Below are 229251 nucleotides of genomic sequence, written 5' to 3' on the forward strand. Positions count from 1 at the left end.
TCTTGGCGGCGCGGCGGTCTTTGGCTTTATCCCGATGCAGGACGGTTCACCCGCGCCGGGCTTAAGCAACATCACCGCCGAGGGCTGGTTCCCGCACGGCGGCCTGCCGATCCTGATGACCATGGTGGCGGTGAACTTTGCGTTCTCCGGGACCGAACTCATCGGTATCGCAGCAGGGGAAACGGAAAACCCTCACAAGGTCATCCCGGTGGCGATCCGCACCACCATTGCGCGCCTGATCATCTTCTTTATCGGCACCGTGTTTGTGCTGGCGGCGCTGATCCCGATGCAGCAGGCGGGCGTGGAAAAGAGCCCGTTCGTGCTGGTGTTTGAAAAGGTCGGTATTCCTTACGCGGCGGATATTTTTAACTTCGTGATCCTGACGGCGATCCTTTCGGCGGCGAACTCCGGGCTGTACGCCTCCGGGCGCATGCTGTGGTCGCTCTCTAACGAGAAAACGCTCCCGCGCTGCTTTGCCCGCGTGAACAAAAACGGCGTGCCGCTGACGGCGCTCTCGGTTTCTATGCTCGGCGGCGTGCTGGCGCTGTTCTCAAGCGTCGTGGCACCGGACACGGTATTTGTCGCGCTCTCGGCGATTTCTGGCTTTGCGGTGGTAGCCGTCTGGATCAGCATCTGTGCGTCGCACTTCGTCTTCCGTCGTCGCCATCTGCAGTCCGGCCAGCCGCTCTCTGCGCTGCAGTACCGCGCGCCGTGGTATCCGCTGGTGCCGGTGCTCGGTTTTATCCTCTGCGTGGTGGCCTGCGTCGGCCTGTGGTTTGACCCAAGCCAGCGCATTGCCCTTTATTGCGGGATTCCGTTTGTCGCCCTGTGTTATGGTGCCTACTACCTGACCCGAAATATGACATCGCAGGAGCCTGAACATGTCGCAGAATAATCCGCTTACCGCCCTCCTTGAAAAGCAGCCGTTTGTGGTGCTGGATGGCGCGATGGCGACGGAGCTGGAAGCGCGCGGCTGTAACCTGGCAGACAGCCTCTGGTCTGCCAAAGTGCTGATGGAAAACCCGGAGCTTATCCGTGAAGTGCACCTTGATTACTACCGCGCGGGCGCGCAGGTGGCGATCACCGCCAGTTACCAGGCCACGCCTGCGGGCTTTGCGGCGCGCGGCCTGGACGAGGCGCAGTCCCGAACGCTAATTGGCAGAAGCGTGGAGCTGGCGCGAAAGGCGCGTGAAGCGTATCTGGCCGAAAACCCGCATGCGGGCACGCTGCTGGTGGCGGGCTCCGTTGGGCCGTATGGTGCCTATCTGGCGGATGGCTCAGAGTATCGCGGTGACTACGTGCGCAGCGCTGAGGCGTTTACTGCCTTCCACCGCCCGCGCGTGGAAGCGCTGCTGGATGCGGGCGCTGACCTGCTGGCCTGCGAAACGCTGCCGTCTTTTGCCGAGATTAAGGCGCTGGCGGCCCTTCTGGCCGGGTATCCCCGCGCCCGGGCGTGGTTCTCCTTTACCCTGCGGGACAGCGAGCACCTGAGCGACGGCACGCCGCTGCGTGACGTGGTCAGCGTGCTGGCCGACTCTCCGCATGTCGTCGCGCTGGGCATTAACTGCATCGCGCTGGAAAATACCACGGCGGCGCTGAAGCACCTGCAGAGCCTGACGTCGCTGCCGCTGGTGGTCTACCCGAACTCAGGCGAGCATTATGATGCGGTGACCAAAACCTGGCACCACCACGGCGAAGCGTGTGAGACGCTGGCGGGGTATCTGCCCCAGTGGCTGGACGCCGGAGCGAAGCTGATTGGTGGCTGCTGTCGCACCACGCCGAAGGATATTGCTGAGCTTAACGCGAAGCGCTGAGTTTTTTGCCGGGTGGCGGCTGCGCCTTACCCGGCCTACGGATCGCACAATGTGTAGGCCGGGTAAGCGCAGCGCCACCCGGCATAAAACAACCGCACAAAACCAACTATCCTTTCCCATTTTTTATCTAAAAACGAATCGTTATGAGCGATTCATTTTTATTCCTTTATCAAAATTCCCGCGTTGGAAATACTGCCCTCATAACAACAAGGGGAGCAGGCACTATGGCAATTTCATCGCGAATCACACTACTCGGCGCGCTGGCGCTGTGGGCATTTCAGGCGCAGGCGGTGGACGTCACCGTCGCGTATCAAACTTCTGCGGAACCGGCGAAAGTCGCGCAGGCGGATAACACCTTTGCCAAAGAGAGCGGCGCGAAGGTCGACTGGCGCAAGTTCGACAGCGGCGCGTCCGTGGTGCGTGCGTTAGCCTCCGGCGACGTGCAGATCGGCAATATTGGTTCCAGCCCGCTGGCGGTTGCGGCCAGCCAGCAGGTGCCGATTGAGGTGTTCCTGCTCGCCTCGCAGCTCGGTAACTCTGAAGCGCTGGTGGTGAAGAAAAACATCACCAAACCGGAAGACCTGATAGGCAAACGCATCGCCGTGCCGTTTATCTCCACCACCCACTACAGCCTGCTGGCGGCGCTGAAACACTGGGGCATCAAGCCGGGTCAGGTTCAAATCATCAACCTGCAGCCGCCGGCGATTATCGCGGCCTGGCAGCGTGGCGACATTGACGGGGCCTATGTGTGGGCGCCTGCGGTGAACGAGCTGGAAAAAGACGGCACCGTGCTGACCGACTCCGAAAAAGTGGGCCAGTGGGGCGCACCGACCCTCGACGTGTGGGTCGTGCGCAAAGACTTCGCCGAGAAACATCCTGAGGTGGTGAAAGCCTTCGCGAAAAGCGCGATTGACGCCCAGCAGCCGTACATCAGCAACCCGGATGAATGGCTGAAGCAGCCCGCCAACCTGGAAAAACTCTCCCGACTGAGCGGCGTGCCGGAAGCGGACGTGCCGGGGCTGGTGAAGGGCAATACCTATCTGACCCCCGCGCAGCAGGTGCAGCAGCTGACCGGGCCGGTAAACAAAGCGATTGTGGATACCGCCACCTTCCTGAAGGAGCAGGGCAAAGTGCCCGCGGTAGCGGCGGATTACAGCCAGTACGTGACCGATCGTTTTGTGAAATAAGGAGTTCGCCATGCTGAATATTACAAATCTGTCTGCCGATTACGGTGGTAAACCCGCCTTACAGGACATCAACCTGACGCTGGACAGCGGTGAGCTGCTGGTGGTGCTGGGCCCGTCCGGGTGCGGAAAAACCACCCTGCTGAATCTCATCGCCGGGTTTGTCCCTTATCAGCATGGCACCATTCAACTGGAAGGCAAAAAGGTGGAGGGCCCCGGCGCCGAGCGCGGCGTGGTCTTCCAGAATGAAGGCCTGCTCCCGTGGCGCAACGTGCAGGAAAACGTGGCGTTTGGGCTGCAGCTTGCGGGCATCCATCGTGAACAGCGGCTGGAAACCGCGCGGGCGATGCTGAAAAAAGTGGGGCTGGAAGGCGCGGAAAAACGCTATATCTGGCAGCTTTCCGGCGGCCAGCGGCAGCGTGTCGGGATTGCCCGCGCGCTGGCCGCGAATCCGCAGCTGTTGCTGCTGGACGAGCCGTTCGGGGCGCTGGATGCCTTCACCCGCGAGCAGATGCAAACCCTGCTGCTGCGCCTGTGGCATGAGACGGGCAAGCAGGTGCTGCTGATTACCCACGATATCGAAGAGGCGGTGTTTATGGCCACCGAGCTGGTGCTGCTGTCCCCGGGGCCGGGCCGCGTGCTGGAGCGCTTGCCGCTGGAATTCGCCCGCCGCTACGTCGCGGGGGAACCCGTGCGCAGCATCAAATCCGATCCGCTGTTTATCGAACAGCGTGAGTACGTTTTAAGCCGCGTGTTTGAACAGCGGGAGGCCTTCTCATGAGCATCGTCTTCAGTGAAAAAACGCGCCGCACGCGTCTGGCGCTGCGCTGGCCTTTCTCGCGCCAAATTACGCTGAGCGTCGGTACGCTGTTGGTGCTGCTGGCGGTGTGGTGGGCAGTTGCTGCCCTGCAGTGGGTCAGCCCGCTGTTTCTGCCGCCGCCGGGACAGGTGCTGACCAAACTCATTACCATCGCCGGCCCGCAGGGCTTTATGGATGCCACGCTCTGGCAGCACTTAGGTGCCAGCCTGGCGCGTATTCTGGTGGCGCTGCTGGCGGCGGTGATTATCGGCATTCCCGTGGGGATTGCGATGGGGCTGAGCCCGACGGTGCGCGGCATCCTCGACCCGCTGATTGAGCTTTACCGCCCGGTCCCGCCGCTGGCCTATCTGCCGCTGATGGTGATCTGGTTCGGCATCGGTGAAACGTCAAAAATCCTGCTGATCTATCTGGCGATTTTCGCCCCGGTGGCCATGTCGGCGCTGGCGGGCGTGAAGAGCGCCCAGCAGGTGCGGATCCGCGCGGCGCAGTCGCTGGGGGCCAGCCGTACGCAGGTGCTGCTGTTCGTGATTTTACCGGGCGCACTGCCGGAGATTTTAACCGGGCTGCGCATCGGCCTCGGCGTGGGCTGGTCCACGCTGGTGGCGGCTGAGCTGATTGCCGCCACGCGAGGGTTAGGGTTTATGGTGCAGTCGGCGGGTGAGTTCCTGGCGACTGACGTGGTGCTGGCAGGGATCGCGGTCATTGCCGCGATCGCCTTCGGATTAGAACTGGGGCTGCGCGCGTTACAGCGCCGCCTGACGCCCTGGCATGGAGAAATACAATGAGTGAACGTCTGACCATTACCCCGCTGGGGCCGTACATTGGCGCACAGGTGTCGGGCCTGGATGTGACCCGTCCGCTGAGCGATAACCAGTTCGAGCAGCTGTACCACGCGGTGCTGCGTCATCAGGTGGTGTTCCTGCGCGAACAGGCGATCACCCCGCAGCAGCAGCGCGCGCTGGCCCTGCGGTTTGGCGATCTGCATATCCACCCGGTCTATCCGCATGCGGAAGGGGTGGAGGAGATTATCGTCCTCGACACCCACAACGATAACCCGCCGGATAACGATAACTGGCACACCGATGTGACCTTTATCGAGACGCCGCCCGCCGGGGCGATTCTGGCGGCGAAGCTGCTGCCAGAAACCGGCGGTGATACGCTGTGGGCCAGCGGCATTGCGGCGTATGAGGCGCTCTCCGAGCCGTTCCGGACGCTGCTGAGCGGGCTGCGGGCTGAGCACGACTTCAAAAAATCGTTCCAGGAGTACAAGTACCGTAAAACGGAAGAGGAGCATCAGCGCTGGCAGGAGGCGGTCGCGAAGCATCCTCCGCTGCTGCACCCGGTGGTGCGGACCCATCCGGTGACGGGCAAGCAGGCGCTGTTCGTCAACGAAGGGTTCACCACGCGCATCGTGGACGTGACGGAAAAAGAGAGTGAGGCGCTGCTCAGTTTCCTGTTCGCGCATATCACCAAGCCGGAGTTCCAGGTGCGCTGGCGCTGGCAGGAGAACGATCTGGCGATCTGGGATAACCGCGTGACGCAGCATTATGCCAATGCGGACTATCTGCCGCAGCGCCGGATTATGCAGCGGGCGACGATTTTGGGCGATAAGCCGTTTTACCGCCCCTGATCCTGTAGTACCCGTAGGCCGGGTAAGCGCAGCGCCACCCGGCGAAAACGGTGCACAATTGCCGGGTGGCGGCTACGCCTTACCCGGCCTACAAAATACCGCACATTTAAAGGTGCGCCTCAATATACCGCTGATAGCGGTTCGCCTTCAGGTAACACAAATCCACCAGCACCAGGCCGTCAACGCAGTTGTTGAACGCCGGGTCGCTGCCAAAATCAATAAACTGCACGCCGCCGGGCTCGCACAGCTCGGAATATTGCTTGTAAAGCGGCGGAATGCCGCAGCCAAGATTGCCGAGCAGGGATTTCAGCTTCGTCAGATCGTCCACGTAATCCACGCCGCCAAACTGCGCCAGCACGTCCGGCAGGGACGCGGGATACGGCTTGCGCGAGGCGGCGAGCGGATGCGTCGCCGGGAACCACAGGCGGTAAAATGCCACCAGCAGATCCCGCGCGGCAGGCGGTAAGCCGCCGGAAATCGAGACCGGGCCAAACAGGTAGCGGTAGTGCGGATAACGCGCCAGATACGCCCCAATGCCGGACCATAAATAGTCCAGGCCGCGGCGCCCCCAGTAGCGCGGCTGAATAAAGCTGCGCCCCAGCTCAATGCCGTGTGCCAGCACGTCCTGCATTTTGTCGTCGTAGTGGAACAGGCTATAGCTGTACAACCCCTCAACGCCGCGCTTTTCGATCTGCATGGCCGTCGGCATAAAGCGATACGCGCCGACGATCTCCAGATCCTCCTCATCCCACAGGATCAGGTGCAGATAATCATCGTCGTAGCTGTCGGTGTCCCGGCGTTTGCCGCTCCCTTCCTCCACCGCGCGAAAGGCAATCTCGCGCAGGCGGCCCAGCTCCCGCAGCAGCGGGGCGTCTTCCTGACCGTTGCGCTGCCAAAGATAGATGGTTTTCCCGTCGCTGGTTTTGCCCAGAGATTCGGCCTGCGCCAGCGCGCGCTTCAAAGTGGCCCGGTCTTCGGGACGGGCAATCGCGCACTGGGTTTTAAAGACGCCGGGCACTCCCTTGCCAAGACGCATCACGTGCTGACGGCACTGCTCGGCCATCTCACGCGACGAAAGGGTGGCGCTGTGCCAGTGATGCCACGCAATCTGCTGGCCGATTTTAATCGGCAGCTGGCTGTGACGGCGGCGGAACATCTGCTGCATCAGCAGCAGCATCGACAGCGTCGGAGAGACCAGCGTGCTGGCGTAAAAGAGCAGGCTGTTGTGCGCCTGAATATGCACCGGCAGCAGCGGGACGCGCAGCTTGCCGGCGAGTTTGATAAAGCCAGAGTGCCATTTCTTATCGCGAATGCCTTTGCGCGTGGGGCGGGAAACTTCGCCTGCCGGGAAGAAGATCAGTACGCCCGCGTTTTGCAGGTGCTGTTCCATCTGCACCAGCGACGACTTCGCCGTCCTGCCACCCATATTGTCCACCGGAATAAACAGCGAGCTGAGGGGCTCAAGGTGGGTCAGCATCCGGTTGGTCACGACTTTAACGTCGCGCCGCACGCGGGAGACGGCGTACAGCAACGCCAGACCGTCCAGCGTACCCGTCGGGTGGTTGGCAATGATGACCAGCGGGCCATGTTCGGGGATTTGTTCGAGATCGCGGGCGGAAACGGTGCAGAGAATATCCAGGTGTTCCAGAACCTGCTCCACCATATCCAGCCCTTTCAGGTGGCGGTGGGCGGCGGCAAACTGCTGAAACTCGTCTTCGTAGAACAGTCTTTTTAACAGACTTTTTTGCCAGGGTGCGGGCCTCGCCTGAGGCCAAAGATCGTCGAGAACGCTATCGAGGCTAAACATGGTCACTCCTCCTGCCGTCTTGCGAAGACAGTAGAAGGCGCAGATGTCGATTGTATTGCAGTTGGGTGAAGATTTGAGCAGAGAGCAGGCCGGGTAAGGCGAAGCCGCCACCCGGCGCTAAAGCGGATTAACGCAGAATTTTCTTCTCGGCCAGATCCAGGGCGAAGTAGCTGAAGATCAGATCCGCGCCCGCGCGTTTGATCGCGCCCAGGCTTTCAAGGATCACTTTCTCTTCGTCGATCGCCCCTGCCAGCGCGGCGAACTTGATCATTGCGTACTCGCCGCTCACCTGGTAAGCGCCCAGCGGCAGCTCGGTGCGTTCGCGGATGTCGCGCAGGATATCAAGATATGCGCCAGCCGGTTTTACCATCAGGCAGTCTGCGCCCTGGGCTTCATCGAGCAGGGATTCACGAATCGCTTCGCGACGGTTCAGCGGGTTCATCTGATAGGTTTTACGATCGCCCTTCAGCGCCGTGCCGGCTGCTTCACGGAACGGACCGTAGAAGGAGGAGGCAAATTTGGTGGAGTAGGACATGATGGCGGTGTCGGTGAAACCGGCCGCGTCCAGCGCCTGACGAATCGCCTGAACCTGTCCGTCCATCGCCGCAGACGGTGCGATGAAGTCCGCACCCGCAGCGGCCGCGACGACCGCCTGCTTGCCGAGGTTCAGCAGGGTGGCATCGTTATCCACGCCGTGATCGCACAGCACGCCGCAGTGGCCGTGAGAGGTATATTCACAGAAACAGGTGTCGGACATCACCACCATTTCCGGCACCGTCTCTTTGCAGATGCGGGACATGCGGGCGACGAGGCCATCTTCCTTCCACGCGTCGCTGCCGGTGGCGTCGGTATGATGGGAGATGCCGAAGGTCATCACCGAGCGGATCCCCGCGTTGGCGATACGTTCAATCTCACGCGCCAGATATTTCTCCGGAATGCGCATGACGCCCGGCATGGCCTCGATGGCTTTGTAGTCATCGATCTCTTCTTCAACAAAAATCGGCAACACCAGATCGTTTAAGGTCAGGGTTGTCTCTTCAAACATAGCGCGCAGTGCAGGTGACTTACGCAGACGGCGGGGACGTGCAATTAAATCGGTCATGGTATGCCTGATGTTTGTGGAACAAAGAGGGCTAGTGTACCTCAAAGTGGCGACGGGTGTTTTACTAAAGTGGGCATTTTGCTTTTGCGAAATGCGGCAGATGAGTTTGCTTGTTACCAATAATATATAATGCAGGACAGTATAACGCTGAGAGAAGAATGAGATATTTGTGTTATTTCTATATGGAAATGAATGTATCATTAAAAATGATTTATTATTTATTATGATATTTCCCTGATTGCTTTGCCTGTGCATTAACATTTTGTTTTTATAATATTTATTTTATGTCGCCCTGTGCGTTGTGGTCTGAATCTGTTTTTTGTCTGAATGCGGACTTAATGGAAACATTCATTGAACCTTTTCGAAATGAAACTGCATAATTCCCTCCGCAATTAAATATTGCAAATTCATTGATGGACAAACTTGCTTACGTCCCTGAGGAGGGATGACCCAATGCAAACATGGAAAAAGAAACTCGTTGTATCTCAACTTGCATTAGCCTGCACCCTGGCTATCGCTTCTCAGGCCAATGCGAAGGATATTTCCGGTACGACATATAATACCTTCGGATACGATAATACAGCGACCACTCCCTGGTATTATGGCTATGCCGACTGGGATTTCTCAGATGCCATCCACGATGGTGATATTTACCCGGTGATTAATAAATCCACCGTGAATGGTGTTATTTCAACGTACTATCTCGATGATGGCATCAATGGTCGGGCGAATGCGTTGAGTATTTCCAACAGCACCATTAATGGCATGATTACCTCTCAGTGTATGACCGCCACCTGTGCTGATGGTCTGGATGCCGACGGCACCCAACATGCTCAATACGACCGTTTTAGCCTGACCGTTGATAATTCCACCATTAACGATACGTATGAACATTATGCGTATGATGTCGTGAATGGTGAAAATACGGAAAGACACTATCTGGATACATATGATATGGGTAATGCGATTACCCTGGACGTGGAATCAGATATTGTTATCCAGAATAATTCTCACGTCGCGGGGATTACCCTGACGCAGGGGTATCAGGAACGGGATAATACCCCGTACGACGGCGTTGAAGGCGTAGCCAACAGCAGCAAGGTCTTTACCGACACGCTACTGGTAAAAGATTCGGTACTGACTTCCGGTGCGTACCGCGATTTAGGTACCAGCGGATTCTACGGCCAGACTGCGAAGCCGAGCGACTATAGTGAAACCGACGCGACAGGGGCAGATGATGCCGCGCTGATTGTTACCGCCAGCGCGTCTGATAACGCGATGCAGACCGCTGCCACCTTCGATCACTCCACCGTTACGGGCGACATCCTGTTCTCCAGCACCTTCGACAACAACTTCTACCCGAACGGCGATCCGGCAACCGATACCACCGAAGACGGCGTCTATAACCCTACCACCAACGGCTGGGACGGCACCGATAAGCTGGATGTCACCCTGACCAACGGCAGCAAATGGGTCGGTGCTGCGCAGTCCAGCGTTGAGGCTATCGGCACGACGCAGATGTATGGCCAGGGCTACAGCAACGTAGACTGGCGCACGCTGTCCCCGAACAGCATTTGGCCGGATTCCACCTATGACAGCAACGCACATGTTGCGGGTGAAGCGGTGTATCAGAGCGGTCTGTTTAACATTGCGCTGGATAACGGCTCCGAGTGGGATACCCGCAAGATGTCAAACATTGACACGCTGACGGTAAACAACCAGTCTCAGGTCAATGTTGAAAACTCAGGCCTGCTGGCGGATACCATCACTCTGACCAATGCTTCCTCATTGAACATCGGCGACAACGGCGGCGTGGCCACCGACCATCTGTATCTGGACAGCGATAGCCGTGCGGCACTGACGGAAGAAACGGCCGAGCTGTATGCCAACACCATCACCGTGGATAACGGTGCAGAGCTGGCGCTGGGTCTGGGCCAGGTTGATACGCACACTATGGTTCTGACCGATGGCGGCGTGCTGAATGTTGCCAGCCGCGATTACGTGCTGAACAGCGATCTGAACAACGCACGCTATATCACTAACGACAAGCGCAGCGCCGATTATGACTACGGCGTAGTGGCCATTCACTCTGACGGCCATCTGGCGGTGAACGGTGACGTCGCAGGCAACTATAAAGTCCGTATCGACGACGCGACCGGAGCAGGTTCCGTCGCTGATTACAAAAATAAAGAGATTGTCCGTGTCTATGACAATAACGCGGATACGGCGGCCAGCTTTACTGCCGCAAACAAAGCCGATTTAGGTGCTTATACCTACCAGGCGCAGCAGCAGGGTGACACCGTCGTTCTACAGCAGAAAGAACTGACCGACTATGCCAATATGGCGCTGAGCATCCCTTCTGCTAATACCAATATCTGGAATCTGCAGCAGGATACCGTAGGTGCGCGTCTGACCAACAGCCGTCACGGCCTGGCGGATAACGGCGGGGCGTGGGTGAGCTACTTCGGCGGCAACTTCGACGGTGACAACGGCGTTATCAGCTACGATCAGGACGTGAGCGGTATTATGGTGGGTCTGGATACCCAGATTGACGGTAATAACGCGAAGTGGATCGTCGGTGGTGCGGCAGGTTTCGCGAAGGGCGATATCAGCGATCGTACCGGTCAGGTCGATCAGGATAGCCAGACGGCGATGATCTACGCGTCAGCGAAGTTCATGAACGATCTTTTCCTCGACAGCTCCCTGAGCTACACCCGCTTCAACAACGATCTCTCCGCTAACATGAGCAACGGTCAGTATGTTGACGGCAATACCACCAGTGACGCTGTTGGCTTTGGTCTGAAGCTGGGTTATGACTGGAAACCAAACCTCTCTGGCTACGTAACACCATACGCAGCCGTATCGGGTCTGTTCCAGTCAGGCGATGATTATCGCCTCAGCAATGACATGCGCATGGATGGACAATCATACGATAGCCTGCGTTATGAACTCGGTGTTGATACGGGTTACACCTTCAACTACGGCGGCGATCAGGCTCTGACCCCTTACTTCAAACTGGCCTGGGTTTATGACGACGCCGATAACAATGCCGATATTAACGGTGACAGCATTGATAACGGCGTGAAAGGTTCAGCTGTTCGTGTTGGGCTGGGCACACAGTTCAGCTTCACGAAGAACTTCAGCGCTTACACGGATGCCACATATCTTGGCGGCGGCGACGTTGACCAGAACTGGGGCGCAAACCTGGGTGTGAAATATACCTGGTAATGAATAAAGCGGGGGAGGGGTTAACTCCTCCGCTTTTTAGCGAAGCAATAAAAATAATATTGAACCGACAAATACGGATGACTTGAGGTCTGCATGAACGTTAATGCGAAACCACTTTCTGAATTACGCCGGCTCGAACAGGGGTTAATAGCAGCCAGTACCCCTTTTACATGTGCACCCCAACAATTAATTACGTCGGGCGAATCGAATGAGCCTCGCACGATCGTATTACAAACCGGCGTTATTGAGATCTATCGCCCTTCTGATGAACTTCTGGTGGGGATTGCGACCGCCCCCTTTATTTTTGGTCTGGCTACGGTGATGATTAATCATTCACAGGAATACAGAGTGATTGCTAAAACGGCCTGTACCGGTTTTTATTTATCCACAGAAACTACCCGACAACTAATCCAGCAATTTTCACTGTGGAAAGAGGCCTTCAGCTGGTTATCCTGGATAAATTACATTCTTGAAAAGCGCGATAAGCAGCTGGTTGGCAATAACTCCTATCACCAGATCCGCGCGATGCTGCTTAATATGGCCGAGTGGGATGAAACGCTGCGTTCAAAAATCGGTGTGATGAATCATATTCAGCAAAGCACACGCATTTCACGTTCTGTTGTTGCCGAGGTTCTGGCCGCCCTGCGACAGGGAAATTATATCAATATGAGCCGGGGCAAGCTGGTCAGCATCAACCGCTTGCCCACGGAATATTAATCTCAGTTGGATGCGGTAAGCACCTGGGCTTTATTGGCACTCAATTCCGCCACCAGGTTATTAACACCGTCACTCATATTGACGAAACGCGTATGTGGGGAGCGAGTGACCACCACAAACGCGCCCACGTTCGACTGCGGAATCATAGCCATATAGGTGATGAATCCGCCGCCGCCGCCGGTTTTCTGAATAATCCCCGGCCGGCCATTTTTCGGTGCCATATAGACCCAGCCCATGCCGAGCGCATCGGCTTTACCCGGCACGTCCATCCCGATGACCCGGTGCAGCTGAGTACGCTGATAAATCAGGGTCTGCATACGGTCGGCCTGGCTGCTGCGAGAGTAGAAATCCGAAGAAAGGAACTGCTGCATCCAGCGCATCATGTCGCCAGGCGTGGAGTAAACCCCGCCGCTGCCCACGGCCGCCAGCGTGTTATTACAGGGGCTGGCGCCTTTCTCCGCCACCATCAGGCGACGGCACTGGTCTGGGGACGGGGTAAACGTGGTGTCTTTCATGCCCAGCGGACGGGTGATCTGCTCTTCAAACAGCTGGGTGTAGGGTTTGCCAGCCGCCGTTGAGAGGGCATCCGCCAGCAGGTCAAACGCCAGGTTTGAATATGAGGCCTGAGAGCCCGGCGCCGCCTTCAGCGTGGCGGTACTCAGGTAGCTCCAGCGCTGGTCGCGCGTTGGCCAGACGAATACGTCACGATGCGCCGCGCCGCCTGGCTGTTCACGCGGCAGGGCGCTGGTGTGGGTAGCAAGGTTCACAAGCCGGATCGGCGTACCCTGATACGTGGGGACCCGGGCGCCTGGCGGCGCGTATTTGCTGAGCGGATCGTCGAGCTTCACCACGCCCTGATCGAGCAGTTTCACCAGCATTTCGCTGGTCATCAGCTTGGTTAAGGATGCGATGCGGATAACGGAATCCAGCTGCGGGTGAACGTTATTGCCCGGGCGCGTTTCGCCAAAGCTGCGAAATACACGCTGGTTTCCGTCGATAACGACCATCGCCATACCGGTCGCGCCGCTGCCGTAATAGATAAGGTTCGCGTAGCGATCGGCAATATCTGAAGCTAAAACGGGAGCCGTCAGCGGTTGGGCTGCCTGGGCGGTAGAGAAGCTCACCGCACACAGCGCGGCAAAAGAGAGCAGACAACGTTTCAACGAAAAGCATCCATGAAGTGAATGAGGAAAGTAATGGGTATTTATACTACTAATCGGTACCGTGCAATGCCCCGAATTGCATAACGATAGCGAGAAAAACGTAACCATGGGTAAATATGAACAATTTACTTGCGAGCCATCTCCCATTTTGTGACTTCGGGCTTATGATAGGCACCAGTGTCACTCAATCTTACGGAGAACGGTATGTCTGAGAAGCGTGTGGTTATGGTTGTCGATATGCAAAACGGGGTGTTTGAAACCCCTCGTCATCAGCGCGAAAAGTGTGTCTCTCTGATCAACCAGCTTACGCAGGCAGCCGATACGGTGATTTTTATACAGCATACCGAGGCCGGGGGGCTGGAAGAGGGGAGTGCAGGGTTTGCGTTACTGCCTGAACTCCATCAGCCTGCCGACGCGCTTTACGTGACCAAAACGGCCTGCGATGCCTTCTACAACACCGGGCTTGAGGCGCTGCTGCGGGAGCTGGGCATTCGCGAGTTTGTCATCTGCGGCTGCGCCACCGATTACTGCGTCGATGCGACGATCAAGAACGGCGTTAGCCGGGGTTATCACATCACCGTTGCCGAAGATGCCCATACCACCGCCAACCGTCCGGCTGCTGACGCACAGATCCTGATTAACCATCACAACGACGTCTGGCGTAACTTCATTGCGCCAGCGAATCCTCTCGCGGTGAAACGCACCGAAACAATTCTCGAAAACTGGAAAGCGAACTAATAATCAACCCGTGGGTCTGACCTTTTTGCCCGGGCCGGGAGTCTGGCGCGGGCAGGTTTTCGTGTGGTGACGTGTTGTACACAGCAACAGCCATAACAACAAGAAGGAAGCATTATGTTTAAGTCTTTTTTCCCAAAGCCGGGGCCTTTTTTCCTGTCGGCATTTATTTGGGCACTGATCGCTGTCATTTTCTGGCAGGCGGGCGGCGGCGCATGGCTGACGCGCATCACGGGGGCGACAGGTGAGGTGCCGATTAGCGCGGCGCGCTTCTGGTCGCTCAGCTTTATCGTATTTTATGCCTACTACACGGTATGTGTGGGGCTGTTTGCACTCTTCTGGTTCAAGTATTCTCCGCATCGTTGGCAGTTTTGGTCGATTTTGGGATCTGCACTGATCATTTTCGTTACCTGGTTCATGGTGGAAGTGAGCGTTGCAATTAATGCATGGTATGCACCCTTCTACGATTTGATCCAAAAAGCACTAAGCGCCCCGAATAAGGTTCCGATTGGTGAACTCTATGCCAGTCTCGTTAGTTTTACCGGCATTGCCATGATTGCAGTAACAGTGGCAGTGCTGAACAATTTCTTCGTTAGCCATTACGTTTTCCGTTGGCGTACTGCTATGAACGAATATTACATGGCAAATTGGCAACGACTGCGGCACATCGAAGGTGCTGCACAGCGTGTACAGGAAGACACCATGCGTTTTGCCTCAACGCTGGAGGACATGGGGGTCAGCTTGCTTAATGCTGTGATGAAACTTATCGCTTTTTTACCGATTCTGATTGCACTTTCACCCCATGTGCCTGAACTTCCAATTGTTGGTCATTTACCCTATGGTTTGGTTATTGCCGCACTGGTCTGGTCTCTTATGGGAACGGGGCTTCTTGCTGTGGTGGGGATCAAATTGCCGGGGTTACAATTTAAAAATCAGCGCGTGGAAGCGGCTTACCGTAAAGAACTCGTTTACGGTGAGGATGACCCATCACGAGCTGCGCCACCAACGGTAAAAGAGTTATTTCAGAACGTCCGTTTTAACTACTTTAAGCTCTACTTCCACTACATGTATTTCAACATAGCTCGTATTTTATATCTTCAGGCCGATACTGTTTTTGGAATAGTCCTGTTGTTCCCGTCAATTGTTGCAGGGACGATTACCCTGGGACTGATGACCCAAATTACTAACGTTTTCGATCAGGTCAGAAGTTCATTCCAGTACCTGATCAGCTCCTGGACCACGCTGGTGGAACTGATGTCCATCTACAAACGTCTGCGCAGCTTTGAACGCGAGCTGGACGATCGTGACCTGCAGGAAGTCACCAACACATTTAGCTAATACAGGACGTTGCTATGCCTTTTGCCGTACCGCGCGCGTTACCGTTGACCATACTGGCCGCTTTTGTGCTGGCAGGCTGTGCCGAAAAGGGGGCCGCTCCGCTCAAAAAGGGCGAGAAGCCCGTTGATGTGGCGAGCGTTGTGCGGCAGAAAATGCCCGCCAGCGTGAAAGATCGCAATGCGTGGGCAGACGCGCTGGCAAAAACCTTTGAGAGCCAAAAGATTGCGCCGACCGAGGAAAACATCTGTTCGGTGCTGGCGGTGGCACAGCAGGAGTCGATGTACCAGTCAGACCCGGCTGTGCCGGGGCTGAATAAAATCGCCTGGAAAGAGATCGACCGCCGCGCGGAGTCCATGCATATCCCGGTGTTCCTCGTGCATACCGCGCTTAAAATCACCTCGCCGAACGGCAAAAGCTACAGCGAACGGCTGGATACGGTGAAAACCGAAAAACAGCTTAGCGCTATTTTCGATGATTTCATCAACATGGTGCCGATGGGGCAGAAGCTGTTTGGCTCACTGAACCCGGTCCACACCGGTGGCCCAATGCAGGTAAGCATCGCGTTCGCGGAGAAACACACCGACGGCTATCCGTGGAAAATCGACGGTACGGTGCGCCAGGAGGTCTTCTCCCTGCGCGGCGGACTGTGGTTCGGCACGTATCACCTGCTGAACTACCCGGCGAACTACGATGAGCCGCTGTACCGCTTTGCCGACTTTAACGCGGGCTGGTATGCCAGCCGTAATGCGGCATTCCAGAGTGCGGTCAGCCGCGCAAGCGGCGTTAAGCTGGCGCTGGACGGCGATCTTATCGCCTACGGCAGCAGCGAGGCGGGAAGCACCGAGCGGGCGATCCGGAAATTATCGACAACGCTTGATATGAGCAACAGCGACATTCGCCGTCAGCTTGAGAAAGGCGACAGCCTGGCCTTTGAGAAAACGGATCTCTACAAGAAGGTGTTTGCGCTTGCCGATAAGAAAAGCGGGAAAACGTTACCGAGGGCTATCCTGCCGGGGATCCAGCTGGAAAGCCCGAAGATCACGCGTAACCTGACCACCGCGTGGTTCGCGAAACGCGTGGACGATCGCCGGGCTCGCTGTATGGGGCTTTAATGGCGACGGCGAAAGCGCAGGACGAGCGCGACAACGCCTAAAATCATGCACCCCGCGAGGAAGGGGATCAGGCCGAACAGGGTGCTGACGCCAAAGCCAATCTCAACTCGCGGGCGTCCGTTATCCTGCACCTGCATCAGGTGTTCATAAACGCCAGGCGCATGGACCAGCATATTGAGCAGCTGCGAGCCAGCCCAGAAGCAGAACAGAACAAACAGGGCATACGCGATATTACCCGCCGTGGAGGTTTTTGGTTTTCCGCCAAAAATCGGTTTCGACAATGTAAAGTCAGCCATGATGACCTCCGGATAAATCGCTCTGTTAATACGCTTCGTACAGGGTGAGTTTGACAGGTCATCGCATTTGTCAATATCAGAATCGTGGTAATTTACGCGCCGGAATCCTCCTGGATTGTTGATTTCTGCAGCACGTCACAATTTATTAACTTAAGTGAAATTGCGTCGCGTTTCAGAATTTCCGTATCTGCCACAGACCTGGCCGTAAAACTGTGAGAGGATGTCTTTTTTTCCTGCCGGAGTTGTTATGAAGCTCACGTCCAAACTACGCCGTGACTGGCACTACTACGCCTTCGCTATCGGGCTGATCTTTATTCTTAACGGTGTCGTGGGCCTGTTGGGGTTTGAGGCAAAAGGCTGGCAAACCTATGCCGTTGGGCTGGTGACCTGGGTCATCAGTTTCTGGCTGGCGGGGTTGATTATCCGCCGCCGTCCTGAAGAGACGACAGCGGATGAGGCAGCGTCGGCGAAGCGCGCCGATTAACCGTTTACGGAACTTTTAAGCGCGCTGTCGGCAGCATGACGCTCCAGCGCCAGTTCGATCAGGCGGGTGATCAGTTCCGGGTAGCTCAGGCCGCTCGCCTGCCACAGCTTCGGATACATGCTGATGTTAGTGAACCCCGGCAGCGTGTTGATTTCATTGATCACCACCTCGTTTTCCGCCGTCAGGAACACATCCACGCGCGCCATGCCGCAGCAGCCTAGCGTCTGATAAGCGCGAATGGCGATCGCCCGGATCTTATCATTAACCGCCGGATCGAGATCCGCAGGCACGACAACCTGCGCGCCTTTATCATCAATGTATTTGGTGTCGTACGAGTAGAAGTCGCTGTTTAAGACCACTTCGCCGCAGGTGCTCGCCTGTGGAAAATCGTTGCCCAGCACGGCGCATTCAATTTCACGGCCTTTGATACCCTGCTCAACCACCACTTTATGGTCGAACTCAAACGCCAGGCGGACGGCCTGTGTGAACTCAGCTTCGCTTGTCACTTTGCTGACGCCCACGGAGGAGCCCTGGTTCGCCGGCTTCACAAACAGCGGCAGACCCAATTCAGCGCTAATCTGCGCGAAGCTGTGCTTGTCGCGGTTGGCGCGGGTGAGCGTGACGAACGGCGCGATATTCAGCCCGGCGTCGCGCAGCAGGCGTTTGGTGACGTCTTTGTCCATGCACGCGGCGGAGCCGAGTACGTCCGAGCCGACGAACGGCAGGTTGGCCATGCGCAGCATCCCCTGCAGGGAACCATCTTCCCCCAGGGTACCGTGAACGATAGGGAAGACGACGTCGATCTGGGCGAGTGCCTGAGCATTGCCGGCATCGATAAGCTGCCCCTTCGCGACGCCGGGTACGGTGGCGACGCTAATTTCTGAAGGATTCAGGGCGATATGGGCCGGATCGTGAGCATTCAGCAGATACTGGCTGGCATCGTTAACGTGCCACTGGCCCTGCTTATCAATGCCCAGCAGCACCACGTCGAAACGGCTTTTATCGATCGCATCAACGATATTTTTAGCCGATTGCAATGACACTTCGTGTTCCGCTGATTTTCCCCCAAAGACAATACCTACGCGCTGCTTAGCCATCTCACTCTCTTCCAGTCTGACGAAAAGCCAATAACATACCACGATGCCCGGCGGGTTTCGCGACCTTCTGCCATAATGTTTGGGGGAATGTTCAGGGGGGCGAGTGAAAGGAAAAACGCTGCTGACCGTTTTGATTCTTATCGCCGTCGCAACGGTGGGTTACCGCTGGTTGCCGCCTTACTACAACCCTTTCATACCGCTGACGCTTGACGATCCGCCAGGCCGAATCACCCAGTATAAGCTTCGGCGCTTAACGCCCGAGGCCTGCGCAAGCCTGCTTGCGCAGGCTAATCAACGCGATCTCATCCGCACCCAGCCGGTGGCTGACAGCGGCGGCGCGTGTCCGCTTAATAACGTTGTACGCGTGCGTGACTTCGGTCCGGTCGGCCTGAACAGCAGTTTTCTCGCCAGCTGTCCGCTGGCGCTCAGCTCAGCCCTCTTTATCAGCCAGCAGGCCCGGCCGCTGACAAAACGCTATACGGGCAGCGACCTGGCGCGTATCGATCATCTCGGCAGCTTTGCCTGCCGCAATATTTACCACCGCCCTGACGCGCGCCGCAGCGAGCATGCCACGGCGGAGGCGCTGGATGTCGCCGCTTTTCGTCTGGCGAACGGCGACCGCGTCACGGTGCTGAACGGCTGGAAGGCGGCCACGACGCAGCCCTGGCTGAAGGCGATGCTGGCGGCAAGCTGCGGGTACTACGGGAACGGTCTGGGGCCAGAGTACAACGCGGCGCATGCCAACCATTTTCATCTCGGAATGCGCGGTTTTGGCCTGTGCCGGTGAAGCATAATATTCCGCCAGAAAATGGATGAATTGTGACTTATTTCACAAATATGATGACTGGGAAGATAAAACACCAAAGTCGGTCAGGCCGCATCTCTGGTGCGACGTTAACACGCGTAACTTGCTAATCTGACGGCGAATTCGCCTAAAAATGAAGACTATTCTGTATGGAATCCTGGAAAGTTAATCTCATCTCGGTCTGGTTCGGTTGCTTCTTCACCGGGCTGGCCATCAGCCAGATTTTGCCGTTCCTGCCGCTGTACGTCTCGCAGCTGGGGGTCACCTCGCACGAAGCGCTTTCTATGTGGTCCGGCCTGACGTTCAGCGTCACCTTTCTGGTTTCCGCGATTGTGTCACCCATGTGGGGCAGCCTGGCCGATCGAAAAGGCAGAAAACTGATGCTGCTGCGCGCCTCGCTCGGGATGGCGATAGCCATTCTGCTGCAGGCCTTCGCCACCAACGTCTGGCAGCTGTTCTTCCTGCGGGCGGTGATGGGGCTGACGTCCGGGTATATTCCAAACGCCATGGCGCTGGTCGCCTCTCAGGTGCCGCGCGAGCGGAGCGGCTGGGCGCTGAGCACGCTCTCCACGGCGCAGATCAGCGGCGTCATCGGTGGCCCGCTGCTGGGGGGCTTTCTGGCGGATCACGTCGGACTGCGCGCGGTATTTATCATCACTGCGGTTCTGCTGGTGGTCAGTTTTCTGGTCACGCTCTTTCTGATTAAAGAGGGAGGCCGCCCGGTTATCAGTAAATCTGAACGCCTGAGCGGCAAGGCCGTTTTCGCCTCGCTGCCTTATCCGGGGCTGATGATCAGCCTGTTTGTCACCACCATGGTGATCCAGCTCTGTAACGGTTCGGTGGGGCCGATACTGGCGCTGTTTATCAAGTCAATGGAGCCGGAGAGCACGAACATCGCTTTTTTAAGCGGCATGATTGCCGCCGTGCCGGGCGTATCCGCCCTGATTTCCGCGCCGCGTCTCGGAAAACTGGGTGACAGGATCGGTACGGCGCGCATCCTGATGGCGACGCTGATCTTTGCGGTGGTGCTCTTCTTTGCGATGTCGTTCGTCACCTCTCCGCTTCAGCTTGGCGTACTGCGATTTCTTCTCGGGTTTGCCGATGGCGCCATGTTGCCTGCGGTACAGACCCTGCTGGTCAAATATTCCAGCGACCAGGTGACGGGGCGTATTTTTGGATATAACCAGTCATTTATGTATCTGGGCAATGTTGCCGGTCCGCTTATTGGCGCCTCCGTTTCCGCGATGGCCGGTTTTCGTTGGGTATTTGCGGCGACGGCGATTGTCGTTTTAATCAATATTATCCAGCTGGCTATTGCGCTGCGACGCCGCAGACAAATGGCGGAGGCGAAATCGGCGAGATAACGCTTTCGCAGATGTATTATATATTCTTATGGTAGCCGCATTTTTATATAACAAAATGCGGCGTCTTTTTATAGAAAAACGTTTCGCTCACGGCGAGGTCTCTTTATTTCCGTTTCTGTATCACTTTTGCATACCATAATTAATTTCTTCTCTTTGCATTATGGATTCAGAGTGATAACGTCAGATAAAACTGAAAAGGAACTGGCACGATGAAAAACCTCATTGCTGAATTGCTGGTCAAGCTGGCACAAAAGGAAGAAGAGTCAAAAGAGCTGGTGGCCCAGGTCGAAGCGCTTGAAATTGTGGTCACCGCGCTGCTGCGACAAATGGCGAAAACCGATCAGCAGGCGTTGATTGAGAGCGTGGAAGGCGCGCTGGAGAGCGTCAGGCCTGAATCGCAGGTACCGGTTGAAGATGCTGAGATGCTCCACCTGTACGTAAAGAAGCTGTTAAGGCATCCGCGCAGCTAAACCGTCACAGGACGTAACGACGTGTCATAGAATTGTCATGCAGGATGCCTATAGTCGCTCTGTTTTTATTTTTATGTATTTTTACATGGAGAAAATAAATTGAAACAGAGCGCACTTTTCATCGCATTACTTCCTCTGTTAATTACCCCTGCCATTTATGCTGACATGACGCAAACCAGCGTCCTGGATAATCGTGCGGCAAAAGGGGATATCACCCAGCCCGGCGGCGCGCGCCGATTGTCGGAAGATCAAACCGCCGCCATTCGCGCTTCGCTTAATGAAAAACCGGCGAAAAATATTATTCTGCTGATTGGCGATGGAATGGGTGATTCCGAAATCACGGCGGCGCGAAATTATGCCGAGGGGGCGGGCGGCTTTTTTAAAGGTATCGACGCATTACCGCTGACCGGACAATATACCCACTACGCGCTGGATAAAAAAACCGGTAAACCGGATTACGTAACGGACTCTGCGGCCTCGGCCACGGCGTGGTCCACCGGCGTGAAAACCTATAATGGCGCGCTGGGCGTGGATATTCACGAAAAAGATCGTCAAACCCTTCTGGAGATGGCAAAAGTGGCGGGCCTGGCGACCGGTAACGTCTCCACCGCTGAACTTCAGGATGCGACGCCTGCGGCGCTGGTGGCACACGTGACCTCGCGTAAATGCTACGGCCCGTCAGTGACCAGCGAAAAATGCCCAACGAACGCGCTGGAAAAAGGTGGCAAAGGCTCGATTACGGAACAGCTGCTGAATGCGCGTCCTGACGTGACGCTGGGCGGCGGCGCGAAAACCTTCGCGGAAACCGCGACGGCGGGCGAGTGGCAGGGCAAAACGCTGCGCGAGCAGGCGCAGGCGCGCGGCTATCAGCTGGTGAGTGACGCAAATTCGCTGGCGGCGATAACCGAGGCGAACCAGGACAAGCCGCTGCTGGGGCTGTTCTCTGACGGCAACATGCCCGTGCGCTGGGAAGGTCCAAAAGCCTCATATCACGGCAATATCGATAAGCCAGCAGTGACCTGTACGCCTAACCCTAAACGCACGGACAGCCTACCGACGCTGGCGGCGATGACCGATAAAGCGATCGATCTGCTGAGCAAGAGCGAAAAAGGGTTCTTCCTGCAGGTTGAGGGGGCGTCGATCGATAAGCAGGATCATGCGGCAAATCCGTGCGGTCAGATTGGCGAAACCGTCGATCTGGACGAAGCGGTGCAGAAGGCGCTCGCGTTCGCGAAAAAAGACGGTAACACCCTGGTGATCGTCACTGCGGATCACGCGCACGCCAGCCAGATCGTTCCGCCAGATACCAAAGCCCCTGGCCTGACGCAGGCGCTCAACACCAAAGATGGCGCCGTCATGGTGATGAGCTACGGCAACTCTGAAGAAGAGTCCATGGAGCACACCGGCACCCAGCTGCGCATTGCCGCCTACGGCCCGCACGCGGCCAACGTGGTAGGCCTGACGGATCAAACGGATCTGTTCTACACCATGAAGGCGGCGCTGGGTCTGAAATGATAAATTCCCGGCGGAAATCACATCTGCCGGGTGGTTTTTTTCCTGTCACGAACCAGACTTACAGGGAATGTTCACAAAAGGATGGTGCAATGAAAACAACATTACTGGTTACTCTGCTCTCCGGCCTGTTCCTGGTCGCCTCGGCGAACGCGGAAGAGAAAACATTAACGCCGCAGCAGCAGCGTATGACCACCTGTAATCAACAGGCGACGTCTCAGAGTCTGAAGGGCGATGCCCGCAAGACCTACATGAGCGACTGCCTCAAAAACGGCGCTTCAAAGCCAGCTGAAAAAAGCCTGACGCCTCAGCAGCAAAAGATGCGCGAGTGTAATGCCAAGGCAACCGAGCAGTCCCTGAAAGGGGATGACCGCAGCAAGTTCATGAGTGCCTGCCTGAAGAAAAAAGTGTAGTTCGAACGGGTGAGCGGCTCCGGCGGCTCACCCGAAATTTCATACTTTCCCCGCAGACCCCCTCTCTATAATTTGGGAAAATGTTTCAGAATATTCCCAAAAATGATGAATGATGAAACGTATTACAACACAAAGCGCATTCGGGAAGAGTGGAATTTAACCCTTTCTCAGGATGACCCTCACCGCGCCGGCATTCAGTTTGCCCGGCGGGTTCGGCTGGCGCGCGCCGTGGGGCTGGCAGCGATGTTTTTCCCGGTTGCGGGCATGCTGGTCACCCATTTTTTACCCGGAGGCTGGTGGCTTTTACTGGTGGGATGGGCGTTCGTCTGGCCCCATTTCGCCTGGCAGTTATCCTGCCGGGCCGCGTCACCTCATCAGCAGGAAGTGTTCAATCTTAAGATCGATGCCATTATTGCCGGGCTCTGGATCGGCGTGATGGGGATGAGCGCGTTACCCTCGGCAGCGCTGGTGATGATGGTCGGAATGAATATGATGGGCTCCGGGGGCTGTCGTCTGTTTATCCCGGGGATCCTGCTGACTCTGCTCTCCGCGCTGGTGACGCTGCCGATTGTTGGGCGCGTGGCCGTCTTCAACCCCGACCTCGTGGAGTGGAGCTTAACGCTTCCCGTACTGGTGCTTTATCCCATGCTGTTTGCCTGGCTCAGCCACCGCACCGCCGTCAGGCTTGCTGAGCACAAGCAGCGGCTGGAAATGATGAGCACCCGCGACGGCATGACCGGGGTCTATAATCGCCGACACTGGGAAATGCTGCTGCGAAATGAATTTGAGCATTGCCGCCGCGATCGCTGCACCGCCACGATTTTACTGATTGATATCGACCACTTTAAAAATATCAACGATACCTGGGGGCACGCCGTGGGGGATGAGGCGATCATTGCCATCACGCGCCAGCTTCAGATGTCGGTGCGGTCAGGTGATGCCATCGGCCGGTTTGGCGGAGATGAGTTTGCGGTGATTATGTCGCAAACCGCAGCGGAAAGCGCCATCGCCGTCATGTCCCGGGTGCATGAACGGCTGGAAACGCTGTCGCTACCGTGCGCGCCAAAAGAGGCGCTGCGCATCAGCGTGGGCGTTGCCCCCTGGGGGCCGCAGTTTGCACATTATCGGGAATGGCTAAAGGCGGCTGACGTGGCGCTGTACAGGGCGAAAAATGCCGGGCGCAGCCGCACCGAAGTGGCCGCCTGACGCCCGACTGAAACGATCAGGATTTACTCAGCTTCTCTGATTTTTCCATGCATTTTGCCATTGCTTCAATGACGGCCGAGCGGAAACCGCGCTCCTCCAGCACCCGCACCGCTTCGATGGTGGTACCGCCCGGGGAGCAAACCATATCTTTCAGTTCACCCGGGTGTTTGCCGGTTTCCAGCACCATTTTGGCGGAGCCCATGACGGCCTGCGCGGCGAACTTATACGCCTGGGCGCGCGGCATTCCGCCAAGCACGGCGGCATCGGCCATCGCTTCCAGGAACATGAAGACATACGCAGGCGCAGAACCACTCACGCCCACCACCGGATGGATCATCGATTCGGCAATCACTTCCGCTTCGCCGAAGCAGCGGAAAATGTTCAGCACATCGGCTACGTCTTCCGGGGTCACCAGCGCGTTAGGCGTGACGGAGGTCATGCCGGCGTTAACCAGCGAGGGGGTATTGGGCATTGCGCGAACAATTTTGCGGTCATGGCCCAGCGCGCGCGCCAGCTGGTCAAGCGTCACGCCCGCGGCAATCGACACCACCAGCGTCTCTTTATTCAGGCTGGAGGTGATGTCGCTCAGCACTTTGATCATGATGTTCGGCTTGACGGCGCCAAAGACGATATCGGCGACCTGGGCCACTTCCTGCGCGCTTTCGGCAGCGTTAATCCCGTATTGATCGCGCAGCGCGGCGACCTTGTCCGGTGACGGGGTATAGACCCAAATCTGACCCGGCAGCACCTGCCCGCTGGCGATCAGGCCGCCCAGAATGGCTTTGCCCATGTTACCGCAGCCGATAAACCCGATTTTCTTGTCCATCACGATCCTCCGTCATTATGCGTTGTTTTCTCTGATTGATAGCTTAACAACGAAATGCAGGCGACAATAGTCGGCAGAGACATTATGGGGAGACAATATGGCGATTTGGGTTGATGCGGACGCGTGTCCGAACGTGATTAAAGAGATTTTATTTCGCGCCGCCGAGCGCGTTCAGATGCCGCTGACGCTGGTGGCGAACCAGAACATTCGCGTGCCGCCTTCGCGCTTCATTCGTTCTTTGCGCGTGCCTGCCGGATTCGACGTGGCAGACAACGAAATTGTCCGCCTGTGCAGCGCGGAAGATCTGGTGATCACGGCGGACATTCCGCTGGCGGCCGACGTGCTGGAGAAAGGGGCGGCGGCGCTCAATCCGCGCGGAGAGCGATACTCGCCGTCGACCATCCGCGAGAAGCTTACGATGCGCGATTTTATGGATACCATGCGGGCCAGCGGCGTGCAGACCGGTGGGCCGGACAGCCTCTCACAGCGCGATCGCCAGCAGTTTGCTGCCGAGCTGGATAAATGGCTGCTGGAAGTGAAGCGCCGTACAGCGAAATGATAATTATTGTCAATGTGTGGTACAGTGTGGCCTCCACAGGGTTGTCATCCCGTACCGCTTTGCAGTAAAGTAATCGCAACATCTTCTGCAATTATTTCTTTACACTCTTCAGCCTTCCGGCATCAAGGGGAACACCTGGCTATGACCCAACCCATCTTTTTAGTTGGCCCCCGCGGCTGTGGGAAAACCACCGTTGGCCTGGAGCTGGCACGCGTGTGTCATCGCCAGTTTGTGGATACCGACCACTGGCTGCAAACCGAGGCCGGAAAAACCATCGCCGACATTGTTGAGCAGGAAGGCTGGGAGAGCTTTCGCGCACGCGAAACGGCCGCGCTGAAAGCGGTCACGACCCCGTCCGCGGTGATCGCCACCGGCGGTGGCATTGTTCTGGCGGAGTGTAATCGTCACTTTATGCGCGAAAAGGGGATTGTGATTTACCTCAGCGCGCCGGTGTCGGCCCTGGTTGGGCGTCTGGAAGCCTTTCCGGAAGAGGGGCAACGCCCTGCGCTGACCTCCAGGCCGCTGAACGAAGAGGTGAGTGAAGTGCTGGCAGAACGCGATGCGTTATACCGCGAAGCGGCTCACCACGTGGTGGATGCGTCCGCTTCTCCCGAAGACGTTGTGATTCAGATTATTACCGCCCTGCGTTTGGCGTGTGCCAGCTAAGCGGCGTCTATACTTATAGCTCAGACATAAAAAAAGGATGAGCTATGCCAACAAGACCTCCCTATCCGCGTGAAGCGCGCATTGTGACCGTTGAAAAAGGCCAGACAGGTCACACTGTGACCTGGTATCAACTACGTGCCGATCACCCCAAACCCGACTCGCTGATCAGTGAACACGAGACGGAACAGGAAGCGCTGGATGCGAAGCGGCGCTATGAAGATCCCGACATAACCTGAGCGGTTTCCTAAACGCTCCAGGATCGTGCCTGAATCACACTTTTTACTCATCGTAAAAGTTAAGCAGGAGTTAATATTTAGTTAATACAAGTAACTCTGGTATCGGCAGGCGATCTTTACATTTCGGTGTCGGGATCACCTGCTACGCTTGGTGCTGTTTTGTTGAAAAAACGAACTGTGCAGCGTAGTGAGCCTGTACCTGTGTGCACGATGTTGGAGTAATGGAAGGCGATAAAGATGAAGGCAACGTTGGCGATCCTCACCATTGGTGTGGTCCCTGTAAGCGAAGTGTTACCGCTCTTAACCGAGCATGTATCTGAACAACAGATTACGCATCTCAGCCTGCTGGGCAAGATGAGTCGGGAAGAGGTCATGGAAGACTACGCTGTCGAGGCGGGGGAGGATCCCCTGGCGACGTTATTAAGCGACGGTAAACTGGCGCATGTTTCCCGCCAGAAGATCGAGCGCTCACTGCAGGGCGTAATAGAAGTGCTCGATAATCAGGGCTATGACGTTATTTTGCTGATGAGCACCGCCCCCATAAAGGGACTTACGGCGCGCAATGCGATTTTGCTGGAACCGATGCGCATCATTCCGCCGCTGGTGGCCTCCATCGTGGATGGTCATCAGGTGGGGGTGATTGTCCCCATCGAGGAGCTCATGGATAACCAGGAGGCAAAATGGCACGTGCTGGAAAAAGTGCCCTTGTACGCGCTGGCCAATCCGTTCTGGGACAGCGAGGCCAAACTCATTGCGGCCGGGAAGGAACTGCTGGAAAGAGGGGCCGATGTCCTTATTCTGGACTGCCTGGGGTTCCACCAGCATCATCGTGATTTACTGCAAAAAGCGCTGGATGTGCCGGTGCTGTTATCCAACGTTCTGATGGCTCGCCTGGCCTCGGAACTGCTCATGTAATGATTTTGCGTGACAGGTGATGAGCATGGCCCCTATAGTGAATTTTTATCTAAAAATATAAGGGCCAGTTCATGCTTCAGAGTAACGAATACTTTTCCGGTAAAGTGAAATCCATTGGTTTTACCAGCAGCAGCACTGGCCGCGCCAGCGTTGGCGTCATGGCGGAAGGGGAATACACCTTCGGCACGGCGGAAGCGGAAGAGATGACGGTCGTCAGCGGGGCGCTGAACGTCTTACTACCGGGTGAAACGGAATGGAAAGTTTACGCAGCCGGACAGGTTTTCAACGTCCCTGGCCACAGTGAGTTCCATCTGCAGGTGGCTGAACCTACCTCTTATCTGTGCCGCTACCTGAAATAAAAAATTAGCCGGGTGGCGCTAACGCTTACCCGGCCTACGGTTTGCCCGTTATCTCTGCGCTTCGCCGCCGAGACCTTCCACCAGATTCTGAATCAACGCGGCCAGCTCGCCGGTCATCAGGATGAAGTCCGCGTCAAAACGCTGGGCGTAATCTTCCCTGTCGATATCTTCGTTCTGATCGCGCAGCTCGTCGCAGAACTTCAGACGCTTCACGGAGCCGTCGTCGCACATCACGAACTGAATACGCTGCTGCCAGTCGAGCGCCAGTTTAGTGACCACTTTACCCGCTTCGATGTGGACGGCGATTTCGTCGCTCACCAGATCCTGCTTCTTCGCGCGGATCACGCCGCCATCTTCCAGCAGGGCTTTCAGCTCGGCTTCATCAAGGATCTGGAAACCCTGAGCCGCAGCACCGCTGCGTACCCATTCGGTCAGCGTTAACTCAATTGGCGTTTCCAGCGCCAGCGGAACGACCGGTAACGAGCCGATGCTCTTACGCAGCAGGGCCAGCGTATCTTCTGCTTTCTTGGCGCTGGCGCAGTCCACCATGATCAGCCCGTTAACGGTGTCGATCCACATCATGGTCTGGCTGAAGCGGCTGAAGGCGCGCGGCAGCAGGGAGTGCAGTACTTCATCTTTCAGCGAATCTTTTTCGGTCTTTTTCAGCTTGCGGCCCTGCTCGGCTTCCAGCTTGAGAATTTTCGCTTCGAGTGCCTGCTTAACCACCGGCGTCGGCAGTATTTTCTCTTCTTTACGGGCGCAGACGATGATTTGACCCGTGCTGCTGGCGTGGGTCAGTGCATCGCTTTGTGAACCCATTGGCGGAACCCAACCGGTTTTCGCCATATCCTGGCTACCGCAAGGGGAAAAGGTATAAGCGGCTAACTGTTTTTCCATCTCTTCTGCACGCAGCGAAACGTCGCGGCTGAGACGGTAAACCATCAAATTTTTGAACCACAGCATGATAATTTCCACGGCCTTGTCGTTAAATCAGCGGGCATGATAACGAATTGTCGCATCGCTTGCATTGCTAATCGGGAAGCGTGCTTCTACTCTGTTGATAATCAAAATAATGAGGAGAGTCTTGTGCGTATTGGGATCGATTTGGGCGGCACCAAAACAGAAGTCATCGCACTGAGCGAGCAGGGGGAGCAGCTGTTCCGCCATCGTCTGCCAACGCCGCGCGATGATTATCACCAGACTATCGAGACGATTGCCAGGCTGGTCGAGATGGCCGAGCAGGCGACAGGGCAAACCGGCAGCGTCGGGATGGGGATACCGGGGTCGATCTCGCCATATACCGGCGTGGTTAAAAATGCCAACTCCACCTGGCTCAACGGTCAGCCGTTTGATAAAGATTTAAGCGCGCGCCTGAAGCGGGAAGTGCTTCTGGCCAACGACGCCAACTGCCTGGCGGTCTCTGAGGCCATCGACGGCGCGGCGGCCGGTGCCCAGACCGTGTTTGCCGTGATCATCGGCACCGGCTGCGGTGCGGGCGTAGCGTTCGGCGGGCGCGCCCATATCGGCGGTAACGGCACCGCGGGCGAGTGGGGGCACAACCCGCTGCCGTGGATGGATGAAGACGAACTCAAATACCGCACCGAAGTGCCGTGCTACTGCGGAAAACAGGGCTGTATTGAGACCTTTATCTCCGGTACCGGTTTTGCGACCGATTACCACCGCCTGAGCGGCCAGCCGCTCAAGGGAAATGAGATCATGCGTCTGGTCGAAGCGCAGGATCCGGTGGCGGAGCTGGCCCTGAGCCGCTATGAAATGCGGCTGGCGAAATCCCTGGCGCACGTGGTGAATATTCTCGATCCGGACGTAATTGTGCTGGGCGGCGGCATGAGCAACGTCGACCGGCTGTACGCCACGGTGCCGAACCTGGTGAAGCAGTGGGTCTTCGGCGGCGAGTGTGAAACGCCGATCCGCAAAGCCGTCCACGGGGACTCCAGCGGCGTGCGCGGCGCGGCGTGGCTGTGGCCAGAATAAACGGCTCTGTAAGCCCGGTAAGCGAAGCGCCAGCGGGCGAATTCAGGCAGCCACAATAAAAAAGCCGGGTGGCGGCTACGCCTTACCCGGCCTACATGTGGAGTGGACCTTTACTGCACGGCAAATTCTTTATCCAGCTTGCTGTACCCCAGCCCGTTAATCTTCTTCACTTTGATCTGCACCGGAATACGCTCTTTCATCGCCTCGACGTGGCTGATCACGCCAATGGTTTTCCCGGTGGCGTTCAGCGCGTCGAGCGCATCCAGCGCGGTATCCAGCGTCTCACTGTCGAGCGTGCCGAACCCTTCATCCAGGAACAGGGAATCGATTCGCGTTTTATGACTCACCAGATCGGAAAGCGCCAGCGCCAGCGCCAGGCTGACCAGGAAGCTCTCGCCGCCGGAGAGGGTACGGGTATCGCGGACCGCATCCGCCTGCCACGTATCCACCACTTCCAGCTCCAGCGCGTCACTGGCCTTACGCTGCAATAAATAACGCCCGTGCAGGCGGTTAAGCTGCTGGTTAGCCAGCCAGACGAGATTGTCCAGCGTCAGCCCCTGGGCGAACTTACGGAACTTGTCGCCGGTGCTGGAGCCGATCAGCGCGTTCAGATAACCCCAGTCATCCGCCTGGCGCGCGGCCTCTTCAATTTGCTGCATCAACGCCAGCTGGTGCTGCCGGTTATCGCTGTCCTGCTTAAGCTGCTGGCGGATCTCGCCCTGATGCGTGGTGTTCTCGCGCAGCTGTTGCGCCAGCTGCTGCAGCTGGCTTTGCAGCGTGGCGGCATCGGCGTCGAGCCCTTCCGGGCGCAGCGCCAGATGAGACTGCAGCTGCTGGTTAGCTTGCCCGCACAGCGCCGCGGCCTGCTGGATCTGGTTTTCCAGCGACTGTTTCAGCTGTTCAAGGTGGCGAATAGCATCGTCATCCAGCAGGGCGGCAAGAAACGCGTCCTGGTCGGCAAAGCAGCTCGCCGAGCGCGCCGCGGTGAACTGCGTCTGCGACTGCTGCAGGCGCTCTCGCTCCAGCCCTTCCTGCTGCTGTTGCGCGGTCAGCTGGCTTTGCAGCGACACGCACTCGTCGTGGATGGCGCGCCAGTTATCAGGAATAACCGGTTCGGCGTCTTCGCTGTTCGCTGCCGGAAGCGCGTCGAGCAGCGGCTTCAGGGCGTTTATGCGTTCCTGAAGCACGCCGTGCTGCGTTTGCTTCTCCTGCCACTGCGCGAATTCCGCTTCGCGGGCCTGAAGCCAGGCGGCTTCCTGACCCTCTTCAGGTGCGTTAAGCGAGAGCGCGAGCAGGGCATGTTCCAGCGCCTGCCGCGTGGCCGCCAGCTGCTGCTGATACTGCCGCTCCTGCGCGTCCTGTTCGCTCAGCTGGTTCTGCAGGGTGAGACGCTGACTGAGCTGATAAAGCTGGCGCTCGTAATGTTCCTGTTCGTTCAGCCATGGCGCGATATCGTCCTGAATATTCAAGGTAATGTTCAGGGACGTGCAGGCCGCCACCCACTCTTTAGTGAGCGCTTGCTCTTCCTGAGAAAGCGTCTGCGCGTCGTCTGTCTCGCGCTGGATCTGCTGAGTCAGGGCATTGACCTGTCCCAGCACCAGCAGGCCTTCCTCTTTAAGGGCGGCGACCTCTTTTTCCAGGGCATCACGGCGGCGCTGGTTATCCGTCAGCTCAAGTGACTGATATTGCTCAACGGCGGGATGTTCACAGGAACCGCACAGCGGGCAGGGTTTGCCCGCCTCAAGCCGGGAGCGGTAATGCTCCAGCTTCTTAATTGTTGCTTCGGTTTCGCACAGAGCTTTCAGGTCGAGATAGTGCTGGTTTTTCTCTTTGTACTGCTGGCGGCGCAGCGTCAGCGTTTCATTGAGTTTATTTTGTTCGGCCTGCGCCTTCTGCACGCTTTCACTGCTCTGGCGCAGGCGCTTTTGCAGCGGCTGATAGCGGGCATGCAGCGACGTCAGCTGCTGGCGCAGCGTGCGGGACCTGGACTGCTGCTCCATGGCCGCACTGACCTCATCCGCCGTCAGCGTCAGCGCGTTTTCCGGCATCGCAGCCAGCCTGTTGCGTAATTCACCTATCCGCGCAGCAAGCGAGGCTAACTGCGTTTTATCGCGGTTAAGCTGAGAGAACTGGGCGCGCCAGCCTGCAATCTCCTGGCCTAACAGACGATAGCGCTCGTGCTCCGTCAGCCACTGCGCCAGCGCCGTCAGTTCGGCCTGTAGCTGCTCGTGGTTACGCAGAGCGGTATTGCGAATACGTGAACGCAGCGCGGTTCTGGCTTGTAAGCGAGTATTTACTTCGATAATTCGCTGCTGCGTTTGCGCCAGACGCGCGGTTTGCTCCTGCTGATGCTCCCAGAGCGGGCGAAGCTGGGCGGCGGGTAGAGCGAGCTGGAGCTTTGCCAGCTCAGGCGCAGCGTCCGTCAGCGCCTGTTGCGCCTGCTGCTGCATTGCGGCGACGCGCTGTTGCTCGCGCACGAGCTCATCATGGCGCGTAAGCCACTGAAAATGTTTCTGTTGGTTTTGCTGCTGTTCCAGCAGGGTTTTCTCTGCGTCAGTAAGTGCCTGCAAACTTTGCTGTAACTGCTGCTGTTGTTCTTCGCTCAACAGCACGACGCCCGCCGCCTGCGCCTCGCACTTTTCAAGCACGCTGCGGGCCGCTTTGTGTTTCTCAAACACCATGGCGGAAATCTGACCGTAGATTTCGGTGCCGGTCAGCTCTTCCAGCAGCTCGGCGCGATCGCTCGGCTTGGCATTAAGGAAGGCGGCAAACTGCCCCTGAGAGAGCAGCATCGAGCGGGTAAAGCGCCCGAAGTCCAGCCCGGTGAGCGCGGCGGTTTGCTCCAGCTTATCCGTCACTTTGTCGGCCAGGATTTTGCCATCTTCGCAGCGCGCCAGCTCCACGCGCGGCGCCTGCAGGTTGCCGTCCGGCTGGTTGCGCGCCCGGTTCTGGCTCCAGAAGGCGCGATAGGCGGTGCCTTTTACCTCGAACTCCACTTCCGCCAGACACTCGGCGGTGTCGCGGGTCATCAGGTCATTTTGCGCCTGGGAGACTTTATTCAGGCGCGGCGTTTCGTGATAAAGCGCCAGACAGATGGCGTCGAGCAGGGTGGTTTTACCTGCCCCGGTTGCGCCGGTGATGGCAAACAGCCCGTTGCTGGCAAACGGCTCAGCGGTAAAGTCAATTTTCCACTCGCCCTTGAGGGAGTTGAGATTTTTCAGGCGCAGGCTCAGAATTTTCATGCGTTTTCTTCCTCATCATTGAGCGCATGCAGGGTATGGCTGAACAGTTCGCTGAGCCTTGCGCGCTTCGCATCGTCAATCTCCTCCTGTGAGAGCCTGCGTTCAAATACCTCTTCGACCCCCAGTTCACTGAGCGTTTCGCGTTGAGCGCTTAGCAGAATTTTCTCGCGCTGCTCGCGGCTGCGGCGCACCAGCAAGACCTCTACCGGCAGGTCTTCGGTCAGCGCCTGGATTTTCCGCTGCATATCGTGCAGGTAGTCGTCGGTGGTGATTTCGATGTCCAGCCAGATGGGGGGAACTTGCTCGACGCCGCGCCACTGCTCCAGCTGGGCGGTGATGGCATCGAGATCGCCTTTCAGCACCGCCAGCGGTTGAGTTACGGGCACCTCCAGCGTGTCGACGGCGCTGAGTTTGCCCTCGCAAAAGCTCACCAGATGCACGGATTTGGCTTTGCCCGTTTCGTCAAAGCTGAGCGAAAGAGGCGAGCCGCAGTATCGGATGTGCTCGCAGCCGCCGACGATCTGCGCCCGGTGGATGTGTCCGAGCGCAATGTAGTCGGCGGGCGGGAAGTGCTGCGCCGGAAAGGCGTCCAGCGTGCCGATATAGATGTCACGCACGGCGTCACTTTTACTGGCCCCGACGGTGGTGAGGTGCCCGGTCGCAATCACCGGAATCGGCTGATCACCGCGCAGGGCACAGGCTTCGGCGTGCTGCTGGCGGTAATAATCGGCGATCGCCTGTAACAAATGCTGCTGCTTTTCCGCGCCCGACAGCCCCGCCTGGCTTTGCACGATGTCGCGCGGACGCAAAAAGGGAATCGGACACAGTACCGCCCCGGGCGACCCGTCGCGCTTTTTCAGGATCTGCGGGGCGTGCCCGGCGCTGGCGACGACGGTGGTATTGAGAAACGCCAGGATGTCGCGGGATTCGTTAAGCGTCGCGACGGAATCATGGTTGCCGGCGACAATCACCAGATGACAGCCGGTTTGCTGCAGATTCACCACGAAGCGGTTGTACAGCTCACGCGCATAGCTCGGCGGCGAGCCGGTATCAAAAATATCTCCCGCCACGATAATCGCGTCCACCTCATGCGTCCGGGCCGTTTCCAGCAGCCAGTTCAGGAACGCTTCATGTTCAGCCGCACGGCTTTTGCTGTAAAAATTTTGACCCAGATGCCAGTCCGAGGTGTGAAGTATGCGCATAGCTGATCCGTGGCAAAAAAGAGAAAGCAGGATTATAAACGTTCAGAGAAGGGAAAATAACCGCTGTAATAAAACAACAGTTTGCCATTTATAGTGGTACTGTTTTTCATAAATCTGTCATAAATCTGACGCATAATGGCGCCGAATTACAAACTTGTAACGTAAATAAGATAAGACAGGGCAAAGTATGGCGAGACGTATTCTGGTCGTAGAAGATGAAGCTCCAATTCGTGAAATGGTGTGCTTCGTGCTCGAGCAAAACGGCTTCCAGCCGGTTGAAGCGGAAGATTATGACAGCGCAGTGAACCAGCTGAATGAACCCTGGCCCGATCTGATTCTGCTGGACTGGATGCTGCCTGGCGGCTCCGGACTGCAGTTTATCAAACACCTGAAGCGTGAAGCGCTGACCCGCGACATCCCGGTTGTGATGCTCACGGCGCGCGGAGAAGAAGAGGATCGTGTGCGCGGTCTGGAGACCGGCGCGGACGATTACATTACCAAACCGTTCTCCCCCAAAGAGCTGGTGGCCCGCATTAAAGCCGTGATGCGCCGTATTTCGCCGATGGCGGTGGAAGAGGTGATTGAGATGCAGGGGCTGAGCCTTGATCCGACTTCTCACCGCGTGATGACGGGTGAAAATCCCCTCGACATGGGGCCTACCGAATTTAAACTTCTGCACTTCTTTATGACCCACCCGGAACGCGTGTACAGCCGCGAGCAGTTGCTGAATAACGTCTGGGGAACTAACGTGTATGTCGAAGACCGGACGGTTGACGTACATATCCGCCGCCTGCGAAAAGCGCTGGAACTGAGCGGCCACGATCGCATGGTGCAGACGGTCCGCGGCACGGGTTATCGTTTTTCTACCCGTTTCTGAACAATGACAGGAGTGTGACGCGTGCTGGAACGTCTGTCATGGAAAAGGCTCGTCTTTGAACTGATCTTATGCTGTATTCCGGCCTTCATTCTGGGGGCCTTTCTTGGACATCTGCCGTGGTTTCTGCTGGCGTCGGTCACCGGGCTGCTGATCTGGCATTTCTGGAACCTGCTGCGCCTCTCCTGGTGGCTGTGGGTTGACCGAAGCATGACGCCGCCGCCCGGAAGCGGCAGCTGGGAGCCGCTGCTGTACGGTCTGCACCAGATGCAGATGCGAAATAAAAAGCGCCGCCGCGAGCTGGGAAGCCTGATTAAGCGTTTTCGCAGCGGTGCGGAGTCGCTACCGGATGCGGTCATTCTGACCACCGAAGAAGGGACGATCTTCTGGTGTAACGGCCTGGCGCAGCAGCTGCTGGGCCTGCGCTGGCCGGACGATAATGGCCAGAATATCCTCAACCTTCTGCGTTATCCCGAGTTTACGCTGTACCTGAAAAAGCGTGATTTTACCCGTCCGCACAATCTCAAGCTCAATAACGGTCGCCATCTGGAGATCCGCGTGATGCCCTACAGCGATAAGCAGTGGCTGATGGTGGCGCGCGATGTCACCCAGATGCACCAGCTGGAAGGGGCGCGCCGCAACTTCTTCGCCAACGTCAGTCACGAATTGCGTACCCCGCTGACCGTGCTGCAGGGCTACCTGGAGATGATGCAGGAGCAAACGCTGGAAGGTGCGCCGCGTGAAAAAGCGCTGCACACCATGCGCGAGCAAACGCACCGGATGGAAGGCCTGGTGAAGCAGCTGCTGACGCTCTCGAAGATTGAAGCGGCACCCACGCTCGCGCTGAATGACACTATTGATGTGCCGATGATGCTGCGGGTCGTGGAGCGTGAAGCGCAGACGTTAAGCCACAAAAAGCATCACCTGACCTTTGAGGTCGACAACACGCTAAAGGTGCTGGGCAGTGAAGATGAGCTGCGCAGCGCTATCTCCAACCTGGTGTATAACGCGGTAAACCATACGCCGGAAGGGACGGAGATCGTGGTGCGCTGGCAGCATACCCCAACGGGGGCCGAGTTTAGCGTGGAGGACAACGGGCCGGGGATCGCGCCGGAGCATATTCCGCGTCTGACCGAGCGCTTCTATCGCGTGGATAAAGCGCGATCGCGGCAGACGGGCGGAAGCGGCCTGGGGCTGGCGATTGTGAAACACGCGGTGAATCACCATGAAAGCCGTCTCGATATTCAGAGTACCCTGGGCAAAGGAACCCGCTTCAGCTTCGTGATCCCGGAACGATTAATTGCCAAAAAGATCGCCTGACGGCAGGTGTGTCATTTTACCTTTCCACGGGTCAGCCATCGCTGGCCCGTTTGCTTTGCAGTCAAGCGAAACGCGTGTGAATTTTATACGGCTGGCTGTTTTTTGTTCGCATGATTAGCCATGGGTTTTTCTTATAATTAGCGTATTGTGCTGGAGTGTATTTTCATGCTGGCATATTGTTCTGGTTTTACGATCCCACCTTGCCTTTAAACGTTATAAGCGTTTAAATTGCCCCCCAGATACTGTCAGACCGACTGTATTTGCGTGGTAAATCGAAAAACTATTCTTCTCCACGCCAGGACGGGAGCATATCCCGCTAAAATTGAGCAAATTTTCGGCTGTATCGTCCCGTCAGGGGCAGCGAAAATCTCAATGTTTTCAACACCACATCCACAGGCAGTAAGGTTTTATGACCCATCACTTAAAATCGCGTGACATCATCGCGCTGGGCTTTATGACATTTGCGCTGTTCGTTGGCGCAGGCAACATCATTTTCCCTCCAATGGTTGGCTTACAGGCGGGTGAACACGTCTGGACCGCCGCGTTTGGTTTCCTGATTACTGCCGTGGGTCTGCCGGTGCTGACCGTCATCGCGCTGGCGAAAGTCGGCGGCGGTGTGGATAGCCTCAGCACCCCGATTGGCAAAGTGGCGGGCGTTCTGCTGGCTACCGTCTGCTATCTGGCCGTGGGTCCGCTGTTTGCCACCCCGCGTACCGCGACCGTTTCCTTCGAAGTGGGTATTGCTCCGCTGACCGGTGACGGCGCGATGCCGCTGTTCATCTACAGCCTGATCTACTTCGCTATCGTGATTCTGGTTTCCCTCTATCCGGGCAAACTGCTGGATACCGTGGGTAACTTCCTGGCTCCGCTGAAAATTGTGGCGCTGATTGTTCTGGCGGTGGCGGCTATCGTCTGGCCTGCAGGCCCGATTAGCGACGCGATGGACGCCTATAAAAACGCCGCGTTCTCTAACGGCTTTGTGAACGGCTACCTGACGATGGATACGCTGGGCGCGATGGTGTTTGGTATCGTTATCGTTAACGCCGCGCGTTCCCGCGGGGTGACCGAAGCGCGTCTGCTGACCCGCTACACCATCTGGGCTGGCCTGATGGCCGGTGTAGGCCTGACGCTGCTGTATCTGGCGCTGTTCCGCCTGGGCTCCGATAGCGCGATGCTGGTCGATCAGAACGCCAACGGTGCGGCTATCCTGCACGCCTACGTCCAGCACACCTTCGGTGGTGCGGGCAGTATGCTGCTGGCGGCGCTCATCTTCCTGGCCTGCCTGGTTACCGCGGTTGGCCTGACCTGCGCCTGTGCTGAGTTCTTTGCGCAGTACCTGCCGCTCTCTTACCGCACCCTGGTGTTTATCCTTGGTATCTTCTCCATGGCGGTATCCAACCTCGGTCTGAGCCACCTGATTCAGGTCTCTATTCCGGTACTGACGGCGATCTATCCGCCGTGCATCGTGCTGGTGGTGCTGAGCTTCACCCGCCCGTGGTGGAACAACTCCTCACGAATTATTGCGCCAGCCATGTTTATCAGCCTGATTTTTGGTATCCTTGACGGGATTAAAGCATCAGCGTTCGCTGAAATTCTGCCAGCCTGGACACAGCGTCTGCCGCTGTCCGAGCAGGGTCTGGCCTGGCTGATGCCTACCGTTGTTGCACTGGTTCTGGCGGTTATCTGGGACCGTGCTGCAGGGCGTCAGGTCGCATCGAACGCCCATTAATCAACGGCAACAAACTGTTTAACCACGGGGCTTAAGGCCCCGTGGTTTTTTGTTTTTTTCGTGTTGAATGGCAAGATTTAAATGGAAAGCACTAACAAACTTAAACGTGGATTGAGCACGCGCCACATCCGCTTTATGGCGCTGGGCTCTGCTATTGGCACCGGTCTTTTTTATGGCTCGGCAGATGCCATCAAAATGGCCGGTCCAAGCGTGCTGCTGGCGTACATCATCGGCGGCGTGGCGGCGTATATCATCATGCGCGCCCTCGGCGAAATGTCGGTTCATAACCCCTCCGCCAGCTCCTTCTCGCGCTACGCGCAGGAAAACCTCGGCCCGCTGGCCGGGTTTATCACCGGCTGGACCTACTGCTTCGAAATCCTGATCGTGGCAATAGCCGACGTGACGGCGTTTGGCATCTATATGGGCGTCTGGTTCCCGGCGGTGCCGCACTGGATTTGGGTGCTGAGCGTGGTGCTGATCATTTGCGCCGTCAACCTGATGAGCGTGAAGGTGTTCGGCGAGCTGGAGTTCTGGTTCTCCTTCTTCAAGGTCGCCACCATTATCATCATGATTGTGGCCGGTTTCGGGATCATCATCTGGGGGATTGGCAACGGCGGGCAGCCGACCGGGATCCATAACCTCTGGAGCAACGGTGGCTTCTTCAGCAACGGCTGGCTCGGCATGGTGATGTCGCTGCAGATGGTGATGTTCGCCTACGGCGGTATCGAGATTATCGGTATTACCGCCGGTGAAGCGAAAGACCCGGAGAAATCCATTCCGCGCGCCATCAACTCGGTGCCGATGCGTATTCTGGTGTTTTATGTGGGTACGCTGTTCGTGATCATGTCCATTTACCCGTGGAATCAGGTGGGTACCAACGGTAGCCCGTTTGTCCTGACCTTCCAGCATATGGGCATTGCCTTTGCGGCTAGCATTCTGAACTTTGTGGTGCTGACCGCGTCGCTTTCGGCGATCAACAGTGACGTCTTTGGCGTGGGGCGTATGCTGCACGGCATGGCGGAGCAGGGCAGCGCGCCGAAGGTGTTCGCCAAAACCTCACGCCGCGGCACGCCGTGGGTGACCGTTGTGGTGATGACCGTGGCGCTGCTGTTCTCGGTTTATCTGAACTACATCATGCCTGAGAACGTTTTCCTGGTGATTGCATCCCTGGCGACCTTCGCGACGGTGTGGGTGTGGATCATGATCCTGCTGTCGCAGATTGCCTTCCGCCGTCGCCTGTCGCCGGATGAGGCGAAAGCGCTGAAGTTCAAAGTACCGGGCGGCGTTGCGACGACCGTCGTCGGGCTGATCTTCCTGGTGTTTATCATTGGCCTGATTGGCTACCATCCGGACACCCGCATTTCGCTCTACGTGGGCTGCGCGTGGATCGTGCTGCTGCTGGTGGGCTGGGTGTTCAAATGCCGCCGCGACCGTCAGCTGGCAGAAGCGCAGTAAGGTAAAAATGCCGGGTGGCGCTGCGCTTACCCGGCCTACACTCCCTTTTACCCCCCAAAAAACTCCTCCCCCGTCCTCCTCCCCCAATAAATCCCATCATGGTGAGCTATCCTTAACCACCCTGTGGCAAGGTGACGTCAATTTCATCAGAGGGGATTCGTGATGTTAAACGCCTGGCACCTTCCGGTTGCCCCATTTGTTAAGCAAAACAAAGACAACCTTGTGATTACGCTCTGGCTGGCGGGGGAAAACCAGCCCGATCGCGTGACGCTCCGCGCCGAAATCGATAACGAAGAGACCGGGTTGAAAATGCACAAGCTGCGCAGCCAGCCGCAGCCGGGTATTACCGCCTGGCGGGCGAATATCGATCTGAACAGCGGACAGCCGCGCCGCCGCTACAGCTTTAAGCTTTTGTGGAACAACCGTCAGCTGTGGTTTACCCCGCAGGGGTTTAGCCGTTTCCCGCCTGCACGGCTGGAGCAGTTTGCGGTCGATTATCCGGATAACGGCCCGCAGTGGGTTAACGATCAGGTCTTTTACCAGATTTTCCCGGACCGTTTTGCGCGCAGCGAAAAGCGCACTGCCGACCAGGATAAGATCTATTACCACCATGCCGCGGGCCACGACATTATCCTGAAAGCGTGGGATGAGCCGTTAACCGCGCAGGCGGGCGGCTCGACCTTCTACGGCGGCGATCTCGACGGTATCAGCGAAAAGCTGCCGTACCTGAAAAAACTGGGCGTGACGGCGCTATACCTCAACCCGGTGTTTAAGGCCCCGAGCGTACACAAATACGATACCGAAGATTATCGCCACGTTGATGAGCAGTTTGGCGGCGACGAGGCGCTGCTGCGCTTGCGTAAGAATACGCAAAAAGAGGGGATGCGCCTGATCCTGGACGGCGTGTTCAACCACAGCGGCGATTCGCATGCGTGGTTTGATCGGCATAACCAGTCGATGGGCGGGGCATGTCATAACCCGGATTCGCCGCAGCGCGACTGGTACAGCTTTAACGAGGAGGGCCGCGCGCTGGACTGGCTGGGCTACCCGAGCCTGCCGAAGCTGGATTTCCGGTCGCCAACGCTCGTTAATGAAATCTACGGCGGCGAAGACAGCATCGTCCGACACTGGCTGAAGGCGCCGTGGAATATGGACGGCTGGCGCCTGGACGTGGTGCATATGCTCGGCGAAGCGGGCGGGGCGCGGAATAACCTTCAGCACGTCGCCGGCATAACGCGCTCGGCAAAAGCCGCACAGCCGGAAGCGTTCGTTTATGGCGAGCACTTTGGTGACGCGCGCCAGTGGCTGCAGAACGATGCGGAAGATGCGGCGATGAACTATCGCGGCTTTACCTTCCCGCTGTGGGGATTCCTCGCCAACACCGATATCTCCTACGATCCAAATCATATCGACGCGGAAACCTGCATAGCGTGGATGGAGAACTACCGCGCCGGGCTGTCGCATCAGCAGCAGCTGCGGATGTTTAACCAGCTCGATAGCCACGATACCGCGCGTTTTAAATCCCTGCTGGGCAAAGATGTCGCGCGTCTGCCGCTGGCGGTGACCTGGCTCTTCACCTGGCCGGGCGTGCCGTGCATCTACTACGGAGACGAGGTGGGGCTGGACGGCAACAACGATCCGTTCTGCCGCAAAACCTTCCCGTGGGCACCAGAGAAACAGGATAAAGTGCTGTTCAGCCTGTACCAGCGACTGGCGAAGCTGCGTAAGCAGAGTCTTGCCCTGCGCTACGGCGGCTGCCAGGTGGTATACGCTCATGATAACGTCGTGGTCTTTGCCCGCGTTTATAACCAGCAGCGCGTGCTGGTGGCGATCAACCGGGGCGAGGCCTGCGAAGTGGTGCTGGATGATTCACCGCTGCTGAATGTCGCTGCGTGGAAGAGTAAAGAGGGCAAGGCGACAATACAGGACGGCGTGCTGGCGCTGCCTGCAATATCCGCGACGATCTGGTTCGGCAGCTAATACGCTATTGTTTCCACCTTTTAAGATGGCGCAAATGCAACGATTTGTGTCAATCTTAACAGATCGTTTACGGTGAAGGTGGAAACATGGACGAGCTTTACATCCTTGGCTGTTTATTCCTGGTTTTTGCGCTGCTGGTTGCGCCCGTGCTTGCGGTTATCGGGTTTAACCGAAGTACGGCAGCGCGGCAGGAGATTGCCCGGCTGCGCCAGCGCATAGAGGCGCTTGAGCAGCGCGGCGTGCCTGAGAACGCGCCGGAACCGGTGCAGACCGCCGCGCCGGAGGCAATTACCGCGCCAGTGGTGGAGGACGCTCTCGCGCCTGTCGACCCCTGGCGACCCGATATTCCCGCAGCGGTGGCAGAACCCGCTTCTTCTCAGGCCCCGACCCCTGCGGCAAAACAGCCTTCAGCCTTTGGCGGCATCCTGACGTCGCTGGCGCGCTGGTTCATGCAGGGCAATCCGCTGGCGAAGCTGGGCATTCTGCTGCTCTTCCTCGGCCTCTCTTTCCTGCTGCGCTATACCGTCGAACATTCCCTGTTCCCGCTTGAGCTGCGCCTCGTGGCAGCGGCGCTGTTTGCCGTTGTTCTGCTGGCGATTGGGTGGCGGCTGCGGCACAGGCAGCGGGTCTATGCGCTGATCCTCCAGGGCGGGGCGACCGGCGTGCTCTACCTGACGGTGTTTGGCGCCTTCCGGCTCTGGCAAATGCTGCCGATGACGCTGGCTTTTGCGCTGCTGGTGGTGATCTGCGCGGCGAGCGTCGGGCTGGCGGTGCTGCAGAAGGCCCTGAGCCTTGCCATGCTGGCGAGCCTCGGCGGGTATCTTGCGCCACTGCTGTTGTCTACCGGGGGCGGCAGCTTTGTCGCGCTGTTCTCTTTCTATCTCCTGCTGTCCATCGGCATTCTTGCTATCAGCATCTGGCAGCACTGGCGCGAGCTGAACCTGCTCGGGCTGCTGTTCACGTTCGGCGTGGGCGGCCTGTGGGGGCTGAGTGATTACCAGCCTGAAGACTATTGGATCTGCCAGCTGTTCCTGATTGCCAATACGCTGATCTTCGGCGTGCTGAGCGTGGCGCTGTCGCTGCGGGCGCAGGAAAAAGGGAAGCAGATCGTTGACGGTGTGCTGCTGTTTGCCCCGCCGCTGATCGGCTTCGGAATGCAGTACGGCATGACTCGATACTGGGAATATGGCCCGGCGCTGAGCGCGCTGGGATACGGCGCATTTTATCTCACCCTCGCGTACCTCGCGCTGCGGCGCTATCCCTCCCTCGGACGGCCGCTGGTCATGGCAGCGCTGGCGATCGGCGGCGGGTTCGCCACGCTCGCCATTCCGCTGGCGCTGTCGGCGCGCTGGACGGCAATGGCCTGGGCGCTGGAGGGGCTGGGTATTCTCTGGCTGGGCGTGCAGCAGCACCAGCGGCGCATGAGCTATAGCGGGACGGCGCTGCTGGTGCTGGCCCTCGGCAGCGCGCTGTGGGCGCAAACGGACGGCGTTACGTCGCTGAGCCTGCTCCTTATCTTCGCCATCCTCAGCCTTTGCTGGCTGGCTGCGGCCTGGCTGTGGCGGACTCTTTTTCTGCCGGTCAGCTGGGCGCTGCTGGCAGGCGGGCTGCTGTTCTGGCTGGTAGCGCAGCTGGGTGCGTCGCAGCTTGTACTCACGAAAGAATTACCGGTTCTGGCGGGCGTGCTGGCGCTGACGGCGGCGTCAGCCTGGGGCTGGCGGCAGGTGGCCGCTCGTCTGGCGTGGCGAGAGCTGGACGCCAGCAAATGGCTGCTGTGGCCGGTAATGCTGCTGATGGTGGGGTATCAGATCTGGCATCAGCAGATCGTTGCCGCCGGCTGGTCAAACCTGGCCTGGTGCATTTCGCTTCCTGCCGCGCTGATGCTGCTGCGGCGCGATGGTGAAAGGGTTCTGCCGCGTATCGCGATGGGGCTGCATCTGTCGCTGTGCTGGATGATTTTACTGGCGCTGGCCGCCGAGCTTTACTGGTTTGCCCGGTCTCTGCCGTGGGGCATGGCGGCCTGGGGCAGCGGATTAGCGATGGCCGCAGGCGGCGGGGTGATTATGGCGCTCTCTGCTGCGGTACGGCGTCGCGCGTGGCCGTTCCGGGAATGGCCTGCGCTCTATGCGTGTCTGGCACCGATCCCTGCCGTCGTGGCGCTGCTGGTATTGCTGGTGGTGACCAATTTCCAGGACGGCGTGGTCTATCGTCAAACCTGGCTCCCGCTGGTAAACCCGCTTGAGGAAGGCGCAGCGTTCGCGTTGCTGGGGCTGGTGGTCTTTTATCGGGCGGTGGACCGCTACTACCCGGCATTGCTTGCGCAAGCGCGCCCGTGGCCAGCCGTCGCGCTCATGGCGTTTGGCTTCTGGTGGCTGAACGGTGCGCTGATGCGCGCCCTGGCCTGGTACGGCGACGTGGCCTGGAATATGGCATCGCTGTGGGATTCGCGGCTTATCCAGACCAGCTTTGCCCTGTTCTGGATGCTGAGTGCGCTGGTGGTCATGATCCATGCCACCCGTCGGGCTTCCCGGCAGGAGTGGCTCTGCGGGGCCGCGCTGCTGGGTGTGGTGATGGTTAAGCTGATGCTGGTGGACAGCGCGGGCGGAGGCGGTCTGTCGCGCGCGGTGGCGTTTATCGGCGTGGCGATACTGGTGCTGATCGTGGGCTATTTCTCGCCGCTACCGCCAAAAACAGGAGATGAAAAATGAAATGGATGAAAGCGGTAGCGTGTACCGCGCTGCTGGCGCTTTCCGGCCCGGCGTTCTGCGACGAAGTACCAACGGAATCGCCACGGGACTACGCCTTTGGTCGTTCACTCGACACGTCCGTTCCTTCCCGGTGGTATCGAGTGATGCTGCCGCTTGCCGTCTATGAGCAGAGCACATCCGCGGATCTGCATGATGTTCGCGTCTTTAACCAGTCGGGTGAGCCGGTTCCCTTTAGCCTGATCGCCGCGACGCGCCCGCAGGCCACAGTGCAGTCCACGGCGCTGCGCCTCTTTCCGCTGGATGCCTCGCCGCTCGCGGCTGCCTCAGACGCCGGTGACAGCGATAAGATCCGGCTCCGTTCCCGAAACGGCGTTGAGATTGTGCTGGAGGGGCAAAAAGCCGCCGCAGCCGGGCAACATTACCTGCTGAGCTTGCCGGAGCAGACGACGGGTGAGCTGGCCATATCCCAGCTGCAGCTGCTCTGGAATACCCCGCAGACGCCGTGGCAGGGAACGGCGTCGGTCTATTACAGCGAGGATCTTAAGCGCTGGTATACCCTTCGCGAAGATATGCCGCTGCTGGACGTCGCCAGCGGCCAGGATCGCCTTAAGCTCGATCGGATCGATACCGACACGGTTTTATCTCCCGAGGCGAATCGCTATTTCATGGTGGTGCTGAATACGCAGAGCCAGGGGGTAACGTTGACCGGCGTAAACGCAATCAGCGCACCTGCGCAGGCGGCCCCGGAAGAGATCAATCTTGAGGGGGAAGGGGAGCAGTTATCGACAACCGAAGCGCAGTGGCGCTGGACGCGTCCGCAGCCGCTGAGCGCTGTTAGCATCTCGCTGAACGGCGATGGCGTCCTTCCCGTGGAGATCGCGTGGCGGCGTACGGAAAAAGACACATGGCATCCCCTGAAAAAAGAGGTGATTTACCGCCTGGAGGGGAAAACATCCGGACCGGTTTCGCTTAACGGGGACCTGGTGCAGGCCGTGAAAATCACGACGCTGAATGCGCGTCTGCCAGAATACCTGCCGAGCGTCACGGGGCATCGCGACCGCTATGACCTGGTGTTCAACGCGCAGGGTAAAGCGCCGTACGTGCTCGCCTGGGGCAACGGCGCCGCAAAGCCTGCACAGGTGGAACCTGACATGCTGATCCCAGCCGATCTGCGCAAGACCTATGATATGGCGAACCTGCCGCAGGCCGATATTCTGGATGATGTCGCGTTGGGCGGTGAGGGGCGGCTAAACGCCACCTCTGCAGGCGAGCGGGCGAGCTGGATGAACGCCCTGCTGGTGTGGGGCGTGCTGATCGCGGGCGTGCTCCTGCTGGCGGGCATGGCCTGGCGCATCTGGCGGGAAACGCAGCGCAAGGCATAAAAAAAGGCCCGCATAAGCGGGCCTTTCTCGTAAACCGTGCCGATTACAGGCTGGATACGTTCTCAGACAGGTATTTAGCTACGCCGTCTGGGGAAGCAGCCATACCTTCTTTACCTTTTTCCCACTGAGCCGGGCACACTTCGCCGTGCTCTTCGTGGAACTGCAGCGCGTCAACCATGCGCAGCATTTCGTCGATGTTACGACCCAGCGGCAGATCGTTCACAACCTGGTGACGAACGATGCCGTTCGCGTCGATCAGGAAGGAACCGCGCAGCGCAACGCCAGCGTCCGGATGTTCGATACCGTAAGCCTGCTGGATTTCGCGTTTGATGTCCGCAACCATTGCGTATTTCACCGCACCGATGCCGCCTTTGTCGACAGGGGTGTTACGCCATGCGTTGTGTACAAACTCAGAGTCGAAGGAGACGCCAACCACTTCTACGCCACGCTTCTGGAATTCTTCATAACGTTTGTCGAACGCGATCAGCTCAGACGGGCAAACGAAAGTGAAGTCCATTGGCCAGAAGAACAGAACGGTCGCTTTACCGTTGGTGTGCTGTTTGAAGTTGAAGTTTTCAACGATTTCACCGTTGCCCAGAACTGCTGCAGCTGTAAAATCCGGAGCCGGACGAGTTACCAGAACCATATGATTCTCCTGTAGATACTAAGGTTATTTGGAACGCAACGCGAGCCAGTATAGAGAGTGTTCATGGATAAGACAAAGAGGTGGTGACAATCGTTCCGCCAGCTTTTACCTATCAATACGAATTCTGTCAGAGCTGTTTGTTTTTCGCCTGCGCCATCATGCGCGGGTAAAACCGCCAGAAGCGGGTCTCCAGCGCATCGTAATGTTCATCCAGGTCATACCAGGAATCCCGCAGCGCATCCAGGCGCGGGCGACGGCTCGCCATCCCATTCAACACGTTCTGAATGAAATCCATCTCGCGATAGCGCTCCAGCCAGCGCTCTGACCACAGGTAGTTATTCAGATTCACAAAGCGCGGCGGCGAGTCGGGCAGAATGATCGACACCTGCTGATGGGCATAACGCACAAATTCCGGCAGGGGAAGCTCCGGCGAGAGCTGTGCCCAGTGGCGCGACAGGAAATGGTCCCACATCACATCAAGCGTGATCGGTGCGACGCGTCGCGTTTCCGGCCGAAACCACGCTTTGGCTTCCGTCACTTCCGGCAGCTTATCCGTCAGCACGTCGATGCGGCGGTGCATAAAAATCCCGTCGACAACCTCAGGGGCGTACGCTTCCGCGGGGTTGCCGCGTACGAAATCGGCCAGCAAATTGCCGGACAGGGAGCTGTCAGCGAGGTGAGCGAGATGCAGGTGAGCGAGAAAATTCATGCGTTTTATTTGTCCGGGGGCGGCTAGTTGTTGCAGCAAAAGGGTGTGAGCACTAGACTATGCCGCCTGTTTTTAAGTCACGAGTATACGTCATGCGCGTCGCCGATTTCTCCTTTGAACTACCTGAATCCCTGATTGCTCACTATCCCATGCCTGAGCGCAGCAGCTGTCGTTTGCTGTCACTGGATGGGCCAACGGGCGAGCTGACGCACGGTACTTTCACCGATTTGCTCGACAAGCTCAACCCTGGCGATCTGCTGGTCTTTAACAATACCCGCGTGATCCCGGCGCGCCTGTTCGGCCGTAAGGCCAGCGGCGGCAAGATTGAAGTGCTGGTCGAACGTATGCTCGATGATAAACGTATTCTGGCACATATTCGCGCATCCAAAGCGCCAAAGCCGGGCGCGGAGCTGCTGCTGGGCGATGACGAGAGCATCAAGGCGACCATGACCGCGCGCCACGACGCGCTGTTCGAGGTGGAGTTCAACGACGAGCGCACGGTGCTCGATATTCTGAACGCCATCGGCCACATGCCGCTGCCGCCGTACATTGAGCGTCCGGACGAAGAGGCTGACCGCGAGCTGTACCAGACCGTCTACAGCCAGAAGCCTGGCGCGGTCGCGGCCCCGACGGCAGGCCTGCACTTTGATGAACCGCTGCTGGAAAAACTGCGCGCGAAAGGCATTGAGATGGCGTTTGTAACGCTGCACGTCGGGGCGGGAACCTTCCAGCCGGTGCGCGTGGACAGCATTGAAGACCACATCATGCACTCTGAGTATGCTGAAGTGCCGCAGGATGTCGTGGACGCGGTGCTGGCGGCGAAAGCGCGCGGTAGCCGCGTCGTGGCGGTCGGTACGACGTCGGTGCGCTCGCTGGAGAGCGCCGCGCAGGCCGCGAAAAGCGAGTTGATTGAGCCGTTCTTTGGCGATACGCAGATCTTTATCTACCCGGGTTACCAGTACAAAGTGATTGACGCGCTGGTGACCAACTTCCATCTGCCTGAATCGACGCTGATTATGCTGGTCTCCGCGTTCGCGGGGTATCAGCATACGATGAATGCCTACAAGTCTGCGATAGAACAAAAATATCGCTTTTTTAGCTACGGGGACGCGATGTTTATCACGTACAATCCGCAGGCTTTGAATGAGCGTGTCGGGGAATAAGTCCGCGGCACCGTTTTACAACGTTGGACTGTTTTTCTGACGTCGGAGAAAAAATGAAATTTGAACTCGATACCACCGACGGTCGCGCGCGCCGCGGTCGCCTGGTGTTTGATCGCGGCGTGGTGGAAACCCCCGCGTTTATGCCTGTGGGCACTTACGGCACCGTAAAAGGGATGACGCCGGAAGAAGTTGAAGCCACGGGCGCGCAGATTATCCTCGGCAATACCTTCCACCTGTGGCTGCGTCCGGGTCAGGAGATCATGAAGCTCCACGGCGACCTGCACGACTTCATGCAGTGGAAAGGCCCTATCCTGACCGACTCCGGCGGTTTCCAGGTCTTCAGCCTGGGCGATATCCGCAAGATCACCGAGCAGGGCGTTCACTTCCGTAACCCGATCAACGGCGATCCGATTTTCCTCGATCCCGAAAAATCAATGGAGATTCAGTACGATCTCGGTTCTGACATCGTGATGATCTTCGACGAATGCACGCCGTATCCGGCCGACTGGGACTACGCCAAGCGTTCCATGGAGATGTCTCTGCGCTGGGCGAAGCGTAGCCGTGACCGTTTTGACTCCCTGCAGAACAAAAATGCGCTGTTCGGCATTATCCAGGGCAGCGTTTACGAAGATTTACGCGATATCTCTGTTAAAGGTCTGGTAGAGATAGGTTTTGATGGCTACGCTGTCGGCGGTTTGGCTGTGGGTGAGCCGAAGGAAGACATGCACCGCATTCTGGAGCACGTCTGCCCGCAAATCCCGGCGGATAAACCACGATACCTGATGGGCGTGGGCAAACCGGAAGATCTGGTTGAAGGCGTACGCCGCGGCATTGATATGTTCGACTGCGTCATGCCAACCCGCAACGCGCGTAACGGCCATCTGTTCGTTACCGATGGCGTGGTGAAAATCCGTAACGCGAAGCATAAGAGTGACACCAGCCCGCTCGATTCCGAGTGCGATTGCTATACATGTCGCAATTATTCTCGCGCGTACCTGCATCATCTCGATCGTTGCAACGAGATTTTGGGCGCGCGTCTCAATACCATTCATAATCTTCGTTATTATCAGCGCTTAATGGCTGGTTTACGTAAGGCTATCGAAGAGGGTAAATTAGAGAGCTTCGTGACCGATTTCTACCAACGTCAGGGGCGGGATGTTCCACCGTTGAACGTTGATTAATTTTAATAATGAGGGAATTTGAATGAGCTTTTTTATTTCTGATGCGGTAGCAGCAACAGGCGCTCCAGCGCAGGGCAGCCCAATGTCTCTGATTCTGATGCTGGTTGTGTTCGGTCTGATCTTCTATTTCATGATCCTGCGCCCACAGCAGAAGCGCACCAAAGAGCACAAAAAGCTGATGGACTCCATCGCGAAAGGCGATGAAGTGCTGACCAACGGTGGTCTGGTCGGTCGCGTAACCAAAGTGGCTGAAAGTGGCTACATTGCAATCGCCCTGAACGACACCACTGAAGTGGTCATCAAACGTGACTTCGTAGCTGCCGTTCTGCCGAAAGGCACCATGAAGGCGCTGTAATCCCAACTTTTCCCAAAGGGAACTGCCGTGTTAAACCGTTATCCTTTGTGGAAGTACATCATGCTGGTCGTCGTGATTATCGTCGGCCTGCTGTACGCGCTTCCCAACCTGTATGGTGAGGATCCGGCTGTTCAAATCACTGGCGCGCGCGGTGTCGCCGCCAGTGAGCAAACGCTGATCCAGGTCCAGAAAACGTTACAAGAAGAAAAAATTACCGCTAAGTCTGTGGCACTGGAAGAGGGCGCAATTCTTGCTCGCTTCGACACCACCGACACGCAGCTCCGCGCACGTGAAGCGCTGATGGGCGTGCTGGGTGATAAATACGTCGTGGCGCTTAACCTTGCCCCTGCAACCCCGCGTTGGCTGGCTGCGATGAATGCAGAGCCAATGAAACTCGGTCTTGACCTGCGTGGTGGCGTTCACTTCCTGATGGAAGTGGATATGGATACCGCGCTCGGCAAGCTGCAGGAACAGAATATCGACAGCCTGCGCAGCGATCTGCGTGATAAAGGCATCGCTTACACCACCGTGCGTAAAGAAGATAACTACGGCATGAGCATCACGTTCCGCGACAGCGCGGCGCGCGATCAGGCTGTAGATTACCTGACCCAACGTCATCGTGACCTGGTGATCTCCTCGCAGGGCAGCAACCAGCTGCGCGCGGTGATGACCGATGCGCGCCTGAAAGAAGCGCGTGAATATGCCGTTCAGCAGAACATCAACATTCTGCGTAACCGTGTAAACCAACTGGGCGTGGCCGAGCCGCTGGTACAGCGTCAGGGTGCTGACCGTATCGTGGTTGAACTGCCGGGTATCCAGGACACCGCGCGTGCGAAAGAGATTCTCGGTGCGACCGCAACGCTGGAATTCCGTCTGGTGAATACCAACGTTGACCAGTCTGCTGCCGCTTCTGGCCGTATTCCGGGTGACTCCGAAGTGAAACAGACCCGCGAAGGTCAGCCGGTTGTGCTGTACAAACGTGTGATTCTGACCGGTGACCACATCACCGACTCCACGTCGAGCCAGGATGAATACAACCAGCCGCAGGTTAACATCTCGCTGGATAGCGCGGGTGGTAACATCATGTCTAACTTCACCAAGGACAACATCGGTAAACCGATGGCGACCCTGTTCGTGGAGTACAAAGACAGCGGTAAGAAAGATGCAAACGGCCGTGCTATGCTGGTGAAAGAGGAAGAGGTGATTAACATCGCCAATATCCAGTCTCGTCTGGGTAACAGCTTCCGTATTACCGGTATTAACAACCCGAACGAAGCGCGTCAGCTCTCCCTGCTGCTGCGTGCCGGTGCGCTGATAGCGCCAATTCAGATTGTTGAAGAACGTACCATTGGCCCTACTCTGGGTATGCAAAACATCCAGCAGGGCCTGGAAGCGTGTCTGGCCGGTCTGGTGGTCTCTATCCTGTTCATGATCTTCTTCTATAAGAAGTTTGGTCTGATTGCGACCTCCGCGCTGATCGCGAACCTGGTGCTGATTATCGGCATCATGTCCCTGCTGCCGGGAGCGACGCTGACCATGCCGGGGATTGCGGGTATCGTTCTGACCCTTGCGGTGGCGGTCGACGCCAACGTACTGATTAACGAACGTATCAAAGAAGAGTTGAGCAACGGTCGCTCTGTTCAGCAGGCGATTGATGAAGGTTATAAAGGCGCGTTCAGCTCTATCTTCGATGCGAACGTAACAACACTGATTAAGGTTCTTATCCTGTATGCAGTGGGTACTGGCGCGATCAAAGGCTTTGCGATTACAACCGGTATCGGTGTCGCAACGTCAATGTTTACCGCTATTGTCGGCACCCGTGCCATCGTGAACCTGCTGTACGGCGGCAAGCGCGTCAAAAAGCTGTCTATCTGAGGAGTGCGTTGTGGCACAGGAATATACTGTTGAACAATTGAACCACGGCCGTAAAGTCTGGGACTTTATGCGCTGGGACTACTGGGCCTTCGGCATTTCAGGTTTCCTGCTGATTCTGTCCATCGTCATTATGGGCGTGAAAGGCTTTAACTGGGGGCTCGATTTTACCGGTGGTACGGTAATTGAAATCTCCCTGGAAAAACCGGTCGATATGGACCAGATGCGCGAATCGCTGCAGAAAGCGGGCTTTGAAGAGCCGCTGCTGCAGAACTTCGGCAGCAGCCGCGACATCATGGTGCGTATGCCGCCGGTGCACGATGCTAACGGCAGCCAGGAGCTGGGCAGTAAGGTTGTTAGCGTGATTAACGAAACAACCAGCCAGAACGCGGCGGTTAAGCGTATTGAGTTCGTCGGCCCAAGCGTGGGTGCTGACCTGGCGCAGACCGGTGCGATGGCGCTGCTGGTGGCGCTGATCTCCATCCTGGTGTACGTCGGTTTCCGCTTTGAGTGGCGACTGGCGGCCGGTGTGGTTATCGCTCTGGCGCACGACGTGGTGATCACCATGGGCATACTGTCGCTGTTCCACATTGAGATTGACCTGACGATTGTGGCATCCCTGATGTCCGTCATCGGTTACTCACTGAACGACAGTATCGTGGTATCTGACCGTATCCGTGAAAACTTCCGTAAGATCCGTCGCGGTACGCCGTACGAAATCTTTAACGTGTCGTTGACCCAGACGCTACACCGTACCTTGATCACCTCCGGTACCACCCTGATGGTGATCCTGATGCTGTTCCTGTTCGGTGGTCCGGTTCTGGAAGGCTTCTCCTTGACCATGTTGATTGGTGTCACCATCGGTACGGCGTCGTCTATCTACGTTGCGTCCGCCCTGGCACTGAAACTCGGCATGAAGCGCGAGCACCTGCTCCAGCAGAAAGTCGAAAAAGAAGGGGCGGATCAGCCGTCCATTCTGCCGTAAGGCGACGTTTACTGCGTATCAAAATCCCGGTCTGTTGACCGGGATTTTTTTTATCTGCTCCAGACAAACACTCCTGACAGTATGCTGTCAGGAGCCCTGTCGTAGACTCCTTCTGAACCCAAACAACAGGCAGGAGGATGTATGAAAAGCGTCATTAACTGGTTTGAAATTCCGGTCTCGGATATGGATCGCGCGATTAAATTTTATGAGCCGGTGATGCAGCTTGCACTGCGTCGCGAGAAAATGGACTGTGCGGAGCTGGCCGTTTTTCCGCATGAGGATCCCGCCACCGGAGGCGCACTGGCAAAATTTGACGGCGTTACACCGTCTTTGCAGGGCGCTATTATTTACCTGCATACTGACAATCTGGCGGCAACGCTCGATCGCATCGCCTCTGCGGGCGGTGAGTGCGTGTTTGGCCCGCTGGAACTGCCGCATGGCATTGGCACTATCGCCTTGTTTACCGACAGCGAGGGTAACCGCGTCGGCCTCCATCAACCTGCCTGAGAGCGAACTAAGAGATGACCCGACGCGCTGACCGTTTGTTTCAGATTGTGCAGATCCTGCGGGGCAGGCGTCTGACAACGGCAGCGCATCTGGCGGACCGGCTTGGCGTGTCCGAGCGCACGGTCTACCGCGATATCCGCGACCTGTCGCTTTCCGGCGTGCCGGTGGAAGGTGAGGCGGGGAGCGGATATCGGCTCATGTCGGGCTTTGACCTGCCGCCGCTGATGCTGACAAATAAGGAGTCCGAGGCGCTGATCGTCGCGATTCGCCTGCTCAAAACCTGGGGCGGGGAATCGCTGTCGCGCGAGCTGGAGTCGGCTCAGGAAAAGGTGCTGGCGATTCTGCCCGAGGAGAGTCGTCGAAAGGCGGAGCAGACGCGGATCTACGCCCCGGATTTTTGCATGCAAAGCCACTCCCGCAGCGATTTTGACAGGATTCATCAGGCAATTTCCGCCCAGCAGGTGCTGGCACTGCATTACCGTGATGAAGCAGGACAGCTGTCTAATCGTGAGGTTCAGCCGCTGGGGCTGTTCTTCTGGGGAGAGCGCTGGCTGCTGGCGGCGTGGTGTGAACGGCGCGATGACTATCGCTGTTTCCGGCTCGACAGATGCCTCAATATTGTGGCTACGGAAAGGCGGTTTAGCGAAAGTGCGGACAGGTCTTTGGCGGATTTTTTGCGCAAGGTGAGGCAGTAAAAAGCCGGGTGGCGGCTACGCCTTACCCGGCCTACATTTGGGTCGTAGGCCCGGTAAGCGTAGCGCCACCGGGCGAAACCCGCACTGATTAGAAGTTGTAACCTACAACCAGGTAACCACCCCAACCGGTAGAACGGACGTGTTCGTTCATCCATACCAGTTTAGCGTCGTCGTTCCACTGGCCGCCGTTGTGCCAGTAACGTGCCACAACAGAGTAATGCCAGTGATCGTAGTTCAGCGCCAGGATGTGGCTGGAGGCGATGGAGTCATTGGTACGCTGCTTAATACCGTTCTCTGCGTAACCGCTCTTATCGCCCAGATCTGAACCCCAGTCGAAGTTGGTGAAGCCGATATAGCTCAGATTACCGCCCCACAGCTGGGTGATTGGCACAAAGTATTTCACTTTGAAACGATAGCCATCCCATTCGTTCTGGTTTTCAGCGCCATAGTTCTGCCACTGATATTTGGCATAGACGTTCAGAGACAGGCTCATTGGCAGGCCGGTGTCGATGTCCGTACCCAGACCCATATACCAGGTGCTCTGACGACCGGACTCGTTGCGGCCCATGTCGTAAATGTAGTTGTTCGCGAAGTACCACTCTTTGAACGGGCCGAAGCTCAGATCGGTGCCGGTCAGCTTGTCGATGGAGAAGCGTGGTTCGATTTCCATGAACAGAGGGGAGCCGTGGTTCCAGATACCTTTAGCCTGAGAGTTACCACCGAAGAAGACCGGTGCATCCATGTAGCCGTAGAAATCAAACCAGTCTTTCTTGGCGAACGCTTCATATTCCAGGTAGGTATCGTTACGAATCTGAGGTCCGAAACGCGTGTGGTAGCTGCCGACCACGTTAACGCTCTGGTGCCACCAGTCGGAGAGGTATTGTGGTTTGTCGTTTTCCGCTGCGTTAACAGTGAAAGAAGAGGACAGTGCCAGCACGGCGCCAGCTGCGAGTAATGTTTTTTTCATAATCATGCCACTGATTGAAATTCCCTTCCGGGAGTGAAAAATGCGCGAATTGCGTTTCTAAATATTTCGTGTTTCTGCGGTGCCTATTATAGGAATCCCTGCTCACAAAAATATGTGTTGTTTCACATATCTCTCATACGCGTAATCGATTGCGTTCACGTTTGCGTACTTTAAACGGCCGGGATTGTAGCGGCAATCATTTATGTTGCCAATCCATACGAAATGTAAATGTTAGCGGAGTGACATTTCACTCCGCTAAAAAAAGAGGATTACTGCGCGGCGGGTTGAATGTCGTGAATGCGGATAAAGCCTAACTGTTCCGGCGTAAGGCCGCTTAACTGAAGCGGAATATCCACATCACTGGGTGCTAAAACACTGGCCGGGGCGGTGAAGAGCTGATTCTTCACGTTCACCTCCTGGTAGTTCTCCGTGGTGCCCTGGATCTGGCCCCACTCGACGGTGCCGCTGAAGGCCGGAAGCGGATCGTTGGACTCTCCCTTGATGCGTAATGTTGCACGAGTACCATCGGCATTCGCCGCCACATTCACCAGAGACATTTTTAGCGTGCCAATCTGGCTGTTCAGCAGGGCAGGCGTATTCGCCCCCGGCAGCAGGTACACCCCGCTGGTAGATTTCGCGTTCAGCGCGTTTTGCTGGGTGATCTTCACAGTTTCTTTGTTTAGCTTGTCCATCGCCGTATTGAGCGTATTGACGCTCTGTTTCATCTGACGGACTTCGGTTTGCTGTGCACAGGCGCTAAGGGTGAAGAGGCTCCCCACCAGCAATATTTTCAGGTAACGTCTTGTCATTGCGTTTATTTCCTTGAAATAACGGATCGTCCTAATGGTAGCCAGCATCATTGTGTCAGACATAGATCCTTTTTCTCAAAAAGCTCTTCCTTTGTTGTCAGGCCAGTTCAGGGTAAAATGAAAATCAGTTAACCAGATAACAGGGATACCGTATGCATTGCCCATTCTGCTCCGCTGTGGATACCAAAGTCATCGACTCTCGCCTTGTGGGCGAAGGGTCTTCAGTGCGCCGTCGTCGGCAGTGTCTGGTGTGTAACGAGCGTTTCACGACCTTTGAGGTGGCAGAGCTGGTCATGCCGCGCGTGGTTAAAAGTAACGACGTACGTGAGCCGTTTAACGAAGAGAAACTGCGCAGCGGAATGCTGAAGGCCCTTGAAAAGCGTCCCGTCAGCGCGGACGACGTGGAGATGGCGTTAAACCACATAAAATCTTACCTTCGTGGTTTGGGTGAGCGTGAAGTGCCCAGCAAGATGATTGGCAACCTGGTGATGGAGCAGCTGAAAAAGCTCGATAAGGTCGCCTATATCCGCTTCGCCTCGGTCTACCGCAGCTTCGAAGATATCAAAGAGTTTGGCGAAGAGATCGCCCGCTTACAGGATTAAGCTCATGCACGATGAGATGTACATGGCGCGAGCCATGAAGCTGGCGCAGCGCGGTCGTTTTACGACCCATCCCAACCCGAACGTCGGGTGCGTTATCGTTAAAGATGGCGAGATCGTGGGGGAGGGCTTTCACTATCGTGCAGGCGAGCCGCATGCTGAGGTTCATGCCCTGCGCATGGCCGGCGAGAAGGCGCGCGGTGCGACGGCCTACGTTACGCTGGAGCCCTGCAGCCATCACGGGCGTACGCCACCGTGCTGCGACGCGCTGATTGCCGCGGGGGTGTCGCGCGTGGTTGCATCGATGCAGGACCCGAATCCGCAGGTGGCGGGACGAGGTCTGTATCGTCTGCAGCAGGAAGGCATTGACGTCAGCCATGGCCTGATGATGCAGGACGCGGAAGCGCTCAACAAAGGTTTCCTGAAGCGCATGCGTACCGGGTTCCCGTATATCCAGCTTAAGCTGGGTGCCTCGCTGGACGGTCGTACGGCGATGGCAAACGGCGAGAGCCAGTGGATCACGTCGCCGCAGGCAAGGCGCGATGTGCAACGTCTGCGTGCGCAAAGCCATGCTATTCTCACCAGCAGTGAAACCGTTCTGGCTGACGATCCGGCCATGACCGTGCGCTGGGACGAGCTGAATGCCGATACCCAGGCTCTGTATCCGCAGGAGAACCTGCGTCAGCCGCTGCGTATTGTCATTGATAGCCAGAACCGCGTGACGCCGGAGCACCGCATCGTCCAGCAGCCAGGGGAAACCTGGATTGCGCGCACCAAAGAAGATACGCGCGCATGGCCGGAAGGCGTACGCAGCATCATAGTGCCGGAGCATAACGGGCATCTGGATCTGGTGGTGCTGATGATGCTGCTCGGCAAGCAGCAGGTGAACAGCATCTGGGTCGAAGCGGGCCCGACGCTTGCCGGCGCGCTGCTTCAGGCGGGGCTGGTGGATGAGCTTCTCGTCTACGTTGCGCCTAAACTGTTGGGCAGTGACGCGCGCGGCCTGTTTGTGCTGCCCGGCCTTGAAAAACTGGCCGATGCACCACAACTCAAATTTAGCGAGATTCGTCCGGTGGGTCCGGATGTCTGCCTCCACTTAACGACAGCGTAATTGCTCCCGAAATAGGGAAGCAGTGCGCAAAGTATTATGATAAAATCCGCCCCCCTGCGGGGCCAAATGAACCCGTAAAGGAAGAGTATGAACATTATTGAAGCTGCTGTAGCTACCCCGGACGCTCGCGTCGCCATCACCATTGCGCGTTTCAACAACTTCATCAACGATAGCCTGCTGGAAGGTGCGGTTGACGCCCTGAAACGTATCGGCCAGGTTAAAGATGACAACATTACCGTTGTTTGGGTTCCAGGCGCTTACGAACTGCCACTGGCGGCGGGCGCGCTGGCGAAAACCGGTAAATATGACGCGGTGATTGCGCTGGGTACCGTTATTCGTGGCGGCACTGCGCACTTCGAATACGTTGCGGGCGGTGCAAGCAACGGTCTGGCACACGTTGCGCAGGATGCTGAAATTCCTGTCGCGTTCGGCGTGCTGACCACCGAAAGTATTGAACAAGCCATCGAACGTGCTGGCACCAAAGCCGGTAACAAAGGTGCAGAAGCTGCACTGACCGCGCTTGAAATGATCAATGTATTGAAAGCCATCAAGGCCTGATTTTTTTGTAAGGGGAATTCCGTGAAACCTGCTGCTCGTCGCCGCGCCCGTGAATGTGCCGTCCAGGCACTTTACTCCTGGCAGTTGTCCCAGAACGACATCGCTGATGTTGAATACCAGTTCCTGTCAGAACAGGACGTGAAAGACGTTGACGTTCTGTACTTCCGTGAACTGCTGTCGGGAGTGGCGACTAATAGCGCGTATCTCGATGGTCTGATGAAACCTTACCTGTCCCGTCTGCTCGAAGAGCTGGGTCAGGTAGAAAAAGCAGTGTTGCGCATTGCGCTGTTTGAGCTGTCTAAACGTGATGATGTGCCGTACAAAGTGGCCATCAACGAAGCGATCGAACTGGCGAAAACCTTCGGCGCTGAAGACAGCCACAAGTTTGTAAACGGCGTACTTGATAAAGCAGCACCTGCGATCCGTCCCCACAAAAAGTGATCCGCAAACCGGAGTTTTGCATTGCCTGACGGGCAGTGCGGCTCCGGTTTTTTCTTTTATTTGCTGAGGCATAACGTATGGCATGCGGCGAATTTTCCCTGATTGCCCGTTATTTCGACCGTGTCAGAACCTCTCGTCTTGATGTTGAAACCGGCATCGGCGATGACTGTGCACTTCTCAATATTCCCGAAAAACAGACGCTGGCAATCAGCACCGACACCTTAGTGTGCGGACGTCATTTTTTACCGGATATCGATCCTGCCGATCTGGCGTATAAGGCGCTGGCGGTTAACGTCAGCGATCTGGCGGCGATGGGGGCCGATCCCGCGTGGTTAACCCTGGCGCTGACGCTGCCTGAGGTAGACGAAGCCTGGCTTGAAGCATTCAGCGATGCGCTGTTTGAGCAGCTTAACTACTACGATATGCAGCTGATTGGCGGTGATACCACTGCCGGGCCGCTGTCGATGACGCTGGCGATCCATGGCTATGTACCGCTTGGTCGCGCGCTGAAGCGTTCGGGTGCAAAACCCGGCGACTGGATCTACGTGACCGGTACACCGGGCGACAGCGCCGCGGGCCTGGCGATTCTTCAGGATCGCTTAACCGTGAAGAACGCTGACGATGCGGCGTATCTGGTGAAACGCCATCTGCGCCCGACGCCGCGTATTCTGCACGGTCAGGCGCTGCGCGAGCGCGCAAGCTCGGCTATCGATCTCTCTGACGGGCTGATCTCAGATCTTGGCCATATCCTGAAGGCCAGCGGTGTCGGCGCGCGCGTTGACCTGGATCTGTTCCCGCTGTCAGAGGAACTGCTTCGTCATGTCGAACCTGAGCAGGCACTGCGCTGGGCGCTGTCCGGTGGTGAAGATTATGAACTGTGCTTTACCGTTCCGGAGCTGAACCGTGGAACGCTCGACGTGGCGTTAGCGCATCTTGGCGCGAAATTCACCTGTATCGGGCAGATCATGCCGGAGAGTGAAGGGCTGAAGTTTGTGAAAGACGGTGCGCCGGTTACGCTGGACTGGAAAGGGTACGATCACTTCGCGTGAGTTTGTACGCTCTGTAATGCCGGGTGGCGGCTCCGCCTTACCCGGCCTACAAAAAAGATGGGGCTTATTTAAACCCCACCACCGGATGCTGCTGATACGGCGTCTCCAGCTCGGCAACCTGTTCGGGCGTCAGCGTGATATCCACCGCGTTTAACAGTTCGTCCAACTGCTCTTCCCGGGACGTGCCGATAATGGGAGCCGCGACGCCGCGTTTACCCAGCAGCCATGCCAGCGCTACCTGGGCGCGGGTTGCGCCGGTATCGTCGGCAATCCCGGCCAGGCGTTCGGCAATCAGTGCATCGCTGGCCTCTGTTCCTTCATAGAGATTTTTTCCCACTTCATCCGAGACCAGACGGGCCGTAGTTTCGCCCCACGGACGGGTCAGGCGACCGCGCGCGAGCGGGCTCCACGGGATGACCGCCACGCCCTCCTGATGGCACAGCGGCAACATCTCACGCTCTTCTTCTCGATAGATCAGATTGTAGTGATCCTGCATGGTGACAAAGCGCGCCCAGCCGTGCTGCGCCTGCAGATCCAGCGCCTGAGCGAACTGCGCCGCGTGCATCGACGATGCGCCGATGTAGCGTGCTTTACCGGCTTTGACGACGTCGTTGAGCGCCTCAAGCGTCTCCTCGATCGGCGTGTTGTAATCCCAGCGGTGAATTTGCAGCAGGTCGACGTAATCCATGTTCAGGCGCCTGAGGCTGTCGTCAATGGAACGCAGGATCTGCGCGCGAGAAAGGCCTTGCGGCAGGTCGCCCACCGGGTAGTACACCTTGGTGGCAACGACGATGTCATCCCGACGGGCAAAATCGCGCAGGGCGCGGCCGACAATCTCCTCGCTGCTGCCGTCGGAGTAGCTGTTGGCGGTGTCAAAGAAGTTAATGCCGCCCTCGATGGCGCGTTTGATGATCGGACGGCTGCTCTCTTCCGGCAGCGTCCAGGCGTGGTTCCCCCGATCGGGCTCGCCAAAGGTCATGCATCCCAGACAAAGTCGGGAAACCTTAAGGTCCGTTTTTCCTAATGTTGTGTATTGCACGGTTCCGCTCCTGCTGTTTAAACAATACGTTTAAGCATAGCAGGAGCGGAAAAGGGGGGAGGGATCAGTCCAGCCAGGCGCGGATTTTAGCTTCGATACCGGCAGCGTCCAGGCCAATCGCCGCGCGGGCTTCGTCCTGGGTACCTTGCGGGATGAAATAGTCCGGCAGGCCGAGGTTCAGCACCGGAACGGCTTTACGGTTTGCCATCAGCACCTCGTTCACGCCGCTGCCCGCACCGCCCATAATCGCGTTCTCTTCCAGCGTGACCAGCACGTCGTGCGCCTCAGCCATACTCAGGATCAGGGATTCGTCGAGCGGCTTCACAAAGCGCATATCCACGAGGGTGGCATTCAGCGTTTCAGCTACTTTAGCCGCCTCTGGCATCAGCGTGCCGAAGTTCAGGATCGCCACTTTCTCACCGCGACGTTTAACCAGACCTTTACCGATCGCCAGCTTCTCCAGCGGCTGCAGCTCAACGCCCACCGCATTGCCGCGCGGATAGCGAACGGCGCTTGGTCCATCCTGATAATGGTAGCCGGTAAACAGCATCTGACGACATTCGTTCTCGTCGCTTGGCGTCATGATCACCATATCTGGAATGCAGCGCAGGAAGGACAGGTCAAACGCGCCCTGGTGCGTCTGGCCGTCGGCACCGACGATGCCCGCACGATCGATAGCAAACAGCACCGGCAGCTTCTGGATCGCCACGTCGTGGATCACCTGATCGTAGGCGCGCTGCAGGAAGGTGGAATAGATAGCGACAACCGGTTTGTAGCCGCCGATCGCCAGGCCCGCTGCAAATGTCACCGCGTGCTGCTCGGCAATGGCCACGTCGAAATACTGGTCAGGGTATTTTTTAGAGAACTCTACCATGCCGGAGCCTTCGCGCATGGCCGGGGTGATCGCCATCAGCTTGTTGTCTTTTGCGGCGGTTTCGCACAGCCAGTCGCCGAAGATTTTTGAATAGCTCGGCATGCCGCCGCTGCTTTTCGGCAGACAGCCGCTGGACGGGTCAAATTTCGGTACCGCGTGGAAGGTAATCGGATCTTTTTCCGCTGGTTCGTAGCCACGCCCTTTTTTGGTCATGATGTGCAGGAACTGCGGGCCTTTCAGGTCGCGCATGTTCTTGAGCGTGGTGACCAGCCCCAGTACGTCGTGGCCGTCAACCGGGCCAATATAGTTAAAGCCCAGCTCCTCAAACAGGGTACCCGGCACGACCATGCCTTTGATGTGCTCTTCGGTACGCTTAAGCAGCTCTTTGATCGGCGGTACGCCGGAGAAGACTTTTTTACCGCCTTCACGCAGCGAGGAGTAAAGCTTGCCGGAGAGCAGCTGTGCCAGATGGTTGTTCAGCGCGCCAACGTTCTCGGAGATCGACATTTCGTTATCGTTGAGGATAACCAGCATGTCCGGCTTGATGTCGCCCGCATGGTTCATGGCTTCGAAGGCCATACCCGCGGTGATGGCACCGTCGCCAATCACGCAGACGGTGCGGCGCTGCTTGTTCTCTTTCTCGGCGGCGACGGCAATACCGATGCCCGCAGAAATGGAGGTGGAGGAATGGCCGACGCTCAGCACGTCATACTCGCTCTCACCGCGCCACGGGAACGGATGCAGGCCACCTTTCTGACGAATAGTGCCAATTTTATCGCGACGTCCGGTCAGAATTTTGTGCGGATAGGCCTGGTGGCCCACGTCCCAGATGAGCTGATCGAACGGCGTGTTATAGACGTAGTGCAGCGCCACGGTCAGCTCTACCGTGCCAAGCCCGGAGGCGAAATGGCCGCTGGAGCGGCTTACGCTGTCGAGCAGGTAGCGACGCAGCTCGTCGCACAGCTTCGGCAGGCTCTCTTTCGGCAACAGACGTAACTCCTGGGTGGAGTCAACTAACGCCAGTGTCGGGTATTTGGCAATATCAAAACTCATCAAAGGCTCATCGAGATATATAGTTTATTTATCACGCTGGATTATATAGTCCGCTAGCGCTTCCAGTGCCGAGGTATCCAGCGATTGCGCAGCCAGTTCATTCAGCGACTGGCGGGCATCGTCAATCAGATCCCGGGCTTTACGTTGGGCTTGCTCAAGACCCAGCAGGGCGGGGTAGGTACTTTTGCCAAGCTGCTGGTCCGCACCCTGACGTTTACCCAATGTTGCAGTATCGCCCACCACATCCAGAATGTCATCCTGAACCTGGAATGCCAGACCGATACTTTCTGCGTATCTGTCCAGAATCGGCAGGGCTTTGCGCCCTTGCTCACCCGCGCTCAGCGCGCCCAGGCGAACGGCGGAACGAATCAATGCCCCGGTTTTATGGCGATGAATACGCTCCAGCTGTTCCAGATTAACCTGACGTCCTTCCGCTTCAAGATCCAGCGCCTGACCGCCGCACATGCCGGCCACGCCGCTGGCCATGGCCAGTTCGGAAATCATTGCCAGACGGTCACGGTCAGCCACTTCGGCCATTGGCGCGTCGCTCAGAATCGAGAACGCCAGCGTCTGCAGGGCATCACCCGCCAGAATGGCATTCGCCTCGCCAAACTTGATGTGGCAGGTAGGTTGACCCCGACGCAAATCGTCGTCGTCCATCGCCGGGAGATCGTCGTGGATCAGCGAGTAGGCATGGATGCACTCAACGGCGGCTGCCGGGGCGTCCAGCGTGTTATCGCTGATGCCAAACATGTTGCCGGTGGCGTACACCAGGAACGGGCGCAGGCGCTTTCCACCCAAGAGTGCGCCATAGTGCATGGCTTCAACCAGAGGAGTGTTCTGAAAAGGCTGTGGCGCAATAAATCGGCGCAGGGCGTCGTTGGCACGCACGACGCGCGCCTGAAGCTCGTTGGCAAAATCCATTTACTCGGCGTCCGGTGTGAAAGGCGTGGTTTTCGCGTCTTCGCTGTCGGAAAGCAGGATCTGCACGCGCTGCTCGGCCTGCTGCAGTTTGACCTGCCCCTGGCGCGCCAGCTGCACGCCGCGCTCGAATTCGTTGAGCGCCTCTTCCAGCGGGAGATCGCCGCTCTCAAGACGGGTAACGATTTGCTCCAGTTCACTCAGCGCAGTTTCGAAACTGGCCGGTGCGTCGTTCTTCTTCGGCATAGTGAATTGACTCTTATATTCTCAGCCCCGACATGGTAACGGACTCAGGGCAATTATCAAATAACGCGCAATGTGCACAGGAGCGGCGCGATGGTGGTATACTTGCGCGCCTGGATGCAGCCACGGGTGTGGGCTGCTGTACTCTTTTCCATTACAAGCCTTAATACGCTTGCCTAAGAAACATTGCCGCCATGAAGTTTATCATTAAATTGTTCCCTGAAATCACCATCAAAAGCCAATCTGTGCGTTTGCGCTTTATTAAAATTCTCACCGGGAACATTCGTAACGTTTTAAAGCACTACGACGAAACCCTCGCCGTGGTGCGCCACTGGGACCACGTTGAGGTCCGTGCGAAAGACGAAAACAAACGTCAGGATATTCGCGACGCGCTGACCCGTATTCCGGGGATCCACCATATTCTGGAAGTGGAAGATGTCCCGTTCAGCGATATGCACGACATCTTCGAAAAAGCGCTGGTTCAGTACCGCGATCGGATCGAAGGCAAAACCTTTTGCGTGCGCGTGAAGCGTCGCGGTAAGCACGAATTCAGCTCCATTGAAGTGGAACGTTACGTTGGCGGCGGTTTGAACCAGCACGTTGAGACGGCGCGCGTGCGTCTGACCAACCCGGACGTGACCGTTAATCTGGAGATCGAAAACGATCGCCTGCTGTTGGTGAAAGGCCGCTATGAAGGTATCGGCGGCTTCCCGATCGGGACTCAGGAAGATGTTCTGTCCCTGATCTCCGGCGGCTTCGACTCCGGCGTCTCCAGCTATATGCTGATGCGCCGCGGCTGCCGCGTACACTACTGCTTCTTCAACCTGGGCGGCGCGGCGCACGAAATCGGCGTTCGTCAGGTGGCGCATTACCTGTGGAACCGCTTCGGCAGCTCCCACCGCGTGCGTTTCGTGGCAATCAATTTCGAACCAGTGGTCGGCGAGATTCTGGAGAAAGTGGACGACGGCCAGATGGGCGTCATCCTGAAGCGCATGATGGTGCGTGCGGCATCCAAAGTGGCTGAACGCTACGGCGTGCAGGCGCTGGTCACCGGTGAAGCGCTGGGGCAGGTCTCCAGCCAGACGCTGACCAACCTGCGCCTGATCGACAACGTGTCTGATACCCTGATCCTGCGTCCGCTGATCTCCCATGATAAAGAGCACATCATCGATCTGGCGCGCGAAATCGGTACCGAAGATTTTGCCCGCACCATGCCGGAATACTGCGGCGTGATCTCAAAAAGCCCAACGGTGAAAGCGGTGAAGGCGAAGATCGAAGCGGAAGAAGAGAACTTCGATTTCAGCATTCTGGATAAAGTGGTGGAAGAAGCGTCCAACATTGATATCCGCGAGATCGCCCAGCAGACCGAGCAGGAAGTGGTAGAAGTGGAGACCGTGAGCGGTTTCGGCGCGAACGACGCGATTCTGGATATCCGCTCTATTGACGAGCAGGATGACAAGCCGCTGCAGGTTGACGGCGTCGAAGTGGTTTCTCTGCCGTTCTACAAGCTGAGCACGAAGTTTGGCGACCTCGACCAGAGCAAAACGTACCTGCTGTGGTGTGAGCGCGGGGTGATGAGTCGCCTGCAGGCGCTGTATCTGCGCGAGCAGGGCTTTGCCAATGTGAAGGTGTATCGTCCGTAGTTTCTCGCCCGGTGGCGCTTCGCTTACCGGGCCTACGATACCGTGCATTTGTAGGCCGGGTAAGGCGTAGCCGCCACCCGGCTTTTTTTATGCACTACTCTTCATAGTAATTATAAATCCCCGCTGGCATCACCAGCGATGACGCCACTTCGTACGCCTTCTCGCGCCCGACCAGCAGGTCGATAATCTTTAAGCCAAAATCAATCGCGGTGCCCGGGCCCTGGCTGGTCAGCAGGTTGACGCGGGGATCCCAGACGACGCGCTTGTCCACCCATTGATCTTCCGGAATGGTGTCTTTCAGCCCCGGGAAGCCGGTCATGTTGCCAATGGGGAAGATATCGTGTGGAACCAAAACCGTTCCGGCGGCGGCACAAATGGCGGCGACGATGCGGCCGGATAAATGGAACTGACGCACGGTCTCAACCAGCAGCGGGCTGTCACGAAAACATTCCGCGCCCTTCAGCCCGCCGGGCAGCACGATGATGTCGTAATCTCCGTCAGCCACCTGTACCAACGGTGCATCTGCAAGGATTTTCACCCCGCGTGAACAGGTGATTGCCAGATTACCGTCGCTGGCGACGCTGGCGGTGGTGACCTTAATGCCGCCGCGCACCATCAGATCAATGGTGGTGACCGCTTCCATCTCTTCGCTACCAGGGGCGAGGCAGATCAGTGCCGACGCGCTCATATTCACTCTCCTTACGTTTAACCAGGTCATACAGACGGGCGTTTTCCGGCACCGCGATGCCGTGCGCGCGGGCGCGTTTTAGCAGATAGCCGGTGATGTAGTCGATCTCCGTGTGGCGTAATGCCCGAACATCCTGCAGCATCGAGGAGATGTTCTCAGCTGTACTCTCAATAACCTGCTCGACATAACAGCGTAAATCGTCTGCCGAGGTATGCAGCCCTTCCCGCTCAACGACCGCCGCGACTTCTGCACAGAGGGACGCCACCTCCTGCGGATGGTTTTTCAGTTCACCGTTCGGGCAGTTCCACAGCGCCGTCAGCGGGTTGATCACACAGTTAACGGCCAGCTTGCGCCAGAGTTGAGGGCGAATGTGGTTATGCCAGGCCACGTCCGGGAGCACCTTCTGCAGCACATCGGCAAGATAGCTGTAGTCCCCATCCTGCGTTCTGGCAGGCCCGATGTGCGTCACACCGCTGGCGACATGCACGATGATGTTGCCGTCGCGGCGCGCAGCGTGGGTGGTCGTTGCCATCAGCAGGGGCTGCGGAACGCTTTTCAGCTCATCCAGGGTCCCCATGCCGTTATGCAGCAGCAGTATGGGCGAAGTGGGGGGGAGCTGCGCGGCCAGCGTTTTTACTGCGTCTGAGACCTGCCACGCTTTAAGCGTCACCAGTAAAAGGTCGCTTTGCGCCAGGAAATCAGGATCGTTCGCGGTGAGGGATTCGTTAAAGATGCTTCCGTCTTCACCAATCAGGTTTACACTGCAATAAGGCTGGGGCACGCGCAGCCAGCCCTGAACCTCATGTCCGTGCTTGCACAGTGCGGTCAGCCACAGCTGACCAAGCGCTCCGCATCCGAGCACCGTAATTTTCATTGTTCCTCCTCACCTGCAACTGCGCCAGGTGTTACAGCTTAATTATACAGCTAAGCTTCTGTTGAGTTATGCCTCGTAGCGGGTATTATGCAACGCAACAAAAGTGAAGGGAGAAGAAAAGATGCCATCTTTCGATATTGTTTCCGAAGTTGATATCCAGGAAGTTCGCAACGGCGTTGAGAACGCAACCCGCGAAGTTGAGTCACGTTTCGATTTTCGTGGCGTTGAGGCGTCGTTTGAGCTGAACGATGCAAATAAGACCATTAAGGTGCTGAGCGAGTCTGATTTCCAGGTGAATCAGTTGCTCGACATTCTGCGCGCCAAGCTGTTGAAGCGCGGCATCGAAGGGACGTCCCTGGATGTGCCGGACGAGTTTGTGCACAGCGGTAAGAACTGGTTTGTTGAAGCGAAGCTGAAGCAGGGCATCGAGAGCGCGGTGCAGAAGAAGATCGTGAAGCTCATCAAAGACAGCAAGCTGAAGGTGCAGGCGCAGATCCAGGGCGAGGAAATTCGCGTCACCGGTAAGTCCCGCGACGACCTGCAGTCCGTGATGGCGCTGGTGCGCGGCGGCGACCTGGGGCAACCGTTCCAGTTTAAAAACTTCCGCGACTAATATAAAAAGCCCGGTTTACCCGGGCTTTTTTTCACGCTTTCAGCGCCTGCTCGACCTCGAAGCGGTTGGTCACCTTGCTGTCAATTTTGACATAAGCGCTGCGCTCCTCGGGAACAATCAGCACCTCTGTGACCCCTTCTTTTCCTTCCAGACGCTGCTTCAGCGCGTCGCTAATCTCTACGTCATCCGGGATCTCAACCCGCAGGCTGCTCACGTAGCGCGGCTCTTTCATGGTGCCGGCGACCAGCAGCCAGACTGTCGCCAGCAGCGCGCCCGCGAGAAACACGGTTTGCGAATCAAAGAGTCCGTCCACCCAGCCGCCAAGCGAGCCGCCGATCGCCACGCCGAGAAACTGGCTGGTGGAGTAAATGCCCATCGCCGTGCCTTTGTAACCGGCGGGGGACTCTTTGCTGATCAGCGACGGCAGCAGGGCTTCCATCAGGTTAAACGCCAGGAAGAACAACTGTACCCCGGCGATCAGCTCCCAGAAGTGCGGGCCGGCGCCCCAGAGCACGATCTCGGCAATAAGCAGGAGCGCCACGCAGCCCACGAAGACGCGCTTCATTTTGCGCTTCACTTCGGCGTAGATGATGAACGGCACGACGGAGACAAACGAAATCAACATCGTGACCAGATAGATTTTCCAGTGCTCAGCCGCCGGGAAACCCGCTGCGGCAAGCTGGCCGGGAAGGGCGACAAAGGTCGACATCAGCAGAATGTGCAGGCACATAATGCCAAAATTCAGCTTAAGCAGGCGCGGCTCGACAATCACCTTGCTGAAGCAGCCTTTAACCATCCCCGACTCACGGTTGAGGACGTGGTTTTTGCTGTCCGGCACCACCCACAGGGTTAAGGCAATGCCGAGGGTCGCCAGCACGGCAATCATCCAGAACAGGGCGTGCAGGCCGAGCGCATGGGTGATTATCGGGCCCAGCACCATCGCAATCGCAAACGTCACGCCAAAGCTGACGCCGATAAAGGCCATGGCTTTGGTGCGGTTCTGCTCGCGGGTTAAGTCTGACAGCAGCGCCATCACCGCGGCGGCAATCGCGCCGGAGCCCTGCAGGGCGCGGCCAAGAATAATCCCCCAGATGGAGTGGGAGAGGGCGGCAATGACGCTTCCGAGCACAAAGACCAGCAGCCCGCCGACAATCAGCGGTTTGCGGCCCACCCGGTCAGAGAGCAGGCCAAACGGGATCTGGAACACCGCCTGCGCCAGACCATAAATGCCAATGGCGAGGCCAATCAGCGCCTCGCTGGCCCCCTGCAGCGCCATACCGTATGTGGTCAGAACAGGCAGGACCATAAACATGCCAAGCATCCGTAGCGAGAAGACAGTCCCTAAGCCCCAGGTCGCGCGCAGCTCGCCTGGCGTCATTTTATAATCGTTCATTACCACCTCAGTTCAAAAGCAGGCCATAGTGTAGTGCGGGGAAGGGGCGGGGTAAATAAAGGGTTATTTAACAAATATTACATGCGTTATTAATAGATTCGGCGAATAAAAAAGGGTGCCGAAGCACCCCTTTATTTACCTGTTGTGGCTTACCAGACGTAAGTCAGCAGGTTATGTGAATCTGGCACCATGAAGTCCACGGACATCATCACGGACAGCGAGGTGATGGCCACAATCGAGAACACAAACAGCTTGCGCGCCCAGACTTTGTCATCTTCCACTTTGTAACCGCGCAGCGCCATGCCGAGCCACCAGACGCTCACCGCAGCCGCTACCGCCAGATATTTGTATCCGGCGTAACCACCCAGAGAGAGCATCAGCGTTGCCACGGCAAAGGCGATGATGTACAGCGTGATGTGGTTCTTGGCAACGGAGATGCCCTTCACGACCGGCAGAACCGGGATGTTCGCCGCCTGATAATCCTTAAAGCGGAAAATTGCGATGGCATAGGAGTGCGGCATCTGCCACAGGCTAAAGATAGCCAGCAGGATCAGCGCACCGCTGTCGAACTCGTTCGTGACCGCGCAGTAGCCAATCACCGGCGGCGCAGCGCCGGAGAGAGAACCAATCAGCGTGCCGTAGACGGAGTGACGTTTCATATACAGGCTATAGATGCCCACATACACCACGAACCCCATCACCCCCAGCCAGCAGGCCAGCGGGTTAGCACCAAACCACAGCAGCATAAAGCCAGCAATACCCAGCAAGGTGGCGTACACCAGCGAGACGGAAGGGGCGATCAGGCCTTTCACCAGCACCCGATTTTTGGTCCTTTCCATCTTCTTGTCGATATCCATGTCGATGTAGTTGTTAAATACACAACCGGACGCAACAACCAGTGACACACCGACCAGCGTGTAGATAAAGAGGGCGTAATCAATGCTGCCCTTAGAGGCCAGCAGGAACCCTCCGATCACGGAGATCAGGTTGCCAAAGATGATGCCTGGTTTCGTTACTTGCAGGTATTGCTTAAACATACTCGCCGCTCTTAGTGAACCATCATGTTGTAGTTGAGGTTCCACATAATCCAGATGGAACCGACTACCAGGATAGCGATGATAATCACGGTAAAGATAAAGGCGGTCATGTTCCAGCCTTCATCGGACTTGGTGTTCATGTGCAGGAAGCAAACCAGATGCACCAGAATCTGAATCACCGCGGTCACCAGGATTGCTCCCAGGATAACCGGCTTAGACGCAGAACCGCTCATCACCATCCAGAACGGGATCACCGTCAGGATGATCGACAGGATGAAACCTGTCATGTAGGTTTTTACGCTGCCGTGGGAAGCGCCATGATCGTTAGAATGACTCATTACATCGCCCCCATCAGATAGACAACAGAGAACACACAGATCCACACCACGTCCAGGAAGTGCCAGAACAGGCTCAGGCACAGGATACGGGTACGGTTAGTACTGGTCAGGCCGCGACGGGAAATCTGGAACATCAGGACTGCCATCCAGATCAAACCGGAGGTCACGTGCAGACCGTGGGTGCCAACCAGCGCGAAGAACGCGGACAGGAAGCCACTGCGATCCGGGCCGAAGCCTTCCATGATCAGGTGATGGAATTCATAGATTTCCATCCCGATAAATCCAGCACCAAACAGCCAGGTCAACGCCAGCCAGGAGACAACCTGGCTCTTGTTGTTTTTGTACATGGCGATAGCCGCCATGCCGTAGGTGATGGAGCTGAATAACAGCAGTGCGGTTTCAACCAGAACGAACGGCAGTTCAAAGATGTCCTTGCCGGTCGGGCCGCCCGCTGTGCCGTTCACCAGAACGGCATAGGTCGCGAACAGACAGCAGAACAGAATGCAGTCGCTCATCAGGTAGATCCAGAAACCGAAGACTTTGGTCGGTCCTGTATCGTGGTGCGCATGTTCATGCGCGTGGGCAGTTGAGTGCGCCAGAGTATCAGTTGCCATTTTTCAGCCCCGCTTTAGAAATCTCGTCGAAATGCTGATTTTCCAGCTTTTCAACTTCACGGACTGGTACGTAGTAGTCCACGTCCTCGTCAAAGCTCTTCACAATCCAGCTGATTACGATGCCAGCAAAGCCAACAATCGCCATCCACCAGATGTGCCAGATCATTGCGAAACCAAATACCGTTGCGAAGGCGGCAATCACGATGCCCGCACCGCTGTTTTTCGGCATATGGATCTCTTCGTAATGAGCAGGTTGCTTGTACGCTTCACCTTTTTCTTTCATTTCCCAGAATGCGTCACGTTCATGAACCTGAGGCACGATGGCAAAGTTATAGAAAGGCGGTGGAGAAGAGGTCGCCCACTCCAGCGTACGGCCACCCCATGGGTCACCGGTCAGGTCACGGTTCTGGTCGCGGTCGCGAATAGACACGTAGAACTGAATCAGCTGAGACGCGATACCACAGGCAATCAGCACGGCACCGCCCGCTGCAACCATCAGCATTGGGTGGAACTGCGGATCGATCTGCTGGCTCAGACGACGGGTCATACCCATGAAGCCCAGCACGTACAGCGGCATAAAGGCGACGAAGAAGCCGATGATCCAGAACCAGAACGCGCGTTTACCCCATTTTTCGTTCAGCGTGAAGCCGAACGCTTTTGGCCACCAGTAGGTTACGCCAGCGAAGCAGCCGAAGACCACGCCACCGATGATAACGTTATGGAAGTGCGCAATCAGGAACAGACTGTTGTGCAGAACGAAGTCAGCACCCGGTACCGCCAGCAGTACGCCGGTCATCCCACCTACGGAGAAGGTCACGATGAAGCCGATGGTCCACAGCATTGCTGAGTGGAACACGATACGGCCCTGATACATGGTGAACAGCCAGTTGAAGATCTTCACCCCGGTCGGGATGGCGATAATCATGGTGGTAATACCGAAGAAGGCGTTTACGTTCGCGCCCGCACCCATGGTGAAGAAGTGGTGCAGCCAAACGATGAACGACAGAACGGTAATACACACGGTTGCCCACACCAGAGAGGTGTAACCAAACAGACGTTTACGCGAGAAGGTTGCCGCGATTTCGGAGAACACACCGAATACAGGCAGAACCAGGATGTAAACTTCCGGGTGACCCCATGCCCAAATCAGGTTGATGTACATCATCATGTTGCCACCCATATCGTTCGTGAAGAAATGGGTGCCCAGGTAGCGGTCCAGGGTCAGCAGCGCGATGGTAACAGTCAGAATTGGGAAGGACGCAATAATCAGGATGTTGGCGCACAGAGATGCCCAGGTAAATACCGGCATCTTGAACATGGTCATGCCAGGGGCACGCATCTTGATAATGGTCACGAAGAAGTTGATACCGGTCAGGGTCGTACCGACACCGGAGAGCTGAAGCGCCCAAATCCAGTAGTCGACGCCAACGCCCGGGCTGTACTCAATTCCTGACAGCGGTGGGTAAGCCAGCCAGCCGGTCTGCGCGAATTCGCCCACGCCCAGTGACAGGTTAACCAGAATAACGCCGACAACGGTGAACCAGAAGCTCAGGTTGTTCAGGAACGGGAACGCCACGTCGCGCGCGCCGATTTGCAGCGGAACGACCACGTTCATCAGACCGATAACCAGCGGCATCGCCACGAAGAAGATCATGATAACGCCGTGGGCGGTAAAGATCTGATCGTAGTGGTGCGGTGGCAGGAAGCCGGCTTCACCCGCAGACGCGAGCGCCTGCTGGCTACGCATCATGATCGCATCCGCAAAGCCACGAATTAACATGACGATACCGACGATGCAGTACATGATACCGAGTTTTTTGTGGTCAACCGAAGTCAGCCACTCATTCCACAGGTAGCTCCACTTACCGAAGTAAGTGATCAGGCCAACTAAGGCCGCGCCACCGATGATAATTGCAGCCACCGTAACCATGATAATCGGTTCATGGTAGGGCACTGCATCCAGTGTCAATTTTCCGAACATTTTCTTCCTCGGCCCCTTAGTGAGCGGTTTCCGCGTGGCTCATGTCCATGCCTTCCATACCTTCGTGCGCGCTGTGCTCGCCTTCTGGCTGGGTCATGTCCATGCTCTTGCCGTGATCCATAAATTTGCCAATAACGTCTTTGAACAAATCAGGCTTCACGTTAGAGAAGTACTCCACCTTGTTGTATTCGCTAGGTGCAGCCACTTTTTCGAACGCCGCCATGTCAGACATGGTGTTTGGAGACTGTTTCGCTTTTTCAACCCACTGGTCGAAAGCGGCACGGTCTGGCGTTGCAATAGCTTTGAACTTCATACCTGAGAAGCCCGGGCCGCTATAGCTGGCGGAGATACCATCGTAGGTGCCTGCTTCATTCGCGATCAGATGCAGGTTAGTCTGCATACCGGCCATCGCGTAAATCTGGCTACCCAGACGCGGGATGAAGAAGGAGTTCATTACGGAGTTGGAGGTCACTTTGAACTGAACCGGAGTGTTCGCCGGGAAGGCGATTTCATTCACGGTGGCAATGCCCTGCTCTGGATAGATGAAGAACCATTTCCAGTCCATGGAGACCACTTCAATGGTAATCGGTTTTTCATCGTGAACCAGCGGCTTGCTTGGCTCAAGTGCGTGAGTGGTTTTCCAGGTCAGTACGGCAAGGAACAGGATGATCAGGATAGGTACCGTCCAGACCACAGCTTCCACTTTATTGGAGTGTGACCAGTTCGGGCTATACTTCGCATCTTTATTGCTCGCACGATACTTCCAGGCGAAACCAACAGCCATCAAAATGGCTGGAATAACCACAATCAACATCAGGCCAAAAGCCGTCAATATCAGTGAACGTTGTTCCAGTCCAATCTGTCCTTTGGGGTCTAGTAGTGCAGAATCACAGCCACTGAGTAATACAGTGCCTGCGAATAATGACAACCATCCCAAACTTTTATTGTATTTCCTGAGTCTCATTTAACGACCTCAATTCCACGGGAGTCTGGTGGCGTTTAAAGTGTGCGGGCATTTTACGGGAAGGTTACATTACTGTAAACATCATTAGGCCTGTGTCAGGAAGGTGTTACCGGGTTCTGCCGCACGTGTCACAAGTGTTGCAAATTATGTCGGTTTTTATGACCGAAGCCGCATGAGATGGGCTTTATAACGAAAGGACCCCCAAGCATACCCTAAAAGGGACAATTGGTATAACCATTGTTAAAAATAAACAAAAAATTAACAATTAATTATCAATAAAAAGACATCTAAAAAACGAAAAATCAAACTATCGCATGCTGAATCGTTTAATGAAAAATAGCGTTTTGGAACCAGAGCCAATAATTTCCAAATCCTATCCCGCACAAAACAACAAATATTTTTTTTAGTCGATGGTGGCTATTTCACCGTTATAATTTCGGTTGGTGATTACAACGGGAAATAACCTTTCGCATTTTTCTTCAGGTCAGCTGCGTTTTACGCAACGCCATGAAATCGAGCAGACCGCCCGTCAGGATCCCAACGATGGCCAGCAGGGCTCCGGCGTCCAGCAGAAGGGCCTCAAACGGGAGCGCCAGTGGTGTGCTGGCATTAATAATGAGCACGATAAGCCAGAGTGCCAGCGCAACGCAGCCCATCATTAACAGACGTAACGCAAAACGGTAGGCGCGGTGATATTCCGTTCGTGGCATAAAGTGTTCGGTCCGCTGGGTATATTCCAGCGTCTGGCGACAGACCAGCAACAATAAAATCCCCGGCACGGCAGCCACGACGGAGAAAAGATAAAACGTTGGCCAACCGTGGGCTTCCACAAACCAGCCGGCAATCGGACCTACGTAAACGCGGCCAACGGCAGAGAGCGCCGAGAGCAGCGCGAACTGCGTGGCGGAAAATGACTTGTTGCACAGGGTCATCAGCAGGGCGACAAAGGCTGCTGTCCCCATACCGCCGCAGAGATTTTCGAAGAACACCGCAGCGGCCATGCTGATCATATGTTTGTCGGTAATCGACAGCAGCCAGTAGCCCGCGTTAGAGGCGCCCTGAAGAATGCCGAAGATCAGCAGTGCGCGAAACAGCGTCAGGCGCTGCATCAGCACGCCACCGTAAAGTGCCCCGACAATGGTTGCAAACAGCCCCAGCGTTTTATTCACTACCCCCACTTCACCGGCATCAAAACCGACACCGCGGATCAGGAAGGTGGTGGTCAGGCTCATGGCAAAGGCGTCGCCAAGCTTATAAAGGACGATCAGCAGCAGGATCAGCCAGGCGTTGTTGCGGCCAAAGAAGTCGCGCAGCGGTTCGGCCACGGCCTGCTCCAGCGAGCGGGGAACCGGAATAACGTCGCTCGGTTCGGGGGCAAAGAGCGTGGCGATAATGCAGGGGATAAGCAGGGTGGCCATTAGCCAGTACATGCCCTGCCAGCCGAGGTAACGGTCGGCAAGCCACAGCGCCAGCCCGCCGGAGACCAGCATCCCGAGGCGATAGCCCAGCACGCTGATGGCCGCACCGGCACCGCGTTCTTCCGCAGGTAACACGTCCGTCTTCCAGGCGTCGAACACGATATCCTGAGAGGCGGAACAGAAGGCAATCACCACCGCAAGCGCGGCCATCCAGCGCAGCTGCGTGGTGGGCTCAAGAAACCCCATCGCCGCGATGGCCAGCAGCAGCAGGACCTGCGTCATCACCAGCCAGCCGCGGCGACGCCCGAGGAACGGCGGCGTATAGCGATCCATCACCGGCGACCACAGGAACTTGAAAACATAGGCCTGACCGACAAGCGAGAAGAAACCAATGGTTTTGAGATCGATGTTCTCGACCGTCATCCACGCCTGAAGCGTGCCGGAGGTGAGCGCGAGGGGTAAACCCGAGGCAAAGCCGAGGATCAGCAGAATCGCTGATTTCGGTTGCTGGAAAATGCGTAAGTAATGGCTGGACATGTTCTTATAAGACTGACCCGGTGTTACACCGGGTCAGTGAGCAGGATTAACGTGCGTTCTGCTTGATAAAGTCGTGGATGCTGGTGTCCTGCGCCATATCGGCGATGGTATCGGTCAGCACGCTGTTAACGGCGTTAGCAATGTTCTGGTTGGATGCCTGGAACGCACCTTCAACAGAGTAGCTCGCGCGGTAGTTTTTGGTCATCTTGTTGCCATTCTTCGCGGTGGCAATGATGGCGATATCCGCTTTGGTGGCGATGTTGTAGCGCACGTTGCCCTGTGACACGTCAGCGTACAGGTTGTTGACGATGATCTGCAGATCAACCGCACCGCTTGGGCCGATCATATAGCCGCGAGCGGTCATTTGTTTCTCCAGCACTTCCTGCAGCAGGAAGCGCAGGTCACGTGACGCGGTGAGCGTCACCTGCTGGTTATCGCGGGTCACTTTTGCCAGCGCCTGATCCTGACGCTGATCGGCACCGTTAATGCTCACGGTGACGCCCATCAGGCTTGGGTCCTGCTGAGGCAGGGTGATTTTTGGTGAGACATCAATGGTGGTAGGCGGGGTAGCACAGCCTGCCAGCATAAAAAGGGCTACCAATGGAAAGAAGAGTTTTTTTAACATTTTTAAGTTCTCACGAATCGTAAGCATAATAGAGAGAAAAATTGCCGCCATCATAACATCGCCAACGGTCAGGGGAAGTGGTCAACGCATGTAAATTCATCGTCTTGTCTGAAAACTGACCAGCTCACTCATTTTCTCCTTTCACGGATGATAAAAGGTATGAGCCTCACAGTTAACTTCATTCGTTTGAATGAGAAAATCGGACGAAAGCTAAATATTTGTTGTCAATGTGTAATGGAAACGGTAAAAGCGGCTAATATTTAAAGGGATGGGTGACATCCTGGCGTTGTCGGAGGAGTAATTTCATGATGATACGTGAGCATATAGAAGATAAATTAAGGGCAGCGTTCAACCCTGTGTTCCTCGAAGTCGTCGACGAAAGCTATCGTCATAACGTACCGGCAGGTTCTGAAAGCCACTTTAAAGTGGTTCTGGTTAGCGATCGCTTCACGGGAGAACGTTTCCTGAACCGACATCGCTTGATCTACAGCACCTTGACGGAAGAGCTCTCCACGACCGTGCATGCGCTGGCACTGCATACCTACACCATTAAGGAATGGGAAGGCTTGCAGGATACGGTTTTCGCATCGCCGCCCTGTCGCGGTGCAGGCACTATCGCCTGATAAATCGGATTTGCAACGGCTGGAGCTTTTCCAGTATGTTGCTTACAGATTTCCTCAAAACGGCCTTCGGGCCGTTTTGTTTTGTCTGAGTTTTGAGCGGATGGTGCGATTTTAAGGCTAAAAATAGCCTTAAAGTGTGAAAAAAGCCGCAGCAACATGCCCCAACCGTTCTCGACTCACCTAAGTGATGCCGCTATAATGCCGCGTCTTATTGAATGTCTTCGGGATGATTCTGGCGACAGGGAATGTGAATCTGCACTAAGAGAGCATCCCGGTATAACAGACAGATTCAGAGTTGACCGAGCACTGTGATTTTTTTGAGGTAACAAGATGCAAGTTTCAGTTGAAACCACTCAAGGCCTTGGCCGCCGTGTAACGATTACTATCGCTGCTGACAGCATCGAAACTGCTGTGAAAAGCGAGCTGGTCAACGTAGCAAAAAAAGTACGTATTGACGGCTTCCGTAAGGGCAAAGTACCAATGAATGTTGTTGCTCAGCGTTATGGCGCTTCCGTGCGTCAGGATGTGCTGGGTGAACTGATGAGCCGCAACTTTATCGATGCGATCATCAAAGAAAAAATCAATCCGGCCGGTGCGCCAAACTACGTTCCAGGCGAATACAAACTGGGCGAAGACTTCACCTACTCCGTAGAGTTTGAAGTGTATCCGGAAGTTGAGCTGAAAGGTCTGGAATCTATCGAAGTTGAAAAACCGATTGTCTCCGTGACTGACGAAGACGTTGACGGCATGCTGGACACCCTGCGTAAGCAGCAGGCGAACTGGAAAGAGAAAGAAGGCGCTGTTGACGCGGAAGACCGCGTAACCATCGACTTCACCGGTTCTGTAGACGGCGAAGAGTTCGAAGGCGGCAAAGCGTCTGACTTCGTACTGGCAATGGGCCAGGGTCGTATGATCCCAGGCTTCGAAGACGGTATCAAAGGCCACAAGGCTGGCGAAGAGTTCACCATCGACGTGACCTTCCCGGAAGAGTACCACGCTGAAAACCTGAAAGGTAAAGCAGCGAAGTTCGTCATCAACCTGAAGAAAGTGGAAGAGCGCGAACTGCCAGAACTGACTGAAGAGTTCATCAAACGTTTCGGCGTGGAAGACGGTTCTGTTGCTGGCCTGCGTACCGAAGTGCGTAAAAACATGGAGCGCGAGCTGAACGGTGCTGTGCGTAACCGCGTGAAGTCTCAGGCGATCGAAGGTCTGGTGAAAGCCAACGAAATCGACGTTCCTGCTGCCCTGATCGACAGCGAAATCGACGTTCTGCGCCGTCAGGCTGCACAGCGTTTCGGTGGCAACCAGCAGCAAGCGATGGAACTGCCGCGCGAGCTGTTCGAAGAGCAGGCAAAACGCCGCGTTGTGGTTGGCCTGCTGCTGGGCGAAGTGATTCGTACCCACGAGCTGAAAGCTGACGAAGAGCGTGTGAAAGGCCTGATCGAAGAGATGGCTTCTGCATACGAAGATCCATCAGAAGTGATCGAGTTCTACGGTAAGAACAAAGAGCTGATGGACAACATGCGCAACGTTGCCCTGGAAGAGCAGGCGGTTGAAGCGGTACTGGCGAAAGCGAAAGTGACCGAAAAAGCGACCTCTTTCAACGAACTGATGAACCAGCAGGCGTAATTTCGCCCCAACGGTTTAAAGTTTGAACAGAAAACCCGTTGCCTTGCGGCAGCGGGTTTTTTTTATCGCAGCCAGAGCCCAGGAAGAGTGCTAAAACGCCCTTTCGGTGTTAGCGTAACAACAAAAGGTTGTTATGCTTGAAATAGGGCACTGTGAACCCCATAAGTACGTAATCATGATGAATGAGACTGGCTGATAATCCGTCCGTAAGGTTACAATCAGTACAGCAGGTGTTTTCAATTTTGATCCAGGAGACGGAAATGTCATACAGTGGCGAACGAGATAACTTTGCACCCCATATGGCTCTGGTGCCAATGGTTATTGAACAGACCTCACGTGGTGAGCGTTCTTTTGATATCTATTCCCGTCTGCTCAAGGAACGCGTTATCTTTCTGACCGGCCAGGTGGAAGACCACATGGCTAACCTGATCGTGGCGCAGATGCTGTTTCTGGAAGCGGAAAACCCGGAAAAAGACATTTACCTGTACATTAACTCCCCGGGTGGCGTGATTACCGCAGGGATGTCCATTTATGACACCATGCAATTCATCAAACCGGATGTCAGCACGATCTGTATGGGTCAGGCCGCATCTATGGGCGCGTTCCTGTTAACCGCAGGGGCGAAGGGTAAGCGTTTCTGCTTGCCGAATTCCCGCGTGATGATTCACCAGCCGCTGGGCGGTTACCAGGGCCAGGCGACGGATATTGAAATCCACGCCCGCGAAATCCTGAAAGTAAAAGCGCGCATGAATGAACTTATGGCGCAGCATACGGGTCAACCTCTCGAGCAGATCGAGCGCGATACCGAGCGCGATCGCTTCCTCTCTGCTTCAGAGGCAGTTGAGTATGGCTTAGTCGACTCCGTGTTGACCCATCGTAATTGATGCCCGCGACGCGAGTGTGCCGCTATACTAAGGTAGGGCGGCACGCTGCTTGATGCAGCTTGCGTCTTAGAATGGCATTTGCGTCGTCATGTGCGGCACAAAGAACTTAAAAAGAGGTTTGGACTCATGACAGATAAACGCAAAGATGGTTCGGGCAAACTGCTGTACTGCTCTTTTTGCGGCAAAAGCCAGCATGAAGTGCGTAAACTGATTGCCGGGCCGTCCGTGTATATCTGCGACGAATGCGTCGATTTATGTAACGACATCATTCGCGAAGAGATTAAAGAAGTCGCACCGCACCGTGAGCGCAGCGCGCTGCCAACGCCGCATGAAATTCGTCATCACCTTGACGACTACGTCATCGGCCAGGAGCAGGCCAAGAAAGTGCTGGCGGTAGCGGTCTATAACCACTACAAACGCCTGCGTAACGGCGATACCAGCAATGGCGTGGAACTGGGTAAAAGTAACATTCTGCTGATCGGCCCAACCGGTTCCGGTAAAACGCTGCTGGCTGAAACCCTGGCGCGTCTGCTTGATGTTCCGTTCACCATGGCGGATGCCACCACCCTGACCGAAGCCGGTTACGTGGGTGAGGACGTCGAAAACATCATCCAGAAACTGCTGCAGAAGTGCGATTACGACGTACAGAAAGCCCAGCGCGGGATTGTTTACATCGATGAGATCGACAAGATCTCCCGTAAATCCGACAACCCGTCCATCACTCGTGACGTATCGGGTGAAGGCGTACAGCAGGCACTGCTGAAGCTGATCGAAGGTACGGTTGCCGCCGTTCCGCCACAGGGTGGTCGTAAACATCCGCAGCAGGAGTTCCTGCAGGTTGATACCTCCAAGATCCTGTTCATCTGTGGCGGTGCCTTTGCTGGTCTGGATAAAGTCATCTCCCACCGTGTTGAAACCGGCTCCGGCATTGGTTTTGGCGCAACGGTGAAATCCACATCCGAAAAACCGAACGAAGGCGAGCTCCTGGCACAGGTTGAACCAGAAGATCTGATCAAATTCGGTCTGATTCCTGAATTCATCGGTCGTCTGCCGGTTGTGGCTACGCTGAATGAGCTGAGTGAAGAGGCGCTGATCCAGATCCTGAAAGAGCCGAAAAATGCGCTGACCAAGCAGTATCAGGCGCTGTTCAATCTGGAAGGGGTTGATCTGGAATTCCGCGACGAAGCGCTGGATGCGATTGCCAAAAAAGCAATGAGCCGCAAAACCGGCGCGCGTGGCCTGCGTTCTATCGTTGAAGCGGCACTGCTCGACACCATGTACGATCTGCCGTCGATGGAAGACGTTGAGAAAGTGGTGATTGACGAGTCGGTCATCAGCGGTCAAACCAAGCCGCTGCTGATTTACGGTAAACCGGAAGCCCAACAGGCATCTGGCGAATAATTCACCAAATCATACAAGCAGTTAATCAAAAAGGGGGGATTTTATCTCCCCTTTACTTTTTCCGTGTTCATAGCGTTGAATGTGTGGGAAACATCCCCATATACTGGATACATGTTAATGGTTATGTGAAGCACAGTGACATGACCAGCTTACCTGGCGGACACTAACTAAGAGAGAGCTCTATGAATCCTGAGCGTTCTGAACGCATTGAAATCCCCGTATTGCCGTTGCGCGATGTGGTGGTTTATCCGCACATGGTCATACCCTTATTTGTAGGGCGGGAAAAATCTATCCGTTGCCTCGAAGCCGCTATGGATCATGATAAAAAAATCATGCTGGTGGCGCAGAAAGAAGCATCAACGGATGAGCCGGGTGTAAACGATCTTTTCACCGTCGGGACCGTGGCCTCTATTTTGCAGATGCTGAAGCTGCCTGACGGCACCGTGAAGGTGCTGGTAGAAGGCCTGCAGCGTGCGCGTATTACCACTCTGTCAGACGACGGCGAACACTTCTCTGCGAAGGCAGAGTACCTTGATTCGCCTGAACTTGATGAGCGCGAACAGGAAGTGCTGGTTCGCACCGCGATTAGCCAGTTTGAAGGCTATATCAAGCTGAACAAGAAAATCCCACCAGAAGTGCTGACGTCGCTGAACAGCATCGACGATCCTGCACGTCTGGCGGACACCATCGCTGCACACATGCCGCTGAAGCTGGCTGACAAACAGTCCGTGCTGGAAATGTCCGACGTTAACGAACGTCTGGAATACCTGATGGCGATGATGGAGTCTGAAATCGATCTGCTGCAGGTTGAGAAGCGTATTCGCAACCGCGTGAAAAAGCAGATGGAGAAATCTCAGCGTGAGTACTATCTGAATGAGCAAATGAAGGCCATTCAGAAAGAGCTGGGCGAGATGGACGATGCGCCGGACGAAAACGAAGCGCTGAAGCGTAAGATCGACGCGGCGAAGATGCCGAAAGAGGCGAAAGAGAAAGCGGAAGCAGAACTGCAGAAGCTGAAAATGATGTCTCCGATGTCGGCTGAAGCGACCGTCGTACGCGGCTACATTGAGTGGATGGTGCAGGTTCCGTGGAACGCCCGCAGCAAGGTCAAAAAAGACCTGCGTCAGGCGCAGGAGATCCTGGATACCGACCACTACGGCCTGGAACGCGTGAAAGACCGCATTCTTGAGTACCTCGCGGTACAGAGCCGTGTAAACAAAATTAAAGGCCCGATTCTGTGCCTGGTAGGACCGCCGGGGGTGGGTAAAACCTCTCTGGGCCAGTCCATCGCAAAAGCGACCGGACGTAAGTATATCCGTATGGCGCTGGGCGGCGTACGCGATGAAGCGGAAATCCGCGGTCACCGCCGTACCTACATCGGTTCTATGCCGGGTAAACTGATCCAGAAGATGGCGAAAGTGGGCGTTAAAAACCCGCTGTTCCTGCTCGATGAGATCGACAAAATGTCGTCGGACATGCGTGGTGACCCGGCGTCTGCGCTGCTGGAAGTGCTTGATCCAGAACAGAACGTGGCGTTCAGCGATCACTACCTGGAAGTGGATTACGACCTGAGCGACGTGATGTTCGTGGCGACGTCGAACTCCATGAACATTCCGGCGCCGCTGCTGGACCGTATGGAAGTGATCCGTCTCTCCGGCTATACCGAAGACGAGAAGCTGAACATCGCGAAACAGCACCTGCTGCCGAAACAGATTGAGCGTAACGCGCTGAAAGCCAACGAGCTGACCGTCGAGGACAGCGCGATTATTGGCATCATCCGCTACTACACCCGTGAAGCGGGCGTGCGTAGTCTTGAGCGTGAAATCTCTAAACTGTGCCGTAAGGCGGTGAAACAGCTGCTGCTGGATAAGAGCCTGAAACACATCACGATTAATGGTGATAACCTGCATGCCTATCTCGGCGTTCAGCGTTTCGACTACGGTCGTGCGGACAACGAAAACCGCGTTGGCCAGGTGACCGGTCTGGCATGGACGGAAGTGGGCGGCGATCTGCTGACCATCGAAACCGCCTGTGTACCGGGTAAAGGCAAGCTGACCTATACCGGCTCGCTGGGTGAAGTGATGCAGGAGTCCATTCAGGCGGCGCTGACCGTGGTGCGCGCGCGCGCGGAGAAACTGGGTATCAACCCGGATTTCTACGAAAAACGCGACATCCACGTACACGTACCTGAAGGGGCGACGCCGAAAGATGGTCCAAGCGCGGGTATTGCCATGTGTACCGCTCTGGTTTCTTGCCTGACAGGTAACCCGGTGCGTGCTGATGTGGCAATGACCGGTGAAATTACCCTGCGCGGTCAGGTTCTGCCAATCGGTGGCTTAAAAGAAAAACTGCTGGCGGCGCATCGTGGTGGGATCAAAACCGTATTGATCCCTTACGAAAACAAACGCGATCTGGAAGAGATTCCGGACAACGTGATTGCCGACCTGCAGATCCATCCTGTTAAGCGAATTGAGGAAGTACTTAGTCTCGCATTGCAGAATGAACCGTCCGGAATGCAGGTTGTAACCGCAAAATAGTGACCTCGCGCAAAGAGCGTCAATAAAAACAAGGCTGGTAAGTCATTTCGCACTTGCCAGCCTTTTTTTGTATAGCTAATTTAGATTGCTGATTAGGTCAGCCATCAACAACGGGTGTTGTAAGGTCATGGCAGGCCTGATATAACTGCTGCGCGGTCGCGTTGTGAAGGATTCAGGCGCGATATAAATTATAAAGAGAGGAAGAGAACAGTGAATAAATCTCAACTGATTGACAAAATTGCTGCTGGTGCTGATATTTCTAAAGCTGCAGCTGGACGTGCGTTAGATGCATTAATTGCTTCTGTTACTGAATCTCTGCAGGCTGGGGACGACGTTGCACTGGTAGGCTTCGGTACTTTTGCTGTTAAAGAGCGTGCTGCCCGTACTGGCCGCAACCCTCAGACCGGTAAAGAGATCACCATTGCTGCCGCTAAAGTGCCGGGTTTCCGTGCAGGTAAAGCGCTGAAAGACGCAGTAAACTGATTGCTTTCCCGTTTCAGGGAAGCCGGATAGTACAAGGGCGCATCTTTTGATGTGCCTTTTTTGTTTGTCCAGACCTGATTTGTGCGAGTTTATGCGAGTTGTGGGCTGACAATCGCCCCGTTTTCTTGTCACAATACGACTTTACGCGCGACGGGCAGGATTTTCCGTCAGCGTCAGGTAACCAGTCACCTACAGCGGAGTGTTGTTACACCATGATGGACAGCTTACGCACGGCTGCTAACAGTCTCGTGCTCAAGATTATTTTCGGTATCATTATCGTGTCGTTCATATTGACCGGCGTGAGCAGTTACCTTATTGGCGGTGGCGCGAACTATGCCGCAAAAGTGAATGGCCAGGAGATCAGCCGCGGCCAGTTCGAGAATGCTTTTGCCGGTGAACGTAACCGTATGCAGCAACAGCTGGGCGACCAATTCTCTGAACTGGCAGCAAACGAAGGGTATATGAAGACCCTGCGTCAGCAGACGCTGAACCGTCTTATCGACGAAGCGCTGCTGGATCAGTATGCCAAAAAACTCGGCCTTGGCATTAGCGATGAGCAGGTGAAAAAAGCCATCTTCTCCACGCAAGCCTTCCAGTCTAACGGTAAATTCGACAACGCGCGTTACAACAGCATCGTCAACCAGATGGGGATGACGGCCGATCAGTACGCGCAGGCGCTGCGTAACCAACTGACCACCCAGCAGCTCATCAATGCCGTTGTTGGCACCGATTTCATGCTCAAAGGCGAAACGGATGAACTGGCTGCGCTGGTGGCGCAGCAGCGCGTTGTACGTGAAGCGACCATTGATGTTAACGCCCTGGCGGCGAAACAGCAGGTAAGCGACGCTGACATTAACGCCTGGTACGAGCAGAACAAGAATACCTTTGTTTCTCCAGAACAGTTCCGCGTGAGCTACATCAAGCTGGATGCGGCTGCGCTGCAGGAAAGCGCGTCTGACGCGGAAATCCAGTCTTACTACGACCAACATCAGGATCAGTTCACACAGCCGCAGCGTAACCGCTACAGCGTGATTCAGACCAAAACCGAGGCGGATGCCAAAGCGGTACTGGATGAGCTGAACAAAGGCGCTGATTTTGCGACCGTCGCGAAAGCGAAATCCACCGACATTATCTCTGCGAAAAACGGCGGCGATATGGGCTGGCTGGAAGACGCGACCACGCCGGACGAGCTGAAAAATGCCGGTCTGAAAGAGAAAGGCCAACTGTCTGGCGTCATTAAATCATCCGTAGGTTTCCTGGTCGTGCGTCTGGACGACATCACCGCGGCGAAAACCAAGCCGCTGGCTGAGGTTCGTGACGATATCGCGGCAAAAGTGAAGCAGGAAAAAGCGCTGGATGCCTACTATGCGCTGCAGCAGAAAGTGAGTGATGCTGCCAGCAACGACAACGAATCTCTGGCGGGTGCCGAGCAGGCGGCTGGGGTGAAAGCGGTTGAGACGGGCTGGTTTGGTCGTGACAACCTGCCGGAAGAGCTGAACTTCAAACCGGTTTCTGATGCCATCTTCAACGGTGGTCTGGTTGGTGAGAACGGCACGCCGGGCAGTAACTCAGACATCATTACCGTCGATGGCGATCGTGCGTTTGTGTTGCGCGTCAGCGAGCACAAGCCAGAAGCGGTCAAACCGCTGGCGGAAGTGAAGGATCAGGTCGTCGCTCAGGTTAAGCACAACAAAGCGGAACAGCAGGCGAAACTGGATGCTGAGAAGATTCTGGCCGATCTGAAAGCGGGTAAACAGGACGCGCTGAAAGCGGCTGGCCTGAGCTTCGGTGAAGCGAAAACGCTGAGCCGTACCGGTCAGGACCCTATCAGCCAGGCCGCGTTTGGCCTGACTCTGCCGGCGAAAGACAAGCCAAGCTTCGGCACCACTACCGATATGCAGGGTAACGTCGTTCTGCTGGCGCTGGATGAAGTGAAAGCCGGCACTCTGCCAGACGCGCAGAAGAAGGCGATGGTCCAGGGGATTACCCAGAACAATGCCCAGATTGCCTTCGAAGCCATGATGAGCAACTTGCGTAAAGAGGCCAAAATTAAGCTGGGCGATATCATTACTCAGCAGCAATAATTACGTATCTGCTCGCAGATTTTCGCAACGCTCTGCAATAATTAAAGGCCGCTTTCGCGGCCTTTTCCATTTCTGCACTCTGCTGTTTGTGCCTCTTTTATCGGGCGGCTATCGTGACGTGGCTGTCTACAAACAAGGAGATAACAGCATGAAATGTGGAATCAAAGCACTGTTTATTACGCTGGCTATTGCCACCACCGGGCTGAGCGCGGGCGCACTGGCGGCGACACCTGCCGCTAAACCACAGGCGGTACAGAGTAAGACCGACGCCGCAGCGCCGGGGCAGGGGCAAACCAAAGCGGCTGACGTTGGTAAAAACGTGGATGATGACGGTACGCGAGTCAGCATCAATTCGGCCTCTGCGGAAGAGCTGGCCCGCGTGATGAATGGCGTCGGGCTGAAAAAAGCGCAGGCCATCGTAAGCTATCGTGAAGAGTATGGTCCTTTCAAAACGGTCGACGATCTCAAGCAGGTTCCGGGCATGGGGAGCGCGCTGGTTGAGCGCAACCTCGCACACCTGACGTTGTAATCTCACAATTACTTGCACAGCGGCAAAATTTTGCCAGGATAAAGAGGTCATACCAGTTATGACCTCTCATCCTACAATAACAGTAAAGGCTATTGCGCTATGCAGACAAAAATAAAAGTACGCGGTTTTCACCTCGACGTTTACCAGCATGTGAACAATGCCCGCTACCTGGAGTTTCTTGAGGAAGCGCGCTGGGACGGGCTGGAAAACAGCGAAAGCTTTCAGTGGATGACCGCGCACAACATCGCGTTCGTGGTCGTCAATATTAATATCAACTACCGTCGCCCTGCCGTGTTGGGCGATGTGCTCACGGTGACCAGCCAGGTGCAGCAGATCAATGGCAAAAGCGGCGTGTTAAGCCAGGTGGTTACGCTCGATCCCGAAGGGCAGGTGGTGGCTGATGCGTTGATCACCTTTGTCTGTATCGATCTGAAAACGCAGAAAGCGCTGCCGCTGGAAGGGGAATTGCGCGAAAAGCTGGAACTGATGATCGTGTAACCCAGGTTCAGGCTTACCCGTGCTGTCGACACCTGTTATGCGACAGCACGGTCAGGTCGCCCTATTTAAGCCCGGTTTTTTTCTGCATTGCGGCCATCACGCCGGCTTTATTGGCAAGATAGTGGTTCAGCCCGTTAGCGCGCAGATTACAGGCGGCGCACTGGCCGCAACCGTCGCCTTTAATGCCGTTGTAGCAGGTGAGGGTTTCGCTGCGAACCAGGTCCAGCTTGCCCCAGTAGTCGGCCAGCGCCCAGGTTTCGGCTTTATCCAGCCACATCAGCGGGGTTTCAAAGCGCGTCTCTTTCGCCATCCCCAGATTGACGGCGTGATTTAACGCCTTCACGAACTCATCACGACAGTCCGGGTAGCCGGAGAAGTCTGTTTCACACACGCCCGTGATCACCGCTTCGGCTTTTACCTGGTAGGCATAAATTGCCGTCAGGGTGAGGAACAGAATATTGCGGCCCGGCACGAAGGTATTCGGAATGCCGCTGGCATCGGGTTCGTAGTCCGGGACGGGAATACTGTCCCGGGTGAGGCTACTCACGGCCAGTTCATTTAACAGCGTAACGTCCAGCACCTTGTGCGCGCGTGCGCCCAGTTTCAGGGCCAGTTCACGGGCAACGTCGATCTCAGCGCGATGACGCTGACCATAATCGAAAGTGACACAGTGAACCTCATCGTACTGATGAAGAGCCTGGACCAGGCAGGTAGTAGAGTCTTGTCCTCCGCTGAACACGACGACGGCACGTTTCATAAATCATCTCGACTGTTACGGTAAAAACGTTATGTTACCGTCTGCCTGTGGCGGCGACCAGCTTCTTCACGATTTGGGGGCGGGCAGCCAGGCTTCGGTAAAATCAAACCAGCCGCGGGTGTTGAGGCGAATCCCATTCACGCCCGGCGGCGCGCTGATCTGATACTGATAATTAAAGAGCGGCGTCAGCACCGCATTTTCCATTAATCGGCTAAAAATGGCCTTCAGGCCCGCGTGCCGATCCCGAGCTTCGGCCTGAGTCTGTACCGCATCCAGCGTGGCTTGCAAATGGGCGTACGCCGGTGCGCTTAACACGTGTGGCCAAAGCGTATCGCAGCGCAGCCACTGCTCAAGCGTATACGCTGGCGCTTCGCCAATCAGCCTGTCGCCCATCATGATGTCTGCTTCGGCAAGCTGCTGGCATCCGTCCCACGTCTTGGCGTCATGAAAGATGACGGTCAGCTCACAACCCTGTAGCGCCAGGTACGTCTTCAACTGGCTGGCCATGGTGTGAAGCTCAACGGGAAGATGGTAAACCAGCGTCAGTGCTTCAGGCAGGGCAACATCGGTTAAATCAGTCCAGTCGGGGATTGTCCAGCCGGGAAGCAGTTCCCCGGTGGGGGTGATGAGCCCTTCGTTTAGCGGAAGCGTGTGGAGAAGCCTGGAGTGATGAATGATATTAATCAGCCGCTTTGCCTGGTTCTCACTCAGGCGTGCGCTCTGTTTTAGCGTGAGGTAACAGAACCCCAGGCTGGTGCTGCTGCTTACCAGCCGCAGACTTTCCAGCTCGTCGGCCTCACCAATCGCGATTTGCACCGGGTGACGGCAGCTGGTACCCAACCTGTGATCAAAAAGCTGGGGTGTGATCCAGTATTCGATGGCTTTGAGCAGCGGATGGCTCAGGTGGTACTGCTCATGGCTTTCCAGACGAACCAGGTCGGGTTCAAAGGCGACCAGCCGAAAGGGGCCGCTGCCAATCGTCGAATGGTCGGGATGCGCCAGACGGCTACAGTAGGTTGCCAGCCTGTGCGGCAGCCAGTAGTCCGGATGATGCAGCGTAAACGTCAGGCACTGCGGATGCGTTGTTTCGATACAGAGGACGCTCTGAAACAGGGTGCGCAGGGCGGGAAGCGTCAACAGCGCGGTCAGGCTCCGCTGGAGATGCGCCGTTTCAATTTTATCGCCGTTATGCCAGTGCAGCGTGGAGCGAATGTAGAAATGCCAGCGCAGCCCATCATCCGACACATCCCAGTGATGCGCCAGATCGCCCGTCGGCTCACTGCTGTTGCCGTGAAATCGCGTCAAACCTGAGAAGACTTGCCCTGCCAGATGCTGCTCTGCCCGACCCGGTAAAAAGCCCGGCTGAAGCGGCTCCAGTGAGCGGTAGTAGGGGATGCGCAGCGTCGGCGTGTCGTTTTGCCACTGCCCACCCAAAAACGGGTGCAGCAGCGCACGCAAATCTTCGGGAGCAAGCTGCGCCAGCTCGAGGGCGTTATGCTGCTGCCCGCTTTTTAGCGCTTCTTCCATCATCGTATTGCGCAGTGATTCCGGAGTGACGTGAAACGACAGCGCACCGCGCCTTCCACGCCCGGACTGCGCGCGCCAGGTCAGCCAGCCCGCCTCCTGGGCCTGACGCAGCAGAGTACGGACATGTCGCTCGCTACAAAAGCAGCGGCTGGCAAGTTCATTTACGGTTACCTGCTGCGGCGCGCCAGCGGAAGGTTGCCACAGGCGTTGATACTGGTTAAGACGGTTAAGCTGGCGCATAAGAAACCCGGAACAATAATTCTCATCTATTCACTATTACTTCCGTATATCTCACACGATACTGATGCACAAGTTAACCGCATCACATTTCGGGAGTAATCATGGCTCGGCTCGCTGCATTTGATATGGACGGTACGCTGTTAATGCCGGATCACCGTTTAGGGGAGAAAACCCTGAACACGCTGAAGCGCCTGCACGAGCGTAATGTCACCCTGACGTTTGCCACCGGGCGTCATGTTCTGGAAATGCGCCATTTGCTGGGCGCGTTTGCCCTCGATGCCTTTCTAATCACCGGCAACGGGACGCGAATTCACTCTGTAGAAGGCGATGTGCTGTACCGACAGGATCTCAACCCGGAAGTGGCGGATATCGTGCTGCACAGTACCTGGGACACGCACGCCAGCATCCACGTCTTTAACGATCGGGGCTGGTTTACCGGAAGCGACATCCCGGAATTATTGCACGCGCATGTGTATAGCGGTTTTAAATACCAGCTTATCGATCTGCGTCGGATCCCCGCCCATGCGGTGACCAAGATCTGCTTCTGCGGCGATCACGACGATCTCTGTCGCTTACGGATCCAACTGAATGAGGCGCTGGGCGACCGGGCGCACCTGACCTTCTCGGCGGTGGATTGCCTGGAAGTGCTGCCGGTGGGCTGCAACAAAGGTTCCGCTCTGGCGGTGCTGAGCGACCACCTGGGATTAACGCTGCAGGAGTGTATGGCGTTCGGTGACGCCATGAACGACCGCGAAATGCTGGGTAGCGTAGGTCGCGGTCTGATCATGGGGAATGCGATGGCGCAGCTGAAAGCAGAACTTCCCCATCTGCCGGTTATCGGTCACTGCCGTAATGAAGCAGTGTCCCATTTTTTGACGCATTGGCTGGACAATAACAACCTCCCCTATTCCCCCGAATAGTGAGACCCTTCCAGCAAGCCAGACTTCGGTCTGGCTTTTTTTATTTCAGCAGTTGAGCAATCTGCGCCTTCCAGGGGGCGATATCACCGATGTTGGCCTGCACCCACTCCGCATTGTAGTAGGTCTCGAGATAACGCTCGCCGCTGTCGCACAGCAGCGTGACGATGGAACCGGTGCGTCCCGCTTCGCGCATACGTGCGGCAAGCTGCAGCGCGCCCCACATATTGGTGCCCGTCGAGGCGCCCACTTTGCGGCCCAGCTGCGTTTCCAGCCAGTGCGCCGTTGCCACGCTGGCGGCATCCGGCACGCGCATCATCTCGTCCACCACGTCGGGGATGAAAGAGGGCTCGACGCGCGGACGGCCAATCCCTTCAATTTTACTCCCCACCGGGCTGCGCAGACCGGCATCGCGGTTTTGCCAGTAGTCGAGGAACACGGAGTTCTGCGGGTCAACTACCATCAGCTGGGTATCGTAACCCTGACAGCGGATATAGCGTCCGATCGTGGCTGACGTACCGCCGGTACCGGCGCTCATCACAATGTAGGACGGAACCGGATGCGGTTCGTGGGTCATCTGGCGGAAGATACTGTCGGCAATGTTGTTATTACCGCGCCAGTCCGTCGCGCGCTCGGCGAAGGTGAACTGGTCCATATAGTGGCCGTTCAGCTCACGGGCCAGCATTTCGGAGGCGGCGTAGATTTCGCAGGCGCTTTCCACAAAGTGGCAGCGACCGCCGTAAAATTCGATCTGTTCGATTTTGCGTTTTGCGGTGCAGGAGGGCATCACCGCAATAAACGGCAGGCCCAGCAGGCGGGCGAAATAGGCTTCGGACACCGCCGTTGAACCGGAAGAGGATTCAATGATGGTGGTGCCTTCTTTAATCCAGCCGTTACATAAACCGTATAAAAACAGCGAGCGCGCCAGGCGATGCTTCAGGCTGCCGGTAGGATGGGTGCTTTCATCTTTCAGATAGAGCTGAATGCCGTCAAATCCCGGCAGGGAAAGGCGAATCAGGTGCGTATCCGCCGAGCGCTGATAGTCGGCATTGATTTCGCTGATCGCATGTTTAACCCAGGTGCTATTCATCGTCGTTATCCGTTTGTCATTTTGTGCCTAGCATAGCGAAAAGCACAGAAAAAATTGTTGCTATCTGGCCTTTAAAATAGAATTAAGGGAGAAAAATTTTCTCTGTGAGGTGGGTATGCTAGATAAAATTGACCGCAAGCTCCTTTCATTGCTGCAAAGTGACTGTACCCTCTCTTTGCAGGCGCTGGCAGATGCCGTTAATCTGACCACCACCCCGTGCTGGAAGCGGCTTAAGAAGCTGGAAGATGACGGTATTCTTCTGGGGCGCGTCGCGCTGTTAGATCCTGAAAAACTGGGGCTTGGGTTGACGGCATTTGTGCTGATAAAAACCCAGCATCACAGCAGCGAGTGGTATTGCCGCTTCGTTACCCAGGTGTCTGAGATGCCCGAAGTGCTCGGTTTCTGGCGTATGGCCGGCGAGTACGATTACCTGATGCGCGTCCAGGTGGCCGACATGAAGCGTTATGATGACTTCTACAAGCGGCTGGTGAACAGCGTGCCGGGGTTATCGGACGTCACCTCAAGCTTCGCCATGGAACAGATTAAATACACCACAGCATTACCCATTGAATAACTTCGTAAAATACCTTCAGGAACAAACCGCGTGCGATTATTTGCCCAATTAAGCTGGTACTTTCGTCGGGAGTGGCAACGCTACCTCGGTGCAGTCGCCCTGCTTATTATTATTGCTATCCTGCAGCTGATCCCGCCGAAAGTGGTGGGCTACGTCGTGGATGGCGTCACCGAACAGCATTACACCACCGCACGGGTGTTGATGTGGGTTGGCACGCTGGTGCTGACGGCGGTCATTGTTTATCTGCTGCGCTACGTCTGGCGCGTGCTGCTGTTTGGTGCGTCCTATCAGCTGGCCGTTGAGCTGCGTGAAGATTTTTATCGCCAGCTGAGTCGACAGCATCCCGAATTTTATCTGCGCCATCGCACCGGGGATCTTATCGCGCGCGCGACTAACGACGTCGATCGCGTGGTCTTTGCCGCCGGGGAAGGGGTGCTGACGCTGGTGGACTCGCTGGTAATGGGCTGCGCGGTGCTGATCGTCATGTCCACGCAGATCAGCTGGCAGCTGACCCTGCTGGCGCTGCTGCCGATGCCGCTCATGGCGCTGGCGATCAATCGCTACGGCGAACAGCTGCACGAGCGCTTCAAGCTGGCGCAGGCGGCGTTTTCGTCGCTGAACGATCGCACCCAGGAGAGCATGACCAGCATCCGCATGATCAAAGCGTTTGGTCTGGAAGACCGGCAGTCCGCGCTGTTTGCCGCCGATGCGGCCGACACGGGGGCGAAAAACATGCGCGTCGCGCGTATTGACGCGCGATTTGATCCAACGATTTATATCGCAATTGGCATGGCAAATATGCTGGCGATTGGCGGCGGGAGCTGGATGGTGGTGCAGGGCACGCTCACCCTGGGCCAGTTGACCAGCTTTGCCATGTATCTGGGGCTGATGATCTGGCCGATGCTGGCGCTGGCCTGGATGTTTAACATCGTGGAGCGCGGCAGCGCCGCCTACAGCCGTATTCGCGCCATGCTGGCCGAAGCGCCGGTGGTCAATGACGGCAGCGAAGCGTTGCCGGAAGGACGCGGCGTCATGAAAGTCGACGTCCGCAAGTTTATCTATCCGCAAACGGAACATCCGGTACTGGAGAACGTCAGTTTTACCCTTCAGCCGGGCCAGATGCTCGGCATCTGCGGCCCGACGGGCTCCGGTAAAAGTACCGTACTCTCGCTGCTCCAGCGCCACTTTGACGTCACGCAGGGCGATATTCGCTTCCATGATATTCCGCTCACCAGCCTGCTGCTGGATGAGTGGCGTGGTCGCCTGGCGGTTGTCAGCCAGACGCCGTTTCTTTTTTCTGACACCGTGGCGAACAACATCGCGCTTGGGTGCCCTGCGGCAACGCAGGAAGAGATCGAGCATGTGGCGCGTTTAGCCAGCGTGCATGATGACATTTTGCGCCTGCCGCAGGGCTACGAAACGGAAGTCGGGGAACGCGGCGTCATGCTGTCCGGCGGGCAAAAACAGCGTATCTCCATTGCCCGCGCGCTGCTGCTCAATGCGGAAATCCTGATTCTGGACGATGCGCTCTCCGCCGTTGACGGCCGTACCGAGCATCAGATCCTGCATAACCTGCGCCAGTGGGGCGACGGACGCACGATAATTATCAGTGCCCACCGTTTGTCAGCGCTTACCGAAGCCAGCGAAATTCTGGTTTTGCAGCACGGCCATATTGCCCAGCGCGGGCAGCATGAAACGCTTGCCGAGCAGCCGGGCTGGTATCGCGATATGTACCGCTATCAGCAGCTTGAGGCGGCGCTGGACGATGCGCCGGAGCAGGATGAGGAGGCCGCCAATGCGTAAGCTCGGAACGATGTGGCCGACGCTCAAACGTCTGCTGGCCTACGGCTCGCCGTGGCGTAAACCGCTCTCCGTTGCCGTGCTTTTACTCTGGATTGCGGCGATTGCCGAAGTGAGCGGACCGCTGCTCATCAGCTATTTCATCGACAATATGGTCGCCAAAAGCTACCTGCCGCTCGGGCTGGTGGCGGGGTTAGGCGTGGCCTACGTTGGCTTACAGCTGATGGCGGCAGGATTGCACTATGCGCAGTCGCTGCTGTTTAACCGTGCAGCCGTGGGCGTGGTTCAGCAGTTGCGTACCGATGTGATGGACGCGGCGCTTCGCCAGCCGCTCAGCGAGTTTGATATCCAGCCGGTTGGGCAGGTGATTTCGCGCGTGACCAACGATACCGAGGTGATCCGCGATCTGTACGTCACCGTGGTGGCAACCGTGCTGCGCAGCGCGGCGCTGATTGGCGCGATGCTGGTGGCGATGTTCAGCCTCGACTGGCGCATGGCGCTGGTGGCGATCACCATCTTCCCGGCGGTGCTGATCGTCATGGTGATTTACCAGCGTTACAGCACGCCAATTGTGCGCCGGGTGCGCGCCTATCTGGCCGATATCAACGATGGCTTCAACGAAGTGATCAACGGCATGAGCGTCATCCAGCAGTTCCGCCAGCAGGCGCGCTTTGGCGAGCGCATGGGCGAAGCCAGCCGTTCGCACTATATGGCGCGTATGCAGACGCTGCGCCTGGACGGTTTCCTGCTGCGACCGCTGCTGAGCCTGTTCTCGGCGCTGGTGCTTTGCGGGCTGCTGATGCTCTTTGGCCTGAGCGCAAACGGTACGATTGAAGTGGGTGTGCTGTACGCTTTCATTAGCTATCTGGGACGCCTTAACGAGCCGCTGATCGAACTCACTACGCAGCAATCGATGCTGCAACAGGCGGTTGTCGCCGGTGAGCGCGTCTTTGAGCTGATGGACAGGCCGCGCCAGGCCTACGGCAATGACGAGCGACCTCTGCAAAGCGGGGCTATCACCTTTGATAACGTCTCATTTGCCTATCGCGAAGACCGTCTGGTGTTGCAGGAGATTATGCTCGATGTGCCGTCACGCGGTTTCGTCGCGCTGGTGGGCCATACCGGCAGCGGTAAAAGCACGCTCGCCAGCCTGCTGATGGGCTACTATCCGGTCACGCAAGGCGAAATCCGCCTCGACGGACGTCCGCTCGCGTCGCTTAGCCACACGGTGTTACGCAAAGGCGTTGCGATGGTGCAGCAGGATCCGGTCGTGCTGGCCGATACCTTCTACGCCAACGTAACCCTGGGACGGGACTATTCAGAAGCGCAGGTTTGGGCGGTACTGGAAACGGTGCAGCTGGCAGAGCTGGCGCGCGGGTTCAGCGACGGGATCAACACGAAGCTGGGCGAGCAGGGCAACAATCTCTCCGTGGGGCAAAAACAGCTCCTGGCGCTGGCGCGCGTCCTGATTGAAACGCCGCAGGTGCTGATTCTGGACGAAGCCACGGCCAGCATAGATTCTGGAACCGAGCAGGCGATTCAGCAGGCGCTGGCCGCCGTACGCGACCACACGACGCTGGTGGTGATTGCTCACCGGCTCTCCACCATCGTCGACGCGGACACGATTCTGGTGCTGCATCGCGGACAGGCCGTGGAGCGCGGTACGCACCGCGAGCTGCTGGAAGCACAAGGGCGCTACTGGCAGATGTACCAGCTGCAGCTGGCGGGCGAAGAGCTGGCCGCCAGCGTGCGTGATGAAGAGTCCCTTAGCGCCTGATGCACTAAAATGAGGCGCCGCGCTAACAGTCATTCCTGTTGGTGCAAAACTGAAACGCACCCTGCACCGGCATGGTGCGTTTTTTTTCACCGGTTCATTTATCAGAACCGTGTAACGCACATCGCACCGCGATTCCCTCACGTTTTCATTTCTGGCACATCCCTTGCAATACCTTCCGCGTAAGCTGCGGCCATTACCGAATTCTGACTGGAGGGGATCTATGAAGCTGGTTACGGTTGTAATCAAACCATTCAAACTCGAAGACGTGCGTGAAGCATTGTCTTCAATGGGTATTCAGGGACTGACTGTCACCGAAGTGAAAGGCTTTGGTCGTCAGAAGGGTCATGCCGAGCTTTATCGCGGGGCGGAATACAGCGTTAACTTTCTGCCAAAAGTAAAAATTGATGTCGCGATTGCTGACGATCAGCTTGATGAAGTCATTGATGTCATTAGCAAAGCGGCCTACACCGGCAAAATTGGCGACGGCAAAATTTTCGTTGCCGAACTGCAGCGCGTCATTCGCATCCGTACCGGCGAATCTGACGAAGCGGCACTGTAATTAACGCCTGGCACACAGTGATAGGGATCGAGAAAATGAAGATAGCAACACTTAAAACGGGTCTGGGTTCGCTGGCGCTGCTGCCGGGCCTGGCGCTGGCTGCTGCCCCTGCGGTGGCCGACAAAGCCGATAACGCCTTTATGATGATCAGCACCGCGCTGGTGCTGTTCATGTCCATTCCGGGCATTGCGCTGTTCTACGGCGGTCTGATCCGTGGCAAAAACGTTCTCTCCATGCTGACGCAGGTTGCCGTGACGTTTGCACTGGTCTGCGTGCTTTGGGTGGTTTACGGTTACTCTCTGGCGTTCGGCACGGGTAACGCGTTCTTTGGTAACTTCGACTGGGTGATGCTGAAAAACATTGAACTGACCGCGCTGATGGGCAGCTTCTATCAGTATATTCACGTGGCGTTCCAGGGCTCGTTCGCCTGCATTACCGTCGGGCTGATTGTGGGCGCGCTCGCCGAGCGCATTCGTTTCTCTGCGGTCCTGATCTTCGTGGTGGTCTGGCTGACGCTCTCCTATGTGCCGATTGCGCACATGGTCTGGGGCGGTGGTCTGCTGGCCACGCACGGCGCGCTGGACTTCGCGGGCGGTACCGTTGTCCACATTAACGCCGCGGTCGCGGGTCTGGTGGGTGCTTATCTGATAGGCAAACGCGTGGGCTTCGGTAAAGAGGCGTTCAAACCGCACAACCTGCCGATGGTCTTTACCGGTACTGCGATCCTCTACTTTGGCTGGTTTGGCTTCAACGCCGGCTCAGCCAGTGCCGCGAACGAAATCGCCGCGCTGGCCTTCGTGAACACCGTTGTAGCCACGGCGGGTGCAATCCTCTCCTGGGTGTTTGGCGAGTGGGCGGTACGCGGGAAACCTTCTCTGCTGGGTGCCTGTTCAGGTGCGATTGCCGGTCTGGTTGGTATCACCCCTGCGTGTGGTTATGTCGGTGTCGGCGGTGCGCTGCTGGTCGGCCTGGTGTCGGGTCTGGCGGGTCTGTGGGGCGTCACCGCACTGAAACGAGTTCTGCGCGTGGATGACCCTTGCGATGTGTTCGGCGTGCACGGCGTGTGCGGGATTGTCGGCTGTATCATGACCGGTATCTTCGCGGCGAAATCGCTCGGTGGCGTGGGCTACGCAGAAGGCGTCACTATGGTTCATCAGGTGCTGGTGCAACTGGAAAGTATCGCTATCACCGTGGTGTGGTCTGCAGTCGTCGCTTTCATCGGCTACAAGCTGGCGGACATGACGGTCGGTCTGCGCGTACCGGAAGAGCAGGAGCGCGAAGGTCTGGATGTGAACAGCCACGGCGAGAATGCGTATAACGCATGATCTGAGTGTCTTGCCGGGTGGCGGCTTCGCCTTACCCGGCCTACAACAGCACAAAACGTAGGCCCGGTAAGCATCGCGCCACCGGGCTTTTACATCAACCTCTGTTACGCATCACCCCTTCCTGCACCGTTGAAGCGACCAGCACGCCGTCCTGAGTATAAAACTCCCCACGCACAAACCCGCGGGCGCTGGATGCCGACGTACTCTCCACGCTGTAGAGCAGCCACTCGTTCATGTTGAAGGGACGGTGGAACCACATCGAGTGATCGATCGTCGCGACCTGCATCCCTTTTTCGAGGAATCCGACGCCGTGCGGCTGCAGCGCCACCGGCAGGAAGTTGAAGTCAGACGCATAGCCCAGCAGATACTGATGGACGCGGAAATCTTCCGGCACGGTGCCGTTGGCGCGGATCCACACCTGACGCTTTGGCTCGGCGGTGTGGCCCTTCATCGGGTTGTGGAACTCGACGGGGCGGATCTCAAGCGGCTTATCGCAGAGAAACTTCTCTTTAACCTGCGGCGGCAGCAGATGCGCCAATGCGCGAGCGATATCCGTTTCCGATTTAAGATCGTCCGGCGAGGGGGCAGGGGGCATGACCTTCTGATGCTCGTAGCCCGGCTCCGGTGCCTGGAAAGAGGCGGTCATGTAAAAGATCGGCTTACCGTTCTGGATGGCCGCGACGCGGCGCGCGCTGAAGCTGTTGCCGTCTCGCAGAACTTCAACGTCATACACGATGGGTTTGGCGCTATCGCCAGGGCGTAAAAAGTAGCTGTGGAATGAATGCACCAGACGGTCTGCCGGGACAGTCTCCTTTGCAGCGTACAGCGCTTGTCCAACGACTTGCCCACCGAAGACCTGGCGTAAGCCTAAATCTTCGCTCTGTCCGCGAAAGAGTCCTTCCTCAATTTTTTCCAGATTCAGTAATGTCAGCAGATTGTTCAGTGCCTGACTCATAGTTGTCCTCAATAAACGCCGTAGCGAAAGATAGGCAGAGTATAACGCAGAAATGAAAGTGGTCCGATGGGTAGAATAATCTGAATATCGGGATGATTTCAGGCATTAATCAGTGAGTTGTGCCACACTTAAAAACGTTATGTGATTGAAACGACATCGGATGGGATCGATCCCGCTGGTGCATTGATGATAAGGAGACTTCAATGAAACTCGTGCCTATGCTAAGTGGTGTAGCGATTGCGGTGGCGTTGTCCGCCTGTGCCGGTAAGAGCGCCCAGGTGCCAGTGCCAGCAGCTGACCCGAACGGGATTAATACCCTTTCGCAGCAGTCCATTCAGCAGCCTAACGTTTCCGGTACCATCTGGATTAAACAGAAAGTTGCGTTGCCGCCGGATGCGGTATTAACGGTGACGCTGTCTGATGCTTCCCTGGCCGACGCGCCGTCGAAAGTCGTGGCCCAGCGTGCCGTCCGTACTGAAGGCAAACAGGCGCCGTTTAGCTTCGTGTTGCCGTATAACCCATCGGACGTGCAGCCTAATGCCCGTATTCTGCTGAGCGCAGCGGTCACCATCAACGGTAAGCTGGTGTTTATCACCGATACGGTCCAGGAAGCGATTAACAACGGTGGAACCAAAATCGACCTGAACCTGGTGCCAGTACAGCAGACCGAAGTGCCGGTCGCACCGCAAACCAATCAGCCGTCTCTGCCAACCCCACCGACGCAGATGTAATAGGGTTATTCCCCTCTCCTTCGGGAGAGGGGTCAGTACACCCACCGGTACTTCTGCAAATCGATCTGACCCGACCCTGACACCTGCACCCCTTCTGAAAGTAACGCCTGACGCTGACGCTGGAGATCCGGCCCGGTGAGTGAGATGGCACCATGACGGTTCACCACCCGATGCCAGGGCAGCGTACTGCCTTCCGGCAGTCGTTTCAGGACGCCTCCAACCTGTCGCGCCGCGCGCGGGGAACCGGCCAGGCGCGCGACATCACCATAGGTGGTGACATAGCCTTCCGGGATTGAAGCCACGATTTGCCATACGCGCTGTGGAAAAGAGTCCTGCTCGTCCATACCTTCACCTGCGGGGAGTTTCTGGAGAGCCATGGTAAACGAAGATCGCCCTGATTGCTGCGCCTGTTTGCGCAAGAAACCAGCATCCGGTTCCTGGCGGCTTGCAATTGGGCCTTCGCACAGGGATAATGCGCCAGCGCGTTGGTTATCAACGCTCTCAATGGGGGCTCTGTTGGTTCTCCCGCAACGCTACTCTGTTCACCAGGTCAGGTCCGGAAGGAAGCAGCCAGGGCAGACGACGTGTGTGCCGGGATGTAGCTGGCAGGGCCCCCACCCATTTCTGAGCCTCTGCGTTCTTCCCTGATTTTTGCCTCTTCCCTGACGTTATTCCCTAATAAGATTATGCCTATAGCGTGTAATATATATTTCATCGCGCTGAAATATTAATGTCATAAACTTGTAATAATAGTCGGGCATTTTATCCTTGGCCGTCTATTTTCTGGCATAACTCAAAAAAATATATATCTGGATAACATTGTTAACTTCGTGTATTAAATAAAGTACTTATTCCGAAGGGAAGTGACAAACATGGCTACAGCGGTATTAAACGTTAAGATTGATGACGCGCTAAAAGAAAGGCTTCGCCACTATGCGGAAGTGAATAACGAGAATTTAAGCGTGACGACAGAGAAACTGCTGCTGCTGGCGTTCGAGGCAGTAGAAGAGGCGGGAGTATCGGAAGAGGATATTGATAATCAGCATACGGAAGAAGAGAATATTTCTCCATTTACTCCTAAAGAAATCAAGGCTCTACGTAAACTTCTGAAGAAGAGAAAATGAAACAACAACTGTCAACTGCCAGTGACTACAAAGAGGCCTGCGATTTGTTGCGTTCAGGCTACGTGAAGCATGTACGTCTTGGCTGGAATGTCGGAAGTGATGAGTTCTTTCGTATTGCGTCTGACTGGTGTGATACTGGCGCAAAAATAAAGAAAGACGGTGAAAACTTCGTTATTTCACTTAAAGGGTTTCCTATTCCTGCTCAGCATTAATTCCGGACTGGTGAAAACTGCTGACTGTATCCATGACAGTCAGCAGTTTTTATTTTTTATGATCGGCTTCAAACTTTTTGCTATTAAATCACGCTGCGTTTTACAGGTGGCACGTTTTTATTCAGGGCGAGCCATAACGGTTTAATCCTCAGCAGCGCCTGTTCAAGTTCTGTCGGCTCGAGCGAGAAGGGCATCCGCAAATAGCGGTCAAACGCACCCGATAAACCAAACCGCGTACCGGTCCCCAGATTTATCCCCAGAATCTCAGCCCGCGCGGCAAGCTGCGTCGCCAGCATGCCGGGGAGCTCAATCCAGTATGAGAGCCCGCCCTCTGCTTCATGGAATGTCCACTCCGGGAAATGTTCACGCAGCAGTTCACCGCATCGATCGCGTCGTTCCGCCAGCATTTTGCGGCGTGCGGGTAGAAACGTCTCGCTGTTGTTGATGAGCCACAGCGCCGCTAGCTGTTCCAGCAGCGGCGAGCCTAAATCCAGCGTATCGCGCGTCTGGGCAAGCGTGGCGATCGTGCGCGAGGACGCGCGGATCCAGCCGAGACGCAGCCCGCCCCAGAAGCTTTTTCCGGCAGAACCTAAGGTGATGACGGTGGCCTGCGGGTTAAAGGAGGCCAGCGGGGGCGGAGGAGGGGCGTCAAACCAGAGATCCACCATCGTTTCATCCACCACCAGCGTCGTACGGGTTTGCGCAGCAATATCGGTAATGGCCTGACGGGTCGCGACATCCATGCAGCGCCCGGTGGGGTTATGAAAATCAGGCATCAGGTACGCCAGGCGCGGCGCGGTTTGGGCAAGCGTGGCGGCGAAACCGTCCGTATCCCAGCCCGTTTCCGGCAGCGACACCCCCACGGGCCGACACTGCGCGCCCTGAATGGCGGCAATCGCCAGCGGATAGGTGGGGTGATCGACCACGACGCGATCTCCCGGCCCGGTCATCATCCGCAGGACCAGCGCGAAGCCGCTGACGGCGCCATTGACCACCATTACTTCGTCCGCGCGGGTGGGAAGACCCCGCGCGGTGTAGCGCGCAGCGATGGCCTCCCGCAGCGTCGGGAGCCCTAGCTGATCGTAACCCGTCAGCGCGAGGTGCTGCGTAATGGCCGTGAGCGCGTGGGTATACGCCTGGTGGATTTCCGGCCCGGCATTGAGGGCGGCAGTGGAGAGATCCAGTGCGGCACTCGCCGCGGAAAGCGTGGGAACGGCGCGCGTATCCGGGAGGATCACGCGTGACCCGCTGCCGTGGCGGCTTTCAAGATATCCCTCCTCGCGCAGATGGGCGAGGGCGCTGCTGATGGTGGTCCGGCTCACGTCCAGCGCCGTGGCCAGCTCGCGCTCCCCCGGTAGCCGTGTATTCAATGCCAGACGTCCGTCAAGGATTAACAGGCGCAGCGCATCGGCCAGCTGTCGCCAGAGCGGCGTGCGGGATGAGGTTTGCTGCCAGTGGCCTAAAAGGCGTACCAGAGACTGGCTTCCGAAGCGACGTGACGACATATGCAGTCCACTATTTGAAAACTGGACATTAATCATAGTGCCATTTTAGGTCAGGATGAAAGCCTGGTTCACTGGAGAAGATAAAAATGGTACGTCGTCTGCTACAACTCTATGTCGGTTTAGGACTGTATGGCCTGTCCACCGCGATGTTTATTCGTTCCGATTTGGGTGTCGATCCCTGGGATGTATTTCACCTTGGGGTGGGGTTACAGCTGGGAATGACTATCGGAACGGTGATCATTTTAACCGGTGCTGCGGTGCTGCTGCTGTGGATCCCCCTGCGCCAGATGCCGGGCCTGGGCACCATCAGCAACGTGATTTGTATCGGTCTGGCGGCGGATGCCAGCATGGCGCTTATCCCGGAACTGGACTCGTTACCTGTGCGCATCGCTTTCCTGGTGTCGGGTATCGTGATGAACGCGATTGCGACCAGCATGTACATTGGCGCCGGTTTTGGGCCTGGCCCGCGCGACGGCCTGATGACCGGCATTCATGCCCGGCTGGGGTGGTCCATTCGCAGCGTGCGTACCTCTATTGAGGTGTCCGTCCTGCTGATTGGGTGCGTGCTTGGCGGCACGTTTGGGGTGGGAACGGTAGTATACGCCCTGACCATTGGCCCACTTATCCAGCTCTGTCTGCCCTGGTTCCGCCAGAAGCCGAGCGTTGCTGAAATTGCGCAGCCGGAACGGGTTGTTTAATTTTGCGAAGCGCTCACATGTTTTAACGGCGTCGCTGTGCCACAATAATGGGCCACGACTCACGCGATGCCACAATGCATGAAAGCTATCACTCTCTATGATGTCGCCCTCCTTGCGGGGGTTTCTTATCAGACCGTCTCTCGCGTCATTAACGACGCGGAGCATGTGTCTGCCCGTACCCGGGAAAAGGTGCAGCAGGCGATGGCGGAGCTGCACTACGTGCCTAACCTGCGGGCACAGCAGCTGGCGGGTAAACGCACCCGCACGCTGGGACTCATCACCATCGATCTGGCCCTGCATGCGCCCTCGCAAATTGTGTCGGCGGTAAAATCCCGGGCGGCGGAACAGGGGGCGAGCGTCCTTATCTCCATGGTGGAGCAACCGCAGCAGTGTCAGGCCGCGCTTCAGGCGCTGCTGGCACAGCGGGTGGACGCGCTGCTGGTGAATGTTCCGCTTGATGATGAACACGCCGAACAGCTGAGGGCGCTGGCGTCGCCCGTTCCGGTGCTTTTTCTTGATGTCTCGCCTTCAGCACATGTAAACAGTCTTGTGTTTAACGCCGGGCAGGGCGCGCATCTGGGCGTTGAGCACCTGCTGTCGCTGGGGCATCAGCGCATTGCCCTGCTGAGCGGGCCGGAAAGCTCGATCTCTGCTCGGGCGCGTCTGGCGGGGTGGAAAGCGGCTCTGGCCCGCGCGGGGCATAAAGCCGCTGCGGTGGCCTACGGAGACTGGAGCGCGGCCAGCGGTTATGAGAAAGGACATGTGCTGCTGTCGGGTACCGCATTGCCGGATGCCATTCTGGTGGCGAACGATCAAATGGCGCTGGGGGTAATGCGCGCCTGCGCGGAAAAGGGGATCGCGATTCCAGGTCAGATGTCGGTGGTCGGGTTCGACGATACGGCTGACAGCGCCTGGTTTTCCCCGCCGCTGACGACCATTCGCCAGGCATTTCGCGAGGCGGGCGAGCGCAGCGTGGAGTGGCTGCTGGCGCCCACCGAAGGCGAGACGTGCTGGCAGGTTCAGCTGCCGGTGACGCTGGTTACCCGCCATTCCAGCGCGCGCCGCGCGCCGCAGCAGGCCGAACGCGAGGATCTGGCGCAGCAGCTCAGAAGCCTGGCTCTCCTGGCCGAGCAGCTTGTCCGCAAATAAGACTTTTGTGATCGGACTCGCTAGCCTGCGATTGAATGCTTTACCGTCGCAGAATGCCAGGGCATGTTAACCAAAATTGTGAGCGCTTCGCAAAGAGGTTACTATGTCCAACACATCCCCGCTGACCCTCAGCGACATTCTGGCCCGTCGGGACTGGGAAAACCCCGGCGTTACCCAGTGGAACCGCCTGCCCGCACACGCGCCGTTAGACAGCTGGCGTAATGAATCTTCCGCCAGGGATGACGCTGGATCTATCAGCAGGCGCTCTCTTAACGGGATGTGGCGATTTAGCTATTTTTCTTCACCCGAGCGGGTTCCTGAGGCATGGGTCAGCGAAGATTGCGCGGATGCCGTCGCGATGCCCGTGCCGTCGAACTGGCAGATGCAGGGGTTCGACACGCCTGTCTACACCAATGTCACCTATCCCATCCCCGTTAACCCACCTTTTGTGCCGCAGGAAAACCCGACAGGTTGTTACTCGCTCACATTTGACGTTGATGACGCCTGGCTTCAGCGTGGGCAAACCCGAATTATTTTTGACGGCGTGAACTCGGCATTCCATCTGTGGTGCAACGGGCAGTGGATAGGCTATTCCCAGGACAGTCGATTGCCCGCCGAGTTTGACCTCTCGGCGGCATTACGCCCCGGGCAGAACCGCCTGGCGGTCATGGTCTTGCGCTGGTGCGACGGCAGCTATCTGGAAGATCAGGACATGTGGCGCATGAGCGGCATTTTCCGCGATGTCTCCCTGCTGCATAAGCCGGAGACGCACATTGCGGATTTTCACGTGGTCACCGATCTGAATGCGGAGCTGGACCGCGCGGTGTTGAACGTTGATGTCGCGCTGGCAGGCGCAGACTACACGGAATGCGAGGTGGCGATCACGCTGTGGCGCAACGGTGAGCGGTGTGGCAGTACTACCCAACGGCCCGGATCTGCCATTGTGGACGAGCGCGGCAACTGGGCCGAGCGGTTAACGGCGGCGATCCCGGTTACAGCCCCCGCGTTATGGAGTGCAGAAACCCCGGAACTCTATCGTCTGACGATCGCGCTTTTGGATGCGCAGGGCAACGTGCTGGAGACGGAGGCCTGCGATGTCGGCTTCCGCCGGATTGAAATCAGCAACGGCCTGCTGAAGCTCAACGGTAAACCGCTGCTGATCCGCGGGGTTAACCGGCACGAGCATCATCCGGAAAACGGCCAGGTGATGGACGAAGCGACGATGCGCCGCGATATCGAGATCATGAAGCAGCACAACTTCAACGCCGTGCGCTGCTCGCACTACCCGAACCATCCGCTGTGGTACCGGCTTTGCGATCGCTACGGACTGTACGTCGTTGACGAGGCCAATATCGAAACCCATGGCATGGTGCCGATGAGCCGCCTTGCTGACGATCCGCGCTGGCTGCCCGCCATGAGCGAGCGCGTGACCCGCATGGTGCAGCGCGATCGTAATCATCCCTCAATTATCATCTGGTCGCTGGGCAATGAGTCCGGCCACGGCGCAAACCACGACGCACTGTACCGCTGGCTGAAATCCACGGATCCGACGCGTCCGGTGCAGTATGAAGGCGGCGGCGCGAACACGGCGGCGACCGATATTGTCTGTCCGATGTATGCCCGGGTCGATCAGGATCAACCCTTCCCGGCGGTGCCTAAATGGTCAATCAAGAAATGGATCGGCATGCCGGATGAAACGCGTCCGCTGATCCTCTGCGAATACGCCCACGCGATGGGAAACAGCTTCGGCGGATTCGCGAAATACTGGCAGGCGTTTCGCAGCCATCCTCGCCTGCAGGGGGGATTTGTCTGGGACTGGGTCGATCAGGCCCTGACGAAACAGGACGAAGAGGGCAATACGTTCTGGGCATACGGCGGGGACTTTGGCGATAAGCCAAACGACCGACAGTTCTGCCTCAACGGCCTGGTCTTCCCCGATCGTACGCCGCACCCGGCGCTGTTCGAGGCGCAGCGCGCGCAGCAGTTCTTCAGCTTTACGCGGGTCAGCACCTCTCCGCTGGTGATTGAGGTGCAAAGCGGGTACCTGTTCCGCCATACCGATAACGAAGTGCTGAGCTGGACGGTTGCCCGGGATGGGAAGGTACTGGCTTCGGGCGAGGTGACGCTGGCGATAGCCCCTGAAGGTGTTCAGCGTCTGGAGATCGCTCTGCCGGAATTGAAAGCCGAGCCGGGGGAAGTCTGGCTGAATGTTGAAGTGCGCCAGCCGCGGGCAACGCCGTGGTCACCGGCTGACCATCGCTGCGCGTGGGAGCAGTGGCTGCTTCCGTCTCCGCTGTTTGTCGCACCGCCAGCCTCTACGGGCGAGCCGCCGGTTTTAACGCAAAACGACCGCATCCTGGCGATCGCGCATGGTCAACAGCGCTGGCAATTCGATCGCGCAACCGGAAACCTGGCTCAATGGTGGCGAAATGGCGTGGAAACGCTGATGTCGCCTCTGACGGATAACGTCAGCCGTGCGCCGCTGGACAATGATATTGGGGTGAGTGAAGCGACGAAGATCGATCCGCATGCATGGGTTGAGCGCTGGAAAGCGGCGGGCATGTACGATCTCACCTCGCGCGTTCTGTACTGTGAGGCAGCGCAGCACGCAGACAAGGTGGTGGTCACAACCCAGCACGTCCTTGAGTATCGCGGCAACGCGCTGTTTCTGAGTCGTAAAACCTGGCGGGTGGACGATCGGGGAGTTCTGCACGGCGACATTCAGGTGGATATTGCGTCTGATATCCCGGAACCCGCGCGCGTTGGCCTGAGCGTTCATCTCGCCGAAACGCCGGAAAACGTGTCCTGGCTTGGGCTGGGGCCGCATGAAAACTATCCGGACAGAAAGCTGGCGGCGCAGCAGGGGCGCTGGACATTACCCCTGGCGGAGATGCATACGCCGTATATCTTCCCGACGGAAAATGGTTTGCGCTGTGATACGCGGGAGCTGGCGCTGGGAACGCATCAGCTGAACGGCCGGTTCCATTTCTCGGTGAGCCGCTACGGCCAGCAGCAGCTGCGGGAGACAACCCATCACCATCTGCTGCGCAAAGAGCCGGGATGCTGGCTCAATCTCGATGCGTTCCATATGGGCGTGGGCGGCGACGACTCCTGGAGCCCCAGCGTCTCGCCGGAATTCCTCCTGCAGACACGCCAGCTTCGCTATACCTTCAGCTGGCAGCAGAACCCTTAACTGACCCTGGAGATGCGGCCACAGAGTGTGGCCGCAGGCTTACGCCAGAATGCCGCTCAGGCCATGCAGGCTCATATAAATCCCTACCACGGTAATCAGCGCAGCGGAGATCCACGGTGCTTTACGGGAGAATTCGCTAAACCCGGGCCAGCGTTTGGTCGCGTGCTTGAGGCTCAAGGCGGCAATCGCGCCGGAAGCGACAAGCGTTAACGCCAGACCAATGCTAAAGCTGAACACCAGCGTCGCGCCGAGGGCGAAATGCTTCAGCTGCAGGCAGATCAGCAGAACGGTAATGGACGCCGGGCAGGGGATAAGCCCGCCGGTGAGGCCAAACATCACGATCTGTCCGGTGGTGACGTTTTGGCCGCTGAAGCGCCGGTTAATATCCTGCGCATGCGCGCGCTGGTGGGCGTCCTGCCACTCTTCTTCAACCAGCGGGTGTTCGTGGTGGTGATGTTCATGATGATGGCCATGGTCATGGTCATGGTGGTGGTGATGATCATGGTCGTGATGATGATCGTGTGGCTGGCTCTCTTTCCAGGTTCGCCACGCCATCCACAGGGCGATCGCAACGATCAATACCCCTGAGATCAGCTGGAACCAGGGTTCAGACGTATGCGCATCCCATCCCCGACCAAACCATAAACCCGCCATGGCGATAATCCAGACTACTGCCGTATGCGAAAGCGTAGCGGCCAGGCCGAGCAGGACCGCCTGTTTCAGCGTGCCGCGGATAGCCACGATAAAGGCGGCCATCATGGTTTTTGAGTGACCCGGCTCCAGGCCATGTAGTGCACCGAGCAGGATAGCGCTGGGAACAAACAGCCAGGCATTACCCTGCTGCAGAAGTGAGGCGAAATCGTTCATTGAAATTTCCGGAGTGGAAGCGTGCGCAAATAGTACTCCCCCCCAGTAGCTTAATACTACCCCCCAGTAGAAAAATACTCAGGGGGAGTAGAGCGTGATATGCTCTAAAAGCCAAAACTGAGGGAGACAGAGATGTCACATACCGTTCGCGACAAGAAGATGTTACTGACTCGCCTGAAGAAAATTCAGGGGCAGAGCACCGCGCTCGAAAAAATGCTCAACAGCGAACACGAATGCGCCGAGGTGTTACAGCAGCTGGCGGCGATCCGTGGAGCGGTCAACGGCATGATGATGCAGGTGATTGAAGGGCACCTTACCGATCACGTGGTGAAAGAGCCCGAAGAGGCGCAGCGTGAAGCCGATCTTGGCGTGGTGCTGCAGGTGATGAAATCCTACCTTAAGTAGCGTGCGTGCCGAGGTTATTCTCTGCCCAAAGAATAAATTCCGTCTTTGGTAGCGCTTTGCTGTAGTACCAGCCCTGTCCGTACTGCACGCCGTGCTGGTGCAGCCAGGCGAGCTGCCCGGCGGTCTCGACGCCTTCCGCCACCATCGCCAGCTTCAGAGACTTCGCCATTTCAATAATGTGCGGCGTCACGTTTTTATACTCCAGCGCATCCACGAACGATTTATCAATTTTTAGCGTGTCGACATCCAGATCCTGCAGATAGCTCAGGCTGGAATAGCCCGTACCAAAATCATCAATATAGACAGGGTGCCCCGAACGGCGGAATGCGGCGATAGCCGGCGCGCTGATTTTGGGATCGGCAAAGCCGCGCTCGGTAACCTCAAGGGCGATTTGGCCTGGGTGGACCTTCCATTTGTTCAGCAAGTGACTCAGCAGCGGCGGCAGCGTGCCGGAGGTCAAATCGGCGGGCGCGAGGTTGATGGAGATATGCTGATCGGGGTGAAGATGCAGCCAGCTGCCCATATCCTCGAACACCTTTTCGATAACGAGCTGCGTCAGCTGGGAGATAAGCCCGGTTTGCTCAGCAAGGGGAATAAAAATATCAGGCGAGAGGCTGCTTCCGTCCGGCTGCGGCCAGCGCGTCAGCGCCTCTGCGCCGACAATTTTTCCGCTACACAGCGCCACGATGGGCTGATAGTGAACCACAAAATCGCGGCTGTTAATGGCGTCGAGCAGGCGGTTGCGCGGCGACTGGATGCGACGCAGTATCCGCAGGACAAAGAGCGCGGCAAGCAGGCTTATCAGGATGCCGAAGGGCAGCCACAAAAGCAGCTGCCGGTGCCAGGTTTCAGCCAGCGGTTTGAGCGTAGCCCATGCAACGACGGTAAACCCCAGTTCAGGGACGGGCTTCATAACGTACATTGAACCATCGTACTGTATGCTGGTCATCTCCTGACCCATGATCATGTCACGGATATGCGGATCGAGCGTATTGCTGCTGGCAAAGATGCGGCGTGTGGTATTTCCTACCAGGGCAGCATCAATCGCTATCTCGCCGAAGGGGATCACATCCACAAGCGAGGCCGGATCGACCAGGACAAGATAGTGACCTTGCCCCAGTACGGCCATGTAGCGATGAAACCCCAGATCGTTTTGCGTGGTCAGCCATGCGCTGTAACCATCTTCGGTAACGCGCATCGGCGGGGGGAAAGGGGCGGCATGGCTGGTTTGTTCAAGAGAGGAGCAGAGTGGCCTGAGGTTGTCGATATAAATCACTTCCTGCACATATCGCCACGAGAAAGCGACCCGTCGCATCTCCCTTAACTGCAGGGGGCTGCACGGCACGCCCTCAAAGGCCTGCAGATGATTGAGCGCTTCCTTCGCCTGATCCACGACCTTGTCGGTACGTATCAGCACGCGTGAGGCATAGTTATCCAGCGCATCGACAAATTTATCTTCCGCCTGACGATGAGCCAGCCAGATGCTCAGGCAAATGGGGACCAGCACGGAAAAGATAAGTATGCCAGTCACCAGACTGACCAGATGTCGGGTTTTCATGCTGTCGTTTCCTTCCTCGTATACCCGTTCCTGAGCACTGAGTTCCCTGCCTGAAGAGAAAGATTTTACCGCGAAATGATATAGTTATAGCACGTGGGTGGCGTGGTTTTCATTTTATCTCAGGTAAACCAGAAAATATCGTCAGAAGGAAGGGGTTGTTTTTTTAACCTGGCCTGGATATTATTTTGTTATGTTATAACAAAACACAAAGGATTTACGATGAAACCAAATATCCATCCAGCGTATCGCACCGTGGTATTCCACGACACCAGCGCGAATGAATACTTCAAAGTCGGCTCAACCATTAAGACCGACCGCGAAATTGAACTCGACGGTGAAACGTATCCATACATCACCATCGAGGTTTCTTCAAAATCGCACCCGTTTTATACCGGTAAGCAGAAAACGTTCTCCACGGACGGCAGCGCAGCGCGCTTCCGCAAGCGTTTTGGCGGTTTTCTCAATGCGAAGCGGGGCTAACCATGCAGGTACTTAACTCATTGCGCAGTGCAAAACAGCGTCACCCGGATTGCCAGATAGTCAAACGCAAGGGACGCCTGTACGTGATTTGTAAATCCAATCCGCGCTTTAAGGCGGTGCAGGGCCGTAAAAAAAGACGCTAAACGCGCGTTTCTCGCCAGCTTTCCAGGGATCTTTTCTGTTTGCCATCGGCAGTAAAATTGTCGGTGGCAAGCCAGCTTTCAAAGGCGTTTGCCAGCGCCGGCCACTCTTTGTCGAGAATCGAAAACCAGTCGGTATCCCGGTTATGACCTTTTATGACCAGCGCCTGACGAAAACGCCCCTCAAACTGAAAACCCAGGCGCAGGGCGGCTTTGCGGGAAGGTTCGTTCAGGCTATTGCACTTCCACTCATAACGCCGGTAGCCCAGGGTATCGAACACATACCGCATCAGCAGATATTGCGCCTCTGTCGACATGGGCGTGCGGCTTAACAGGGGAGAGAAGTGAACGTGCCCCACCTCCACGACCCCATTTTTAGGATCGATCCGCATCAGGGACAGCGTCCCGACCGGAGACCGGGTCTGGTTATCGATAACGGTAAAGTGTATGGGGTCGGATAACTCGCTTACGTTCGCCACCCATTCGGCAAATTCCTCTGCGGTAGCGTCGGGTTCACGTAGCAGCCACGTCCAGCTGCGCGTATCTTCAGCGAGGGAATAGGCGGAAAACAGCGCGTTGGCATGCTCCACGCGCAGCGGTTCAAGCCGACAATAGCGTCCCTGAAGCACGACCCGGGACGGGTGCTGACGAGGCTGCCAGTTGCTAAGCGCTTCGCCTACTGGCTGTCCGAACTGATTGAATGTCTTCATCTTAATTTCCGTGACGTTGAAAAGAGTTCCAGACTAGTGAATTGCTGGTTCCTTAAAAAGAACCACTGCGCTATGTTTTGATGGTGCCACGAGGAGGTGAGATGAATATACCGGGTGATGAATTTTATACCTTGCTCAATGCTGCCCTGCAAAAACGTGGGAAAGAGACGCGCCAGCGCGCGCTTTATCTTGCGTTACGGGAGGCCATACTGTGCGGAAGGCTACTGTCCGGCAGCCAGCTTCCCGGTTCGCGAACGCTGGCTCAGCAGCTCTCCCTTTCCCGCAATACCGTCAATGCGGCGCTGGACCAGCTCACGCTGGAAGGGTATTTGCAGCGTAACCGCCAGGGAACGCGGGTGGCACAGCTCGCTCACCGCTCTGTCGCCCGGACATTGCCGGACCCTGCCATCAGGCTCGCCCGGCGGGTCGGCCTGCTGCCAGCGCCCGTGCCCCGGGACACGCCGGTGCTGGCGTTTACCCCGGGAACCCCGGCTATCAACTATTTTCCGCTACCGCTGTGGCGGCGATTGTACGATCGCGTGATGCGCGAGGAGGGAAGTGCCCTGCTAGGGTATGGCGACCCGGCCGGTGAACCGTCGCTGCGGGCAGCGATTGCCCGACACCTCGCCCTGTCCCGCGGTATCGACTGCGACGCCAGCCAGATAGTGATAACGGAAGGGGCGCTTGAGGGGGTTAACCTGTGCACCATGCTGTTGAGTGAGCCTGGCGATGTCGGGTGGGTGGAAAACCCCGGCTATAGCGGGGCAAAGAGCGCGTTTGTTAAAACAGGCCTGACCATGACGGGAATCCCTGTTGATGACGAGGGAATGTGCTGGGAAGGACGGGATGCGCCTGCTCCCTCGCTGATTTTTACCTCACCTTCGCACCAGTTCCCCTACGGAAGCGTGCTCAGTGCCCGGCGACGTCTGGCGCTACTGGAACTGGCCCGGCAGCAGAACGCGTGGATCATAGAAGACGATTACGACAGCGAATTCCGTTATGCCGGTGAGCCTGTGCCCGCGATGCTGGGGATGGTCAACAACGCGCCCGTGGTTTATCTGGGAACATTCAGTAAAACGCTGTTTCCGTCGCTCAGAATGGGGTTCATGGTCTTGCCGCCAGCGCTGGCGAAAGCGGCTCGCCCGGCCATCGGCTCGCTGTTGCGGGGCGGGCATCGTGCCGAACAGCGTACGCTGGCGCTGTTCATTGAAGAAGGCCACTATGCCCGTCATCTTGCCGCCATGCGTCGGCTCTATCGTAAGCGATACCGCCAGCTGCGGGAGGTGCTGGGGGCAGAGCTTCACACGCCGCACCGTATACTGGCCGGTGAAGGCGGGATGCATCTGACGCTGGCGATAGACGATATTGACGATCAGACGCTGGTGGCGCAGGCGAGGGCGTTTCAGCTGGCACCCGCTGCACTGAGCGGGTATTACCTTGGGGCGAAGCAGGGGCAAACCGGTCTGGTTTTAGGTTACGGCAACACCTCTGCTTCGCAGTTTTCGCCGGGGATCCGGCGTCTGCAGGCGTTAATTACGCAGCAGCAGGGCGCGAAAGGGTAAAGACATCATAGAAAGAGAGCTGGCCTTTGGTGGAGACCATTTTTTGCAGCTTCTCTTTTTGCGCTGTTTCAACGGCCGGAGAGTGCATGATGCTGTCGATCAGCTCCGTGGGCACGAAACGTGTGTTATACCATTCACCGTTGTAGCAGACCCGAAAATCGAGAACGTCGATATCTTCGTAACGGTAGCGCGGATTCACGTCGAAAAAGAAAAAGGCGTTAAAGACCACAAACAGCACAACCAGCAGCCAGACGGAGTCCACCAGCGTTTCGGACTTCAGCATCACAATCAGCGTCGCCAGCCAGGCAGCATACATGGCGACAAACAGTCCAGGATGTTTGCGAATAAAGCTAATGCTAAAGCGCGGGCGATTGTCGCGCTTTTCGCGGAGGTTAAGATCGTCGATGGTGGCGGTAAGCAGGCGCTGTATCTCGGTCATTTTTTGCCTTCATAAGAGTTGACAATACAGGGTGTCTGCCAATTTTAGGGGAGCCATCGGGTTGAAAAAAGTAACAGTCAGGCGCTAAAAGACCATAACAGTTGGCTCCCCGCGCCCTTATAAAGTTTTGATGATTTTTGCCGGATTGCCGCCCACGACGACGTTAGCCGGGACGTCTTTTGTCACCACGGCGCCGGAGGCCACCACCACATTATCACCGATCGTGACGCCGGGGTTAATGACCGCCCGGCCACCAATCCAGACATTATTCCCAATGTTGACCGGTTTCCCAAACTCCACGCCGCTGTTCCGTTCCTCTGCATCCAGCGGGTGGGTGGCCGTATAAATGTGCACACCCGGCGCGAGCATGCAGTTATCGCCGATGCGAACAGGGCAGACATCCAGCATCACGCAGTCGAAGTTCGCGTAAAAGTTTTTGCCAAGATAAATATTGTATCCGTAGTCGCAGCGGAAGCTCGGTTCTATATAAGCGCCTTCGCTTTGCCCCAGAAGTTCCGCCAGGATATTCTGGCGTTCTGTTTTTTCATCGGGCGCGGTGTGGTTATAGCGGTAAACCAGATGGCGGGCCCGCAGTCGGTCGGCCCGTAACGTCTCATCGCCGGGGCGATAATGTTCACCGGCAATCATCTTCTGTTTTTCTACGCTCATAGGAAACCTCTCTGGAAATGATTACCGCAGGGTAATCGGAACAGGTCGAGAGGGGAACGTTCCCGAAAAGCCGATGTGACTGTCGTCACAACATTGTTGCTGATGAACACGTTTTACACGGAGACCTGGCCTGGGCACAGGGAACATAACGGGATAGGTAAAAAACTCAGAACGTGGCGTAGAACTCTACAGACACCCTTCAAAGATTAACGGACAAATTTCCATACAGAAGTAGGGATTTTGTCATACAACTTATTCATGGTCAGCTCAGCAAGACGATGGTCAGCGGCTGAATAAAATACGGCCAGTTCATTATCAGAAAGCTCGTATTTATTCTTTTCAATCACGCGTTCGAGGGTGTCAATTGACTGACAACGTCGTAAGCGCATCAAATAATCGATTTTTGTGAGTGGTTTATCAGACATAAATTCACCTTAGTAATTGTAATAATTTTAACAGGAAAGGCTAACCGGGTTAGCTCTGCTCACGTTGACGAAACAGCGGAATAGCCGGTTTCCCGATTTACGCCATTTTTGCAAATCCTGGGCGTTAATGCCGTAACTACTGAACAACATAAAGGTGTCGTCCAGGTATTCATCAATTTGCTCAATGAGCTTATTATCTTCATTGTACTTAATTTTATAATTAAGTGCGAAGGTTGCGATATGCTCTATCAGCTCATTCAACTGTAAATTGATGGCAGACGTTGGGTCGTTTACCCAGCCATGGTTGCTTTCATCAAGGTTGGCAAGGCAGTCATGGTACAAGGATTCGCAGAGAAATTTCAACTGCGCGATATCATGCCTTTTTGGCGAGTACTCGTCCATAGCGCATCCCCTTCTGAGTGATTTCTTACTCACCGAACATCATTGTCGGGATGGATACAACTGACTTAGCTACATGAGTGCTGTGTTCCTGATAACCTAACTATAAGCCACTCCTTCCTGGATTTCATCGCGCTATTACGAAAAATTACAAATAAAACCGTAGACTGCGAGCATGTACGCAATGTTCCACCCTGGACACCCCTTTTTTATCCAAATTAACGCGCTGTTTTATCGCTTCCTTACGTTTCATTGGCTTAGCAAAAATGGCGAGAAAAGTTCAGATTCGAACTCCACGTTGTCAGAACTTCTTATTAGGAATATTCCTAATAGCTTAAGCGGGGAAATGAAATTAAAAAAATCCTGAATTCACCGATTAAGTTATCAGTTAATTATGATATGTCTAATTAAGATGGCAGAAAATAAATTGAATCACAATAAGCGTAATTTATGATTTTTTCTGAAAATGAAAAAGGCCGCTAATGCGGCCTTTTTATCATGTGAAACCGGTATCAGTGAGGTTCTACCGAATGCGCGTGTTCAACATCTTCATTCTTACGGCTGAAGCGGCGGCGAACCACCACGAAGAACACCGGTACGAAGAAGATAGCGAGTACGGTTGCGGTGATCATACCCCCCATAACGCCCGTACCGACCGCGTTCTGCGCACCGGAGCCCGCACCGGAGCTGATAACCAGCGGCAGTACGCCGAGGATAAACGCCAGTGACGTCATCAGGATTGGGCGCAGACGCATACGAACAGCCTCAAGCGTCGCCTCAATCAGACCTTTGCCTTCTTTCTCCATCAGATCTTTGGCGAATTCAACGATAAGTATCGCATTCTTCGCCGACAAGCCAATGGTTGTCAGCAGGCCTACCTGGAAGTACACGTCGTTGGTCAGTCCGCGGAACGTTGCCGCAAGCAGCGCACCGATAACCCCGAGCGGTACCACCAGCATAACGGAGAACGGAATTGACCAGCTCTCATACAGCGCTGCCAGACACAGGAAGACGACGATCAGTGAAATCGCGTACAGGGCAGGGGCCTGGTTACCGGACAGACGCTCCTGATAGGACATCCCGGTCCAGTCGTAGCCAACACCCGAAGGCAGTTTGCTCGCCAGCTCTTCCATCAGGTTCATGGCTTCACCGGTGCTTCGGCCCGGCGCAGCCTGACCCAGGATCTCCATTGATGGCAGACCATTATAGCGTTCCAGACGCGGCGAACCGTATTCCCAGCGTGACGTTGAGAATGCCGAGAACGGTACCATCTGACCATTGCTGCCGCGCACGAACCAGCTGTTGATATCGTTTGGCAACATACGGTACTGTGCCTCGGACATCACGTACACTTTCTTCACGCGACCGCGGTCGATGAAGTCGTTAACGTAGCTACCGCCCCAGGCGGCGCCCAGCGTGGTATTGATGTCACTGATGGACACGCCCAGCGCCTGAGCTTTCTCCTGGTCGATGTCGATTTTGTACTGCGGCGTATCTTCCAGGCCGTTTGGACGCACGCCGACCAGCAGGTCAGGGTGCTTAGCCACTTCGCCAAACAGCTGGTTACGCGCCTGCGTCAGTTTTTCGTGACCCAGACCGCCCTGGTCAATCAGCTGGAAGTCGAAGCCGGTCGCGGTACCCAGTTCAACAATCGCCGGCAGGTTGAAGGCGAACACCATCGCATCTTTAATCTGCGAGAAGGTGCCCATCGCACGGCCGGTAATGGCTTCAACCTTGTTCTCTTTGCCCGGACGTTCAGACCAGTCTTTCAGAGAAACGAAGGCGATACCGGTGTTCTGACCACGACCCGCAAAGCCAAAGCCGTTAACCGCAAACACGGATTCAACGTTGTCTTTCTCTTTGGTGAGGTAGTAGTCCGTCACTTCGTCCAGCACTTTCTGGGTACGCTCTTGCGACGCACCCGCAGGAAGCTGTGCCATCGTCAGGAACACGCCCTGGTCTTCATCCGGCAGGAACGAGCTTGGCAGACGAACGAACAGAATCGCCATCCCCGCCACGATGATGATATAGAGCAGCAGGTAACGACCGGTGCTGCGCAGGATGTTGCCCACGCTGTCGGTGTAGTGATGCGTGCTCTTATCAAACATGCGGTTAAACCAGCCGAAGAACCCTTTATGCTCGCCATGACCGCCTTTCTGAATCGGCTTCAGCATGGTGGCACACAGCGCAGGCGTCAGGATCAATGCGACCAGTACCGACAGCGCCATCGCGGAAACGATGGTGATCGAGAACTGACGGTAAATCGCACCGGTAGAGCCGCCGAAGAAGGCCATCGGGATAAATACCGCAGACAGTACCATCGCGATACCCACCAGCGCGCCCTGGATCTGGCCCATTGATTTACGGGTAGCTTCCTTCGGCGGCAGACCTTCTTCCGCCATCACGCGCTCGACGTTCTCTACCACGACGATGGCGTCATCCACCAGCAGGCCGATGGCAAGCACCATCCCGAACATCGTCAGGGTGTTTATCGAGAAGCCAAAGGCCGCGAGGATGGCAAAGGTCCCCAGCAGAACGACCGGAACGGCGATGGTTGGGATCAGCGTCGCGCGGAAGTTTTGCAGGAACAGATACATGACCAGGAACACCAGGATGATCGCTTCTGCCAGCGTTTTAACCACTTCGTGAATCGAAATTTTAACGAATGGCGTGGTGTCGTACGGATAAACGATCTTCAGGCCTGACGGGAAGTACGGTTCCATTTTCTTCAGTTCTGCACGGATCGCCGTGGCGGTATCCAGGGCATTCGCGCCTGTCGCCAGTTTGATACCCAGACCTGAAGCCGGTTTACCGTTGAACTTCGCGATGATGTCGTAGTTCTCACCGCCCAGCTCGACTTTCGCCACGTCGCGCAGGCGAACCTGCGAGCCGTCCTGATTCACTTTCAGCAGAATTTTGCTGAACTCATCCGCGGAGGTCAGACGGGTTTGCGCGATGATCGAGGCGTTAAGCTGCTGGCCCTTCACCGGCGGCGTACCGCCTAACTGACCGGCTGCCACCTGGGCGTTCTGCGCTTTAATGGCGTTAATCACGTCAACCGGCGTCAGCTGGAAGTTGTTCAGCTTGTTCGGATCCATCCAGATACGCATTGCGTACTGAGAACCGAACAGCTGCACGTCACCCACACCGGACGTACGGCTGATGGCGTCCTTCATGTTGGCGCCCACGTAGTCGGAAATATCCTCCTGCGTCATGGTGCCGTTGGTGTTGATAACGCCGACAACCATCAGGAAGCTACTGGACGATTTCTCGACGCTCACGCCCTGCTGTTGTACTTCCTGCGGCAGCAGCGGCATCGCCAGCTGCAGTTTGTTCTGCACCTGAACCTGCGCAATGTCAGCATCCGTACCTGACTCGAAGGTCAGGGTGATCTGAACTGTACCGGTAGAGTCACTGTTTGAGGACATGTACATCAGGTTATCGATACCGTTCATGTTCTGTTCGATAACCTGAGTGACGGTGTCCTGCACCGTTTTTGCATCAGCTCCTGGGTAGGTTGCGGAAATCGTCACCGCCGGTGGCGCAATCGTTGGATATTGCGCGACAGGCAGCTTCAGGATCGCAAGTCCCCCGGCCAGCATGATGATAATGGCGATCACCCACGCAAATATGGGGCGATCGATAAAGAAATTAGGCATGTCTTAACGGCTCCTGTTTAAGTTAAGACTTGGTTTGTTCTGACTGGCCAGCGGCCGAAGCTTGTTGTTTATCGTCAGATTTCACTTCCTGTGCTTTAACCTGCGCGCCAGGACGAACTTTTTGCAAACCAGTAACAATCACGCGATCGCCATCTTTCAGACCTTCCGTCACCAGCCATTTATCCCCAATCGCCTGGGTGGCGGTGATATTGCGCATTTCGACTTTGTTATCAGCCCCAACAACCAGTGCGCTCGCATCGCCGCGTGGCGTACGGGTCACACCCTGCTGTGGAACCAGAAGGGCGGTTGGATTCGTTCCTTCTTCCAGACGTGCGCGAACGAACATACCTGGCAGCAGATTTTTGTCAGGGTTCGGGAAAATCGCACGTAAGGTGATGGAACCGGTGGTCTGGTCGACCGTCACGTCAGAGAATTCCAGCGTCCCTTCCTGCGGGAACTTGATACCGTCGTTGGTAATCAGCTCCACTTTGGCTTTGCCGTTTTCCTGTTTCAGGGTGCCGTTAGCCAGCTCCTGTTTCAGGCGCAGGAAATCATTGCTGGACTGCGTGACGTCAACATAGATCGGATCGAGCTGCTGCACGGTCGCCAGCGCAGTGGTCTGACCGTTCTGCACTAGAGCCCCTTCCGTGACGGAAGATTTACCAATACGACCGCTGATAGGGGAGGTCACTTTGGTATAGGCCAGGTTAATGCGCGCGGTTTCGACGGCCGCTTTGGCTGCCACCACGGCGGCGTTAGCCTGCTGGGCATCCGCCAGGGCGGTATCGTAATCCTGCTGACTGATGTACTTGGTACCGAGCAGTTTTTGATAGCGGTTCAGCGTCAGCTGGGCAATTTTAGCCGCGGCCTGTGCTTTAGCCAGATCGCCTTTCGCGCTTTCATAAGACGCCTGATAGGTTGCGGGATCAATCTGATACAGAGACTCACCGGCCTGCACATCACCGCCTTCGGTGAAGTTGCGTTTCAGGATAATGCCGCTAACCTGAGGACGCACTTCCGCAATGCGGTAAGCATTTGTACGGCCGGGTAATTCGGTGGTGATTTGTAGAGGTTCAGATTTGAGCGTCACAACGCCTACTTCTGGCGCCTGCTGAGCTCCTTGTTGAGCCGGTTTGTCGTCACATCCTGTTAGCGCTAAGCTGCCTGAAAGCATCAGAACGACCGCCAGAGGCGTTAACCCTCTGTTTTTGTTCATATGTAAACCTCGAGTGTCCGATTTCAAATTGATCAAGGGTCCTGAGTCTAAAACCCATTGCTGCGTTTATATTATCGTCATGCTATGGTACATACATTCACAAATGTATGTAAATCTGACTCCTGTAAATTCACTCACCTATGGCACGAAAAACTAAACAACAAGCGCTGGAAACCCGACAACATATTCTGGATGTGGCGATACGTTTGTTCTCGCAGCAAGGTGTTTCAGCAACCTCGCTGGCGCAAATTGCTCAGGCCGCCGGTGTGACGCGAGGAGCGATTTACTGGCATTTTAAAAACAAGTCAGATCTGTTCAGTGAAATCTGGGAGCTTTCAGAGTCCAGCATTAGCGATCTCGAGAGTGAGTATCGGGCAAAATTCCCAGACGATCCACTCTCAGTATTGAGAGAAATATTAGTATATATCCTTGAAGCAACGGTAGTTGAAGAACGTCGCAGATTAATGATGGAGATTATTTTTCATAAATGCGAGTTCGTGGGCGAGATGGCGGTCGTGCAGCAGGCGCAACGAAGCCTCAGTCTGGAAAGCTATGACCGTATTGAGCACAACCTGAACCTCTGTATGGAGGCAAAACTACTACCTGCCAATCTGTTGACCCGTCGGGCGGCGATTCTGATGCGCAGCTACATTTCTGGTCTGATGGAAAACTGGCTTTTTGCACCGCAATCGTTTGATCTTAAAGCGGAAGCTCGCAGCTACGTGGCGATTTTACTGGAAATGCTACAGCTTAGCCCGACGCTGCGCAGTGACGCGCCTTCGCTAACGGCCTGACCCCTTTCCAGGATTTATCTCAGAGGCTTACGTTCGCGCTATTCTGCATCTGACGAGCGTGATATTCTTCACGCCGGACTATTTTCGGTCATCTTCTGACATCATTCACAACTATGCTGCCCATCAATCGCTCGCAACATCCTGTTTTTGCATTGCTCTTTGCGATGCTGTTTTTCTTCGCCACGGCGCCGCTGACCTGGGCCCGCGCCGATAACAGCAACGATATTCCCACGCGTGCTGACGTTCAGTCGCAACTCGACACGCTGAACAAACAAAAAGAACTCTCTCCTCAGGAAAAACTGACGCAGCAGGATCTGACGGAAACGCTGGAAACGCTGGATAAAATTGAACGCGTTAAGGCTGAAACCGCACAGCTTCGTCAGAAGGTGGCGCAGGCCCCTGAAAACATGCGCAAAGCGACGGAGTCGCTGAATGCCCTGAGTGACGTTGATAACGACAACGAAACGCGCAAAACGCTCGCCACGCTCTCCTTACGCCAGCTGGAATCGCGCGTCGCCCAGTTGCTCGACGATCTGCAAACCGCGCAGTCCGATCTCGCGACCTACAACAGCCAGCTTGTCTCCCTGCAAACCCAGCCCGAGCGCGTGCAAAATGCGATGTATACCGCGTCTCAGCAGCTGCAGCAGATCCGCAACCGCCTGAACGGCACGACGATGGGTGAAGGCACGCTGCGCCCGACGCAGCAAACCCTGCTGCTGGTTCAGCAGTCGTTGCTCAATGCGCAGATCGAACAGCAGCGTAAAAGCCTGGAAGGGAATACGGTGCTGCAGGACACTCTGCAGAAACAGCGTGATTACGTCACCGCGAACATTAATCGTCTGGAGCATCAGCTTCAGCTTTTGCAGGAGGCGGTTAACAGCAAACGCCTGACCCTGACGGAAAAAACCGCCCAGGAGGCCGTATCCCCTGACGAAACCGCCCGTATTCAGGCCAACCCGCTGGTAAAACAGGAGCTTGAGGCTAACCATCAGCTCAGCCAGCGCCTGATACTGGCGACGGAAAACGGCAACTCGCTGGTTCAGCAAAATATCAAGGTCAAAAACTGGCTGGATCGCGCCCTGCAGGCGGAACGCAACATCAAAGAGCAGATCGCGGTCCTGAAGGGCAGCCTCCTGCTGTCGCGTATTCTCTACCAGCAGCAGCAGACGCTTCCGTCCGCCGACGAGCTGGAGGACATGACCAACCGCATTGCGGATTTACGTCTGGAACAGTTTGACGTCAACCAGCAGCGCGATGCCCTTTTCCAGAGCGATACCTTTGTCGCCAAAATTGAAGAGGGACACTCCAGCGACGTGAACCCGGAAGTGCACGACGCGCTGCTCCAGGTCGTGGATATGCGTCGCGAGCTGCTGGACCAGCTCAATAAACAGCTGGGTAACCAGCTGATGATGGCCATTAACCTGCAAATCAACCAGCAGCAGCTGGTGAGCGTCTCGAAAAGTCTGCAGGAGATCCTGACCCAGCAGATTTTCTGGGTAAACAGCAACAAGCCGATGGACTGGGACTGGGTTAAATCCTTCCCTGAGACGCTGAAAACGCAGATTAAGAGCATGAAGATCACCGTAAACTGGGAGAAAGCCTGGCCTGCGGTAATGATTGCTTTTCTGGCCGGTTTGCCGCTGCTGCTGATTGCCGGTCTCATCCGCTGGCGTCTGGGCTGGCTGAAAAAATACCAGGCGAAGCTGGCCTCCGAAGTAGGGCAGCTGCGCAACGATAGCCAGCTCCATACGCCAAAAGCGATTCTGATTGACCTTATTCGCGCCCTGCCGGTGTGCCTGATTATTCTGGCTGTGGGTCTGATTCTGCTCACTATGCAGCTCAACGTCAGCGATCTGCTGTGGGCGTTCAGTAAAAAACTGGCGCTGTTCTGGCTGGTGTTTGGCCTGTGCTGGAAGGTACTGGAAAAAGACGGCGTGGCGGTGCGTCATTTCAACATGCCAGCGCAGCTGACCAGCCACTGGCGTCGTCAGATCGTGCGCATCAGCCTGGCGCTCCTGCCGCTGCACTTCTGGTCGGTTGTCTCTGAACTTTCCCCGCTGCATCTGATGGATGACGTGCTGGGCCAGCTGGTCATCCTGCTGAACCTGCTGCTGATTGCGATCCTGATGTGGCCGATGTGTCGCGACAGCTGGCGTGATAAAGAGTCCCACAATATTCGTCTGGCCACCGTGACGGTGCTGGCGATCATTCCGCTGGCGCTGATGGTGCTGACGGCAACGGGCTACTTCTATACCACGCTGCGCCTGTCCGGGCGCTGGATTGAAACGGTCTATCTGGTGATCGTCTGGAACCTGCTCTATCAGACCGTACTGCGCGGCCTGAGCGTGGCGGCACGCCGTATTGCCTATCGCCGCGCCATCGCGCGTCGTCAGCATCAGGTGAAAGAGGGGGCCGAAGGCGCTGAGCCGCAGGAAGAGCCGACCATCGCGCTGGAGCAGGTTAACCAGCAGACGCTGCGTATCACCATGCTGGTGATGATCGCCCTGTTTGCGGTGATGTTCTGGGCGATCTGGTCCGATCTTATTACCGTTTTCGCCTATCTCGACAGTATTACCCTCTGGCAATACAACGGAACCGAAGCCGGCGCGGCGGTCATGAAAAGCGTGACCATGGGCAGCCTGCTGTTTGCGCTGGTGTCGTCGATGGTCGCCTGGGCGCTGATCCGCAACCTGCCTGGCCTGCTCGAAGTGCTGCTCCTGTCACGTTTGAATCTTCGCCAGGGGGCGTCCTACGCCATCACCACGATCCTCAACTACGTCATCATCATTGTCGGAGCTATGACGGTCTTTGGCTCGCTTGGCGTCTCGTGGGATAAACTGCAGTGGCTGGCGGCGGCCCTCTCGGTCGGTCTTGGTTTTGGCCTGCAGGAGATCTTCGGTAACTTTGTGTCCGGCCTGATCATCCTGTTCGAACGTCCGGTACGTATCGGCGATACCGTCACCATCGGCACGTTCTCGGGAACGGTCAGCAAGATCCGCATTCGTGCCACCACCATCACCGACTTCGATCGCAAAGAGGTGATCATCCCGAACAAAGCGTTCGTCACCGAGCGTCTGATCAACTGGTCGCTTTCCGATACGGTGACGCGCGTGGTGATCCGCCTGGGCGTGGCCTATGGATCGGATCTGGATAAGGTGAAAGAGGTGCTGCTGAAGGCGGCGTCTGAACATCCGAAAGTGATGCACGATCCGGCTCCGGCGGTGTTCTTTACCACCTTTGGGCCGAGTACGCTTGATCACGAGCTGCGTTTATACGTGCGTGAACTGCGTGACCGCAGCTACACGGTGGATGAGCTTAACCGCTCTATCGATCGTCTGTGCCGTGAAAACGATATTAATATCGCCTTCAACCAGCTTGAGGTTCACCTGCGTAACGAGAAAGGTGATGAGCATACGGAAGTGAAGCGCGACATTAAGGGTGATGACCCGACTCCGGCTTAATCTATTTTCCCTCTCCCCTCTGGGGAGAGGGCAGGGTGAGGGGGAAGTTTCCCCTCAAAATCCCGCCGCACAATCTCCAGCGCCTTAAGCACCGTCTCGGCGGGGATCTCATGATTCTCCAGCAGCATAATCAAATCGACGGCCAGCTTGACCTCATCGGGTGCATTTTCCAGTGACATGGGTGTGGCTCCTGTTAACGGGTCAAACGTTCTATGACGCGTTCAATGTCATCCAGCGCCTGACGGCAGCGGACGATGCGTCCTTCCAGCGCGCTAATCTCGCGCATCAATAGCTGCTGCTCTTCCAGCGTTTCGCTGTTGTTCAGACGCACCTCGCGTTCACGCTTCATCTCAAACAGCCGGCGCTCAAACTCCTGGTTCTCGAGCCGCTTGCGCTGCCATTTGCCGAGCCCCGGCGAGGCGCTGTCCCAGGCGCGCAGCGGCCAGGCGGCGATTTCGCGATGCAGTGCGGTGATCTGCTCGGTGAGATGCTCTGCAAGCCACGCCACCTGTTCCTGTTGTTCATTCTCAACCGCATGGCGAAGCTCGTCGAGGTTCGTCTGCGCTTCAGCCAGGTAATCCTGAATGACGGTGCTGCGGGTACGAAAAAGCTGCCGGTCAAAGCGCGGCTTCAGCGTGGCGTGCCCCATCAGCGGCGTGGCCTGCGCCCGCAGAGCGATCAGCTGATTTTGCAGCCTCTCAAGAAGCAGTGCTGTTTTCAAGGCGCTCTCCAGTGGTAAAGTAGCCGTTCAGTTTGATAACGATTCGCATTATGCAGCGTACTATTTTAATCATCATTGGCTGGCTTGCGGTAGTGCTGGGCACGCTGGGTGTAGTATTACCCCTGCTGCCGACCACGCCGTTTATCCTGCTGGCGGCCTGGTGTTTCGCCCGCTCGTCGCCGCGTTTTCACCACTGGCTGCTCTACCGCTCATGGTTTGGCGGGTACTTACGCCACTGGCAAAAACACCGTGCCATGCCGCCAGGCGCCAAGCCGCGCGCGATCGCGGTGATCCTCATCACCTTCGCCATTTCATTATGGCTGGTGAAAATGATGTGGGTGCGGATCCTGCTGCTGATCATTCTCTCCTGCCTGCTTATCTTTATGTGGCGGATCCCCGTGGTTGATGAAAAGCAACAAAAGCACTGAAGCCTCATCATGGCTGTTGCAATTATCACGCGCAGCCAGTAAATTCGACCGTTTTCGAGCACAGGTGCGCCTGGTCAAAGGTTAAACAATTGTTGCCTTGGCCGACTCGTTGCGCGCTGTGAGTAACACTGTTTCATTTAGGCACAAACCGATGACCGCAACTGCACAGCAGCTTGAATATCTGAAAAACAGCATCAAAAGCATCCAGGACTACCCAAAGCCTGGCATTCTTTTCCGTGATGTCACCAGCTTGCTGGAAGACCCGAAAGCGTACGCACTCAGCATTGAACTGCTGGTCGAGCGTTACAAAAACGCCGGGATCACCAAAGTAGTAGGTACCGAAGCCCGTGGCTTCCTGTTTGGCGCACCGGTTGCGCTGGCAATGGGCGTGGGTTTTGTGCCGGTGCGTAAGCCGCGCAAACTGCCGCGTGAAACCATCGCAGAAAGCTACGAGCTGGAGTACGGCACCGATCAGCTGGAGATCCACGTTGACGCGATCAAGCCTGGCGACAAAGTGCTGGTGGTTGACGATTTGCTGGCGACCGGCGGAACCATTGAAGCGACCGTGAAGCTGATCCGCCGTCTGGGTGGGGAAGTGACCGACGCGGCCTTCATCATCAACCTGTTCGATCTCGGCGGTGAACAGCGCCTGGAAAAACAGGGCATTACCAGCTACAGCCTGGTGCCTTTCCCGGGTCACTAATCCCGGTTTTCACAACCTCGCTCAATGGGTGAGGTTGTGATAGCATTCCCCTCCATAAATTCACCTTCCAGCGTTGCAGAGCCTGCCCATGAGTTATCAGGTGTTAGCCCGTAAATGGCGACCACAAACCTTTGCTGACGTTGTCGGTCAGGAACATGTGCTGACGGCCCTGGCGAACGGCTTGTCGCTAGGTCGTATCCATCACGCCTATCTTTTTTCCGGCACCCGCGGCGTCGGTAAGACCTCTATTGCCCGTTTGCTGGCAAAAGGTCTCAACTGCGAAACCGGGATCACCGCCACGCCGTGCGGCGTGTGTGATAACTGCCGGGAGATCGAGCAGGGGCGTTTTGTCGATCTGATCGAGATCGACGCCGCCTCGCGCACCAAAGTTGAAGATACCCGCGACCTGCTGGACAACGTCCAGTACGCCCCGGCGCGCGGCCGCTTCAAGGTCTACCTGATCGATGAAGTGCACATGCTCTCGCGCCACAGCTTCAACGCCCTGCTGAAGACGCTGGAAGAGCCGCCCGCGCACGTGAAGTTCCTGCTGGCGACCACCGATCCGCAAAAGCTGCCGGTCACGATTTTATCGCGCTGCCTGCAGTTCCACCTGAAGGCGCTGGACGTCGAGCAGATCCGCGCGCAGCTCGAGCACATTCTCGATGAAGAGAACATTCTCCACGAATCGCGCGCCCTGCAGCTGCTGGCCCGCGCGGCGGACGGCAGCCTGCGCGATGCGCTCAGTCTGACCGATCAGGCGATTGCCAGCGGTGACGGCAAACTCTCCACCGAGGCGGTCAGCACCATGCTCGGCACGCTGGATGACGATCAGGCGCTGTCGCTTATCGAAGCGATGATTGCCGCTAACGGCGAACGCGTGATGTCGCTGGTGAACGCGGCCGCTGCCCGCGGTATTGAGTGGGAAGGGCTGCTGGTTGAGATGCTTAGCCTGCTGCACCGCGTGGCAATGCTGCAGCTTTCTCCGTCGGCCATTGGCGCGGATATGGCCGCCATTGAACAGCGGATGCGTGAGCTTGCCCGCACCGTGCCGCCTGCCGACGTGCAGCTTTATTACCAGACGCTGTTGATTGGTCGCAAAGAGCTACCGTTTGCGCCGGATCCGCGGATGGGCGTTGAAATGACGCTGCTGCGCGCGCTGGCGTTCCACCCGCGCATGCCGCTGCCGGAGCCGGACGTGCCCCGACAGTCTTTCGCCCCGGTTGCGCCGACGGCGGTGATGTCACCGCAGCAGGTGCCACCGCAGCCGACGCCGCCACCGCAGCAGAACGTACCGCTGTCGGATGCCACCAGTTCGGTGCTTGCCGCGCGCAGCCAGCTGCAGCGTGCTCAGGGAGTAACCAAACCAAAAAAGAGTGAACCGGCAGCGCCAGGAAGAGCGCGGCCGGTGAACAACGCCGCGCTTGAACGACTGGCCTCGGTAACGGAGCGCGTACAGTCGCGTCCGGCACCGTCCGCGCTCGAGCAGAAAGCCCCGGTGAAAGAAGAGGCTTACCGCTGGAAGGCAACCACTATCACCGAAACGGTGAAGGAAGAGGTTGCCACGCCGAAAGCGCTGAAAAAGGCGCTGGAGCATGAAAAAACGCCGGAGCTGGCCGCGAAGCTTGCCGAAGAGTCCATTGCGCGCGACGCCTGGGCCGCCGAGGTCAGCAAACTCCAGCTGCCGAAGCTGGTCGAGCAGGTCGCGCTGAATGCCTGGAAAGAGCAGGACGGCAATCAGGTGCGTCTGCACCTGCGTCCGGGCCAGCGGCACCTGAATTCCCCTGGCGCGCAAAAGGCGCTGGCCGAGGCGCTCGCCACATTACAGGGGGCGCCGGTTGAATTGACTATCATTGAAGATGATAATCCGGCAGTGAAAACGCCGTTGGAGTGGCGCCAGGCCATTTATGAAGAGAAGCTCGCGCAGGCGCGCGAGGCGATTATTGCGGATAACAACATTCAGACCCTGCGCCGGTTCTTCGACGCCGATCTGGATGAAGAGAGTATTCGCCCCATTTGATCGTGAGTCTGACTTACGGTTGTAATCCTTAAACGTGAAAGAAGAGAGAAGCCTATGTTTGGTGGAAAAGGCGGTCTGGGTGGCCTGATGAAGCAGGCTCAGCAGATGCAGGAAAAAATGCAGAAGATGCAGGAAGAGATCGCTCAGCTGGAAGTCACGGGTGAGTCCGGTGCCGGTCTGGTCAAGGTGACCATCAACGGTGCGCACAACTGCCGTCGCGTGGAAATCGACCCGAGCCTGCTCGAAGACGACAAAGAGATGCTGGAAGATCTGGTTGCAGCCGCGTTTAACGATGCCGCTCGCCGTATCGACGAAACCCAGAAAGAGAAAATGGCCTCCGTTTCCAGCGGCATGCAGCTGCCGCCTGGCTTCAAGATGCCGTTCTGATGCAAACCAGTCCGCTGCTCACGCAGTTAATGGAAGCGCTGCGCTGTCTGCCGGGCGTTGGCCCGAAGTCGGCGCAGCGCATGGCGTTTACGCTATTGCAGCGCGACCGCAGCGGCGGGATGCGCCTGGCGCAGGCTCTGACCCGCGCCATGTCAGAAATTGGTCACTGTGCGGATTGCCGCACCTTTACCGAGCAGGACGTGTGTAACATCTGTACGAACCCGCGTCGTCAGGAAAACGGTCAGATTTGCGTGGTGGAGAGTCCGGCGGACATCTACGCCATCGAACAAACCGGGCAGTTTTCCGGGCGCTACTTCGTGCTGATGGGGCATCTCTCCCCGCTGGACGGCATCGGCCCGGACGATATCGGTCTTGACCGCCTTGAACAGCGTCTCGAGTCCGAAACCATCAAAGAGGTGATCCTCGCCACCAACCCCACGGTGGAAGGGGAGGCAACCGCCAACTACATCGCCGAACTGTGCTCGCAGTATGGCGTTGACGCCAGCCGCATCGCCCACGGCGTGCCGGTCGGCGGCGAGCTGGAGATGGTCGACGGCACCACGCTGTCGCACTCTCTGGCCGGACGTCACAAGATTATTTTCTGACCAAACGGAGGCTGCGCGAGCCGCCTCCGCTTGAAAATTTCCCCCCGTATCCCCATCTCTCCCTCAACGTTTTACAACCCCATTAAATGGCATTGTTGAGGTCGACATAGATGAAAGGACAAGAAACCCGTGGTTTCCAGTCAGAAGTAAAACAGCTTCTGCACCTGATGATCCATTCCCTGTATTCCAACAAAGAAATTTTCCTGCGTGAGCTGATTTCCAACGCCTCGGATGCGGCGGACAAGCTGCGCTTCCGCGCGCTGTCCAACCCGGATCTGTACGAAGGCGACGGCGAGCTGCGCGTGCGCGTCTCTTTCAATAAAGAGAACCGCACCCTGACGATTGCCGATAATGGCATCGGGATGAACCGCGACGAGGTGATCGACCACCTCGGGACCATCGCGAAATCAGGCACCAAAGCGTTCCTGGAGTCCATGGGCTCTGACCAGGCGAAAGACAGCCAGCTGATCGGCCAGTTCGGCGTCGGTTTCTACTCGGCGTTCATCGTGGCGGACAAAGTCACCGTGCGCACCCGCGCGGCGGGCGACAGCGCCGAGAACGGCGTGCTGTGGGAATCCAAAGGGGAAGGCGAATACACCGTTGATGACATCACCAAAGCGGATCGCGGCACCGAAATCACCCTGCACCTGCGTGAAGGGGAAGATGATTTCCTGAACGACTGGCGCGTACGCTCCATCATCAGCAAATATTCCGACCACATCGCCCTGCCGGTCGAGATTGAAAAACAGGAAGAGAAAGACGGTGAAACCGTGGTTTCCTGGGAGAAAATCAACAAGGCGCAGGCGCTGTGGACGCGTAACAAGGCTGAAATCAAAGACGACGAGTACAACGAGTTTTATAAGCACATCGCCCACGACTTTACCGACCCGCTGACCTGGAGCCACAACCGTGTGGAAGGTAAGCAGGAGTACACCAGCCTGCTGTACATCCCGGCACAGGCGCCGTGGGACATGTGGAACCGCGATCACAAGCATGGCCTGAAGCTGTACGTGCAGCGCGTATTCATCATGGACGACGCCGAGCAGTTCATGCCGAACTATCTGCGCTTTGTGCGCGGCCTGATCGATTCCAACGATCTGCCGCTGAACGTCTCCCGCGAAATTCTGCAGGACAGCACCGTCACCCGTAACCTGCGCAACGCCCTGACCAAACGTGCGCTGCAGATGCTGGAAAAACTGGCGAAAGACGATGCGGAAAAATACCAGACCTTCTGGAAACAGTTCGGTCTGGTGCTGAAAGAAGGCCCGGCTGAAGACATGGCGAACGTTGAAACCATCGCCAAACTGCTGCGCTTTGCTTCTACGCACACCGACTCCTCCGCGCAGACCGTGTCGCTGGAAGAGTACATCTCCCGCATGAAAGAAGGGCAGGAGAAGATCTACTACATCACCGCCGACAGCTACGCCGCGGCGAAGAGCAGCCCGCACCTGGAGCTGCTGCGTAAGAAAGGCATCGAAGTGCTGCTGCTTTCCGACCGCATCGACGAGTGGATGATGAACTACCTGACCGAGTTCGACGGGAAAGCGTTCCAGTCCGTTGCTAAAGCGGACGAATCCATCGACAAGCTGGCGGATGAAGTGGACGAAAGCGCGAAAGAAGCCGAGAAGGCGCTGGAGCCGTTCATTGAGCGCGTGAAAACCCTGCTGGGCGACCGCGTGAAAGAGGTGCGTTTCACTCACCGTCTGACCGACACTCCGGCCATTGTCACCACCGATGCCGACGAAATGAGCACCCAGATGGCGAAGCTGTTCGCCGCGGCGGGCCAGGCGGTACCGGAAGTGAAATATATCTTTGAGCTTAATCCGGATCATCCGCTGGTGAAACGCGCGGCGGATACCCAGGACGACGCCCGCTTTGCCGAGTGGGTTGAACTCCTGCTGGATCAGTCCCTGCTGGCCGAGCGAGGCACGCTGGAAGATCCTAACCTCTTCATTAAACGTGTGAATGCGCTGCTGCTGGCGTAACTGACCACGCCTCTCCTGGTCTTCTCCCTCTCCCCGAGGGAGAGGGCCAGGGTGAGGGCACCAGACCGCACTATCCCAAATTATCTCCCCCCATTAACCGTTTCAGCCTTCCTGCCTTCCTTGAGCGATGCCCGTTCTGGTGGTATTGTTTAGCGCTTTTGAAAAATTGAAACGACTTTTGAGGGGATTTTCGCAATGCGTATTATTCTGCTTGGCGCTCCGGGCGCGGGTAAAGGAACTCAGGCTCAGTTCATCATGGAGAAATACGGTATTCCGCAAATCTCCACCGGTGATATGCTGCGCGCCGCTGTTAAATCTGGCTCCGAGCTGGGTAAACAGGCGAAAGACATCATGGACGCAGGCAAGCTGGTGACCGACGAGCTGGTAATTGCTCTGGTCAAAGAGCGCATTGCTCAGGAAGACTGCCGTAACGGTTTCCTGCTGGACGGCTTCCCACGTACCATTCCTCAGGCTGACGCCATGAAGGAAGCGGGCATCAACGTGGACTACGTTCTGGAGTTCGACGTACCGGACGAGCTGATCGTTGACCGCATCGTTGGCCGTCGCGTACACGCTGCCTCTGGCCGCGTTTACCACATCAAATTCAACCCACCTAAGGTTGAAGGCAAAGACGACGTGACCGGCGAAGAGCTGACCACCCGTAAAGACGATCAGGAAGAGACCGTGCGCAAGCGCCTGGTGGAATACCATCAGATGACTGCGCCGCTGATCGGCTACTACACCAAAGAAGCGCAGGCGGGTAACACCAAATACGCCAAAGTTGACGGCACCAAAGCCGTGGCTGACGTGCGTGCTGAGCTGGAAAAAATCCTCGGCTAATTGCATCTCTCTCACCCGGGCCACCGGGTGAGAAAAATTCTCATCTTACCTATTACAGCAATGGGTTTCGTTTAAACGCATTTCCGCTACAATTGACAACCATTCAAATGGTTAAGAGGCGTGAATGAGTCAGGCGAAAACCGGCATCCTGCTTGCCAATCTGGGCACTCCAGAAGCACCTACATCAGACGCGGTAAAACGCTACCTGCGACAATTTTTAAGCGACACGCGCGTCGTGGATTTTCCGCGACTGCTGTGGTGGCCGCTGCTGCGTGGCGTCATTCTGCCGATCCGTTCTCCGCGCGTCGCCAAACTCTATCAGTCCGTCTGGATGGAAGAGGGCTCGCCGCTGATGGTCTACAGTCGTCGTCAGGAGAAGGCGCTGGCCGCCCGCCTGCCGGAGATGCCCGTCGCGCTCGGCATGAGCTACGGCAAACCGTCTCTGGAAAGCGCGGTGGACTCGCTGCTGGCGCAGGGCGTGGACCATATCGTGGTGCTGGCGCTCTACCCGCAGTACTCCTGCTCGACGGTGGCCGCCGTCTGGGACGAGCTGGCGCGCATTCTGGCGACCCGCCGCCGCATTCCGGGCGTGACCTTTATTCGCGACTACGCGGATAACGAGCTGTACATCAAGGCGCTCGCCAACAGCGCGCGCGCGTCGTTTGAAAAACACGGCGAGCCGGATCTGCTGCTGCTCTCCTATCACGGCATCCCGCAGCGTTTCGCCAATGAAGGGGATGATTACCCGCAGCGCTGCCGCGATACCACCCGCGAGCTGGTTTCCGCCCTCGGCCTGCCGCCGGAGAAGGTGATGATGACCTTCCAGTCGCGCTTCGGCCGCGAGCCGTGGCTGACGCCGTACACCGATGAAACCCTCAAAATGCTCGGCGAGAAGGGCGTGAAGCATATTCAGGTGATGTCGCCGGGCTTCTCGGCAGACTGTCTGGAGACGCTGGAGGAGATCGCGGTGCAAAACCGGGAATTTTTCCTGGAGGCTGGCGGCGAAAAGTACGAGTACATTCCGGCGCTTAACGACTCCCCTGAGCATATCGACATGATGGTCTCGCTGGTAACGAACGGTCGCTGATCGCACTCCGGGCCGGGTTTGTGCTACCATTCCCGGCCCATATTCTTCGTACAGTTCAGACCATGAAATTTCCCGGTAAACGCAAATCCAAACACTACTTCCCCGTGGATGCCCGCGATCCGCTCCTGCAGCAAATCCAGCCAGAAAATGAAACCAGCGCGGCGTGGGTCGTCGGTATCGACCAGACGCTGGTGGACATTGAAGCGAAAGTGGATGATGCGTTTGTCGCCCGTTACGGTCTGAGCGCCGGTCACTCGCTGGTGATTGAAGATGACGTTGCCGAAGCGCTGTACCAGGAGCTGGTGCGCGAAAACCTGATTACCCATCAGTTCGCCGGTGGCACCATCGGCAACACCATGCACAACTACTCCGTGCTGGCGGACGACCGCTCTGTCCTGCTCGGCGTAATGTGCAGCAATATCGAAATCGGTGGCTACGCCTACCGTTACCTGTGCAACACCTCCAGCCGTACCGATCTGAACTATCTCCAGGGCGTCGACGGGCCGATTGGCCGCTGCTTTACGCTGATCGGCGAATCCGGCGAGCGTACCTTTGCCATCAGCCCGGGTCATATGAACAAGCTGCGCGCGGACAGCATTCCCGAAGAGGTGATCGCGGGCGCCTCGGCGCTGGTGCTGACCTCCTACCTGGTGCGCTGCAAGCCGGGCGAGCCGATGCCGGAAGCGACCATGAAGGCGATTGAGTACGCGAAGAAGTACGACGTGCCCGTCGTTCTGACGCTGGGCACCAAATTCGTGATTGCCGATAATCCTGAATGGTGGCAGGCGTTCCTGAAAGAGCACGTCTCGATTCTGGCGATGAACGAAGAGGAGGCCGAAGCGCTGACCGGTGAAAGCGATCCGCTGCTGGCGTCTGACAAAGCGCTGGACTGGGTGGATCTGGTGCTCTGCACCGCGGGTCCGGTTGGGCTGTATATGGCTGGCTTCACCGAAGAAGAGAGCAAACGCAAAACCCAGCACCCGCTGCTGCCCGGCGCGATTGCCGAGTTCAACCAGTACGAGTTCAGCCGCGGCATGCGTTTTAAAGACTGTGTTAATCCGCTGCGTATCTACTCGCACATCGCCCCTTACATGGGCGGGCCGGAGAAGATCATGAACACCAACGGCGCGGGCGACGGCGCGCTGGCCGCGCTGCTGCACGACATCACCGCTAACGCCTACCACAAAACCAACGTGCCAAATTCCAGCAAGCACAAGTTCAGCTGGCTGACCTATTCGTCGCTGGCGCAGGTATGCAAGTACGCCAACCGCGTAAGCTATCAGGTGCTGAACCAGCACTCCCCGCGCTTAACGCGTGGCCTGCCGGAACGTGAAGACAGCCTCGAAGAGGCGTACTGGGACAGGTAAAAGCAAAACGGCAACCTGTGGCTGCCGTTTTTAGTGTTTGTTCCCTCTCCCTGTGGGAGAGGGCCAGGGTGAGGGCATCAGGCCGCACAAAACTTAACCCGTCACCGCCTCTTCAACCGGCGGTTTTTCCAGCAGCGTCAGCATCGTATTCGCAATCTCGCGCTCGCCCATCACCACCTTATCCGCACCGCGCTCGGTAATGTAATCCACCTCGTCGTCGTAGTGAGCCCGGGCGATAATCTCGATGTTTGGACACTTCGCGCGCGCGGAGGCGACAATCTCACCCGCCTCATAGCCGTTGGGAATGGTCAGCAGCAGCCAGCGGGCGCAGTCCAGATGCGCCAGCTCCATGATCTCTTCGTTCGCCGCATTGCCCAGCACCGCACGAATACCGCGCTCGCGCAGCTCGTCAACGCGGGTGCGTGACGTTTCAATTACCACCAGCGGAATGCCCTGCGCCATCAGCTTCTCGCCAAGCAGGCTGCCGACGCGGCCAAAGCCGACCAGCAGGGCGTGATTGCAAATATCGACCGGGATCTGCTTCTCTTCTTCGATGGCCTCTTCCAGCGTCTGCTCTTCCAGCGTTTCGGTTTTATCGAGGTATTTTTCCAGCAGGGCAAACAGCACCGGGTTCAGCATAATTGACAGGATCGCCCCCGCCAGCACCAGGTTTTGTCCGGCCTGCGGCAGCAGATTCAGGGCCATGCCCAGACCGGCCAGAATAAAGGCGAACTCGCCAATCTGCGCCAGGCTGGCGGCAATGGTCAGCGCCGTCCGCGGAGAGTGGCCGAACATTCGCACCAGGAAGAAGGCGGCGAGCGACTTACCAAAGATAATGATCGCCAGCGTGCCCAGCACGGCCAGCGGCTGCTGAATCAGAATAAGCGGGTCAAACAGCATCCCGACGGAGACGAAGAACAGCACGGCAAAGGCGTCGCGCAGCGGCAGGGTGTCGTGTGCAGCGCGGTGGCTCAGCTCGGATTCGTTCAGCACCATCCCGGCGAAGAACGCGCCCAGCGCGAAGGAGACATCAAACAGCTCAACGGCACCAAACGCGATACCCAGCGCCAGCGCCAGCACGGAGAGGGTAAACAGCTCGCGGGATCCGGTCGCCGCACTGCGGGACATGATCCACGGCACCAGACGGCGACCCACCAGCATCATGATGGCGATAAACGCCACCACCTTCCCGATGGTGATGCTCATATCCAGCGCCAGCGAGGCGAAGCCGATATTGTCTTTTTCCATCATGCCGGCGACGGCGGGCAGCAGCACCAGCGTCAGGACCATCACCAGATCTTCCACAATCAGCCAGCCTATCGCGATCTGCCCGCGCTGGCTGTCTATCAGCTGTCTCTCCTCAAGCGCGCGCAGCAGCACCACGGTACTGGCGGTTGAGAGACACAGCCCAAATACGATACCGGTCATCAGCGACCAGCCCAGCACGGCCGAAAGCGCCATCCCAAGCAGCGTCGCCACCCCTATCTGGGCGATCGCTCCCGGTATGGCAATCGACTTTACCGCCATCAAATCCTTCAGGGAGAAGTGCAGGCCGACGCCGAACATCAGCAGAATCACGCCCAATTCCGCCAGCTCAGGGGCCAGTTTGGTATCCGCAACAAAACCTGGCGTAAACGGTCCCGCCAGCACACCTGCCAGCAGATAGCCGACAAGAGGAGAAATACGCAGCTTATTGGCAATCATGCCGAGAATAAAAGCGAGCACAAGTCCACCAACAATGGTGGTGATAAGCGGTGTGGCGTGGTGCATTCCGTCTCCTTTCGTGGTGAGTGTTCCATTTTTGGCGTGAATACCAAAAAACCAGGTAATAGTTTATGACAATTTTTACCCTTATGTTTATGAATAATTGTTGAAGTTTGAATAAAACAGCAATATGCACGTAAAAAAGCGCATTTTGATAAATTCAGCGCGGGGATGAAGAGGAAACCCTTATGGTATAAGGGTATCAGGTAGCTAAAGCATAAGTTTAGCTACCCGTAATTCACGCTTTATGGCGGTTATCAGGCAGGAATATGGTTAACATGCCAAGAAGTGGCAGGAAAGCGCAGATTTTATAAACCAGGAAGATGCTGGTGTGATCCGCAACCATCCCTAACACCGCTGCACCCAGCCCGCCCATGCCGAAGGCGAAACCGAAAAACAGTCCGGAAACCATACCGATACGTCCGGGCAGCAGCTCCTGGGCATAGACCAGAATGGCGGAAAACGCGGAGGCGAGAATAAAACCAATAATCACGGTCAAAATCCCCGTCCATTCAAGGCTGGCGTACGGCAAAATGAGGGTAAAAGGCGCTACGCCGAGGATAGAGCCCCAAATGACATATTTACGGCCAATCTTATCGCCCACCGGCCCGCCAATTACCGTCCCTGCGGCCACCGCGAACAGGAAGGCAAACAGGTGGATCTGCGCGTTTTGTACCGATAATCCGAATTTTTGCATCAGATAAAAGGTGTAATAGCTGCTGATGCTCGCCATATAGAAGTATTTCGAGAAAATCAGCACCAGCAGGACGGCAACCGCCAGGATAACCTTATTGCGCGGCAGGGGATTGATAACCTTCGCTTTAGGTTTTCCTTTATTCACCCGATGCTGTGCGGCGTACCAGCGGCTAATCTGCGCCAGCACGATAATCGCCAGCAGCGCGGCCAGCACAAACCACGCCACGTTGCCTTTGCCGTAAGGGGCAATAATAACCGCGGCCAGCAGCGGGCCGAGAGAGCTACCAAAATTACCGCCCACCTGGAAAAGTGACTGCGCCAGGCCATGACGACCGCCGGACGCCATACGCGCCACGCGGGAAGACTCCGGATGGAAAACGGACGAGCCGGTGCCTACCAGCGCGGCGGCAATCAGCACGGCTTCAAAACTCCCCGCCATGGCCAGCAGCACCAGCCCGCTTAGGGTGAAGCACATGCCTATGGGCAGCGACCACGGCATAGGATATTTGTCCGTCCAGTAGCCCACCACCGGCTGCAGCAGCGAGGAAGCCAGCTGGAAGGTCAGGGTGATCATCCCAATCTGCACGAAGGTGAGTGAAAACTCGGACTGCAGCAGCGGATAAATAGCCAGAATCAACGACTGGATCATGTCGTTGAGCAGGTGCGAGAGACTGATTGCGCCTAAGACTTTAAAGGAGGTGCGCGACGTCGGCGCACCCGGAACGGGCTGGGTTGAGTCACTGATTGCCATAGAGAGAATTACCACGTCTTGAGTTATTAGCGATGCAGGGTGTAATTATTATCCGACTAACATACCCGCCCGGGACATTTGAAGAAAGTCGCAATTCTGAAAACTTATTTGTCTATTCTTATTAGTCACTGTAATTTCTGCCTTTGTCTATTGGTCAGGGAGAGAGAAGATGAAGTTAATGAAGCGGGGCGTCGCGCTGGCGCTCATCGCGGCGTGGGGGCTGGTAAGCCTGCCCGTGCAGGCGTATGAAAAAGACAAAACCTATAAAATCACCATTCTGCATACCAACGATCACCACGGTCATTTCTGGCGCAGTGAATACGGCGAATATGGCCTGTCGGCGCAAAAAACGCTGGTGGACGGCATTCGTAAAGAGGTGGCAGCCCAGGGCGGCAGCGTGCTGCTGCTGTCGGGAGGCGATATCAATACCGGCGTGCCGGAATCCGATTTACAGGACGCCGAGCCCGACTTTCGCGGCATGAACCTGATTGGCTACGACGCGATGGCCGTCGGTAACCATGAGTTTGATAATCCGCTGAGCGTCCTGCGTCAGCAGGAGAAGTGGGCCAAATTCCCGTTCCTCTCCGCCAACATTTACCAGAAAAGCACCGGCGAACGCCTGTTTAAGCCGTGGGCGCTGTTTAAGCGTCAGGATCTGAAGATCGCGGTCATCGGCTTAACCACCGACGATACGGCGAAAATTGGCAACCCTGAGTTCTTCACCGATATCGAATTCCGCAAACCGGCAGACGAAGCGAAGCTGGTGATTCAGGAGCTGCAGCAAAACGAAAAGCCGGACGTGATTATCGCCACCACGCACATGGGGCACTACGACAACGGTGAGCACGGCTCTAACGCGCCCGGTGACGTGGAAATGGCGCGCAGCCTGCCGGCGGGCTCGCTGGCGATGATTGTGGGTGGTCACTCACAGGATCCGGTGTGCATGGCGTCGGAGAATAAAAAGCAGGTGGACTACGTGCCGGGCACGCCGTGTGCGCCAGACCGTCAGAACGGTATCTGGATTGTGCAGGCGCACGAGTGGGGCAAATACGTAGGCCGGGCGGACTTCGAGTTCCGTAACGGCGAGATGAAGCTGGTGCACTATCAGCTCATTCCGGTCAACCTGAAGAAGAAGGTCACCTACCCGGACGGGAAAAGCGAGCGCGTACTTTACACCCCAGAGATTCCAGAAAACCAGCAGATGCTCTCCCTGCTGACGCCGTTCCAGAACAAAGGCAAGGCGCAGCTGGACGTGAAAATCGGTACGCTGAACGGTCGTCTGGAGGGGGACCGCAGCAAAGTTCGCTTCGTGCAGACCAACATGGGCCACCTGGTGCTGGCGGCGCAAATGGCGCGCACCGGGGCTGATTTTGGCGTGATGAGCGGCGGCGGCATTCGTGATTCCATCGAAGGTGGAAACATCACCTATAAAGACGTTCTGAAGGTGCAGCCGTTCGGTAACGTGGTGGTTTATGCCGACATGAGCGGGAAAGAGGTCATTGACTACCTGACCGCCGTGGCGCAGATGAAGCCGGATTCCGGGGCCTATCCGCAGTTTGCCAACGTGAGCTTCGTAGCGAAAGACGGCAAGCTTAACGACCTGAAGATCAAAGGCGAACCGGTTGACCCGGCGAAAACCTACCGTCTGGCGACGTTAAGCTTTAACGCCACCGGCGGCGACGGCTATCCGCATATTGATAATAAACCGGGCTACGTGAACACCGGCTTTATCGATGCAGAAGTGCTGAAGCAGTATATCGAGCAGAATTCGCCGATTGACGTGAATGCGTATGAGCCGAAAGGCGAGGTGAGCTGGCAGTAGTGCAGCTGTGTTGCCCGGTGGCGCTGCGCTTACCGGGCCTACGGGTGCAAAATGTAGGCCGGGTAAGGCGTAGCCGCCACCCGGCTTTTTTTACTCCCTGCGCGCAATATCCGCAAACTTCGCGTCCAGCATTTTCGCCAGGTCGCCCGCGGCCAGCTCAATATCCAGCCCGCGCTTGCCGCCGGAAATATAGATGGTCTCAAATTCCTGTGAAGGGGCATCGATCAGCGTCGGCAGGCGTTTTTTCTGCCCGAGCGGGCTGATGCCGCCCACCAGGTAGCCCGTGGTGCGCTGCGCCACCATCGGATCCGCCATATCCACCTTCTTCGCCCCCAGCGCTTTAGCGACCTTTTTCAGATCCAGCTGTCCCGCCACGGGAGTCACCGCCACGGCGAGATGCTTCATATCGCCATTCACCGCCACCAGCAGCGTTTTATAGACCTGGTCCGCGTTCAGCCCCAGCTTACGCACCACTTCATCACCAAAGTTGGTTTCATTCGGATCGTGATCGTAGGTGTGGATCCGGAAAGAAATGTTGTTTTTTTCAAGTAATTTAACGGCGGGAGTCATAGCTATCCTTCTTACGACAGACAATTCATGCAGCCAGCATACGCCTGACGTTTGTCTAAAAAATAGCACCATCTTGCGCAATAGTGTTGGCAGTGATGGTCACTTTGAGCGACAATCGGCTCAGCCGAAGGTCACTTCGGTATAATAAAAACGATGAAATTCCTCTTTGACGGGCCAATAGAGATATTGGCCATTTTTTTATTTCAGCAACGACGGCAAATTCCCTTCGCCGTATAAATGTAACGCCCCAACCGCCACCACGTATTCCCCCGCTGGCAGAGCATGCAGCGTCTCTCGCCAGGCTTTGTTACGCGCATTCATCAGCACATCATACAGCGATTCACTGAACGTCGACGGTAACGCCAGCCTGCCGTCCGCGGGCGGCGCATCCAGCCACCAGCCAACCATGGTCTGCAGCAGGCGTGCGTTGGTGTGCCAGTGGGTGAGGGTATCATCCAGCAGCATCAGACCGTCGTCGGGAAGCTCTCGCAGGAGCGCAATCTGGCTGTCCGTACCTTCCAGTTCGATGATCGGCATACGGCGCGCCCGCGCCACGTTCAGCAGCTGGTAATCAATGCCGTAATCCCCCCGCAGCCCCAGACGCTGGGCCTGCGTGGCCTGTAATACCATTGCGATTTGCCACAGCGGCAGGGTGTCAATCATGGAGAGCGATACGCCGGTTTCCTCGGCGACGCGCGTCAGTTCCGCGAGCTGGGCCTCATTCAGACGTTCCGCCAGCGGGAGATCGCTTTCAAGCCCGGCAAACGGTGACTCATGGCCCGAGATGTCCGCCTCGACGACCAGCGCGTCGGCGCGCTTCAGGCGCTTTATCAGACCGGGCGGCAGAGGTGACATACCCTGCGTGCCCATATGGATACTGCCGACCAGGTGCAGGTGTTGCCCGCCGGGAAGCGAGATATCCAGACCGGGCCAGGCGTAACGGCGAGGGAAAAGGGCGCGAAACGATGTTTTTATACGATGAAACAGACCCATACGCGCTCCATAAACGGAAAGGTTCATGCTAGCGCGTACGGGTACAAGGTTCAATCCTTCGGTTTAAAGCGCAACAGCCGGTTGGCGTTGCTGACCACGGTGATGGAGGAGAGCGCCATCGCCGCACCCGCGACCACCGGATTAAGCAGCGTGCCGGTCAGCGGCCACAAAATACCGGCCGCGATTGGGATCCCGAGGGTGTTATAGACGAACGCCCCCAGCAGGTTCTGCTTCATGTTGCGCAGCGTGGCTTTCGAAATGGCCAGCGCATCGGCCACGCCCATCAGGCTGTGGCGCATCAGCGTGATGGCCGCGGTTTCGATGGCCACGTCGCTGCCGCCGCCCATCGCGATCCCCACATCCGCCTGGGCCAGCGCCGGGGCATCGTTGATGCCGTCGCCGACCATTGCCACCTGACGGCCCTGACGTTGCAGGTTTTTAATGGCGTCCGCTTTGCCGTCCGGCAGTACGCCCGCAATCACCTCATCAATACCGGCTTCTTTCGCGATGGCGTTGGCGGTGGTCGGGTTATCGCCGGTCAGCATCACCAGACGGTAGCCTGCACGGTGCAGGCGCTGTAAGGCGTCCACGCTGTCCTGGCGAAGCGGATCGCGCACGGCCAGCAGCGCGGCGGCTTTGCCGTCCACCGCCAGCAGAACCGGGGTAGCGCCCTGAGACGCCTGCGCCTTCAGCTCGTTTTCCAGCGTAGCGGTATCAATACCGTTTTCATTGAGCAGCGCCTGGTTGCCCAGCAGCAGCGCATGGCCTTCTGCCTCACCGCTCACGCCGAGCCCGCGCAGGGTGCGGAAGTTGCTCACCTGCGGCAGGGCAGACGCATTGGCTTTATCGAGAATAGCGCGCGCCAGCGGATGGCTTGAGCCTTGCTCCAGCGCGGCGGCGAGACGCAGCGCGTCCGCTTCGGCAATGCCTGCGGTCGTGACGGCGACCACCTGCGGTTTACCTTCCGTCAGCGTGCCGGTTTTATCAAACACCAGCGTGTCGAGGGTGCTGGCCCGCTGCAGCGCGTCCGCGTCCCGCACCAGTACGCCAAATTCGGCCGCGCGCCCTACGCCGGAGATAATCGACATCGGCGTCGCCAGGCCAAGGGCGCAAGGACAGGCGATGATCAGCACCGTGGTAGCGATCACAAGGGTGTAAACAATCTGCGGCGCGGGGCCGAAGAAGTACCAGATCGCCGCGCTCAGCAGGGCAATGCCGACCACCACCGGTACAAAAATGGCCGAGATTTTGTCAGCAAGCTGGCCAATCTCCGGCTTGCTGCTCTGCGCCTGGCGCACCATGCGGATAATACGCGACAGCGTGGTGTGGCTGCCGACGGCGCTGGCGGTGAACAGCACGCTGCCGTCCTGCACGACCGTACCGGCATGCACGGCGTCGCCATCGGATTTCTGCTGGGGAATAGGCTCCCCGGTCAGCATCGCTTCATCCAGCCAGGCTTCGCCCTGGGTTATCTTACCGTCAACGGGAACGCGGTCTCCGGTGGTCAGACGGAGCGTCATGCCGGGCTGAACCTCGGCCAATGGAACGCTCTTTTCCCCCTCGTCCGTGACCACGCGGGCCGTCGGCGGGGTTAAATCAAGCAATCTTTCCAGCGCTTTCGAGGAACGCTGACGGGCGCGGGCTTCCAGCATATGGCCTAAGTTGATCAGGCCGATAATCATTGCGCTCGCTTCATAATAGAGATGCCGCGCTTCCATCGGGAACCACTGGGGCCAGACGTTCACGCTCATGGAATAGAGCCACGCCGCGCCGGTCCCGAGGGCGACCAGGGTATCCATCGTCGCGGTGCGGTTTTTCAGGCTCTTCCAGGCGCTGGTATAGAAATGCCCGCCTGCAAACACCATCACCGCAAGGGTAATCAGACCAATCAGCAGCCACAGCGTGCGGTTGTCGTCGGTGACCATCATGTTGTCACCCATCATGCCCCACACCATCACCGGAATACCCACCAGCAGGGCAACGATGGCCTGCCAGCGGAAGCGCTTCATGGTGGCGATAGCCGTTTCCTGCTGGCGCTCGCGGCGTTCGGCATCATCTTCGATGGCCTCCGCGCCGTAGCCCGCTTTTTCAACGGCCTGCACTAACTCTGCGGCGGAGGCGCTGCCCATCACCAGCGCAGTACGCTCCGCAAGATTCACCCGTGCCTGCGCGACGCCCGGTACCGCCTGCAGGGCGTTTTGTACCCGGGAGACGCAGCTGGCGCAGCTCATGCCGTTGATCAGCAGCTGTTGGCTGTCATCAATATCATCCGCTGCCGGAAGCTCAGGAGTGGCCGCTGTCAGTGCTTCCGACGGGGATGATGACTCTGCCAGCGGTTTAGCCTTTGGGTGGCTTAACTCCGCCCCGTAACCGGCCTGTTTAATGGTATCAATCAGCGCGTCCGCACTGGCGCTGCCGGTCACGGCGGCATGGTCGATAGTCACTTCAGCGCTTTCAACGTCAGGACGCTGTTCCAGGCTTTCTTTAACGCGTTTGACGCAGTGGCCGCAGGAGAGGCCGTCCAGCGTCAGGTCGATAGTGTGAGACATAACAAAACTCCCGTATAATATATTGGTCAGTTGTTGACCGGAGTAACGCTTTTCGCTAACTGTTATGAAGGTTAAACCTTCCATCAAGGGGAAGGTCAAGGGGGAAATGTGAATATCAGTGACGTGGCAAAAAAAACCGGCTTAACCAGCAAAGCGATCCGCTTTTATGAAGAGAAGGGGCTGGTAACGCCGCCGCTGCGCAGTGAAAATGGCTACCGCAGCTACACGCAGCTGCATCTCGATGAGCTGACGCTGCTGCGCCAGGCAAGACAGGTCGGGTTTAATCTGGAAGAGTGCGGCGAGCTGGTTAACCTGTTCAACGATCCGAAGCGTCACAGCGCGGATGTGAAAAAACGCACCCTGGAAAAGGTGGCCGAAATTGAACGCCACATCGTCGAGCTACAGTCGATGCGCGAACAGCTGCTGCAGCTCGCGGACTCCTGTCCGGGGGATGACAGCGCCGACTGCCCGATTATTGATAATCTTGCCGGCTGCTGCCACCGCAAAACCCACGCTTAACAGGCCTTTACCCGCAGGGTAATGCCTTCCACCGCAATGACTTCAACCCGCGTGCCGGCGCTGAGGTCATCGTCGGCCACCACCGGCCACGAGCTGTCGCCTACGCGCATGTGCCCGCGTCCGTTCACCAGCGCGGTGTCGAGGGTAAAACGCTTGCCGACAATCTGCTGTCCGCGCTGGTTAAGGTGGGCGTCCACCGGTTTCTGCTCGTTAACCCGCCGGTTAAGCCAGCGCCACCACAGCCAGGCGGCCACCAGCGTCAGCGCGGCAAACAGCGCCCCCTGCCACGCCCAGTCCAGGGGAAGGATCCAGACCAGAAGACCGGTAATGACGGCGGCCACACCGCTCCAGAGCAGGTAGCCGTTGCCGCCCAGCATCTCCGCTGCCAGCAATAAGCCACCGAGACTTAGCCAGAAGGCATGAGGATGTGCAACGATGAGCTCAATCATTTTTTACGCTCGTTTCCGCTGTCCTTAATCAGTTCGGCGATCCCCGCGATAGAGCCCATCAGGCTGCTGGCATCCAGCGGCATCATCACCACTTTGCTGTTGTTCGCCGAGCCGATCTCTTTCAGCGCGTCGGTATATTTTTGCGCAACGAAGTAGTTCACGGCCTGAATATCACCGGCGGCAATTGCCTCGGACACCATCTGGGTCGCGCGGGCTTCCGCTTCGGCGGAACGTTCACGCGCTTCCGCCTGTAAGAACGCGGACTGACGGTCGCCTTCCGCTTTCAGGATCTGCGACTGTTTTTCCCCTTCCGCTTTGAGGATCTCCGCCTGGCGTACCCCTTCGGCTTCCAGAATGTAGGCGCGCTTGGTTCGCTCGGCTTTCATCTGGGCGTTCATCGAGGCAATCAGCTCCGCCGGCGGGCGCACGTCGCGGATCTCGATGCGGGTAACTTTGATCCCCCACGGGTTGGTGGCCTCATCGACAATGTGCAGCAGGCGGGTGTTGATGCTGTCGCGCTGGGAAAGCATCTCGTCCAGCTCCATCGAGCCGAGTACGGTACGGATGTTGGTCATTGTCAGGTTGACGATCGCCAGCTCCAGGTTGCTGACCTCATAGGCCGCTTTCGGCGCATCAATCACCTGAATAAAACAGACGGCGTCGATGGTGACGTTGGCGTTATCCTTGGAGATCACTTCCTGGGACGGAATGTCCAGAACCTGCTCCATCATGTTGATCTTGCGGCCGATTCTGTCCATGAACGGGACAATCAGGCTTAAGCCGGGCTGGAGCGTGTTGGTGTAACGGCCGAAACGCTCGACGGTCCACTGATAACCCTGAGGGACAATTTTGACGCCAGCGCCCACGATAACCAGCGCAACGAAAATAAGGACGGGAACAACGATAAGCATAAAAACCTCCTGTTTTGCATGCCGTGATGAGTGAAAGTGTGTATTTATTGCTCGTAAGTATAGGTAAAGTCAGAGATGAAGCCATCACCCGCTTCGGCAATGGCTTTGGATAATCCCTGGTAGTAATGCTCCAGCCCCCGCGCTTCGATACGCTGGATCTGTTCGCGAAGGGGGGCGCAGAACAGAACGGCATTCCCCGCTTCAACGCGTTTGTTATTCGGTGGAAGGTCGCCCGCGATGGCTTTAAACCAGGTTCTGATGCCCTGCTTTAAATTATGCGGCGCTTTTGCCAGGTTATCCATGCCCGTCAGGATCTGCAGAGTAGGGAACTCATCGGCCTGCACGGCGGTTTTCATGCGCGCAAAGAACTGGCTGAACAGCTCGAACGATCCCAGATCGGTGACGCGGGGCTTGGTGGTTTTACCGTTTTTATTGCCGATTTTACCTGCCGCTGACGCCGTGGCCGGAACCGCGTTGACTTTTTCCAGCTCCAGCCCGAATAACAAATTGCAGTGCGCGCGGCGCGCTTTCAGCGGGTAGGACATCAGGACGTCAATGAACTGTGTGGCTTTCACATCCGCAAGATTGTGGTTGATAAGCCACTGGGTGCGCGAAAATTCCGCCGGAGAGACGAACCAGTCCGGCACCTCATTGAAGCGTTTTGATTTGCCTTTACCGTCAAATTCAAGGAAGTGTGTCCCGTTGTCGAAGGCAAAATAGCAATTTTTGAAGCTGCCGATCGTGGTGTTCACGATGAGCGCCTTCTTAACAAAGTCCACCACCTCTTCACCCATCACAAAACGCGTGCGTTCCGACGATTTGATGACGTCCATTAATGTTTCGACATCAGGAACACCAGGCTTCAGGGAGGGAAACTCATAAAAAATATGTGCCATGCTGCATACTTCCTGTAGTGATGGTGATGACAATTTACAAACAAAAAGCTTAACACTTGCTTCAGCGTGAGGCTATTCGCGCTGCGCGGGCGAAAGGATTATGCTACAGACGGTTATGACAAAAAGCGGTCAACGGAAGCGCAATGAACGATAAAAAAAACGTATTACTTCTCAGGGATGTCGGATTTCGAGTCGGGGAAAACACGATCCTGCAGCACGTCGGGTTTAGCCTGTCGCCGGGCGAGTTTAAATTAATCACGGGCCCCTCAGGCTGTGGGAAAAGCACGCTGCTGAAGATTGTGGCGTCACTCCTCAGCCCGACGGAAGGAGCCATTCTGTTTGAAGGCGAGGATATCGCCTCGCTTTCCCCGGAAAGCTATCGCCAGCAGGTCTCGTACTGCGTGCAAACGCCCGTGCTTTTTGGCGATACGGTCTATGACAACCTGATTTTTCCGTGGCAAATCCGCAATAAAACGCCGGAGCCGGAAAAGTTTATCCAGGATCTGGCCCGCTTTGGCCTGGCGCAGGAGACGCTGAGCAAATCCATCAACGCGCTGTCGGGCGGCGAAAAGCAGCGGGTCTCGCTGATCCGCAACCTGCAGTTTTTACCGAAGGTGTTGTTGCTGGACGAAATCACCAGCGCGCTCGATGACGTCAACAAGCGCAACGTTAACGAGATTATTCATCGTTACGCCCGGGAGCAGAACATTGCCGTGCTGTGGGTGACGCACGACGCTAACGAAATAACCCATGCGGATGACGTAATCACGCTCCAGCCGCACGGCGGGAAAATGCAGGAGGCAAACCGTGGGTGAGCATAACATTACGAACGAATCGCTGGCCTTTTCGATGGTGCTGGTGCTGATTGCGATTGTGGTCAGCTACCGGGAAAAGCTGGGGCTGGAAAAAGATATCGTGTGGAGTATCTGCCGCGCGGTGATTCAGCTCATCATCGTCGGCTATGTGCTGAAGTATATCTTCAACGTTAACCACGCGGTGCTGACCCTGCTGATGGTGCTGTTTATCTGCTTTAACGCGGCGTGGAATGCGCAAAAGCGCAGTAAATACATTGATAAGGCGTTTGTTTCATCGTTTATCGCGATTACTACCGGGACGGCGCTCACGCTGGCGGTGCTGGTGCTCTCCGGCTCGATTGAGTTTACGCCGATGCAGGTCATCCCTATCTCGGGGATGATCGCGGGGAACGCGATGGTGGCCGTTGGGCTCTGTTATAACAACCTCGGCCAGCGTTTCAGCAGCGAACAGCAGCAGCTGCAGGAGAAACTAAGCCTGGGGGCAACGCCAAAAGTGGCCTCGGCGCGGCTGATTCGCGAGAGCATTCGTTCATCGCTGATCCCTACGGTAGATTCCGCCAAAACGGTGGGGCTGGTGAGCCTGCCGGGCATGATGTCGGGGCTGATTTTTGCCGGTATCGATCCGGTAAAAGCGATTAAGTATCAGATCATGGTGACGTTTATGCTGCTTTCCACGGCAAGCCTGTCCACCATCATTGCCTGCTACCTGACCTATCGGAAGTTCTACAACGCGCGCCACCAGCTGGTGGTGACGCAGTTGAAAAAGACGGGGTAACATCGTCTTTGTAGGCCCGGTAAGGCGAAGCCGCCACCGGGCTTTTTTATCAATACAACAGCGCGTAAAGCTGACGACGATACTTCGACGCCAGCGCGTCGCCGGTGCCCAGCGCGGCCAGGATCTCCTGGAACATCTTGCGCGCCTGACCGTCTGCGGCGGCTAAATCTTTTTGCAGATGGCTGAAGAGCAGCTCAAGCGCCTCTTCGTTACGCCCCACCTGATGCAGCTGCAGCGCAAGCTGGCTTGCCAGCGCGGCGTCCGCCGGGTTGTCGGCAACCTGCTGCTGCAGCTGCTGAATTTCCGGGGTATCCGCCGCCTGCTTCAGCAGCTCAATCTGTGCAACCAGCCCCTGATAGCGGGTGTCCTGATCCTGCAGCGGAACCGTCTTGAGTACGGCCTCCGCGTCCTCTGAGCGGTGCAGGGCGATCTGCGTTTCCGCCAGCAGCAGGCCAATCTGGCTGTTCTGTTTTGACAGCTGCCACGCCTCTTTCAGCAGCGGCAGCGCCTCGTCGTATTTACCTTCCTGCATCAGCGCCATGCCTTCCTGCGCTTTCAGCTCTTCTTCGCGCGGCAGCACCTTATCCAGCAGGGCGCGGATGGCCTCTTCCGGCTGCGGCCCCTGGAAGCCATCAACAGGCTGGCCGTTCTGGAACAGATAGACGGTAGGAATGGCGCGCAGACCAAACTGAGACGCGACCATCGGCTCGGCGTCACAGTCCAGCTTCGCGAGAATGAACTGACCATTGTACTGGGCGGCAAGGCTTTCCAGCACCGGCGTCAGCTGCAGACAGTGTTGGCTACGTTCAGACCAGAAGTAGAACAGGACCGGTTTGGTCATCGACTGTTCAAGGGTCTGTTGCAGGTTAGCTTCTGTGATATTGACGATATTCTGTACGGACATGCGGCTTTCTCTTTTGTCGGTTTGTTCTTTACATGGGGATGCGCGTCGGCGCTTCAACTCAACCGTGTAAAATTTTGTCCATTATCCGGCCCGGCAGCAGGCGTTTTAACCAGCCGACGGCATGGGTGACCAGCGTCACCGGATAGCGCATTTTGGGATGTTCACTCTCAAAAGCATGGCGCACTTTGGCCACCACCGCCTCGGGCCCGAGGGTAAAACGTGCGGCGATGCCGGGGTTCTCGACCGGTTTATCCGCCTGCGTCTGGTTAACGTTTTCGGTAAAGCGGGTGCGGATCGGGCCGGGTTCAATCAGGCTGACCTTTATGCCGCTGTGGCGTAGCTCCATGCGCAGGGCGTCGGACCAGGCCTCCAGCGCATATTTACTGGCGGCGTAAGCGCCGCGGCCCGGGGTGGAAATCAGCCCCATCACCGACGACGTCATCACGATGCGCCCTTCACCGTGCGGCAGCATCGCGGGGAGCAGACGCATGGTGAGCTGATGTACGCCGAAAAAGTTGGTCGAAAACTGCTTCTCCAGCGTTTCGCGGGAGAGGGTATCCAGCGGGCCATACACGCCGTAACCGGCATTATTAAACAGGCCGTAAAGACGATTACCGGTCAGGGCGATCACCTCATCGGCGGCGCGGTCAACGCTCTCCGGCGAGTCCATATCCAGCAGCACGCCGGTAAAGCCCAGCCCGTTCATGCGTTCGACATCGTCAGGTTTGCGACAGGCCGCCAGAACCCGAAACCCCTGGCGCTTCAATTCGAGCGCGCTTTCCAGACCGATTCCACTGGAACATCCTGTAATTAAGACCGATTTTTGCATAACTTTACCTGTCAGGATCTCCGCTTAATCAGGAGTCATGTTTAACTAAAGGAGCCAGCCGCGTTGCCATCCAGTCGGCAATAAACGGCTGCGCATCGCGATTGGGGTGGATCCCGTCGTCTTGCATCCACTGGGGTTTGAGATAGACCTCTTCCATGAAAAATGGCAGCAGCGGAATATCAAACTCTTTGGCAAGCTTGGGGTAGATCGCGCTAAAGGCCTCATTATACCGACGACCGTAGTTGGCGGGCAGGCGAATTTGCATCAGCAGCGGCTGGGCGTTTGCCGCCTTGATCTCCTGCAAAATGGTGCGCAGCGTATCCTCCGTTTGCTGTGGCTGGAAACCGCGCAGGCCATCATTACCGCCCAGCTCAACCAGCACCCAGCGCGGCTGATGCTGTTTGAGCAGCGCAGGCAGGCGCGATAAACCTTGCTGTGAGGTATCGCCGCTGATGCTGGCGTTGATTACAGGCGTTTTGCTCTGCCATTTGTCATTGAGCAGAGCGGGCCAGGCCGCGCCAGCCGCCATGCGATAGCCTGCGCTCAGGCTGTCGCCGAGAACCAGTAACGTGTCCGCTGCCGCCGCGCGGAAGGTCATCAGAATCAAAAACAGGAAGGGCAAATGCCAGCGGAAAACAGTGTTGAAGTTCATCATCTTAAGAAGTCCGTCGGTCAGGGGGAACACGAGCTTTCCATCCTTACTGGAGTTGAACTCGTTGTCAAACGCGCTGAAACCATCGCGCTGATTGGCGAATCCGGTTCCGGTAAGTCCACGCTGCTGGCGATTTTAGCCGGTCTGGACGACGGCAGCAGCGGCGAGGTCCACCTTGTCGGGCAGCCGCTGCATCAGCTTGATGAAGAGGCGCGGGCCGCGCTGCGCGCGCGTCACGTTGGTTTTGTCTTTCAGTCCTTTATGCTGATCCCAACCCTGAACGCCCTGGAAAACGTCGAGCTCCCGGCGCTGTTGCGCGGTGAAAACAGCCGTGAAAGCCGCGCGCATGCGAAGGCGCTGCTGGAACAGCTCGGTCTGGGGAAACGTCTCGACCATCTTCCCGCCCAGCTTTCCGGCGGTGAGCAGCAGCGCGTGGCGCTGGCCCGCGCGTTTAACGGCCGCCCTGAGGTGCTGTTTGCCGATGAGCCTACCGGCAACCTTGACCGTAAAACCGGCGACAGGATTGCCGACCTGCTGTTTTCGCTCAACCGCGAGCACGGCACCACGCTGATCCTCGTCACCCACGATCCGCAGCTCGCGGCGCGCTGCGACCGTCGCCTGCGGCTGGTGAACGGTGTTCTGCAGGAGGAAGCATGATTACCCGCTGGTTTTGGCGCGAGTGGCGCTCGCCCTCGCTGCTGATTGTCTGGCTGGCGCTCAGCCTGGCGGTGGCCTGCGTGCTGGCGCTCGGCAGCGTCAGCGACCGCATGGAAAAAGGGCTCAGCCAGCAGAGCCGGGAGTTTATGGCGGGGGACAGGGCGCTGGAAAGCTCCCGCCCCGTGCCGCCGGGCTGGATTGAAGCAGCGCGCAAAGAAGGGCTGAAGGTGGGAGAGCAGCTCACCTTCCAGACCATGACCTTCGCGGGCGACATGCCGCAGCTGGCGAGCGTCAAGGCCGTCGATGATATCTACCCGATGTACGGTGACTTACAGACCAGTCCGCCGGGGTTAAAGCCGACGCCCGGTACGGTGCTGCTGGCATCGCGTCTGATGGCGCTGCTGAACCTCAAACCCGGCGACAGTATCGACGTCGGCGACGCCACGCTGAAAATCGCCGGGGAAGTGGTGCAGGAGCCCGACGGCGGATTTAACCCCTTCCAGCTTGCGCCGCGCTTGCTGATGAACACCGCGGATGTCGCGGCCACCCATGCGGTACAGCCGGGCAGCCGCGTTACCTGGCGCTATAAGTTTGGCGGCACGCCCGCCCAGCTTGCCGCGTATGAAAAATGGCTTCTGCCGCAGCTCAAACCGGAACACCGCTGGTACGGGCTGGAGCAGGACGAGGGGGCGCTCGGTAAATCTCTGGAGCGCTCTCAGCAGTTCCTGCTGCTGTCGGCCCTGTTGACCCTGCTGCTGGCGGTGGCGGCGGTGGCCGTGGCGATGGGGCACTACTGCCGCAGCCGCTACGACCTGGTGGCGATCCTCAAAACCCTGGGGGCGGGCCGGGCGCAGCTGCGCAAGCTCATTGTCGGCCAGTGGCTGATGCTGCTGGTCCTGTCGGCGCTGACCGGCGGAATAATCGGGATGCTGTTTGAAAAGCTGCTGATGGTGATGCTGAAGCCGGTGCTTCCGGTCGCCTTGCCGCCGGCCAGCTTCTGGCCGTGGCTGTGGGCGATGGGCGCGATGACGGTGATCTCGGTGCTGGTGGGGCTCCGGCCCTACCGCCTGCTGCTCGCCACGCAGCCGCTGCGCGTGCTTCGCAACGATGTGGTGGCGAACGTCTGGCCGCTGAAGTTCTACCTTCCGGTGATTATTGCGGTGGCGGTGGGGCTGCTGGCGTGGCTGATGGGCGGCAGCACGCTGCTGTGGGCGGTGCTGGCCGGGGCGGTTGTGCTGGCGCTGCTGTGCGGCGTGCTGGGCTGGATACTGCTCAACCTCCTGAAAAGGGTGACGGTAAAATCCCTGCCCGTGCGCCTGGCGGTCAACCGTCTGCTGCACCAGCCCTGGTCTACGCTCAGCCAGCTGTCGGCGTTCTCGCTGTCGTTTATGCTGCTGGCGCTGCTGCTGGTGCTGCGCGGCGATCTGCTCGACCGCTGGCAGCAGCAGCTTCCGCCGGAAAGCCCGAACTATTTCCTGATCAATATCGCCCCTGAGCAGGTTACGCCGCTGAAGGGCTTCCTGTCGGAGCATCACATCATCCCCGAATCGTTCTATCCCATCGTTCGCGCGCGTCTGACGCAGATCAACGGCCAGCCAACGGAGGGGAACAAGGACGAGTCGCTGAACCGCGAGCTGAATCTGACATGGCAGGATAAACGCCCTGATCACAACCCGATAACCGCCGGCACCTGGCCGCCAAAAGCGGGGGAGGTGTCGATGGAGGAGGGGCTGGCGACGCGCCTGAACGTGAAGCTGGGAGACAGCGTGACCTTCACCGGCGATACCCAGGATTTCACCGCGAAAGTCACCAGCCTGCGTAAGGTGGACTGGGAGAGCCTGCGGCCCAACTTCTTCTTTATCTTCCCGCCGGGGGCGCTGGACGGGCAGCCACAGAGCTGGCTGACCAGCTTCCGCTGGGAAAACGGCAACGGCATGCTGACCCAGCTCAACCGGGAGTTTCCGACGGTCAGCCTGCTGGATATCGGCGCGATCCTCAAACAGGTGGGGCAGGTGCTGGAGCAGGTGAGCCGCGCGCTGGAGGTCATGGTAGTGCTGGTAACGATCTGCGGCGTGCTGTTGCTGCTGGCCCAGGTGCAGGTGGGCATGCGCCAGCGCCATCAGGAGCTGGTGGTTTACCGCACGCTGGGGGCCGGTAAGCGGCTGCTGCGAATGACGCTCTGGAGCGAGTTTGCGCTGCTGGGGCTGGTGGCCGGTCTGGTGGCCGCCATTGGCGCAGAGACGGCGCTGGCGGTGCTGCAGACAAAGGTCTTCGACTTCCCGTGGGAGCCTGACTGGCGTCTTTGGTTGACTCTGCCTCTGTGCGGCGCGGGGCTGCTTTCTCTCTGCGGAGGCTGGCTCGGCACGCGGCTGTTAAAGGGCAAAGCCCTGTTCCGTCAGTTTGCGAGTTGATTTAGTATAGTGATAATTACGCACCGGATTTTTATGCCGGTGCGTAGTGTTTAAATAGCACAAAGTGATAATACCCACTCATTTAGTAGCACAAAACATTAAAAACCCGTCCACACAGCCCGATTATTTCCAGTTAATATTCACCCGCTAAATATTTAGCAGCGTGTCTATTAAGGAAAAATAATGACTATAAAAAAATCAGCGCTGGCGGCAACGATTGGCGCGGCAGTGGCATTAACGACCTTCGCTTCTCAGGCGGAAATCACCGTTCTTAAGCAGGATCCTCAGGCGGGTAACCCGCTGAGCCGCCTGAACTTCACCGTTGGCGGCAGTATTCGTCCTCAGTTCCAGAACATGACCGGCGACGACGGGAAAAACAGCTACAAGCGTAACGGCTTTGACGGCGGCACCCGCTTCCGTTTCGCGGCAGATTACTACCTGTTTGATGACATCAGCTGGATCAGCTACTACGAGCTGGGTGTGAATATTCCTGCGCAGTTTAACTGGGATCACCACTACGCCGAAGGCGCACACGACACCACGCGTCGTATGCTCTATACCGGTCTGAAGAGCGACACCTGGGGTACGCTGACCTTCGGTCAACAGAACAGCGTTTACTATGATGTGGTTGGCGCGAAAACCGATATCTGGGACTACGACATGATCGCTCAGGCACCGGGTAACGGGATCAACGGCGACTACGACGGTTCTTACCGTTCACGCCAGATGCTGAAATATAAGAAAACCGTGGGCGATGCTGACATTTATGCATCCTACCTGTTTGAAGACAGCGAATTCCTGCCGGGCAACGGCCTGCGCTACAAGCGTAAAGGCGGCGGCTCGCTGGGTCTGGATTACCACCTGACTACCGATCTGACCTGGGGCGCCGCGTGGAACTACACCCGCGCCGACATGCGTAACCCGGACAACGGCGACAGCAAAACCTACGACCAGAACATCCTCGGTACCGCGCTGAGCTGGACCCCGGACAACTGGACCTTCTCCGCAGGCGGCGGCTGGTACCAGAACTTCCTGACCACCAAAAAAGTGTCTGTTAACGACTACTTTGCAGGCGACGCGTGGGGTATTGAGTACTTCGCAGGGTACAAATTCCCAGTCGGTCAGTACGCGGTTAAATCCATCCAGCCTTACTTCATGGGTGACCGCATTGAGTACGTGAACGGCCGTAACTACCAGCGCATCGACAACGGCGTGGGTATCAGCTTCCAGCTGGATTACGGTTTCCGCGTGGATTACGAACACGTGTTCACCTCCAGCACCGACAACCTGGGCGACATGAACCTGGTGCGTCTGCGTTACGACTTCTAAGCCGTCTGTTCCCCGGTGGCGCTGCGCTTACCGGGGCCACAACAGTACGCGTAGGCCGGGTAAGGCGTAGCCGCCACCCGGCTTTATTTTTCAGCGATCAAGCCACTCAGCAATTTCTTCGTACGTCCCGCGATACACAATCTTTTCCGCCTTTTTCTCCAGCTGATAGCCGTACATCGGGTCGTAATAGTCGTTCAGGAGCGGTACAAGCCAGCTGAAGTGCGCGTCAGTGCGGCCAGAGCGTTGCTGTTCCAGCAGCGCGGAGTCTAACAGCGCGGTAAATTCCGCAAAGCGCTGCAGCCCAAGACGGCGGCGTATGGCGAACAGGCCGTGATGCAGGTACTCGCTGTATTCTTTCCAGCCCGCTTCCTCGCCGTAGGCGGCAGAAAAATCCGCCCACATATGGTCGAAATACTCTTCGCGCAGGCGTTCAAGACGAATATCAAACGGATCCTCGACCACCACGATAGGGGCTTCAACCATGCGGTCGCGCAGGCAGGCCGGCAGGTGGTTGGAGCCAATCATCCGGCCCTCATCTTCCAGCACCCAGCGCGCGGCGTCTTTTTTCAATAGCTCAACCGCAAGGTGATTTTCAAAGCTGGCCTGAGAAAGCTGCGGCGTGAGCGTGCGGCCAAATGACGAGCCGCGATGGTGCGCCAGCCCTTCCAGATCGATACCCTGCGCGTGCTGCTTCACCAGCAGGGTTTTACCGTTCCCGGTACAGCCGCCGATAAGCACCATCGGCTTTTGCGACTGCTCGATGGTCACCTGAATCGCCGTCTGGCGCAGGGCTTTATAGCCACCGCGGATCAGCGGGTAGTCGATACCCGCCTCTTTCAGCCAGGCCTGCGAGATATGCGAGCGCTGGCCGCCGCGCGCGCAGCAGAGAAAGCCCTCAGGATGGGCAAGGCTGGCTTCGCGCCAGGCGTTGATGCGGGCCTCACGCGTGTCGCCACTCACCAGGCGATGGCCGAGCGCCAGCGCGGCGTCCGGTCCCTGACGTTTATAACAGGTGCCGACGGCGGCGCGCTCGTCATCATTCATTAAAGGCAGGTTGACTGCCGCTGGCATCGCGCCTTGGGCAAATTCGATCGGCGCGCGAACGTCGATTAAAGGGGTATCGGACGCGAGGATCGCGCGATAGTCCGTTCCATCGTTCATGGTTATTCCAGAAGAAAGCTAAGCAGCAATGGGCGGGAATTGTACGCCGGGGAAAGAGGAGGTCAACTCCCCGGCGGAGGGAGAACTATTTAAGCTTAGATTGTGCCCAGACAATACCGCTCGCGTATTCCGGCGGCAGGAGCGGGATCATGGCTTCCAGCGTGGCGCTCAGACGGCCCGTGTCGCTGTCGTTCAGGTTCAGGTGGCCGACTTTACGACCCTCGCGGACCTCTTTGTCATACCAGTGCAGATGCACCAGCGGCAGCTTCAGCCAGTCGTAGTTCAGATCGGTGCCGATCAGGTTGATCATCACCGACGGGCTGTTCACCACCGGCTGCGGCAGCGGCAGGTCGGTAATGGCGCGCAGGTGCAGCTCAAACTGGCTGATGGAGGCGCCGTTTTGCGTCCAGTGGCCGCTGTTGTGCACGCGCGGTGCCAGCTCGTTGATCAGCAGACCGGACGGGGTGATAAAGCACTCCATCGCCATGACGCCGACATAACCGAGTTCGTGCATGATGGCAGAGAGCATCTCTTCCGCCTGCGCCTGCTGGTCGGCATTGGCGTGCGGGAAGGCGACGCTGGTGCGCAGAATGCCGTCCTGATGCAGGTTATGCGTCAGCGGATAAAACACCGTGCGGCCGTCATGCCCGCGCGCGCCAACCAGCGAGACTTCACCGCTGAAGTTAATGCCCTGCTCAACGATGCACTCGCCGTAGCAGTCATTCGGCAGCTCGGCGGTGTCGCCTGCGCGCAGGCGCCACTGGCCGCGGCCGTCGTAGCCACCCACGCGGCGCTTCACGATCGCCAGCTCGCCCAGCATGGCGAAGACGTCGTTCCACTCGCTTTTATCGGACAGGAGCTGCCACGGCGCGGTCGCGAGGCCGAGCTTGTCGAACAGCTGCTTTTGCGTCAGGCGGTCGGCAACGATCGGGAACACGTCGCGGTTAACGAAGGCGTTATGGCGCGCCAGCTCGCGGGTCAGAGCGGTCTCCGGCCAGCGTTCAATCTCGGCGGTGATCACGCTCTGGTGGAATGGGACGGCTTCTGGCTCGGCGTCCAGCCCGACGGGCCAGACGGCAATACCCAGCGGCTCACCGGCCTGACGCAGCATGCGGCCTAACTGGCCGTTACCAAGGACGCAAACCTGCTTCATGCCGCACCCCGCGGGTCCGGGTTGTCCAGCACTTCGTCGGTCTGGGCTTTACGCCACGCCGCCAGACGCTGATGTAAGTCTTTATCGTGCGTCGCCAGGATCTGCGCGGCCAGCAGGGCGGCGTTTGCGGCACCCGCTTTGCCAATCGCCAGCGTGCCGACAGGAATACCGCGCGGCATCTGAACGATGGAGTAGAGGCTGTCCACACCGCTTAACGCGGCGCTCTGAACCGGTACGCCCAGAACCGGCACCAGGGTTTTGGCGGCAATCATGCCCGGCAGATGTGCTGCGCCGCCCGCACCGGCGATGATCACCTCATAACCGTTCTCTTCGGCGCTTTCGGCGAAGCTGAACAGTTTGTCCGGCGTACGGTGCGCGGAGACCACTTCAACGTGGTGCGGAACATTCAGGATGTCAAAGATTTCGGCGGCGAACTGCATGGTAGCCCAGTCGCTTTTGGACCCCATCACGATGGCGACACGCGCCGGATTATTGCGGGAAGACATGCGTCTTAAAACTCCTGTGGTGCGAAACACACTGCTTTCGAGGGCACAGAGAATAGCATGTTATACGGGCAAGGAAAACGGTTGCGCGGTTAAATCTTGAGCCGTTGTTGCCATCAATTCATAACAAAACAGACCGCATTCTGGCGGTCTGTTTTCGTCGAGGGGCAATCATTATTTCGTCAGTTCAGCGGTCATATACACGCGATTATCGACCTTCGCGCTGGTGATTTTATAAGACGCACCCTGTTCAGCAGCCTGTGCAGCGATTTTCGCTTCTGCGCGGTCAAGGGTAGAGGCGGTTGCGCTCACGCTCTGCGCGAAAGAACCGAAAGAAACCAGGGAGAGAGCCGCAACTGCAACGAAAGTTTTGATGGATTTCATGGTCGTATTCCTTAAGTGTTTTGTCTGGGATAGGGCGTGTTGCCCTGATGTGATAAATAATAGGCCGACCACGGGCGGATTAAAATCGAAACAATTTGCCGATATTGTTCAAAAAAATAGAATGATGTGGAGGGGTTAAAACGGAAACGCGATCAGCTCCACGCCCTCAGGCGTGACTTTGACCATGGAACCTTCGGTGTGCCAGGCACCCAATACCACGCGGTGTGCGGGCTGGCCGTTGGCGATGAGGGAATGCACGTCAGGACGATGGGTATGACCGTGGATCAGCCACTGAACGTCATGCTTTTCCATCACCCGCACGACCGCCTGCGGATTGACGTCCATGATGGTCATGGATTTGCTGCTGTTGGCGGCTTTACTGCCTGCGCGCATTCTGACGGCGATGCGGTTGCGGATAAACAGCGGCAGGGCAAGGAACACCTTCTGGATCCACGGGGTGTGGACTTTGGCGCGAAACGCCAGGTAGCCGGTATCGTCGGTGCAGAGCGTGTCGCCGTGCATAATCAGCACCTTGCGACCGTAGAGGTCGAGCACCTGTTCTTCCGGCAGCAGCGTCATGCCGCTTTCACGGGCGTAGCGCTTGCCGATCAGGAAATCACGGTTGCCGTGAATGAAGTAGCAGGGGACGCCCGAATCCACCAGCGCGTGAATGGCGGCGGCCATTTCACGGTGCAGCGGGTTAGGATCGTCGTCGCCAATCCAGGCTTCAAAGAGGTCGCCCAGGATGTACAGCGCATCAGCGCTTTTCGCTTCACCGCGTAAAAAACGCAGAAAACCGGCGGTTATCGCCGGTTCTTCTGTTTGCAGATGAAGATCCGCAATAAAGAGTGTCGCCACCAATTACTCGCTGACGGTCACGCTGGTAATCACAACGTCTTCTTTTGGAACGTCCTGGTGCATACCGCTGCGGCCAGTAGAGACGGCTTTGATCTTGTCAACCACGTCCATACCTTCAACCACTTCTGCGAATACGCAGTAGCCCCAACCCTGCAGGCTTTCGCCGGAGAAGTTCAGGAAGTCGTTGTCCGCCACGTTAATGAAGAACTGTGCAGTAGCAGAGTGAGGCGCCTGAGTACGTGCCATCGCCAGCGTGCCGCGGGTGTTTTTCAGGCCGTTGTTCGCTTCGTTCTTGATCGGCTCTTTAGTGGCTTTCTGGTTCATGCCAGGTTCGAAACCGCCGCCCTGGATCATGAAACCGTTGATCACGCGGTGGAAAATGGTGTTGTTGTAGAAACCTTCGCGGCAGTAGTCCAGGAAGTTTTTAACTGTTTCAGGCGCTTTGTCATCAAAGGTTTTGATTACGATATCGCCATGATTAGTGTGGAAAGTAACCATTTTTGCATCCTGTTCCGTTATTGTGGTACGTCGACCCGCCTTCGGGTCATCTATAGGGGCTTGTTATAGCATAACCACAGGATGCGATCACCTTGCATTGTGTGCTGCTTCGGGTTTGAATTACGGGTAGAATAGCCGGTTTTCAACCACACACGTGTTTACATGGAATCTTCGATGTTAAAAATCTTTAATACAATGACGCGCCAAAAAGAGGAATTTAAACCTATCCATGCCGGGGAAGTCGGCATGTACGTGTGTGGTATTACGGTTTACGATCTCTGTCACATTGGCCATGGCCGTACCTTTGTCGCCTTCGACGTGGTGTCACGCTACCTGCGTTTTCTGGGGTACAAGCTGAAATATGTGCGCAACATCACCGACATCGACGATAAGATCATCAAGCGCGCGAATGAAAACGGCGAAAGCTTTGTCGCGCTGGTGGATCGCATGATCGCTGAGATGCACAAAGACTTCGACGCCCTGAATATTCTGCGTCCGGACAGCGAGCCGCGCGCGACCCACCACATTCACGAAATCATCGAGATCACAGAGAAGCTGATCGCCCGCGGTCATGCGTATGTTGCCGACAACGGCGACGTGATGTTCTCCGTGCCGACGGACCCAACCTACGGTGCGCTTTCCCGTCAGGATCTGGACCAGCTCCAGGCCGGTGCCCGCGTTGATGTGGTTGACGTGAAGCGTAACCCGATGGACTTCGTGCTGTGGAAGATGTCCAAAGAGGGTGAACCAAGCTGGCCATCCCCGTGGGGCGACGGCCGTCCGGGCTGGCACATTGAATGTTCCGCGATGAACTGCAAGCAGCTGGGCAAGCACTTCGACATTCACGGCGGCGGTTCAGACCTGATGTTCCCGCACCACGAAAACGAAATCGCGCAGTCCACCTGCGCCCACGGCGGCGAGTACGTGAACTACTGGATGCACTCCGGGATGGTAATGGTTGACCGCGAGAAGATGTCGAAATCGCTGGGTAACTTCTTTACCGTGCGCGACGTGCTGAAGTATTACGACGCGGAAACCGTGCGCTACTTCCTGATGTCTGGCCACTATCGCAGCCAGCTGAACTACAGCGAAGAGAACCTGAAGCAGGCGCGCTCGGCGCTGGAGCGTCTGTACACCGCGCTGCGCGGAACCGACAGGTCTGTTCCGGCGGCAGGTGGCGAAGCGTTCGAAGCGCGCTTCGTTGAGGTGATGAACGACGACTTCAACACCCCGGAAGCCTACTCCGTGCTGTTCGACATGGCGCGCGAAGTGAACCGCCTGAAGTCCGAGGATATGGCGGCCGCGAATGCGCTGGCGTCACATCTGCGTAAGCTCTCTGCCGTGCTCGGTCTGCTGGAGCAGGAGCCGGACGCGTTCCTGCAGAGCGGTGCGCAGGCGGACGACGGTGAAGTGGCGGAGATTGAAGCGTTGATCAAAGCGCGTCTGGAAGCGCGTCAGGCGAAAGACTGGGCGGCGGCCGATGCGGCGCGTAACCGTCTGACCGAGATGGGCATCATCCTGGAGGACGGACCGCAGGGAACGACCTGGCGCCGTAAGTAAGTCTGTAACGCCCGGTGACGCTTACGCTTGCCGGGCCAACAGGCAAAAGTAGGCCGGGTAAGGCGCAGCCGCCACCCGGCTTTTTTTTACCTTCTTTTCCACCACAACATTCCCATCAGCACCACCCCCGGCAGCCACACCCACAGCAGTTCTGAAATAATCACCTGATGCCCGTACGGCGTGGTATAGCGTGAGAGCGCAAACGGCGCGACTTTAATCACCTGCCACGGCGCAAAGAAGCGTTCATCCGACCACGGCCACAGCCAGCCGACGCCTTTCCCGCCTGTGGTAATCGAATCCAGCAGGCTGTGCGACAGCAGTGACACGGTTAAAAACAGCCAGCACCGCGTCAGGCTGGCCCGGAACCATCGTCGTCCAGTCAGTACGCAAAGTATCGGCACCACGAAGGCAAACAGCAGGGAGTGGGTAAAGCCGCGATGGCCGAAAACGTTGCCGTACGCGACGCCGAACTTGAACGCCAGCACGTCGGCGTCCGGCAGCATGGCGAGAACAATCCCGGCAAACAGCAGGCGGGGTGGGATAACTTTTGTCCCCAGGCCTAAGCCCAGGCAAAGCGGAACAGCAGCGTGTGTAATGACGGTAGGCATTGTGATTATCCATGGCAAATCATGGAAATATAGCAGTCATTCCGCGCTAAAAGACCTGTGCTAAATTCTGATTTTACGCCGACTCGCGTGCGATAAGCTGCCCGGAGAGCGTAATACGCTGGGTTTGCAGCGTCGGCTCCTTCAGCGTGCGAATCATCAGCCCGGCCGCCTGACGCCCCGTCTCTTCGCTGGCGGACGAAACGTAGGTAAACGAGGGCGAGGTGAGGTTAACGTGGAGCATATCTTCGAAACCGACCAGGGCGACCTGCTGCGTCAGAAACACATCTTTACCCACCGTACGCCCGACCTGATGAATACCGGAGATGGAGCCGATCATGGCATCCGGCGAGTGGCAGAGCAGGGCGGTGATGGTATTGTTTTTTTCCAGCAGCTGGCGGGTGGCAAAACCCGCTGCCAGCGTGTCATCGCTGCAGGCCGGCGAGTATTCATCGCGCCAGACCAGCCCGTTTTGCGCCATCGCGCTGCGAAAGCCGAGCAGGCGCTGCTCGCGGATAAGGCAGCCTTCCCGTCCGCCTATGTAGGCGATATTACGATGACCGCGCTCGATAAGATAACGCACCGCCAGACTGGCCGCCTGTCGGTTATCGCGCATCACCAGATTGCATTTTTCATCCAGCAGCGACTGCGAGACCACCACCAGCGGCAGCGGGCAGTGGCGAATCTTTTCCGGCAGGGTGGCGGTGCGGGTATCCGAGGCCAGATAGATCACCCCGGCGACGCCCTGCTGCTTAAACGACAGCAGGCAGCGCTCAAGCTGGTCATGGTCGTTCTGGGGCTGACCGAGAAAAACCATATATCCCTGTTTTTCAAGATCCTGAACAATGCTCGCCATCACCTTGATGGAGAAGCTGTCGCTAAAGTCGCGAAGGATCAGGCCAATCAGATTAGAGGTATTGGCGCGAAGGTTGGCAGCGGCAACGTTATGAACATAGCCCAGGGTATTGATGGCAGCGTTGACCTTCTCGATCGTTGCCTCTGAGATTTTCCCTTTCTGGCGCAGCACCAGCGAGACGGTGGAAACCGACACGCCCGCGTGCTTCGCGACATCAATAATGCTGACTTTCTTCAAAACCGCTCCCTGAAATTTACCGATTATCAGCCAGATAAAACACGCCTCCCAGCGTACAGGAGACGTGTCGTTCAGGCATCTTATTATTTGCCGATCATGGTGGACATGGTCTGGGCGATAAACTGTGCTCTGGCACCGAAAATCACCTGAATGCCGTTGTCGCCGACAAACACCACGCCGCGCGCGCCGAGTCCGTTAAGACCGTCTTTATCTACCGCGTCGCTTTTTGCCACTTCCAGACGCAGGCGGGTGATACAGGCGCCGACGGAGTCAATGTTATGCGCGCCGCCCAGCAGGGTGATGATCTCGGTCGCGAGTTCAGAATCCGATTTTTCATCCGCGTTGGCGGTTACTTCGGTGCGGCCCGGCGTTTTCACGTCGAAACGACGGATCACAAAGCGGAACGTGAAGTAATAAATCAGGCCCATTGGAATGCCGATGATAATGGCGCTCAGGAAGTGGGTCTGGTAGCCGTTAAACGACGGCAGGATCCCGAATGACAGATAGTCGATAAAGCCTGCAGAGAACGACTTGGCGATATGCGCATGCAGCAGGTACATGGTCATGTAGGCCAGACCCGCCATGATGGCGTTAAAGACGTACAGAATCGGCGCCACGAAGATAAAGGTAAACTCAACCGGTTCGGTGATCCCCGTCAGGAAGCAGGTCAGCGCCGCGGAGAACAGAATACCGGCCGCGATTTTCTTATTCTTCGTATGGGCTTCGTGATACATCGCCAGGCACGCCGCAGGCAGCGCGAACAGCATCAGCGGGAATTCACCCTGCATGAACTTACCGGCGTTCTGGTAGGTGTCGCTGCTGAAGGATTTCACCCCTTCTTCCAGCATCTTGAACCAGATGGTCTGGTCGCCGTGGATCACCTGGCCTGCCTGGGTGGTGTAATCCCCAAACGAATACCAGAACGACGGATACCAGATATGGTGCAGACCGAGCGGGATCAGCGCGCGCTCCACCAGACCGAAGATAAAGGTCGAGGCCGCCTGGTTGTCGCCGTTAACGACCACGGAGAGGGCGTCGATACCGGCCTGGATATGCTGCCACACGTACGGCAGCAGCAGCCCCATCAGGAACGAGAGGAACGCCGTTGCAATCGCCACGAAGCGCTTGCCGGAGAAGAAGCCCAGGAATTCCGGAAGCTGCATGGTGTGGAAGCGGTTATAGCACCAGGCCGCGAGAATACCGCAGATCAGGCCGCCGAAGACGCCCATCTGCAGCGTCGGAATGCCCACCACCATGGCGTATTTCCCGCCCTGAGAGGCCATTTCCGGCGTGATGCTCAGCACGGTGCTGATGGTGATATTGGTGACAAACACCGACACCGCCGCGGACAGCGCCGCAATGCCGGATTCTGACGCCAGGCCCACGGCAGAGCCAATGGCAAACAGCATCGGCAGGTTATCAAAGATAACCCCGCCCGCGTTCATCATCAGCGGCAGATGGAACTTATCGCCGAAGGCCAGCAGCAGGCCCGCAGCGGGAAGCAGTGAAATTGGCAGCATTAAGGCGCGACCAATCATCGATAACTTAGACAGCGATTTAACAAACCCTGATATCAGACTCATGCTGATTTCCCCCGAGTAGCGCTTTTTTGGCGCTGTTATTGTAAGTAGAACGTTTTAGTAGAACGTTCTACTTATCGTGGGCAAAGCGTGAAAAACGCGCAACTGAATTTTCACTTTTCAACAGACGAAATACTGATTATTTGAAGTGGATCGATAAATAACCGTGATGGGTGTGAGGGGATAGAGATAGAAATTGCCGGGTGGCGGCTTCGCCTTACCCGGCCTACAAACGGAGACAGTACGTAGGCCCGGTAAGCGCAGCGCCACCGGGCATCAAACGGCTTACGCCGTCACGGTCACGCTCTGGCCTTCAAAGCTCACGGTCTGGCCCGCGACAATCTTGCAGCGCTTGCGGGTTTCCACCGCACCGTCCACTTTGACAAGCCCGTCGGCAATGGCAATTTTCGCCTGCGCGCCGCTTTCGCTCCAGCCTTCCAGCTTGAGCAGATCGCACAGCTCAACGTGCGGGTGTTTGCCTAATGAAAATGTGGCCATCTTACGCGTCCTCTACGTCGTGATATTCTTCGCATGCCTGCAGGGTATTCTGAATCAGCGTTGCGACGGTCATCGGGCCTACGCCGCCCGGTACGGGGGTAATGTAAGAGGCGCGCGCGGCGGCATCTTCATACACCACGTCGCCGACCACTTTGCCGTTTTCCAGACGGTTAATCCCGACGTCCACGACAATTGCGCCCTCTTTAATCCACTCGCCCGGAATAAAGCCCGGCTTACCGACCGCGACGATCAGCAGATCGGCGTTCTCAACGTGGTGGCGCAGGTTTTTGGTGAAGCGGTGGGTTACGGTGGTGGTGCAGCCGGCCAGCAGCAGCTCCATGCTCATCGGGCGGCCCACGATGTTGGACGCGCCGATGACCACGGCGTTCAGGCCGTAAGTATCGATGTTATAACGCTCCAGCAGCGTCACGATACCGCGCGGCGTGCACGGACGCAGGCGCGGCGCGCGCTGGCACAGGCGGCCAACGTTGTACGGATGGAAACCGTCCACGTCTTTATCCGGTGCAATACGCTCCAGCACCTTCACGTTGTCGATACCGGCGGGCAGCGGCAGCTGAACCAGAATACCGTCGATCTCTTTATCGGCGTTCAGAGTGTCAATAAGTTCCAGCAGTTCTGCTTCGCTGGTGGTTTCCGGCAAATCGTAAGAGCGGGAGACGAACCCCACCTCTTCACACGCTTTGCGCTTGCTGCCGACATAAATCTGCGATGCCGGGTTACTGCCAACCAGCACAACGGCCAGCCCGGGGGCGCGTTTTCCGGCCGCTTTACGCGCCTTCACTTTTTCCGCGACCTCAGAGCGCACCTGCTGCGCAATCGTTTTACCGTCAATAATCTTTGCTGCCATCAGAGAGAAGATTCCGTCTGTAACGTTCGAAAGGGGGGATGCGTGTATTTTGTCAGAAGCGAGCCCCGCTGTCAGTCACCCTTTGCGCGTTTTTATCCGCAAGACGCAAAAACCCTTCTAAAGGGATGGTCAATTTCTTAGGCGGGATTAGGATGTGACCTGGTAAAATGGCAGCGTTTTGACATATTTAAAAATCACCTCCTGAGCTACTTTGTCTCCTCCGAAATAAGCTTTCAATTACTCAATTGAACGTATTTCTTATTCCCGATTTTTCGCGGGAAGGGTTATTTACATTTTAAAGGAATAGACATGAAACTCAGCAACATTGCTTCTACTGTTATTGCAACTTTGGCCCTGGTTGCGGGTGCCGCAAATGCAGCGGATCCTGCTGCGCCGGTTTCCGTAAATGGCGGTACCGTACATTTTAAAGGTGAGCTGGTTAATGCGGCTTGTTCAGTAAATACTGATTCTTCCGAGCAGACCGTTAATCTGGGTCAGTATCGTACCGCGAAATTCACCAAAGTGGGCGACACCACCTCTAATATTCCGTTCAACATTGAACTGAACGATTGCGATCCGCTGGTGGCCAAAACTGCCGCTGTTGCGTTCACCGGTCAGATCGACCCAACCGACAAAACCCTGCTGGCCGTCACCTCCGGCAGCAACGACAACACCGCGAAAGGCGTGGGTATTGAGATCCTCGACAGCAAATCCAGCGTTCTGACCCCAGACGGTGCGACCTTCTCTGCTGCGCAGACGCTGATCGAAGGGACGAACACCCTGAAGTTCACCGCGCGTTATAAATCCACGGCTGCGACTACCGAGCCAGGCCAGGCGAACGCTGACGCCACCTTCGTAATGAAATACGAATAATTCCTCCGCACAGGGATGTTCAGGCCTCAGGGACGAGGCCCGTCATACGCTATTGCCAGGAACAAAGGATGACAAGGACAGGAACACTACTGCTGTTAACCCTTGCGATGGCTTGCCCGGCATCGGCGCGTACCGTGGTGATCGAAGGCGGCAAGGTTCATCTCAGAGGTGAACTGGTGAACGGCGGCTGCGCCGTGGCGCCCGACAGCCAGAATATGCGCATCGATATGGGGCAGTACCGAACCAATTCATTTTCCGGCGTGGGCAGTTTTTCCACGGTGAATGTGCCTTTCACCGTACGGCTGCTGGACTGCAGCGTTGATGTTTCGCGCACCGTGGGGATCCAGTTTCAGGGGGCCACACCCGCAGAAGATCCTCAGGTCTTTCTGGCGACATCGCGACCAGGTGAAACGCCTGTCAGCAGCGGCGTTGGGCTGGCGCTCTTTGACGAGCAGCAGCGTCAGATTATCCCAAATGCCACGGCCGTCAGCTGGCTGCCGATCGATACCCGCGAGCTGGCGTTCCATTTTAGCGCCCGCTATCGGGCTATTTCCGAACACCTCGAGCCAGGCAAAATTCAGTCGGATGTCTGGTTTACGTTGATTTATCCATAACACCTGCGAACACATTATTAAAGGTACGGTTGTGATGAATACCCTAATTAAACCAGGACTTTTTTTATCGTTTATTTTAATGATGGTTTCTGCCTGCGCGAATGCATCCGGCGGTATTGCGCTGGGAGCCACCCGCGTTATTTACCCGGCGGACGCGAAGCAAACGTCGCTGGCGATCACCAACAGCAATAAACAGGAGCGCTATTTAATTAACGCGTGGATCGAAAATGCGAACGGGCAAAAAGAAAAAACATTTGCCGTCACGCCGCCCCTGTTTGTTAGCGAGCCGGACAGTGAAAACACGCTGCGCATTATTTACGCCGGGCCTGCGCTGCCTGCCGACCGTGAATCGCTGTTTTACATGAACGTGAAAGCGATCCCGTCAGTGAACAAAGCCAAAACGGAAAACAATAACGTGCTGCAGCTGGCTATTCTCTCGCGCATCAAGCTGTTTGTGCGCCCGAACAACCTGGCAATGCAGCCGGAAGAGGCGCTTTCCCAGCTGCGGTTTGAGCGCGCGGGTAACCATCTCAAAGTCAGCAACGCGTCTCCGTATTACATCACCCTCGTCAATCTGAAGCTGGGCGGGAAGACGCTGGATAACCTGATGGTGGCGCCGAAAAGCGCGGCACAGCAGGTGCTGCCAGCCGGTGCCGGCGGCACGCTCTCCTGGCAGAGCGTGAATGACTACGGTGCCATCACGCCGGCGCGTAGCGTCAACCTGTGAGCAGAGTCAGGGCGATGAAAAACCATCAGGGACGTTACTGCCCGGTTGCACTGGCGCTGATGGCTGCGCTCTGGCCGCAGGCTGGCTGGAGCGAAAGCTATTTCAACCCGGCCTTCCTGTCCGACGACACCGCCAGCGTGGCGGATTTGTCGCGTTTTGAACAAGGACACCAGCAGGCACCCGGCGTTTATCGCGTGGATATCTGGCGTAACGATGAATTTATCGGGACTCAGGACGTGCGTTTTGAGCAGGCAGAGAACACGCCGCCGGTGGCGGGCGGGCTATCGCCGTGTATTACGCGCGCGATGCTGGACCGCTTTGGCGTCAACGTTGCGGCGTTTCCCGAGCTGGCTCAGGTCCAGGGTGAGGCCTGCGTCCCGTTGACCACGGCCATTCCCGGCAGCGAAACGGTATTCAACTTTGCCTCACAGCGCCTGAACGTTAGCCTGCCGCAGGTGGCATTGCAGAACAGCGCCCGGGGCTACATTCCGCCGGAACAGTGGGATGAAGGCATTCCCGCCGCGCTGCTGAACTACAGCTTTACGGGCAACCGGGGCAGCGAAGACGACAGCTATTACCTCAACCTGCAGAGCGGGCTGAACTATGGCGCCTGGCGCCTGCGCAACAACGGCGCATGGCGATACACGCAGACCAACGGGCAGCGGCACAGCGAGTGGCAGAATATTGGCACCTGGGCGCAGCGCACCGTGATCCCGCTGAAAAGCGAACTGGTCCTGGGCGACAGCAATACCGGTAATGACGTCTTCGACAGCATGGGGTTCCGCGGCGGACGGCTCTTCTCGTCTGACAGCATGTATCCGGACAGCCTGCAGGGCTACGCGCCCACCGTACGCGGGATCGCCCGGACGCCCGCCAAAGTGGTGGTGCGTCAGAATGGCTACGTGATCTATCAAAGCTATGTGCAGCCGGGCGCATTTGCGATTACCGATCTCAACCCCACCTCCTCAAGCGGTGACCTGGAAGTGACGGTAGAAGAGAAAGACGGTACCCAGCAGCGCTATACCGTGCCGTACTCCACCGTGCCGCTTCTGCAGCGTGAAGGGCGCTGGAAGTATGACCTCGTCGCGGGGGATTACCGCAGCGGTAACAGCGATCAGGATACGCCGTTCTTCACCCAGGGCACCCTGATTACCGGGCTTGCCAACGGCTTTACGCTCTACGGCGGAACGCAGCTGGCGTCACGCTATACCGCGGTCGCCGTCGGGGCCGGAAAAAACCTGGGCGACTGGGGCGCGGTTTCGCTCGATATCACCCACGCCCGCAGCCAGCTCGCGGACGACAGCAAGCATGAAGGACAGTCCCTGCGCTTCCTCTATGCGAAATCCCTTAACGGCTTTGGCACCAACTTCCAGCTGCTGGGCTACCGTTACTCCACAAAAGGGTTTTACACCCTGGACGATGTGGCATGGCGCTCAATGGAAGGCTATCAGTATGCCGACAGCCAGGACGATAACGATGTGCCGGACGTGCAGAGCTATCACAACCTGACGTGGAATAAAAAAGGCCGCTTCCAGCTTAACGTTTCTCAGTCGCTGGGGGATTACGGCTCGGTCTATATCTCCGGCAGCGAGCAGACCTACTGGGGTACCGACGAGTCGAACCTCTGGTACCAGCTGGGGTATGCGGGGGGCATGAAGGGGATCAACTACTCCGTTTCGTGGTCGTGGAACAAATCCGTCGGGATCGACGGCACCGACCGGATCGCGTCGTTTAACGTCTCCGTGCCGTTCAGTATCTTTACCCGTCAGGGCTATCGCCGGGACAGCGCGATTGACCGTGCCTACGCCACGGCATCCGCCAGCCGGAACAGCGATGGCGACACAAGCTGGCAAACCGGCGTCAGCGGCACGCTGCTGGAGGACCGCAACCTGAACTACAGCGTGACTCAGGGACACACCAGCACCAACGGGTCAAGCGGAAGCGCCAGCGCCAACTGGCAGGCGACCTACGGCACGTTGGGCGTGGGCTACAACTACAGCGACGATCAACACGATCTCAACTGGCAGCTCTCCGGCGGGGTCGTCGGTCATGCCGACGGCGTGACCTTCAGCCAGCCGCTGGGCGACACCAACGTGCTGATCAAAGCGCCGGGGGCATCCGGCGTCAGCGTGGAAAACCAGACCGGCGTGAGAACCGACTGGCGAGGCTATGCGGTGATGCCGTATGCCACCGTCTACCGCTACAACCGCGTGGCGCTGGATACCAACACCATGAGCAACAACACCGACATCGAAAACAACGTGAGCAGCGTGGTGCCGACCAAAGGCGCGCTGGTGCGCGCCAGCTTTGATACTCGCATTGGCGTGCGCGCCCTGCTGACGGTAACGCGCGGCAACCAGCCCGTGCCGTTTGGCGCGGTGGTCCGCGAAACGCAAAGCGGGGTCACCAGCATGGTGGGGGATGACGGGCAAATTTACCTGAGCGGGCTGCCGCTGGAGGGCGAGCTGCTGATCCAGTGGGGCGACGGGGCGCAGTCTCAGTGTCGCGCGCCTTACAGCTTGCCTGAAAAGAGCCTGCAACAGGCAATCACAATGAAGGGGATTCGCTGTGAATAAAACCCACATCTTAGGCTTGTCGCTTCTGGCGCTACTGCCTGCGGCAAATGCATTCGCCACCGTGTGCGTCAATGAAAAAGGCGTGCCGACGGAGGTGCATTACGACCTGACGGACAAATTCAATAGCTCGAATAACCAGATTGGACAGGTCGTGACGCTCAGCGAGAAGTCGCAGTGGGTAGGGGTCAATGCCGTCTGCCCGAAGGGCACGGTCGGGAATACCACCAAGCGTAGCTATGTGACCGATTATCAGGTTACGGGAACGAGCGATGGCTATCAGTATCTGAAGCTGAACGACTATCTGGACGGAGCCATGAAAATCACGGACAGCTATGCTGGCGTGTTTTATCCGCCAAAAAACTATATCCAGATGGGGAGCCATCCTAACGTCTCCAAAAACAGGCCGTTTGGCGTTCAGGACTCCAGCCTTGTCTTCCGCCTTAAGGTAACCCGACGTTTTATTAATATGGTCGTGATCCCGCGCGCCACCATGTTCCGCGTTTACGTCACCACCACCTCCTCGGATCCGCTCACCACGCCGGTCTATACCATCAGCTACAGCGGTACCATTCAGGTGCCGCAAAGCTGCGCTATCAACGCCGGGAACGTGGTGGAGTTTGATTTCGGCGACATTGGCGCCTCCCTGTTCAGCAAGGCGGGCGTAGGTAACAAACCGGAGGGCGTCTCATCGCAAAGCAAAACCATTGCGATCAAATGCACCAACGTGGAGGCAAACGCCATGCTGACGATGCGCGTAGAGGCGGAGAAAGTCTCTGATAATGTGCTGGTGTCGGATAACCCGGACGTCGGGTTCATCATTGCCAACGAGAGCGGTGCGCCGCTAACGCCTAACAACCTGACAAGCAAAATTCCGTTCCGCCTCGACGACAGCGCGCAGGCAAAGGTGGGGATCCGCGTCTGGCCGGTGAGCGTGACGGGCAACAAGCCAGCGGAAGGGCGTTTCACCTCGCGCGGGTATTTGCGCGTGGATTACGACTAAGGAGCCGATATGCGAAACGGGATCCGTTTTCTCACCGTGGCGCTCTTTGCGCTTTGCACACAGGCTCAGGCGGACACCGCGTTGGGCGAAATTAACATTCGGCTCTACGGCAATATTGTTGATTTTACCTGCGTCGCGGAAGGCAGCGACAGCGACAAGACCGTCACGCTGGGCACCTGGCCCACGAAACAGCTCAGCACCACCGGGAGCCGCACGCAGCCCATGCCGTTTACGCTGAAGCTGACCGGCTGTCCGCCGGGCGCCGCGTCGATTACGTTTTCGGGCAAAGCCGACGGGAGCAATAACGGTTTGCTGGCGCTGAACGACGCCAGTACAGCGAGCCGTGTCGCGGTAGAGATCAGGGATGCGGATAAAACGCGTCTGGCTCTTCAGCAGGCCAGCCAGCCGGTCTCGGTTGATGCGCAGGGGAATGCAACATTGTCGTTTTATGCCAATTATATTGCCACTGCAGATAACCCTCAGCCCGGACGAGCCGATGCGGATGCCACCTTTATGATTAACTATAATTAGCACTGACCGCACTCCCTGCAGCTCAGATAAGCTGCAGGGAGTGAATTCAGGTTAAAGCAGCTCGTGCGCTTTGGCGTAATCAATTAATTCCACGATGCTTTGCACGCCCAGCTTGGAATAAATATTGGATTTATGCGCGCTAATGGTTTTGTTGCTTAATAGTAGCTGTTCAGCAATTTCCTTATTGGATAATCCATTCGCCAGATAGCGTAATACCGTGACCTCGCGATTTGATAATGGCATATCGACTGCCATCCCTTTCCCTGAACCCAAATGGTTTATAAAGTTCAGCGTTTCCGATGGGAAAAAGGAATAGCCCATCAGGATCATTTCTACGGCGTTGTAGATCTCACCCAAATCTTTTCGTTTACTGACGAAGCCATTTGCCCCGGCGCGAATGGCGCGACCCGCGTAAAATAACTCTGATTTAGATGAGAGGAACAGAACCTTAATGTCTTTGTTTAAGTTTCTGATTCTCTTAAGTAAAGCGAAAGCATCCGTGCCCGTGAGTTCAATGTCAAGGATCACCAGATCGATAGGGTGATTACGGATACAGTCAAGGACTTCATGGCTATCGCCAGACTTGAGCTTGACTGTGATATTCTTATTTTTCTGTAGCAGGACTTCTATCGACATTCTGACGATAGGATGTTCGTCCATAATGATAACGGATGCCGGTTTCATTTTTAATGCCTCAGATTGTTAAAAGCGTTATGCAGAGTTTGGTAAAACTCTCGAAATGCCGGAAGGATATAATGTGCAGATCCCTATACCGTAGTATTTCCCTGGAAAGAGCGAAAGCATCCTTGTTTACGTAATGAAAAGAACTATGCCTCAGCGCGGTCATCTCATTTGGCTGGTGTTGGCAAAAAGGTTTTTCTTATTCAGATTTGGTACGCTTCTTATTATACAGGGTAAGTTTTTTCCGAAAACCCTGTAAATTAATCACAGGATATTGGTTTGTATTATCTTCTGGATCTGAATCGCTATTTTTTTAAATTTAGCGGAAATATCCTGTTATCCCATTTACCGCATATTTTCATCTTTATGTAATAACAAAAAATAACAGATATCTCTGTATGTTGATCAATTGTTAACAAAAGTACGCATCATTTTGGGGGACTCGCCCGGTCTGATGAGGTGAACAATTGCCCTCGCAGGCCGTCAGACCTTCATCTGAAAGCGTGAAGGTTGACCTTCAGCTCCGCAACTCCTGCACAGGAGAACATGCTATCTGCTTCGCTTTTCCCTCCAGGGCGCAGTCGCTAAGCTGCTTGTTTTTACATCATTATCATCTTGTTAACGCTGTCTGCATTCACTTAACGGATGGAGGAAAGTGCTGCCGTTCGTTCAATTTGTGGCATTTCACAAGGTTCTCGCCCATAAATTAGGAATAGTTATAATTTCGACTTTATTGTTAAAAATTAACATTTTTGAAACACGAATGGTAAGTAAATTCTTAAAGCGCTTTAGGAAATAAGGGGTTAGGACGTGAGTGAAAACGTGCAGTCTGAGAGGTTATTAAGAAGATGCAACAATTCCTGTCGATGACTCAGTCCCAGCTTCACCAGGATGCAGCTAAGACGATAGATAATGCGGCTATAGGGACGATTCTGCATAAGGGCAATCTGACGTAACGTCTTGCCCCGGGAAAGTTCCTGCAGGATCGGCCATTCATTGCGGTTGAACCAGTCTTTGTCGGAGCCCTGTGGCGGGCGGGCATCCAGCAGGCTGTGCTGGAGTGCCGCGGCGTTCAGCTGGCGCTCGAGCACATGAAAGGGACCTGCCGCTTTGCAGAAAAGGCGGGTGTCGTAATTATCGGCCCGGACTAACAGCCAGGGCGTCAGGAACGGAGGAAACAGGCTATGCCTTCTCAACTGATCCAGTTTCTCCAGAAGCCCCGTTGACCGGCTTTCAATATCCACGACCAGACGGGCGGAGGGCCATTGGGTCTGTGCGACAAGGGCGTCGTCCAGCGTGGCGTAATCGCAGCAGCTGCTCAGGGGAAACTGCCCGTTGAGAAAACCGGTGCGCAGGAAATGATCCTCCGTCACCAGGAGAATAAACGGGGCGTCTGTTTTGCGGGGCTGGCTGATGGACTGGCTCAAAAATTCGAGCCGGTCGAAAAAGGGGGGAGCAAAAGGTGAGCGCGTAAATCCCAGTGCATCACTTCCTGTACGCCGCCGCCGGTAACGGCGCACTGTCATTCGCATGGTCTCCCTCCTGGAAATGGCGTTTTAATCCTCCGGCCATGTCCAGGACGGCCAGTAATATCCCTGGCCGAAGTCTGCGCCTGCCTGCAGTGCCCAGGTACGATCGCGTTCAGTCTCAATACCTTCGATAAGCACTTTCCCGGCAAGCTGAAAGCAAAGGGAAACCAGTTGCCTCAGCGCAGGGGTGTCGCGTAAACGCCAGAATGCTTCCTTATCTATTTTGATGCCGCTTAACGGAAGTCGACAGGATAAAAACGACTGCACTAAGACATCATCAATGTCATCCAGCCAGATAGCGTGCCCCTGTCTGCTCAGCTGCTGCAGATTCTGAACCACGCGCTGCTTCTGCGCGACGGACAGCGCCAAAAAAGCCGCAAGGTCGACAAGCTCAATATTGAGCGGCACGCAGGGGAGTCTGATGAGCCGCTGGAAGGACGCAGGCTCTGTCAGGACGGTTATCGGCAGATTAATAAAAAGGTTATGACCGTGCGGCGTATTTTTTAACGCAGCAAGCTGCGCCTCAAGCAGCGTTAGCGACCAGCCAGCGGACCGATGGCAAAAAAAATCCTCACTGTGCCGCGTATCGGCCAGGACGCTAAGGACCTCGACGCCAACCTGACGCAAAGAGGCGAGGGCGACGATAGGCTCAAGCTTAATGCCGACGATGTCCTGAGAGAGGTACTGTAACCGGGGGGGCGTATCGATCAGGTTTTGCGCTGTCACTCCATTGTCCTGTTGTCTGTCAGCCTCCAGGCGGCCGGGATACCTGGCTCTAGTGTGACGAGCTGACGTTCAGGAAAACAGCAGGCGTTACTTAAATGCAACTAAGCCTTTTCGCAGCGCTAAATTTTACGGTAAAACAGGGCGGAATGTTGAGAAAATAGCCGTATTTACAATCGGCTAGCGGTAATTGGCCCTGAAAACGGAAAAGGCATTGACTCACCTGCCATTGACCGTATAATTCTTCGCGTTTCACCGCCGCGAAGTACACGCTTCTCAGTGCGCCCTTAGCTCAGTTGGATAGAGCAACGGCCTTCTAAGCCGTAGGTCGTAGGTTCGAATCCTACAGGGCGTGCCATTTCATTTCTACTAACGTCTCTCAAAGTCTACTCAATCCAGTAATACCAAGCTATTCAGCTAAATCTCGCTCTCCCTACGTCTACTAAATTGTATTGAAATCGATACCAATCCGAGGGGATATTCGGGTGCATATACTGGTTCAATGGAAAGAGATACCTCCAATGCAGTTAACGGCACGCCAGGTCAGCACAGCTAAACCTTAGGACGTGCCCTTCAAACTGGCGGATGGCGGTGCCCTGTATCTGTTTGTTAAACCGAATGGTTCCAGATACTGGCGTCTGAAGTACTGGCTCGCAGGAAAAGAAAAACTCCTGTCTATTGGCGTTTTGCCCTGATACTCATCACGTTGTTGTTTGACCCATTTAGTCATCGTGGAAAGTCCAGTATCCATAGCCTTGTAGCATCAGAGACGGTGTTATGTTGGTCGACAACGAGATGAGCTGATACGCGTTTGAATTCAGAGCTAAAATTTCTTCTTTTAATTGGTGCTTTTGTGTTGTTTTGAGGTGAGCATTTCACCTGTGTCAGGTGGCTAAATTCAGTAAACCCCTTCAATGATTGGCACATCTGCACACTAGAAGATATAAAATGGAAAAAAATTATTAGCATCCTATTTTTTGAGTTAAAACATACAAAATTTCAACAATGGGTAAAAAAGGGGCTGAGTACGCCCCTTTTTACAATATTATTTAAGAAACCTTCTGCGCGGCTAACAGATTTATATGCATTGTGGGTTTTTCAATGTATTTGTACATTATAGGGGCAATAACACCTAAGGTTGCTACAGATACCAATTTCCAAATCATATAACCCTCATCATACAAATAGTATTTAGATACGGCCTGAGGAATTCCATGGATTAGGTAAATTGAGAAACTACAGGCACCAAGGACTCTAACTGGTTTGCACGTAAGTATACCAAAGTATGTACATCCGCACTTAAGAGTATAAAAAACAACCATCATTAATAATGGAGTTATTACATCATATGCCTTTCCTATCAACATAACAGCGAAAAAAAGTATAATTGAACTGATTGAATCATGTAACTTAATTTCTTTTTTTATAGTTGCAACCATAAAGCCAGCAAGAAAGTACATTACATAGCTCAATTGAATATCTTTACTTATAAAGTACCATTGGTAGACAACATAGGACATAGATATCAGCACAAAAGATTTGGGGTAAGGGAATCTTTTTAATAATATGAATATGATAGGTATGGCAACATATAGTCTTAGCTCCCACACCATTGTCCAAAGAACACCGGAATTCATTATTACGAGAGGTATGTCATTGATACGCGTCATCGGGTAATTAAAAAGCGAAGGCAATGACTGAATTAGATCATTAATCTGATATGAATGGTTTGGGGATATTAAATAGGATGATGCATAAATCATTATTATAGAAAAAGCTACTGGCGGGTAAATCCTCATGATTCTGGAAACATAAAACTCTTCAAAATTAAATGTTTTCGCCATCGCCTTTCTGAAAAAAAGAAAAGCAGAAAGTATGAAGAATATCCCGACAGATAGCTCACCGGTAAGAAGAATGTAGTGAACGGTTTTGCTTGAGGAAATATAATCAAGTGACCAATACTCTGTGTCATGACTGCCATCCCTCCAGAAAATATGAAATATGGCGACCATAGAGGCGCAGATACCTCTAGCACCATCGAATGAACTATATTTTTGATTGTCAGGCTCTATCTTAATAATTCTAGATACTATATAAAGAGTAACTAATAGCACAAAAAAATAGATTACATATTCTTTAAGATAATGCATCATTGATCCTATAACTACATATTAAAGTATTGTTGTTTTAATGCGCTTTTTAGGAATGGACACAATAGAACCATAATCCATTTGAAGCCACATTGCCATCGTAACCATTTCGGTTAAAATCACAACCGTATTACTTCGGCTATAGACATTAAATAACCCTATAACACACTCAAGAGCAGCAAAACGCACGAGGTTATTAGATTTTGACTCCGTCATATTTTATGCCTTAAATTAATTGATCCCATATTGGCCATTGTGTATGCGGTAACATTATGGCAAGCAGAGCAGTTTCTGGATAGGCGGCAGTCTACCATTCAAGTGCAACATGATCACCACTTGATCATTCCAGTTCCTCACGTTAAGTAGAGTTAAATGATTGTCCGATGCTGTATGAAGGAAATTACACAGTTAAACCATGAGGCATGGCTGTGTACTCTACGTGTCACAGATGTTTCATACATGGTTGAATCACGACGAAACGAGATGGAAAGTAACGACACATAATGGCACAAAGGCGTTGAGAGTGTGGGAAAACTAATTATATTACAGTGCATTAACTAGTTCTCTACGTTCTTCTAAACCGTCTGTCGCGGGTTCGCACCCTTTAGGAGAGCCATTTGATCCCTGAAATCCCTCATAGCTCCAGCGCCATACTTGAACTGAAACATATCCCTGCTTAACTCAATGGTGATTAATCCTGTTATGAGAGCGCATCCATGGCAAAGCTCGACAAAGCTGTTCGACTTAATAATGCCCCACCTGTCTTTCAAGAAAATCTTCACGACGTTTATTACCATATGTGAAACCACCAGCTAGTGACGCGACTCGGAAAAACATGAGTGCTTACCCGCTATCAGGACGTGTATCAGGTAATGAAGGAGCGTGCGTTCGTCTCTTCAGGTGTCTCTGAAGACGTGCATGCTGCGCTGGAAAAAGAGTCTTTTAACTTTCCGCCCCTGCTTTGGGATCTTCTGCACGGAATTGTCCTTTTTGAGGAGGGCAGTGTTTATCGCGTGCACCTTAAGGCTCTGCAGGCCCTGTTTATCGGCGAACCTTGGGAGGCTTTAACTCAACTCATCTCACACGAATCACATTCAGTGGTAGACGTTTTACCTACGGCTCGTCCGTTTGACGGAGTTCGTCAGATTGCGGCGCTATGGGGAAAGCTCTTCACCGCGTGGCTTAACCTGACGCAGGCGTAACAGGAGGTGGTGGAGCTAGAGAAGAGTTCCATCAGGCTATTGCTGGATCCCTGCACCATCGATCGTGAGGGGCTGCAGATGCTGATAAAAGCGCTCTTCCATCTGGATGATAGCTTTCGCCAGCCCGCACAGGCGCACAGAGAAGGTTACTACTCGCTGTTTTATAGCAGCCTGCTGAAAGGATATGGCGGAGAGGAGAATATGCTCTATGAGCGGTTTATCACGGACCACGTCACTATACTGATTGGTGGGAGTGAAACCAGCGAAGCGTTAACCGGAAACGTGCTCTGTATGCTGGCACTGCATCCGTAATTGCAGAAGGTTATCAGAAATAACACGCTGCGGATGAAAAAATAGTACGCGAAACGATGCGCTTTGAATCCCCGCTTCAGATGGGGAGGCGGAAGGTTGCGTCTTCTGTGCATTTTCAGGAGGGTGAACTATAGGTAGGGATAGCGTGTTGTTATGCCTTGGCTCTGCCAACCGGGATGAACACGTATTTGAAGACGCATCGCGCTTTATTCCAAGCAGAAAACCTGGCAATGACCCCGAGCAAGCAACGGGTAACCGCTCTGGACAGCGAGGTGAAATGGTCGAATCGAAGCCTGAACCTGAGAACGCTGGAGATACTTACACTTGAGATCGACAGGTGCGGTAACGAGATAATGACATGAAGGGAATCATATTTTTAATGCCCTGTGGCCGAATTTTTTATTCTTTTTTTTCTGTTAAATAACGACTTAATAAATAGAGTGCTAATTAATTTTGATTAGCTCCACCCTTAAGGTTTTCTTAATCTTTATTTTTCTCCTTTATTAAATCTGGGTTTTTATCATTTCAAATTCCATAAAAAAGAAATTTTACACTTTTACGCCTAAACTGGATTGATACTAATTATCATTAGCGTTGTTGTATGCTTTAATCCTGTCCCACAAAGCTATGAGTGGTTACTCCCGTTGGTCTATTAAGGATATGTTCATGAATTCTCGCCTGCTGTCCTGCTTCTCGCTTGCCTTGTTGTCCTCATCCCTTTTCCTTTCCACACAGTCGGTTGCCGCCGATAACAACGACGGTATCGTTGTTTATAACGCGCAGCATGAAAACCTGGTGAAGTCGTGGGTTGACGGTTTTACCAAAGAAACCGGGATTAAAGTCACTTTGCGTAATGGTGATGACAGCGAGCTGGGTAACCAGCTGGTGCAGGAAGGCAGCGCATCGCCGGCAGACGTGTTCCTGACGGAAAACTCGCCGTCCATGGTGCTGGTGGATAACGCCAACCTGTTCGCACCGCTGGATGCCGACACCCTGAAGCAGGTACCGGCAGAGTATCGTCCGGCGCATGGCCGCTGGATCGGCATTGCTGCCCGCAGCACGGTGTTCGTCTATAACCCGGCGAAACTGAGCGAACAGCAGCTGCCTAAATCGCTGATGGATCTGGCGAAACCCGAGTGGAAAGGCCGCTGGGCGGCATCACCGTCAGGCGCGGATTTCCAGGCTATCGTGAGCGCGATGCTGGCCCTGAAGGGCGAGAAGGCCACCCAGGAATGGCTCAAGGCGATGAAAGCCAACTTCTTGGCCTATAAAGGCAACAGCACCGTGATGAAAGCGGTCAATGCGGGTCAGATTGATGGCGGGGTGATTTACCACTACTACCGCTTTGTCGATCAGTCCAAAACCGGTGAAAACAGCAAAAACACCCAGCTCTACTACTTTAAGCACCAGGACCCGGGCGCGTTTGTGAGCCTCTCCGGCGGTGGCGTGCTGGCGTCCAGCAAGCACAAAGCGCAGGCGCAGGCCTTCATCAAATACATTACCGGCAAAGAAGGTCAGGAAAGCCTGCGTACCAACAACGCCTTTGAATACGCCGTGGGCGTGAACGCGGCCTCAAACCCGAAACTGGTCCCGCTGAAAGATCTTGATGCACCGAAAGTTGAACCTTCAACGCTCAACAGTAAAAAAGTTATCGAGCTGATGACGCAAGCCGGCCTGCTGTGATCCTGAGAGTGAAGTGAAGGTCTTATGTCTGGTCTAAGTCTCGACATCGGAAAAAACAGAGTGCAGGAGCCTGCCCGCAGGTGTCCTGCACTGCCGATGGTTGCGTTAGCTGTCTTGTTTTCATTACTGGCGCTTCTGCCTTTGGGTTTTATCATTGCCATTGGCATTGAGACGGGCTGGGAAACCATTAAGGCGCTGGTGTTTCGCCCGCGTGTGGCTGAGCTGCTCAGCAACACGCTGTGGCTGACGGCCCTGGCGGTTCCGCTGTGTATCGTGACGGGCGTGGCGATTGCCTGGCTCACCGAGCGCACGCAGCTTGCCGGACGGGGCATCTGGTCCGCGCTGGCGGTCGCCCCGCTGGCCATTCCCGCGTTTGTGCAAAGCTATGCCTGGGTGAGCGTGGTTCCGTCGATGCACGGGCTCTCCGCGGGCGTGTTTCTCTCCGTGCTTGCCTACTATCCCTTTATCTACATGCCGGTTGCCGCGGTGCTCCGCCGCCTTGACCCGACGCTCGAAGATGTCGCCGCGTCGCTCGGCACACCGCCGTGGAAGGTCTTTTTCCGCGTGGTGCTACCCCAGCTCAAGCTGGCTATCTGCGGCGGCGCGCTGCTGGTGGCGCTGCACCTGCTGGCGGAATATGGTCTGTACGTGATGATCCGCTTTGATACCTTCACCACGGCCATTTATGACCAGTTTCAGTCTACCTTCAGCGGCCCGGCAGCAAACATGCTGGCGGGCGTGCTGGCGTTATGCTGCCTCGCTATCCTGGTGCTGGAAGGCGTGACGCGTGGAAAAGCACGCTACGCGCGCATTGGCGCCGGGGCTGCGCGCGAGCAGAAACGCTGGCCGCTAAAGCCTGCGGCTGCCGCGCTGGGGCAGCTGTTTTTCATGGTGCTGATCGTCCTGGCGCTGGGCGTGCCGTTAGCTGTTCTGTGTCGCTGGATTTGGCTCGGCGGGGTGGAAAACTGGATGAGCGCCGATCTCTGGCACTCGCTGCGCCAGACGCTGATGCTCGGCGTGGGCGGCGCGCTGCTGACGACGACGTGTGTGATCCCCATTGCGTGGCTCGGTATCCGCTACCCGCACCGTATCTTCCGGATGCTGGAAGGGTGCATCTATATCACCAGTTCGCTGCCGGGCATTGTCACGGCGCTGGCGCTGGTCACCGTTACCATTCATTACGCACGTCCCATTTACCAGACGGAAATTACCCTGTTCCTTGCCTATCTGCTGATGTTTATGCCCCGTGCGCTCATCAACCTGCGGGCGGGGATAGCGCAGGCGCCGGTTGAGCTGGAAAACGTGGCGCGCAGCCTTGGCAGCACGCCCGCGAAGGCGTTCTGGAGCGTCACGATGCGGCTGGCCGCGCCGGGTGCGGCGGCGGGGGCCGCGCTGGTGTTCCTCGGCGTCAGCAACGAGTTGACTGCCACGCTGTTACTCTCTCCCCTGGGCACGCGCACGCTCTCTACCGGATTCTGGGCGCTGACCAGCGAAATTGACTATGTCGCCGCCGCGCCTTACGCGATGCTGATGATCCTGATTTCCCTCCCGCTGACCGCCATTCTCTATATGCAGTCGAAGAAAATTGCAGGGCTATGACATGCTTGAATTAACCGCCATTTCTAAATCGTTTGCTGATGTGCAGGTGCTCGACAGCTTAACCCTGAGCGTTGCGCCGGGGAGCAGAACGGCCATTGTCGGGCCGTCGGGGTCAGGTAAAACCACGCTGCTGCGTATTCTTGCCGGGTTTGAGACGCCTGACACCGGTCGTATTGTTATGCAGGGGAGAACCCTGTTTGAGGAAAACCGTTTTGTCGCTGCCCACCAGCGCGGGATCGGTTTTGTGCCGCAGGAGGGCGCGCTGTTCCCGCACCTCAACGTGGCAGACAACATTGCCTGGGGGCTGGGCGGGACCCGCCACGAAAAACGCCAGCGCGTTGAGGCGCTGATGGAGATGGTTTCGCTGGACAGGCAGCTCGCCACGCACTGGCCTCACGAGATTTCCGGCGGACAGCAGCAGCGCGTGGCCCTTGCCCGTGCGCTGGCCCAGCGTCCTTCACTGATGCTGCTGGATGAACCGTTCTCGGCGCTGGATACTGGCCTGCGCGCCATGACGCGAAAGGCCACGGCCGATCTGCTGGCCGAAGCGGGCGTGGCCTCGATTCTGGTTACCCACGATCAGAACGAAGCGCTCTCCTTTGCCACGCAGGTTGCCGTCATGCGTTCCGGACGCTTCACGCAGGTCGGGACGCCTTATGAGGTTTACACCCGTCCCGTTGACGAAGAGACGGCGCTGTTTCTTGGTGATGCGCTGATCCTGCCTGCGCAGCTCACCGCGGGCTACGCCCTCTGCGCCCTGGGTAAGGTGCCCACAGACAACCCGCTGGCGACAGGGCAGGGCAGAGTGATGCTGCGCCCGGAGCAGCTGAGCGTGACGGCATGCGCCTCACATGAAAGCCCGATCTCCATTCTTGATGTGGATTTTACCGGTCACCTGTCGACGCTCACCCTTGGGCTTACCGGACAGCCGCAGCCCGTGACCCTCAAGACCGTCAGCCAGCCTGGATGGAACCCGGGCACGGCGGTTCGCATTGATATTGCTGGCACCGCGCGTGTATTCGACTATTCTTAATATTCATTAATAATTTCATGCAATGGGTTGTTATAAAAGAATTTTCCAGAATATATGGCATTTCCTGAGATTCTCTACCATGCTCATAAAACCTCACCATCATGCGTGAGGTTTTTCGTAGTTGCTGATTAATCTCAAGGAAAAAGGTTATGAAAAAGACGACTGCTATTTTGTTGGGAACGGCGTTACTGTTTACGACCAATGCTTTTGCTGCCCAACTGCTGACTAAAAATGAGTTCAAGAAAGTCGAGTCTCAGTATCAAAAAATCGGTACGGTAAGCACCTCAAATGAAGTATCGGTTGATGATGCAAAAAAAGAACTGATTGAGAAAGCCGATAAGCAAGGCGCGGATGTTCTGGTGCTCACCTCAGGTAACACCAACAATAAAATTCACGGTACGGCTAATATCTACAAGAAAAAATAACGTTACTGCAGCCACCCCATTTTGGGGTGGTTGTTCCTCATCCTGTCTCCCCACCTCTTCCTGTTGTTCGCGGTTACGCTTGCTAACGCATGGATAATGCGTATAGTTCTCATTTGCATTGCTATCAATACATTCTAAGGCCTGACAACGGGCTATTTTTGCGCGCACTTTCAAATGAGTTAACGATGAACAACACCAGAATACACAAAACGCTGCTGGCGCTCGCCGTTGGCGCGGTAACGCATTCCGCCTTCGCGGCGGACGATCAAAAAGAAGATACCCTCGTTGTGCACTCTGCACCGGTCAGCGATTTCAAACCCGGTGGCGACCAGCTGGTACCGGCCTTCCTTAACGGACAGGTGGCGAACGGCGGGCGTATGGGGATGCTCGGTCAGCAGAACGCCATGGATGTGCCGTTCAACATCATCAGCTATACCTCGAAGCTGGTGGAAGATCAGCAGGCGAAAACCATTGCTGATGTGGTCGCCAACGACGCGGGCGTGCAGTTTGTTCAGGGGTACGGCAACAGCGCTGAAACCTTCCGCATCCGTGGTCTGAAGTTTGACGGCGACGACATGACCTTTGGCGGCCTGTCCGGCGTGCTGCCGCGTCAGGTGGTGGATGCCCAGATGGTCGACCGCATCGAGATCTTCAAAGGGGCAAACGCCCTGATGAACGGCGCGGCAAGCTCGGGCGTGGGCGGGATGATCAACCTTGAGCCAAAACACGCGGGCGAACTCCCGCAGGCGAAAGTGGGCGTCGACTACACCTCGGACTCCCAGATTGGCACCACGCTGGATGCGGGCCGTCGCTACGGCGACAGCGACCAGTTTGGCGCGCGGGTGAACCTGGTCCACCGCGAAGGGGAAACCGGCATACCGAACGACCGCCGCCGCACCACGCTGCTCTCCACCGGTCTGGATTACAAAGGCGACCGTTTCCGCACCTCGCTGGATCTGGGTTATCAGAAGAAAACCTTCCACGGCAGCCCGACCAGCGTCAATATTTCGGCGGTGGATTTCGTGCCCGAGCCGCCGAAAAACGATCGCAACTTCTCGCAGAAGTGGGCCTACAGCAACATCGAAAACGAATTTGGGATGTGGCGCAGCGAGTACGACATCACCGACGGCTGGACCGCCTATACCGGCCTGGGCGCGCAGCACGCGCACGAGGAAGGGATCTACAGCGCGCCGAAGCTGCTGGATAAAAGCGGTAAAGCAACGGTCAGCCGCCTTGATACCAACCGCATCAGCGATTCCGTCAGCGGCATGGCGGGTATACGCGGTAATTTCAATACCGGCTTCGTCTCGCACAAGGTCAACGTTGGCTATTCGGCGATGACCAAAAATGAAAAGATCGCGTGGAAAATGTCGGCGACGAAGGATAACCCGACCACCAACATCTACCACAACACCGGCGTCGATATGCCGGACAGCACCAACCTCAACGGCTCAGGCGGGAAGTACAGCGATCCGCTGACCAGCGGGCGCACCCGCACCCAGGGCTGGCTGCTGAGCGATACCCTGGGCGTGCTGGACGACAAACTGCTGTTCACCGCTGGCGCGCGCCATCAGAAGGTGGTCATTCGCGGGTATAACAAAGTTACCGGTGCGGAAAACGCGGCAGACGGCTTCGACGGCAGCCGCTGGATGCCAACCTACGGCGTGGTCTACAAGCCGTGGGAAGAAATTTCCCTTTACGCCAACCACACCGAAGCGCTGCAGCCGGGCAAAACCGCGCCTAATACCGCGACCAACTACGGCCAGAGCACCGGTATCGTTCACTCTAAGCAGAACGAAGTGGGCGTGAAGGCGGACTTTGGCCGCGTGGGCGGATCGCTTGCGCTGTTTGAGATCAAGATGCCGTCGGCGATCCTCGATGCTAACAATCACTATGGCCTGGATGCCGAGCAGCGTAACCGCGGCGTGGAGCTAAACGTCTTCGGCGAGCCGATGCTCGGGATGCGCCTCAACGCCAGCGCCACCTGGCTGCAGGCGGAGCTGACCAAAACCAAAAACGGCGTAAATCAGGGCAACGATGCCATTGGTGTCCCGAACGTCTACGCCGTGCTGGGGGCAGAGTATGACATCAAGCCGATTGATGGCCTGACGGCGACCGCCCGCGTCAACCACTCTGGCGCGCAGTACGCCGATCTTGCCAACACCAAAAAGATCGACAGCTACACCACGCTGGATCTGGGGATGCGCTATCGCTTCGCGGTGAACCACAATGCAAACCAGATGACGGTGCGCGCGGGCATCGACAACGTGACCAATGAAAACTACTGGGCCAGCGTGGACGATTCCGGCACCTACATCACGCAGGGCGAGCCGCGTACCTTTAAGGTCTCGGTTGGCTACGAGTTCTAAGCGTTCCACCTCGTTATCCGGGGCAGGGACGCCCCATACCTCCGCCGTTGTGTTATAAAATTGTAATAAAAGCTTCTTAGACTGGTCGCCGACTCCTTACCTCTTGGCCAATGACAGGAAGCCGCTATGGGCAGACCCCTCAAATCCGTTTTTAAAAAAGAACATCGCGACGACATCGCTAACCGCAGCGCGAACCCGGTATTCTCCGAGGTTGCAGAGGTGTTCCTCTCCCGCCGTCGTTTTCTCCAGATGGGCGCCGTGGCGGGCGCTGCCGTTTCATTCCCCTTTCTGATCAAACCTGAGAACGCCATTGCCGCGGTATCGAAGCCTTCCGCGCTGGCAAAAGCGGTTTCCCTGGGCTTTACCAGCATCGACGTCTCCACCGAAGATACGGTCAGGGTGCCGGAAGGCTATATTGCCCGCCCGTTCTATCGCTGGGGTGACCCGACGGGGATCAAAAACAACATGCCGGCCTTTAAACCGGATGCCAGCAACACCGCGGACGAACAGGCTGCGCAGGCGGGCATGCATCATGACGGCATGGCGTGGTTTAGCCTGCCGCAAGGGGAGCAAAACCCGGAGCATGGCCTGCTGGCAATGAACCATGAGTACATCGACAACGGGATGATGTTTACCGACGGTACGGCGAACTGGAGCCTCGACAAGGCCCGCAAGGGGCAGAACGCGATGGGCGTGTCGGTGGTGGAAGTGAAAAAATCGGGCAGCGACTGGCAGGTGGTTCGCCCGTCTTCGTATGCCCGCCGCATTACCGTCAATACGCCGATGCAGCTTACCGGCCCGGCGCGGCATCAGGACTTAATGAAAACCACCGCCGACCCGCAGGGGGAGCGCGTGCTGGGCACCATGCAGAACTGCGCCAACGGCCATACACCATGGGGCACCTATCTCACCTGCGAGGAGAACTGGTCGGATATTTTTGTCAAAAAAACCGATCTCAACCCGCTGGAAAAACGCTACGGCATCAGCGACAGCGATGAATCCTACCGCTGGAACGAGGTGGACGAGCGATTTAGCGTTGATAAAACCCCTAACGAACCTAACCGCTTCGGCTGGGTCGTGGAGATCGATCCCTACAACCCGACCTCCACGCCGCGCAAGCACACCGCCCTGGGCCGCTTCAAGCATGAGGGGGCGGCCGTCACGCTTGCCGCCGATAGCCGCGTGGTGGTCTATATGGGGGACGACCAGAAGTTCGAGTACGTCTATAAGTTTGTCTCGGACAAAAAATACGATCCCGCGAACCGTGAAGCCAATATGCAACTGCTGACGTCAGGCACGCTGTACGTTGCCCGCTTCAACGAAGACGGGAGCGGCGACTGGCTGCCGCTGATCTTCGGGCAAAAGGGTCTGGATAAGAGCAACGGGTTTGAAAACCAGGGCGATCTGCTGATTAAAACCCGCCTGGCGGCAGACGCGGTGGGGGCAACGAAGATGGATCGCCCCGAGTGGATAGCGGTTGACCCGCACGCCAGCGGCAGCGTCTACTGTACGCTCACCAACAACAGCGATCGCGGGAAGGAGGGTAAGGCACCGGTTGATGCCGCCAACCCGCGCGCTAATAACGTGTTTGGTCATATTATGCACTGGCACGAAGAGGGGGCCGATCCTGCTGCCGCTCGCTTTAAGTGGGATATTCTGGTGATGGGCGGGCGGACCGACAGCGACGATCCGAAGGCTAAAGGTTCCATGCAGGGGGCGGCCTTCGGCAGCCCCGATGGCCTGTCGTTCGATCATCAGGGCGTGCTGTGGATCCAGACCGACGTCTCTTCCAGCACCATCAATAAGAAAGCCTACGAGGGGATGGGCAATAACCAGATGGTGGCCACCATTCCGGGCACCAACGAGTACCGTCGTTTCCTGACCGGACCGCGCGGGTGTGAAATTACCGGGATTGCGTTTACGCCGGATAACCGGACGCTGTTCATCAACATTCAGCATCCGGGGGAGGGCGGGGATGATATCACCGACCCTGCTAACCCTCGCGCTGTTTCCAACTGGCCAGACGCGAACCCGAACGGACGCCCGCGTTCCTCAACGGTGGTCATCGTCAAAGCGGACGGCGGGATCATCGGCTCATAACCTTGCATCGCCGGGGGCATGCCGTGCTCCCGGCGTTAAACTTGCTACCGCCAGCATGAAGTGTTAAAACGTGCCCCTTCTAAAAAAGAGACAGGGGTAGGACGTGAAAGACGCGTCATCCGCTTCAGGCCATGGTAGCGCTGAAGCCTCGTCGGATCAGAATCCAACGCTGCAACGTGGTTTGCAAAATCGACATATTCAGTTAATTGCCCTTGGCGGCGCAATCGGTACCGGGCTCTTTCTCGGCATCGGCCCCGCTATTCAGATGGCCGGTCCGGCGGTGCTGCTGGGTTACGGTATCGCCGGGATTATCGCCTTCCTGATCATGCGCCAGCTTGGCGAGATGGTCGTTGAAGAGCCGGTGTCAGGCTCCTTCGCGCATTTTGCCTATAAATACTGGGGCCCGTTCGCAGGCTTCCTCTCCGGCTGGAACTACTGGGTGATGTTCGTGCTGGTCGGGATGGCGGAGCTGACCGCCGCAGGCATCTATATGCAGTACTGGCTGCCGGACGTGCCCACGTGGATCTGGGCGGCGGCCTTCTTCATCATTATCAACGCCGTTAACCTCGTCAACGTGCGCCTGTATGGTGAAACCGAGTTCTGGTTTGCGCTGATCAAGGTGCTGGCAATTATCGGCATGATCGGCTTTGGCCTGTGGCTGCTGTTCTCCGGCCACGGCGGCGAGCGGGCCACTATCGACAACCTGTGGCAGCACGGCGGCTTCCTGGCGACCGGCTGGAAAGGGCTGATCCTCTCGCTGGCAGTGATCATGTTCTCCTTCGGCGGGCTGGAGCTGATTGGCATCACCGCCGCGGAAGCGCGCGACCCGCATAAAAGCATTCCGAAAGCGGTTAACCAGGTGGTGTACCGTATCCTGCTGTTCTATATCGGCTCGCTGGTGGTGCTGCTGGCGCTCTACCCGTGGGTGGAAGTGAAGTCAGACAGCAGCCCGTTCGTGATGATTTTCCACGATCTCAACAGCAACGTGGTGGCTTCTGCGCTGAACTTCGTCATTCTGGTGGCGTCGCTGTCGGTCTATAACAGCGGCGTTTACTCCAACAGCCGCATGCTGTTTGGTCTCTCCGTGCAGGGTAACGCGCCGAAATTCCTCACCCGCGTCAGCCGTCGCGGCGTGCCGGTGAACTCGCTGTTCCTTTCCGGGGCGATTACCTCGCTGGTGGTGCTGATCAACTATCTGCTGCCGAAAGAGGCCTTCGGCCTGCTGATGGCGCTGGTTGTCGCTACGCTGCTGCTGAACTGGATCATGATCTGCCTCGCGCACCTGCGATTCCGCGCCGCGATGCGCCGCAAGGGGCGCGAAACGCAGTTCAAAGCGCTGCTTTACCCGGCGGGGAACTACCTCTGTATCGCGTTCCTGGCGTTGATTCTGGTGCTGATGTGCACCATGGATGAGATGCGACTTTCAGCAATGCTGCTGCCGGTATGGGTGGTGTTCCTGTTTATCGCGTTTAAGCTCTCACGCAAAAAGTAGCCCGTTTTTCTCCCTCTCCCTGTGGGAGAGGGCCGGGGTGAGGGCAACAGACCGCACCAAACCAGACCGCAACTGCCTTCACGCCCGGTGGCGCTGCGCTTACCGGGCCTACAAAACACTGCTTCATCTTTATCGTGACCCCCCTCCCAAATCTGTTTCGATCCACAGGATCTTTATTTTGTAATCGATTACTTTTCATTTGAATCATTTTGTAATCGATTACTTTTTCCGGGTGAGGCTTATTATGGTGTCAACTGAAAGTAGTGAAAAGACGATAGCGCAGCATCGGCTGCTGGTGCCGCGGCTGTCGCTGATGATGTTTCTGCAGTTTTTTATCTGGGGTAGCTGGTCGGTTACGCTAGGGCTGGTGATGACCCAGCACAACATGTCTCTGCTGATTGGCGATGCGTTCTCCGCCGGGCCTATCGCCTCCATTCTCTCGCCGTTCGTGCTTGGCATGCTGGTGGACCGCTTCTTCGCCTCGCAGAAGGTGATGGCGGTGATGCACCTGGCGGGCGCGGCGATCCTCTGGTTCGTGCCGGGGGCGCTGATTGCCGAGAACGGCGCGCTGCTGATTGGCCTGCTGTTTGGCTACACGCTCTGCTACATGCCGACGCTGGCGCTGACCAACAATATCGCGTTTCACAGCCTGGCAAACGTGGATAAAACCTTCCCGGTGGTGCGCGTGTTCGGCACCATCGGCTGGATCGTGGCGGGCATTTTTATCGGCGTCACCGGCGTGGCGGCAAGCGTTACCATCTTTCAGGTGGCGGCGGCCAGCTCCGTGCTGCTGGCGCTTTACAGCCTGACGCTGCCGCACACGCCTGCTCCGGCGAAAGGCCTGCCGGTGAAGGTGCGCGATCTTTTCTGCGCGGATGCCTTTGCGCTGCTCAAAACCCGCCACTTTTTCGTTTTCTCCGTCTGCGCGATGCTGATCTCCGTCCCGCTCGGCACCTATTACGCCTACACCGCCTCGTATCTGGCGGATGCGGGAATTGCCGACGTCAGCACCGCCATGTCCTTCGGGCAGATGTCCGAGATCGTCTTCATGCTGGTTATTCCGCTGCTGTTCCGCCGTCTGGGCGTGAAGGTCATGCTGCTGATCGGCATGCTGGCGTGGTTTGTGCGTTACGCCATGTTCGCGCTGGGCGTCAGCGAGGAGGGGCGCATTCTGCTGTATCTCGGCATCCTGCTGCACGGCGTCTGCTACGATTTCTTCTTTGTCGTCGGCTTTATCTACACCGACCGCGTGGCGGGCGAAAAGGTGAAAGGCCAGGCCCAGAGCATGATCGTGATGTTCACCTACGGCATCGGCATGCTGCTCGGCTCGCAGATTTCCGGCGCGCTCTATAACCGCCTGGTGGCAGGGCAGACCGTGCCGCAGGCGTGGGTGACATTCTGGTGGATCCCGGCGGTAGCGGCCGCGGCGATCGCGCTGATTTTCCTTCTCACGTTTAAGTATGACGATGACAAGGCGTAACGTTCAGGAGGTGGTATGAGGACGATGAAAGGACCCGGCATTTTTCTGTCGCAGTTTATTGGCGCAGAAGCGCCGTTTAATTCGCTCGACGGGCTGGCTGAATGGGCGGCAGGTAAAGGTTATAAGGCGGTACAGATCCCCTGCAACCATCCGCACATCTTTGACGTCGAGAAAGCGGCGGAGAGCCAGACCTACTGCGACGACATCGCCGCTAAGCTGGCCGCGCACGGGCTGGTTATCAGCGAACTGTCGACCCATCTGGAAGGGCAGCTCGTGGCGGTGAACCCCGCCTACAGCGACGCGTTTGACCACTTTGCGCCCGCTTCCGTGCGCGGTAACGATGCTGCGCGTCGGGCGTGGGCCACGGAGAAGCTGAAGCAGGGGGCGGTCGCCTCGGCAAGATTAGGTCTGAAAGCGCACGCCACCTTCTCCGGCTCGCTGGCCTGGCCGTTTTTCTACCCGTGGCCGCCGCATAACGAACAGCGTTTTCAGGAAGCGTTCGGGGAGCTGGCAAACCGCTGGCGGCCGATTCTGGATACCTTCGACGAGCAGGGGGTGGACGTCTGCTTTGAGCTGCATCCGGGGGAAGATCTGCACGACGGCGTCACCTTCGAGCGTTTTCTTGCGCTGGTGGACAACCATCCGCGCTGCAACATTCTCTACGATCCAAGCCATATGCTGCTCCAGCAGATGGACTATCTGACCTTTATCGACATCTTCCATGCGCGTATTAAAGCGTTCCACGTGAAGGATGCCGAGTTTCGCCCCAGCGGGCGCAGCGGCGTCTACGGCGGCTACCAGCCGTGGATCAACCGCGCCGGACGCTTTCGCTCGCCCGGTGACGGGCAAATCGATTTTAAGGGCATCTTCAGCAAGCTGACCCAGTACGACTACGACGGCTGGGCGGTGCTGGAGTGGGAGTGCTGCCTGAAGGATGGCGATACCGGGGCGAGTGAAGGCAGCGAATTTATCCGCCGCCACATCATTCCGGTTGCCGGGCGCGCGTTTGACGATTTCGCCGCAGGGGGCAGCCATGATTAACGTCGGGATCGTCGGCAGCGGGTTTATTGGCCCGGCACATATCGAGGCGCTCAGGCGCCTTGGGTTTGTTCAGGTGGTCGCGCTGTGCGACGGCTCGCTCGTTAAGGCGCAGGAAAAGGCGCGCCTGCTAAACGTACCGCACGCGTACGGCAGCGTTGAGGAGCTGCTCGCGCACCCTGATTTGCACGTGGTGCACAACTGCACGCCGAACCACCTGCATGCACAGATTAACCGCCAGATCCTGCGCGCGGGCAAGCACGTGTTTTCCGAAAAGCCGCTGTGCATGATCCCTGAGGAGGCGCGCGAGCTGGTGGCGCTGGCGGAGCAGACGGGCGTGGTGCATGGCGTGAGCTTTGTCTATCGCCAGTTTGCGATGGTGCGTCAGGCGGCGAGCATGATGCGCGCAAGCAGCCTCGGGCGGATTTTTGCCTCACACGGCAGCTACCTACAGGACTGGATGCTGCTGGAAACCGACTACAACTGGCGGGTGGATGCCGCGCTCGGCGGCGCATCGCGCGCGGTGGCGGATATCGGCTCCCACTGGTGCGACACGGTGCAGTTCGTTACCGGGCGGCGCATTACCGAGGTGATGGCTGATTTATCCATCGTCTGGCCGACGCGCAGGGCCAGCAAGGTCGGGAATCAAACCTTCTCCCACGACGAGCAGGCGGAGTATGTAGACAAACCGGTCACCACCGAAGACTTCGGCTCGGTGCTGTTCCGCTTTGACGACGGCAGCAAGGGCTGCTTTAGCATCTCGCAGGTGAGCGCCGGGCGTAAAAACCGCCTGACGTTTGAGATCAACGGCAGCGAGCGCTCGCTGGCGTGGGACCAGGAGGTGCCGCAGCAGCTGTGGATCGGCCATCGCGCGCAGGCCAACCAGACGCTCACCGACGATCCGGGGCTGATGAACCCTGACGTGGCCGACAGCGCCCACTTCCCCGGCGGACATATCGAAGGCTGGCCGGACGCCTTCAAAAATATGATGGCGCAGTTCTACCGCGCCGTGCAGGCGGGCGCGATGCCGGATACGCCGCAGTTTGCGACGTTTCACGATGGCGCAAACGTGATGTATATCATTGATGCCATTGTGAAAAGCCATCAGCAGCAGCGCTGGGTGCGCGTGGAACAATAACGCGTTGCCCGGTTCGCCGGGCAATAAATTTATGGTAGCCTGCACAAAACGCTAACCGCAGGATGTGTCGTCGCTATGTCAATTCAGAAAATCGCTCAGCTGGCCGGGGTCTCCGTGGCGACGGTCTCCCGCGTGCTGAATAACAGCGACACCGTGAAGGCGAAAAACCGCGAGCGCGTTCTGCGGGCGATTCAGGAGAGCAACTACCAGCCAAACCTGCTCGCCCGTCAGCTGCGCACCGCCCGCAGCTATATGATCCTGGTGATGGTGTCCAACATTGCCAACCCGTTCTGCGCCGAAGTGGTGAAGGGCATCGAAGCCGAGGCGGAGAAAAACGGCTACCGCATTCTGCTGTGCAACTCCGGCTCGGACATCGAGCGCTCCCGCTCGGGCTTAAGCCTGCTCTCCGGCAAAATCGTCGACGGCATTATCACCATGGACGCCTTCTCGAAGCTGCCGGAACTTGCCGCGCTGATTGGTTCTGCACCGTGGGTGCAGTGCGCCGAATATGCCGATGCGGGCGCGGTCTCCTGCGTCGGCATCAATGATGTGGACGCTTCACAGCATGCCGTCAGCCAGCTGGCCGACGGCGGCCGCAAGCGTATCGCGATGATCAACCACGATCTCAGCTACAAATATGCCCGCCTGCGCGAACGCGGCTACAAGAGCGTGATCCACCTGCGCGATCTGGACTATCAGGCGGTGGAGTATGCCAGCGATCTCAGCTCCGGGGCGGGCATGGCGGCGATGCAAAACCTGTTAAAAGATAATCCGCCGGATGCGGTATTTGCCGTTTCCGATACGCTGGCGGCGGGCGCGCTGCGCGCCATTCAGCAGGCAGGTCTTCGGGTGCCGGAGGATATTGCCGTGGTCGGCTTTGACGGTACGGAGCTGGCGGACATGATTTCGCTCACCACCATCGAACAGCCGTCGCGGGATATCGGGCGCAAGGCGGTCGATCTGCTCTTAAATAAGATCGACAACCCGGACGCGCCCACGGAAAGGGTGATGATGGACTGGCGCTTTATTTCCCGCGCCAGTACCTGATTATTTTGCGATAACGCCCGCCAGGGAGCGAATATCGTTCCCGGTTGGCGACTGGTGAATACGCAGACCAAATTCATCCACCACCGCGAAAATATGGTCGAAGATGTCGGCCTGAATCTCCTCATATTCTGCCCAGACCACCGTGTTGGTGAAGGCATATATTTCAATCGGCAGGCCATTCGCGTCAGGCGCGAGCTGACGCACCATCAGCGTCATATCTTTACGAATGCGCGGGTGGTTGCGCAGATATTCGTTCAGGTAGGCGCGGAAAGTGCCGATATTGGTCATCTTGCGCAGGTTTAATACCGATTCCCCTTCACCGTTTTTCTGATTCCACAGGCTAATTTCCTCATGGCGTGCGGCCAGATAAGGCTTCAGCAGTTTCGCCTGAATGAGTTTCTGCTGCTCCTGCTCGTCGAGAAAATGAATGCTGGTGGTATCAATGTTCAGGCTGCGCTTAATGCGTCGTCCGCCGGAGGCCGACATGCCGCTCCAGTTGATAAAGGCGTCGGAGACCAGCGCCCACGTCGGAATGGTCGTAATCGTATTATCGAAATTGCGCACTTTCACGGTGGTCAGGCCGATATCCGTCACCGTGCCGTTGGCACCGTATTTCGGCATCTCCAGCCAGTCGCCGAGCTTGAGCATATCGTTGGCGGAAAGCTGGATACCCGCTACAAGTCCAAGTATCGGGTCTTTAAACACCAGCATCAGCACGGCGGCCATGGCGCCCAGACCGCTGATCAGAATCGCCGGAGACTGGCCAATCAGCAGGGAGATAATCAATATCCCCACCAGAATGGCGCTCACCAGCTTGATGCCCTGGAAAATCCCCTTCAGCGGCAGCTGCGACGCGGTGGCCATTTTCTGCGACAGATTGAAAATCACGTCCAGCAGCGAGAAGAAGGAGAGCAGGGCATAGACCATCACCCACAGCTTCGCGCAGGTGGTGAGTATTTCCGCCGCTTCGCTGCCTTTTTGCAGCCACAGTACCGCCTGGACGTTGACGATTATCCCCTGCAGGGTAAAGGCCAGACGGTGAAATAATTTATTCTGGGTGATGATCTGCAGCCATAAATGGCTGCTGGCCTGCGCGCGCTTTTCGAATGCGCGAAGTACCCCTTTGTGCAGAATAAAATGAACGATGATGGCGGTAAGAAAAATAATACCAAAGATAATCACTAAAGAGGTGGTGTGATTAATTTCAATGCCTAACTCTTCAACCTGAGCAATCAATTCCTGCATAACGTCTCCTGTATTTTTGCAGCCCCATAATGGCGGCTGCGGATCTATTATGCAAATTCACGAACTTATTTGGCGGCCTGACAGATCTTCGCCACCGGCAGGCACAGGCTATGGCGGATACGCAGCGTCGCCAGAGCAAGTACCACCATCATAGCTGTTTCCACCATCAGGAAGACGTTCACCGCCTGGGTGTAATCCCCGTGATGGTTTTGAAGCGCGTGCAGCAAAATGGCGCCAAAAATGGCCGGGCCAAGGCCCAGCGCGGCCTGCTGCAGGGTGCTTAAAATAGCGCTCGCGGCTCCCGCGTCGTCAGGCTGAATGTCGCGCATCCCGATGCGATAGAAGCTGTTCACGATCAGCGCCTGCCCGTAGCCCACCAGTCCGGTCGCGGGTGCCAGCGTCAGGGTGGTATTCTCCATGCCCCAAACGCGGAACGTGGCGATCAGCGCCAGCAGGCCGGTAATCTGGATCGCCAGACCCGTCAGCAGGATTGTGCTGGTGCTGTAGCGGGCAATCAGCCGCGGCGCGAACCACGCCGAAACAAAGTAGGTCACGCCCAGGGCGATAAAACTGTTCCCGGACTGCCACGGCGCCATCCCCAGGCCGGTTTGCATGGTCAGCGCCATACAGAACATAAACCCGGACCAGGCGCTGAAAAAGAGCATCGCAATCAGGACGCCAAAGCGCACGCTGCGAAGCGCAAGCAGGCGCGGCGGGATCAGCGGGTGGGCATTCTCACGCTCTTTTTTGCGCGCGTTCAGCGCCATCAGCCAGGCCAGCGGGACAAGGGCGAGCAGCATCGTCTTCAGCGGCCACGACCAGTTCCACTGCGGGCCGAGCGCCATCGGGAACAGCAGGCAGCAAAGCATGACCGCCAGCAGCGCGGTACCCGGCCAGTCGATGCGTGACGGCGTCTCGCGACGGGTTTCCGGTACGAAGCGGCGGCTCAGCGCCAGCACCACCAGACAAATCGGCACGTTGATAAAGAAGGCGTTTCGCCAGCCCAGCCCGGCGATGTCCGCCGATACCAGCCAGCCGCCGCCCATTTGTCCCACGATAAACGCAATCCCGCCGATGCCGCCGAACAGGCTGATGGCTTTGGCGTGGGCGGTGCCTTTCAGCGTGACGTGCAGCGTGGCAAGAATTTGCGGCACGATCAGTGCGGCCCCCGCGCCCTGAACGATGCGCGCGGCGAGCAGCTGTTCAATGTTCCCCGCCATTCCGCACAGCAGCGAGGCCAGGCCAAAGCTCGCCACACCCAACATGAACAGACGACGACGGCCAAAGTTATCTCCCAGCTTGCTGCCGAGCGCGAGGCAGACGGCAAAGGCCACGCCGTAGAGGGCGACGATCAGCTCCAGTTCGGTAGCGGTCGCATGCAGTGAATGGGTGATGGCGTCCAGCGCCACGTTGGTGATTGAGGTATCAATCATCGGCAGCATCTGGCCGGTTAACAGCAATATCAGGCCAGCGCGACCCGGTGAAACAACTGACGTATTCATGGTAACTCCATTGCGTCATTCAACAGATGGTCGTAGCATCTACCATCAGATAAACGGGTACCAGTTCTTGCTTATACTGGTACTGGCACTACCATGCAGGGGGATTTATGGCGCTGATGTCTGAACCGGTCGTTTCACGTCAGGATGACACCCGAAAACAGCTCGGGGCATTTTTACGCGCCCGGCGGGAAAGTCTCGATCCGCAGCGCCTAGGTTTGCCGCGCAGCGGTCGCCGCCGCACGCCGGGCCTGCGCCGGGAAGAGGTGGCGATGCTCGCTGATGTGGGCGTCACCTGGTACACCTGGCTTGAGCAGGGCAGGGACGTCAATCCGTCCAGCGCGGTGATGGCGGCCGTGGCAAAAGCGCTGCAATGTACCCCGACCGAGGCCCGGCATCTGTTTGTGTTAGCAGGTTTACCGCCGGGTGAAGCGCCGCAGGCGGTCTGCTGCGAGGGCATTAGCGAAGGCACGCGCCGCCTGCTGGATACGCTGATGCCGAAACCCGCCAGCATTCAGAAACCGAACTTCGATATCGTGGCGTGGAACGACAGCTTCGGGCATCTGATGGGCGTCGATTTCAATGACATCCCTCCCGAAGATCGCAACTGTATTTATCTGTTCCTCACGCATCCGGCGTGGCGCGCGCGGCTCGGCAGACGCGACGACGTGCTGCCCATCTTTGTCTCCTATTTCCGCGCGGCGATGGCCGAACACCGGGGCGATCCGCTGTGGGAGGCCAAGCTGGCGCGCTTCTTTGCAGTGTCCGAAGAGTTTAAAACCCTGTGGCACCAGCGCAACGACGTGCGCGGCGTGGAGAACCAGCTCAAGCTGTTTACCCATCCCGAGCTGGGGGATTTTACATTGCAGCAGATGTACTGGTATTCCGCGCCGCGAAACGGATCGCGGCTGCTGGTGTATCTGCCGGTGGATGAGGCGGGAGAGCGGGCGATGGCGTGGCTGGCGGCGCAGGGGAAATAATTTTTGCGAGGGGCTTTCAGGGAATAAGAGCCGTCTCTGCTAAGCGAATACGACATTGTTGTGTCTGACAGCGAACAAACCGGCGACGGACAGCGGTTTTGGTTACGCATGATAGACTGGGCGTTCAGCATGAATTATCGGATAAGCGTGGCTGACGGTACGGTTGGAGAAGAGTGGCACTTAACGCCGGTGAGCTCATATGCCGAGCTGGAAGAGCGCTGGATTGCGTTTGCCTGGGGACACGATCGTGATGTGCACCCACATCGCAGGTTAGTCATCAGTAAAGCGTAACGGGCCGCACAGAGCGGCCCGTTTTGTTTAGCACTCGGTCACAATCGTGCTCAGCGGCAGGCGAGATTTCGGCAGCGTGGCGTTGAAATCTTCCACGCTGTGATGCCCAACCGGCACCACCACCAGGCTGGTGAAGCCTTTCTCTTTCAGGCCAAACTCTTCGTCGAGGATCGCGGCGTCGAAACCTTCAATCGGTACCGCGTCCAGGCCCAGCGCAGCCACGCCCAGCAGGAAGTTACCGACGTTCAGGTAAACCTGCTTCGCCATCCACTGGTCGTCATCTTTCAGATCCACGCGGTGCATGTCGGCAAAGTAGGTACGGCCCTTATGGTTTGCCGCTTTCGCTTCCGGGGTATTAAAGCGACCATCGGCCTCTTCCTGATCGACAACGCGCTCCAGCCAGGCGTCGTCCATCGCGGTTTTCGCGCAGAATACCACCACGTGAGAAGCATCCAGCATTTTGCGTTCGTTGAACACATAGGTGCCCGCCGCGGACTTCGCCACGCGCGCTTTTCCTTCCTCGGTGCTGGCGACAATAAAGTGCCACGGCTGGGAGTTGGTGCTGGACGGGCTGTACTGCAGCAGGGTTTTGATTTTTTCCGCTTCTTCAGCGGTCAGTTTTTTGCTTGCGTCGAACGCCTTGGTGGAGTGGCGTTTCAGCGCAACAGAAATGATATCCATAACAACTCCTGATGATGAAATTCGCCCGCGTGCGGGCGCGAAAGGTGAGCAGATTACAGCGGGACGCGGAAAAAGATAAGGGCAATTCGAGCGCTTAATCTGTTCGTCTCAGACGAACAATCAGACCGGCCGGATCCACTTCTGGTCTTTTTTCGGCAGTTTATCCACCACCAGATGCCAGGAATCATTGATGAGATCGGTAACCAGTTCCGGCGTCACGTCGTCCGTACCGTAAAGGGAAATCCAGTGCTTTTTGTTGAGGTGATAGCCCGGTTCAACGCCGCGATAAATCTGCTGATTTAACAGCGATTTTTCCGGGTCTGACTTCAGGCTAACGTGCGGCCGCCCGTGCGCGACGGCCACAATCATGAAAATTTTCCCGCCCACTTTAAACACGTCAAACTCCGGCCCAAACGGCCAGCAGTGTTCGGTGAACGGCAGTTCCAGCGCCACGCGTTTTGCGTGTTCCTGCAACGTTTTACTGTCCATCGCTCTCTTCCTGGGCAAGCCCGCGCCACATTACCTCAAAGCCGAGCGCTTTAAATTCAACGGCGCGGGACGGATCGCGGGTGGCAAATTCCATCGTGCTTTCGGCCAGCGATAAGAAAAGCGCATCGCCAAACGTTTTAAATTCATCAGACATAAACACCTGACGCACCGAGCGGCGGCAGAGCTCATGCAGCTCCGGGAACATCTCTTTCACCGCCTGTTCCGTTTCGGCGCTCAGCTTTTCACTGACGCCAATCTGGCGGATCGCCGCATGGGCAACGGGGTTACGAATACCCCAGTCCACATAGCTGTTCCAGATATTGCGGGTATGTTCTTTGGGCAGCGTAATGGTGCGATCGAGGTTCGCCAGCATGGTCTGGCAGAGATCCTGCTTCAGGTGCAGATAGAGGGCATTCAGCAGATCGTCTTTCGTAGCAAAGTAGCGGAACAGGGTGCCTTCGGCGACGCCCGCCTTACGGGCAATGAGCGCCGTTGAGGCGGCAATACCTGACTGTGCAAACGCCGTGGTTGCGGCGTCCAGTAAGGCCTGTTTTTTATCTTCACTCTTCGGACGTGCCACTAAATTTTTCCTCCTGTCAATTATAAAAACCCTGATTGAAACACGTGCTTTCACACGCTGCAACGCGGAATGTCAAAGATCGAAAACGTCTTGACGACTTTATCATCATATCTATAATGAGTGCTTACTCACTCATAATCAAGTTTACCCTGCGCACGCTATCGGATGGGGCGCGTTTTCGGGTCAGGATATGAAAAAACCTCTCTTCATCTGCGTGGTGTTAATCATGATTATTGCTTCAGCCGCGAGTTTACCGTTTGTTCTGAATGCCGGATTCGGCCAGCCGCCGCAGGGTGAACGGCTTACTGAAGTGGAGGCCTCTCCACAGTATCGCGAGGGGAAATTCCACAATACGCTGCCGACGCCGGGTTATAACGGTGACAAAAATATGCTGGTCGCGATGTGGGAGTTTCTGACCAAAAAAACCGAAAACGCTCGCCCGGCCCAGCCGCTGCCGCTGGTGAAAACCGATCTTGCGAGCCTGCCGCTGGAGCAGGACACCCTGGTGTGGCTTGGTCACTCCTCGTGGTATCTGCAGCTCGCGGGCAAACGCATCCTGATTGACCCGGTTCTTGGCAACTATGCCGCGCCGTTCTCGTTCCTCAATAAGGCTTTTGCCGGCGAGTATCCGTGGCGGGCAGAAATCATGCCGGCGATCGACCTGCTGATTATCTCGCACGATCACTACGATCATCTGGATTACGCCACCATCAGGGCGCTACTGCCGAAGGTGAAGCGGGTGGTGACGCCGCTGGGCGTCGGCTCCCACCTGCGTTACTGGGGGATGAAGCCCGAGATTATCGACGAACGCGACTGGAACCAGTCGGTGCGCATCAGCGATGCGTTGACGGTGCACGTTCTGCCGGCGCGTCACTTCTCCGGCCGCGGCATCAAACGCGATCGCACCTTGTGGGGCAGCTTCATGTTCGTCACGCCAGAGCAGAAGGTTTACTACAGCGGGGATTCCGGTTACGGCCCGCACTTCAGGGCCATCGGTGAACAGTTTGGCGAAGTGGACGTCGCCATCATGGAAAACGGCCAGTACGACCAGGACTGGAAGTACATCCACATGCTGCCGGAGGAAACGGCGCAGGCCTCGGCGGATCTGAACGCGAAAGCCGTGGTGCCCGGGCATAACGGACGCTTCGTGCTGGCGAAACACGCCTGGAACGATCCGCTGATCCAGCTGGCAAAAGCCAGCCAGGATAAAAATTATCGGTTGCTGACGCCGGAACTGGGCGAGCCCGTCCGGGTAAGCGACACCGCGCAAACCTTTCGTGCGTGGTGGGAATAATGTTTAAGCGAGAAGCAGAGGGGGACAGCAGTATGACCATTTCCGCTCAAGTCATCGACACTATCGTCGAATGGATCGACGACAATCTGCACCAGCCATTACGAATAGAAGAGATTGCCCGCCACGCGGGTTACTCGAAGTGGCACCTGCAGCGGCTGTTTATGCAGTACAAAGGGGAGAGTCTGGGGCGCTATATCCGTGAACGCAAGCTGCTGCTGGCGGCGCGCGATCTGCGTGAATCCGACGCCCGGGTGTACGACATCTGCCTGCGTTACGGGTTTGACTCGCAGCAGACGTTTACCCGCATCTTTACCCGCACGTTCAACCAGCCGCCTGGCGCGTACCGTAAAGAGAACCATAGCCAGACACATTAACCTGTCGCGTGTAGGCCGGGTAAGGCGTAGCCGCCACCCGGCCTTTTTATGGGCTCATGACGCCAGTGAAAACCAGCGTCGCCAGACGAAACGCAGCACAAAGAATTCAATCGCCCCGAGCAGTAAAAACCACACGCAGAACAGAATGGTATAGAGCTGGTTAAGATCGACCATGTGAAAGGTCTGAACCAGCTTCTGCGCCAGTACCAGCCCAAGCGAAGGCGCAGGGAGCAGCAGGCATGAAAGCAGTGCCAGCAATAAAATGCCGCCTGCGGTGAGCAGCGACTCTAGCGGGTGTTTCATCGTAATGTTAATCGTCAGTTAAAAATGTCATTGTCCGGCATCCCGGAACGTAAAGCAATATAAACCCGGCGCACGTTTACGGATAAAACGAATGCGCTATTCTTTGAATAATTAACAGAAATAGATAAATATCCCAGACGCGATTAAATAATTATCGCGTAGTGTAAATAAACGTCCGCATCAGGAAAATAATTTTACAAATGTATAGGTGCTATAACCAATTAACGTGGCAATAACAATGGCCGCGATAACGTATAACACCAGTCTGCGCCCGCGATAAATACCCCACATGGTTCCCCCTCGTTTAGTTTTGGTTTAGAAATATTTTGTAAAAATCAGATCGTCGAAATAGTTTTAATCAGTTTTGAATAACCGAGAAGTCATTATATTGCGGTAGATCAATTTTACCCGCAAGACTTTAAAATGAATTTATTTAAGCCCGAAAGGAATTCAGGCTTCTGTTCACCGGAAATTGAAGGAAAAATACGATGACTGAAAAAAAAGTGATTCCGAACGTGCCGCCTTCCGGCGGGCTGGCATACCAGCAGACCGTAGAGCAGGTGCTTGCACACGCGCAGAGCCAGGCCAGCGGCCTGGACCGTGCAGAGGCGCAGGCGCGTCTGCAAAAAACAGGGCCGAACGCGCTGCCGGAGAAAAAAGGCAAACCCGCCTGGCTGCGTTTCCTGGCCCATTTTAATGATGTGCTGATTTATGTCCTGCTGGCCGCCGCCGTATTAACGGCAGTAATGGGCCACTGGGTTGATACGCTGGTTATTTTGGGCGTTGCGGTAATCAATGCCTTAATTGGTCATATTCAGGAAAGCAACGCGGAAAAATCCCTGAAGAGTATTCGTAATATGCTCGCCAGCGAGGCGCGCGTTATTCGTAACGGCAACCATGAAACAATTCCCACAACTGAAATAGTCCCGGGCGATATTATTGTATTGCGTGCGGGGGATCGTATTCCGGCGGATATGCGTTTAATTGAAGCGCATAATTTACGCGTGGAAGAGGCGATTCTGACCGGTGAATCCACCGTGGTGGATAAACACGTTAATCCGCTGAGCGGCGAATTACCGCTGGGCGATCGCACCAATATGGTCTTCTCCGGGACGACCGTCAGCGCGGGCGGCGGCATCGGCGTGGTCACCGCCACCGGTCAGGATACGGAACTCGGCCACATCAACCAGATGATGGCGGGTATCGAGAAGCACCGTACGCCGCTGCTGGTGCAGATGGACAAGCTGGGTAAGGCGATCTTCGCGATTATTCTGGCGATGATGGCCGCGCTGTTTGTCTTCAGCCTGGCGTTCCGCGAGATCCCAATGGGCGAGCTGCTGCTCTCCCTGATCAGCCTGGCGGTCGCCTCCGTACCGGAAGGTCTGCCGGCGATTATCTCCATCATCCTCTCCCTGGGCGTGCAGGCGATGGCGCGCAAGCGGGCCATCATCCGCAAGCTGCCGACGGTGGAAACGCTTGGCGCGATGACCGTGATCTGCTCGGATAAAACCGGCACCCTGACCATGAACGAGATGACGGTCAAAGCCATCATCACCGCCGACGCCTGCTACCGCGTGGACGGCAACAGCTACGAGCCGGTGGGTAACCTCTACCTGGAAGGCAGCGACGAGCCGGTCCACATCCAGCCGGGCACCGTGCTGGAGCAGTACCTGCGCACCATCGACCTGTGTAACGACAGCCAGCTGATTCAGGACGAGCGCGGGCTGTGGGGCATTACCGGTGGGCCGACCGAGGGCGCGCTGAAGGTGCTGGCGGCGAAGGCCAACCTTGAGCCGGTCACGACCACGCTGGTTAACAAAATCCCGTTCGACTCGCAGTACAAGTACATGAGCACCCACTACCAGATTGGCGGTGAGGAGCAGATCCTGATCACCGGGGCGCCGGACGTCATTTTCGCCCTCTGCGCGCAGCAGCAGACCCGTCACGGTGCGGAAGCCTTCAACCGCGCGTACTGGGAAAGTGAGATGGAGCGCTATGCGCGTCAGGGGCTGCGCATGGTCGCCGCGGCGTTCAAGCCGGCGAACGGCGAGCAGGAACTGACGCACGACGATCTGAGCCACGGTCTGATCTTCCTCGGCATCGCCGGGATGATGGATCCGCCGCGTCCGGAAGCGATTGACGCGATTAACGCCTGCCAGCAGGCGGGGATCCGCGTGAAGATGATCACCGGCGATCACCCGCAGACGGCAATGAGCATCGGGCAGATGCTGGGGATCAGCAACAGCGAGCAGGCGGTCACCGGCTATGAGCTGGAGAAGATGGACGACGCCGCGCTGGCGGAAGCCGCGGTGAAGTATGACATCTTCGCCCGTACCAGCCCGGAGCATAAGCTGCGCCTGGTGAAAGCGCTGCAGGACAAAGGTGAAATTGTCGGCATGACCGGTGACGGCGTGAACGACGCCCCGGCGCTGCGTCAGGCGGACGTGGGCATTGCGATGGGCATTAAGGGCACGGAAGTGACCAAAGAGGCGGCGGACATGGTCCTGACGGACGATAACTTCGCCACCATTGCCAGCGCGGTGAAAGAGGGGCGTCGCGTTTACGACAACCTGAAGAAGACCATCCTGTTCATCATGCCGACCAACCTGGCGCAGGGGCTGCTGATTGTGATTGCGCTGCTGGCGGGGAACATCATTCCGCTGACGCCGGTGCTGATCCTGTGGATGAACATGGCGACCTCCGCCACGCTCTCCTTCGGCCTGGCCTTTGAAGCCGCCGAGCGCAACATCATGCGCCGTCCGCCGCGTCAGACCGGCCAGCACGTGATGGACGCCTACGCCGTCTGGCGCGTGGCCTTCGTCGGCACCATGATTGCCATCGCCGCCTTTGCGCTGGAAGCCTGGCTGGCTCCGCGCGGCCACAGCGCGGAGTTCATCCGCACCGTGCTGCTGCAGATGCTGGTCTGCGCCCAGTGGGTATACATGATTAACTGCCGCAACACCGAAGGGTTCTCCCTCAACCGCGGCCTGCTGGCGAACAAAGGGATCTGGCTGGTGACGGGCGTGCTGTTCCTGCTCCAGGCGGCGATTATCTACCTGCCGTTTATGCAGATGCTGTTCGGTACCGAAGCGCTGCCGCTGCGCTACTGGTTTGTGACCCTGGCCGTTGCAGGCGTGATGTTCTTCGTCGTCGAAATCGAGAAGCGACTGACCCGCAGGTTCCGTAAGGCTGCATAACCTTTTGCCCTCACCCTAACCCTCTCCCTGTGGGAGAGGGGACTCTGACCTCCCTCTCCCACAGGGAGAGGGCCGGGATGAGGGCAACAACCCTGAGGTACTCCCATGAAACTCCCACTCCTGTTCGCGCTCCTCGCCTGCACCCTGCCACCCGCATTCGCTGCCGCCATTCCCGTTCGCGTCGCCACCGTGGAGCAAACCGCCCACGCCGCCGAGCGCCAAATCCCGGGCCGCATCGAAGCCATTCACACCGTTGAGCTACGCGCACGCACGGAGGGCGCGATCGCCAAAATCCACTTCCGCGACGGGCAGTACGTGAAAAAAGACGACGTGCTGTTTGAGCTGGACGACGCCGAGCCGCGCGCCGCCCTGCGCCTGGCGCAGGCCGAAGTGAAAAGCGCCGAAGCCACGCTGCGCCAGGCGCAGCAGCAGCTTTCCCGCTTTGAAAGTCTCGGCAGCAGCAACGCCATCAGCCGTCACGACGTGGACAACGCCCGCATGCAGCGCGACGTCGCCAGCGCCGCTCTCGAGCAGGCGAAGGCCCGGCTCGACGCCCGCCGCGTCACCCTGAGCTACACCCGCATCACCTCGCCGATTGACGGCCGCGTGGGGCACAGCAGCTTCCACGTGGGTAGCCTGGTCAACCCGGCGAGCGGCGTTTTGGTGGAGGTGGTGCAGCTTGACCCGATCCGCATCGCCTTTGCGCTGGAAGAGGGGGCGTTTGCCGCCAAAGCCGGACAGCATGCGGATATCAACGCCATGAAGCGTGCCTGGCAGGCGCTGATCGACAGCAACGGCCAGCGCATCAGCGGCGAGCTGACGTCAGTGGATAACCGCGTTGACCCGCGTACCGCCAGCGTGATGCTGCGCGCCGAGTTTGCCAATCCGCGCCATCAGCTGCTGCCCGGCGGCAATGTGAACGTGTTTTTGCGCCCGGCAAGTGAACAGCCGGTGCTGACCCTGCCCGCCGCCGCGGTCCAGCAGAACGGCGACGGCTACTTTGCCTGGGTCGTTAATGCCGACGGCAACGCCGAAATGCGCCCGCTGAACGTGGCTGGTCAGATTAGCCAGCAGTTCCAGATTGCCTCTGGCGTGAAGCCCGGCGAGCGAGCGATTACTGACGGCGCGCAGCGCGTGCAGCCCGGCGCTGCCGTCCAGATACTCAATTAAGGAGCCATCATGCTGACGTTTTTCATCAAACGCCCGCGCTTCGCGATGGTGATTGCGCTGGTCATCACCCTGCTGGGGGCCATTGCGCTGAGGATTATCCCGGTGGAGCAGTACCCGCAGATCGCGCCGCCGGTGGTGAACGTCTCTGCCAGCTGGCCGGGCGCCAGCTCGGCCGACGTGGCGGAGGCCATCGCCACGCCGCTGGAGACGCAGCTGAACGGCGTGGACCATATGCTCTATATGGAGTCCACCAGCTCGGACGAAGGCACTTACAGCCTGAACATCACCTTTGCGGCGGGCACCGATCCGGACCTCGCCGCCATCGACGTGCAGAACCGCGTGGCGCAGGCCGTGGCGCAGCTGCCCACCGAGGCGCAGCAAAACGGCGTGCAGGTGCGCAAGCGGGCCACCAACCTGATGATGGGGGTAAGCCTTTACTCACCGAACAACACCCACACGCCGCTGTTCGTCAGCAACTACGCCAGCACCCAGGTGCGCGAGGCACTGTCGCGTCTGCCGGGCGTCGGGCAGGTACAGATGTTCGGCGCGCGCGACTACAGCATGCGCATCTGGCTGCGCCCGGACCGCATGAACGCCCTGAACGTCACCACCGATGACGTGGCGCAGGCGCTGCGAGAGCAGAACGTGCAGGGGGCGGCCGGCCAGGTGGGCACCCCGCCGGTGTTTAACGGCCAGCAGCAGACCCTGACCATCAACGGGCTGGGGCGCTTAAGCCAGGCCGACGAGTTTGCCGATATCATCATCCGCGCGGGGGAAATGGGCCAGCTGGTGCGCCTGAAGGATGTCGCCACCATCGAGCTTGGCTCGCGCAGCTACAGCTCCGGCGCGCAGCTGAACGGACATGACTCCGCCTATTTGGGTATCTACCCGACGCCGTCCGCCAACGCCCTGCGCGTGGCCGACGCGGTGCGCGGGGAGCTGGAGCGCCTCTCGATGCGCTTCCCGGACGACCTGGTCTATGAGGTGAAATTCGACACCACCACCTTCGTTGCCGCCACCATTAAAGAGATCGGCGTCTCGCTGGCGCTCACGATGCTGGCGGTGGTGGTGGTCGTTTCCCTGTTCCTGCAAAGCTGGCGCGCGACGCTGATTGTCGCCCTTGCCATTCCGGTGTCGCTGGTGGGCACCTTTGCGGTGCTCTACGCGCTCGGCTACTCCGCCAACACGCTGAGCCTGTTCGCCATCATTCTGGCGCTGACCATGGTGGTGGATGACGCCATCGTGGTGGTGGAGAGCGTTGAAACGCTGATGGCGGAAGGGCAGAGCCGAACGGCGGCGACCGCACTGGCGCTGCGCCAGATTGCCGGGCCGGTCATCGCGACGACGCTGGTGCTGCTGGCGGTGTTTGTGCCGGTGGCGCTGCTGCCGGGGATTGTTGGCGAGCTGTACCGCCAGTTCGCGGTGACCCTCTCGACGGCCGTGACGCTCTCAAGCCTGGTGGCGCTGACCCTGACGCCCGCGCTGTGCGCGATGCTGCTGCGTCCGCGCCCGGAGAAACCGGCGGCCGTTTATCGCGTCTTCAACCGCGGGCTGGACGCCACGCGCGGTTTGTACACCAGCCTCGTGCAGGTCTTAAACCTGCGCCCGTGGCTGGCGCTGCTGGCCACCGCAGGCGCGGCGGCCGTCGTGCTGTTCAGCTTTACGTCGATGCCAAAAGGCTTCCTGCCGCAGGAGGACCAGGGCTACTTCTTCGCCAGCGTTCAGCTGCCGGAAGCGGCTTCGCTGGAGCGCACCGAAGCGGTGATGACCACCGCGCGGGAGCTGATCGCCCAAAATCCGGCGGTGGAAGACGTGATTCAGGTCTCCGGGTTTAACATCCTCAACGGCACCAGCGCCTCCAACGGCGGGTTTATCTCCATCATGCTCAAAGACTGGAGCGAGCGTCCGCCGCTGGATGAGGTGATGGGTACCCTTCAGCGCCAGCTGCTGGCCCTGCCGGAGGCGACCATCATGACCTTCGCGCCGCCGACGCTGCCGGGGCTGGGCAACGCCTCGGGCTTCGACCTGCGTATCCAGTCTCAGGCGGGGCAGAGCCCGGCGGAGCTGGAGCGCGTCACCCGCGAGGTGCTGATGAAAGCCAACCAGCACCCGCAGCTGAGCCGCGTGTTCACCACCTGGAGCAGCAACGTGCCGCAGCTGACGCTGTCCGTTGACCGCGAGCGCGCCGCCCGCCTCGACGTGCCGGTATCGCGCATCTTCAGCAGCCTGCAAACCGCCTTTGGCGGCACCCGCGCCGGGGATTTCAGCATCAACAACCGCGTCTACCACGTGGTAATGCAGAACGAGATGCAGTGGCGCGAGCGCGCCGAGCAGATCGGCGAGCTGTTCGTGCGCAGCAACAGCGGCGAGCGGGTGCGCCTGAGCAACCTCGTCACCATCACGCCAACCGTCGGCGCGCCGTTCCTGCAGCAGTACAACCAGTTCCCGTCCGTGTCGGTGAGCGGCTCGGCAGCGGCTGGAGTGAGCAGCAGCACCGCCATGGCGGCGATGGGCGAGATTCTGGCGCAGAGCCTACCAGCCGGCTACGACTACGCCTGGAGCGGCATGTCGTACCAGGAACAGCAGACCGGCAATCAGGCGATCTGGATCGTGCTGGCGGCGGTGGTGATGGCGTGGCTGTTCCTCGTCGCCCAGTACGAGAGCTGGACGCTCCCGGCGAGCGTGATGCTCTCGGTGCTGTTCGCCCTCGGCGGGGCGCTGGTCTGGCTGTGGCTGGCGGGCTACGCCAACGACGTGTACGTGCAGATTGGTCTGGTATTGCTGATCGCACTAGCGGCCAAAAACGCGATTCTTATCGTGGAGTTTGCCCGCGCGCGGCGTATGGACGGAATGGCGATTGTCGATGCCGCGCGGGAAGGGGCCTCGCGCCGCTTCCGCGCGGTGATGATGACCGCCGTGTCGTTCATTATCGGCGTTCTGCCGATGATGCTGGCGACCGGGGCGGGCGCCCAGAGCCGCCGCATCATCGGCACCACGGTGTTCAGCGGCATGCTGGTAGCGACCGTGGTGGGGATTCTGTTCATCCCGGCCCTGTTCGTGCTGTTCCAGCGCCTGCGGGAGTGGGGTCACGGCCTTACGGACTCGTCGCCCACAGCTCGCAGTGCTTCTGCACCAGAGAAATCAGCGAGCCGCCGTCGGCGATAAAGTCCCGCATGCGCTGCGCCTCGCTCTTGCCCTGCTTTAACAGCAGGGCAATTTCATTGATTGCGCTTGTCGCGCCGAGCTTCTCGGCCGACGGCGCCACCTGCTCCAGCAGCCAGGCGATATCTTCCGCCACGGTTTTGTGCTCGCCGGTGTGCACGTCCGTCAGGATCCCCTCCAGCCCGTAGCGACACGCCTGAAAACGGTTAAAACGGTAGAGCAGAAAATCCCGTTCCTGATGCTTATACGGCCGCGTGGTCAGCAGCCAGTGCGACGTGGCCTGAATCAGCCCGGCGATGTTAATCGCGTGGCCGAGCGTCAGCGGCGTATCCATCACCCGCACCTCCACGGTGCCAAAATGCGGGCTGGGGCGAATATCCCAGTGCAGATCTTTGATGCTGTCGATCATGCTGGTGGCGCTCAGGCGGCGGAACAGCCCTTCAAACTCCTGCCAGCTGTTGACCCACGGCATCTGTCCGTTATCCGGGAACCCGGAGAAGATATTGAGCCGCGACGAGGAGAACTTCGTGTCGGTGCCCTGCATGTACGGCGAGGCGGCCGCCAGGGCAATAAAGTGCGGTACAAAGCGCGACAGGCCGTGCAGGAGGTAAATGGCGTCATCCCCGGTCCGGCAGCCGACGTGCACGTGCTGGCCGAATACCGTCGCCTGCAAAATCAGATAGCCAAAGCGCTCCAGCGTGACGTTATAGCGCTCGTCGTCGCACACCTCCTGACGCTGCCACTTCTGGAACGGGTGCGTCCCGCCGCCGCAGATCTGGATATGCTGCTCCGCCGCGGCGCGCAGGATGCTCTGCTGCATCACCGAGAACTGCGCCGCCGCCTGGTCGATGGTCTGACACACGCCAGTGGCGATTTCGAGCATGCTTTCGGTAATGTCGTGTTTGACCTCTCCGCCTTTGATGTCGTCTTTGACGGCGGCGATGAGCGCGGAGGAGTCCTGGCTGAGGTCGTATCCCGGCGGGTTAACCACCTGCAGTTCGAGCTCGATGCCAAGGGTGAACGGTTCAGAGGATTTAAAATCGGGTAAAGGCATGGCGCACTCCGTTGTCTGTGAATGTTGAGTATAGACAACGGGTGTGGCGCGCTCGTCTCAGGGTGGTATAACTGATAGCAGGCTTAGCAAAAGGGGAGTGACTCATGTCTGACTATCCAACCATTGCGCTGATTGGTCCCGGTGCGATTGGCACCACCATTGCCGCGGTGTTGCATGACGCGGGCCGCAAGCCGCTGCTCTGCGGACGCACCGCGCATCCGGAATTACGCCTGCGTCACGATGAGGGTGAAACGGTGGTGCCCGGTCCGGTATTAACCGATCCAGCGGCCATCACGCGCCCCGTTGACCTCGTGTTTATCGCGGTAAAAACGACGCAAAATGCCGACAGCGCCGGGTGGCTGCGCGCCCTTTGCGATGAAAATACCGTGGTCTGCGCGCTGCAAAATGGCGTAGAGCAGAAGGCGCAGCTTGAGCCTTTGGTCAGTGGCGCAACGGTGCTGCCGTCGGTGGTCTGGTTCCCGGCGCAGCGCGAGCCGGATGCCTCCGTCTGGCTACGGGCGAAGCCGCGCCTGACGCTGCCGGACGTGCCGCAGGCGCAGCGGGTGGCCGAGGCGCTTCGCGGTACGCGCTGTGAAGTTGAACTGTCGGCTGATTTCCCCACCGTCGCCTGGCGCAAGCTGCTGCAAAACGCGGTCGCCGGGCTGATGGTGCTCGCTAACCGCCGCGCCGGGATGTTCAGGCGCGAGGATATCAGCGAGCTTGCGCTGGCCTACCTGCGCGAGGGGCTTACTGTCGCCCGCGCCGAGGGGGCGAAGCTGGCCGATGACGTGGCGCAGGAGATTCTGGCGAACTTTCAGCGCGCGCCTGAGGACCTCGGCACGTCGATTCTCGCTGACCGTCAGGCGGATCGCCCGATGGAGTGGGACATCCGCAACGGCGTGATCCAGCGCTACGGCCGCAAACACGGCATTGCGGTGCCCATCAGCGACGTGGTGGTGCCGCTGCTGGCGGCGGGGAGCGAGGGGCCGGGTTAACGGTTACTGTTTTTCCGTTCGGCAAAGTAATGGGCGGCCGTGCTGCCCATCACTTTTATGAACATGGTGATAAACGCGTTCACGGATTCGTACCTGAGAGTGGCGGTGGGGCGATAGAGAGGGGGGAAGACAAGTGAATATGAAGTTCAGCTTTGTGCCATAATTTTACGTTGTTATCCTGGTAGCGTGTTAATCTGTCGGGAGCAGATCCCGGGAGGTTCAAATGCTTTATAGCTGCATGAATAATACAAAATGGAATGAGATCCGCATGGCAATGGTTAGCATTGAATCTTCCCCCTTATGGAAAATCACTTTTCTCAATGGCTATGAATCTGCAGTTGATGGCGAGTGGTTTTACCATTTCTGTGAAGGTGGCTATTTGGATATCAAGTATCTTGATATTATGACAAACTCAGTTGAACAACATACCATGGTAGGTACTATTCTTCGCGCTATTCATCTCCCAGGAATCGAGGTATCAACCGGTTATAGAATTTGGGGATACGCAGATTCGGTCAGCTATGTAGATTATCTTTAACTAGATAAAATCGGTTAATGGCTAACAGGAATACGTTAGTCTTTGAGTAGAATTGGCCTCTACTCCTCACTGTCTAAGCGTTACACTGAAAGTTATTAATTCAAAGTCAATACAATCAAACATCTTCCCATAGCGGCATCAATTCTGCAGGTAATTGTTCCTTATCAAACCCCTCAAACCAATACACTGAGCCTTGCGGTCCAATAATCGGCACTTCTCCCCACCCCGGATGAAACAATGCGCGACTCCAGTCAGGCTTGAGACGACCACGCCGTTTAAGGCGCTGACCATTACACGCAGTTGCTCGTATTGAAGGAAAATTAATAAAGAAACTTAACGGCATTTTCTCTTTGCGCGCACGTTGTAATTGCCTTGATATCCAGTCCTGGTTACGTTTGCGAAGTTTTTGTTTCATTGGCTACTGTTCTGATTCTACTCACTTATCAATCAATGCTCTCACTATAATCCGACGCCATGCTTTCTACAAGAGTGTCCGTTCTTAACTCAGTGCGGACCTTACCCACTTTTCTGCCCTTTCCGTATAATGAGCGGACGGTGATAGCGTCCGCTCAGTGTTGATGACTGTATGTGCATTAGTATAGCCATGCATCTTCTGTCATCAAAATGATGAAGCCACTCGTGCTTTTATCGGATAAACGTTCTTTTTACGCGAACAGAGGTTATGAAATAGGGAATCCAAATTAAAGCCGTAATTACGTTTCTAAAAACAGGTACAAGTTCATTATATCCAATTTCAGCGCCAGGAATTAATATGTAAAGCAAGTAGGTATTAAATGACATTGTCGTCACGATTGATATTAAAAACAAAACATAAAGCTTTGGTAGCGATTTCTTCTTTTTTAGGAAAAATGAAAGAACGGTGACTGTAAAAAGAAATTCGCCAATATAAATAACCAGGGAAAGCATGAAGAAGATTTTTGCATTTGCATTCAAATGCGAATAGTTTTCTATCGTAAATTTAAATGCATCTGTCATTGCAAAAAGATAGGAAGCAGCAGTGACCAATAATCCTATAAGAGGGAGAAAAAGAAAACCTCCAATTTTCCTGAAGTTTTTATCTTCGCAACTGTCGCAAAACTCTCTGTCCTGAGGTATTTCGACCCCACACTTTATGCATCCCCATTCCATATATGGACCTTTGGTAAATTTTATAATTAACAATAGATTAAACGAAGTCTATTACAAACGCAACTGACCGATAAATAAGTGTACTGTACAGGTAATTTTTCGCGTAAATTTGTGTTAAGGGTGAATATCCGCCGCGCAGGTATTCATTTTAAAGGCGGTTGATCGGTACCGCTTTTTGCTAATAACCGCTCCTCAAACATTTCTTCCCGGCAGTTCTCGTCCGGAAACGGATATTTAAAGCGAAGTGCTAATGCTGAACGCCATAAGGTTATCTGTTGCACTTCAGTCCAGCTTCTCGATATTCAACCTAACCGCTTTCAGCGTTCTCCTGCGGATCCAGCCGCTGCCCGCCCGGATTATCAGCCAGTAAGCCGCCATTCTGAGCCGGGTGCTTCTGTCCGGGCAATAGACGAACGTTTCTGTATTGAGTTCATGCTGCCCTGGCGCCAATTCCGTTACCTGATAGCGTAGCAACAATGTCGCGCTGCCCGGCGTCACTGACGTCTGAAAAGCGCTGACATCCGGTACTTTTTCCAGACCAAAATCTGAACGCCAGAACTGTCCTCGCAAGCCATAGCAGAGCTCAGATGCTGAGTTTTTCAAAAGGGTAAAACTGTGCAGGCCAAAGTTGCCGATGGAGTTAGCCTGCTGATTACGCAGAAATTTCTGCGGTAATTGCCGTAAAAACATCAGCCGCCGAATGACGACATCTTGCCGGACGTCAAAGTTTGCAATCAACGGCAGAATATGTTCGGGATGCGCAGTATGAATGACCGTTCGGTGTTTTTCATGAAACTGGAACTGAGGTAAAAAAGCGGGGACATCCTGCCACTGAGCAAGCGCTTTGCGGGTTACGAATCCAGGATTCAGCATTTCTCTTCCTTGTCATCCCTTGAGTGCAGCCAGAGTATCAGATGGCGTTCCGCAAGCAATTACCAGGAAAAGAGAGGGGTATCTGGCCGAAATGCTCCCCCATCCGCAGCAGCAGAATTCCGGCCTTCCATCACCCGTCTCAGTGCGCCGCGATATACGGCTCCTTCACAAACTCCGCCAGCAGCCAGACCATATCGTGCAGCAACCCGGTGAGTTCTTTCGCCACGCGCGCAGGCAACGTTCCACCCATGATTGCCAGCGTCAACGCCACGGCATAATCCACCTGCAACGCCGTCTCCTGCCAGCAGTCCGGCACGCAGGAAACGATCTTCTCCCCCGCGATGAGTTGTTCAACCAGATGTGGGGGAAGTTCTGTATCGCAACATTCACGCAGGCGTTTAAGCAGTGCCAGCAAGCGCTCGCAAAGTATAGAAAACGTCACGGGATCGTCAGTTTCAACCAGCACGCTCACACAGGCGGCGCAGGTGTCAGCCAGTTCGAAGAGATCTGCAGAATCGCAAAGTTGAAGATCGATGAGGTGGTGAACAGCGCTTTCTTCAGAGAGCGCATAAGAAAACTCAGGGACAGTAGCCATTTAGCATCCTCTTTAAGTAAAAATGTCACGTTATGCTAACGGGTTCCTACGCCCGGTTACGGATGGGCCGCAACGCAGGCACTTTACGGCGGTGAAAAAAGGATGGAAAGGGGATAACCCTGAATTACATAAGGTTGCTTGCAGGTTTGCGAGGCGGCTTCCAGAAGGGCATTGCCGGGTGGCGGCTACGCCTTACCCGGCCTACAAAAACCACCAACCAAACCGGCCGCTACCCCTCGCTCATCATCGCCAGAAACCGCTTCACCGTCCGCGAGCGTTCAAAGCGCCGCCAGCAGAGCGCGATATCGGTATAAAGCTCCGGCGAGCTCAGCGCGTGGTAGGTGACATTTGGCGGAGAAATGGCCGCCATGGATTTCGGCACCAGCGCAAACCCGCCGCCGGCGGAAACCATGCTCAGGGAGGATGAAAGCTGTGACGACTGCAGCGCGTGCTGCACGTCGATCCCGGCCCGCTCGCAGCAGCCGTGCACCCGGTCGTACAGGCCCGGCGCGACCTCCTGCGGGAACAACACCACCGGCGTATCCCGAAGCTGCTCTAACGCCAGCGAATCGCACGCCGCCAGCGGATGGTCGCGATGCAGCGCCACCACCATCGGCTCCCGGTCGAGGATTGTTAGCTCGAACGCCTTGCTGCTCTCGCACGGCAGGCGCACGAAGGCGATATCCAGTTCACCCTCCGCCAGCATCGTCGTCAGCGACGACATATTGGCTTCCACCTGGTGAACCTGCACCGCCATGTTCTGCACCTGAAACTGGCGAATCAGCGCGAAAATTTTGGGATGAAAAGCATCGGAGCTGGTGATGCCAATCGACAGGTTACCGTTCAGCCCGCGCGCGATGCCGCGGGCTTTCTCCAGCGCGGCGTCGCTCAGCGCCAGGATCTTGCAGGCGTCCTCGTAGAAGGCTTCTCCCGCTTCGGTCAGCTCCACGCCCCGCGTCAGGCGCCTGAACAGCGGCGTGCCCACTTCCTCTTCGAGCCGTTTGATCTGCTGACTCAGAGGAGGCTGTGAAATACCCAGCGCTTCGGCCGCCCTGGTGAAGTGTCGCTCGCGTGCAACCGCGACAAAATACCGCAGATAACGAAGTTCCATATCTAAAACGTCTCAAACCAGCATGGTTTCTATATTGGAACTCTCTGCTGAATCGGGTCAACATTTATTTAACCTTTCTAAATAAAGTTGAAGAGGACGAGCATGATGGTGCATTCATCTGCCTGCGACTGTGAAGCCAGCTTGTGCGAGACCCTGCGCGGGTTCTCCGCCCAGCATCCTGACAGCGTGATCTATCAGACATCGCTAATGAGCGCCCTGCTAAGCGGCGTGTACGAGGGGGAGACCACCATCGCCGATCTGCTGGCACACGGTGACTTTGGTCTGGGCACCTTCAACGAGCTGGAAGGCGAAATGATTGCCTTCAGTAGCCAGGTGTACCAGCTGCGCGCCGACGGCAGCGCCCGGGCCGCGAAGCCGGAGCAGAAAACGCCGTTCGCGGTGATGACCTGGTTCCAGCCGCAGTACCGTAAAACCTTCGACGCGCCGGTCAGCCGTCAGCAGATCCACGACGTCATCGACCAGCAGATCCCCTCCGATAACCTGTTCTGCGCGCTGCGCATTGACGGCAACTTCCGCCATGCCCACACCCGCACTGTACCGCGCCAGACGCCGCCGTACCGCGCGATGACCGACGTGCTGGACGACCAGCCGGTGTTCCGCTTTAACCAGCGCGAAGGGGTGCTGGTCGGGTTCCGCACGCCGCAGCATATGCAGGGGATCAACGTGGCGGGCTATCACGAACACTTCATCACCGACGACCGTCAGGGCGGGGGCCATCTGCTTGACTACCAGCTGGAGAGCGGCGTGCTCACCTTCGGTGAAATTCACAAGCTGATGATTGACCTGCCCGCCGACAGCGCCTTTTTACAGGCCAACCTTCACCCCAGCAATCTGGATGCGGCTATCCGTGCCGTCGAAAACTAACAGGAGAACTACCGTGAACAGTGAGAAACAGTCACGTCAGTGGGCGCACGGCGCCGATTTGGTTGTCGGCCAGCTGGAAGCGCAGGGCGTGAAGCAGGTGTTCGGGATCCCGGGGGCGAAAATCGACAAGGTCTTTGACTCTCTGCTGGACTCCTCCATTGAGATCATCCCGGTGCGTCACGAGGCGAACGCGGCGTTTATGGCGGCGGCGGTAGGGCGCTTGACCGGCAAGGCCGGGGTGGCGCTGGTCACCTCCGGGCCGGGCTGCTCGAACCTGATCACCGGCATTGCTACCGCCAACAGCGAAGGCGACCCGGTGGTGGCGCTGGGCGGGGCGGTGAAGCGGGCGGATAAAGCGAAGCTGGTGCACCAGAGCATGGACACCGTCGCCATGTTCAGCCCGGTCACCAAATACGCCGTGGAGGTGAGTGCGCCGGACGCGATTGCTGAGGTGGTATCGAATGCGTTTCGCGCCGCCGAGCACGGCAGGCCGGGGGGCGCGTTCGTCAGCCTGCCGCAGGACATTGTTGACCAGCCCGCCACGGGGGCGATTTTACCCGCCAGCGGTCCCGCGCTGATGGGCCCGGCACCGGAATCCGCTATCAACGACGTGGCGAAGCTTATCGAAAAGGCCAAAAACCCGGTCATCCTGCTGGGGCTGATGGCGAGCCAGCCCGCCAACAGCGCGGCGCTGCGCACGCTGCTGGAGAAAAGCCGTATTCCGGTCACCAGCACCTATCAGGCCGCCGGGGCGGTGAATCAGGAGCACTTCACCCGCTTCGCCGGACGCGTCGGTCTGTTCAATAACCAGGCGGGCGACAGGCTGCTCCATCTGGCGGACCTGATTATCTGCATCGGCTACAGCCCGGTGGAGTACGAGCCGTCCATGTGGAACAGCGGCGACGCCACGCTGGTGCACATCGACGTGCTGCCTGCCTATGAAGAACGTAACTACGTGCCGGATCTGGAGCTGGTGGGTGACATCGCCGAAACGCTGAATCAGCTCGCGAACCGTATCGACCATAAGCTTGAGCTGAGCCAGCGGGCCTCCGAAATTCTGGTCGACCGCCAGCATCAGCGCGATCTGCTCGATCGTCGCGGCGCCTCGCTTAATCAGTTCGCCCTGCATCCGCTGCGCATCGTGCGGGCCATGCAGGACATCGTGAATAACGACGTGACCCTGACCGTCGACATGGGCAGCTTCCACATCTGGATCGCCCGCTACCTCTACAGCTTCCGGGCGCGTCAGGTGATGATCTCCAACGGCCAGCAGACCATGGGCGTCGCGCTGCCGTGGGCCATTGGCGCGTGGCTGGTCAACCCGGGCCGCAAGGTGGTGTCGGTCTCCGGTGACGGCGGCTTCCTGCAGTCAAGCATGGAGCTGGAAACCGCGGTGCGCCTCAACGCTAACGTGCTGCACATCATCTGGGTGGATAACGGCTACAACATGGTTGCCATTCAGGAAGAGAAAAAATACCAGCGTCTTTCCGGCGTCGAGTTCGGCCCGGTCGATTTCAAAGTCTATGCCGACGCCTTTGGCGCGAAAGGCTTTGCCGTGGAGAGCGCCGACGCGCTCGAACCCACGCTGCGCGCGGCAATGGATGTGGATGGCCCGGCCGTGGTGGCCATTCCCGTCGACTACAGCGATAACCCGCTGCTGATGGGCCAGCTCCATCTCAGCCAGATTTTGTGACTCAACATAAGGACAGAGAAATGCAAAAAGTTGCTCTCGTAACAGGCTCAGGCCAGGGGATTGGTAAAGCGATTGCGCTTCGCCTGGTGAAAGATGGCTTTGCCGTCGCCATCGCCGACTATAACGCGGAGACGGCCAGAGCCGTGGCCGATGAAATTATCCGCAACGGCGGTAACGCCGTCGCCGTGAAGGTGGACGTCTCTGACCGCGAGCAGGTATTTGCGGCGGTGGAGAAAGCCCGCACCGCGCTGGGCGGTTTCCACGTGATCGTCAATAACGCCGGGGTTGCGCCGTCCACGCCAATCGAATCCATCACGCCGGAGATTGTCGATAAGGTCTACAACATCAACGTGAAAGGGGTGATCTGGGGGATCCAGGCCGCGATTGACGCGTTTCGTAAAGAAGGGCACGGCGGGAAAATCATCAACGCTTGTTCCCAGGCGGGCCACACCGGTAACCCGGAGCTGGCCGTCTACAGTTCCAGTAAATTCGCGGTGCGCGGCCTAACTCAGACAGCCGCGCGGGATCTTGCTCCGCTGGGGATCACCGTTAACGCCTACTGCCCGGGCATCGTGAAAACGCCGATGTGGGCAGAGATCGACCGTCAAGTCTCTGAGGCGGCGGGTAAACCGCTCGGCTACGGAACCGAGACTTTTGCCAAACGCATTACGCTTGGCCGCCTGTCCGAGCCGGAAGATGTCGCCGCCTGCGTCTCATACCTGGCAGGACCGGACTCTGACTACATGACAGGCCAGTCTCTGCTCATCGATGGTGGGATGGTGTTCAACTAAATTCTAATAAGCTCTGACATGAGTTTTCCCCTGCCCCCGTGCAGGGGCTTTTTTTTGTCTCCTCCGTCATTGTGCATTACACTGCGCGCTGCAAAACTTTAGTCATTACGATCTGACAGGCGGTAACAGCGATGAACGGTACAATCACAACGTGGTTTAAAGATAAAGGCTTTGGATTTATCAAAGATGAAAACGGCGACAACCGCTATTTTCATGTGATTAAGGTCGCGAACCCCGATCTGATTAAGAAAGATGCCGCGGTGACCTTCGAGCCTACCACCAACAACAAAGGCCTTTCCGCCTATGCGGTGAAGGTGATCCCCGAAAGCAAACATCTCTATATCGCAGGCGAGCGCGTAAAGCTCACCTCGATCAAATCCTTCGTGGTGTTCAGCGAAGAAGAGCCCGTTGATACCAAAATCGACAAAGAGAACGCGGTGCTGTCGGTGGGCCTGCTGATGAACAGCATCAAGCCAAAATCCGATAAAAAGCCGGGCGAAATGCGCACGGTGAAGAAGCTGGCGATCACCACCTTCCAGAATACGACGCTGATCTTCACCGAAGATGAGATCGACATCGATGCCACGGTGAAGCTGCTGAAGTAATTGTTTGCCGGGTGGCGGCTACGCCTTACCCGGCCTACGAAAAACCATCAACGCGGCACGAAACGTAGGCCCGGTAAGCGCAGCGCCACCGGGCACCGCCGCACGCACTTAACCCATCCTGTGCTCGCCCCGTAACATCGCCTCACGGTCAAACATCTTCTGGATCTTCCCGTGCGCCATCAATGCCGCCCGGTCGGACATATGGGCAATCACGTCCGCGTCGTGACTCACCAGCAGATAGGTCATCTCATGCTCGGCCTTCAGGCGATTAAGCAGGTTCAGGATTTCCGCCTGCACCGACATATCCAGCGCCGAGGTCGGCTCGTCCAGCAGCAGTAGCTGCGGGCGCAGCAGCAGCGCGCGGGCAATGGCAACGCGCTGACGCTGGCCGCCGGAAAGCTGGTGCGGATAGCGCCTGCCCGCGTCGGCGGAGAGCCCCACTTCGTGCAGCGCATTGGCCACCTTCTCCGCGACCTGCGTCTCGCCGCGAATGTTCAACGGCTCCGACAGCGTGCGAGAAATCGTGTGGTTGGGATGCAGCGACGCCCACGGATCCTGAAACACCATCTGCACGTTGCGGCGAAGCTCGCCTTCAAAGCGTCGCCCTGGCATTAACGCTTCTCCCAGTAGCGCAATACTGCCGCGCCACTCGCGCTGCAGCCCCGCCAGCACGCGCAGAATAGTCGATTTCCCGCAGCCGGATTCACCGATCAGGCTGAACGTCTCGCCTTTCTCAATGCTAAAGCTGGCGGCCGAAACCGCCGTTTTTTCCCCGAAGGCGACCTGCACCTGGTTAACCTCAACGATCGCCATCGCTGGCCTCCTTCCACGGCTGCGAACGGTCGAGCGTCGGCAGCATCTGCCCATAGGTATGGGCGTCTGGACGACAGGTCCACAGGGTTCGCGTGTACGGATGCGTCGCCTGCGGGAGCCGGCTTGCCGCCATCTCATCGACCTTTTCGCCCTGATACATCACCAGCACGCGGTCGCAGTGCTCCGCCACCAGCGGCAGATCGTGGCTGATGAGCAGCATCGCCATCTGGCGTTCTTCGCACTGCTGCACGAGCAGCTCGAGGATCTGGTTGCGCAGGCGGGCGTCCAGCGCGGAGGTCGGTTCGTCGGCAATCAGCACCTGCGGGTTGTTGATCAGCGCCATCGCAATCATCACCCGCTGGCCCATGCCTCCGGAAAGTTCGCCGGGATAGCGTGACAGCACGTTCTCGCTCAGCCCGACGGCGCGGAGGATGTCGTGAATACGCGCCGTACGCTCCGGACGCGGCAGGCGCTGATGCAGGGTCAGCGCCTCATCAAGCTGGGCGGCGACGCTTTTCACAGGGTTAAGGGCGTAGCGCGGGTCCTGCAGGACCATCGCAATCCCGTTGCCGCGCAGCGCCTGCCAGCGGCGGGCGTTCAGGGTCAGCAGATCGTTGCCCAGCACGTTAAGCCGGTTGGCGCTTACGATACCGGGTTTACGCACCAGACCCATCAGGGCGCGGGCGGACATGGACTTGCCGGAGCCGGATTCCCCCACCAGCGCCAGCCGCTCGTTGCCAAGCGTAAAGCTCAGGTTGTTGACCACGCGTGCGGCGGGGTAGTCGATATTCAGCGCATCGACGATGACGCGGTGTTCAGTCATGCTGTGGCTCCAGTACATCGCGCAGGCCATCGCCCAGCAGGTTAAACGCCAGGCTGGCAAACAGAATCGCTCCGCCCGGAATAGCGGCAATCCACCACTGGTCGAAAATCACCTGCATGCCGTCGGCAATCATCGCGCCCCATTCGGCCATGGGCGGCCGTGCGCCAAGGCCGAGGAAGCCGAGACCGGCGGCGGCCAGAATAATCCCCGCCAGATCCAGCGCCAGCCGCACAATCGCGGACGGCAGGCACAGGGGCAGAATATGGCCGACCAGCAGGCGCGGGCCGCGGATCCCCATCATCTCCGCGGCGGCCAGATAATCGCTGTGGCGCAGACGCTGAATCTCGCTCCGGGCCTGACGCGCGTAGGCGGGCCAGGTGGTTAAGGCCAGCGCCAGCGCGCCGTTGACCAGCCCCGGGCCGAGCATCGCCACAAACGCGAAGGCGAGGATCAGGCGCGGCATCGACATCACCACGTCGGTAAAGCGCATCAGGACTCGCTCCAGCCAGCCGCCGTAGTAGCCGGACAGGATCCCCACCAGCAGCCCGGCGGGCAGGGTGATAACGGTGACTAATGCCACCAGCCCGAGCGCCGGACGGGTGCCGTAAATCAGGCGCGAGAGCAGATCGCGCCCGTAGCTGTCGGTGCCCAGCCAGTGCTGGCCGTTCGGTGCCTGCAGGCGCGCGGCGGCGTCCTGCCAGTTCGGATCAACCGGTGCCAGCCAGGGCGCGAACAGGGCAATAAACACCAGCAGCGCCAGGGCAATCAGCCCGCAAACGGCGGCAGGGGAGCGGCGCAGGCGGCGTAAGAAGAGATAAAACGGCATCAGCGCACCCTGGGATCGGTCGCCCGCACAAGCAGGTCGGTAAGGTTATTGATCAGGACAAAGCAGACGCCGATCAGCAGCGTGCCGCCCATGACCGCGGTGGTGTCTCCGGCGAACAGGGCGGTGGTGAGATAGCGTCCGATGCCCGGCCACGAGAAGACGGTTTCGGTTAATACCGCACCTTCCAGCATGCTGGTATAGGCCAGGGCGATCACCGTCAGCAGGGTGCTGCGAATGTTCGGCAGCACGTGGCGCAGCAGAATGGCCATCTCCCCGGCACCCTTGGCGCGGGCAAGCAGGATGTACTCCTTGTTCATTTCGCTGAGGCAGGCGGAGCGGGTCAGACGGGTAATGCTCGCCAGCGAGTAGTAGGCCAGCAGCAGCACCGGCAGCACCAGGTGGCTGATGGCGTTGCGGAATGCCTCGCGATCGCCGGAAAGCCAGGTATCTATCAGCGCAAAGCCGGTGCGCGGCTCGACGGTGAACTGCCAGATGTCATCCAGCCTGCCGGGGCCCGCGCTCCACTGCAGCTTCGCGTAGAACAGGGCCAGCATCAGCAGGCCGAGCCAGAAAATCGGCACCGAGTTGCCGAGCAGGGTGAGCGTTCTGATCGCTAAGTCCACTGGCGAACCGGCGTAGCGGGCGCACAGCACACCCGCAATCACGCCGAGTATCGTGCCGATAATTAGCGCCAGCGTTGCCAGCTCCAGCGTGGCGGGGAAGGCGTGCAGCAGATCCTGCAGCACCGGCTGCCCGGTGGCGCTGGCGGTGCCTAAATCACCGTGGGCGAGGCTCTGCAGATAGTGCCAGAACTGCACGGGCAGCGGTCGATCCAGCCCGAGCTGGTGGCGAACCTGATCGTACGTGGACTGGCTGGCGTGATCGCCGACGATCTGCAGCACGCGATCGACCGGTGAAAACGCCGAGAGCGCAAACGTGACGAGCAGCAGCCCGAAGAGCGTGAGCAGCAGGGTCAGCAGGCCCTGAAGCACGCGGGTGGAAAGATGTGGCATGGGAAATCTCTTCATGCCGGGTGCGGCTTCGCCTTACCCGGCCTACAAAAACCGAGAACACAGGCCGGGTCAGCGCAGCGCCACCCGGCAACAAGGGCTACTTCGTGACGCGATCGTACCAGACCATATCCGCGTTCAGCCCCTGCTGATACCCCTTCACGTTATCGCGCACCACGATCTGGGTTTTGCCCTGATCGACGAACACGTACGGCGAGCTCTGCTGCAGCTGCTCCTGCATTTTCTTGTACAGATCCAGACGCTTCGCCGGATCCGGTTCGGCAACCGCCGCCAGCGTGGCCTTGTTCAGCTCCGGGATTTTCCAGCCGTTCAGTCCGGCCACGGTGCTGGACTTCCCGTCGTTCCACGCGAAGGCGCTGGCGTTGGAGTGCGCGTCGAAGTAGTCCGGGATCCACAGACGGATCGCCGCCTGATGCTGCTTCGCGCGCACGCGGGCATAGACCTGGCTCCCGGCGGCAGGCAGCAGATCCACCTTCACGCCACCCTGCGCAAAGCTCGCCTGCATCGACTGGGCAATAGTGATAAACGGCGGCTTGTTCTCCACGTCCAGCGTGAAGTGCGCGTCCTTAATGCCCGCTTTGGCAAGAATGGCTTTCGCTTTTGCCGGGTCAAATTTAAACGGATTGTCTTCCAGCGCGCCCGGCAGGCCGACCGGCAGGAAGCTCTGGTGAACAAAATACTGGCCTTTCAGCAGGTTCTTCGTGATGCCGTCATAGTCGACCAGCCAGCGCGACGCTTCCCAGAACGCCGGGTTGTTCAGCAGCGGATTGGCGCTGTTGCCGGTGTTAAACACCAGGTAATTCTGCTCGGCGGACGGAATGCTCAGCACCTTCACGCCCGGCTTGCCGTCCAGGGCGCTAATCTGGTCTGCACCCAGATCGCGCGCCACGTCCGCATCCCCCTGCTGGATCAGCAGGCGGCGTGAAGCCGGATCGGGGACGTTTTTAATGATGATGCTTTTGAGCTTCGGCGCGCCGCCGGGGGCGGAATCGTTGGCTTCCAGCACGATGGCCTGATGCGGCTGATAGACGCGCATTTTGAACGCGCCGCTGCCCGCCGAGTGCATTTTCAGCCAGGCGTTACCGAAGTCGTTATCCTTGACGTTCGCGGCGACCTCTTTTTCATCGACGATGGAGGCAATCGGCGTGGAGAGAATATTCAACGCCACCGACGGGCTGACGTCCGCCGTCCAGTGAAGCTGGAGGGTATGATCGTCCACCTTTTTCAGCTGGCTGGCGATGTTGCTCGCGTCCCAGCCCAGCACGTTGAGGATAAAGGCCGGGGATTTGTTCAGCGTCACGGCGCGGGTATAAGAGAAGATCACGTCTTCCGGGCGCAGCGGGTTGCCGGAGGCGAATGTCGCATCGGGTTTAAGCTTGATGGTCAGGGTTTTTGCTGCCGCGTCCGCGTCCCAGCTTTCTGCCAGAATCGGCGTGATTTTTTCCGGATTATCGCGGTCCGGCTGCACCAGACGCTGGTACAGGCTCGGCACGGTCTGGATGCTGGAGAGCTCGTTGGCTTCGGCCGGGTCGAGGCTCACGATGTCATCAAGCCCCTGGGCAACCACCAGCGTGTTGGGCGGCGTAGCGGCGTGGGCGGCGCCTGAGAGCGCAGCCAGCACCAGTAACGGCAACAGTTTTTTTGTCATAGCGATCCCCGAGAAGAATATATTGTGATTGTTTTATGCTCCGCTACGTTAGGGCGACTGTGACATTCCACAAAGTCGAAATTCAGCTTTAGTTATGCCTTCCGGGAATATCGCATGCGCTCGGGCTATTAAAACACGCGGCTTTTCGCCTGCTTTTTAACCTGCTATAACAAATGCCTTACCTTTCAGGGAGTCATCGCCGTGCCCGAAATCAATCAACATGGTCAAACCGTTAACGATATCGTTCCCGACTGGAAAGGCGCGCGCGCGTTGACCCGCACGCCGCTGTTCGGCCAGTATTGTCGCCTGGAGCCGCTGGACGCCGATCGCCACGCGGCCGATCTCTATGAGGCCTACGCGCTGGGCGACGACAGCGACTGGACGTGGCTTGCCAGCACGCAGCCCACGAGCGTGGAAGCCACCGCGCACTGGATCATGGCGAAGGTCATGGACGATGAGCTGGTGCCGTTTGCCGTCATTGACTTACGCAACGAACGGGCGGTGGGGCTGGTGAGCTATATGGCCAACGAGCGGCTGCTGGGGTCGGTGGAAATTGGTCACGTCACCTGGTCGCGCAAAATGAAAGGTTCCCGCATCGGCACCGAAACGGTGTGGCTGCTGCTGAAAAATGCGTTTGAGCACGGCTACCGGCGCCTCGAGTGGAAGTGCGATTCCATGAACGTGGCGTCGCGCAGGGCGGCGGAGCGGCTGGGGTTTGTCTGGGAGGGACGCCTGCGCCAGAAGCTGGTGCGTAAAGGGCGCAACCGCGACAGCGATATGCTTTCTATTATTGACGGCGAATGGCCGCAAAGAGACGCGGAGCTGCGCGCCTGGCTGGCGGCAGAGAATTTTGACGAGGAAGGGCGGCAGATAAAGCGGCTTGAGGCGTTTCGGTTATAAGTTTTTTATGTAGGGTACAGCGTAAACGCGCGGTTAATCCGCGGAAATCGCGATTTCAATCAGGTTGGTTTTTCCTGACTGCAGGCCGCGCGTTACCGCTTCGGCGATATCCGCAGCTTCGGTCACCCGGCAGCAGTGGACGCCCATGGCGGTGGCCAGCGACTGAAAATCGATATGCGGGTTCACCAGGTCCATCCCGATAAAACGCCCCAGCCGCGTTGAGCTGTAGTCAGCCTGGCTCTTCATAAAGTTTTTCAGGATGTTGTACTCCCTGTTATTCATGACGATAAAGGTGACCGGCAGATTTTCGTGTGCCGCCGTCCAGAGCGCCTGCGGCGAGTAGAGGGAAGCTCCGTCACCTATCAGGCAGACCACCGGCTCCCGTCCGCGTCCCAGCGAGTGCCCTACTGAGGCAGGCATCCCCCAGCCCAGTCCGCCGCCGCGCATAAAGTAGTAGCGCTGGTGCTGCTGGTCAGAGATGAACCGGCGGACATGCCTGGCGGTCGCTATCGCCTCATCCACGATGGTGGTACCCGCCGGAATGGATCGGATGACTTCCCAGGCTGCGACCATCGGGGAGATCGCCGGGCGTAGCCGCTCGGCGGCCAGACGTTCCTCCTGTTGCTGCCACTCCTTCTCCCGTTCATCGCGGGCCGCAACCAGCAGCCGCTGGTGGACCAGCCTGCTGGCGATCAGGCGCTGCTTAAGCTTTGGCAACAGTTCGTGCAGGGACAATTTGATATCTCCCATCACCGAAAGGCGAGTGGCATAGGTGCGGCCAAGTTCGTGCATATCCGCCGAGAGCTGATACACCGCGCAGGTCGCCGGAATGGCCTCCCCCTCGCTGTACAAAATAGTGATCAGGCTTCTGCCGCCGATGATGAATACGGCATCGTAGGCGTTGATGATGCTGGCGATTTCGCTGGCGGTGGTGGGCATATTGCCCCGCCAGAGCGCGTGCTGAGTGGGAAAAGGTAAATTCAGCGGCCAGGAGGAGCCGTAGACGTGGGCGCTGAGCGCTTCCGCCAGCTCGACAATCTCCTGCGTCGAGCCGCTGGAGTGCACCTCATCGCCCGCCACAATCATGATCCTGCCGGGCTTAACCTGGCTCAGTTCTTCGGCCAGCTCGTCCAGCGAGCCCGCCACGGTGTGGTAGTTCACTCTCGACGCCGTCTGTATCCCGGCATCGCTCAGCTCTTCCATCACGTTCATCGGCAGAGAGAGCAGCACCGGGCCGCCAGGAGGATAGCTGGCAGCGTGAAACGCGCGGCGCACCAGCACCGGGAGCTGGTCGGCGCTGGTGACCTCCTGCGCCCACTTCATGACCGGAGAGCCGATGGACACAATATCATCATACAGCAGCGGGTCGCGGACGTAGTGCCGCGTATCCTGCTGTCCAACGGTCACCACCAGCGGGGTTTTCATGATCCGCGAATTAATGAGATTCCCCATCCCGTGCCCCAGACCGCTGGCGGTATGCAAATTGATAAAACCGGTCTTGCCTGAGGCTTTCGCATAGCCGTCGGCAATCGCCACCACGGTGCTCTCCTGAAGCGCCAGAATATAGTGAATATTTTCATGGCGAAGCAGGGCATCAATGAGCGGAAGTTCGGTGGTGCCGGGGTTGCCAAAAATATATTCCACGCCTTCACTCTCCAGCACTTCAAGAAGAATATCGGCACCCGTTCGCATATTGAGATCTGATAAGGACGTTAATGATTTAATCATACTGACACCTCATTCAGTATTATTTAACGCAGGCTAAAATTCTTCCTGCGTTGGACGCACAACAATTTCATTAATATCAACGTCGCCAGGCTGTTCTATGGCAAATAAAACCGCGCGGGCAATTGCGTCAGCCGGAATAGCCTGCTTATAAAATTCATGGAGAAATTTTTTACTCTCTTCGTCAGAGCTGCCGAATTGCAGTTCGCTTTCGACGGCGCCGGGCGAAATAAGCGTCGTGCGGATAGTTTTACCCGCCTCCTGACGTAAGCCTTCACTCAGCGCGCGGACGGCGAATTTTGTGGCGCTGTACACCACGCCGCCAGGTGCCAGCACCTTGATGCCCGCGACGGAGGCAACGTTAATAAAATGCCCGCAGCCCTGACGCTGGAACACCGGCCACGCGGCCGCGATGCCGTACAGCACCCCTTTCAGATTGGTGTCAATCATCTTGTCCCATTCGTCGGTTTTCAGCTCGCTCAAGGGGGCGATAGCCATAAAGCCCGCGTTGTTGATTAGCACATCCACGCGCTGGTAGGCGGCAACGGCAGCGTCAATGGCGCGCTGAACCTCTTCCTGACGGGTCACGTCGGCCTTCACGGCTATCGCCTTGCCGCCTTGCTGAATAATCTGATCCACCAGGGCATTAATTCTGTCCCGACGGCGCGCCACCAGCACCAGCGAAAACGCGTTATTCGCTAAATGGAGGGCAATCGCCTGACCAATACCGCTGCTGGCACCGGTAATGACAACAACCTTGTTTGCACTATTATTCATGATCTTATCTCGCTATTGAGTGATGCAAAAAATAAAAGGCAGAGAAGCATTAATGAATAATGACAAATTCATTAATGCGGTTTTTGATATATTGTGTATCGGGAATAAAATGATGTTCGTTTAAAACTTAATGGAGTACGCAAGAGTCTGTCAATGTCGTTTTTTAATAATTACATTAATTACAGGCTTAATATTTAATTCTTATAGGTAACCGAGAAAAGTATATAAATGAAATGGGGGCACGATAGCGGCCCTGCGAACAGGGCCTGAGAATTACAATTTGCCACTGTAAAGCACCGGGCCTGTGGGGAGTCCAGTGGGCGATCCGCCCTCTGGTTCAAGGCTTATGGCTATCGTGGCGTCAGGAGGGAGCGTTGTGTTCCTGAGGGTGACGCGTGTCGGTATGTCGTTATGCAGCAGCCCCATGGAGACCGGCGCCTGCCCGCCTGGGATCAGCCAAAGCTGGAGGCTGTGTTGCGCCGCGACGGCCGTCGGCCGAAGAGGGGCAATGCTCAGGTGCTGGCGGCTGGCATCCGCGCTGACGACCCATTCCCCGTGCTGTTGGGCATCGTTGAGGACCATCAGCGGAGCGAGTTCCGGGGTACGGATGGCATACCAGGCAACGACCGACAGGGCGGCGAGGGAGGCTGCAACCATCCAGCCGACATAAGGCCGACTTTTGCGTAAAGGCTTTTTGGGCGGCAGATCGAGGGCGATTCTTTTCCACACCGTCTCGGGTGGAGGGATGGGCACAAGATGACTATCCAGCGTGCTGAACATTTTCTGCCAGTACGCGACGCGGGCGGCCAGAGCCGGTTCACGGAGGACCCTTTTCTGGAACTGAAGCCGCGCCCCTCCGCGCAGGGTGCCGAGGGCATACTCTGCTGCCAGCATGTCGTCGCGTTTTTCTGCGTCATTCATAGCCCCACGCACTCCCGAAGATGATCCATTGCCCGACGTATCCAGCTTTTCACCGAGCCCACGGGCTGGTGGAGCCAGTCGGCAATGTCGCTGTGAGACATTCCCTGATAGTAGGCGAGCGTAATGCTCTGGCGCTGCTCGCTGCTCAAATGTTCGAGACAATGCCTGAGCCGCTCAGCCTGCGCATCGTCGTGCCAGTTATTCTGCTCATCGCTTTCGCTCAGCAGAATATCTTCCGAATACGCCTCTTCACGGGCTGCAGCCCGGGTTTGCCCGCTGCGCAGCCAGTCAATACAGCGGTTGCGAACAATATGCGTAAGCCAGGTCATCGGGGAGCTCAGGGTAGCGTTATAGGTTTCGGCTTTACTCCAGACGGTGACAAAACAGTCGTGCAGGATCTCTTCTGCCCAGGCGCGGTCGCGCAGCATGCGCAGCGCAACGGCAAACAGGTGAGGCGATGTGAGTCGGTAAAGTTGTTCAAATGCGCGGCGATCGCCGTTAGCGATCGCCTGCATTAATTTCAACTGCTGTTCAGCCAGCGCGTTATCCATGTTTTTTCCGGAAGGCAACGTCACACTTCCGAAGTATAGACAACTACTTAGGCATCAGGACGGTATCAATCACATCGATCACGCCATTTTTCTGATGGACGTCATAGGTGCTGATGTTCGCCACGTTACCTTTACCATCCTTGAGCTGAATATTGTGCGGGCCGTTACTCATGATCCACAGCGGTTGACCGTTAACGGTCTTCAGCTCCGCGTGGCCGCCGCCCTGTTTAATTTTCTGCTCCAGCGCTTTCATATCGTAATTACCGGCGACCACGTGATAGGTCAGAATGCTGGTGAGCGTGGCTTTGTTTTCGGGTTTGACCAGGTTCTCGACCGTG

At 57.0% G+C, this 229251-nt stretch carries 213 protein-coding genes, 1 tRNA gene, 1 other RNA gene, 4 pseudogenes and 1 other annotated feature (2 of these 220 only partly in view); of the genes and pseudogenes, 125 read left to right on the top strand and 94 right to left on the bottom strand.

What is annotated here, in order from left to right; all coding sequences use genetic code 11:
* From mmuP to tauD, 6 genes are all read left to right on the top strand, one after another.
* On the top strand, window positions 1-895 hold the 3' portion of the coding sequence (mmuP, locus tag AA74_RS0113800) for an S-methylmethionine permease (RefSeq protein ID WP_008503244.1). It extends 506 nt beyond the left edge of the window; only the last 895 of its 1401 coding nucleotides appear in the window; its start codon lies beyond the left edge, outside the window; its stop codon occupies window positions 893-895.
* Complete coding sequence (gene mmuM / locus AA74_RS0113805) at window positions 882-1814, top strand: homocysteine S-methyltransferase (protein ID WP_025912604.1); 933 nt, start codon at window positions 882-884, stop codon at window positions 1812-1814. The genes mmuP and mmuM overlap by 14 nt, the downstream gene beginning before the upstream one ends.
* Before the next feature lie 224 nt (window positions 1815-2038).
* On the top strand, window positions 2039-3001 hold the full coding sequence (gene tauA / locus AA74_RS0113810) for a taurine ABC transporter substrate-binding protein (RefSeq protein ID WP_023293188.1): 963 nt from the start codon (window positions 2039-2041) through the stop codon (window positions 2999-3001).
* A 10-nt stretch (window positions 3002-3011) separates the two neighbouring features.
* Entirely contained in the window at window positions 3012-3779 is a 768-nt protein-coding gene (gene tauB, locus AA74_RS0113815; RefSeq protein ID WP_023293187.1) for a taurine ABC transporter ATP-binding subunit, read from the top strand.
* Window positions 3776-4603 (top strand): taurine ABC transporter permease TauC, encoded by an 828-nt coding sequence (gene tauC / locus AA74_RS0113820; protein WP_008503401.1) that lies wholly within the window; start codon window positions 3776-3778, stop codon window positions 4601-4603. The genes tauB and tauC overlap by 4 nt, the downstream gene beginning before the upstream one ends.
* The gene (tauD, locus tag AA74_RS0113825) at window positions 4600-5448 is read left to right on the top strand and encodes a taurine dioxygenase (protein WP_008503402.1); all 849 of its coding nucleotides are present in this window, start codon (window positions 4600-4602) and stop codon (window positions 5446-5448) included. Before tauC ends, tauD begins: the two co-directional genes overlap by 4 nt.
* A 106-nt stretch (window positions 5449-5554) precedes the next feature.
* Here tauD and AA74_RS0113830 read toward each other — a convergent pair whose 3' ends face one another.
* Both AA74_RS0113830 and hemB read right to left on the bottom strand, forming a co-directional pair.
* Window positions 5555-7255: a lysophospholipid acyltransferase family protein gene (locus tag AA74_RS0113830; RefSeq protein WP_025912605.1), complete on the bottom strand. Its 1701-nt coding sequence runs from the start codon at window positions 7253-7255 to the stop codon at window positions 5555-5557.
* A 127-nt stretch (window positions 7256-7382) separates the two neighbouring features.
* Window positions 7383-8357 (bottom strand): porphobilinogen synthase, encoded by a 975-nt coding sequence (gene hemB, locus AA74_RS0113835; protein WP_021241687.1) that lies wholly within the window; start codon window positions 8355-8357, stop codon window positions 7383-7385.
* A 453-nt stretch (window positions 8358-8810) separates the two neighbouring features.
* Between hemB and AA74_RS0113840 the strand changes: the two genes are divergently transcribed.
* The gene (locus AA74_RS0113840; RefSeq protein ID WP_025912606.1) at window positions 8811-11585 is read left to right on the top strand and encodes an autotransporter outer membrane beta-barrel domain-containing protein; all 2775 of its coding nucleotides are present in this window, start codon (window positions 8811-8813) and stop codon (window positions 11583-11585) included.
* Window positions 11586-11678: 93 nt separating this feature from the next.
* Window positions 11679-12302 carry a helix-turn-helix domain-containing protein gene (locus tag AA74_RS0113845; protein ID WP_025912607.1) on the top strand — a complete coding sequence of 208 codons (624 nt, stop codon included), beginning with the start codon at window positions 11679-11681 and terminating at the stop codon, window positions 12300-12302.
* A 2-nt stretch (window positions 12303-12304) separates the two neighbouring features.
* Here the strand turns inward: AA74_RS0113845 and ampH are convergent, their stop codons facing one another.
* Complete coding sequence (gene ampH, locus AA74_RS0113850) at window positions 12305-13465, bottom strand: D-alanyl-D-alanine-carboxypeptidase/endopeptidase AmpH (RefSeq protein ID WP_008503291.1); 1161 nt, start codon at window positions 13463-13465, stop codon at window positions 12305-12307.
* A 204-nt stretch (window positions 13466-13669) separates the two neighbouring features.
* On the opposite strand from ampH, the gene AA74_RS0113855 reads away from it, so the two are divergent.
* The 3 genes from AA74_RS0113855 to AA74_RS0113865 all read left to right on the top strand — a co-directional run bounded on the left by AA74_RS0113855 (window position 13670) and on the right by AA74_RS0113865 (window position 16650).
* Entirely contained in the window at window positions 13670-14203 is a 534-nt protein-coding gene (locus tag AA74_RS0113855; RefSeq protein ID WP_025912608.1) for an isochorismatase family protein, read from the top strand.
* A 114-nt stretch (window positions 14204-14317) separates the two neighbouring features.
* Complete coding sequence (gene sbmA, locus AA74_RS0113860) at window positions 14318-15538, top strand: peptide antibiotic transporter SbmA (RefSeq protein WP_025912609.1); 1221 nt, start codon at window positions 14318-14320, stop codon at window positions 15536-15538.
* Window positions 15539-15552: 14 nt separating this feature from the next.
* Window positions 15553-16650, top strand: coding sequence for a DUF1615 domain-containing protein (locus AA74_RS0113865; RefSeq protein ID WP_023293181.1), 1098 nt, complete (start codon window positions 15553-15555; stop codon window positions 16648-16650).
* On the opposite strand, the gene AA74_RS0113870 is transcribed toward AA74_RS0113865, so the two are convergent.
* Window positions 16647-16946: a DUF2755 family protein gene (locus AA74_RS0113870; RefSeq protein ID WP_021241681.1), complete on the bottom strand. Its 300-nt coding sequence runs from the start codon at window positions 16944-16946 to the stop codon at window positions 16647-16649. The genes AA74_RS0113865 and AA74_RS0113870 overlap by 4 nt on opposite strands.
* 247 nt (window positions 16947-17193) lie before the next feature.
* Between AA74_RS0113870 and AA74_RS0113875 the strand changes: the two genes are divergently transcribed.
* Window positions 17194-17430 carry a DUF2754 domain-containing protein gene (locus tag AA74_RS0113875; protein WP_008503286.1) on the top strand — a complete coding sequence of 79 codons (237 nt, stop codon included), beginning with the start codon at window positions 17194-17196 and terminating at the stop codon, window positions 17428-17430.
* Here the strand turns inward: AA74_RS0113875 and ddlA are convergent.
* Window positions 17427-18527 (bottom strand): D-alanine--D-alanine ligase, encoded by a 1101-nt coding sequence (gene ddlA / locus AA74_RS0113880; RefSeq protein WP_021241680.1) that lies wholly within the window; start codon window positions 18525-18527, stop codon window positions 17427-17429. The genes AA74_RS0113875 and ddlA overlap by 4 nt on opposite strands.
* A 103-nt stretch (window positions 18528-18630) precedes the next feature.
* Between ddlA and AA74_RS0113885 the strand changes: the two genes are divergently transcribed.
* From AA74_RS0113885 to adrA, 6 genes are all read left to right on the top strand, one after another.
* Window positions 18631-19314 (top strand): extensin family protein, encoded by a 684-nt coding sequence (locus tag AA74_RS0113885; protein WP_025912610.1) that lies wholly within the window; start codon window positions 18631-18633, stop codon window positions 19312-19314.
* A 167-nt stretch (window positions 19315-19481) separates the two neighbouring features.
* A complete protein-coding gene (locus tag AA74_RS0113890; RefSeq protein ID WP_008503282.1) occupies window positions 19482-20696 on the top strand; it encodes a multidrug efflux MFS transporter in 1215 nt (404 codons plus the stop codon).
* A gap of 209 nt (window positions 20697-20905) precedes the next feature.
* On the top strand, window positions 20906-21166 hold the full coding sequence (gene iraP, locus AA74_RS0113895; protein ID WP_025912611.1) for an anti-adapter protein IraP: 261 nt from the start codon (window positions 20906-20908) through the stop codon (window positions 21164-21166).
* Window positions 21167-21265: 99 nt separating this feature from the next.
* On the top strand, window positions 21266-22681 hold the full coding sequence (phoA, locus tag AA74_RS0113900) for an alkaline phosphatase (protein WP_025912612.1): 1416 nt from the start codon (window positions 21266-21268) through the stop codon (window positions 22679-22681).
* Between the two features lie 89 nt (window positions 22682-22770).
* The gene (gene psiF / locus AA74_RS0113905; RefSeq protein WP_008503278.1) at window positions 22771-23091 is read left to right on the top strand and encodes a phosphate starvation-inducible protein PsiF; all 321 of its coding nucleotides are present in this window, start codon (window positions 22771-22773) and stop codon (window positions 23089-23091) included.
* A 102-nt stretch (window positions 23092-23193) separates the two neighbouring features.
* A complete protein-coding gene (gene adrA, locus AA74_RS0113910) occupies window positions 23194-24297 on the top strand; it encodes a diguanylate cyclase AdrA (RefSeq protein ID WP_025912613.1) in 1104 nt (367 codons plus the stop codon).
* A gap of 16 nt (window positions 24298-24313) precedes the next feature.
* On the opposite strand, the gene proC is transcribed toward adrA, so the two are convergent.
* Window positions 24314-25123, bottom strand: a complete 810-nt coding sequence (gene proC / locus AA74_RS0113915; protein ID WP_021241675.1) for a pyrroline-5-carboxylate reductase — start codon at window positions 25121-25123, stop codon at window positions 24314-24316.
* Between the two features lie 97 nt (window positions 25124-25220).
* On the opposite strand from proC, the gene AA74_RS0113920 reads away from it, so the two are divergent.
* From AA74_RS0113920 to ppnP, 5 genes are all read left to right on the top strand, one after another.
* Window positions 25221-25682 (top strand): YaiI/YqxD family protein, encoded by a 462-nt coding sequence (locus AA74_RS0113920; protein WP_021241674.1) that lies wholly within the window; start codon window positions 25221-25223, stop codon window positions 25680-25682.
* A 141-nt stretch (window positions 25683-25823) separates the two neighbouring features.
* Window positions 25824-26348: a shikimate kinase AroL gene (aroL, locus tag AA74_RS0113925; RefSeq protein WP_008503273.1), complete on the top strand. Its 525-nt coding sequence runs from the start codon at window positions 25824-25826 to the stop codon at window positions 26346-26348.
* 44 nt (window positions 26349-26392) lie between these two features.
* Window positions 26393-26584, top strand: coding sequence for a protein YaiA (yaiA, locus tag AA74_RS0113930; protein WP_008503272.1), 192 nt, complete (start codon window positions 26393-26395; stop codon window positions 26582-26584).
* Window positions 26585-26821: 237 nt separating this feature from the next.
* Window positions 26822-27499 carry an AroM family protein gene (locus AA74_RS0113935; RefSeq protein ID WP_008503271.1) on the top strand — a complete coding sequence of 226 codons (678 nt, stop codon included), beginning with the start codon at window positions 26822-26824 and terminating at the stop codon, window positions 27497-27499.
* A 71-nt stretch (window positions 27500-27570) separates the two neighbouring features.
* Window positions 27571-27858 carry a pyrimidine/purine nucleoside phosphorylase gene (gene ppnP / locus AA74_RS0113940; protein ID WP_008503270.1) on the top strand — a complete coding sequence of 96 codons (288 nt, stop codon included), beginning with the start codon at window positions 27571-27573 and terminating at the stop codon, window positions 27856-27858.
* Window positions 27859-27906: 48 nt separating this feature from the next.
* On the opposite strand, the gene rdgC is transcribed toward ppnP, so the two are convergent.
* Complete coding sequence (gene rdgC / locus AA74_RS0113945) at window positions 27907-28821, bottom strand: recombination-associated protein RdgC (RefSeq protein WP_008503269.1); 915 nt, start codon at window positions 28819-28821, stop codon at window positions 27907-27909.
* Between the two features lie 123 nt (window positions 28822-28944).
* Here rdgC and mak point away from each other — a divergent pair, with 123 nt between their 5' ends.
* Window positions 28945-29850: a fructokinase gene (gene mak, locus AA74_RS0113950; protein ID WP_032667551.1), complete on the top strand. Its 906-nt coding sequence runs from the start codon at window positions 28945-28947 to the stop codon at window positions 29848-29850.
* A gap of 110 nt (window positions 29851-29960) precedes the next feature.
* On the opposite strand, the gene sbcC is transcribed toward mak, so the two are convergent.
* The gene (gene sbcC, locus AA74_RS0113955) at window positions 29961-33092 is read right to left on the bottom strand and encodes an exonuclease subunit SbcC (protein ID WP_025912615.1); all 3132 of its coding nucleotides are present in this window, start codon (window positions 33090-33092) and stop codon (window positions 29961-29963) included.
* The gene (gene sbcD / locus AA74_RS0113960; protein WP_025912616.1) at window positions 33089-34294 is read right to left on the bottom strand and encodes an exonuclease subunit SbcD; all 1206 of its coding nucleotides are present in this window, start codon (window positions 34292-34294) and stop codon (window positions 33089-33091) included. Before sbcD ends, sbcC begins: the two co-directional genes overlap by 4 nt.
* Window positions 34295-34481: 187 nt before the next feature.
* Here sbcD and phoB point away from each other — a divergent pair, with 187 nt between their 5' ends.
* From phoB to AA74_RS0113995, 7 genes are all read left to right on the top strand, one after another.
* The gene (gene phoB, locus AA74_RS0113965; protein ID WP_008503265.1) at window positions 34482-35171 is read left to right on the top strand and encodes a phosphate response regulator transcription factor PhoB; all 690 of its coding nucleotides are present in this window, start codon (window positions 34482-34484) and stop codon (window positions 35169-35171) included.
* Between the two features lie 21 nt (window positions 35172-35192).
* Window positions 35193-36488: a phosphate regulon sensor histidine kinase PhoR gene (gene phoR, locus AA74_RS0113970; protein ID WP_008503264.1), complete on the top strand. Its 1296-nt coding sequence runs from the start codon at window positions 35193-35195 to the stop codon at window positions 36486-36488.
* Between the two features lie 409 nt (window positions 36489-36897).
* Window positions 36898-38217, top strand: coding sequence for a branched-chain amino acid transporter carrier protein BrnQ (gene brnQ, locus AA74_RS0113975; RefSeq protein WP_008503262.1), 1320 nt, complete (start codon window positions 36898-36900; stop codon window positions 38215-38217).
* Window positions 38218-38298: 81 nt separating this feature from the next.
* The gene (gene proY / locus AA74_RS0113980; protein ID WP_008503261.1) at window positions 38299-39672 is read left to right on the top strand and encodes a proline-specific permease ProY; all 1374 of its coding nucleotides are present in this window, start codon (window positions 38299-38301) and stop codon (window positions 39670-39672) included.
* A gap of 162 nt (window positions 39673-39834) precedes the next feature.
* Window positions 39835-41652 carry a maltodextrin glucosidase gene (malZ, locus tag AA74_RS0113985; protein WP_032667552.1) on the top strand — a complete coding sequence of 606 codons (1818 nt, stop codon included), beginning with the start codon at window positions 39835-39837 and terminating at the stop codon, window positions 41650-41652.
* 86 nt (window positions 41653-41738) lie between these two features.
* Window positions 41739-44360: a DUF2339 domain-containing protein gene (locus AA74_RS0113990; RefSeq protein ID WP_025912618.1), complete on the top strand. Its 2622-nt coding sequence runs from the start codon at window positions 41739-41741 to the stop codon at window positions 44358-44360.
* Window positions 44357-45742 carry a DUF3999 domain-containing protein gene (locus tag AA74_RS0113995; protein WP_025912619.1) on the top strand — a complete coding sequence of 462 codons (1386 nt, stop codon included), beginning with the start codon at window positions 44357-44359 and terminating at the stop codon, window positions 45740-45742. The genes AA74_RS0113990 and AA74_RS0113995 overlap by 4 nt, the downstream gene beginning before the upstream one ends.
* A gap of 43 nt (window positions 45743-45785) precedes the next feature.
* On the opposite strand, the gene AA74_RS0114000 is transcribed toward AA74_RS0113995, so the two are convergent.
* Complete coding sequence (locus AA74_RS0114000; protein WP_008503347.1) at window positions 45786-46388, bottom strand: peroxiredoxin; 603 nt, start codon at window positions 46386-46388, stop codon at window positions 45786-45788.
* Between the two features lie 127 nt (window positions 46389-46515).
* Window positions 46516-47097, bottom strand: a complete 582-nt coding sequence (acpH, locus tag AA74_RS0114005; protein ID WP_023293170.1) for an ACP phosphodiesterase — start codon at window positions 47095-47097, stop codon at window positions 46516-46518.
* Window positions 47098-47189: 92 nt separating this feature from the next.
* On the opposite strand from acpH, the gene queA reads away from it, so the two are divergent.
* The 7 genes from queA (at window position 47190) to AA74_RS0114040 (ending at window position 53855) form a co-directional block, all read left to right on the top strand.
* Window positions 47190-48260, top strand: coding sequence for a tRNA preQ1(34) S-adenosylmethionine ribosyltransferase-isomerase QueA (gene queA, locus AA74_RS0114010; RefSeq protein ID WP_025912620.1), 1071 nt, complete (start codon window positions 47190-47192; stop codon window positions 48258-48260).
* 53 nt (window positions 48261-48313) lie between these two features.
* A complete protein-coding gene (gene tgt, locus AA74_RS0114015) occupies window positions 48314-49441 on the top strand; it encodes a tRNA guanosine(34) transglycosylase Tgt (protein WP_003859110.1) in 1128 nt (375 codons plus the stop codon).
* Between the two features lie 22 nt (window positions 49442-49463).
* Complete coding sequence (gene yajC, locus AA74_RS0114020) at window positions 49464-49796, top strand: preprotein translocase subunit YajC (protein WP_000007630.1); 333 nt, start codon at window positions 49464-49466, stop codon at window positions 49794-49796.
* Between the two features lie 27 nt (window positions 49797-49823).
* Entirely contained in the window at window positions 49824-51671 is a 1848-nt protein-coding gene (gene secD / locus AA74_RS0114025) for a protein translocase subunit SecD (RefSeq protein WP_071998367.1), read from the top strand.
* A gap of 10 nt (window positions 51672-51681) precedes the next feature.
* Window positions 51682-52653 (top strand): protein translocase subunit SecF, encoded by a 972-nt coding sequence (gene secF / locus AA74_RS0114030; protein ID WP_008503342.1) that lies wholly within the window; start codon window positions 51682-51684, stop codon window positions 52651-52653.
* 141 nt (window positions 52654-52794) lie between these two features.
* On the top strand, window positions 52795-53160 hold the full coding sequence (locus AA74_RS0114035) for a VOC family protein (RefSeq protein ID WP_008503341.1): 366 nt from the start codon (window positions 52795-52797) through the stop codon (window positions 53158-53160).
* 14 nt (window positions 53161-53174) lie between these two features.
* Window positions 53175-53855 carry a YafY family protein gene (locus AA74_RS0114040; RefSeq protein ID WP_023616119.1) on the top strand — a complete coding sequence of 227 codons (681 nt, stop codon included), beginning with the start codon at window positions 53175-53177 and terminating at the stop codon, window positions 53853-53855.
* An 88-nt stretch (window positions 53856-53943) separates the two neighbouring features.
* Here AA74_RS0114040 and AA74_RS0114045 read toward each other — a convergent pair whose 3' ends face one another.
* Both AA74_RS0114045 and AA74_RS0114050 read right to left on the bottom strand, forming a co-directional pair.
* Entirely contained in the window at window positions 53944-54822 is an 879-nt protein-coding gene (locus AA74_RS0114045) for a nucleoside-specific channel-forming protein Tsx (RefSeq protein WP_025912622.1), read from the bottom strand.
* 269 nt (window positions 54823-55091) lie between these two features.
* The gene (locus AA74_RS0114050) at window positions 55092-55631 is read right to left on the bottom strand and encodes a DUF3251 domain-containing protein (RefSeq protein ID WP_008503338.1); all 540 of its coding nucleotides are present in this window, start codon (window positions 55629-55631) and stop codon (window positions 55092-55094) included.
* Window positions 55632-55783: 152 nt separating this feature from the next.
* On the opposite strand from AA74_RS0114050, the gene nrdR reads away from it, so the two are divergent.
* The 5 genes from nrdR (at window position 55784) to thiL (ending at window position 59389) form a co-directional block, all read left to right on the top strand.
* The gene (gene nrdR / locus AA74_RS0114055; protein WP_008503337.1) at window positions 55784-56233 is read left to right on the top strand and encodes a transcriptional regulator NrdR; all 450 of its coding nucleotides are present in this window, start codon (window positions 55784-55786) and stop codon (window positions 56231-56233) included.
* Window positions 56234-56237: 4 nt separating this feature from the next.
* Window positions 56238-57341 carry a bifunctional diaminohydroxyphosphoribosylaminopyrimidine deaminase/5-amino-6-(5-phosphoribosylamino)uracil reductase RibD gene (ribD, locus tag AA74_RS0114060; protein ID WP_023326783.1) on the top strand — a complete coding sequence of 368 codons (1104 nt, stop codon included), beginning with the start codon at window positions 56238-56240 and terminating at the stop codon, window positions 57339-57341.
* A gap of 87 nt (window positions 57342-57428) precedes the next feature.
* Entirely contained in the window at window positions 57429-57899 is a 471-nt protein-coding gene (gene ribE / locus AA74_RS0114065) for a 6,7-dimethyl-8-ribityllumazine synthase (RefSeq protein WP_003859098.1), read from the top strand.
* Between the two features lie 21 nt (window positions 57900-57920).
* A complete protein-coding gene (gene nusB, locus AA74_RS0114070; protein ID WP_006809908.1) occupies window positions 57921-58340 on the top strand; it encodes a transcription antitermination factor NusB in 420 nt (139 codons plus the stop codon).
* 77 nt (window positions 58341-58417) lie between these two features.
* A complete protein-coding gene (gene thiL, locus AA74_RS0114075) occupies window positions 58418-59389 on the top strand; it encodes a thiamine-phosphate kinase (protein ID WP_021241664.1) in 972 nt (323 codons plus the stop codon).
* Between the two features lie 64 nt (window positions 59390-59453).
* Here the strand turns inward: thiL and AA74_RS0114080 are convergent, their stop codons facing one another.
* The 4 genes from AA74_RS0114080 to xseB form a co-directional block, all read right to left on the bottom strand.
* Window positions 59454-60428, bottom strand: coding sequence for an aldo/keto reductase (locus AA74_RS0114080; RefSeq protein ID WP_025912623.1), 975 nt, complete (start codon window positions 60426-60428; stop codon window positions 59454-59456).
* Between the two features lie 64 nt (window positions 60429-60492).
* On the bottom strand, window positions 60493-62355 hold the full coding sequence (gene dxs, locus AA74_RS0114085) for a 1-deoxy-D-xylulose-5-phosphate synthase (RefSeq protein ID WP_008503333.1): 1863 nt from the start codon (window positions 62353-62355) through the stop codon (window positions 60493-60495).
* A gap of 24 nt (window positions 62356-62379) precedes the next feature.
* Complete coding sequence (ispA, locus tag AA74_RS0114090; protein ID WP_008503332.1) at window positions 62380-63279, bottom strand: (2E,6E)-farnesyl diphosphate synthase; 900 nt, start codon at window positions 63277-63279, stop codon at window positions 62380-62382.
* Entirely contained in the window at window positions 63280-63522 is a 243-nt protein-coding gene (gene xseB / locus AA74_RS0114095; RefSeq protein WP_008503331.1) for an exodeoxyribonuclease VII small subunit, read from the bottom strand.
* Window positions 63523-63713: 191 nt separating this feature from the next.
* Between xseB and thiI the strand changes: the two genes are divergently transcribed.
* On the top strand, window positions 63714-65162 hold the full coding sequence (thiI, locus tag AA74_RS0114100; protein ID WP_023343485.1) for a tRNA uracil 4-sulfurtransferase ThiI: 1449 nt from the start codon (window positions 63714-63716) through the stop codon (window positions 65160-65162).
* A 94-nt stretch (window positions 65163-65256) separates the two neighbouring features.
* Here thiI and yajL read toward each other — a convergent pair whose 3' ends face one another.
* Both yajL and panE read right to left on the bottom strand, forming a co-directional pair.
* On the bottom strand, window positions 65257-65850 hold the full coding sequence (gene yajL / locus AA74_RS0114105) for a protein deglycase YajL (protein WP_008503329.1): 594 nt from the start codon (window positions 65848-65850) through the stop codon (window positions 65257-65259).
* Entirely contained in the window at window positions 65813-66724 is a 912-nt protein-coding gene (panE, locus tag AA74_RS0114110; RefSeq protein WP_008503328.1) for a 2-dehydropantoate 2-reductase, read from the bottom strand. Before panE ends, yajL begins: the two co-directional genes overlap by 38 nt.
* A gap of 121 nt (window positions 66725-66845) precedes the next feature.
* Here panE and AA74_RS0114115 point away from each other — a divergent pair, with 121 nt between their 5' ends.
* Window positions 66846-67337, top strand: a complete 492-nt coding sequence (locus AA74_RS0114115; RefSeq protein WP_023293165.1) for a YajQ family cyclic di-GMP-binding protein — start codon at window positions 66846-66848, stop codon at window positions 67335-67337.
* 31 nt (window positions 67338-67368) lie between these two features.
* Here AA74_RS0114115 and AA74_RS0114120 read toward each other — a convergent pair whose 3' ends face one another.
* The 8 genes from AA74_RS0114120 to AA74_RS0114155 all read right to left on the bottom strand — a co-directional run bounded on the left by AA74_RS0114120 (window position 67369) and on the right by AA74_RS0114155 (window position 76244).
* Window positions 67369-68730, bottom strand: a complete 1362-nt coding sequence (locus tag AA74_RS0114120; protein ID WP_025912624.1) for an MFS transporter — start codon at window positions 68728-68730, stop codon at window positions 67369-67371.
* A 149-nt stretch (window positions 68731-68879) separates the two neighbouring features.
* Window positions 68880-69767: a heme o synthase gene (gene cyoE, locus AA74_RS0114125; RefSeq protein ID WP_008503325.1), complete on the bottom strand. Its 888-nt coding sequence runs from the start codon at window positions 69765-69767 to the stop codon at window positions 68880-68882.
* Window positions 69768-69778: 11 nt separating this feature from the next.
* Window positions 69779-70105 carry a cytochrome o ubiquinol oxidase subunit IV gene (locus AA74_RS0114130; RefSeq protein ID WP_006176899.1) on the bottom strand — a complete coding sequence of 109 codons (327 nt, stop codon included), beginning with the start codon at window positions 70103-70105 and terminating at the stop codon, window positions 69779-69781.
* Entirely contained in the window at window positions 70105-70719 is a 615-nt protein-coding gene (locus AA74_RS0114135) for a cytochrome o ubiquinol oxidase subunit III (RefSeq protein WP_008503324.1), read from the bottom strand. Before AA74_RS0114135 ends, AA74_RS0114130 begins: the two co-directional genes overlap by 1 nt.
* Complete coding sequence (gene cyoB / locus AA74_RS0114140) at window positions 70709-72700, bottom strand: cytochrome o ubiquinol oxidase subunit I (RefSeq protein WP_008503323.1); 1992 nt, start codon at window positions 72698-72700, stop codon at window positions 70709-70711. The genes AA74_RS0114135 and cyoB overlap by 11 nt, the downstream gene beginning before the upstream one ends.
* A 16-nt stretch (window positions 72701-72716) precedes the next feature.
* Complete coding sequence (gene cyoA, locus AA74_RS0114145; protein WP_008503322.1) at window positions 72717-73664, bottom strand: cytochrome o ubiquinol oxidase subunit II; 948 nt, start codon at window positions 73662-73664, stop codon at window positions 72717-72719.
* A gap of 479 nt (window positions 73665-74143) precedes the next feature.
* Window positions 74144-75619: a muropeptide MFS transporter AmpG gene (ampG, locus tag AA74_RS0114150; protein WP_025912625.1), complete on the bottom strand. Its 1476-nt coding sequence runs from the start codon at window positions 75617-75619 to the stop codon at window positions 74144-74146.
* Window positions 75620-75665: 46 nt separating this feature from the next.
* Window positions 75666-76244: a lipoprotein gene (locus AA74_RS0114155; RefSeq protein ID WP_023310568.1), complete on the bottom strand. Its 579-nt coding sequence runs from the start codon at window positions 76242-76244 to the stop codon at window positions 75666-75668.
* A 305-nt stretch (window positions 76245-76549) separates the two neighbouring features.
* Between AA74_RS0114155 and bolA the strand changes: the two genes are divergently transcribed.
* The 9 genes from bolA (at window position 76550) to AA74_RS0114200 (ending at window position 86912) form a co-directional block, all read left to right on the top strand.
* The gene (bolA, locus tag AA74_RS0114160) at window positions 76550-76867 is read left to right on the top strand and encodes a transcriptional regulator BolA (RefSeq protein WP_021241655.1); all 318 of its coding nucleotides are present in this window, start codon (window positions 76550-76552) and stop codon (window positions 76865-76867) included.
* A 330-nt stretch (window positions 76868-77197) separates the two neighbouring features.
* Entirely contained in the window at window positions 77198-78496 is a 1299-nt protein-coding gene (tig, locus tag AA74_RS0114165) for a trigger factor (RefSeq protein ID WP_008503318.1), read from the top strand.
* Between the two features lie 260 nt (window positions 78497-78756).
* Window positions 78757-79380: an ATP-dependent Clp endopeptidase proteolytic subunit ClpP gene (gene clpP / locus AA74_RS0114170; RefSeq protein ID WP_008503317.1), complete on the top strand. Its 624-nt coding sequence runs from the start codon at window positions 78757-78759 to the stop codon at window positions 79378-79380.
* Window positions 79381-79506: 126 nt separating this feature from the next.
* Window positions 79507-80781, top strand: coding sequence for an ATP-dependent protease ATP-binding subunit ClpX (gene clpX, locus AA74_RS0114175; protein WP_008503316.1), 1275 nt, complete (start codon window positions 79507-79509; stop codon window positions 80779-80781).
* Window positions 80782-80963: 182 nt separating this feature from the next.
* Window positions 80964-83318, top strand: a complete 2355-nt coding sequence (lon, locus tag AA74_RS0114180; RefSeq protein ID WP_008503315.1) for an endopeptidase La — start codon at window positions 80964-80966, stop codon at window positions 83316-83318.
* Between the two features lie 210 nt (window positions 83319-83528).
* The gene (hupB, locus tag AA74_RS0114185; protein ID WP_002444653.1) at window positions 83529-83801 is read left to right on the top strand and encodes a nucleoid-associated protein HU-beta; all 273 of its coding nucleotides are present in this window, start codon (window positions 83529-83531) and stop codon (window positions 83799-83801) included.
* Window positions 83802-84013: 212 nt separating this feature from the next.
* Window positions 84014-85885: a peptidylprolyl isomerase gene (gene ppiD / locus AA74_RS0114190; protein ID WP_023326792.1), complete on the top strand. Its 1872-nt coding sequence runs from the start codon at window positions 84014-84016 to the stop codon at window positions 85883-85885.
* A 148-nt stretch (window positions 85886-86033) separates the two neighbouring features.
* Window positions 86034-86414 (top strand): helix-hairpin-helix domain-containing protein, encoded by a 381-nt coding sequence (locus AA74_RS0114195; protein WP_025912626.1) that lies wholly within the window; start codon window positions 86034-86036, stop codon window positions 86412-86414.
* Between the two features lie 99 nt (window positions 86415-86513).
* The gene (locus tag AA74_RS0114200; RefSeq protein WP_021241651.1) at window positions 86514-86912 is read left to right on the top strand and encodes a YbgC/FadM family acyl-CoA thioesterase; all 399 of its coding nucleotides are present in this window, start codon (window positions 86514-86516) and stop codon (window positions 86910-86912) included.
* 61 nt (window positions 86913-86973) lie between these two features.
* On the opposite strand, the gene queC is transcribed toward AA74_RS0114200, so the two are convergent.
* Together queC and AA74_RS0114210 are read right to left on the bottom strand one after the other, a co-directional pair.
* The gene (queC, locus tag AA74_RS0114205) at window positions 86974-87669 is read right to left on the bottom strand and encodes a 7-cyano-7-deazaguanine synthase QueC (RefSeq protein WP_025912627.1); all 696 of its coding nucleotides are present in this window, start codon (window positions 87667-87669) and stop codon (window positions 86974-86976) included.
* A gap of 66 nt (window positions 87670-87735) precedes the next feature.
* A complete protein-coding gene (locus AA74_RS0114210) occupies window positions 87736-89436 on the bottom strand; it encodes an SgrR family transcriptional regulator (protein WP_025912628.1) in 1701 nt (566 codons plus the stop codon).
* 101 nt (window positions 89437-89537) lie between these two features.
* Between AA74_RS0114210 and cof the strand changes: the two genes are divergently transcribed.
* A complete protein-coding gene (gene cof, locus AA74_RS0114215) occupies window positions 89538-90356 on the top strand; it encodes an HMP-PP phosphatase (protein WP_025912629.1) in 819 nt (272 codons plus the stop codon).
* 40 nt (window positions 90357-90396) lie between these two features.
* Here the strand turns inward: cof and AA74_RS0114220 are convergent, their stop codons facing one another.
* A complete protein-coding gene (locus tag AA74_RS0114220) occupies window positions 90397-91443 on the bottom strand; it encodes a PLP-dependent cysteine synthase family protein (protein WP_008503308.1) in 1047 nt (348 codons plus the stop codon).
* A 115-nt stretch (window positions 91444-91558) separates the two neighbouring features.
* Here AA74_RS0114220 and AA74_RS0114225 point away from each other — a divergent pair, with 115 nt between their 5' ends.
* From AA74_RS0114225 to amtB, 5 genes are all read left to right on the top strand, one after another.
* Window positions 91559-92017 carry an Lrp/AsnC family transcriptional regulator gene (locus tag AA74_RS0114225; RefSeq protein WP_008503307.1) on the top strand — a complete coding sequence of 153 codons (459 nt, stop codon included), beginning with the start codon at window positions 91559-91561 and terminating at the stop codon, window positions 92015-92017.
* A gap of 30 nt (window positions 92018-92047) precedes the next feature.
* The gene (locus AA74_RS0114230) at window positions 92048-93820 is read left to right on the top strand and encodes a SmdA family multidrug ABC transporter permease/ATP-binding protein (RefSeq protein ID WP_025912630.1); all 1773 of its coding nucleotides are present in this window, start codon (window positions 92048-92050) and stop codon (window positions 93818-93820) included.
* Window positions 93813-95594, top strand: coding sequence for a SmdB family multidrug efflux ABC transporter permease/ATP-binding protein (locus AA74_RS0114235; protein ID WP_025912631.1), 1782 nt, complete (start codon window positions 93813-93815; stop codon window positions 95592-95594). The genes AA74_RS0114230 and AA74_RS0114235 overlap by 8 nt, the downstream gene beginning before the upstream one ends.
* A 220-nt stretch (window positions 95595-95814) precedes the next feature.
* Window positions 95815-96153 (top strand): P-II family nitrogen regulator, encoded by a 339-nt coding sequence (gene glnK / locus AA74_RS0114240; protein WP_008503304.1) that lies wholly within the window; start codon window positions 95815-95817, stop codon window positions 96151-96153.
* Window positions 96154-96188: 35 nt separating this feature from the next.
* The gene (gene amtB, locus AA74_RS0114245) at window positions 96189-97478 is read left to right on the top strand and encodes an ammonium transporter AmtB (protein ID WP_008503303.1); all 1290 of its coding nucleotides are present in this window, start codon (window positions 96189-96191) and stop codon (window positions 97476-97478) included.
* A gap of 94 nt (window positions 97479-97572) precedes the next feature.
* On the opposite strand, the gene tesB is transcribed toward amtB, so the two are convergent.
* Window positions 97573-98433, bottom strand: a complete 861-nt coding sequence (gene tesB, locus AA74_RS0114250) for an acyl-CoA thioesterase II (RefSeq protein ID WP_023293157.1) — start codon at window positions 98431-98433, stop codon at window positions 97573-97575.
* A gap of 203 nt (window positions 98434-98636) precedes the next feature.
* Between tesB and AA74_RS0114255 the strand changes: the two genes are divergently transcribed.
* Window positions 98637-99164 carry a YbaY family lipoprotein gene (locus AA74_RS0114255; protein ID WP_008503301.1) on the top strand — a complete coding sequence of 176 codons (528 nt, stop codon included), beginning with the start codon at window positions 98637-98639 and terminating at the stop codon, window positions 99162-99164.
* 32 nt (window positions 99165-99196) lie between these two features.
* On the opposite strand, the pseudogene AA74_RS0114260 reads toward AA74_RS0114255, so the two are convergent.
* Window positions 99197-99594 (bottom strand): annotated as a pseudogene (locus tag AA74_RS0114260) (MGMT family protein).
* A gap of 84 nt (window positions 99595-99678) precedes the next feature.
* Here AA74_RS0114260 and ffs point away from each other — a divergent pair.
* The 3 genes from ffs (at window position 99679) to AA74_RS0114270 (ending at window position 100500) form a co-directional block, all read left to right on the top strand.
* Window positions 99679-99775: signal recognition particle sRNA small type (ffs, locus tag AA74_RS1000000122975), an RNA gene on the top strand.
* Between the two features lie 261 nt (window positions 99776-100036).
* Window positions 100037-100288, top strand: coding sequence for a hypothetical protein (locus tag AA74_RS0114265; protein ID WP_025912632.1), 252 nt, complete (start codon window positions 100037-100039; stop codon window positions 100286-100288).
* The gene (locus AA74_RS0114270) at window positions 100285-100500 is read left to right on the top strand and encodes a hypothetical protein (protein ID WP_008503298.1); all 216 of its coding nucleotides are present in this window, start codon (window positions 100285-100287) and stop codon (window positions 100498-100500) included. The genes AA74_RS0114265 and AA74_RS0114270 overlap by 4 nt, the downstream gene beginning before the upstream one ends.
* Before the next feature lie 83 nt (window positions 100501-100583).
* Here AA74_RS0114270 and AA74_RS0114275 read toward each other — a convergent pair whose 3' ends face one another.
* Complete coding sequence (locus AA74_RS0114275; RefSeq protein WP_025912633.1) at window positions 100584-102005, bottom strand: PLP-dependent aminotransferase family protein; 1422 nt, start codon at window positions 102003-102005, stop codon at window positions 100584-100586.
* A gap of 86 nt (window positions 102006-102091) precedes the next feature.
* On the opposite strand from AA74_RS0114275, the gene AA74_RS0114280 reads away from it, so the two are divergent.
* The 3 genes from AA74_RS0114280 to AA74_RS0114290 all read left to right on the top strand — a co-directional run bounded on the left by AA74_RS0114280 (window position 102092) and on the right by AA74_RS0114290 (window position 107045).
* Window positions 102092-102703: a YitT family protein gene (locus tag AA74_RS0114280; protein ID WP_025912634.1), complete on the top strand. Its 612-nt coding sequence runs from the start codon at window positions 102092-102094 to the stop codon at window positions 102701-102703.
* 78 nt (window positions 102704-102781) lie between these two features.
* Window positions 102782-103852: a LacI family DNA-binding transcriptional regulator gene (locus tag AA74_RS0114285; RefSeq protein ID WP_025912635.1), complete on the top strand. Its 1071-nt coding sequence runs from the start codon at window positions 102782-102784 to the stop codon at window positions 103850-103852.
* Window positions 103853-103955: 103 nt separating this feature from the next.
* Complete coding sequence (locus AA74_RS0114290) at window positions 103956-107045, top strand: beta-galactosidase (RefSeq protein ID WP_025912636.1); 3090 nt, start codon at window positions 103956-103958, stop codon at window positions 107043-107045.
* Between the two features lie 39 nt (window positions 107046-107084).
* Here AA74_RS0114290 and AA74_RS0114295 read toward each other — a convergent pair whose 3' ends face one another.
* Entirely contained in the window at window positions 107085-107912 is an 828-nt protein-coding gene (locus tag AA74_RS0114295) for a nickel/cobalt efflux protein RcnA (protein WP_008499279.1), read from the bottom strand.
* 132 nt (window positions 107913-108044) lie between these two features.
* Here AA74_RS0114295 and AA74_RS0114300 point away from each other — a divergent pair, with 132 nt between their 5' ends.
* Window positions 108045-108317, top strand: a complete 273-nt coding sequence (locus tag AA74_RS0114300; RefSeq protein ID WP_008499280.1) for a metal-sensing transcriptional repressor — start codon at window positions 108045-108047, stop codon at window positions 108315-108317.
* Here the strand turns inward: AA74_RS0114300 and AA74_RS0114305 are convergent.
* A complete protein-coding gene (locus tag AA74_RS0114305; RefSeq protein ID WP_008499281.1) occupies window positions 108310-109875 on the bottom strand; it encodes an EAL domain-containing protein in 1566 nt (521 codons plus the stop codon). The genes AA74_RS0114300 and AA74_RS0114305 overlap by 8 nt on opposite strands.
* 219 nt (window positions 109876-110094) lie before the next feature.
* On the opposite strand from AA74_RS0114305, the gene AA74_RS0114310 reads away from it, so the two are divergent.
* Together AA74_RS0114310 and ykgO are read left to right on the top strand one after the other, a co-directional pair.
* Complete coding sequence (locus AA74_RS0114310; protein ID WP_006176933.1) at window positions 110095-110355, top strand: type B 50S ribosomal protein L31; 261 nt, start codon at window positions 110095-110097, stop codon at window positions 110353-110355.
* A 2-nt stretch (window positions 110356-110357) separates the two neighbouring features.
* Complete coding sequence (ykgO, locus tag AA74_RS01000000122205; RefSeq protein WP_003859006.1) at window positions 110358-110498, top strand: type B 50S ribosomal protein L36; 141 nt, start codon at window positions 110358-110360, stop codon at window positions 110496-110498.
* On the opposite strand, the gene AA74_RS0114315 is transcribed toward ykgO, so the two are convergent.
* The gene (locus tag AA74_RS0114315; protein WP_025912637.1) at window positions 110495-111205 is read right to left on the bottom strand and encodes a GNAT family N-acetyltransferase; all 711 of its coding nucleotides are present in this window, start codon (window positions 111203-111205) and stop codon (window positions 110495-110497) included. The two genes, ykgO and AA74_RS0114315, sit on opposite strands and share 4 nt — an antisense overlap.
* Window positions 111206-111306: 101 nt before the next feature.
* Here AA74_RS0114315 and AA74_RS0114320 point away from each other — a divergent pair, with 101 nt between their 5' ends.
* Window positions 111307-112767, top strand: a complete 1461-nt coding sequence (locus AA74_RS0114320; RefSeq protein ID WP_025912638.1) for a PLP-dependent aminotransferase family protein — start codon at window positions 111307-111309, stop codon at window positions 112765-112767.
* Here the strand turns inward: AA74_RS0114320 and AA74_RS0114325 are convergent.
* The 6 genes from AA74_RS0114325 to acrA all read right to left on the bottom strand — a co-directional run bounded on the left by AA74_RS0114325 (window position 112739) and on the right by acrA (window position 119574).
* Window positions 112739-113206 carry a YlaC family protein gene (locus AA74_RS0114325; protein WP_008499285.1) on the bottom strand — a complete coding sequence of 156 codons (468 nt, stop codon included), beginning with the start codon at window positions 113204-113206 and terminating at the stop codon, window positions 112739-112741. The two genes, AA74_RS0114320 and AA74_RS0114325, sit on opposite strands and share 29 nt — an antisense overlap.
* 117 nt (window positions 113207-113323) lie before the next feature.
* Window positions 113324-113875: a maltose O-acetyltransferase gene (gene maa, locus AA74_RS0114330; RefSeq protein ID WP_008499286.1), complete on the bottom strand. Its 552-nt coding sequence runs from the start codon at window positions 113873-113875 to the stop codon at window positions 113324-113326.
* Between the two features lie 206 nt (window positions 113876-114081).
* Window positions 114082-114300, bottom strand: a complete 219-nt coding sequence (locus AA74_RS0114335) for an HHA domain-containing protein (RefSeq protein WP_008499287.1) — start codon at window positions 114298-114300, stop codon at window positions 114082-114084.
* 27 nt (window positions 114301-114327) lie between these two features.
* A complete protein-coding gene (gene tomB / locus AA74_RS0114340) occupies window positions 114328-114702 on the bottom strand; it encodes an Hha toxicity modulator TomB (protein ID WP_008499288.1) in 375 nt (124 codons plus the stop codon).
* Between the two features lie 509 nt (window positions 114703-115211).
* Window positions 115212-118358 (bottom strand): multidrug efflux RND transporter permease subunit AcrB, encoded by a 3147-nt coding sequence (acrB, locus tag AA74_RS0114345; RefSeq protein ID WP_008499289.1) that lies wholly within the window; start codon window positions 118356-118358, stop codon window positions 115212-115214.
* Window positions 118359-118380: 22 nt separating this feature from the next.
* The gene (acrA, locus tag AA74_RS0114350; RefSeq protein ID WP_021241633.1) at window positions 118381-119574 is read right to left on the bottom strand and encodes a multidrug efflux RND transporter periplasmic adaptor subunit AcrA; all 1194 of its coding nucleotides are present in this window, start codon (window positions 119572-119574) and stop codon (window positions 118381-118383) included.
* Window positions 119575-119714: 140 nt separating this feature from the next.
* Here acrA and acrR point away from each other — a divergent pair, with 140 nt between their 5' ends.
* Together acrR and mscK are read left to right on the top strand one after the other, a co-directional pair.
* Window positions 119715-120368 (top strand): multidrug efflux transporter transcriptional repressor AcrR, encoded by a 654-nt coding sequence (gene acrR, locus AA74_RS0114355; RefSeq protein ID WP_008499291.1) that lies wholly within the window; start codon window positions 119715-119717, stop codon window positions 120366-120368.
* Window positions 120369-120481: 113 nt separating this feature from the next.
* Window positions 120482-123829 (top strand): mechanosensitive channel MscK, encoded by a 3348-nt coding sequence (gene mscK / locus AA74_RS0114360; protein WP_025912639.1) that lies wholly within the window; start codon window positions 120482-120484, stop codon window positions 123827-123829.
* Here mscK and rsmS read toward each other — a convergent pair.
* Window positions 123826-124008, bottom strand: a complete 183-nt coding sequence (gene rsmS / locus AA74_RS0114365; protein ID WP_008499294.1) for a pleiotropic regulatory protein RsmS — start codon at window positions 124006-124008, stop codon at window positions 123826-123828. The genes mscK and rsmS overlap by 4 nt on opposite strands.
* A 14-nt stretch (window positions 124009-124022) precedes the next feature.
* Window positions 124023-124550 carry a primosomal replication protein N'' gene (gene priC, locus AA74_RS0114370; RefSeq protein WP_023293139.1) on the bottom strand — a complete coding sequence of 176 codons (528 nt, stop codon included), beginning with the start codon at window positions 124548-124550 and terminating at the stop codon, window positions 124023-124025.
* 50 nt (window positions 124551-124600) lie between these two features.
* Between priC and AA74_RS0114375 the strand changes: the two genes are divergently transcribed.
* The 9 genes from AA74_RS0114375 (at window position 124601) to AA74_RS0114415 (ending at window position 133969) form a co-directional block, all read left to right on the top strand.
* Entirely contained in the window at window positions 124601-124978 is a 378-nt protein-coding gene (locus tag AA74_RS0114375) for a DUF454 family protein (protein ID WP_008499296.1), read from the top strand.
* Between the two features lie 151 nt (window positions 124979-125129).
* Window positions 125130-125681 (top strand): adenine phosphoribosyltransferase, encoded by a 552-nt coding sequence (apt, locus tag AA74_RS0114380; RefSeq protein ID WP_000127359.1) that lies wholly within the window; start codon window positions 125130-125132, stop codon window positions 125679-125681.
* An 88-nt stretch (window positions 125682-125769) separates the two neighbouring features.
* Complete coding sequence (gene dnaX / locus AA74_RS0114385; protein WP_025912640.1) at window positions 125770-127698, top strand: DNA polymerase III subunit gamma/tau; 1929 nt, start codon at window positions 125770-125772, stop codon at window positions 127696-127698.
* Window positions 127028-127092 (top strand) — a sequence feature (DnaX frameshifting element). Its footprint overlaps the gene before it by 65 nt.
* 54 nt (window positions 127699-127752) lie before the next feature.
* The gene (locus AA74_RS0114390) at window positions 127753-128085 is read left to right on the top strand and encodes a YbaB/EbfC family nucleoid-associated protein (protein ID WP_003858972.1); all 333 of its coding nucleotides are present in this window, start codon (window positions 127753-127755) and stop codon (window positions 128083-128085) included.
* The gene (recR, locus tag AA74_RS0114395) at window positions 128085-128690 is read left to right on the top strand and encodes a recombination mediator RecR (RefSeq protein WP_008499298.1); all 606 of its coding nucleotides are present in this window, start codon (window positions 128085-128087) and stop codon (window positions 128688-128690) included. The genes AA74_RS0114390 and recR overlap by 1 nt, the downstream gene beginning before the upstream one ends.
* A 110-nt stretch (window positions 128691-128800) precedes the next feature.
* Window positions 128801-130675, top strand: coding sequence for a molecular chaperone HtpG (gene htpG / locus AA74_RS0114400; RefSeq protein WP_025912641.1), 1875 nt, complete (start codon window positions 128801-128803; stop codon window positions 130673-130675).
* A gap of 195 nt (window positions 130676-130870) precedes the next feature.
* Window positions 130871-131515: an adenylate kinase gene (gene adk / locus AA74_RS0114405; protein ID WP_006809841.1), complete on the top strand. Its 645-nt coding sequence runs from the start codon at window positions 130871-130873 to the stop codon at window positions 131513-131515.
* Between the two features lie 124 nt (window positions 131516-131639).
* Window positions 131640-132602: a ferrochelatase gene (hemH, locus tag AA74_RS0114410; protein WP_023343508.1), complete on the top strand. Its 963-nt coding sequence runs from the start codon at window positions 131640-131642 to the stop codon at window positions 132600-132602.
* Between the two features lie 62 nt (window positions 132603-132664).
* Window positions 132665-133969: an inosine/guanosine kinase gene (locus AA74_RS0114415; RefSeq protein ID WP_021241626.1), complete on the top strand. Its 1305-nt coding sequence runs from the start codon at window positions 132665-132667 to the stop codon at window positions 133967-133969.
* A gap of 93 nt (window positions 133970-134062) precedes the next feature.
* Here the strand turns inward: AA74_RS0114415 and ybaL are convergent, their stop codons facing one another.
* Window positions 134063-135739, bottom strand: a complete 1677-nt coding sequence (ybaL, locus tag AA74_RS0114420; RefSeq protein ID WP_008499303.1) for a YbaL family putative K(+) efflux transporter — start codon at window positions 135737-135739, stop codon at window positions 134063-134065.
* A gap of 232 nt (window positions 135740-135971) precedes the next feature.
* Window positions 135972-137180, bottom strand: coding sequence for an MFS transporter (locus tag AA74_RS0114425; protein WP_023326815.1), 1209 nt, complete (start codon window positions 137178-137180; stop codon window positions 135972-135974).
* A 169-nt stretch (window positions 137181-137349) separates the two neighbouring features.
* On the opposite strand from AA74_RS0114425, the gene ushA reads away from it, so the two are divergent.
* Window positions 137350-139002 (top strand): bifunctional UDP-sugar hydrolase/5'-nucleotidase UshA, encoded by a 1653-nt coding sequence (ushA, locus tag AA74_RS0114430; protein WP_023326816.1) that lies wholly within the window; start codon window positions 137350-137352, stop codon window positions 139000-139002.
* A 90-nt stretch (window positions 139003-139092) separates the two neighbouring features.
* Here ushA and ybaK read toward each other — a convergent pair whose 3' ends face one another.
* From ybaK to copA, 3 genes are all read right to left on the bottom strand, one after another.
* Window positions 139093-139572, bottom strand: coding sequence for a Cys-tRNA(Pro)/Cys-tRNA(Cys) deacylase YbaK (gene ybaK / locus AA74_RS0114435; RefSeq protein WP_008499307.1), 480 nt, complete (start codon window positions 139570-139572; stop codon window positions 139093-139095).
* Between the two features lie 198 nt (window positions 139573-139770).
* Window positions 139771-140565, bottom strand: a complete 795-nt coding sequence (locus AA74_RS0114440; RefSeq protein ID WP_025912642.1) for a TraB/GumN family protein — start codon at window positions 140563-140565, stop codon at window positions 139771-139773.
* Between the two features lie 50 nt (window positions 140566-140615).
* Window positions 140616-143114, bottom strand: a complete 2499-nt coding sequence (gene copA, locus AA74_RS0114445; RefSeq protein WP_025912643.1) for a copper-exporting P-type ATPase CopA — start codon at window positions 143112-143114, stop codon at window positions 140616-140618.
* A gap of 108 nt (window positions 143115-143222) precedes the next feature.
* Here copA and cueR point away from each other — a divergent pair, with 108 nt between their 5' ends.
* Window positions 143223-143633: a Cu(I)-responsive transcriptional regulator gene (gene cueR / locus AA74_RS0114450; RefSeq protein WP_008499310.1), complete on the top strand. Its 411-nt coding sequence runs from the start codon at window positions 143223-143225 to the stop codon at window positions 143631-143633.
* Here the strand turns inward: cueR and AA74_RS0114455 are convergent.
* From AA74_RS0114455 to AA74_RS0114465, 3 genes are read right to left on the bottom strand one after another with little or no spacing between them, the layout of a single operon-like run.
* Window positions 143630-144082 (bottom strand): NfeD family protein, encoded by a 453-nt coding sequence (locus AA74_RS0114455; RefSeq protein ID WP_008499311.1) that lies wholly within the window; start codon window positions 144080-144082, stop codon window positions 143630-143632. The two genes, cueR and AA74_RS0114455, sit on opposite strands and share 4 nt — an antisense overlap.
* Window positions 144079-144993: an SPFH domain-containing protein gene (locus tag AA74_RS0114460; protein ID WP_008499312.1), complete on the bottom strand. Its 915-nt coding sequence runs from the start codon at window positions 144991-144993 to the stop codon at window positions 144079-144081. The genes AA74_RS0114455 and AA74_RS0114460 overlap by 4 nt, the downstream gene beginning before the upstream one ends.
* Window positions 144994-145037: 44 nt before the next feature.
* Window positions 145038-145889, bottom strand: a complete 852-nt coding sequence (locus AA74_RS0114465; protein WP_023326818.1) for a hypothetical protein — start codon at window positions 145887-145889, stop codon at window positions 145038-145040.
* A gap of 143 nt (window positions 145890-146032) precedes the next feature.
* Here AA74_RS0114465 and fetA point away from each other — a divergent pair, with 143 nt between their 5' ends.
* On the top strand, window positions 146033-146704 hold the full coding sequence (fetA, locus tag AA74_RS0114470) for an iron ABC transporter ATP-binding protein FetA (RefSeq protein WP_023293127.1): 672 nt from the start codon (window positions 146033-146035) through the stop codon (window positions 146702-146704).
* The gene (fetB, locus tag AA74_RS0114475; protein WP_023293126.1) at window positions 146697-147479 is read left to right on the top strand and encodes an iron export ABC transporter permease subunit FetB; all 783 of its coding nucleotides are present in this window, start codon (window positions 146697-146699) and stop codon (window positions 147477-147479) included. Before fetA ends, fetB begins: the two co-directional genes overlap by 8 nt.
* A gap of 49 nt (window positions 147480-147528) precedes the next feature.
* On the opposite strand, the gene AA74_RS0114480 is transcribed toward fetB, so the two are convergent.
* Genes AA74_RS0114480 through tesA form a run of 3 tightly spaced genes read right to left on the bottom strand, consistent with a single transcriptional unit; the run spans window position 147529 to window position 149867 of the window.
* A complete protein-coding gene (locus tag AA74_RS0114480; RefSeq protein ID WP_023293125.1) occupies window positions 147529-148383 on the bottom strand; it encodes a co-chaperone YbbN in 855 nt (284 codons plus the stop codon).
* 58 nt (window positions 148384-148441) lie between these two features.
* Window positions 148442-149212 carry an SDR family oxidoreductase gene (locus AA74_RS0114485; RefSeq protein ID WP_008499317.1) on the bottom strand — a complete coding sequence of 257 codons (771 nt, stop codon included), beginning with the start codon at window positions 149210-149212 and terminating at the stop codon, window positions 148442-148444.
* Between the two features lie 28 nt (window positions 149213-149240).
* The gene (gene tesA / locus AA74_RS0114490; RefSeq protein ID WP_122008371.1) at window positions 149241-149867 is read right to left on the bottom strand and encodes a multifunctional acyl-CoA thioesterase I/protease I/lysophospholipase L1; all 627 of its coding nucleotides are present in this window, start codon (window positions 149865-149867) and stop codon (window positions 149241-149243) included.
* On the opposite strand from tesA, the gene ybbA reads away from it, so the two are divergent.
* The 3 genes from ybbA (at window position 149835) to AA74_RS0114505 (ending at window position 154261) form a co-directional block, all read left to right on the top strand.
* Window positions 149835-150521 (top strand): putative ABC transporter ATP-binding protein YbbA, encoded by a 687-nt coding sequence (gene ybbA / locus AA74_RS0114495; RefSeq protein ID WP_008499319.1) that lies wholly within the window; start codon window positions 149835-149837, stop codon window positions 150519-150521. The genes tesA and ybbA overlap by 33 nt on opposite strands.
* Entirely contained in the window at window positions 150518-152932 is a 2415-nt protein-coding gene (ybbP, locus tag AA74_RS0114500) for a putative ABC transporter permease subunit YbbP (RefSeq protein ID WP_025912644.1), read from the top strand. The genes ybbA and ybbP overlap by 4 nt, the downstream gene beginning before the upstream one ends.
* Window positions 152933-153115: 183 nt before the next feature.
* Window positions 153116-154261 (top strand): porin, encoded by a 1146-nt coding sequence (locus AA74_RS0114505; protein WP_023293123.1) that lies wholly within the window; start codon window positions 153116-153118, stop codon window positions 154259-154261.
* A gap of 90 nt (window positions 154262-154351) precedes the next feature.
* On the opposite strand, the gene mnmH is transcribed toward AA74_RS0114505, so the two are convergent.
* The 6 genes from mnmH to ppiB form a co-directional block, all read right to left on the bottom strand.
* Window positions 154352-155422, bottom strand: a complete 1071-nt coding sequence (gene mnmH / locus AA74_RS0114510) for a tRNA 2-selenouridine(34) synthase MnmH (RefSeq protein ID WP_025912645.1) — start codon at window positions 155420-155422, stop codon at window positions 154352-154354.
* An 85-nt stretch (window positions 155423-155507) separates the two neighbouring features.
* A complete protein-coding gene (gene purK, locus AA74_RS0114515; RefSeq protein ID WP_008499323.1) occupies window positions 155508-156575 on the bottom strand; it encodes a 5-(carboxyamino)imidazole ribonucleotide synthase in 1068 nt (355 codons plus the stop codon).
* On the bottom strand, window positions 156572-157081 hold the full coding sequence (purE, locus tag AA74_RS0114520) for a 5-(carboxyamino)imidazole ribonucleotide mutase (RefSeq protein WP_023616863.1): 510 nt from the start codon (window positions 157079-157081) through the stop codon (window positions 156572-156574). The genes purK and purE overlap by 4 nt, the downstream gene beginning before the upstream one ends.
* Before the next feature lie 171 nt (window positions 157082-157252).
* A complete protein-coding gene (locus tag AA74_RS0114525) occupies window positions 157253-157462 on the bottom strand; it encodes a YdgH/BhsA/McbA-like domain containing protein (RefSeq protein WP_008499325.1) in 210 nt (69 codons plus the stop codon).
* A gap of 135 nt (window positions 157463-157597) precedes the next feature.
* Entirely contained in the window at window positions 157598-158320 is a 723-nt protein-coding gene (gene lpxH, locus AA74_RS0114530) for a UDP-2,3-diacylglucosamine diphosphatase (RefSeq protein ID WP_025912646.1), read from the bottom strand.
* A 3-nt stretch (window positions 158321-158323) separates the two neighbouring features.
* Window positions 158324-158818 (bottom strand): peptidylprolyl isomerase B, encoded by a 495-nt coding sequence (gene ppiB, locus AA74_RS0114535; protein WP_008499327.1) that lies wholly within the window; start codon window positions 158816-158818, stop codon window positions 158324-158326.
* 174 nt (window positions 158819-158992) lie between these two features.
* Between ppiB and cysS the strand changes: the two genes are divergently transcribed.
* Window positions 158993-160378: a cysteine--tRNA ligase gene (gene cysS, locus AA74_RS0114540; RefSeq protein ID WP_008499328.1), complete on the top strand. Its 1386-nt coding sequence runs from the start codon at window positions 158993-158995 to the stop codon at window positions 160376-160378.
* 86 nt (window positions 160379-160464) lie between these two features.
* On the opposite strand, the gene AA74_RS0114545 is transcribed toward cysS, so the two are convergent.
* The 5 genes from AA74_RS0114545 to folD form a co-directional block, all read right to left on the bottom strand.
* The gene (locus AA74_RS0114545; protein WP_023326825.1) at window positions 160465-160986 is read right to left on the bottom strand and encodes a metal-dependent hydrolase; all 522 of its coding nucleotides are present in this window, start codon (window positions 160984-160986) and stop codon (window positions 160465-160467) included.
* A 73-nt stretch (window positions 160987-161059) separates the two neighbouring features.
* Complete coding sequence (gene malI, locus AA74_RS0114550; protein WP_025912647.1) at window positions 161060-162076, bottom strand: Mal regulon transcriptional regulator MalI; 1017 nt, start codon at window positions 162074-162076, stop codon at window positions 161060-161062.
* Between the two features lie 83 nt (window positions 162077-162159).
* The gene (locus AA74_RS0114555) at window positions 162160-163659 is read right to left on the bottom strand and encodes a PTS transporter subunit EIIC (RefSeq protein ID WP_008499331.1); all 1500 of its coding nucleotides are present in this window, start codon (window positions 163657-163659) and stop codon (window positions 162160-162162) included.
* Between the two features lie 282 nt (window positions 163660-163941).
* The gene (gene ybcJ, locus AA74_RS0114560) at window positions 163942-164154 is read right to left on the bottom strand and encodes a ribosome-associated protein YbcJ (RefSeq protein WP_004143016.1); all 213 of its coding nucleotides are present in this window, start codon (window positions 164152-164154) and stop codon (window positions 163942-163944) included.
* A 1-nt stretch (window position 164155) separates the two neighbouring features.
* Window positions 164156-165022, bottom strand: coding sequence for a bifunctional methylenetetrahydrofolate dehydrogenase/methenyltetrahydrofolate cyclohydrolase FolD (gene folD / locus AA74_RS0114565; protein WP_008499332.1), 867 nt, complete (start codon window positions 165020-165022; stop codon window positions 164156-164158).
* Between the two features lie 309 nt (window positions 165023-165331).
* Here folD and fimA point away from each other — a divergent pair, with 309 nt between their 5' ends.
* The 6 genes from fimA (at window position 165332) to sfmF (ending at window position 171343) form a co-directional block, all read left to right on the top strand.
* Window positions 165332-165895 carry a type 1 fimbrial major subunit FimA gene (gene fimA / locus AA74_RS0114570; RefSeq protein WP_008499333.1) on the top strand — a complete coding sequence of 188 codons (564 nt, stop codon included), beginning with the start codon at window positions 165332-165334 and terminating at the stop codon, window positions 165893-165895.
* Between the two features lie 68 nt (window positions 165896-165963).
* Entirely contained in the window at window positions 165964-166509 is a 546-nt protein-coding gene (gene fimI, locus AA74_RS0114575; RefSeq protein ID WP_025912648.1) for a type 1 fimbrial protein subunit FimI, read from the top strand.
* A gap of 34 nt (window positions 166510-166543) precedes the next feature.
* A complete protein-coding gene (gene fimC / locus AA74_RS0114580) occupies window positions 166544-167236 on the top strand; it encodes a type 1 fimbria chaperone FimC (RefSeq protein WP_023326827.1) in 693 nt (230 codons plus the stop codon).
* Between the two features lie 14 nt (window positions 167237-167250).
* The gene (locus tag AA74_RS0114585) at window positions 167251-169812 is read left to right on the top strand and encodes a fimbrial biogenesis usher protein (RefSeq protein ID WP_023343522.1); all 2562 of its coding nucleotides are present in this window, start codon (window positions 167251-167253) and stop codon (window positions 169810-169812) included.
* The gene (fimH, locus tag AA74_RS0114590; RefSeq protein WP_021241603.1) at window positions 169805-170812 is read left to right on the top strand and encodes a type 1 fimbria D-mannose specific adhesin FimH; all 1008 of its coding nucleotides are present in this window, start codon (window positions 169805-169807) and stop codon (window positions 170810-170812) included. Before AA74_RS0114585 ends, fimH begins: the two co-directional genes overlap by 8 nt.
* Before the next feature lie 9 nt (window positions 170813-170821).
* A complete protein-coding gene (gene sfmF, locus AA74_RS0114595; protein WP_008499338.1) occupies window positions 170822-171343 on the top strand; it encodes a fimbria assembly protein in 522 nt (173 codons plus the stop codon).
* A 51-nt stretch (window positions 171344-171394) separates the two neighbouring features.
* Here the strand turns inward: sfmF and fimZ are convergent, their stop codons facing one another.
* The 3 genes from fimZ to AA74_RS0114615 form a co-directional block, all read right to left on the bottom strand.
* On the bottom strand, window positions 171395-172027 hold the full coding sequence (gene fimZ / locus AA74_RS0114600; RefSeq protein WP_008499339.1) for a fimbria biosynthesis transcriptional regulator FimZ: 633 nt from the start codon (window positions 172025-172027) through the stop codon (window positions 171395-171397).
* A gap of 800 nt (window positions 172028-172827) precedes the next feature.
* A complete protein-coding gene (locus AA74_RS0114610; protein WP_008499340.1) occupies window positions 172828-173556 on the bottom strand; it encodes a response regulator transcription factor in 729 nt (242 codons plus the stop codon).
* A gap of 24 nt (window positions 173557-173580) precedes the next feature.
* Window positions 173581-174279, bottom strand: coding sequence for an EAL domain-containing protein (locus tag AA74_RS0114615; protein WP_025912649.1), 699 nt, complete (start codon window positions 174277-174279; stop codon window positions 173581-173583).
* Between the two features lie 278 nt (window positions 174280-174557).
* On the opposite strand from AA74_RS0114615, the gene AA74_RS0114620 reads away from it, so the two are divergent.
* Window positions 174558-174634: transfer RNA gene (locus tag AA74_RS0114620), tRNA-Arg, on the top strand.
* A 208-nt stretch (window positions 174635-174842) separates the two neighbouring features.
* A pseudogene (locus tag AA74_RS1000000123700) lies at window positions 174843-174968 on the top strand (Arm DNA-binding domain-containing protein); the annotation flags it as partial.
* Here AA74_RS1000000123700 and AA74_RS01000000122210 read toward each other — a convergent pair.
* Together AA74_RS01000000122210 and AA74_RS0114625 are read right to left on the bottom strand one after the other, a co-directional pair.
* Window positions 174956-175119 (bottom strand): annotated as a pseudogene (locus AA74_RS01000000122210) (IS3 family transposase); the annotation flags it as partial. The pseudogenes AA74_RS1000000123700 and AA74_RS01000000122210 sit on opposite strands and share 13 nt — an antisense overlap.
* A 206-nt stretch (window positions 175120-175325) precedes the next feature.
* The gene (locus tag AA74_RS0114625) at window positions 175326-176429 is read right to left on the bottom strand and encodes an acyltransferase (protein WP_084832426.1); all 1104 of its coding nucleotides are present in this window, start codon (window positions 176427-176429) and stop codon (window positions 175326-175328) included.
* 869 nt (window positions 176430-177298) lie between these two features.
* On the opposite strand from AA74_RS0114625, the gene AA74_RS1000000123705 reads away from it, so the two are divergent.
* From AA74_RS1000000123705 to AA74_RS0114705, 13 genes are all read left to right on the top strand, one after another.
* On the top strand, window positions 177299-177628 hold the full coding sequence (locus tag AA74_RS1000000123705; protein WP_025912653.1) for a hypothetical protein: 330 nt from the start codon (window positions 177299-177301) through the stop codon (window positions 177626-177628).
* Between the two features lie 9 nt (window positions 177629-177637).
* Window positions 177638-177940, top strand: a complete 303-nt coding sequence (locus AA74_RS1000000123710) for a hypothetical protein (RefSeq protein ID WP_239658872.1) — start codon at window positions 177638-177640, stop codon at window positions 177938-177940.
* Between the two features lie 666 nt (window positions 177941-178606).
* A complete protein-coding gene (locus tag AA74_RS0114655) occupies window positions 178607-179623 on the top strand; it encodes an iron ABC transporter substrate-binding protein (RefSeq protein WP_025912656.1) in 1017 nt (338 codons plus the stop codon).
* A gap of 24 nt (window positions 179624-179647) precedes the next feature.
* Window positions 179648-181222: an iron ABC transporter permease gene (locus AA74_RS0114660; protein WP_025912657.1), complete on the top strand. Its 1575-nt coding sequence runs from the start codon at window positions 179648-179650 to the stop codon at window positions 181220-181222.
* Window position 181223: 1 nt separating this feature from the next.
* Window positions 181224-182255, top strand: coding sequence for an ABC transporter ATP-binding protein (locus tag AA74_RS0114665; RefSeq protein WP_025912658.1), 1032 nt, complete (start codon window positions 181224-181226; stop codon window positions 182253-182255).
* A 149-nt stretch (window positions 182256-182404) separates the two neighbouring features.
* Window positions 182405-182680, top strand: a complete 276-nt coding sequence (gene yahO / locus AA74_RS0114670) for a DUF1471 family periplasmic protein YahO (protein WP_021241596.1) — start codon at window positions 182405-182407, stop codon at window positions 182678-182680.
* Window positions 182681-182865: 185 nt separating this feature from the next.
* The gene (locus AA74_RS0114675) at window positions 182866-185049 is read left to right on the top strand and encodes a TonB-dependent siderophore receptor (protein ID WP_025912659.1); all 2184 of its coding nucleotides are present in this window, start codon (window positions 182866-182868) and stop codon (window positions 185047-185049) included.
* A gap of 126 nt (window positions 185050-185175) precedes the next feature.
* Window positions 185176-187149 (top strand): PhoX family phosphatase, encoded by a 1974-nt coding sequence (locus tag AA74_RS0114680; RefSeq protein ID WP_025912660.1) that lies wholly within the window; start codon window positions 185176-185178, stop codon window positions 187147-187149.
* Between the two features lie 103 nt (window positions 187150-187252).
* On the top strand, window positions 187253-188641 hold the full coding sequence (gene pheP / locus AA74_RS0114685; RefSeq protein WP_023343530.1) for a phenylalanine transporter: 1389 nt from the start codon (window positions 187253-187255) through the stop codon (window positions 188639-188641).
* Between the two features lie 244 nt (window positions 188642-188885).
* Window positions 188886-190121: an MFS transporter gene (locus AA74_RS0114690; protein ID WP_032663994.1), complete on the top strand. Its 1236-nt coding sequence runs from the start codon at window positions 188886-188888 to the stop codon at window positions 190119-190121.
* Window positions 190122-190136: 15 nt separating this feature from the next.
* Window positions 190137-191162 carry a sugar phosphate isomerase/epimerase gene (locus AA74_RS0114695; RefSeq protein ID WP_025912662.1) on the top strand — a complete coding sequence of 342 codons (1026 nt, stop codon included), beginning with the start codon at window positions 190137-190139 and terminating at the stop codon, window positions 191160-191162.
* Window positions 191155-192297 (top strand): Gfo/Idh/MocA family protein, encoded by a 1143-nt coding sequence (locus AA74_RS0114700; protein WP_023343533.1) that lies wholly within the window; start codon window positions 191155-191157, stop codon window positions 192295-192297. Before AA74_RS0114695 ends, AA74_RS0114700 begins: the two co-directional genes overlap by 8 nt.
* 75 nt (window positions 192298-192372) lie before the next feature.
* The gene (locus tag AA74_RS0114705) at window positions 192373-193344 is read left to right on the top strand and encodes a LacI family DNA-binding transcriptional regulator (protein WP_021241589.1); all 972 of its coding nucleotides are present in this window, start codon (window positions 192373-192375) and stop codon (window positions 193342-193344) included.
* On the opposite strand, the gene AA74_RS0114710 is transcribed toward AA74_RS0114705, so the two are convergent.
* Both AA74_RS0114710 and AA74_RS0114715 read right to left on the bottom strand, forming a co-directional pair.
* Window positions 193345-194589, bottom strand: a complete 1245-nt coding sequence (locus AA74_RS0114710; RefSeq protein WP_025912663.1) for a mechanosensitive ion channel family protein — start codon at window positions 194587-194589, stop codon at window positions 193345-193347.
* A 65-nt stretch (window positions 194590-194654) separates the two neighbouring features.
* Complete coding sequence (locus AA74_RS0114715; protein WP_025912664.1) at window positions 194655-196091, bottom strand: MFS transporter; 1437 nt, start codon at window positions 196089-196091, stop codon at window positions 194655-194657.
* A 107-nt stretch (window positions 196092-196198) separates the two neighbouring features.
* Here AA74_RS0114715 and AA74_RS0114720 point away from each other — a divergent pair, with 107 nt between their 5' ends.
* Together AA74_RS0114720 and AA74_RS1000000123715 are read left to right on the top strand one after the other, a co-directional pair.
* Window positions 196199-197068, top strand: a complete 870-nt coding sequence (locus AA74_RS0114720; RefSeq protein ID WP_008499383.1) for a helix-turn-helix transcriptional regulator — start codon at window positions 196199-196201, stop codon at window positions 197066-197068.
* A gap of 129 nt (window positions 197069-197197) precedes the next feature.
* Window positions 197198-197359, top strand: a complete 162-nt coding sequence (locus tag AA74_RS1000000123715; RefSeq protein WP_223861895.1) for a hypothetical protein — start codon at window positions 197198-197200, stop codon at window positions 197357-197359.
* A gap of 27 nt (window positions 197360-197386) precedes the next feature.
* Here the strand turns inward: AA74_RS1000000123715 and nfsB are convergent, their stop codons facing one another.
* The 3 genes from nfsB to AA74_RS0114735 form a co-directional block, all read right to left on the bottom strand.
* The gene (nfsB, locus tag AA74_RS0114725; protein ID WP_021241586.1) at window positions 197387-198040 is read right to left on the bottom strand and encodes an oxygen-insensitive NAD(P)H nitroreductase; all 654 of its coding nucleotides are present in this window, start codon (window positions 198038-198040) and stop codon (window positions 197387-197389) included.
* Window positions 198041-198160: 120 nt separating this feature from the next.
* Window positions 198161-198529, bottom strand: a complete 369-nt coding sequence (locus tag AA74_RS0114730) for an MmcQ/YjbR family DNA-binding protein (protein ID WP_023293103.1) — start codon at window positions 198527-198529, stop codon at window positions 198161-198163.
* Complete coding sequence (locus AA74_RS0114735) at window positions 198519-199109, bottom strand: TetR/AcrR family transcriptional regulator (RefSeq protein WP_008499387.1); 591 nt, start codon at window positions 199107-199109, stop codon at window positions 198519-198521. Before AA74_RS0114735 ends, AA74_RS0114730 begins: the two co-directional genes overlap by 11 nt.
* Window positions 199110-199299: 190 nt before the next feature.
* On the opposite strand from AA74_RS0114735, the gene AA74_RS0114740 reads away from it, so the two are divergent.
* Both AA74_RS0114740 and AA74_RS0114745 read left to right on the top strand, forming a co-directional pair.
* On the top strand, window positions 199300-200403 hold the full coding sequence (locus AA74_RS0114740; RefSeq protein WP_021241583.1) for an MBL fold metallo-hydrolase: 1104 nt from the start codon (window positions 199300-199302) through the stop codon (window positions 200401-200403).
* 32 nt (window positions 200404-200435) lie between these two features.
* Window positions 200436-200777, top strand: coding sequence for a RamA family antibiotic efflux transcriptional regulator (locus AA74_RS0114745; RefSeq protein ID WP_010428317.1), 342 nt, complete (start codon window positions 200436-200438; stop codon window positions 200775-200777).
* A gap of 54 nt (window positions 200778-200831) precedes the next feature.
* Here the strand turns inward: AA74_RS0114745 and AA74_RS0114750 are convergent, their stop codons facing one another.
* Entirely contained in the window at window positions 200832-201080 is a 249-nt protein-coding gene (locus tag AA74_RS0114750) for a DUF1158 domain-containing protein (RefSeq protein ID WP_013097677.1), read from the bottom strand.
* Window positions 201081-201568: 488 nt separating this feature from the next.
* Here AA74_RS0114750 and AA74_RS0114760 point away from each other — a divergent pair, with 488 nt between their 5' ends.
* From AA74_RS0114760 to AA74_RS0114770, 3 genes are all read left to right on the top strand, one after another.
* Window positions 201569-204277, top strand: a complete 2709-nt coding sequence (locus tag AA74_RS0114760) for a cation-transporting P-type ATPase (protein WP_025912665.1) — start codon at window positions 201569-201571, stop codon at window positions 204275-204277.
* A 105-nt stretch (window positions 204278-204382) separates the two neighbouring features.
* Entirely contained in the window at window positions 204383-205447 is a 1065-nt protein-coding gene (locus tag AA74_RS0114765; protein ID WP_025912666.1) for an efflux RND transporter periplasmic adaptor subunit, read from the top strand.
* Window positions 205448-205456: 9 nt separating this feature from the next.
* On the top strand, window positions 205457-208612 hold the full coding sequence (locus tag AA74_RS0114770) for an efflux RND transporter permease subunit (RefSeq protein ID WP_025912667.1): 3156 nt from the start codon (window positions 205457-205459) through the stop codon (window positions 208610-208612).
* Here AA74_RS0114770 and AA74_RS0114775 read toward each other — a convergent pair.
* Window positions 208542-209663, bottom strand: a complete 1122-nt coding sequence (locus AA74_RS0114775) for a YbdK family carboxylate-amine ligase (RefSeq protein WP_021242649.1) — start codon at window positions 209661-209663, stop codon at window positions 208542-208544. The genes AA74_RS0114770 and AA74_RS0114775 overlap by 71 nt on opposite strands.
* A gap of 104 nt (window positions 209664-209767) precedes the next feature.
* Here AA74_RS0114775 and AA74_RS0114780 point away from each other — a divergent pair, with 104 nt between their 5' ends.
* Window positions 209768-210658 (top strand): oxidoreductase, encoded by an 891-nt coding sequence (locus AA74_RS0114780; protein ID WP_025912668.1) that lies wholly within the window; start codon window positions 209768-209770, stop codon window positions 210656-210658.
* Here AA74_RS0114780 and AA74_RS1000000123720 read toward each other — a convergent pair.
* Window positions 210655-210762: pseudogene (locus AA74_RS1000000123720) on the bottom strand (AraC family transcriptional regulator); the annotation flags it as partial. The gene AA74_RS0114780 and the pseudogene AA74_RS1000000123720 sit on opposite strands and share 4 nt — an antisense overlap.
* A gap of 119 nt (window positions 210763-210881) precedes the next feature.
* On the opposite strand from AA74_RS1000000123720, the gene AA74_RS0114790 reads away from it, so the two are divergent.
* Entirely contained in the window at window positions 210882-211196 is a 315-nt protein-coding gene (locus tag AA74_RS0114790; protein WP_008499398.1) for a DUF6678 family protein, read from the top strand.
* 115 nt (window positions 211197-211311) lie between these two features.
* Here the strand turns inward: AA74_RS0114790 and AA74_RS1000000123445 are convergent, their stop codons facing one another.
* The 5 genes from AA74_RS1000000123445 to AA74_RS0114815 form a co-directional block, all read right to left on the bottom strand.
* The gene (locus AA74_RS1000000123445; protein ID WP_127913798.1) at window positions 211312-211611 is read right to left on the bottom strand and encodes a hypothetical protein; all 300 of its coding nucleotides are present in this window, start codon (window positions 211609-211611) and stop codon (window positions 211312-211314) included.
* A gap of 230 nt (window positions 211612-211841) precedes the next feature.
* The gene (locus AA74_RS0114795; protein WP_025912670.1) at window positions 211842-212345 is read right to left on the bottom strand and encodes a DUF2569 family protein; all 504 of its coding nucleotides are present in this window, start codon (window positions 212343-212345) and stop codon (window positions 211842-211844) included.
* A 282-nt stretch (window positions 212346-212627) separates the two neighbouring features.
* Complete coding sequence (locus tag AA74_RS0114800) at window positions 212628-213218, bottom strand: hypothetical protein (RefSeq protein ID WP_023293086.1); 591 nt, start codon at window positions 213216-213218, stop codon at window positions 212628-212630.
* A 139-nt stretch (window positions 213219-213357) separates the two neighbouring features.
* Window positions 213358-213813 (bottom strand): hypothetical protein, encoded by a 456-nt coding sequence (locus AA74_RS01000000122220; RefSeq protein WP_032667558.1) that lies wholly within the window; start codon window positions 213811-213813, stop codon window positions 213358-213360.
* Between the two features lie 229 nt (window positions 213814-214042).
* Window positions 214043-214924, bottom strand: a complete 882-nt coding sequence (locus AA74_RS0114815; RefSeq protein WP_021242639.1) for a LysR family transcriptional regulator — start codon at window positions 214922-214924, stop codon at window positions 214043-214045.
* A 105-nt stretch (window positions 214925-215029) separates the two neighbouring features.
* On the opposite strand from AA74_RS0114815, the gene budA reads away from it, so the two are divergent.
* The 4 genes from budA (at window position 215030) to AA74_RS0114835 (ending at window position 218898) form a co-directional block, all read left to right on the top strand.
* The gene (budA, locus tag AA74_RS0114820) at window positions 215030-215809 is read left to right on the top strand and encodes an acetolactate decarboxylase (protein WP_025912672.1); all 780 of its coding nucleotides are present in this window, start codon (window positions 215030-215032) and stop codon (window positions 215807-215809) included.
* Window positions 215781-217502, top strand: a complete 1722-nt coding sequence (gene alsS / locus AA74_RS0114825) for an acetolactate synthase AlsS (protein ID WP_191091709.1) — start codon at window positions 215781-215783, stop codon at window positions 217500-217502. The genes budA and alsS overlap by 29 nt, the downstream gene beginning before the upstream one ends.
* A gap of 20 nt (window positions 217503-217522) precedes the next feature.
* Window positions 217523-218293, top strand: a complete 771-nt coding sequence (locus AA74_RS0114830) for a (S)-acetoin forming diacetyl reductase (protein ID WP_008499406.1) — start codon at window positions 217523-217525, stop codon at window positions 218291-218293.
* 131 nt (window positions 218294-218424) lie between these two features.
* Window positions 218425-218898: a cold-shock protein gene (locus AA74_RS0114835; RefSeq protein ID WP_008499407.1), complete on the top strand. Its 474-nt coding sequence runs from the start codon at window positions 218425-218427 to the stop codon at window positions 218896-218898.
* Between the two features lie 108 nt (window positions 218899-219006).
* On the opposite strand, the gene AA74_RS0114840 is transcribed toward AA74_RS0114835, so the two are convergent.
* From AA74_RS0114840 to AA74_RS0114860, 5 genes are all read right to left on the bottom strand, one after another.
* Window positions 219007-219711: an ABC transporter ATP-binding protein gene (locus AA74_RS0114840; RefSeq protein WP_025912673.1), complete on the bottom strand. Its 705-nt coding sequence runs from the start codon at window positions 219709-219711 to the stop codon at window positions 219007-219009.
* Complete coding sequence (locus tag AA74_RS0114845; RefSeq protein WP_025912674.1) at window positions 219698-220534, bottom strand: ABC transporter ATP-binding protein; 837 nt, start codon at window positions 220532-220534, stop codon at window positions 219698-219700. Before AA74_RS0114845 ends, AA74_RS0114840 begins: the two co-directional genes overlap by 14 nt.
* Window positions 220527-221360: an ABC transporter permease gene (locus tag AA74_RS0114850; protein WP_025912675.1), complete on the bottom strand. Its 834-nt coding sequence runs from the start codon at window positions 221358-221360 to the stop codon at window positions 220527-220529. Before AA74_RS0114850 ends, AA74_RS0114845 begins: the two co-directional genes overlap by 8 nt.
* Window positions 221360-222373, bottom strand: coding sequence for an ABC transporter permease (locus AA74_RS0114855; protein WP_025912676.1), 1014 nt, complete (start codon window positions 222371-222373; stop codon window positions 221360-221362). The genes AA74_RS0114850 and AA74_RS0114855 overlap by 1 nt, the downstream gene beginning before the upstream one ends.
* Window positions 222374-222470: 97 nt before the next feature.
* Window positions 222471-224039 carry an ABC transporter substrate-binding protein gene (locus AA74_RS0114860; RefSeq protein WP_008500967.1) on the bottom strand — a complete coding sequence of 523 codons (1569 nt, stop codon included), beginning with the start codon at window positions 224037-224039 and terminating at the stop codon, window positions 222471-222473.
* Between the two features lie 201 nt (window positions 224040-224240).
* Between AA74_RS0114860 and AA74_RS0114865 the strand changes: the two genes are divergently transcribed.
* Window positions 224241-224939, top strand: coding sequence for a GNAT family N-acetyltransferase (locus AA74_RS0114865; protein WP_025912677.1), 699 nt, complete (start codon window positions 224241-224243; stop codon window positions 224937-224939).
* A 33-nt stretch (window positions 224940-224972) separates the two neighbouring features.
* On the opposite strand, the gene AA74_RS0114870 is transcribed toward AA74_RS0114865, so the two are convergent.
* The 5 genes from AA74_RS0114870 to AA74_RS0114890 form a co-directional block, all read right to left on the bottom strand.
* Window positions 224973-226667, bottom strand: a complete 1695-nt coding sequence (locus AA74_RS0114870; RefSeq protein WP_025912678.1) for a thiamine pyrophosphate-binding protein — start codon at window positions 226665-226667, stop codon at window positions 224973-224975.
* A 33-nt stretch (window positions 226668-226700) separates the two neighbouring features.
* Window positions 226701-227441 carry an SDR family oxidoreductase gene (locus AA74_RS0114875; RefSeq protein ID WP_025912679.1) on the bottom strand — a complete coding sequence of 247 codons (741 nt, stop codon included), beginning with the start codon at window positions 227439-227441 and terminating at the stop codon, window positions 226701-226703.
* A gap of 273 nt (window positions 227442-227714) precedes the next feature.
* A complete protein-coding gene (locus tag AA74_RS0114880; protein ID WP_025912680.1) occupies window positions 227715-228362 on the bottom strand; it encodes an anti-sigma factor domain-containing protein in 648 nt (215 codons plus the stop codon).
* On the bottom strand, window positions 228359-228913 hold the full coding sequence (locus AA74_RS0114885) for an RNA polymerase sigma factor (RefSeq protein WP_025912681.1): 555 nt from the start codon (window positions 228911-228913) through the stop codon (window positions 228359-228361). The genes AA74_RS0114880 and AA74_RS0114885 overlap by 4 nt, the downstream gene beginning before the upstream one ends.
* A 43-nt stretch (window positions 228914-228956) precedes the next feature.
* A protein-coding gene (locus tag AA74_RS0114890) for a fasciclin domain-containing protein (RefSeq protein WP_023326865.1) crosses the window boundary here: on the bottom strand, window positions 228957-229251 show its 3' portion. Its footprint extends 269 nt past the window's final position; 295 of the gene's 564 nt are visible here — the last part of the coding sequence; the start codon falls outside the window, past its right edge — the gene reads right to left on this strand; its stop codon occupies window positions 228957-228959.

The organism is Enterobacter sp. 5-4 (genome assembly GCF_000612205.1).
GTDB classification, from domain to species: Bacteria; Pseudomonadota; Gammaproteobacteria; order Enterobacterales; family Enterobacteriaceae; genus Enterobacter; species Enterobacter roggenkampii.

Bases quoted from the DNA above. Each gene is read 5' to 3' on its own strand.
- AA74_RS0114765 (WP_025912666.1), top strand. From the start codon at position 204,383: ATGAAACTCCCACTCCTGTTCGCGCTCCTCGCCTGCACCCTGCCACCC.
- AA74_RS0114850 (WP_025912675.1), bottom strand. From the start codon at position 221,360: ATGCCGTTTTATCTCTTCTTACGCCGCCTGCGCCGCTCCCCTGCCGCC.
- AA74_RS0114265 (WP_025912632.1), top strand. From the start codon at position 100,037: ATGGCTACAGCGGTATTAAACGTTAAGATTGATGACGCGCTAAAAGAA.
- dnaX (WP_025912640.1), top strand. From the start codon at position 125,770: ATGAGTTATCAGGTGTTAGCCCGTAAATGGCGACCACAAACCTTTGCT.
- AA74_RS0114835 (WP_008499407.1), top strand. From the start codon at position 218,425: ATGAACGGTACAATCACAACGTGGTTTAAAGATAAAGGCTTTGGATTT.
- amtB (WP_008503303.1), top strand. From the start codon at position 96,189: ATGAAGATAGCAACACTTAAAACGGGTCTGGGTTCGCTGGCGCTGCTG.
- AA74_RS0114315 (WP_025912637.1), bottom strand. From the start codon at position 111,205: ATGAAGACATTCAATCAGTTCGGACAGCCAGTAGGCGAAGCGCTTAGC.
- AA74_RS0114840 (WP_025912673.1), bottom strand. From the start codon at position 219,711: ATGGCGATCGTTGAGGTTAACCAGGTGCAGGTCGCCTTCGGGGAAAAA.
- cyoE (WP_008503325.1), bottom strand. From the start codon at position 69,767: ATGTTTAAGCAATACCTGCAAGTAACGAAACCAGGCATCATCTTTGGC.
- htpG (WP_025912641.1), top strand. From the start codon at position 128,801: ATGAAAGGACAAGAAACCCGTGGTTTCCAGTCAGAAGTAAAACAGCTT.
- AA74_RS0114740 (WP_021241583.1), top strand. From the start codon at position 199,300: ATGAAAAAACCTCTCTTCATCTGCGTGGTGTTAATCATGATTATTGCT.
- AA74_RS0114885 (WP_025912681.1), bottom strand. From the start codon at position 228,913: ATGGATAACGCGCTGGCTGAACAGCAGTTGAAATTAATGCAGGCGATC.
- AA74_RS0114300 (WP_008499280.1), top strand. From the start codon at position 108,045: ATGTCACATACCGTTCGCGACAAGAAGATGTTACTGACTCGCCTGAAG.
- psiF (WP_008503278.1), top strand. From the start codon at position 22,771: ATGAAAACAACATTACTGGTTACTCTGCTCTCCGGCCTGTTCCTGGTC.
- AA74_RS0114310 (WP_006176933.1), top strand. From the start codon at position 110,095: ATGAAACCAAATATCCATCCAGCGTATCGCACCGTGGTATTCCACGAC.
- AA74_RS0114870 (WP_025912678.1), bottom strand. From the start codon at position 226,667: ATGATTAAATCATTAACGTCCTTATCAGATCTCAATATGCGAACGGGT.
- phoB (WP_008503265.1), top strand. From the start codon at position 34,482: ATGGCGAGACGTATTCTGGTCGTAGAAGATGAAGCTCCAATTCGTGAA.
- AA74_RS0113840 (WP_025912606.1), top strand. From the start codon at position 8,811: ATGCAAACATGGAAAAAGAAACTCGTTGTATCTCAACTTGCATTAGCC.
- iraP (WP_025912611.1), top strand. From the start codon at position 20,906: ATGAAAAACCTCATTGCTGAATTGCTGGTCAAGCTGGCACAAAAGGAA.
- acrB (WP_008499289.1), bottom strand. From the start codon at position 118,358: ATGCCTAATTTCTTTATCGATCGCCCCATATTTGCGTGGGTGATCGCC.
- AA74_RS0114845 (WP_025912674.1), bottom strand. From the start codon at position 220,534: ATGACTGAACACCGCGTCATCGTCGATGCGCTGAATATCGACTACCCC.
- AA74_RS0114200 (WP_021241651.1), top strand. From the start codon at position 86,514: ATGCAGACAAAAATAAAAGTACGCGGTTTTCACCTCGACGTTTACCAG.
- AA74_RS0114280 (WP_025912634.1), top strand. From the start codon at position 102,092: ATGGTACGTCGTCTGCTACAACTCTATGTCGGTTTAGGACTGTATGGC.
- ykgO (WP_003859006.1), top strand. From the start codon at position 110,358: ATGCAGGTACTTAACTCATTGCGCAGTGCAAAACAGCGTCACCCGGAT.
- AA74_RS0114120 (WP_025912624.1), bottom strand. From the start codon at position 68,730: ATGAACGATTATAAAATGACGCCAGGCGAGCTGCGCGCGACCTGGGGC.
- tauD (WP_008503402.1), top strand. From the start codon at position 4,600: ATGAGTGAACGTCTGACCATTACCCCGCTGGGGCCGTACATTGGCGCA.
- sbmA (WP_025912609.1), top strand. From the start codon at position 14,318: ATGTTTAAGTCTTTTTTCCCAAAGCCGGGGCCTTTTTTCCTGTCGGCA.
- adk (WP_006809841.1), top strand. From the start codon at position 130,871: ATGCGTATTATTCTGCTTGGCGCTCCGGGCGCGGGTAAAGGAACTCAG.
- tgt (WP_003859110.1), top strand. From the start codon at position 48,314: ATGAAATTTGAACTCGATACCACCGACGGTCGCGCGCGCCGCGGTCGC.
- yajL (WP_008503329.1), bottom strand. From the start codon at position 65,850: ATGAGCGCGTCGGCACTGATCTGCCTCGCCCCTGGTAGCGAAGAGATG.
- AA74_RS0114270 (WP_008503298.1), top strand. From the start codon at position 100,285: ATGAAACAACAACTGTCAACTGCCAGTGACTACAAAGAGGCCTGCGAT.
- ppnP (WP_008503270.1), top strand. From the start codon at position 27,571: ATGCTTCAGAGTAACGAATACTTTTCCGGTAAAGTGAAATCCATTGGT.
- AA74_RS0114750 (WP_013097677.1), bottom strand. From the start codon at position 201,080: ATGAAACACCCGCTAGAGTCGCTGCTCACCGCAGGCGGCATTTTATTG.
- nfsB (WP_021241586.1), bottom strand. From the start codon at position 198,040: ATGGATATCATTTCTGTTGCGCTGAAACGCCACTCCACCAAGGCGTTC.
- lon (WP_008503315.1), top strand. From the start codon at position 80,964: ATGAATCCTGAGCGTTCTGAACGCATTGAAATCCCCGTATTGCCGTTG.
- AA74_RS0114390 (WP_003858972.1), top strand. From the start codon at position 127,753: ATGTTTGGTGGAAAAGGCGGTCTGGGTGGCCTGATGAAGCAGGCTCAG.
- AA74_RS0114335 (WP_008499287.1), bottom strand. From the start codon at position 114,300: ATGTCTGATAAACCACTCACAAAAATCGATTATTTGATGCGCTTACGA.
- ybbA (WP_008499319.1), top strand. From the start codon at position 149,835: ATGCCAGCGGAAAACAGTGTTGAAGTTCATCATCTTAAGAAGTCCGTC.
- AA74_RS0114305 (WP_008499281.1), bottom strand. From the start codon at position 109,875: ATGAAAACCCGACATCTGGTCAGTCTGGTGACTGGCATACTTATCTTT.
- AA74_RS0114695 (WP_025912662.1), top strand. From the start codon at position 190,137: ATGAGGACGATGAAAGGACCCGGCATTTTTCTGTCGCAGTTTATTGGC.
- tig (WP_008503318.1), top strand. From the start codon at position 77,198: ATGCAAGTTTCAGTTGAAACCACTCAAGGCCTTGGCCGCCGTGTAACG.
- ispA (WP_008503332.1), bottom strand. From the start codon at position 63,279: ATGGATTTTGCCAACGAGCTTCAGGCGCGCGTCGTGCGTGCCAACGAC.
- mnmH (WP_025912645.1), bottom strand. From the start codon at position 155,422: ATGAACGATGGAACGGACTATCGCGCGATCCTCGCGTCCGATACCCCT.
- AA74_RS0114690 (WP_032663994.1), top strand. From the start codon at position 188,886: ATGGTGTCAACTGAAAGTAGTGAAAAGACGATAGCGCAGCATCGGCTG.
- AA74_RS01000000122220 (WP_032667558.1), bottom strand. From the start codon at position 213,813: ATGGCTACTGTCCCTGAGTTTTCTTATGCGCTCTCTGAAGAAAGCGCT.
- aroL (WP_008503273.1), top strand. From the start codon at position 25,824: ATGACCCAACCCATCTTTTTAGTTGGCCCCCGCGGCTGTGGGAAAACC.
- AA74_RS0114415 (WP_021241626.1), top strand. From the start codon at position 132,665: ATGAAATTTCCCGGTAAACGCAAATCCAAACACTACTTCCCCGTGGAT.
- AA74_RS0113830 (WP_025912605.1), bottom strand. From the start codon at position 7,255: ATGTTTAGCCTCGATAGCGTTCTCGACGATCTTTGGCCTCAGGCGAGG.
- AA74_RS0114235 (WP_025912631.1), top strand. From the start codon at position 93,813: ATGCGTAAGCTCGGAACGATGTGGCCGACGCTCAAACGTCTGCTGGCC.
- rdgC (WP_008503269.1), bottom strand. From the start codon at position 28,821: ATGCTGTGGTTCAAAAATTTGATGGTTTACCGTCTCAGCCGCGACGTT.
- AA74_RS0114790 (WP_008499398.1), top strand. From the start codon at position 210,882: ATGCTTTATAGCTGCATGAATAATACAAAATGGAATGAGATCCGCATG.
- fimZ (WP_008499339.1), bottom strand. From the start codon at position 172,027: ATGAAACCGGCATCCGTTATCATTATGGACGAACATCCTATCGTCAGA.
- sfmF (WP_008499338.1), top strand. From the start codon at position 170,822: ATGCGAAACGGGATCCGTTTTCTCACCGTGGCGCTCTTTGCGCTTTGC.
- AA74_RS0114705 (WP_021241589.1), top strand. From the start codon at position 192,373: ATGTCAATTCAGAAAATCGCTCAGCTGGCCGGGGTCTCCGTGGCGACG.
- AA74_RS0114555 (WP_008499331.1), bottom strand. From the start codon at position 163,659: ATGAGTCTGATATCAGGGTTTGTTAAATCGCTGTCTAAGTTATCGATG.
- AA74_RS0113935 (WP_008503271.1), top strand. From the start codon at position 26,822: ATGAAGGCAACGTTGGCGATCCTCACCATTGGTGTGGTCCCTGTAAGC.
- ampG (WP_025912625.1), bottom strand. From the start codon at position 75,619: ATGTCCAGCCATTACTTACGCATTTTCCAGCAACCGAAATCAGCGATT.
- AA74_RS0114795 (WP_025912670.1), bottom strand. From the start codon at position 212,345: ATGGAATGGGGATGCATAAAGTGTGGGGTCGAAATACCTCAGGACAGA.
- rsmS (WP_008499294.1), bottom strand. From the start codon at position 124,008: ATGTCACTGGAAAATGCACCCGATGAGGTCAAGCTGGCCGTCGATTTG.
- AA74_RS0114035 (WP_008503341.1), top strand. From the start codon at position 52,795: ATGAAAAGCGTCATTAACTGGTTTGAAATTCCGGTCTCGGATATGGAT.
- fimI (WP_025912648.1), top strand. From the start codon at position 165,964: ATGACAAGGACAGGAACACTACTGCTGTTAACCCTTGCGATGGCTTGC.
- cof (WP_025912629.1), top strand. From the start codon at position 89,538: ATGGCTCGGCTCGCTGCATTTGATATGGACGGTACGCTGTTAATGCCG.
- hemB (WP_021241687.1), bottom strand. From the start codon at position 8,357: ATGACCGATTTAATTGCACGTCCCCGCCGTCTGCGTAAGTCACCTGCA.
- tomB (WP_008499288.1), bottom strand. From the start codon at position 114,702: ATGGACGAGTACTCGCCAAAAAGGCATGATATCGCGCAGTTGAAATTT.
- AA74_RS0114625 (WP_084832426.1), bottom strand. From the start codon at position 176,429: ATGATGCATTATCTTAAAGAATATGTAATCTATTTTTTTGTGCTATTA.
- sbcD (WP_025912616.1), bottom strand. From the start codon at position 34,294: ATGCGCATACTTCACACCTCGGACTGGCATCTGGGTCAAAATTTTTAC.
- mmuM (WP_025912604.1), top strand. From the start codon at position 882: ATGTCGCAGAATAATCCGCTTACCGCCCTCCTTGAAAAGCAGCCGTTT.
- AA74_RS0114290 (WP_025912636.1), top strand. From the start codon at position 103,956: ATGTCCAACACATCCCCGCTGACCCTCAGCGACATTCTGGCCCGTCGG.
- adrA (WP_025912613.1), top strand. From the start codon at position 23,194: ATGATGAATGATGAAACGTATTACAACACAAAGCGCATTCGGGAAGAG.
- copA (WP_025912643.1), bottom strand. From the start codon at position 143,114: ATGTCTCACACTATCGACCTGACGCTGGACGGCCTCTCCTGCGGCCAC.
- purE (WP_023616863.1), bottom strand. From the start codon at position 157,081: ATGTCTTCCCGCAATAATCCGGCGCGTGTCGCCATCGTGATGGGGTCC.
- fimC (WP_023326827.1), top strand. From the start codon at position 166,544: ATGAATACCCTAATTAAACCAGGACTTTTTTTATCGTTTATTTTAATG.
- AA74_RS0114855 (WP_025912676.1), bottom strand. From the start codon at position 222,373: ATGCCACATCTTTCCACCCGCGTGCTTCAGGGCCTGCTGACCCTGCTG.
- AA74_RS0113865 (WP_023293181.1), top strand. From the start codon at position 15,553: ATGCCTTTTGCCGTACCGCGCGCGTTACCGTTGACCATACTGGCCGCT.
- AA74_RS0114225 (WP_008503307.1), top strand. From the start codon at position 91,559: ATGCTAGATAAAATTGACCGCAAGCTCCTTTCATTGCTGCAAAGTGAC.
- nrdR (WP_008503337.1), top strand. From the start codon at position 55,784: ATGCATTGCCCATTCTGCTCCGCTGTGGATACCAAAGTCATCGACTCT.
- ushA (WP_023326816.1), top strand. From the start codon at position 137,350: ATGAAGTTAATGAAGCGGGGCGTCGCGCTGGCGCTCATCGCGGCGTGG.
- AA74_RS0114155 (WP_023310568.1), bottom strand. From the start codon at position 76,244: ATGTTAAAAAAACTCTTCTTTCCATTGGTAGCCCTTTTTATGCTGGCA.
- queC (WP_025912627.1), bottom strand. From the start codon at position 87,669: ATGAAACGTGCCGTCGTCGTGTTCAGCGGAGGACAAGACTCTACTACC.
- AA74_RS0114325 (WP_008499285.1), bottom strand. From the start codon at position 113,206: ATGACCGAGATACAGCGCCTGCTTACCGCCACCATCGACGATCTTAAC.
- AA74_RS0114830 (WP_008499406.1), top strand. From the start codon at position 217,523: ATGCAAAAAGTTGCTCTCGTAACAGGCTCAGGCCAGGGGATTGGTAAA.
- AA74_RS0113845 (WP_025912607.1), top strand. From the start codon at position 11,679: ATGAACGTTAATGCGAAACCACTTTCTGAATTACGCCGGCTCGAACAG.
- AA74_RS0114545 (WP_023326825.1), bottom strand. From the start codon at position 160,986: ATGCCTACCGTCATTACACACGCTGCTGTTCCGCTTTGCCTGGGCTTA.
- AA74_RS0114715 (WP_025912664.1), bottom strand. From the start codon at position 196,091: ATGAATACGTCAGTTGTTTCACCGGGTCGCGCTGGCCTGATATTGCTG.
- AA74_RS0114505 (WP_023293123.1), top strand. From the start codon at position 153,116: ATGACTATAAAAAAATCAGCGCTGGCGGCAACGATTGGCGCGGCAGTG.
- yaiA (WP_008503272.1), top strand. From the start codon at position 26,393: ATGCCAACAAGACCTCCCTATCCGCGTGAAGCGCGCATTGTGACCGTT.
- AA74_RS0114585 (WP_023343522.1), top strand. From the start codon at position 167,251: ATGAAAAACCATCAGGGACGTTACTGCCCGGTTGCACTGGCGCTGATG.
- AA74_RS0114680 (WP_025912660.1), top strand. From the start codon at position 185,176: ATGGGCAGACCCCTCAAATCCGTTTTTAAAAAAGAACATCGCGACGAC.
- AA74_RS0114480 (WP_023293125.1), bottom strand. From the start codon at position 148,383: ATGTCCGTACAGAATATCGTCAATATCACAGAAGCTAACCTGCAACAG.
- AA74_RS0114115 (WP_023293165.1), top strand. From the start codon at position 66,846: ATGCCATCTTTCGATATTGTTTCCGAAGTTGATATCCAGGAAGTTCGC.
- AA74_RS0113920 (WP_021241674.1), top strand. From the start codon at position 25,221: ATGGCGATTTGGGTTGATGCGGACGCGTGTCCGAACGTGATTAAAGAG.
- AA74_RS0114220 (WP_008503308.1), bottom strand. From the start codon at position 91,443: ATGAATAGCACCTGGGTTAAACATGCGATCAGCGAAATCAATGCCGAC.
- recR (WP_008499298.1), top strand. From the start codon at position 128,085: ATGCAAACCAGTCCGCTGCTCACGCAGTTAATGGAAGCGCTGCGCTGT.
- ddlA (WP_021241680.1), bottom strand. From the start codon at position 18,527: ATGGCTAAGCAGCGCGTAGGTATTGTCTTTGGGGGAAAATCAGCGGAA.
- AA74_RS0114000 (WP_008503347.1), bottom strand. From the start codon at position 46,388: ATGGTTCTGGTAACTCGTCCGGCTCCGGATTTTACAGCTGCAGCAGTT.
- AA74_RS0114745 (WP_010428317.1), top strand. From the start codon at position 200,436: ATGACCATTTCCGCTCAAGTCATCGACACTATCGTCGAATGGATCGAC.
- ppiB (WP_008499327.1), bottom strand. From the start codon at position 158,818: ATGGTTACTTTCCACACTAATCATGGCGATATCGTAATCAAAACCTTT.
- queA (WP_025912620.1), top strand. From the start codon at position 47,190: ATGCGCGTCGCCGATTTCTCCTTTGAACTACCTGAATCCCTGATTGCT.
- cysS (WP_008499328.1), top strand. From the start codon at position 158,993: ATGTTAAAAATCTTTAATACAATGACGCGCCAAAAAGAGGAATTTAAA.
- AA74_RS0113875 (WP_008503286.1), top strand. From the start codon at position 17,194: ATGAAGCTCACGTCCAAACTACGCCGTGACTGGCACTACTACGCCTTC.
- thiI (WP_023343485.1), top strand. From the start codon at position 63,714: ATGAAGTTTATCATTAAATTGTTCCCTGAAATCACCATCAAAAGCCAA.
- AA74_RS0114195 (WP_025912626.1), top strand. From the start codon at position 86,034: ATGAAATGTGGAATCAAAGCACTGTTTATTACGCTGGCTATTGCCACC.
- AA74_RS0114875 (WP_025912679.1), bottom strand. From the start codon at position 227,441: ATGAATAATAGTGCAAACAAGGTTGTTGTCATTACCGGTGCCAGCAGC.
- brnQ (WP_008503262.1), top strand. From the start codon at position 36,898: ATGACCCATCACTTAAAATCGCGTGACATCATCGCGCTGGGCTTTATG.
- AA74_RS0114710 (WP_025912663.1), bottom strand. From the start codon at position 194,589: ATGCAGGAATTGATTGCTCAGGTTGAAGAGTTAGGCATTGAAATTAAT.
- AA74_RS0113870 (WP_021241681.1), bottom strand. From the start codon at position 16,946: ATGGCTGACTTTACATTGTCGAAACCGATTTTTGGCGGAAAACCAAAA.
- panE (WP_008503328.1), bottom strand. From the start codon at position 66,724: ATGAAAATTACGGTGCTCGGATGCGGAGCGCTTGGTCAGCTGTGGCTG.
- proY (WP_008503261.1), top strand. From the start codon at position 38,299: ATGGAAAGCACTAACAAACTTAAACGTGGATTGAGCACGCGCCACATC.
- AA74_RS0114275 (WP_025912633.1), bottom strand. From the start codon at position 102,005: ATGTCGTCACGTCGCTTCGGAAGCCAGTCTCTGGTACGCCTTTTAGGC.
- tauC (WP_008503401.1), top strand. From the start codon at position 3,776: ATGAGCATCGTCTTCAGTGAAAAAACGCGCCGCACGCGTCTGGCGCTG.
- thiL (WP_021241664.1), top strand. From the start codon at position 58,418: ATGGCATGCGGCGAATTTTCCCTGATTGCCCGTTATTTCGACCGTGTC.
- AA74_RS0114525 (WP_008499325.1), bottom strand. From the start codon at position 157,462: ATGAAATCCATCAAAACTTTCGTTGCAGTTGCGGCTCTCTCCCTGGTT.
- xseB (WP_008503331.1), bottom strand. From the start codon at position 63,522: ATGCCGAAGAAGAACGACGCACCGGCCAGTTTCGAAACTGCGCTGAGT.
- AA74_RS0113855 (WP_025912608.1), top strand. From the start codon at position 13,670: ATGTCTGAGAAGCGTGTGGTTATGGTTGTCGATATGCAAAACGGGGTG.
- ppiD (WP_023326792.1), top strand. From the start codon at position 84,014: ATGATGGACAGCTTACGCACGGCTGCTAACAGTCTCGTGCTCAAGATT.
- AA74_RS1000000123705 (WP_025912653.1), top strand. From the start codon at position 177,299: ATGAAGGAGCGTGCGTTCGTCTCTTCAGGTGTCTCTGAAGACGTGCAT.
- AA74_RS0114665 (WP_025912658.1), top strand. From the start codon at position 181,224: ATGCTTGAATTAACCGCCATTTCTAAATCGTTTGCTGATGTGCAGGTG.
- AA74_RS0114610 (WP_008499340.1), bottom strand. From the start codon at position 173,556: ATGCGAATGACAGTGCGCCGTTACCGGCGGCGGCGTACAGGAAGTGAT.
- bolA (WP_021241655.1), top strand. From the start codon at position 76,550: ATGATGATACGTGAGCATATAGAAGATAAATTAAGGGCAGCGTTCAAC.
- fimA (WP_008499333.1), top strand. From the start codon at position 165,332: ATGAAACTCAGCAACATTGCTTCTACTGTTATTGCAACTTTGGCCCTG.
- glnK (WP_008503304.1), top strand. From the start codon at position 95,815: ATGAAGCTGGTTACGGTTGTAATCAAACCATTCAAACTCGAAGACGTG.
- AA74_RS0114860 (WP_008500967.1), bottom strand. From the start codon at position 224,039: ATGACAAAAAAACTGTTGCCGTTACTGGTGCTGGCTGCGCTCTCAGGC.
- tesA (WP_122008371.1), bottom strand. From the start codon at position 149,867: ATGATGAACTTCAACACTGTTTTCCGCTGGCATTTGCCCTTCCTGTTT.
- cyoA (WP_008503322.1), bottom strand. From the start codon at position 73,664: ATGAGACTCAGGAAATACAATAAAAGTTTGGGATGGTTGTCATTATTC.
- AA74_RS0114460 (WP_008499312.1), bottom strand. From the start codon at position 144,993: ATGCTTATCGTTGTTCCCGTCCTTATTTTCGTTGCGCTGGTTATCGTG.
- AA74_RS0114425 (WP_023326815.1), bottom strand. From the start codon at position 137,180: ATGGCAATCAGTGACTCAACCCAGCCCGTTCCGGGTGCGCCGACGTCG.
- hemH (WP_023343508.1), top strand. From the start codon at position 131,640: ATGAGTCAGGCGAAAACCGGCATCCTGCTTGCCAATCTGGGCACTCCA.
- AA74_RS0114780 (WP_025912668.1), top strand. From the start codon at position 209,768: ATGTCTGACTATCCAACCATTGCGCTGATTGGTCCCGGTGCGATTGGC.
- AA74_RS0114675 (WP_025912659.1), top strand. From the start codon at position 182,866: ATGAACAACACCAGAATACACAAAACGCTGCTGGCGCTCGCCGTTGGC.
- AA74_RS0114320 (WP_025912638.1), top strand. From the start codon at position 111,307: ATGAATATACCGGGTGATGAATTTTATACCTTGCTCAATGCTGCCCTG.
- clpP (WP_008503317.1), top strand. From the start codon at position 78,757: ATGTCATACAGTGGCGAACGAGATAACTTTGCACCCCATATGGCTCTG.
- AA74_RS0114285 (WP_025912635.1), top strand. From the start codon at position 102,782: ATGAAAGCTATCACTCTCTATGATGTCGCCCTCCTTGCGGGGGTTTCT.
- AA74_RS0114655 (WP_025912656.1), top strand. From the start codon at position 178,607: ATGAATTCTCGCCTGCTGTCCTGCTTCTCGCTTGCCTTGTTGTCCTCA.
- malZ (WP_032667552.1), top strand. From the start codon at position 39,835: ATGTTAAACGCCTGGCACCTTCCGGTTGCCCCATTTGTTAAGCAAAAC.
- sbcC (WP_025912615.1), bottom strand. From the start codon at position 33,092: ATGAAAATTCTGAGCCTGCGCCTGAAAAATCTCAACTCCCTCAAGGGC.
- cyoB (WP_008503323.1), bottom strand. From the start codon at position 72,700: ATGTTCGGAAAATTGACACTGGATGCAGTGCCCTACCATGAACCGATT.
- yahO (WP_021241596.1), top strand. From the start codon at position 182,405: ATGAAAAAGACGACTGCTATTTTGTTGGGAACGGCGTTACTGTTTACG.
- ybbP (WP_025912644.1), top strand. From the start codon at position 150,518: ATGATTACCCGCTGGTTTTGGCGCGAGTGGCGCTCGCCCTCGCTGCTG.
- folD (WP_008499332.1), bottom strand. From the start codon at position 165,022: ATGGCAGCAAAGATTATTGACGGTAAAACGATTGCGCAGCAGGTGCGC.
- AA74_RS0114255 (WP_008503301.1), top strand. From the start codon at position 98,637: ATGAAACTCGTGCCTATGCTAAGTGGTGTAGCGATTGCGGTGGCGTTG.
- AA74_RS0114770 (WP_025912667.1), top strand. From the start codon at position 205,457: ATGCTGACGTTTTTCATCAAACGCCCGCGCTTCGCGATGGTGATTGCG.
- AA74_RS0114775 (WP_021242649.1), bottom strand. From the start codon at position 209,663: ATGCCTTTACCCGATTTTAAATCCTCTGAACCGTTCACCCTTGGCATC.
- AA74_RS0114815 (WP_021242639.1), bottom strand. From the start codon at position 214,924: ATGGAACTTCGTTATCTGCGGTATTTTGTCGCGGTTGCACGCGAGCGA.
- acrA (WP_021241633.1), bottom strand. From the start codon at position 119,574: ATGAACAAAAACAGAGGGTTAACGCCTCTGGCGGTCGTTCTGATGCTT.
- AA74_RS0114760 (WP_025912665.1), top strand. From the start codon at position 201,569: ATGACTGAAAAAAAAGTGATTCCGAACGTGCCGCCTTCCGGCGGGCTG.
- AA74_RS0113890 (WP_008503282.1), top strand. From the start codon at position 19,482: ATGGAATCCTGGAAAGTTAATCTCATCTCGGTCTGGTTCGGTTGCTTC.
- AA74_RS1000000123445 (WP_127913798.1), bottom strand. From the start codon at position 211,611: ATGAAACAAAAACTTCGCAAACGTAACCAGGACTGGATATCAAGGCAA.
- apt (WP_000127359.1), top strand. From the start codon at position 125,130: ATGACCGCAACTGCACAGCAGCTTGAATATCTGAAAAACAGCATCAAA.
- ribE (WP_003859098.1), top strand. From the start codon at position 57,429: ATGAACATTATTGAAGCTGCTGTAGCTACCCCGGACGCTCGCGTCGCC.
- AA74_RS0114455 (WP_008499311.1), bottom strand. From the start codon at position 144,082: ATGATTGAGCTCATCGTTGCACATCCTCATGCCTTCTGGCTAAGTCTC.
- maa (WP_008499286.1), bottom strand. From the start codon at position 113,875: ATGAGCGTAGAAAAACAGAAGATGATTGCCGGTGAACATTATCGCCCC.
- AA74_RS0114130 (WP_006176899.1), bottom strand. From the start codon at position 70,105: ATGAGTCATTCTAACGATCATGGCGCTTCCCACGGCAGCGTAAAAACC.
- AA74_RS0114660 (WP_025912657.1), top strand. From the start codon at position 179,648: ATGTCTGGTCTAAGTCTCGACATCGGAAAAAACAGAGTGCAGGAGCCT.
- acpH (WP_023293170.1), bottom strand. From the start codon at position 47,097: ATGAATTTTCTCGCTCACCTGCATCTCGCTCACCTCGCTGACAGCTCC.
- ybaL (WP_008499303.1), bottom strand. From the start codon at position 135,739: ATGCACCACGCCACACCGCTTATCACCACCATTGTTGGTGGACTTGTG.
- acrR (WP_008499291.1), top strand. From the start codon at position 119,715: ATGGCACGAAAAACTAAACAACAAGCGCTGGAAACCCGACAACATATT.
- tauA (WP_023293188.1), top strand. From the start codon at position 2,039: ATGGCAATTTCATCGCGAATCACACTACTCGGCGCGCTGGCGCTGTGG.
- AA74_RS0113990 (WP_025912618.1), top strand. From the start codon at position 41,739: ATGGACGAGCTTTACATCCTTGGCTGTTTATTCCTGGTTTTTGCGCTG.
- ybcJ (WP_004143016.1), bottom strand. From the start codon at position 164,154: ATGGCCACATTTTCATTAGGCAAACACCCGCACGTTGAGCTGTGCGAT.
- alsS (WP_191091709.1), top strand. From the start codon at position 215,781: ATGCGGCTATCCGTGCCGTCGAAAACTAACAGGAGAACTACCGTGAAC.
- AA74_RS0114135 (WP_008503324.1), bottom strand. From the start codon at position 70,719: ATGGCAACTGATACTCTGGCGCACTCAACTGCCCACGCGCATGAACAT.
- AA74_RS0114720 (WP_008499383.1), top strand. From the start codon at position 196,199: ATGGCGCTGATGTCTGAACCGGTCGTTTCACGTCAGGATGACACCCGA.
- AA74_RS0114050 (WP_008503338.1), bottom strand. From the start codon at position 55,631: ATGACAAGACGTTACCTGAAAATATTGCTGGTGGGGAGCCTCTTCACC.
- AA74_RS0113995 (WP_025912619.1), top strand. From the start codon at position 44,357: ATGAAATGGATGAAAGCGGTAGCGTGTACCGCGCTGCTGGCGCTTTCC.
- dxs (WP_008503333.1), bottom strand. From the start codon at position 62,355: ATGAGTTTTGATATTGCCAAATACCCGACACTGGCGTTAGTTGACTCC.
- mscK (WP_025912639.1), top strand. From the start codon at position 120,482: ATGCTGCCCATCAATCGCTCGCAACATCCTGTTTTTGCATTGCTCTTT.
- AA74_RS0114880 (WP_025912680.1), bottom strand. From the start codon at position 228,362: ATGAATGACGCAGAAAAACGCGACGACATGCTGGCAGCAGAGTATGCC.
- AA74_RS0114040 (WP_023616119.1), top strand. From the start codon at position 53,175: ATGACCCGACGCGCTGACCGTTTGTTTCAGATTGTGCAGATCCTGCGG.
- AA74_RS0114730 (WP_023293103.1), bottom strand. From the start codon at position 198,529: ATGGACAGTAAAACGTTGCAGGAACACGCAAAACGCGTGGCGCTGGAA.
- AA74_RS0114375 (WP_008499296.1), top strand. From the start codon at position 124,601: ATGCAGCGTACTATTTTAATCATCATTGGCTGGCTTGCGGTAGTGCTG.
- purK (WP_008499323.1), bottom strand. From the start codon at position 156,575: ATGAAGCAGGTTTGCGTCCTTGGTAACGGCCAGTTAGGCCGCATGCTG.
- AA74_RS0114295 (WP_008499279.1), bottom strand. From the start codon at position 107,912: ATGAACGATTTCGCCTCACTTCTGCAGCAGGGTAATGCCTGGCTGTTT.
- tauB (WP_023293187.1), top strand. From the start codon at position 3,012: ATGCTGAATATTACAAATCTGTCTGCCGATTACGGTGGTAAACCCGCC.
- AA74_RS0114045 (WP_025912622.1), bottom strand. From the start codon at position 54,822: ATGAAAAAAACATTACTCGCAGCTGGCGCCGTGCTGGCACTGTCCTCT.
- fetA (WP_023293127.1), top strand. From the start codon at position 146,033: ATGAACGATAAAAAAAACGTATTACTTCTCAGGGATGTCGGATTTCGA.
- AA74_RS0114485 (WP_008499317.1), bottom strand. From the start codon at position 149,212: ATGCAAAAATCGGTCTTAATTACAGGATGTTCCAGTGGAATCGGTCTG.
- AA74_RS0114700 (WP_023343533.1), top strand. From the start codon at position 191,155: ATGATTAACGTCGGGATCGTCGGCAGCGGGTTTATTGGCCCGGCACAT.
- AA74_RS0114440 (WP_025912642.1), bottom strand. From the start codon at position 140,565: ATGGGTCTGTTTCATCGTATAAAAACATCGTTTCGCGCCCTTTTCCCT.
- ribD (WP_023326783.1), top strand. From the start codon at position 56,238: ATGCACGATGAGATGTACATGGCGCGAGCCATGAAGCTGGCGCAGCGC.
- AA74_RS0114465 (WP_023326818.1), bottom strand. From the start codon at position 145,889: ATGGCACATATTTTTTATGAGTTTCCCTCCCTGAAGCCTGGTGTTCCT.
- AA74_RS1000000123715 (WP_223861895.1), top strand. From the start codon at position 197,198: ATGAATTATCGGATAAGCGTGGCTGACGGTACGGTTGGAGAAGAGTGG.
- AA74_RS0114800 (WP_023293086.1), bottom strand. From the start codon at position 213,218: ATGCTGAATCCTGGATTCGTAACCCGCAAAGCGCTTGCTCAGTGGCAG.
- proC (WP_021241675.1), bottom strand. From the start codon at position 25,123: ATGGACAAGAAAATCGGGTTTATCGGCTGCGGTAACATGGGCAAAGCC.
- yajC (WP_000007630.1), top strand. From the start codon at position 49,464: ATGAGCTTTTTTATTTCTGATGCGGTAGCAGCAACAGGCGCTCCAGCG.
- tesB (WP_023293157.1), bottom strand. From the start codon at position 98,433: ATGAGTCAGGCACTGAACAATCTGCTGACATTACTGAATCTGGAAAAA.
- ybaK (WP_008499307.1), bottom strand. From the start codon at position 139,572: ATGACTCCCGCCGTTAAATTACTTGAAAAAAACAACATTTCTTTCCGG.
- AA74_RS0114210 (WP_025912628.1), bottom strand. From the start codon at position 89,436: ATGCGCCAGCTTAACCGTCTTAACCAGTATCAACGCCTGTGGCAACCT.
- budA (WP_025912672.1), top strand. From the start codon at position 215,030: ATGGTGCATTCATCTGCCTGCGACTGTGAAGCCAGCTTGTGCGAGACC.
- clpX (WP_008503316.1), top strand. From the start codon at position 79,507: ATGACAGATAAACGCAAAGATGGTTCGGGCAAACTGCTGTACTGCTCT.